Genomic DNA, 222,970 nt, shown 5'->3' on the forward strand with positions numbered 1-222,970 from the left:
CAGGGGGGACCCTGTGGGAGAGTAGGACGCCGCCGAACAAATATTGAAGGAAACCCCCGTACCGTAAACCGGTACGGGGGTTTTCTGCGTTTCGGCTACTGTGACCGGCATGAGCTACCAGGTTCGTTCCATACGTTCCGACGAGTGGCCGGCGGCCAGGAGGCTTCGGCTCGCCTCGTTGCAGGATCCCGTGGCCCATCTCGCCTTTCTGGAGACCTACGAGCAGGCCAGGGCCCGCCCGGACTCCTTCTGGCAGGAACGGGCCGCCGGCGCGGCCGAGGGCGCGACCGGTGCCCAGCAGATCATCGCCGAGGACCCGGACGGCGAATGGGTCGGCACGCTGACCGTGCTCATCGAGGAAGCCGGATCGACGGACTGGGCCGGATTTCCGGTGGAGCGCAAGCAGGGGCATGTCGTCGGAGTCTTCGTGAAGGCCGACTGCCGGGGCATCGGGCTCACCGAAGTGCTCTTCTCCGCCGGTCTGGACTGGGCGTGGGCGCAGGGCGTCGAGCGGGTGCGGCTCATCGTGCACGAGGAGAACACACGGGCACAGACTTTCTACCGGAAGGCCGGGTTCGTGCCCAGCGGGGTGACCGTGCCGCTGAGCGCGGCGGCCGGGGAGAAGGAGCTGGAGTTCGTCCTCGAAGCCGAAGCCGAAGCCGGCTGACCGCTCAGACCGGCAGTTCGTCGTGGGGCCAGCGGGAGCGGGCCTGTTCGCGGGAGCGCAGCAGCACGAGCGTGCGCAGGCCGCGGTCGGCTCCGGTCGCCAGCAGGTCCGGGAGCCGGGGGAGCGGGGCGACGGCGGCGATGTCGTCCAGGACGAGCGTCAGTGGTGGGTCGAGCCGACCGGAGGATGACCGTTCGGCCATGCGCCGGCCGTGCTCGACCACGCTTGCGGCGAGTGCCGTCAGCAGCGGCATCGCGCCGGGGTCGGTCCGGGGGTCCTCGATGGATTCGCCGACCACGTAAAGAGTGCCCCCTTCCTGGACGAAGGAATCCAAGGCGAGCGCATCAGTTCGGTTGGGAGTGCATGCCTCACGGATGTTGACCGTCGACAGTGCGGCGAGCGCACGGCCCGTCAGCTCCTGTGCCATGTCCCGGCGTTCGGGGTGCGCGGTGAGCGCGGCCTCCAGTTCGCCGGCGGAGCCGGGAGCGGCCTTGGGATGCGTGCGCAGGGTGCGTACGGCTTCCTGGATCTGGTTGCCCTGGGACCAGCGGTGGACATGGCGGACGGTGCGGTTGTCGAGGGCGGCCGCGTGGAGACAACTCCGAAGGAGCGTTTCGGCGGTGTCGCTGACCGCCTGGTCGAGCCGGGAGGCGGGGCGGACCGGGGTGAGCAGCGCGGCGGCTCGCGCGGCCGCCGTCTCCTTGTCCTCGCAGCCCCTCGTCGGGGACCAGTGGAGGCGGGCCGGGGTGTCGCAGCGGTGGGCGGGGTCGTAGAGGTGCGTCGGGCCCAGTTTCGAGCGGGCGTCCTTGGTGGACTGCCAGAGGGCGGGGTTCGAGGTGACCAGCAGGACGGGGCCCTCGGCGTCCTGCACGGCCCGGGCCGCTGCCTCCTGGCGGGTCTCGCGCTCCGCGACGAGGACTCTCTCCCACCCGGCGTCCGCCGGTTCCCGGCCGAACAGGGGGGAGGAGGCCCGCGGGACGTGCTCCGTCGCCCGTTCCGGTTCCGCGGGGGGCTCCTGGCGCGGGTGCGACGGTGCCGGCTGCCGTTCCGTACGCGGCTGCGGGACCTCGTACGGCTGGGGCTGTTCCTGGGGCCGGTCCCTGAGTCTTCTGCGGACGGCTCTCCAGCGGGCCAGGGTGCCCAGGACGAAGACCGTGAGGACGACCAGGACCATCAGCTGGCCGATGAGCAGGCCCCAGAAGAGGCCGTAGCCCGACAGTGCGGCGGCCGGGGTGTCGGGCCAGGCGCCGGGCATGTCGTGCGGGCTGGTGACGAGGTGACGCATGGCCAGGGGGGTGCGGGCGAAGGTCACCGTCCCCGGCCAGGTGCCGTGGGCGAACCAGGCGGCGAGTCCCGTGGCCGTCCAGACCAGCAGGGTCATGCCGACGAGGAACACGAGTATGCCGATCAGCAGGCCGTCGGGGACGCCGCCCTGGGCCTCCCGCCGCTGGTCCACCGCCTTCACGCCGCCCCCTACGCGACCGTCGACTCGGAGTCGCCGAGATGATGCTCCATGAAGGCCGCCGCCCGCTCCTCGGCCTCCAGTTCGGCGGCGAGCAGCGCCTCGTCCGTGAGGTCGGACGACGACTCCGTCATCGCGCGGTCGGTGAAGACCAGCGGGCGTTCCGTCTCGGTGACCAGGTGTTTGACCACCTGGACGTTGCCGTTGACGTCCCACACCGCGATACCCGGGGTGAGAGTGGGGATGATCTCCACCGCCCAGCGCGGCAGGCCCAGGACCCGGCCCGTCGCCCTCGCCTCGTCCGCCTTCTGGGCGTAGATCGTCCGGGTCGAGGCCATCTTCAGGATGGCCGCGGCCTCCTTCGCGGCCGCGCCGTCCACGACGTCGGACAGATGGTGGACGACCGCGACGAAGGACAGGCCGAGCCGGCGGCCGAACTTCAGCAGGCGCTGGAACAGCTGGGCCACGAACGGGCTGTTGATGATGTGCCATGCCTCTTCCACCAGGAAGATGCGCTTCTTGCGGTCGGGGCGGATCCAGGTGTGCTCCAGCCACACCCCGACGATCGCCATGAGGATGGGCATGGCGATGGAGTTGCGGTCGATGTGGGAGAGGTCGAAGACGATCAGCGGCGCGTCCAGGTCGATGCCGACCGTCGTCGGGCCGTCGAACATGCCGCGCAGGTCGCCGTCCACCAGGCGGTCGAGGACCAGGGCCACGTCCAGGCCCCACGCCCGTACGTCGTCTATGTCGACGTTCATCGCCTCGGCCGACTCCGGCTCGGGATGCCGCAGCTGCTCGACGATGTCGGTCAGGACGGGCTGGCGCTCGACGATCGTCTCGTTGACGAAGGCGTGCGCGACCTTCAGGGCGAAGCCGGAGCGTTCGTCGAGGCCGTGGCCCATCGCCACCTCGATGATCGTGCGCAGCAGGGCGAGCTGGCCCGTGGTCGTGATCGAGGGGTCCAGGGGATTGAGGCGGATGCCGTGGTCCAGCGCGGCCATCGGGTCCAGGCGGATGGGAGTTATCCCCAGCTCCTGCGCGATGAGGTTCCATTCGCCGACGCCGTCCTCGCCCTGGGCGTCCAGGACGACGACCTGGCGGTCGCGGAACCGCAGCTGCCGCAGGACGTACGTCTTCTCCAGCGCGGACTTGCCGTTGCCGGACTCGCCGAGGACCAGCCAGTGGGGGGCGGGGAGCTGCTGGCCGTACAGCTGGAAGGGGTCGTAGATGTAGCCCTTCCCGGAGTACACCTCGCGGCCGATGATGACGCCGGAGTCGCCGAGGCCGGGCGCGGCCGTCGGCAGGTAGACGGCCTGGGCCTGGCCCGTCGACGTACGTACGGGCAGCCGGGTCGTCTCGACCTTCCCGAACAGGAAGGACGTGAAGGCGTCGGTGAGGACGGACAGCGGATCCCGCATCAGGTCCTACCTCCGGATGCCGGTGGCGAAGGGAAGTGTGTTCACGAAGGCGCGGTGGTGCTCGCGGTCGCACCACTCCAGCTTCAGGTACGACTTTCCGGCCGAGGCCCTTATGGTGCGCTTGTCGCGGGCCAGAGCCTCGGGACTGCGCGAGGAGACGGTGATCCAGCCGACCAGGTTCACTCCGGCGGCGCCGCTGGCGAGGTCCTCGCCGCGCTGGTCGAGGCGGCTGTGGGCGGCCACGTCACGCGGGTCGACGGTCCGGTTCATCTTGGCCGCGCGGGACGCCTCGGCCTCGTCGTTCGTCTTCTCGGTCAGCATGCGTTCGATGGCGATCTCGGTGGGTTCGAGGTCCATCGTGACGGCGACCGTGCGGATGACGTCCGGGGTGTGGACGAGGAGCGGCGCGAGGAAGTTGACGCCGACCGGGGTCATCGGCCATTCCTTCACCCAGGCGGTGGCGTGGCACCAGGGGGCGCGGGTGCTGGACTCGCGGGTCTTGGCCTGGAGGAAGGTGGGCTCCATGGCGTCGAGCTCGGCGGGCCAGGCGTTGCGGCGGGTCATCGCCTGGATGTGGTCGATCGGGTGGTCCGGGTCGTACATGGAGTGGACCAGCGAGGCGAGCCGGCCCTGGCCGAGCGGCTGCCGGACGCGGATGTCGGCCTCCTGGAGCCGCGAGCAGATGTCGGTCAGCTCGCGCGCCATGACGATGGCGAGGCCCGCGTCCCGGTCGACCTTGCCGCCGTGCGGGCGGGCGGCGCGGGCCATGGCGTTGGCCTCGGCGGCGAGCTCGCGTGTGAAGTGCATGCAGGCGACGAGATAGGCGCGGTGCTGCTCGCTGCTGGTGGACACCATCGACTGGAGCTGGTCGTACGACTGCTGCAGCCATCCCGGTGCCTTCTCGTCACCGCGGACGGCGACGTCCTTGGCGTGGGCGTCGGGGTCGGCGGGCAGGGTGCGGGCGAGCATCTGGAGCCGGGTGACGAAGCCGTCGCCGTTGGCCACGTGCTTGAGCAGGGTGCCGAAACGGTCGACGAGGGCCTCCTGGTCCTCGCTGTCGCGCAGGCCGACGCCGGGGCCCTCGATCTCGATGGCCGCGGTGACGGTCCTGCGGTCCGCGTGCAGCAGGACGGCGATCTCGTCGGGACCGAACGGGGCGGCCAGCCAGGTGATGCGGCCGATGCCCGGCGGGGGCCCGATCTCCACCTCGTCGCCGTCGAGCCGGGTACCGGCCTCCATGGCGGAGGACCGGTAGACGGTGCCCTGGCGCAGGGTGCGCTTGTAGCTGCGGTTGATCTCGAACCACCGGTAGAACGTGCGCTGCTTGTACGGCACGTAGACCGCGGCCAGAGCGAGCAGCGGGAAGCCCATGAGCAGCACGATGCGCAGGGAGAGCACCGGGACGAGGAGACCGCACATCATGCCGAGGAACGCGCCGCCGATGATGAGCGCGATCTCGCCGGACTCACGGTTCCGTCCGACGATCGCGTTCGGCCGGGCACGGCCGATCAGATATGTACGGCGGGGCGTGACCGGATGGGACAGATGGGACTCGGTCGTCAACGCCCTTCACCTCCCGTGCGGTTGGTACTGCTGTTGCGGGTGTTGCTGGCGTGGGGTGTGTTGACCGGGCTGCCGGCGCGGGGGGAGGGTGCGGCGGAGGGGACAGATCCGCCGCCACCGGTCGGGGTGCGCGAGCTGTGCGCGGCCATGCCGCCGGCGGTCTGGTTGGCCGGGCGGGCGGCGCCGCCGGTCTGGCCGCCGTTGCTGTCGGCGCGGGTGCTGTGGGTCTTGATGCCCTGGGCGACGAGGGTCGCGGGGGAGCTGATGACGGCGGCGGCCTTGCCCTCCGCGCCCTGCATGATGCGGTTGCTGCGGGAGTTCGCGATCTCGTCGCCGAAGCCGGGGACGAAGCGGTAGATCATCGCGGACGCGAAGATGGCGAGCAGGATGATCGCGAGGCCGGAGACGACGGCGGAGAAGGCGTCGGGGCCGTCGTCGGCGGAGAGGGCTCCGGCGAGGCCGAGCACGATGACGATCACCGGCTTGACGAGGATGACGGCGATCATGATGCCCGCCCAGCGGCGGACGTGGCCCCACAGGTTCTTGTCGACGAGACCGGCGTAGACGACGGTGCCGAGGAGGGCGCCGACGTAGAGGAGCGCGGCCCTGATGACGAGCTCCAGCCACAGGACGCCGGCGGCGAGCACGCTGACCAGGGAGACGACGATCAGCATGATCGGGCCGCCGCCGATGTCCTCGCCCTTCTCCAGGGCGCCGGAGAAGTTGCCGAAGAAGACGTCGGTCTGGTCGCCCGTGGTGTCGGCGAGGACCTCGCTGACACCGTCGGTGGCGGAGACGACGGTGTAGAGGATGAGGGGGGTGAAGGCGGAGGCGAGGACCGTGAGCCAGAGGAAGCCGATCGCCTCGGAGACGGCGGTGGTGACGGGGACGCCGCGTACGGCCCTCTTGGCCACGGCCAGCAGCCACAGGAGGAGGGTGAGGATGGTCGAGGCGGCGAACACGACGGCGTACTGCTGGAGGAACTTCGCGTTGGTGAAGTCCACGGTCGCCGTGTCCTTCACGGCCTCGCTGAGCTTGCCGACGGTCCACGAGGCGGCGTCCGCGCATCCCCGCGCGAGGGAGGAGAGGGGGTCGAGGGCGGAGGCGGGGTCGACGGACGGGGAACTGCCGCCGTCTCCCTGTCCCTTCTCGCAGTACTTCTTGGCCTCGCCGACGATGAGGTCGCAAGGGTCGTTGCTCTTCGAGGGACTCGGCGTCGGGGTGGGCGCAGCGAAGGCCCGTCCGGACAGCAGGACGGCCCACGTCTGGACGGCTGCGGCCGCTCCGGCGAGCTTGAGCACGCGATGCGGGTTACCGGGCATACGTGAACCCTCCGTACTCCTCGATGGCCTTGCTGATCTCGTCGGAGGTGGCGGCCCTGTCGTCGCCGGGTACCGGCGCGGGGCCGTCCGTCTGTGTGTCGGCGGCGATCTTCCAGTCGCCGTCGGCCCACTGGAGGTCGAACGTCCAGGTCTTCCACGTGGAGGTGACGGGGTCGGTCGAGCGCTCTCCGGACATGCCGATGAGTCCCAGGTACCAGACCGCGACCTTGGCGCTGCTGCCGCTGAAGTTCTGGACGGTTGCGCCGACCGGGACGACTCGGGACACGAAGGTGTTCCCCTTCGGGGGGTTGCCGTCGGCGTCCAGTCCCAGCTTGCTCAGGAAGTCGGCCGAGTAGGCGTCATCCATCGGGCTCTTGAGCCGGGCAGCGGCCTCTGACGTGTAGAGGCGGTCCACGAGCGTGTGTCTGCGGTCCTTGTCGAACATGCCCGTGGAGCCCAGGGCGACGGAGTAGTTGCTCGCCGCCGACTGCGCCCCTTGCTCGTTCTGTGCGAACCCCGTTGCCACCGGCCGGGTCCCCGTGGGGGCTGTGGGGTTGGTCTCGGGGCCGTTCGCAGGGGTGGGCTCGGGTGAGGAATCGTCTCCTCGGTTGGCGAAGGCGATCGCCGCGACGAGGAGGACGACGACGGCGACGACGGTGACGAGGCTGCGGGGGGACGACGTACGGCGGCGGGGGCCCGGGCCGCCGGCGTAGGGGTCGCCCTCGGGCAGGCGCATGCGGGTGCCCGTGTAGCCGCCGGAGGCGGTGGTGTCCGGTTCGTCTCCCAGGCTCATGCGGCGTACGCCCCCTCGACGTAGAAGTACGACGGTAGCCGTGCTGGTTCCCGCGCGGGCGCGGTGTGGTGACTCGACATCAGGGAGACGCAACCTCAGCCGGTGGGCACGACGGACGGGTGGGGTGTGTGGGCGGGCCGGGCGTGCCCGTGCGGGCGAGGTGCTACACGGCCATGCCGTAGACGATCGTGAACAGCGTGCCGAGCGAGCCGATGATGAAGACGCCCGTCAGGCCGGCGATGATCAGGCCCTTGCCCTGTTCCGCGCTGAAGGTGTCCCGCAGGGCGGTCGCGCCGATTCTCTGCTTCGCAGCGCCCCAGATGGCGATGCCGAGGCAGAGCAGGATGGCCACCGCCATCACGACCTCGATCATGACCTTGGCCTCGTTGCCCAGGCTGCCGAAGGGGCCCCAGTCCGGAGCGATCCCGCCGATGATGGTGTTGATGTCTCCCTTGTCGGCCGCAAAGAGCATGTAAGTCACCGCCCCTGGTGGGTAGTTCCGCCATCCCCTGCGGTGTGCAGAGGTCAGACCCATTCTCGCCGACAATGGCGCCGCAGTATGTCGACTTGGCGTCATTGCTTGGCAGGTTTCGTACGAATACCTTGGTCACTCTGTGTATCACGGCAGGTCACGCCGGGCAATGAGGCCAGGGCGGAACCTGTCGGCGGCTCCGTCGTTGACCCCTTTCGCCCTCTTCGTCCCGCACGTCACTGCTTCCCGTCCGGCGCACCGCTTTTGACGGCCCGTCGGGGTGAAGGCTATCCCCGCCGGGGGGTGAGGCCGTGCAGCAGGTGGTGGACCAGCTCGCCGACGGAGTCCAGCGCGGCCTCGGCCGGGAGGTGGCCGCTCGCGCTGAAGGCGGCCACGCCGTGCAGCGCGGCGCCCGCCAGGAGGGTGATGTGCTCGGGGTCGCCCTCGACGATCTGGCCGCGTGCCTGGGCGTCGGTGATCAGCTGGAAGAAGGGGGTGAGCGCCCCCTCGACCGCGGCGGCGAGCTGCTCGGAGATGTCCGGGTCGTGCTTGCGCGCGTACATCAGCTCCAGCAGGGCCGCGTTGTCGACGGCGAACCGGAGGTAGGCGCGGGCCAGGGCGGTCAGCCGGGTCTCCAGGGGCAGGGCCGGGTCGTCGGCGCCGTGCACGGCCCGGGTCATACGCTCGAAGCCGGTCAGCGCGAGCGCGTCGAGCAGGGCCTGCTTGTCCCTGAAGTGGCGGGTGGGGGCGGCATGGCTGACCCCGGTGGTGCGGGCGAGCTCGCGCAGGGAGAGCGCGGCGGCCCCCTTGTCCCGCAGGGTGTCCTCGGCGCCGGCGAGGAGGGCGGCGCGGAGGTCTCCGTGGTGGTAGGGGCGGGGCTCGGACATGCTCAGCATCGTAGCTGTAGGTAATCGCCGGCCGCGGCGGTCCGGCAGGGCCGGTGTTGTCATTGACATCATTGTTGTCGCTGCCTACATTGAGGTCATGTCCTCTACGCGTACGCCGGCGTCCCGGTCGGCCAAGTGGAACGCCTCCCACCTTCCTGACCTGTCCGGCCGCACGGCACTGGTGACAGGCGCGAACAGCGGTATCGGCCGCACCGCCGCCGCGGCGCTGGCCCGGGCCGGGGCCCATGTCGTCCTCGCGGTGCGCGACCCCGAGCGGGGCAGGAGCGCGGCCGCGGCCATCGGGGGCAGCACCGAGGTGCGCCGGCTCGACCTCGCCGACCTGGCCTCCGTGCGCGCCTTCGGGGAGGAGTGGCAGGAGCGCCCGCTGGATCTGCTGATCAACAACGCGGGCGTGATGATGCTGCCGCGGCAGAGGACCAGGGACGGCTTCGAGATGCAGTTCGGCACGAACCATCTCGGCCACTTCGCGCTGACGAACCTGCTGCTGCCGTACGTCACCGACCGCGTGGTCACGGTCTCCTCCGGGGCCCACCGCTGGGGCGGGGCGAAGAACCGGATCCGTTTCGAGGACCTCGACTGGACCTCCGGCTACAACCCGCAGGCCGCCTACGCCCAGTCCAAGCTGGCCAACCTGCTGTTCACCCTGGAGCTCCAGCGGCGTCTGGGCGAGGCCGGCTCCGGTGTCCGCGCGCTCGCCGCGCACCCGGGCTGGTCCGCCACCAACCTGCAGAGCCACGCCGCCAGCCCCGTCGCCCGCGTCGCCATGCAGATCGGCAACCGCTTCCTCGCCCAGGACGACGCCTCCGGCGCCCTGCCCACCCTCTACGCCGCGTCCCAGGACCTTCCCGGCGCGAGCTACGTCGGCCCCGACGGCCCCGGCGAGATGCGCGGCGCCCCCACCCTGGTCGGCCGCTCCCGGGCGGCGAGCGACCCCGAGGCCGCCCGCCGGCTGTGGGACGTCTCCGAGGAACTGACGGGCACGCACTTCCCGGCCCGGCTCCCCGTCCTCTGACGCCACCCCCTGTCCGAGCGGTCCAATGGGCCGAAATAATGGCGGACTCCGGGGGCGCGCCGGAGAAGTCGTCATGAAGTGGGCGCGGATGGGGGAGGGTTGAGCCGTGCGCAGAGTGTGGGTGGCCGGCGGTGTCGCGCTCGGGGTGGGCCTGAGCTTCGTGATGCTGCTCGTGATCGGGGTGTACATCGTCGCGGGCAACCTGGTGAACGGTGCGGGCGGCGGCGGCCGGGCGCTGGCCAAGGGGGCCGTGCCGGCCGCGTACCGGGACCTCGTGCAGAGGTGGGGCAACCTCTGCCCCGCCATCAGCCCCGCCCTGCTCGCGGCCCAGCTCTACCAGGAGAGCGGCTTCAACCCCGACGCCCAGAGCCCGGCCGCGGCGCAGGGGATCGCGCAGTTCATCCCCGGCACCTGGGCCACCCACGGCGTGGACGGCGACGGCGACGGCGACCGGGACGTGTGGGACCCCAAGGACGCGATCCCCTCGGCGGCCTCGTACGACTGCGCGCTCGCCGGGTACGTCGAGGACGTGCCGGGGGACGCCACCGAGAACATGCTCGCCGCCTACAACGCGGGGGCGTACGCGGTCATCAAGTACGGGGGCGTGCCGCCGTACAAGGAGACCCAGAACTATGTGCAGACCATCACGAGCCTGCAGACGAGCTTCGCCGCGCCCGCCGGCCGGGTCGCCCCCTCCGAACAGGCCGCCGCGGCCATCCACTACGCCCAGAGCAAGCTCGGCACGCCCTACCTCTGGGGCGGCAACGGCACGCCCGACCAGGGGGGCCGCTTCGACTGCTCGGGGCTGACCAAGGCGGCGTACGAGAGTGTCGGGATCACCCTGCCCCGGGTCGCGAACGACCAGTACAACGCGGGCCCGCACCCGGGCCGGGACGAACTGCTCCCCGGTGACCTGGTGTTCTTCTCGACCGACCCCACGAACTCCCGGGCCATCGACCACGTGGGGATCTACGTCGGCGGCGGGTACATGATCGACGCCCCGTACACCGGCGCCGTCATCCGGTTCGACCCGATCGACACCCGGAAGTACTTCGGCGCGACCCGGGTCACCGCCGATGGCGCGAAAGCGCTGCCCACAGGTGTCTGAACCGGGGTGAACCGAGCGTGAACCCTCCCCCTGAGCTGCGGCTATGGGTCTCTCTTCGATAACGTCTGCGTGATCATCCGGTGGAATGTGGAACGAACGGACGGGGACCGTGCGTTCCTGTTGACGGATCCACGCACCATGGGGTGGCGGAGCCGCGCACGCACGGGTGCGCGGACGGTTGAGGACGACGAAGGGGCCGCTGCACGATGGCTGGACTCGCGCAATCCGGGTCGAACCCCGACGTCGAGCTGCTCTACGACATCAACGGCCTGGCCAAGGCCGCGCCGCACTGGTTCGACCGGCTCATGGAGTACGTCGGTGAGTACGGGCTGCCGCTCGCCGTGGTGCTGCTCGTGCTGTGGTGCTGGTGGACCGTGCGCAGGCGTGCCGACGCCGAGGAGGCCGCGGCCTCCGTGGCCGCGCTGATATGGGCGCCCCTCGCGGCGGCGGTGGCGGTCCTGGTGAACGTGCCGATAAGAGGCTTCGTGGAGCGGCCCCGGCCGTTCCTGGACCACCAGGGACTCGAGGTCCTGGTGTCCGGCAAGACCGACTACTCCTTCGTCAGCGACCACGCCACCATCACCATGGCCATGGCGGTCGGCCTGTTCGTCGCCAACCGCCGCTTCGGCCTCGTCGCCATAGCGCTGGCCCTGCCGGCGGGCTTCTGCCGCGTCTACATGGGCGTCCACTACCCGACCGACGTCATCGGCGGCTTCGCCCTCGGCACGGCGGTGGCCCTGCTGCTGTCGCCGCCGGCCATGGCGCTGCTCACCCCGCTGACCCGGGCGATCGAGCGCTCCCCGCGTGCGGGAGGGCTGATCCGCCGCCGCCCGGACGGGGACGGCAAAGGAGAGATGATCCCGCGCGGCCGTACGGAGACGGCCTCGGCCTCCGAGCGGGACCTGGCCGCCTAGCGCCCGCCCCGGGCCTCTAGAGGGCCTGGGGGTAGGTGAACATCCGCTGCGGGTCGTAGCGCCGCTTCAGCTGGGTCAGGCGCGGAGCCGCGTCCCCGTAGTAGGCCCTGCGCCAGTTCCGCAGCGTCGGGTCGGTGTAGTTCTGGTAGGCGGCGCCCGAGGCGTGGGGGCGCATCGCGTGGTGCGCGTCGGTGAGCCAGGACTGGGCCGTGGCGCCCGAGGTTCCCGCCCGCCAGGCACCGATGTACTGGGCCAGCATGCGCGAGCGCCGGTGCACGAAGGCCGTCGCCGTCGGGGAGACCCGGTTGACCGCCCCGCCCAGCGCGGTCAGCGCGATGCTCCCGGAGCCGCCGCGCACCGAGCGGATCTGCGACAGCAGGGTGTGGATGCCGGCCGCGGACAGCGAGCGGTCGAAGAAGTCCGAGCGGGCCGCGTAGGTCTCCCGTCCCAGTGCGCCCCGCGGGGAGCGGCCCGGGGTCGAGCCCGGCAGATGGCACTGCGCGTCGGTGGCGAAGGAGGAGCAGCCCGCGTACACCTCCATGGCCTCCTCGTAGGAGCGCCGGCGCAGCGAGACGCTGCTCGCGGGGGCGCCGACGCGGTCGGCGAGGCGGTCCACGGCGTTCTGCAGCTCGCCGTGGGTGCCGAGGGAGAACGCGGCGACGGAGACGGTCGGGACACCTCCGGCGGCGTTCGCCAGGTGCAGCGAGGACCAGATCTCGTCGGGCTGGGACGGCCCCCACTCCTGCCAGGCCCTCACCACCGCGGCCGCCCTGCTCCACGGCCAGCTCAGATAGGCGGACACGGCCTGCGGGGCCGGGTGGGTGCGGAAGTGCAGCTCGGTGACGACGCCGAAGTTCCCGTTGCCCGCGCCGCGCAGGGCCCAGAAGAGGTCCTTGTTCTCACGGGCGTTCGCGGTGAGCTGCCGGCCGTCGGCGGTGATCAGGGTGGCCTGGGTGAGGCTGTCGCAGGTGAGCCCGTAGGCCCGGGAGACCACCCCGTGCCCGCCGCCGAGGACGAGACCGGAGACGCCGACCGTCGGGCAGGACCCCGCCGGGATCGTCGCGCCCCGTGCGGCCAGTGCCCGGTAGACGTCGATCAGCTTGGCGCCGGCCCCGACCACCGCCTCGCCGCCGCTCGCGCGGACCCGGTTCAGCTTGGAGACGTCGATGATCAGCCGGCCGTTGCCGGAGGACCAGCCCGCGTAGGAGTGCCCGCCGTTGCGGACGGCCACGCGGATGCCGTGGGCCTTGGCGTACGACAGGGCGGTGCGGATGTCGGCCGCGTGCGCCGCATAGGCGACCGCGGCGGGCTTCAGGCCGTCGAAACGGGTGTTGTACAGCTGCCGCGCGGCCGCCCAGGCCGCGTCGCCGGGGCGGACCAGGGGGCCGTCGAGGTCGCGGGCCAGGGCGGTCCAGCCGGCCGCCGCCGCGGGGGCGTTCATCGAGGTGGCGGAGAAGGAGGGGGACGGCGTCCGGCGGGGGCGGGCGGATCCGCTGCCGCCGGTGCAGGCGACCGAGGCGCCCGCCGCGAGGGCGGCGACACCGCCGCCGATGAACGTACGCCGTTCCATGTCCGCCTCCGCGTCGCGCCGGTTCCTGTGGAACGAGACGGGTCCCCGGTGCGGCGGGTTCCACTGCCGCGGGACGGCCTGGAGCCGTCCCGGCAACGGCCTGTGATCCGTGGTGTAGCGTCATGGAAAGATGTCCTGATTGTCCGTATTGGCGGAGTCGTCGGTGCAGGAGGGCCGACTCGCTCCGGAACCTCCACGTGCCCTCCCCGTGAGCATTCCGTGACCTAACCGCACCGACCGCAGGGGTTCACCCGCCGTTCACTTCCGGCCATAGGCGGCTTCACCTGTTCTGCCTAATTTCGGCCTTACCCGGTGACGGGCGCGCCAGCGCCGCTCGTGCCGACCAGATTCCGCACGCCGCCGATTCAGGACGGCGGCTCCTGGAAGGAATTCCCGAAAGTGAAGCTTCAGCGCATGAACCGGCGGGCCCTCACCCTCGGTGCTCTCGCCGTCTCCGGCGCCCTGGCCCTCACGGCGTGCGGCTCGGACGACACGGGTGAGAAGACCAGCGGAGGCGGCGCCTCCACCAGCGCCGCCTCCGGCAACATCAAGTGCGACGACGCCAAGGGCCAGCTGCTCGCCGACGGCTCCTCCGCGCAGAAGAACGCGATCGACGCCTGGGTCAAGGGCTTCACCCAGGCGTGCAACGGCGTGCAGATCAACTACAAGGGCGGCGGCTCCGGTGCCGGCGTCACCGCGTTCACCCAGGGTCAGGTCGCCTTCGCCGGCTCCGACTCCGCCCTGAAGCCCGAGGAGCTCACCGCCTCCAAGGAGGTCTGCGAGGGCGGCCAGGGCATCGACCTGCCGATGGTCGGCGGCCCGATCGCGGTCAGCTACAACGTCCCGGGTGTCGAGAACCTCGTCCTGGACGCCCCGACCCTCGCGAAGATCTTCGACAGCAAGATCACCAACTGGAACGACAAGGCCATCGCGGCGCTCAACCCCGACGCCAAGCTGCCCGACCTGAAGATCCAGGCGTTCCACCGCTCCGAGGACTCCGGCACCACGGACAACTTCACCAAGTACCTGATCGCCACCACCCCGGACAACTGGAAGTACGAGGGCGGCAAGGCGTGGCAGGCCAAGGGCGGCCAGGCGGCCTCCGGTTCCGCGGGCATCGCCCAGCAGGTGAAGCAGAACTCCGGCGCCATCGGCTACATGGAGCTCTCCTACGCCAAGGACATGACCACGATCTCCCTGGACACGGGCGCCGCGGCGCCGGTCAAGGCGTCCACCGACAGCGCCACCAAGGCCATCGCGGACGCCAAGGTCGTCGGCACGGGCAAGGACCTCGCCCTGGAGCTGAACTACAAGACCACGGCCGACGGCGCCTACCCGATCACCCTCGTCACCTACGAGATCGTCTGCGACAAGGGCAACAAGAGCGACACCCTGCCCGCCACCAAGGCGTTCCTGCGCTACATCGCCAGCGAGGAGGGCCAGCAGGTCCTCGTCGACAACGACTACGCGCCGATCCCGGCCGACATCATCGCCAAGGTCCGCACGACCATCGAAGAGCTGAGCTGACCCGAGTGCGGCCCGGTCCCCGTCCGGGGCCGGGCCGCACCGTCCGGTGCACCGCCGCCAGGGGCCGCCACGACTGCGGCCCCGCCCGAGCCGCCTCATCCGACGGCTCCGCAGACCGGAGAACCCGATGGACATAACCACCAAGAACACTCAAGCACCCCCTCCCGCTCCCCGGCCCCGAGCGGCCGAGCGCAAGCGCAACGCGCGCGGCGCCACCCGCCCCGGAGACCGCGTCTTCCTCGGTCTCTCCCGGGGATCGGGCATCCTGCTGCTCGCGGTCATGGCCGCGATCGCGCTCTTCCTCACGTACCGGGCGGTCCTCGCCATCGGCGAGGACGAGGGCAACTTCCTGACCACGTTCGAGTGGAACACCAACCTCCAGCCCCCGGTCTTCGGCATCGCCGTCCTGGCCTTCGGCACGATCGTCTCGTCGGTCATCGCCATGGTCATCGCGGTCCCGGTCGCCGTGGCCATCGCGCTGTTCCTCACCCACTACGCCCCGCGCAGGCTGAGCGGTCCGATCGCCTACGTGGTCGACCTGCTCGCCGCCGTGCCGTCCATCGTGTACGGCCTGTGGGGTGCCCTGGTCCTCGTCCCGCACATGGACGGCCTCTACGGCTGGCTGGACGACTACTTCGGCTGGACCGGCATCTTCGAGTGGCAGGGCGGCGCCCCCCGCTCGATGCTCACCGTGGGCATCCTCCTCGCGATCATGATCCTGCCGATCATCACCAACGTCAGCCGCGAGGTCTTCCGCCAGGTCCCGCAGATGCACGAGGAGGCCGCGCTCGCCCTCGGCGCCACGCGCTGGGAGGTCGTCCGCATGGCCGTCCTGCCCTTCGGCCGCTCCGGCGTGATCTCCGCCTCGATGCTGGGCCTCGGCCGCGCCCTCGGCGAGACCATGGCCGTGGCGACCGTGCTGTCCCCGAGCTTCACCATCGAGGCCAGCCTGCTCAACCCGGGCGGCGGCACCTTCGCCCAGAACATCGCCAGCAAGTTCAACGAGGCGACGCCGTTCGGCCGTGACGCGCTCATCGCCTCCGGTCTGGTGCTGTTCGTCATCACCCTGCTGGTCAACGGCGCGGCCCGCGCGATCATCGCCCGCCGCAAGGAGTACTCGGGGGCCAACGCATGAGCCACGCAGCCGTCGTCAGCGACAAGCGCCCCAGCACCCTGCGCGGCGCCAGCCTGCCCAAGTGGTCCCCCTGGGCCATCGCCGTGGGCTCCGTGGCCGTCGCCGTGGGCATCGGCCTCGCCGCCGGCCTCGACAGCCGCATCCAGTGGGGTCTGATCGCCGCACTGCTCTTCGTCCTGGGCACGTACGGCATCGCCGCGCGCGTCGAGGGCAGGCGCCAGGCCAAGGACCGGGTCGCGACCTCCGTCGTGTGGGTCGCCTTCGTCCTCGCCGTCGTGCCGCTCGCCTCGCTGATCTGGGCGACCGTGCAGCGCGGCGTCAAGGTCCTCGACACCTACTTCCTCACCCACTCCATGGGCGTCGTCGCCGACTCCGAGGTGGGCGGCGGTATCTACCACGCCATCATCGGCAGCCTGGAGCAGGTCGCCCTCGCCACCGTGATCGGCGCCCCGATCGGTGTGCTCACCGCGATCTACCTGGTCGAGTACGGGCGGGGCAACCTGGCCCGGGCCATCACCTTCTTCGTCGACGTCATGACGGGCATCCCGTCGATCGTCGCCGGTCTGTTCATCCTCAGCCTGATGCTGATGTGGGACATGCAGCCCTTCGGCTTCGCCGGCTCGCTCGCCCTCGCCATCCTGATGATGCCGGTGGTCGTGCGCTCCACCGAGGAGATGCTCAAGCTCGTGCCGAACGAGCTGCGGGAGGCGTCCCTGGCGCTCGGCGTGCCGAAGTGGCGGACCATCCTGAAGATCGTGCTGCCCACCGCGATCGGCGGCATCACGACCGGCATCATGCTCTCCGTGGCGCGTATCGCCGGTGAGACCGCGCCGGTGCTGCTGCTGGTGTTCGGCAACCCGTTCATCAACACCAACCCCTTCGAGGGCGCACAGGCGTCGCTGCCGCTGTACATCTACCAGCAGTACCAGCAGAGCCAGTCCGAGGCGGCGTACGACCGCGCCTGGGCCGCGTCGCTCACGCTGATCGCCTTCGTGATGATCCTCAACCTGGTGGCCCGCGGCATCGCCCGCTGGAAGGCCCCGAAGACCGGTCGCTGACGCGGCCAATCGGCGACTGACCAAGACGTATCGGAAGTGAAACAGACATGGCCAAGCGAATCGACGTGAGCGGGCTGACCGCCTACTACGGCTCCCACCGGGCGATCGAGGACATCTCGATGACCGTGGAACCCCGCTCGGTGACGGCCTTCATCGGCCCGTCCGGCTGCGGCAAGTCGACGTTCCTGCGCACGCTCAACCGGATGCACGAGGTCACGTCCGGCGGGCGGGTCGAGGGCAAGGTGCTGCTGGACGACGAGGACCTGTACGGGACGGGCATCGACCCGGTGTCCGTGCGGCGTGAGGTCGGCATGGTGTTCCAGCGGCCGAACCCCTTCCCCACGATGTCGATCTTCGACAACGTGGCCGCGGGGCTGCGGCTGAACGGGAAGTACAAGAAGAGCGAGCTGAACGACGTCGTCGAGAAGTCGCTCAGGGGCGCGAACCTCTGGAACGAGGTCAAGGACCGCCTGAACAAGCCGGGCTCGGGTCTCTCGGGCGGTCAGCAGCAGCGTCTGTGCATCGCGCGGGCGATCGCCGTGGAGCCGAACGTGCTGCTGATGGACGAGCCCTGCTCGGCGCTCGACCCGATCTCGACGCTCGCGATCGAGGACCTCATCGGTGAGCTGAAGGAGCGCTTCACGATCGTCATCGTGACGCACAACATGCAGCAGGCCGCGCGCGTGTCCGACCGGACGGCGTTCTTCAACCTCGCCGCGGTGGGGCAGCCGGGCCGGCTGATCGAGATAGACGACACGGAGCGGATCTTCTCCAACCCGTCCGTCCAGGCGACCGAGGACTACATCTCGGGCCGCTTCGGCTGATCCGGCCGTCCGCACGGACTCCTCGCGGTGCTGCATGGCGGTGCCACCGTGAGGCCGAAAAAGGGCCCGCCCCCTGCACGGCAGGGGGCGGGCCTTTTGTCCGTGCCGGTCCTCGGAGGGACCTGCCGGTGTCGCGGGTCCCTACAGGAACGCCAGGTTGACCACACCGAAGGAGAGGGCGGCCACCACCGCCGCGGCCGGCATGGTGATGAACCAGCCCATGACGATGTTCTTGGCGACGCCCCAGCGCACCGCGTTCACCCGCTTCGTCGCACCGACGCCCATGATCGCGGAGGTGATGACGTGCGTGGTGGAGATCGGCGCGTGGAAGATGAACGCCGACCCGAACATGATCGTCGCGCCGGTCGTCTCGGCGGCGAAGCCCTGCGGCGGGTCCAGTTCGATGATCTTGCGGCCCAGGGTGCGCATGATGCGCCAGCCGCCCGCGTACGTGCCCAGCGACAGCATCACGGCACAGGCGATCTTCACCCACACCGGGATCGGGTCGCCGTAGTCCTCGACGTCGGCGATCACGAGGGCCATCACCACGATGCCCATCGTCTTCTGCGCGTCCTGGAGGCCGTGGCCGAGCGCCATGCCCGCCGCCGACACCGTCTGCGCGATGCGGAAGCCCCGCTTGGCCTTGTGCGGGTTGGCCCGCCGGAACATCCACAGGATCGCCGTCATCACCAGATAGCCGGCGAGCAGGCCGACGACGGGGGAGACGAACATCGGGATGACGACCTTCTCCAGGACCCCGTCCCAGTAGACGGTGGTCCCGCCGGCCAGCGCCGCGCCCACCATGCCGCCGAACAGCGCGTGCGAGGAGGACGAGGGCAGCCCGAAGTACCAGGTGATGAGGTTCCACACGATCGCGCCCACGAGCGCGGCGAACAGGATGCCCATGCCCTTGGAGCCCTCGGGCGTCTCGATCAGTCCCTCGCTGACCGTCTTGGCGACGCCCGACCCGAGGAACGCGCCCGCGAGGTTCATCACGGCCGCCATCGCGAGCGCCGCCCGCGGGGTGAGCGCGCGCGTGGACACGGACGTGGCGATCGCGTTCGCCGAGTCGTGGAAGCCGTTCGTGTACGTGAAGAAGAGCGCGACCCCGATGGTCACGACCAGAGCGAAGGTGTCCATGAAGGGGTCAGGACTCCTTGACCGCGATGGTCTCCACCGTGTTCGCCACGTGCTCGAAGGCGTCCGCCGCCTCTTCCAGGACGTCCACGATCTGCTTGAGCTTCAGGACCTCGATGGCGTCGTACTTGCCGTTGAAGAGGTGGGCCAGCAGCTTGCGGTGGATCTGGTCGGCCTGGTTCTCCAGACGGTTGACCTCGATCCAGTACTCCGTGAGGTTGTCCATCGTGCGCAGGTTCGGCATGGCCTCGGCCGTCAGCTCGGCCGCCCGGGACAGCACCTCGATCTGCTGCTCCACGCCCTTGGGAAGCTCTTCGACGTTGTAGAGGACGACCAGGTCGACGGCCTCCTCCATGAAGTCCATGATGTCGTCGAGGGAGGAGGCGAGGGAGTAGATGTCCTCGCGGTCGAAGGGCGTGATGAACGAGGAGTTCAGCTGGTGGAAGATCGCGTGTGTGGCGTCGTCGCCGGCGTGTTCCGCTGCCCGCATCCGCTCCGCGATCTCAGCCCGGGCGGAAGCGTCCGCCCCGAGCAGTTCCATCAGGAGTTTCGAGCCCGTGACGATGTTGTCCGCGGATGCGGCGAACATGTCGTAGAAGCTCGTCTCCCTGGGGGTCAGACGAAAGCGCACGTGGGGTCCTCGGGGTGCTTCGGTTTCGGTCAGGCTGATGCTAGGCGCAACATTCGGCCACGGCTATCGGGCCGTCCCCCAGTGTCGCCCATCAGGCAGAGTTATCGGCAGGCGGGCGGGGCAAGGGTCGGTCCGGGTGGTGTCGGCCACAGGCCCTCATACCCGCGAAATTCGGTACCATATACCCACCGGGGGTATATGACCGAGCTCGTCTTGATTGGGAGGCCGTGATGACGACCACCGAGGCCGGTGCCGGAGCGCCCGCCGAGGCCGTGGTGACCGACCACGACCACGCAGTGCACGGGTACCACAAGCAGAAGGACGAGCACCTCAAGCGCCTGCGGCGGATCGAGGGGCAGATCCGCGGTCTGCAGCGGATGGTGGACGAGGACGTCTACTGCATCGACATACTCACGCAGGTGTCCGCGTCCACCAAGGCGCTCCAGTCCTTCGCCCTCCAGCTGCTCGACGAGCATCTGCGGCACTGCGTCGCCGACGCGGCCCTCAAGGGCGGCGACGAGATCGACGCCAAGGTCGAGGAGGCCACCAAGGCGATCGGGCGGATGCTGCGCACCTGAGGACCCGGCCCGGCGGCGGGCGGCCGGTCTCAGCCGTCCGCCGCCTCCCGCTCCTCCGCCACCCGCAGCACCTCGTCGATGCAGTCCAGGCTGAGCCGGTCCACATCGGCCGCCGAGGCCGCGATGATCAGCTCTCCGCACAGTTCGATCTCGGCGAGGGCCACGTGGTCCTGCACCGCCGTACCGCCGACCGGAGCCACGCGCATCACCTCTTCTCCGCCGTCACCGGCTTCCTAGAGTAGGGAGCGGCCCACGGCCCGCGCATGGCACGGACGGGCTAGTTCTCCCACGGGTCCGGCCGGCGCTCACTCCTCGGCGATACGGCCCGCGTAGATGTCCCGCTCGGCCGGCAGGCGTACGTCGGCCAGGGCCCCGAAGTCGTACAGCAGGGTCGTCGAGGCCACGGCCACGGTGCCCTCCCGTGTGCTGTTGACGAAGCTGAACCGGTGCCGGATCTTGCGGATGCGGCCCTCGGAGTCGAGGAACACGTCGAACGGCACCACCGCCGTGGCGAACCCTTTCGCCGCGGCCGAGAGGGAGGCCCGGCCGCCCTTGGACGCGCTGCGCGCCGCCACCGTCAGATCGGCCGTGCCCCGGTAGTGCCGCACCTGCGTGCCCGCGAGGTCGGTCGTGCCGACGAACTCGGCCGACCGGGTGCCGCGCAGCACCTCGGCCGCCGCGAACGGGTCGGTGGCCCCGCCGGTGACCAGGTTCCCGTCCGAGAGGCCGGCGGTCTCCACCCGGACCCATTTGTCGGCCGGCACCCCGGCACCCCGGTTCTTCATGAACAGGGCGCCCGGCGCGAGCAGTTCGGTGATCGGCCGGTGCTCGGAGCGGCCCGTCGGATCCCGCGGCAGCAGCACCTTCAGCCGGCCCAGCTGCCGGGTGTAGTCGTAGACGCCCTCGCCGCGGATGGTGACCCGGGTGCCGCCCGTCGCCATCTCCATCGACGTACGCGCCTTGGAGCTCTTCGCGTCCACCAGGGCGTCGGCGGCGTCGTGCAAGGTGCGCACCGGGTCCTCGACGGCGGCGCCGCGGCCGCCGCACCCGGAGGCGCCGAGACAGACACAGGCCATGAGCCCCGCCGTCACGACCGTCCCGCCCGCCCTGCCGTGCTGCCGCTCCGCCATCGCCCGCCTACCCCCAGCCGTACGTCCGTCAAGGGCCTCCCGTCGTGACGGTTAACGACGGGCAGGGCGCGGCCGTCACGCGGGCGCGGGAGTGAGACGAGGACTCGGAAGGCTGCCCTCACCCCTGGCTGGGTAACGTTGTCGGTGTGACGCAGCAGGAGGGCTTCGCGCCCGCTCAGGACCGTGCCGAGCACAGCACCACCACCGTTGAACAGGGGCCGTTCTGCGTGGCCCGGTGCACCTGCGGCTGGCGTGGCCCGGCCCGCCGCGCCCGCAGCCTCGCCCGTACGGACGCGGAGGGGCACGCGGCCGGTCAGTGAGACCGGCCGTACGACAGCAGCATCTCCGTCACCAGCTCCCGGTCGCGCGGCTGGGTCAGACGGTGGCGGGCCGTGACCGGGGACAGCCACAGGAGGCGGTCCACCTCGGTGTTGGGGACGAAGCCGCCTCCCGTGGCCTCGGCGGCCCAGTAACGGACCTCCTTCGGGCGGCCGGCCGCCAGGTAGCGCAGGGTGGCCAGCTCGGCGTCCGGGCGGGCCGTGTAGCCGGTCTCCTCCACGACCTCGCGCAGCGCGCCCGCCAGCGCGTCCTCGCCGCGTTTCAGCTTGCCCTTGGGGTGGGACCAGTCGTCGTACTTGGGCCGGTGCACCAGGCAGATCTCCAGCTCCCCGTCGACCGGGGAGCGGCGCCACAGGACACAGCCGGCCGCGCGGACGGGAGCGCCGTCCGCGGGGGAGGACGGAGGGGCCGGGGAGGCTGGGGACACGGCTGGTTCACCGCCTTCGTTCCACAGGGACCGGGGGAGGAGCGGGTCAGGGCGCGGCCACCGTCTGCTTCTGCCAGGACTGCTGGAAGGCGAAGCGCGCCGCCTCCACCTCGTGCCGCTGGTCGGCGTGGAGCACGCCGAGGGCGTACGCCGTCGCCGGGGCGATCCGCGGGGTGCGGGCGGCCTGAGCGGCGGCGGCCGCCGCCTCGGCGGCGTCCCGGTGCCGGTTCAGGGCCTGACCCGCGGTGAGCAGCCGTACGTCCACCGGCGCGTTCTGGCCGTACAGCACCTCACGGGCGTACCGGTGCAGCCGCAGCAGCAGCCGCACCTGGTGCCAGGGGCCGTCCTGGGGGTGCGGGGACAGGTCCGGGGACAGGCCGTGGACGAGGGCCTCCGCGTTGTACGGGCTGCCCGCGGTGACCAGCGGCAGCGCGACGACGGCGTCCGCGAGCCGCTCCTGGGCGGCCACCGCGAGCGGGCGCAGGTCGGTGCCGGCGGCGCCCGGCACCAGCGGCACCTCGCTGGCGAGCACGGCGACCTTGTCGGCGACCGCGTGGAAGCGGCTGCTGCCGAGCGCCTGCAGGGCGGTGGAGTGGGCCCGGGTGCGGGCCAGCGTCAGCTGGCGGTCGAGCAGGGCGCCCGCCTTCGCCGCCCCCACGGTGAGGTTGCCGCGTTCGGGCACCGGTGGGGCGCCGCCCGGGGTTCCGGACGGCTGGGCGGGCAGCGCCGCCGAACCCGACAGCCGGTGCAGCGCGGCCAGCAGCCGCTCCAGGCGGGCGGCGAAGGCGTGCTCCAGCGCGAGGGTGCCCGACAGCCAGGCGAGTTCGGGACGCATGCCCTCCGACCAGTCCGTGTCCAGCAGGGGACGGTAGGTGTGCAGGCTGCCGCTGATGCGGCGGGCCGAGCGGCGCAGGGCACGCGCCGCTCCGGCGGACTCCGGCGTGCCGCCGTCCCCCGCGCCCGGACGCGCCCGCGCGGGGGCGCTCCCACCGGTACCGGTCTCCCGGTGCCGGCGCAGCGCGCGCAGGAACTCCGTGGCCTGGCACCGGAGATGACCCGCGAGGGCCTCTCCGGTCACCGGCTGGGCCAGGGGGTCCGTCGGTTCAAGGTGTTGCTTTGCCACGCCGGCGCCTCCGGGCGTCTATGAGCATCTCCTGGACGTTCCTCAGGGGCTGGCCCTCCGAGTCCACCGCGTGCCGGGTCCACTCGCCGTCCGGCCCCAGGTGCCAGGAGGCCGTGGTGTCGGACATGCCGGTCTCCAGCAGCCGGTTGAGCGCGGCGCGGTGGGCCGGGTCGACGACCCTGACCAGGGCTTCGATACGGCGGTCGAGGTTGCGGTGCATCATGTCGGCGCTGCCCATCCACACCTCGGGCTCGCCGCCGTTGCCGTAGACGAAGATCCGCGAGTGCTCCAGGAAGCGGCCGAGGACCGAGCGGACCCGGATGTTCTCCGACAGGCCCGCCACCCCCGGGCGCACGGCACAGATGCCGCGCACCCAGATGTCGACCGGCACGCCCGCCTGGGACGCGCGGTACAGGGCGTCGATGATGACCTCGTCGACCATCGAGTTGGCCTTGATGCGGATGAACGCGGGGCGTCCGGCACGGTGGTGCTGGACCTCCTTGTTGATCCGCGACACCAGGCCGTCCCGCAGGGACTTCGGGGCGACCAGCAGCCGGCGGTAGGTCTCGCGGCGCGAGTAGCCGGAGAGCCGGTTGAACAGGTCCGACAGGTCGGCGCCGACCTGCGGGTCCGCCGTCAGCAGACCGAGGTCCTCGTAGAGGCGGGCCGTCTTGGGGTGGTAGTTGCCGGTGCCGACGTGGCTGTAGCGGCGCAGGGTGTCGCCCTCCTGGCGGACCACCAGCGACAGCTTGCAGTGGGTCTTCAGGCCGACCAGGCCGTAGACCACGTGGCAGCCGGCCTCCTCCAGCTTGCGCGCCCACTTGATGTTGGCGTGCTCGTCGAAGCGCGCCTTGATCTCGACCAGCACGAGGACCTGCTTGCCGGCCTCGGCGGCGTCGATCAGCGCGTTGACTATCGGGGAGTCGCCGGAGGTGCGGTACAGGGTCTGCTTGATCGCGAGGACGTCCGGGTCCTCGGCGGCCTGCTCCAGGAATGCCTGCACCGACGTGGAGAACGAGTCGTAGGGGTGGTGCAGCAGGACGTCCCGGCTGCGCAGCGCGGCGAAGATGTCCGGCGGGGAGGCGGACTCCACCTCGGCGAGGTCGCGGTGGGTGCCGGCGATGAACTTGGGGTACTTCAGCTCCGGCCGGTCCAGGCCGTGGATGCGGAACAGGCCGGTCAGGTCGAGCGGGCCGGGCAGCGGGTAGACCTCCGCCTCGGTGATCTTCAGCTCGCGCACCAGCAGGTCGAGCACCTCGCGGTCGATGGACTCCTCGACCTCCAGGCGCACCGGCGGGCCGAAGCGGCGCCGCATGAGTTCTTTCTCCAGGGCCTGGAGGAGGTTCTCGGCGTCGTCCTCCTCGACCTCCAGGTCCTCGTTGCGCGTGATGCGGAAGGCGTGGTGCTCCAGCACCTCCATGCCCGGGAACAGCTCCTCCAGGTGCGCGGCGATGACGTCCTCGATGGGGACGTAGCGGCCGGGGCTGGACTCCAGGAAGCGGGACAGCAGCGGCGGCACCTTCACCCGGGCGAAGTGCCGGTGGCCGCTGACCGGGTTGCGCACGACGACGGCCAGGTTCAGCGACAGGCCGGAGATATAGGGGAAGGGGTGTGCCGGGTCGACCGCCAGCGGGGTCAGCACGGGGAAGATCTGGTGCCGGAAGAGGGTGAACAGGCGGGCCTGCTCCTTCTCCGTCAGCTCGCTCCAGCGGACCAGGTGGATGCCCTCCTCCGCGAGGCCCGGGGCGACGTCCTCGTGGAAACAGGCGGCGTGCCGGGCCATCAGTTCGCGGGAGCGGGCCCAGATCATCTCCAGGACCTGGGTGGGCTGCAGGCCGGAGGCGGAGCGGGTGGCGACGCCGGTGGCGATACGGCGCTTCAGGCCGGCGACCCGGACCATGAAGAACTCGTCCAGGTTGCTGGCGAAGATCGCGAGGAAGTTGGCCCGCTCCAGGAGAGGGGTGTTCGGGTCCTCGGCGAGTTCCAGAACCCGCTCGTTGAACGCGAGCCAACTGCGCTCCCGGTCCAGGAACCGGCCCTGTGGCAGCTGGACCCCGTCCTCCTGGGTGTCCTCGTACGCGTCGAGGTCGGCGTCGAGGTCGGGTTCCAGATCGGAGACCGCGGCGGCCACCGTGTGAGGGCGGTGCGCGGCTATGGAGCCCACGGAGGGCTGCGGGTGCTGGACCTCGGCTGCGGTGTTCTGCTGGCTCATGGACCCATTCTTCCGCGCCAACAGGCTGACCGGCGCGTCGGACGTCGCGGGCGGGAGCGTGGCGGCGGCCCGCTCGGGGGGCGGCGAAGGCTCTGGCACGGCGGGGTTCATTGGCCGAGCGTCGCAAGGATGTCTGAACCGATGGTTACGGAGACATGGCGTGCGGGATAGCGGGGAGCGGATCGAGGGCGATCACGGGCCCGGAACCAGACCTTCCTCCCCCTCCGGCATCGCGACGGGGCCCGCACCGGGCGGAGGCGGGGCGGAGGCGGAGGCCGGGCCCGAGGCCCGGGAAGGCGGGGACGCGGCGGTGGCCGGGAACGGCGGGCGGCGGGCGGCGGCGGCCGTGTACCGGAAGGACCGGTGTTCCCCGCCGCGGCGGGGGCGGAGGGGCGGTGCGGGCGCCGCCCGCACCGGGGGCCCCGCCGCGGGGCTCGCGACCCCTGCGGGCTCCGACGGCCTGCGGTGCCGGTGCGCGGGCCCCTGCCGGCCGTGCGGCTCGCGGCGCCCGGTGCGGCCCTGCTGCCGGGTGGGCGGTGCCCCGCCGGGGCGCGGGCCCCTGCCGGTGGCCTGTACGGGCTCCCCGGTGCGGAGCCGATGAGCGGCGGGGCCGTGGCGGGGGTCCCGCCCCTCCGGTGGCCGGTGCCAGGTCCCGTCCGCGGGTCCCGGCGGGTGGTGCCGGTTCCGGGAGCGGGTCCCGAGGCGCGGCCGGGCAGGCCCCGTCCGCCGGCGGACGGCGTCGGAGCCCGCTTCTGTCCCGCGGGTGGAGCCGGAGGCGCGGTGTCCGGGGCTCCTGCCCGCAGGGCCGGCTTGCGGCGGGTGGTCGGCCTCGGGGCCGCTTCTGTTCCGCGGGTGGGGCGGGGACGCGGTGTCCGGGGGTTCCTGTCCGCAGGGTCGGCTTGCGGTGGGGCGGGCTTTGCCCGGTGCGGTCCCTCCGTGGGTTCGCCCGCCGGGGCCGTCGGCGGGTGGTGCCGGGGCCGCTTCTGTTCCGCGGGTGGGGCGGGGACGCGGTGTCCGGGGGCTCCTGCCCGCAGGGCCGGCTTCGGTGGGGCGGGCTTTGCCCGGTGCGGCTTCTGTACGTCCCCGCGGGGCCGCCCGACGGGCCCCTCTCTCCCGCGGTCCCTTCCGCCGGGACCGCCAGGGGCGAGGGGGCCTTCGCCGGGGTGGAGGCCCTGGGCGCGGTCTCCCGGGATCAGGTCTCCGTGCGGTACATCAGGTCCGCCTCGTGGGTCGTGAAGCCCAGCGCCTCGTACACCGCGACGGCGGCCTTGTTGTCGGCGTCGACGTAGAGCATGGCCGTCGGCAGGCCCTGGGCCGCCAGATGGTTCAGCCCGATCGTGGTGAGCGCCTTGCCCAGGCCCTCGCCCTGCGCGTCCGGCGAGACACCGACCACGTACACCTCGCCGAGCTGCTCCGCGGCGTGCACCTTCGTCCAGTGGAAGCCGACCAGCTCCTCACCGCGCAGGGCGAGGAAGAAACCGGCCGGGTCGAACCAGGGCTCGGCCTTGCGGTCGTCGAGGTCACGCTGGGTGAGAGAGCCCTGTTCGGGGTGGTGCGCGAAGGCGGCCGCGTTCACCGCGAGCCAGGCCGCGTCGTCCTCACCGGGCACGAACGTACGGACCGTCACCCCCTCCGCCGGCACCGGCTCGGGCAGCTCCAGCCCCGTCAACGGCCGACGCATCTGACGCAGTTCGCGGAACAGGGTCAGGCCGAGCACCTGGGCCAGATGACGGGCGGCCGGGTGGCCCCCGTGCGCCCACACCCGCAGCCGTTTGCCGGACGAGGCGAGCAGCGCCGAGCCGAGCACCCGGCCGTGCCCGTGCCCCCGGTGCGAGGGGTGGACGACCAGCTCGGCGGCCGGCGCCTCCACCGGGTCGGTGTCCTCCAGCTGGGCGTAGCCCACGAGTTCGCCGCCGACGGTGAGCAGCAGATGGGACACGCCCGCGCGCTCGCCGCCGCGCAGCTGGAGCCGGCCCTGTTCGGACACCGCCTGCTGGCCGTCGTTACGGGCCGCGTCGGCGAGCAGGGCGAGTACGGCGCCGATCTGCTCCGCGTCGAGCGCGGTGAAGGTCTCGACGGAGCGGGATTGGCCGGGCCGTGCGAAGTCGTCGCTGGTCATGCCTACGAGGGTAAAGGGCCGCACCCGCGAAGGAGCGGCAAAGGGAAACCCAGATGTAACCGTGAAACCCCTGTCGCGCTACGCGCGTTGACTCTAGGCTGCGCCCGGACCGAGCCATCACATGCACCACAGGGGGGCGCATGCCTGCCACACCTCAGCCGCATCACCGCGGACGCCGTACGCACCGGCTTCTCGCGGCCGCCGCAGCACTCACCACGGTCGGCGCGCTCGCCGCCGCGCTGCCCGGCACCGCGAGCGCCCACGAGGCCGACCGCACCGGAAAGCACCCGGGCCGCTACCAGGACGTGCAGCTGCTGTCGTTCAACGACCTGCACGGCAACCTGGAGCCGCCGGCCGGTTCCTCCGGCCGGGTCACCGAGCTGCAGGCGGACGGCACCACGAAGACCATCGACGCGGGCGGTGTCGAGTACCTGGCCACGCATCTGCGCAAGGCGCGCGAGGGCAAGAAGTACTCCATCACCGCCGCCGGCGGCGACATGGTCGGCGCCTCCCCGCTGCTGTCGGGCCTGTTCCACGACGAGCCCACCATCGAGGCGCTGAACGGGCTGGACCTCGACGTCACCTCCGTCGGCAACCACGAGTTCGACGAGGGCGCGCGCGAGCTGGGCCGTCTGCAGTACGGCGGCTGCCACCCCACCGCGGGCTGCTACGCGGACAAGAAGTTCAAGGGCGCCGACTTCCCCTACCTCGCCGCGAACGTCCTGAACGAGCGGACCGGCCGCCCGATCCTCCAGCCGTACACGGTGTGGCGGAAGAACGGCGTCAAGATCGGCTTCATCGGTGTGACGCTGGAGGACACCCCCGGCGTCGTCTCCGCCGAGGGCGTCAAGGGCCTCAAGTTCAAGGACGAGGTCGAGACGATCAACAAGTACGCCGCGATCCTGCAGAAGCAGGGCGTGAAGTCGATCGTCGCGCTGATCCACGAGGGCGGCGCCCCGGCGTCCGGGTCGTACAACTACAACTGCGACTCCCCGGGCGCGGGCGCCGGCATCTCCGGCCCGATCGTCGACATCGCGAAGAACATCACGCCGAAGGTCGACGCGCTGGTCACCGGTCACACGCACGCCGCGTACGTCTGCTCGGTCCCCGACCCGTCGGGCAAGGCCCGCATGGTCACCTCGGCCGCCTCCTTCGGCCGCCTCTACACCGACACCACGCTGACGTACGACCGCTGGACGGGTGACATCGCTCGTACGTCGGTGAAGTCGGCGAACCGCGTGGTCACCCGTGACGTGCCGAAGGCCGCCGACATGACGGCCCTGATCGGCAGGTGGAACGAGCTGGCCGCGCCCATCGGCAACCGCGCCATCGGCTACATCTCCGGCGACATCGGCAACACCGGCACCGAGTCGCCGCTCGGCGACCTCATCGCCGACGCCCAGCTCGCCTACGGCAAGGAGCTCGACCCGGAGACCGACCTGGCCCTGATGAACCCCGGCGGCATCCGCGCGCCCCTCACCTTCGCCGCCAAGGGCGCCGAGGGCGACGGCGTCGTCACCTACGCCGAGGCGTTCGCGGTCCAGCCGTTCGCCAACACGGTCAACCTCCAGTCCTTCACCGGCGCGCAGCTGATCCAGGTCCTGAAGGAGCAGGTCAGCGGCGTCAACGCGGCCGCCCCGAAGTACCTCCAGATCTCGGCCGGCCTCACCTACACCCTGGACCTGACCAAGGCCGGCGCGGACCGCGTGGTCACGGACTCCGTCAAGCTCAACGGCGCCCCGGTCGACCCGGCCGCCACCTACCGCGTCGCGACGAACTCCTTCCTCGCGGGCGGCGGCGACGGCTTCACCACCCTCGGCCAGGGCACCGGCGACCTGGTCGGCGCCGACGACCTCGTCGCCCTGGAGAAGTACCTGACGGCCAACACCTCGGCCGCCTCCCCGCTGGCCCCGCCCGCGGCGAACCGCATCACCGTCGTGAAGTGACCCCGGCCTGACCCGGAAGGGGCCCGGCAGACCTGTGAGGTCCGCCGGGCCCCTTCTCGTCCGTCCGCGGGCGGGACGCCGAACGAAAGGGCGGGGTCCCGCGTCCTGGTGACGTGAAACGAACTGTGGTGGGTGCGGGGGTACTTGCGGTCACGGCGCTGCTCGCCGGCTGCACGGTGACGGACGGCGGCGGGGAGGGTGCCGCGTCCTGCGCGTACGTCGTGCTGTACGAGGGGCGCCGGTATCTGGACCATGAACCGGCGGACGTAGAGGTCGGGGAGCGGCTCGGCACCGCCGTGAAGCCGGGCTGCGACGACACGGGGGGCTACCCCGACGATCCCGGCACCCCCGACGAGCGGGTGCCCGTCTACGCGATCGAGGGCGTCGACCCGGCGCTGGCCTTCGTCCTGGACCCCTCCGCCCCGGACGTGGTCCTGGTGGCGGAGGAGGCGGAGAGGACGCTGCCGCCCGAGGTGCGCAGGCTTCTGCGGACCGGCTGACCTGTGCCTGGCTGACCTGTGCCTAGGGGACCTCGGGCGGAGGTGTGGCCGCTCCCGGCAGGGTGAGCGTCGCGACCGTGCCGCCGCCCTCCGCCGGGGCCAGGCCCACCTCGCCGCCGGAGCGGTGGACCGTACGGGCGACGATCGACAGGCCCAGGCCGGAGCCGGGGAGGGAACGGGCCGAGGGGGAGCGCCAGAAGCGGTCGAAGACGTGCGGGAGTTCGTCGGCGGGGATGCCGGGGCCGTGGTCGCGGACCCGCAGGGTGCCCTGCGTCAGACTCACCTCGATCGTGCCGTTCGGCGGGCTGAACTTCACCGCGTTGTCGAGGACGTTGACCACGGCCCGCTCCAGCGCGGCCGGTTCGGCGCGGACGTACCAGGGGCTCAGCTCCGCGGTGACGGTCAGCTCCGGGCCGCGCAGCCGGGCCCGGCGCAGGGCCGCCTCCACCGTGTCCTCCAGCGAGACCACCTGGACGCGCTCGCCCCGCTGGCCCTCCGACCGCGACAGTTCCTGGAGGTCGCCGATCAGCGCGGCCAGCTCCGTCATCTGCGCCTTCACCGAGGCCAGCAGCGCCCTGCGGTCCGCCTCCGGCAGGGGGCGTCCGGTCTCCTCGCTGCGGGTGAGCAGCTCGATGTTGGTGCGCAGGGAGGTGAGGGGGGTGCGCAGTTCGTGGCCGGCGTCCGCGATGAGCTGCTGCTGGAGGTCCCGGGAGCCGGCCAGCGCCGTCGTCATCGAGTTGAACGAACGGGAGAGCCGGGCGATCTCGTCCTCGGCGTCCTCCTCCACGGGGATCCGCACCGTGAGGTCCTCCGTACGGGCCACGTGCTCCACGGTCTCCGTGAGCTTGTCCACCGGCCGCAGCCCCGCCCGCGCCACCGCCAGGCCGGCGGCTCCGGCGCCGAGGACCCCGATGCCGGAGAGCAGAAGGAGAAGCAGGGCCAGCTCGTCCAGGGTGTCCTGGATGTCCTTCAGCGGCAGCGCGATCAGCAGGGCGACCCCGCCGCCCAGCGGCAGGGTCAGTGCCCGTACGGGCTTGCCGTCGGCGTCCTCGCCGGTCCGGAAGCGCACGTCGCTCTGCGGGTTCTGCGCGACGTCCGTGTCGCCGTCGGTGGCGCGGACCGACCCGGCCGAGTTCTCGAAGACGCAGGAGGTGCCGTCGGCCTTCACCAGCTCCAGGTACGCCTGGTTGCGGGGGCCGACGGGCACGGCGTCGTCCGTGGTCTGGGCGCAGGAGGCCAGGGTCTGCCGGATGTCGGGGATCGAGACCCGGACGTTTCCATGGCGCAGGTTGTCGTCCACCTGGTTGTACAGCTGGCCCTTCACCAGGAACCAGCACGTCACCGAGACCGCCGCCACCGCGAAGGCCACTGCCGCCGCGACCAGCAGGGCCAGCCGGGAGCGCAGCGGGAGCGAGCGCAGTCGGTTCACTCCGAGCCGCCCTGGCGCAGGACGTACCCGACGCCCCGGACGGTGTGGACCAGGCGGGCCTCGCCGCCCGCCTCCGTCTTGCGGCGCAGGTACATGACGTAGACGTCCAGGGAGTTCGACGACGGCTCGAAGTCGAAGCCCCAGACCGCCTTGAGGATCTGCTCACGGGTGAGGACCTGGCGGGGGTGGGCCAGGAACATCTCCAGCAGGGTGAACTCCGTGCGGGTCAGTTCCACCGGCCGGCCGCCGCGGGTGACCTCGCGGGTGGCGAGGTCCATGCGCAGGTCGGCGAAGGCCAGTGCCTCGTCCCGGGGGGCCGGGTCCGTGTCCGCCACGTAGGAGCTGCGGCGCAGGAGGGCCCGGATACGGGCGAACAGCTCGTCCAGCTCGAAGGGCTTGACCAGGTAGTCGTCGGCGCCGGCGTCGAGGCCCGTCACCCGGTCGCCCACCGTGTCGCGGGCCGTCAGCATCAGGATCGGGGTCGTGTCGCCCGCCCCGCGGATGCGGCGCGCGGCCGTCAGGCCGTCCATGCGGGGCATCTGGATGTCCAGGACGATCAGGTCCGGCCGGTAGACGGTCGCCTTGTCCAGCGCGTCCATGCCGTCGACGGCGACCTCGGTGCCGTACCCCTCGAAGGCGAGGCTGCGCTGGAGTGCTTCGCGCACCGCGGGCTCGTCGTCGACGATGAGGATGCGCTGGGGGTCACGGTCGCCTTCGGCGGGGCTCATGGGCGGGTGTTCCTCGCGTGGGGTGGGGACGGGGATGAGGTGCTCGCGCGCGGTGCTGTCGCGCTTCTCAGCCTCGCACGTCCGGGGCCGTACGGCGGCGGGCGGCGGACCGGCGGCGGGTGCGGGCGGCCGCGGCGCGGGGCGCGACCTCGGGCGCCGTGTTCTGCACGGCGCCCGTGTTCTGTGCGATGGCTGTGATCGGCTCGGTCATGACGTGCTCCTCACGGCGGCCGGACGGGTCAGTCGGTCGCACCGGCGCGCAGCTTCGCCAGGTCCGCCTTCACGGTGTCGATCGGGATCGCGAAGCCGAGACCCACACTGCCCGCGTCCGCGGAGGAGCTCGAACCGGCCGAGTAGATGGCGGAGTTGATCCCGATGATGTTGCCGTTCATGTCGATCAGCGCGCCGCCGGAGTTGCCGGGGTTGAGGGACGCGTCGGTCTGGATCGCCTTGTACGTCGTCGTGGACGAACCGGTGTCGCCGTTGAACTCGCGGCCGCCGAACTCGAAGGGCCAGCCGCCGTCCGGCTGCTGTTGCTGCTGCCCCTCGCCGGTGGAGACGGTGACATCGCGGTCGAGGGCGGAGACGATGCCGCTGGTCACCGTGCCGGTGAGGCCCTCGGGGGAGCCGATCGCGACGACCTGGTCGCCGATCCGGACGGCGCCGGAGTCGCCGAGGGAGGCCGCCTTGAGACCGGACGCGCCGGACAGCTCGATCAGGGCGAGGTCCTTGGCGCTGTCGGTGCCGACGACCTCGGCCGGATACTCCTTGCCGTCGCTGGTCCGCACGCTGATCTGCGAGGCGCCGGAGACGACGTGGTTGTTGGTGACGATCTCGCCGTCGTCGGTGATGATCACGCCGGAGCCGGTGGAGGAGCCGGCGCCGCCGGTCGCGCTGATCTCCACGATGCTCGGGCTGACCGCCTCGGCGACCCCGGCGACCGTGCCCTTCTTGCTGACGGGGACCACGTCGGTGGCGGGGGCGGCGGCCGTGGCGGTGTCGCCGGCCAGCTCCTGGATGCCGTAGGCGGTGCCGCCGCCGACCGCCGCCGCGACGATCGCGACCGCGGCGAGAAGGGCCGCCGGGCCGCGCCGGCGCTCGCGCGGCCGGGTCACGGGCTCGGTCAGCAGCGTGGTGGGCGCGTACGCGGGCGGAGGCGGCCACTCCGGATTCACCGGGGGCGCCGGAGGTGCCGGGGGTGCCGGGGTCTGGGCGTTCACCGGGTTCGCGAAGCTCGCTGAGGGGGCGCCGGGGTACTGCTCGCCGCTCTGGTACGGGTGCTGCGCGCCGCCCTGGTACGGGTGCTCGTACTCGCCGCTTCGGCGGTTGCTCTCGGTCATGTCCAGGAGCTTGGCGCCCGACCATGAGAGCTTCCTGAGTGCCGTCTGAGAAGCCCGGCAGAACCTCGTATGCCCGATATGAAGGACTGTCCGGCGGGGGCTACACGCAGCCGCAGGAGCTGCGTACCACCAGCCGCGAGGGGAAGACCTTCAGCCGCTCGCGGCGGGAGCCCGCGACCCGCAGCCCGTCGTCGAGGACGAGGTCGACGGACGCGCGGGCCATCGCCGAGCGGTCCGAGGCGACCGTGGTGAGCGGCGGGTCGGCCAGCGCCGCTTCCTTGATGTCGTCGAAGCCGGCCACGGCCAGCTCGCCGGGAACGTCGATCCGCAGTTCGCGCGCCGCGCGCAGCACGCCTATCGCCTGGTCGTCGGTGGAGCAGAAGACCGCGGGCGGGCGGCGGGGCCCGGACAGGATGTCCAGGGCGACGCGATAGGCGTCGTAGCGGTTGTACGGCGCCTCGAACAGCCGGCCCTCGGTGGACAGGCCCGCCTCGTCCATCGCGCGCTTCCAGCCCTCGACGTGGTCGGAGACCGGGTCGCCGACGGCCGGGGTCTCGGCGGTGCCGCCCATGCAGGCGACGTACGGGTGGCCGTGCTCCAGCAGGTGGCGCACGGCGAGCTGGGCGCCGCCCAGGTCGTCCGTGACGACGGCGACGTCGTCGATGGACTCGGGCCGCTCGTGCAGCAGCACCACACGGGCGTCCCATGCCTCGATCTCGGCGGCCGCCATGTCGTTCAGCGCGTGGGAGACGAGGATCAGGCCCGAGACGCGCATCCCGAGGAACGCGCGCAGATAGTGCACCTCGCGCTCGCTCACATAGTCGGTGTTGCCGACCAGGACCATCTTTCCGCGCTCGGAGGCGGCCTGCTCGACCGCGTGCGCCATCTCCCCGAAGAAGGGCTGGCGCGCGTCGGGGATGATCAGACCTATGAGGTCCGTGCGCCGCGAGGCCATGGCCTGCGCGACACGGTCGGGCCGGTAGCCCAGCTCCTTGATGGCGGCGAGGACACGCTCGCGCGTGGCCGGGGCGACCGGCCGGGGTCCGTTGTTGATGACGTAGCTGACGACGGCGGTGGAGGTTCCCGCAAGTCGTGCAACGTCATCCCGAGTCACCTTGGCCACGCGCGGAGTCTACGCGGATGGACCGGCTCTGGGCAGGGCGTGAAGGAGCTCGGTGAGGAGCTCCCTGTGCGGGTGCAACGCCCCGCCCGGCTGTCCCTCATGCGTCGGCCGTGACCTCTGCGGCCGTCTGGGAGGCGGTGTTGTCCGCATCTTCCGGCTTTGGCCGGGCCGCCTTGGCCTTCGCCTCGTCGGCGGCGCGCTCGACTTTTTCGGGAGTAACGAATCGATAACCGACGTTCCGGACGGTTCCGATGAGCGCCTCGTGCTCGGGGCCGAGCTTCGCCCGCAGCCGTCGTACGTGCACGTCGACCGTCCGGGTGCCGCCGAAGTAGTCGTAGCCCCAGACCTCCTGGAGCAGCTGGGCGCGGGTGAAGACGCGGCCGGGGTGCTGGGCGAGGTACTTCAGGAGCTCGAACTCCTTGAAGGTCAGGTCCAGGACCCGGCCCTTCAGCTTGGCGGAGTAGGTCGCCTCGTCGACCGAGAGGTCGCCGTTGCGGATCTCCATGGGGGAGTCGTCGTTGACGATCTGCTGCCGGCCCATGGCGAGCCTCAGCCGCGCCTCCACCTCGGCGGGCCCCGCCGTGTCCAGCAGGACGTCGTCGATGCCCCAGTCGGCGGTGACGGCGGCCAGGCCGCCCTCGGTGACGACGAGCAGGAGCGGACAGCCGGGTCCGGTGGAGCGCAGGAGCTGGCACAGGCTGCGGACCTGGGGAAGGTCGCGGCGGCCGTCGACGAGGATCACGTCGGCGCCCGGGGTGTCGACGAGCGCGGGTCCCTCCGCCGGGGCGACCCGCACGTTGTGCAGAAGCAGGCCGAGGGCGGGGAGCACCTCCGTCGACGGCTGGAGAGCGTTGGTCAGGAGCAGCAGAGAACTCATACGTCTGGTTCCTTCCTCGGTCCCTGCGAGGACGATGCGGTACGGAACTGCTCTGCGATCCCGGGGCCCCGTACACCTGCGGTTTCCCGCTTCGTATACAACGCTTCCGAAAGCACAAAAGGACCCGGGGGCAACGCTGCCCGAGTCCTCTGCCCAGCAGAATAGCCGACATGAGCAACGCTCCGGCAGGTGATGTGGCACGTTCCACCGTTCGTCCGCATGGCGAGACAGGCGGAAGTGCACCATTGCGGACGTATCTGCGCACGGCCGACGGGGTTCGGATCGATTTCGTATACGATCCGCGTCCGGTTGTATACGAAGCGCCCGACGGACGCGGCACCGCGCCGGACACCTCCCCGCCACCCCCCGTCGATCCGGTGTTCGTCGTCGCCCACGGCTTCACGGGGGACGTCGACAGGCCGCACGTGCGCCGCATCGCGGCCGCGCTCGGACGGTACGGGGCCGTCCTCACCTTCTCCTTCCGCGGTCACGGCCGTTCCGGGGGCCACTCCACGGTCGGCGACCGGGAGGTGCTCGACCTGGCCGCAGCCGTGGCCTTCGCGCGGGAACGGGGGCACACGCGCGTGGTCACCGTCGGCTTCTCCATGGGCGGCTCGGTCGTGCTGCGGCACGCGGCGCTGCACCCGGGCGCCGCCGACGCGGTCGTCTCCGTCAGCGCGCCCGCCCGCTGGTACTACCGCGGCACCGCCCCCATGAGGCGGCTGCACTGGCTGGTCACCCGCCCCGCGGGCCGGCTCGTCGGCCGCTACGGCTTCCGCACCCGCATCCACGGCAAGGAGTGGGACCCCGTGCCGCTGTCACCCGTGGAGGCGGTCCCGCGGATCGCGCCCACCCCGCTGCTGATCGTCCACGGCGACCGGGACGGCTACTTCCCCCTCGACCACCCCCGCATGCTGGCCGCCGCCGCGGGCGAGCACGGCGAACTCTGGCTGGAGCCCGGCATGGGCCACGCCGAGCACGCCGCCGGCGACGCCCTGCTGGCCAGGATCGGGGACTGGGCGGTGTCCAGGGCGGGCTAGCCTGACCCTGTTCACTGCCGAACCGACTAGAGGGACGAGATGGCAAAGGTCACGGTCCGCTACTGGGCCGCCGCCAAGGCCGCGGCCGGCGTCGCCGAGGAGCGCTTCGAGGCCGGGACGCTCGCCGGGGCGCTCGACGCGGCGCGCGAGCGGCACCCCGGCGAACTCGCACGCGTCCTGCTGCGCTGCTCGTTCCTCGTCGACGGCGACCCCGTCGGGACCCGCGCGCACGACACGGTACGGCTGGCCGAGGGCGGCACGGTCGAGGTGCTCCCGCCGTTCGCAGGAGGATGACCGGACCATGAGCAACCAGCCTCACCAGGGCTATCAGGGGCCCTACGGCGGTCAGCACGACGGCCGGGGCGGCGCGTACGACCCGTACGCGCAGCAGCAGCCCTATCCGCAGTCCTACGAGGACCCGCAGACCACCCAGCAGTGGCAGGGGCAGACCTGGGAGACCCAGCTCCAGGCCCCCGTCGACGCGGGGGGCACCGCGGGCGCGGCGTATCCGGCGCCGCAGCAGTACGGCACGCCGGAGGCGCAGGGCGGTGCCCAGGGGCCCGCTCACGGGCAGGGCGACGCCCAGGCGCAGGCGCGGCTCCAGGGCTGGCAGCAGCCGCAGCCGCCCGCGCAGGGCTTCGCCGGCGGTGCCGCGATGCCGGGGGCCGGGAGCCCGATGCCGGGGGCCGGGAGCCCGATGCCGGGGGCCGGTGCCGCGATGCCCGCTCCTGGTGCCGCCGTGCCCGCGCCAGCCGCGGCTTCCGCCCCGTCCGCCGACGGGTCCGCCGACGGCTCCGGTCCCGCCTACGGTCCCGCCACCCTCGCCGGCAACTCCCGGATCACCGACGCCCAGCGGGCCCGGCTGGAGGGCCGCTCCCCGATCATCGACCCCGGCATGCAGCCCGCGCTGCTCACGGCACTGCTGGGTCTGCTGCTGTCGGGTGCCGCGGCGATCGGCTCGTACGCCCTGCTCGTGCCGCTGGTCGCGCTCCAGGGCCTCACCGCCGCGGGCTGGTTCCGGCTGAACGGCATGTGGCCGGCCCGGCAGGGCATCGCGCTCGCCTTCGCCGGGGCGCTCGCCGCGGACGCGGCGCTGCTGGTGGTCGGGCGGGACGACGCCCCGGCGGCCATCCTCGGCACGCTCGGGGTCTGGGTGCTGCTCGTCCTGGTCCTCCAGCTGCGCTCGCACGCCGACCCGGACGAGCGGATGTACGGCCTGATGGCCACCGTGGTCTCGGCGGCGCTCGCGATCCTCGCGGCCGCCTTCCTCGCGGCGGAGCCCGACGCGGCGACGGTCGGTGCGGCGGCGGTCGCCGTGGCCGTGCCGGCCCGGGCGCTGCCCCTGCCGACGCCCGCCTCCGTCGTCGTGGCGCTGCTCGCGGCGGCCGGCGCGGGCATCGCGGCCGGCGGCATGACCGGGGCCGGCACCCGGGGCGCCCTCGTCGGCGCCGGAGCGGCGGTGTGCGCGCTGATCGGCCACCGGGTCGCCGCCTACGACTACCCGTCCCGCTTCGTCCACTTCACCGCGGGTGTCGCCCTGCCGCTGGCGGCGGCCGCGCCGGTGGTGTGGGTGCTGGGCCGGGGGCTGTAGACCGGGGGCTCCGGAGGAGGAGCCGCAGGGAAAGCACGCGAAGGGCCGGGGCGGGTTCGCCCCGGCCCTTCCGTCACAGCTGATCGACAATCCGAGGGCGCCCTCGCCCGCCCGGGTTACCGTGACAGGCGACCGAACGTACGCCGAGGTGGGGGAACATGCGAGCGCTGCGAATAATCCTGATCGTCGCCGTGGTGCTGGGCGGCGTCTTCGTCGTCGCGGACCGCCTCGCCGTGAACTTCGCCGAGGACGAGGCCGCCGACAGGCTGCGGACCACGGAGGGCCTCGCCCGGACGCCGGACGTGTCCATCAAGGGCTTTCCGTTCCTGACGCAGATGGCCGGCGGCGAACTCGACGACGTCGAGGTCGGCATGGCGGACTACGAGGCGGACACCGGCGACGGCAAGCAGATCCGCATCGACGACCTCCGGGCGAACATGAAGGGCGTCCGGTTCTCCGGCGACTACAGCTCCGCCACCGCGGCCTCCGCCACCGGCGTCGCCACCATCTCCTACGACGAGCTGCTCAAGACCGCCAAGTCCGGGCCCACCCAGGTCGCGCCCGGTGTCACGGCCGAGGTCGTGGGCCTGTCCGACGGCGGCAACGGCAAGATCAAGGTCGCGGTCGAGGCGTCGGTCCTCGGCGCGAAGCTGCCCCGCCCGGTCGATGTGCTCAGCACCGTCACCGTCGAGGGCGACACCGTCCGGGTCAAGGCCGACGCGCTGCCCGAGCTGGGCGGCGTGACCATCGCGGAGGACAAGGTCCGCGAGATCACCGACTTCGACCAGGCGATCGAGCAGCTGCCCGGCGGGATCGAGCTGGACAAGGTGGAGGCCGCCGAGAACGGCGTCGAGATCTCCGTGAAGGGTTCGGACGTCCGGCTGGTCGGGTAGGTCCGGGGAGGCGTGAGCGGCCGACTGTCCGAAAGGCGAGACAGCCTGGTCCGCACCGCAGATGCCGGGGCCCTGCGACGGCTCCGGAACCCGTGCGGGGACAGCCTTCCGGCACTCGCGGTCCCGCGATGCGGACGATCGTGTCTCAACATGCGACACGCCGGTGACACGCCCCGCTGTCCGTCCCTACGATCGAGCACATGAAGCGACAGGCGGACCTCACGAAGCGGCGGGCAGTAGACCTGTGCCGCGTCGCCGCCATGCTCTGTCGCCCCTTCTGAGCGGCCCGGCAGCGAAGCCGGCCGCATTCTCCAGCCGCCCTGCTCCCAGGGCACCTGCGCGCTCTGCCGCATGCCCGGCCGCGCACCCATTCTTCACGCACACCCCCGCCGCAACTGCCCCGGAGGAGAACGAGCATGAGCCGCACCGACGTCCTGGTCGACGCCGACTGGCTTCAGGAGAACCTGGACAACCCGGCGATCGCCATCGTCGAGGTCGACGAGGACACCTCGGCCTACGAGAAGAACCACATCAAGAACGCCATCCGGATCGACTGGACCAAGGACCTCCAGGACCCGGTCCGCCGTGACTTCGTCGACCAGGAGGGCTTCGAGAAGCTCCTGTCGGAGAAGGGCATCTCCAACGACCACACGGTCGTCCTCTACGGCGGCAACAACAACTGGTTCGCCTCGTACGCCTACTGGTACTTCAAGCTCTACGGCCACGAGAACGTCAAGCTTCTCGACGGCGGCCGCAAGAAGTGGGAGCTGGACGCCCGCGAGCTGGTCGACGGCACCGACGTGCCCGCCCGCCCGGCGACCGAGTACAAGGCCAAGGCCCAGGACGCCTCGATCCGTGCCTTCCGCGACGACGTCGTGGCGGCGATCGGCAGCCAGAACCTGGTGGACGTCCGGTCCCCCGACGAGTTCTCCGGCAAGCTGCTCGCCCCGGCGCACCTGCCGCAGGAGCAGTCGCAGCGTCCGGGCCACGTGCCGAGCGCCCGCAACATCCCGTGGTCGAAGAACGCCAACGACGACGGCACCTTCAAGTCGGACGACGACCTCAAGGCCCTCTACGAGGACGAGCAGGTCGACCTGGCGAAGGACACCATCGCCTACTGCCGCATCGGTGAGCGCTCCGCGCTGACCTGGTTCGTGCTGCACGAGCTGCTCGGCGTGCAGAACGTCAAGAACTACGACGGCTCCTGGACCGAGTACGGCTCCCTCGTGGGCGTGCCGATCGAGCTCGGCGCCAACAAGTAAGACCCAACCGACCTTTCCCAGCTAGGAGTTGCACATGTGCGGAGCGAAGGCCGGCGGCCCCGACGCCTCGACGATCAAGCCCGGTGAGACCACCATCCAGGGCCAGGTGACCCGCGACGGCGAGCCGGTGCAGGGCTACGTGCGCCTGCTCGACTCGACCGGCGAGTTCACCGCGGAGGTCCCCACCTCCGCCACGGGCCAGTTCCGGTTCTACGCGGCCGAGGGCACCTGGACCGTTCGCGCGCTGATCCCCGGCGGCACCGCGGACCGCACGGTCGTCGCCCAGCAGGGCGGCCTCGCCGAGGTCGCGATCGCCGTCTGACGGCACGAAGACGTCGTAGGGCCGCAGCTCCCGGGTTGGACACCTGAGCGGCGGCCCTTCGGCATGCCCGGATCTACTCTGGACATGTGTACGCGCGGCGACGGCACCTGTACTTCGTGATGATGGGCACCTGCCTGGTGCTCTTCGTCCTGGCCTGGGCCGTCGTACGCCTGTGGTCCGTGCCGGTCGCCGTGGGGATGTGCGTGGTGGCCATGGTGATCCCGCCCGTCGCCGCGATGGTCGCGAACCGGCGGGGGCCCGAGGACCGCTGGTGGGACGACCCCTCCGGGGACCCTCAGTCCGACGAGTGGTGGGACGAGCTCGACGGCAGGAAGCGGCCGCGGTAGGAAGGCGGACGCTGCACCTCGACGTCGGGGCCGACGACCTGGCGGCCGGGACCGCGCGGGCGCCGGCGGAGGGGGCCACGCTCGCGGAGCACCAGCCCCAGGACGACGTACGGGTGCCTCCCGATCCGTCGGGGCACCCGTTCTGTCTGTGGACCGAGGCGTAGGTCAGTACACGAGTGCCTGGGTGTCGTCCGCCAGCGACTCCTGCACGAACACTTGCGCCCCCGCGATCCGGACGCCCTCGATGACGTCCTTCTCCGTGATGTCCCGGCGGGCCGCGCACTGCGTGCACAGGGTGACGCGTCCGCCCGCCAGGATCGACTCGATCAGGTCCGGCAGCGGCGCGGCGTGCGGCAGTTCGAACTCCGCCGCCCGGCCCGGCAGCGCGAACCACGCCGACTCGCCGGTCAGCCACAGCGACACGTCCACGCCGCTCGCCACGGCGACCGCCGCGACCGTGAACGCCTGCGAGCACCGCTCGGGCGCGTCCGCGCCCGCCGTCACCTTGATCACCAGGTTCTTCGCCATGCGCGCAGCGTAATGCGTCCGTCTACTCGAACAGGCGCAGGCCGGAGGCCACCAGCAGGCACGCGACGCTCGCCGCCGTGAGCAGGCCGCTCCACAGGGCGTCGTCGTGCCGGTGCCTGTGCCGCCGACGCCTTCGGCGGGTCCGTGGGGGAGGGCCGGCCTCCGTGGGCGGTGGCGGTGGTGGGAGGGGCGCGGGCGGCAGAGCGTACCTGGGGACCGGCTCCTGGACGATGTGCCCTCGGGGCCCGCCCCGCGCGTCGCGCGCGCCCGGCCCGGTCATCGGTGGTCCTGGCGCTGGTGCTGGCGCAGCAGGACGTTCGCGTCCGTCTCCGCGCTGTGGTCGTACGCCGCCCGAGCGATCCGCCGCAGCGCGGTCAGCTCCTCGCAGGCCGGGCAGCCGGGCTCGGGCCGGGGCGGGCTGTGGGCGGGGTCCGGGCCGGGCGGCGCGGTCGCCGACCTGTTGGCCGCCCGTACGCGCGCGCTGAGCCGCTCCCGGTCCGTGGCCGGCCGCAGGGCCGCCGGGTCGGCCTCCCATTCGCGGCCCCCGCCGACGGGTCGCAGCAGGGCGTGCGGGCCTTGGCGGTCCTGGTACTCGCCGATCTTGCCGGTGGCGGGGTCGTAGAGGAGCGTTCCGGGTTCCATGGGCCTCCTTTTTGCGGAACTTTCTTACGGAATGCGACGGTTGAACTACTCTGAGTGCATTCCTGGGTGCTACGAGGATGGCCCAGGGCGGGGGCCGATGTGGCGTTGACGGGCGTTACTTCCACAACGGGCGGCCTTAATTCAACAAATTCAACGGCGCAGGGGACGGAGGGGCGAGATGCCGCCGAGGCGGGCGATCACGGGCCGGAGCCAGGAACCGAGGCTGCGGTTCGCGGAGGAATTGCGGTCGCTGCGGGCTGAGAGGGGCTTGAGCCTGCGCGAGTTGGCGGACGTGGCCGGCTGGGACTCGTCGACCTTCAGCAAGCTGGAGAACGGGCACACGCTGGGCGGCCCCGAGATCGCCCAGGCGCTCGACCAGTACTACGGGACCCCGGGACTGCTGCTGACCCTGTGGGAGCTGGCGATGGCCGACCCGACGCAGTTCAAGGAGCAGTACCGGCGGTACATGGTGCTGGAAGCGGAGGCGATCAGCCTGTGGCACTACGGAGTGAGCAGGCCACCTGGCCTGCTTCAGACGGCCGCGTACGTGCGTGAGGCGCTCGCGGCGGGCGGCCTCCGGGGCCGAGAGCTGGAACAGCAGGTCGATGCGCGACTGGGACGACGAGTGCTGCTGGAGTCGGACGAGCCCCCGCCCTTCCGCGTGATCCTCTCCGAGGCAGTACTGCGCAACTCGCTGCGCAGTCCGGGCGACTGGCGAGAGCAACTGGGGTATCTGGCGCAGATGTCGGAGCGGCCGAGCATCACCCTGCACGTGCTGCCATTTGGCACCGGGCTCCACGGCTTGGCGAGCACCGACGTGATGTTCCTGCGCCTGCTGGATGGCAGAACGGTTGCTTACGCGGAGAACGATGTGTGGGGTGAACTGGTCGAGGAAACAGGCAGGGTGGAGCGCCTGTACCGCACCTATGATGCGGTACGAGACCTGGCGTTGAGCCCCGCCGAGTCGCGGAAGTTCATCCTGCGGATGTTGGAGGGAATGCCGTGCGAGCCATCGACCTGAGCGGCGTGACGTGGCGGAAGAGCAGCTACAGCAACTCGGACGGCGGCCAGTGCGTCGAAGTCTCCGACGACCTCCTCCGCACCGCCGCGTGGCGCAAGAGCAGCCACAGCAACCCGGACGGCGGCGCATGCATCGAAGTCTCCGACGACCTCCTCCGCACCGCCGCGTGGCGCAAGAGCAGCCACAGCAACACGAGCGGCGGCGACTGCCTCGAAGTCTCCGACAGCCTCCCCCCGCTCGTCCCCGTCCGGGACAGCAAGGACACCGCCCGCACCCCTCTCGTCTTCACGGCCGAGGCATGGTCGGCCTTCGTCGGCGGGGTGAAGCGGACCGGCCTGGACGGCTGACGTTCGGTGGGCGCACCTCACAGAGAGGGCCGGGCCCCGGCCGCGTAAGCTGGGGCCCGGTCGTGTGCACCGAAACCCTCCGCTCACCAAGGAGCACCCTGTGATCCTCTTCTTCGAAATCCTGCTGGGCCTGGTCTGTGTCGCTGTGGCGGCCTTCGCCGCTCTGTCGGTGAAGAAGCTGTACCAGGGCCAGCGCTGAACCACGTCTAGGAACTACCGCTGATGATCGAGATTCCGTCGGACCTCCACAAGGACCTCGTCCCCCTCGCGTTCCTGCTCGGCAAGTGGGCCGGCGCGGGTGTGCACGACTTCCCCGGTTCCGAGAAGTGCAACTTCGGGCAGGAGGTCTCCTTCACCCACGACGGACGCGACTTCCTGGAGTACCGCTCGCACACGTGGGTGCTGGACAAGGACGGCAACAAGGTCCGCCCCCTGGAGTCCGAGACCGGTTACTGGCGCATCGACGCCGGCCGCAAGGTCGAGGTCACGATGACCCGCGACGACGGCGTCGTCGAGATCTGGTACGGCGAGCTGGCCGACAAGAAGCCGCAGATCGACCTGGTCACGGACGCGGTCGCGCGCACGGCGGCCTCCCGCCCCTACTCCGGCGGCAAGCGCCTGTACGGCTACGTCAAGAGCGACCTGATGTGGGTCGGCGAGAAGCAGACCCCCGAGGTCGAGCTGCGCCCCTACATGTCGGCCCAGCTCAAGAAGACTGTCACTCCCGAGGAGGTCGAGCGCTGGGCGAAGGCCCTGCCGGACGACCTTCCGGACGACGGGATCGCCTTCTTCAAGTAGGCCCCGCTTTCGGCCGTCGCGCTCGGTGAAGCCGCTGTCGCGATGGCGGCACACCACTGACTTACTCAGGGCCTCGCGCTGTTCGCGGGGCCCTGTTTTCCGCGCTGCAGGGGGTTAACAGTTCGAATCGCATGGCAATGCGGTTGCTTCGCGCCGCAAGGTGGGGCTAGTGTCGTGCATGGCGTCGCGGGGCTTGGCCGTGAATGCACGGAACCCCGGTCGCAACACGTCTGCGACCGGGGTTCCCAAAGCCGTGTCCCGAGCGGCATGCAAGGCAGAGGCGGACCCAGGACGTACGCCGACCACTCTAGCAGAACGCGTCTCAAGCAGGGGGAATTGATGGCCGATGATCTGCCCGAGTGGCTGGCAAAGGCGTTGTCGAAGCCGCGTATGGCCACCTACCTCGCAGCGGCAGGTGGCGACGCCGCGGCGGCGGTGCGTCTGTACTGGTGGAACGTGTCGGTGTCCGCGGCGCTCTACGGACCTCTGCACTGCCTGGAGGTCACGCTGCGGAACGCCTTGCACGACGAACTCGTCAGACACCACGGCCGTCCGGACTGGTGGGAATGCGCGCCCCTCAACGTCAACGGCCTCAGGCTGGTCGGCGACGCGCGCGCGAAGTGCGAGCGGAACGTGTCCGTTCCCGCCCCGGTGGACGGCATCGTCGCCGAGCTGTCCTTCGGTTTCTGGATCTCCCTGGTGAGCGGTGCGCGCGGCTATGACCGAGGCTTCTGGGTGCCCGCGACGCACAAGGCGTTCCCCCATTACCGGGGGCGCCGCGCCGACCTGCACGACGGCCTTCTGTCGCTGGTCCGCTTCCGCAACCGGATCATGCACCACGAGCCGGTCTTCCACCGGCACCTCGCGGCGGACCATGCCAAGATCTATCGCGTGCTCGGCTACCTCAACCCCACACTCGCCAAGGAAGCGCAGGCCATGGACCGGTTCCCGGCCGTGCTCGCGGGACGGGGACAGGCCCTCAGCGGCACCAGGCCGGCTCACTTCTGAACCCGGGAGACAGCGTGACCGACATCGCCCCCCGGCCGGGCGACGGCCGTGGCGAGTTCGCGGGTGTCCTCGTCTCCCGGCCCGACATCGCCCGCCTCGCCGGGGTCAAGCGCCCCGCCGTCAGCAACTGGGAGCGACGGCACACCGACTACCCTTCGCCGGTCCCCGTGGCGGACGAGGAGGGGCCTGGTGCGGAACCCGGGCGATTCCGCGCGGACGAGGTGCTGACCTGGCTGTCCACCAGAGCCGTACCGTCGAACGCACTGAGGCCGGGTGAGCCCGCAGGCACCACCTACGGCGACCGCTTCCGGGCGGCGCTGGCCGGAACCTCGTCCGGAGGCATGCTCAAGGCAGTGGCCAGGCTCGCCGGACCGGAGGCGGAGCGGGTCCGCGGACCGATGTCGCTCGCCGACTACCTGGAGTGGCTGCTGTATCTCGTCTTCGTGGCTGTCCAGGAGCCCCACGGCTGGAAGTCCGCCGTGGACAATCTCCTTGTCATGGAAGGGCAGATCGAGCCACCGGAGAAGATCTTCCCCCGTCGGCTGATGGCTGAGATCGGGGAAGTCCTCGACCGCAGCCTCCCGGTCCCCGCGCACGAGAGTCTTCAGGCATTCGACCACGTCCTGACCACGCTCCTCGACGCCGACGCCCGCGAAGGGGGTGAGTACCGGACTCCCCGCTCCGTCAGCCGCGTCATGGCCGGAACCCTGGCCGCCGTACAGCCCGCCGCCCCGGAGCCGCACGATCCCTACTGCCGCGCGGGTGAGCTGCTGGTCGCCTACCGGGACGCGGTCACCGAGCGGGGTGGCTCGACGGGGCCGGGCGGCAGCGGACGCGCCCGCCAGGAGCGTGCGCTGCGTCTCGCGCGTATGAACCTGCGGATGCACGGAGCGCTCGGCGCCCGGCTGCAGAGCGGGCCGGCCGTTCCCGCCCTCGGTCCGGGAGATCCCGCAGCCGCTTTCGACCTGGTGATCACCAACCCCCCCTTCGGCACCCGAGTCCCCAGCGATGTACCCGAGCCGCCGTACTGGAAATATGGTCCGGCTCGCCGTTCCGAGTTCGACTGGCTCCAGTACGTGGTGTCGCGGCTGGCTCCCGGTGGCCGGGCCGCGGTGCTCATGCCCGCCGCCGCCGCCTTCACCGGGGGAGCCGCTCAGCTGATCCGGAGCGGACTGGTGGAGGCCGGGGTCGTCGAGTGCGTGATCGCCCTGCCCGCAGGGCTCTTCGCGCTCACCGCGGTCAAGACGCAGATCTGGCTGCTCCGCGCTCCCGGCACCCCTCAGGCACGGGGCCGCGACGTGCTCTTCGTCGACGGGGGAGCTCTTGGCCACAGTGTCACCCGCACTCAGAGGGCCCTGTCCGACGACGAGATCGCGCTGCTGGTACGGGAGTACGAGGCATGGAACCGGGCTGCGGAGCGCGAGAGCGTCTACGGCGGGACACCCGGGCTGAGCCGGGCTGTGCCGACCGAGGTGATCAGCGAGCACGGCCACCGGCTGGAGCCCCATCTCTACGTCCGCGATCTCGCGCCCGGCCCAGTCGGCACCGGCGAGACGCGGGCGCGCCTGGACCGTCTGGCCGCAGAGATCGAAACGCTCCGCGGCCGGGTCGAGACGGCCGACGCGGAGGCGGTACGACGCCTGAGGAGGTACGGGTTGTGAGGAGGACCGAGCAACCGATGCCGTCCCACGACTGGCCGCGCCTGCCCCTGAAAGAGATCTGCGCGTCGATGCAGACCGGCCCAGGGGGCGGACGGTCAACGGACCAGGAGCGTACAGCGGCGGACGGCGGCGTGCCCGTGGTGCTCCCGCGTGACCTGCTCGGGCAGCGGATCGTGCCCGGTGAGCCCGCTTCGGTGCCCGCCGTGAGCCAGGACCGGGCGCGGACCCTGCCGAAATACCTGCTGGCCGAGGGCGACATCCTCGTCACCCGCACGGGAAGCGTCGGCCGTTCGGCTCTCGTGACCCGGGAACAGGCAGGCTGGCTGTTCCACCCCAACCTGATCAGACTCCGTCTGCCGTCGGAGGGGCCGGTGCTCGCGCCCTATCTGGCCGCGTGTCTGAGCGCGGCGACCGCGCAGGACTGGATCCGCGCGCGCGCGGTCGCCGCCGTCATCCCCTCGATCAGCATGCGGACGCTCGGTGAACTGCCCGTGCCCGTACCGCCGGTCGGGGAACAGCGCGCGATCGGCGCCACCCTCGCCGCGCTGGACGATCAGATCCGGGCGTATACCGACCTGGTCCGGGCGACGAGCGAATTCCGCGACACGCTTGCTGTGGCGCTGCTCGACGGAATCCTCACCCCCGACGGGGAAGTGCCCCGGTCGTCCTAGACTCGAGGGTGTGGTGAGCACCGACTGGAAGAGCGACCTCAGGCAGCGCGGCTACCGACTGACGCCGCAGCGCCAGCTTGTCCTCGAAGCTGTGGACACCCTGGAGCACGCGACCCCCGACGACATCCTCGCGGAAGTGAGGAGGACGGCGTCGGGGGTCAACATTTCCACCGTCTACCGGACGCTGGAACTACTGGAGGAGCTGGGACTCGTCTCGCACGCCCATCTGGGGCACGGGGCGCCCACCTACCACCTGGCCGACCGGCACCATCACATCCATCTCGTCTGCCGGGACTGCACCAACGTCATCGAGGCCGATCTCTCCGTGGCCGCCGACTTCACGGCCAAGCTGCGCGAGGAGTTCGGCTTCGACACCGACATGAAGCACTTCGCCATCTTCGGCCGCTGCAAGGACTGCTCCCTGAAGAGTTCAACTACCGAGTCGTAGGCTTGAGCGCATGAAGAGCCCCCTGCTGTCCCTGCCCGGCGCCGTTCCCGCCGAGGGAGCGGACGAAGGCGTCGCCGCCCACTACGGCGACCTGTTCCGCGAGCAGCGCGCCCTCGCCGACGGCGCCGGTTTCGTGGACCTTTCCCACCGCGGTGTCGTCACGGTCTCCGGCGACGACCGGCTGAGCTGGCTGCATCTGCTGCTCACCCAGCACATGAGCGAACTGCCGGCCGGTGAGGCGACCGAGGCGCTGATCCTCTCCGCGAACGGCCACATCGAACACGCGCTCTACCTCGTCGACGACGGCGCGACCGTCTGGGCCCATGTCGAGCCCGGTACCCAGGAGACGCTGATCGCGTACCTGGAGTCGATGAAGTTCTTCTACCGGGTGGAGGTGGCCGACCGGACCGCCGACTTCGCCGTCGTCCACGTCCCCGCCGGCTCCATCGCCCCGGTCCCGGACGGGGCCGTGGTCCGGGAGACGGCGTACGGGCGGGATCTGTTCCTGCCGCGCGCGGAGCTGGAGGCGTACGCCGGGAAGGCCGGCCCGGCCGCCGGGATCCTCGCCCACGAGGCGCTGCGGGTGGAGCACCACCGGCCGCGGCTCGGTTTCGAGACCGACCACCGGACCATCCCGCACGAGCTGGGCTGGATCGGCTCGGCCGTCCACCTCCAGAAGGGCTGCTACCGCGGGCAGGAGACCGTCGCCCGGGTGCAGAACCTCGGCAAGCCGCCCCGCCGGCTCGTCTTTCTCCACCTCGACGGCAGCGAGGTCCGTCTCCCGGTCCCCGGGACCGAGATCCGCCTCGCGGACGACGGGCCGGACGGCCGCAGGATCGGCTTCGTGACGTCGTCCGCACGCCACCACGAGCTGGGGCCGGTCGCGCTGGCGCTGGTCAAGCGGAACGTGCCGGTGGACGCGCGCCTGGTCGCGGGGGACACCGCGGCCGCCCAGGAAGTCGTCGTAGAGCCCTAGGGACTCCCGGCTGTCCCCGGGGGCCCGACAGCCCCTGGGTTCCGCGGCCCTAGATCTCCAGCAGTACGGTGAACGGGCCGTCGTTCGTCAGGGACATCCGCATCGCGGCGCCGAAGCGGCCCGTCGCCACCGTCGCGCCCAGGGCGCGGAGCTGGGACACGACCTCCTCGACGAGGGGCTCGGCGACCTCGCCCGGGGCCGCCGCGTTCCAGGTGGGGCGGCGGCCCTTGCGGGCGTCCCCGTAGAGGGTGAACTGGCTGACGACCAGCAGCGGGGCGTCGATGTCGCTGCACGACCGCTCGTCGCGCAGCATGCGGACCGACCAGAGTTTGCGGGCCAGCTGGGCCGCCTTCTCCTTCGTGTCCTCGTGCGTGACCCCCACCAGGACGCACAGGCCCTCGCCGGTGATCTCCCCGACGGTCTCGCCGTCCACGACGACGCTCGCGCCGTCCACCCTCTGCACCACTGCACGCATGCGGACCATCATGCCGTGCGGCCGGCCGTGGCCGAGCCGGGCCTTCCATTTCGATCCTCAAGGGCCATCTAGGGCCGTTCGGGGGCACTCGGTCACATAGCGGCCACGTGGGGTGGCACGATGCTTCCCACACGCCGGTCGAGGGGACGGTAGAGGATGAGCACACCGAGTACCGGGCAGCTGGGCGCGACCACCCAGCTCCCGCCCGCGCAGCGGACGGAGAGCCCGGCGGGCACCGCACTCCCCGGGGAGGCTCCCGTGCCGGATCCGGGCCTGCTGAGCCTGTCCGAGCTGCGCACGCTGCGGCGGGACGCGCAGCGCGACGAGGCCGACCTCAGCTATGTGCGGCGGCTGCTCCAGGGACGGATCGACATCCTGCGTGCGGAGCAGGCGCGGCGCGGCGCGGTCCTGCCCGCGCAGCCGGGCGAGGTGTCCGTCATGGCACGCCTGTCGGAGATCCTCACCGACGGGCCCGCCCGGCACCGGTCCTCGGCACGGCACGTCACGGTCGGTACGCCGCACGGCGAGGAGTACCGGCGGCTGGCCGCCGAGATGCTCGCCGAGGTCGAGCTGTCCGACCTGGGCGCGCGGACCGACCGGGAGCTCAACGCCGCGATGGGACGGCTCGTCCGGTACGAGCAGGAGGTGTCCCGGCGCCGGGCCGGGCTCCAGGGGACGACCGACGCGTGCAGCGCGGAGATCGCGCGCCGCTACCGGGAGGGCGAGGCCCAGGTGGACGACCTGCTGGTCTGACGTCCGCGCGCGGACGCCCGGGGCGGGAAATGCGCGCGACACGGCTTGGGCGGGCACCTACCGTGGCGGCATGACCGACCCTGCCGACATCGTCGTCCGCCCCGTCACCGAGGCCGAGGTCCCCGACTGGTCCCGGGCGCTGAACACGGGGTTCCTGCGCACCCCGGCCGTCTCGGACGCGGAGGCCGCCGACCGGGCCTCCTCCGTGGACCTGTCCCGGACGCTGGGCGCGTTCGACGCCGGGCGCTGTGTGGCGACCTTCCGTTCCTTCGCCCAGGAGCTCACGGCCGTCGGCGGGGCGGTCGTCCCGGCGGACGCGGTGACCAATGTGACGGTGACGCCGACGCACCGGCGGCGCGGACTGCTCAGCCGGATGATGGCCGTGGATCTGGCGGCCGCGAAGGAGCGCGGGGACGTGGTGGCGACGCTGATCGCGGCCGAGTACCCGATCTACGGGCGGTTCGGGTTCGGGCCGGCGACCTGGGCGGCCGAGTGGACGGTCGATGTCGCCCGGACCGGGCTGGACCGGCGCTGGTCGGGGCCGGCCGAGGGCCGGGTCGACCTCGTGGACCCGCAGGACGTGCGCGGGCTGGGGCCGGAGCTGTACGAGCGGGTGCGGCGGGCGCAGCCCGGAGCGGTCGACCGCAGCGAGCGGTGGTGGCAGGTCGCCACCGGCGCGCTGCGGCTGGAGCGTTCTCCGTGGAGCGAGCCGTTCTTCGCGGTGTACCGGTCCGGGGACGGCGGGGTCGAGGGGCTGGTGTCGTACCGGTCGGACGACAACTGGCAGGTCAAGCAGCCGCACAACACCGCGAGCGTGGACTGGATGGTGGCGGCGACCCCGGCCGCGGAGCGGGCGCTGTGGCACTACCTGTGCTCGATCGACTGGATCACCCGGGTGAAGTCGGGCTGGCGGGCCCCGGACGACCTGCTGCCGCTGCTGCTGCCGGATCCGCGCGCGGCCCGGCTCACCACCCAGTCGGACTGGCTGTGGGTGCGGGTCCTGGACGTCGTACGGGCGCTGGAGGCGCGGACGTACGGGGGCGCGGGCGCGCTGGTGCTGGAAGTGGCCGACGAGGCGGGCCCGGCCGCCGGGCGGTATCTGCTGGAGGCGTCGGCCGAGGGCGCGTCCTGTGCGCCGACCACGCGGGACGCCGATCTGGTGCTCGGCGCCGGTGAGCTGGGCGCGCTGTGGCTGGGCGACGAGTCGGCGGTGCGGCTCGCGGCGCTGGGGCGGGTCCGGGAACAGCGGGCGGGCGCCGCCCGGCTGGCCGACGCCCTGCTGCGGACGTCCAGGCGGCCGTGGTGCCCGGACGTGTTCTGACGGGTGCTCCTTCCGGCCGGTGACGGTGCTGGTGTGCTCTTCGGTTGTGGCTGTGCCGCTCATCCGTAGCGAGCTGTTCGGTTGTGGCTGTGCTGTTCGGTTGTGGCTGTGCTGATCCGTGCGCAGGTCTTCAGTTGTGGCTGTACGTCTGCGTCCGCCGAGCTCTCGGCTCCCCTCCGGAGGGGAGCTCGGCGGGGGCCAACCCCCCGAGAAGTTTGACCAGGTCACCTGAGTTGGCGACCAACTTCACTGTTCTTATGTCCACTTGGAGCCGACTTCTAACCACCCGCGCATGAACTGGCCCAAGATGGCGGGAAGTTGCTCAGAGGGCGGGAGCGGTCACCAGGAGGGCGAGCACGACCGCGCCGAGGGAGCTGACGGCGGGGCTCCTCGCCTTGATGCCGATGGTGAGCAGGAGCAGTCCGACGATGCCGGTGGGGCCGTACTTCCACTGGACGAGCTGCTCGATGCCGAGGACGAGGGCCGCGGAGAGGAGGGCGAGGACGGGCACGGTGGTTCCCCCTTCGGGCAGGAGGTAAAGCTTCCGCCAACTTGGCGAAGTTGGTGACCAACTCTGATTAGGTTGTCCCCACTTGGTCGATACTCATAAACAACTTTCAAGCAACTCCCCATAGATGGGTGAGAGTTGTAGCGTTTGGTCGTGACCCAGGAGAACGTGGCAGTGAACGGCAGCAGAAGGCTCACGCCCCAGGAGATAGCCGCCACTCTGCGCGAGCGGATCCGGACCGGGGAACTCAAGGCGGGCGACCGCCTGAAGACCCAGGCGGAACTGGCCGAGGAGTTCGGGGTGGAACGCGGCGCGGTCCGCCAGGCGCTGCGCGCCCTCCAGGAGGACGGCCTGCTCAGCAATGTGAGCAAGGGCAGCCCCCCGCGCATCGCCGAGCCCGCCCCCGCGCAGGCCAGACCGCAGCCGACCATGGTCGCCCTCGCCTCACGCCTGACCGAGGCGTTCTCCGCCCCGCACGTCCGCATCGACGCCGCCTGCCTCACCGCCGAGACGCTGATGCTCGCCCTCAGCGAGCCGCTGCGCCGCATCCACGTGGGCAGCGTGCGCCCCGAGTCCATCGACGTACGGATCCTGCTGCCCTCGCGGAAGATCAACCTGGCCTTCCCGGTCCCGGTCGAGGGCCGCGCCGAGGACGTCCACGACCGCTGGCTCGCCCAGCGCAACGCCCAGGGCCATGTCCTGCGCCACAACCTCCAGTCCCTGCGCTCCACGCACGGCATCGACGTCCGGGTCGGCTTCCGCGCGCTGCCCTTCACCCCGCCGGCCAAGCTGTACGTCCTCAACGGCACCGAGGCCCTGTTCGCGTACTACATGGTGTCCCGCCGCGAGGAGACCACCGACGGCGAGACGCTCGACATGTACGACGTGCTCGGCACCGAGTCGCTGCTGTTCTCCTTCGACCGGCGCAGCGGACCGCGGGACGAGGCGTTCGTGGAGCAGTCGCGGACGTGGTTCGACGCCCTCTGGGAAACCATCACCACGGACCTGACACTCTCCTAGTGACTTCTGAGACGAGGAACGACGCCGAACGGCTGCGGCGGCTGACCGGTCGCGCGCGGGTCGTGCTCTGGGACTTCGACGGCCCCGTCTGCCGGCTGTTCGCCGGCCACTCCGCGGAACGGGTGGCCGGAGACCTGGTGGAGTGGCTGGAGGGAAGAGGACTCAGAGGGCTGCTGGAGGACGAGGAACGCGAGGCCGTGGACCCGCACGTGGTGCTGCGCGCGGTGGACCGCCGGCACCCCGGCAGCGACCTCCTGGCCGAGCTGGAGGAACGTCTCACCCAGCACGAGCTGCGCGCCTCCCGGCTCGCCATGCCGACCGCCTACGCCGACCCGCTGATCCGCACCTGGGCCGCGGTCGGCGTACGTCTCGCGGTCGCCACCAACAACTCCGCGCGCGTGGTCCGCGACTACCTCTCCGGCCGGGGCCTGCTGTCCTGCTTCGCCCCGCACGTCTACGGCCGCACCCAGGACCTCCACCTCCTCAAGCCCGACCCGCACTGTCTGCGCCGGGCCCTGAACGCCACCGGCGCGGCCCCCGAGGACGCCCTGATGATCGGTGACGCGGCCACCGACTTCCAGGCCGCCCGGACGGCCGGGGTCCCCTTCCTCGGCTACGCCCGCAACCCGCGCAAGGAGAAGCTGCTGCGCGACGCCGGGGCCACCACCGTCGTCGGCTCGCTGGAACTCGTCCTCCAGGTGCTGCGGGGGGCCTGACCCGGGCGCCGCACCCGCACGGGCACCCGGCCGGGCGAGCCCGACGGGCAGGGGCCGGGGGTGCGCTAGCATGCCCGCACCGCATGCACCTGTGCTCCGGCCCGGCGTCCGGATCAGGCCGGCCGGCCCCGGACGGACGGGTGGCCGACCACCCGTCGGGCCCACCCGGCCAGGACCCCGGCCCTCCGGAGCGCCGGCCCGGAGCCGAGCGGTCCGCCGTGCCTTTTTCCTCCTCTCCTCTCTTTCCTCGTCCTCCTCGCAGTCCTTCGTCGTCGTCCTTCGTCGTCCTTCGTCGTCCTTCGTCGTGCGAGTCCCCGGAGTGGCCAGTGGGCGCACCCCCCGTTCCCGCGCCTCCCCCGCGGGAGCACATCGCGCCGGATCCTTTCGGCGCGTTCGCCGCGGACGCCGTCGGCACCGCGGCCCCCGCCGGGCCGGACGGCGGCCACCGGCACCACCGCCGCACGATGCCGCTGACCGGGCCGGCGGCCCGTCTGCTGGGCCGTGAGCCGGGCACCCCGGTCACGGTCCGCGTGCAGCGCACCGGCGTCCCGCCCGCCGCCGTCCGGACCTGGCGGGACGAGACCCGGGTCCTCGCCGCCGTCCGGAGCGTCCTGCCCGAGGTGCCGCAGTGCCTGGTGCAGGGCGACGGCTACACCGTCCACAGCCATGTGGAGGGCGTTCCCCTGACCGGCCTGTGCGCCGACGGCGAGCCCGTCGGGCCGGGCCCGATGAAGGCGCTCACCGCGCTGCTCGCCCGGCTGACCCAGGTGCGCCGGACGGCCCTGCCCCCGCTGCCGGCCGGCTGGCCCGGCAACTACACCGACAGCCGCGCCTTCCTGCGGGCCCTGGCGCGCATGGCGGACGAGCAGCTCCGGCAGCCCGGACAGCCTCTCTTCGGCGGGCTGTTCAAGGCGCTGGGCATCCCCGAGGACGCCCTCCTCCGGCTGGGCGAGCGGATCCCGTCCCTGGCCCGCCGGCCCTACAGCCTCCTGCACGGCGACCTGCGCCGCGAGCACCTGGTCGTGCCCCACGGGGGCGATCCGCCGGTCGTCTGCGTCGACTGGGAACTGGCCACCTACGGCGACCCCCTGTACGACCTCGCCACGCACCTGGTGCGGATGCGCTACCCGGCCGCGCAGTGGTCCCGCGTGATCGACCTGTGGGCCGACGCCATGCGCGCGGTACGGCCCGCGGCCCTCAACGGGCTGGGCCGGGACCTGGACCGGTACGTCGCCCTCGAGCGGGCCCAGTCGCTGTTCCCGGAGGTCATGCGGGCCGCGCGGTCCCTGGAGGAAGCTTTCGACCAGCGCGGACTCGACCTCGCGACGCACCGGGTGCGCCGGGCCCTGGAGGACGCGGCACAGCCCCTCGCGCTGGGGAACGTGCCGGAGACGGACGAGATCGGCCGGATCCTCCAGCGATGGCGGGCCTCCCGGGCCGACGCCACCCGCCGGGACCGGGCCCCGGGTGCCCACCGCATCGCGTGGTCCCGGGACCGGCGCGTCCCCCTGCGCGCCGACTTCCCGCCGTCCGCGGTGGACCGCGCGCTGGCCGCCGAGGGCGCGGCACCGGCCGGCCGGGTGTTCAAGGGCACCGCGCACCTGAACTCCGTGGTGTGGCCGGACGGCGTGGACTTCCCCGTCGTGGTCCGGCGCAGGGTGGCCCATGTGCCGCGCCGCGAACGCAGTTTCCTCAGCGAGCACGCCGTGCTGCGGGCCGTCGAGACCTCGGGCGCGGGGGTGTCGGCGCCCCGGGTGCTGGCGCTGGGCCGCAGCGACGGCACCGACCAGTTCGCCATCCATACCTACGAGGGGCAGCCCGACATCGACCGGCCCCCCAGCCACCCGGTGGACGGCCTGCGGCCCCACGAGGCCGACCGGCTCGTCGACCAGCTGTGCGCGCTGACCGGGGTGAACTACCGCTCGCTGGACCCGGCGGCGGGCGGCGGCCGGTTCCACGAGTGGCTCTGCGGCCAGCTCGTCCAGATGGTCCGCGACCTGCCCGCCGAGTCGCAGCAGGCGGCCCGCTTCCTGGGCCTGCCCGACGCCGACCGGCTGGCCGAGATCCTCGCCCGCCACCGGGTCGGCCCGCGCGAACCCGCCCTGCTGCACGGCGACCTGAACCCGTGGAACCTGGTCCGCCGCGACGACGGGCCGGCGCTCACCCTCATCGACTGGGAGATGGCCGTCGTCGGCGACCCCCTTTACGACCTGGTCCGGCACATGCATCTGACGCCGACCCGGCCGGAGATCCGCGACCGTATGTTCCGCCGCTGGGAGTCCCTGCTGCCCGGCGCGCACACCACGGACTGGCAGCGCGACTGGCGGGTCTACCGCTGGATCGAGGTCGTGCGCTCGGCGTACGTCGACCTCGACCGGCTGGTGACGGGAGCCGGCCTGGACGCCCCCAACGTGCGCCGGGCCGTCGACTCGTACGCCATGACGCTGGCCGCGGCCGGTGCCTCGCTGGGGCTGCCGCTGCGCCGGGGCGCCGACCCCCGGCTGGCCCGCGCCCTGGCCTGAGGGCGCCGGGCCGGGGCGGGCGCGGTCAGCCGCGCAGTACGGCCTTGCCCAGCAGGCCGCGCGACTCGATCGCGGTGTGGGCCGCCGCCGCGCGCTCCAGGGGGAACACCTCGCCGATCACCGGCCGCAGCCGTCCGGCGGCGGCCTCCGCGAAGGCGGCGGAGGTCAGACGGCGCAGATCGGCGGGCCCGAACCGGACGTGCTGGATGCCGAGGAGGGTGATGCCCCGGCGTCCGGCCTCCTCGGCGTCGACGGGCGCGAAGCCGCCGCTCGGGGCGCCGTGGGCGGAGAAGCGGCCGCCGTCGGCGGTGAGGGGGAACGCGGCGGCGCCGGTCTCGCCGCCGACGCCGTCCAGGACGACGTCCGCCGCCCCGCCGAGCGCGGCCCGGGCCCGCTCGGGCCAGTCGGTCCCGGTGAGGTCGACCGTCTCGTGCGCGCCCAGCTCCCGCACCAGGCCGGCCTTGGCCGCGGTGCGGACCGGCGCGACCACACGGGCGCCGCGGGCGCGGCCCAGCTGCACCAGCAGCGTGCCCATCCCGCCGGAGGCGCCGAGGACCAGCACCCGGTCCCCGGCACCCACGCCGGCCTGCTCGACCACCCCGCAGGCGGTCACCCCGTCGTGCACCAGGGCGGCGGCCGTGAGCAGGTCCAGCCCGTCCGGCACGACGGTCAGCGCGTCCACCGCGGCCACCGCCAGCTCGGCGTAGCTGCCGGTGACGAAGGCGGCGACCCGCCGGCCCAGCCACGCCCGCTCCACCCCCTCGCCGAGCGCCCGCACCACCCCGGTGACCCCGCCCCCGGGGACGTACGGCGGGCGCACCGGGAAGAACTCCTGGCCCCAGCCGGCCCGCAGCTGGGTCTCCAGGAAGATCGTGTCCGCGTGCGCCACCCCGATCAGCACCTCGCCCGGACCCGCGACCGGATCGGGCACCTCCACCGGGACCAGGACCTCCGGACCGCCGAACTCCGTCACCTGCACCGCACGCATGGATTCCCCCTGCACTGGCCGATCGCTGTGACGGCAGTCTTCGACCTCGACCGCACTTGAGGTCAAGCGACGACAGGCCCTAGGGCCCTTCTGACGGATCTCCGCGGCGTCGCGGCGTTCGGCACGCACTCCCCCACTGCCTCAAGGGCGCGGGAGGTGCCCCCAGCCGCACGACACGAAGGGCCAGGTGGCTCCGCCACATGACCCTCCGCGCCGCACACCGATCGCACGCACCGAACGCCGCTCCTTCTCCCACGGAGATCCGCCAGAAGGGCCCTAGACGTCCAGCAGGGGGATCAACTGCTCCTCCTCGTACGCCAGATGCGCCTCCAGCTCGAACGTCAGCCGCTCGACCTCGGCGCGGGCGACGGCCGCGTCACCGCCGTCGATCGCGGCACGCAGCTCCTCCACGAGCGCGGCGATCTTCTCGTGCTCCGCGTGCAGCCGCGCCACCGCCTGCGCGGCCTGCGGATGGCGGGCCTCGACGGCCGGGAGGAGCCCCAGGCCCTCACCGGTGTGGTGGTTGTGCAGCCCGTGGCAGAAGGTGAGGCAGTTGGCGCGCAGCTGCGCCCCGAGGCCGGGGCCGGATGCGCTCATCTCGCTCCGCAGCAGGGCGAGTTCCCGGCGGAAGGCGTCATGGATGACCTTGAGGCCCTCCGCCATGGAGCCCGCGTTGACGTTCGGCGGGCCCTCGGCGGGGAGTGCGTGCAGGGCGACCACCGGCAGGATCCGGTCGGTCCTGCTCTGGTACTCCGCCCAGCCGGGGTCGGCCTCCACGGCCCGGGCGAAGGCCCGGTCCCGCTCCTGGCCGGCCAGAGGCACGGCCCGGGCCCGGTAGGTGAACACCCCGTCCTCCACGGTCACCTCGGGATGCGCGAGGAGGTTGTGGTACCAGGCGGGGTGCCGGGGCGCCCCCGCGGCCGAGGCGATCACGAGGACGCGCTCGCCGCCGTCGGGCAGATACCCGAGCGGCACGGTGCGGGGGCGGCCGGAGCGGGCGCCCCGGGTGGTCAGCAGCAGCAGTCTGGCCCCTTCGAGGAACCCGCCGACCTTGCCGTGGTGGGCGCGGAACTCCTCGATGACCTGCTGATTGAAATCGTCGGGCATGCTCTTCTTCTCTCTGTCGCTCGCTTCTCTTCCTGATGAAGGGGAGGGACAGAGACGGCGGACCCCTGGTCCGCGCCGGCCTCACTCAGAGGCCGGGCAACACCCAACTCGCTCACGGCACATGGCCGACCCGGCAGTCATGCGGTGCACGCTAGCCGCGCCCCGGGGAGAGCGGCAAGACGTTTTCGCCCCAGGCCCCCGCGGGCGGGCTCCGGCCCCCGGCTCCGGTCCGGCCCCAGGCCGCCCGCCGTCGGCCCCGGGCTCTCGCCGCCTGCCGCCTGCCGCCTGCCGTCGGCCCCTGGCCCTGGCGGCCTGCCGCCGGCTTCGGTCGCCAGACACCTAGGCCCCTGCCGCTGCCCCGGGGCGGGATCCGGCCCCCGGCCGCCGACCCCAGGCCGCCCGCCGCCCGCCGTCGGCCGCCGGATCCCGGCCGCCGGCTCCGGTCCCCGCAGGTCCGGGGCCGGATCCCGTGCCGTCAGCCGCGTCCTGCCAGCAGCTCGGTCGCGCGCATGAAGCCGCCCGCGCCGTGGCCCAGCCCGATCAGCCGGCGGGCCAGACCCTCCGTCGCCCGCATGACGCTCGCGTCGATGCCGTGCGCCTCGGAGGCGTGCACGATGTGGGACATGGTCGACACGGCCGAGGTGACGGGGTTGAGGTGCCCGGAGAACGTCCCGTTCTCGACGTCCTCGGCGAACTCCTCGAACAGCGGCGGCAGGATCGTGGCGATGCCCTGCGCGAACGGCGCGAGCTCCCTCGGGGAGACCCCTTCCGCCCGGGCCACCGTGAGGGCGTGGGCGTAGCCGGACATCGCGGTCCAGAAGACGTCGAGCAGCGCCAGGTCGTACGCAGCCGCCCGCCCGATCTCCTCGCCGACGTGCGTGTGGCTGCCGCCGAGCAGTTCCAGGACGCCCCGGAACCGTTCGTACAGGGCGAGCGGGCCGCTGTGCAGGAACACCGCGTCAGGGGTGCCGATGCTCGGCGTCGGCACCATGATCGCCCCGTCGAGGTAGCCGATGCCGTGCCGGTCGGCCCAGGCGCCGAGGTCGCGGGCGCGGGCCGCGGTGTCGGCGCTGAGGTTCACCACCGTGCGGCCCTTCAGGGCCTGTGCGACGTCGTCCTGCCGCAGCACGGCGTCCGCGGCGTCGTTGTTCACCACGCACACCACGGTCAGTTCGCTCGCCTCCACCGCCTCGCGTGCGGACGCCGCCCCGTGCGCCCCGCGGGCCAGCAGCTCGCCGTCCCGTCCGGGCGTACGGTTCCACACGGTGGTCCGCACCCCGGCGTCCAGGAAGGTCCCGGCCAGGGCCCGGCCCATCGGGCCCAGACCGATCACGGTGACGGCAGACTGGTCGTCGTACGTGGACATGCTTCAACTCCTCTGTGCGAACGGCACAATCGAAAAAGGGAAGAACAACTCACAAGAAACGGGGCGAGAATGACGCGCAGCCGTGCCCACGACCCGAACGTGTGCGGAGTGACCGCCGCGATCTCCGTGATCGACGGCAAGTGGAAGACAGCGCTGCTGTGGGTGCTGGAATCGGGCCCGCAGCGGCCGGGCGAACTGCGTCGGCGGCTGCCCGGACTCAGCGAGAAGGTGCTGACTCAGGCGCTGCGCGAGATGGAGGAGGACGGGCTGGTGCACCGCGAGGTGTACGACGTCCTGCCGCTGAAGACGGTGTACTCGCTCACCGGCTTCGGCCGTGAACTCTCCGAGGCTCTCGCCCCCCTCTCCGACTGGGGCCACCGCCGTCTGGAGCGGCTGGCGGCCGCGGCCTCCTGATCATCTGCGACCAGCCTCGCCCGGCGGGCGGCGGCTGCCAAGTACCCACAAAAAAGTGGGTAGGAGGGCACCCGCCCGCCCGGCACACTGGCCCCATGAACCCCTCTGATCCCGATCCCAAGGCCGCCCTCGTCTTCTATCTGCAGACGGCCCGCGACGCGCTGCTCTGGAAGCTGGAGGGCCTGTCGGAGTACGACGTCCGGCGCCCGCTGACGCCGACCGGCACCAACCTGCTGGGTCTGGTCAAGCACGTGGCGACCATGGAGCTGGGCTACCTCGGCGACACGTTCGGCCGGCCGCACGGCGAGCCGCTGCCGTGGCTGGCGGACGCCGCCGAGGACAACGGCGACATGTGGGCCGCGGCCGACGAGTCCCGCGAGGACGTCGTGGAGCTGTACCGCCGCGCGTGGGCCCACGCGGACGCGACGATCGAGGCGCTGCCGCTGGACACCGTCGGCCGGGTGCCCTGGTGGCCCGACGGCCGGGACGAGGTCACGCTGCACCACGCCGCGACCCGGGTGATCGCCGACACCCACCGGCACGCCGGTCACGCCGACATCCTCCGCGAGCTGCTGGACGGGGCGGTCGGCATGAACGAGAACAACACCGGCCTGGCCTCGGAGGACCCGGCTTGGTGGGAGGGCTACCGCGAGCGGCTGGAGAACGAGGCGCACAAGGCGCAGGCCCGGAGCGAAGCGGGGGAGTGACCCGTACGGGCGCCCCGTCCCCCCGATGGTCTAACTATTGCAAGCGGGCTGCTTGCAATAGTTAGCGGGTTGGGTGCACAGTGGAGGCATGGCATCGCTCAACGTCGGCAGTCTCGGTGAGTACCTGCGGGAGCAGCGGCGCAGCGCGCAGCTGTCGCTCAGGCAGCTCGCGGAGGCCGCCGGGGTGTCGAACCCGTATCTGAGCCAGATCGAGCGCGGGCTGCGCAAGCCGAGCGCGGAGGTGCTCCAGCAGGTCGCCAAGGCGCTGCGGATCTCCGCGGAGACGCTGTACGTCCGTGCCGGGATCCTGGACGCGGAGCGGGACCGGGACGCCGTGGAGACACGGGCCGTCATCCTGGCCGACCCCACGCTCGACGAGCGGCAGAAGCAGGTGCTGCTCCAGATCTACGAGTCGTTCCGCAAGGAGAACGGCCACGCAAGCACCGCCGACGCCCTGAGCGGCGCCGACGGTGATCCGCAGCAGACGGCCGGTTGACCGGACCAGGGGACCGGCCGCCGTACCGCGGATCCACCGCACCCTCAGCCGAACGCGAATCCGGGAGGACCCTCACCATGGCCATCACCGACGACCTGCGCAAGACCTTCAGCGACCCGACTCCGCTCTACTTCGCCGCCGGCACCGCCGACCTGGCGCTGCAGCAGGCGAAGAAGGTGCCGGGCCTGGTCGAGCAGCTGCGCGCCGACGCCCCGGCCCGCATCGAGGCGGTGCGCGGCACCGACCCGAAGGCCGTCCAGGAGCGCGCCGCCGCCCGGGCCAAGGAGGCCCAGACGAAGGCCCGCGAGGCGCAGGAGACCGTCCAGACGAAGCTCACCGAGTTCTTCGGCGCCCTCGACGGCGACCTGAAGAAGCTCGGCAGCACCCTCGACGCCGACCTCAAGAAGCTCGGCGAGTCCGCCCAGGACCTCGCGCTGCGCGGGGTGGGCGTGGCCGCGGAGTACGCCGTCAGGGCCCGTGAGACCTACGAGAAGGTCGCCGAGCACGGCGAGCAGACCGTGCGGGCCTGGCGCGGCGGGGCCGCGGAGCAGATCGAGGACCTCGCCGTGGCCGTCGAGCCCGAGGCCGCGCCCGCCAAGAGCGAGCCCGAGGCCGCGCCCGCCGAGCCGAAGGCCGAGCCCGTCGCGGTCAAGGACGAGCCGGCCGAGGAGAAGCCGGCCGAGGCGGCCGCTCCGGCGAAGAAGACCACGGCCAAGAAGGCGTCGACCCGCAAGACCGCCGCCAAGAAGACGACGCCGCCGGCGAAGTGACCGGGACGGGCACGGCGACGGGCCGGGCACTTCGTGAGTGCCCGGCCCGTTGTCCGGGTAGCGGGGCCGTGCATGCGGGTACGGTGACCGCGTGAGGACGATCCGAACCGGATGGTGGACATCATGCTGATGCAGGGATTCGCGGGGTTCATGGCCCTGCTGAGTCTGGCCTTCACTCTTTTCAGCGGCTTCGCGCTGGTGGACGCCGCGGTGCGCCGCGAGGACGCCTACCGCGCCGCCGACAAGCAGACCAAGCCGTTCTGGATGGTCATCCTCGGACTGGCCTTCGTGGTGAGCCTGATCTTCGGCATCCTGTCGTTCCTGCCGATCATCGGCCTCATCGCCAGCATCGTCTACATGGTCGACGTACGCCCGGCCCTGCGCCAGGTCTCCGGCCCGCGCCGGGGCGGCGGCAGCAGCAGCGACGGGCCCTACGGACCGTGGAACGGCGGCCGCTGAACCCTGCGGGGACCGCGTCCTGCGGTCCCTGAGGCGTCCCGCTACGGCACCCGGTCCAGCAGCAGGACGGCCACGTCGTCCGTCAGCTCGCCGCCGTTCAGCTCGCGCACCTCGTGCACGGCCGCCCGCAGCAGCTCCTCGCCGCGCAGCCCTTCCGCCAGCTGCCGGCTGATCATCTCGACCATGCCGTCCTGGCCCAGCCGCTCCCGGCCCGCGCCGATGTGCCCCTCGATGAGGCCGTCGGTGTAGAGCATCAGGCTCCACTCGGCACCCAGCTGCACCTGCATCCGCGGCCAGCGCGCGCCGGGCAGCAGCCCCAGAGCCGGGCCGTTGTTGTCGTACGGCAGCAGCTGCGGCGCCCGTCCCGGCCGGGCGATCAGCGGTGCCGGGTGTCCGGCCAGGCACAGTCCCGCCCGGCGGCCGTCCGGGGCGATGTCCACCGTGCACAGGGTCGCGAAGATCTCGTCGTCGGAGCGCTCGTGCTCCAGCACCTGCTGGAGCGTGCTCAGCAGCTGGTCCCCGCACAGCCCGGCCAGGGTCAGCGCCCGCCAGGCTATGCGCAGCTCCACGCCGAGCGCGGCCTCGTCCGGGCCGTGCCCGCAGACGTCGCCGATCATGGCGTGCACGGTGCCGTCCGGGGTGCGGACGACATCGTAGAAGTCGCCGCCGAGCAGCGCGCGTGAGCGGCCGGGACGGTAGCGGGCGGCGAAGCGCAGCGGGGAGCCGTCCAGCAGCGGCGTGGGCAGCAGCCCGCGCTCCAGCCGGCGGTTCTCCTGAGCACGCATACGGCCCTCGGCGAGCCGCCGCTCGGCCGTGTCGGAACGTTTCCGCTCGACGGCGTAGCGGATCGCCCGGCTCAGCAGCCTGCCGTCCAGCTCGTCCCGGAAGAGATAGTCCTGGGCGCCGACGCGTACGGCCTGGGCGCCGCGCTCGGCGTCACCGGACGCGGTGAGCGCGAGGACGGCGTGCCGGGGCGCGATCTCCAGCACGTGCTTGAGCACGGCCAGCTCGTCGTCCGGCTCGCCCGCGCGGCCCGGTGCGGTCAGCGCCAGGTCGAGCAGGATGCAGTGGACGTCGTCGGTGAGCAGCCGCCCGGCCTCGGTGAGATTGCGGGCCGTGCGGACGCGGATCGGCTGGCCGGCCGAGTCGAGCAGGTCGGGCACGATGGCGGAGCCGCCCGGGTCGTCCTCGATCAGCAGCAGCGTGAGGGGGGCGGTGTCCTCCTTGGTGGGGCCGACGACGGACGCGGCCTGCGCCTGACCACTTTCCACGGCCGGGATCGCTCTCTGCCGCGGTACGGGTACGGGCATTGTCCTGTGTTCCTTCCCTCCCCCCGAGGGCACGGCGGGGCGAGGAGCTCGACCCACCGATCCGGACCATAGCGGGTGACGCCGCCGCAGCGGAATGGCCTACAGCACCCCGTCCGGCCCCAGGTCCCTGTCATATGCCGCTTTTCCTGCCGCAGTTGGGCGAGGCGCCCGGGGGGCGGTGATGACGAAGGTCACGTTCCGGCGGAGTCCGGCAGCGACTTGGGGTGCGCCGGGTCACGTGTCGGGCGTCACGAGGCCCGGGTCACGCGGTCCGCGTCACAGGGCCCAAGGAGGTTGCACATCAGGTGTTTCCGCATCAGGACGCCCTGTGCCGGGCCTTCCGGACCCTCACGCGTCCGGCCGCACCACTCCGAGTATCGGCATCGAGCCCGCTCCCGCGACGGTCACCGTGCGTCCGGGGCGCGGGGCGTGGACCATCGAGCCGTTGCCGATGTACATCCCGACATGGCTGGCGTCGTCGAAGTAGATGATCAGGTCCCCGGGCCGCATGTCCTCGGCGTCGACCCGGGGCAGTCCGGCCCACTGGGCCTGCGAGGTGCGCGGGATCGGCCGGCCGGCGCTCGCCCATGCCCGGGAGGTCAGACCGGAGCAGTCGAAGGAGTCGGGCCCCTCGGCGCCCCATACGTACGGCTTGCCCTGTTGTGCGGCGGCGAACCGGACCGCCTTCTCGCCCTGTTCGCTGGCACCGGCGGTGGCGCCGTCGAGAACGCCCGTGCCGAGCCAGGCGGTCTGGGCCTTCTGTGCGGCCTGCCGCTCCAGCAGGGCCAGGCGCTCCTTCTCCTCCTTCTCCAGCTGCTTCTCCAGCGACTTCGCCTGGGCGATCCGCTTCTTGATCTTCTGCCGGGCGGCGGCCTTCGCCTTGCGGCTGGCCTCCAGCTTCTTCCACTGGGCGGAGGCGTCCTCGGCGTACTGCTCCAAGTCCTGCTGGGTCCGGGTCGTCCGCCCGAGCAGGTGCTTGGCCGCACGCTCGCCCTGGAGGATGCGTCCGGTGCCGTCGAGGAACTGGCCCGGGTCGTCGCTGAGCGCCAGCTGGGCCTCGGGCGGCAGCCCGCCCGTGCGGTACTGGGCGGCGGCCGCGGAGCCCATGCGGGCCTTGAGGTCGGCGAGCTCGGCGCGGCCCGCGGCGATCTTCTTCGCCAGCGCGGCGAGTTCCTCGGACTGCCGGGTGGCCTTCTCCTCGGCGGCGTTGTGGGCGTCGGTGGCGACGGCCGCGTCGTGGTAGAGGTCCTCCAGCCGCTTGCGGACCGCTTCGAGCTCCTGGTTGGTGGCGGGAGCCGGACGGTCCGCGGAGGCGGTGGGCGCGGGTTCGGGGGTGGGTGCCGGGGCGGCGAAGGCCGTGCCGGGAGCCGCCAGCACGGTGAGCGCGCACACGACGGTCACTGCCGCTGCGATCAGTCCGCGCCTGCCCGTTCCCATACGAATTCCCCCAACTGATTAACCGTCAGTAACTTCGGACGTCTGAGGGATCGTGCCATGCCGCCGCCCAAAACGACAGAGGCCGTACCGGGACGGGGACGGCCTTCCCCCGTCGGCCGTACAGCCGTGCCGTCTCCCCGTCCGTGTGACGAACGGGACGCGGAGTTCGTTCCAGGGGGCAAGGGCAAGGGCAAGGGCAAGGGCAAGGGCAAGGGCAAGGGCAAGGGCAAGGGCAAGGGCAAGGCCAAGGGGCCAAGGGTGAGGGGTCAGCGGCCGGGGCCAGGGCCAGGGGCCAGGGCCAGGGGTCAGCGGCCGGGGGCCAACGCCTCCCAGCGCAGGGTCACTTCTCCCTGGCGCCAGCGGGCCGGACCGTCCGTCAGCGGCCAGTCGGCGCCGAGGTCCCGCACCGCGCGGATCCAGCGCTGGCGGGCCCCGTAGGAGGCGTAGGGCGCGGCGGCGGACCAGGCGCGGTCGAAGTCGCGCAGGAAGGAGTGCACCGGCTCGCCGGGGACGTTGCGGTGGATCAGCGCCTTCGGCAGCCGCTCGGCCAGGTCGGAGGGCCGCTCCAGGGAGCCGAGACGGGTGGCGAAGGTGACCGTGCGGGGCCCCTCGGGGCCGAGTGCGACCCACACGTGCCGGCGCCCGATCTCGTCACAGGTCCCCTCCACCAGCAGCCCGCCGCGCGAGGGCCCGGCGGCCGGGGCGAGGCGGGCGCACAGCCGCTCCCAGACGGCGGCGACCTGCTCCTCGTCGTACTGCCGCAGCACGTTGGCGGCGCGGATCAGCAGGGGCCGCCCGGGGATCGGGATCTCGAACCCGCCGTGCCGGAAGGCCAGCCCCTCGCGCTCGTAGGGCAGGGCCGCGTGCACGCGCGCGGGGTCGATCTCGACGCCGACCACCCGCGCGCCCGGCGCCGCGGTGCGCAGTCGGCCGAGCAGTTCGACGGCCGTCCAGGGGGCGGCGCCGTAGCCGAGGTCGACCGCCACGGGGTCGGCGGCGCGGCGCAGCTCGGCGCCGTGCGCGGCGGCGATCCAGCGGTCCATGCGGCGCAGACGGTTGGGGTTCGTCGTCCCGCGCGTGACCGTGCCTACAGGGCGGAAGGCGCGGGATGTCATGCCTACGAGGGTATGCGGCCCGGTGTCCCGGGACCGTCTCCGATATCGAACGGTTGAGCGACAAACTGTAATGATTCGGCAAAGATGCCACGGGAGGAAATGGAACCCGACCATCCGTCGTTGCACCCCCTTGGAGGCCGCACCAGGTCCTCCGTCCGGCATGCCCGCAGCAAGGAGGAAGCCCACGTGAGCCACTACGTCGGCAGGCTCGGGCGTCGCTCTCCGGCGGCCCCCTCACGGCTCAGGCTCGGGCATCGGCGGCCCCGGCGCGTCGCGATGCTCTCCGTGCACACCTCCCCGCTCCACCAGCCCGGTACCGGCGACGCCGGCGGGATGAACGTCTACATCGTGGAGCTCGCCCAGCGGCTCGCCGCGATCAACATCGAGGTGGAGATCTTCACGCGGGCCACCACGGCGGCCCTCCCGCCCACGGTCGAGATCGTCCCCGGCGTCACCGTCCGGCATGTCGACGCCGGCCCCTACGAGGGCCTCGCCAAGGAGGAACTCCCCGCCCAGCTGTGCGCCTTCACGCACGGCGTGATGCAGGCATGGGCCGGTCACCGTCCCGGCCACTACGACCTCGTCCATTCCCACTACTGGCTCTCCGGCCACGTCGGCTGGCTCGCCGCCCAGCGCTGGGGCGTCCCTCTGGTGCACGCCATGCACACCATGGCCAAGGTCAAGAACGCCAACCTCGCCGACGGCGACACCCCCGAGCCCGCCGCCCGTGTCATCGGGGAGACCCAGATCGTCGCCGCCGCGGACCGGCTCATCGCCAACACCGCCGAGGAGGCCGACGAACTCGTACGGCACTACTCCGCCGACCCGGCGAAGGTCGGGGTCGTCCACCCGGGGGTGAACCTCGCCCGTTTCCGGCCCGGTGACGGCCGCGCCGCCGCCCGGGCCCGCCTGGGCCTGCCCCAGGACGCCCTGGTCCCCCTCTTCGCGGGGCGGATCCAGCCCCTGAAGGCGCCCGACGTGCTGCTGCGCTCGGTGGCCGTGCTGCTGGAGCAGCGCCCCGAGCTGCGCTCCCGGACCGTCGTCCCGGTCGTCGGCGGCCCCAGCGGCAGCGGCCTCGCCAAGCCGGAGGGCCTGCAGAAGCTCGCCGCCCGCCTCGGCATCGCCGATGTCGTGCAGTTCCGCCCGCCCGTCGGACAGGATCAGCTGGCGGACTGGTTCCGTGCCGCGTCCGTCCTGGTCATGCCGTCGTACAGCGAGTCCTTCGGCCTGGTCGCCATAGAGGCGCAGGCGGCCGGCACGCCCGTGCTCGCCGCCGCGGTGGGCGGACTGCCGGTGGCCGTGCGTGACGGGGAGACCGGCTTCCTGGTGCAGGGTCACGACCCGGCCGCCTACGCGCGTGTGCTGCGCGACTTCGCCGACACGCCGCAGCTGGCCTCGACCATGGGCGCGGCGGCCGCCCGGCACGCCCGCGCCTTCGGCTGGGACGCCTCCGCCGCCGCGACCGCGGAGGTCTACACCGCCGCCCTGCAGGCCCATCGCCGTCGCGTACGCTCCCACCATGGGTGATGCAGAGAAGGCCGCGCGGATCGTCGAAAGCGCCCTGAAGGACGCCGAGGTGGAGTGGGAGAGTCCCGAACCCGCCCACTACGTCGCCAAGCTCCCCGGCACCCGCAAGCTCTCGACGACCGTCTCCCTGATCGTCGGCCGGCACTCGCTGTCCCTCAACGCCTTCGTCATCCGCCACCCCGACGAGAACGAGTCCGGCGTCCACCGCTGGCTGCTGGAGCGCAACCTCAAGCTCTACGGCGTCGGTTACGCCGTCGACCCGCTCGGCGACATCTACGTCACCGGCAAGCTCCCCCTCGCCGCCGTCACCCCCGACGAGATCGACCGGCTCCTCGGCCAGGTCCTGGAAGCCGCCGACGGCAGCTTCAACACCCTCCTCGAACTCGGCTTCGCCACCGCCATCCGCCGCGAGTACGACTGGCGCACCTCCCGCGGCGAATCGACGCGCAACCTGGACGCCTTCGCCCACCTGCTCCAGCGCCCGCAGGACTGACCTCGCCGCGGCGCCGGGGTCCGGCCCGCGGCCGGCCCGCCGGTGTCACCCGGCGACGGGCTCCGACTCGCCGTCGCGCAGCGGCCGTTCGGCCGGGGCGTCCGCGGGGTCCGGCGATCCCGCCGCCGCGGGCTCCGGGTCCGTCGGCAGCGTGCGCATCAGAAGCCCGTAGCCGACCGCCGCGAGCGTGCCGACCAGCGCACACGCCCCCCAGAGCCACTCCGCGCCGAACCGGTCGATGAGGAAGCCCGACATCAGCGGCGCGACGAGGGCGGCGACGGACCAGGACATGGTGTACACACCCTGGTAGCGCCCGCGTCCGTGGACGGGGGAGAGCCGTACGACGATCCCGGTCTGGGTCGGCGCGTGGATGATCTCGGCCAGGGTCCACACGCACACCGTCAGGGCGAAGACGGCGACCGACCCGGCGAACGCGGTCAGCGCGAAGCCGTATCCCGCCAGCAGGGACGACACCAGGAGGAGGGTCCGCGGATCGCGGTGCTCGATGAACCGGGTCACCGGGATCTGGAGCGCGACGATCAGCACGCCGTTCACCGCGATGGCCAGGCCGTAGTCCGCGGGCGTGAAACCCGCCTCGCCCATGGCGACGGGCAGACCGATCGAACCCTGCTGGAAGATCACCGCGATCAGGAACGACAGCCCGACCACACCCATGTACCGCCCGTCGCGCAGCACCGTCCCGAGACCGGTCTCCTCGGCCCCGGTCCGCTCGGCGGCGGTCCTGACGGGCCTGGACTCCGGCAGCTTCAGGAAGACCACGATCGCGCAGGCCATGGTCATGCCCGCCTCGATCAGGAAGCCCGCGAGATAGCTGAACTCCGCGATGAAACCGGCGGCCATGGAGGAGACCGCGAAACCGAGGTTGATCGCCCAGTAGTTCAGGGAGAAGGCCCGGACCCGGTCCTCGGGGCGCACGATGTCCGCCATCATCGCCTGCACGGCCGGCCGGGAGGCGTTGGACGCCATGCCGACCAGGAAGGCCACGGCCGCGATCGAGACCGGGTCGTGCATGAAACCGAGCAGGGCGACGGACAGGGCCGTGGAGGACTGCGCGATCAGCAGGGTGGGACGCCGGCCCAGCCGGTCCGTCGCCACACCCGCGCCCAGCGAGGAGATGACACCGCCGAGCCCGTGCAGAGCGGCCACCAGACCGGCGTAGGAGGCGGAGTGGCCGCGCTCCAGCGTGAGGTACAGCGCCATGAACGTGGCGACGAAGGCGCCCAGCCGGTTCACCAGCGTGCTGGTCCACAGCCACCAGAACTCCCGGGGGAGCCCGGAGACGGTCTCCCGGACGGCACGTCTCATCGAGGCTGGTGACATCGCGCATCCCCCACGGCGGTAAGCGGCTCAAGCGGCAGCCACAACTTACGGACGCGGCCGCCGCGGGCGCCACCGGATTGACGGGCGGCGTCAATCCGGCGGGGCCGGCCGGCAGGGACTCAGTCCACCTGCGCCCGTGTCGCCTTCTGCGCGACCGGCCGCGGCGAGGCCACCTTGGCCCTGCGCTCGAAGCGGCTCGGGAAGGGGTACTTGCGCTCCAGGAACGTACGGATCGCCTGCTGTGCCGCCGCCCTGGCCGCCGGAGGCGTGTCCACGTCGTTCAGGCAGAAGAAGTCGATGTCCTCGCCGGCCGCCAGCCGCGCCAGCCGCTGGCGCATGTCCGGCGAACCCAGCAGCACGTACCGGAACAGGTACTCCGCGGGAACGGCCCGTCCGCTCGCGATCGCCCAGTGGTGGTGCAGCGTCGACGCCGGAGCCAGGTCCGAGGTGGAACGGAACCGCGAGTACGCGGTGCGCTCCAGCTCCTCGATCCCGAGGCTCTCCATCTCCCGCATCACCGACAGCAGCTGGGGGTGCGGGGTGTGCAGCGACTTCCGCGTGATCTGCCGGCCGTGGAACCGCCTGATCACCTCACGGGTGTTCTTGCCCGCCGAGTTCGGGGCCGGCTCCGCCGGATGCGGCGCGCCCACACCGAGCTTCAGCGGCGAGAACGGGATCCGGGCGATGCCGTTGCCGTGGAAGAAGTGCTCCGCCTGCACCGGACGGTTGATGAAGACGTCGTCGTTGAAGTACAGGAAGTGGTCCGACAGCCCCGGGATGTGGTGCAGCCGGCTCTCGATCGCGTGCGAGTTGAACACCGGCAGCGCGTCCGCCGGGAGGATGTCCCGGTGGTCGACCACCGTCAGGCCCTCCGCCTGCGGGTCCAGCCAGGACGGCGTCTGGGAGTCGGTCACCAGGTACACGTTCCGGACGAACCCGGCGTACATCTCCAGCGAACGCAGCGCGTACTTCAGCTCGTCGTGGCTCGTGTAGCGGGAGTCGCCGGTCTCGCGCGCGGCGATGTCGTTGTCGGAGCGCTCCTGGTGGGCGCGGCGCTTGGCCGCCATCGCCGGGTCGTTGCCGTCGACCCAGGTGTAGACGGCGTCGACCGGGAACAGCACGTCGTCGATGCCCGGCTCCGCGAACGCGGTGAACGTGGGCACCGGCCGGCGGTGGCCCTCCGCGAGGGCGGGCTTCTGCGCCGCCTCCGGGACGACCTCGGAGACCGGGTTGCGGCGCGGGGCGACCAGCGCCGTGCCGTACACGTCCGCCAGCTGGTCGCCCGGCACCGTCAGATGCGCGGGCTCCGCGCCCAGGTCACGGCCGTACCGCCAGAACTCGATGTCGCAGCCGGCCTCCAGCCCGCTGAGCACCTGCCCGGCCGGGCCGAGCCGGACCAGGCCGGTGCGCATCACCGGGGCCCGGCGCAGCGGCCGCGGCAGCTTTCCGTCGGCCCACAGCACCGCGTTCGACACCGTGCCGTCCGCGGCCACCGCGCCCACGTACGCCGCCGTGCCCGCGAAGTACCGCCCGGCCCGGGCCAGGACCGTGCCGCGGTGCGTCTCGGCGACACCGATCACCGGGCGCGGAGCACCGCGCCCGCGCTCGGAGGGCACCAGGAAGTACGGCACGCCCGCGTCCTCCAGCAGGCCGCACGCCTGCTCCAGGTCGGCCTCGGCGGCGTCCGCGGCGGTGTAGCCGGCGACCGTCGGGCCGTACAGCCGCTGCGGTCCCAAGGCGACCCGGCGCAGCCCGGGGACCGCACGCCGAAGACGGCGGCGGCGCCGGGCCGCACGCAGTGCCCACAGCCGGGCCGCCAGCCACATGCGGAACCGCAGCAGGAGATCCCGTGCGGCCCGCATGCCCGCCGGCGCCGGCAGGCGGTGACGTATGTCCATGGCCTCGGCCCGTCAGTCGCGCTTCTCGTAGGGGCTGGGGAACGGGAAGTAGTTCTCCAGGAAGTCGGCCATGCGGACGTGGACCTGCTCGCGCTCCTCCTCCGGCACGTCGACGTCGTTGAGGCAGAAGAAGTCGAAGCGGCGGTTGTTCTTCAGGTCGTTCAGACGCTTCTCGGCGTCCGGACGGCTGATGTTCACGTACCGGAAGCTGAACTTGCCCGGCACACCGCGGCCCGCCATCAGCGAGTAGTTGTAGAGCAGCGGCGCCGTCACGGCGATGTCCGTCGGCGAGCGGAAGCGCGACGAGGTGGTCCGCCGGATGTCCTCCGCGAACAGCTCCTCCAGCTCCTCCAGCGTGCCGCGGTGCTGCGGCAGCGGGGTGTGCATGAAGTTGTTCGTGGTGATCTTGCCGAACTTCTCCATCAGCAGCGCCCGGACGTTCTTGCTGGCGGAGTTGGTGGCCGTCTCCTCGGCGTGCGGCTTGCCCACGCCGATCTTGAGCGGGGACACCGGGACCCGCAGCAGGCCGCTGCCGTGGAAGAAGTGCTCCGGGGTGACACGACGGCCGCAGAACACGTCGTCGTTGAAGTACAGGTAGTGGTCCGACAGGCCCGGGATGTGGTGCAGCCGGGTCTCGATCGCGTGCGAGTTGAACACCGGCAGGACATCCTCGGGGAAGATGTCGCGGTGGTCGACGACCGTGATGCCCTCGGCGGTGTCGTCCAGCCAGTGCGGCTTCTGGCCGTCGGTCACGATGTAGATGTGCCGCACGAAGTCGGCGTACATCGCGAGCGAGCGCAGCGAGTACTTCAGCTCGTCGTGGCTGGTGTACCGGGAGGCGTTCGTCTCCTTGTCGAGGATCTCGGCCGTGCCGCGGTCCTGGTACCTGGCGCGCTTGGCCCGCATCGAGGGCTCCTCGCCGTCGACCCAGGTGTAGACGATGTCGACCGGGAACGTGACGCGATTCACGGGGGCCAGCGTCAGCGGGGCGAAGCTCGGCAGCTCCCGCTCGCCGACCTTCACGAACACCGGCTTCTGCTCGGAGGCCGGCAGCACGTCGGTGATGCCGTTGTTGCGCGGCGCGATCAGCGACTCACCGAATATGTCCTCGGACGCCTGCGGCTGCACCTTGGCCAGGCGCCGCTCCCCGTCCGGGCCGGCGAGGAGCGCCGCGCCGTCCTCCCAGAACTCCACGTCGCACGCCAGCTCCGGACCGGCCAGCAGCTGGCCCGCCGGACCCAGGTGGTTCTCGCCGACCCGCAGGACGGGAGAGGTGCGCAGCTGCGGGGGCAGGATCCCGTCGAGGAACATCGCCGGGTGCTTGAGCTGGCCGCCGGGCAGCGGACGGCCGATGTAGACGGCCTTGCCCGCGTACAGCTTCTCCAGGGCGGTCATGAACCGGTCACGGTCCACGGCGTTGACGCCGACGATGTGCCGGGTGCGCGCGGTCGGCACCAGGAAGTAGGAGATCTTCGCCTGCTCCAGCGCGGCGACGACCAGGCCGAGGTTGGCGGCGGCGGCACCGGCGGCGGTGAACTCCGTCACAACCCGCCCGTACAGCTGCTGGCCGCGTACCTCGACCGGACGCAGCACGGGGTCCGTCACGGCCGCCATACGGCGCCGTCGCATGGTTCGCAGCTGCCAGACTCGCTCGGCGGCCTTCCGCTCGATTCGCGGTCGCATCCGCCGCGCAAAGGAACGCACGGTCACGTTCTGTGCTCCTCATCTGAACCGCTACACCTGCGCTAACGAGACAGGTGGCTGTGGCAAAAGGTTGTGGAAGAGTTCACCTTAATTTAGAGGGCTCCCGCCCCCGCTGTCAGATCGCCCTCCGGACGGCCCGACGAGGCCGGGCACACGCTCCTGGCCCGCAGAGCACTTAGGTAGGCTAAAGGCCATGGCCGACGCACCGTACAAGCTGATCCTCCTCCGCCACGGCGAGAGCGAGTGGAACGCGAAGAACCTGTTCACCGGTTGGGTGGACGTCAACCTCAACGAGAAGGGCGAGAAGGAGGCGGTCCGCGGCGGTGAGCTGCTCAAGGACGCCGGCCTGCTGCCCGACGTGGTCCACACGTCCCTCCAGAAGCGCGCGATCCGCACCGCGCAGCTCGCGCTGGAGTCCGCCGACCGCCACTGGATCCCGGTCCACCGCTCCTGGCGCCTGAACGAGCGCCACTACGGCGCCCTGCAGGGCAAGGACAAGGCCCAGACCCTCGCCGAGTTCGGCGAGGAGCAGTTCATGCTGTGGCGCCGCTCGTACGACACCCCGCCGCCGCCCCTCGAGGACGGCACGGAGTTCTCCCAGAGCGGTGACCCCCGCTACGCGTCCATCCCGCCGGAGCTGCGCCCCCGCACGGAGTGCCTGAAGGACGTCGTCGTCCGCATGCTGCCGTACTGGTACGACGGCATCGTCCCCGACCTCCTCGCGGGCCGCACCGTCCTGGTCGCCGCGCACGGCAACAGCCTGCGGGCCCTGGTCAAGCACCTCGACGGCATCTCCGACGCCGACATCGCGGGCCTGAACATCCCCACCGGCATCCCGCTCGCCTACGAGCTCGACGCCGACTTCAGGCCGGTCACCCCCGGCGGCACCTACCTCGACCCCGAGGCGGCCGCGGCGGCCATCGAGGCGGTCAGGAACCAGGGCAAGAAGAAGTAGCCCCGACCTGCGCTTCCAGGCCCCCTGCCTGCGCTTCTGTCGCGCGGGCGGGGGGCCTTCGCTTTTTCGGGGGAGTCCTGGTGACTCCGGTTGACGCAGCCGTTCCGGCGCGGGTCAGACCACCAGCGGAACCGGGTGGACCTCGTCGGCGAGATGTCCGGCGCGTTCGTGGATGCGCTGCACCGCCTCGGCGGAAGGCGCCTCGGAGAGGCAGTAGACGACGCCGGACTCGGGATCGGCCCAGGCACGCTCGAAGTGGACCTGCTCGTCCTTCTCGATGGCCAGGTCGGCGCGGTGGGCCGCCATGAGCTGGTCGGCCGTGATGCCCTTCATCCCGTAGTGCACGTCCATGAACCGGGGCATGGCACGCACCTCCTTCCCAGAGGGGTCCTTCCCATGCTGCGCCCGCTCCGCCGCCGGGGCGACACGGCGAGGCCCCCGGTGCCGTCGCACCGGGGGCCGTGACGCGAGGTCCGGCGACGACGCGTCAGCCGCACTGGCAGGGGTTGCCCGACTGGCAGCCGCAGCCGCAGCCCGAGCCGCACCCGCACGCGCCGATGAGCATCAGGTTCCTGATCTCGGCGGGCTGCTCGGTCGGGCGTTCCTGCGTGGGGTCGGGCGTGCCGGGCGTGCCGGGGGCTTCGGCCATGGTTCCTCCTGGAGAGGCAGGTGCCTGTGCCCGTTCCATGCCCGCCGCACCGGGCGCACGAACAGCGCACGGAGGCTCGCCCCGCCCCGCCGCACGCCTCACGGACCGCCCCGCCGCGCCGCGTCGTCGGTCAGGCCGGGTCGCCGCCCGCCGGCTGGATCTCCGGCTGCACGTCCGTCTGCAGGACGTCCGCGTGCTCGCCCGTCACCAGGAACACCACACGCTTGGCCACGGACACCGCGTGGTCCGCGAACCGCTCGTAGTAGCGGCCGAGCAGCGTGACGTCGACCGCCGTCTCGATGCCGTGCTTCCAGCGGTCGTCCATCAGGTGCTGGAACAGCGCGCGGTGCAGGAGGTCCATCGCGTCGTCGTCCTGCTCCAGCTGGAGCGCCAGGTCGATGTCCTTGGTGACGATGACCTCGGCCGCCTTCGCCATCAGCCGCTGGGCGAGCTGGCCCATCTCCAGGATCGTGGCGTGCAGGTCCTGTGGCACCGCCCGCTCGGGGAAGCGCAGCCGGGCCAGCTTCGCCACGTGCTGGGCGAGGTCGCCCGAGCGCTCCAGGTCGGCGGACATCCGCAGCGACGTCACCACGATCCGCAGGTCCGTCGCCACCGGCTGCTGCCGGGCCAGCAGCGCTATGGCCCGGGCCTCCAGGTCGTGCTGGAGCTCGTCGACCTTCTTGTCGGCCTCGATCACGTGCTCGGCGAGCTTCAGGTCGGCGTCGAGCATGGCCGTCGTGGCGCGTCCGATCGCCGACCCGACCAGCCGGGCCATCTCCACCAGACCGTCGCCGATCGAGTCCAGTTCCTCGTGGTACGCGTCCCGCATCAGGGTTCCCTCTCGTACGTGTCTCTCGGGGGTTCCGCCCCTTCGGTCCGGGGGTTGCGCCCCCACGGTCCCACGTTCACCCGGGTACGCGTCCGGTTCCGCCCTGCCGAATGAACCGGTACCGGCTCCCAGGTGAACTCTGGGCGACGAGTGTTCGAGGTCGCACATCCATGGCTGTGGCCATGCCGTACGCCATGCCTAACCTGGACGCATGGACGTGAACGCGGCGGTCGCCGCAGCGGCAGCGATCGCCGGAGTGCTCACCGGTGTCATCGCCATGCTGGCGTTCCGCTGGAGCGAACGCGACCTGAAACGCCCCACCCGCACCTCACTGCACACCGACCCGGTGCTGCCGCCCGGCGTGGACACCGTCCTGTCGGTCCTGCGCTCCTCGGCCGTCGTCCTCGACGAGGCCGACGGCGTGGTCAAGGCCAGCTCCGCGGCCTACGCCCTGGGTCTGGTCCGCGGCGGCAAGCTCGCCGTGGAGCCGATGCTCCAGATGGCCCGGGACACCCGCCGCGACGGCGAGATACGCCAGGTGGAGCTGGATCTCCCCCGGCGCGGCAGCGGCCGCGGAGAGGCCCTCGCGGTCTCCGCCCGGGTCGCCCCGCTCGGCTCCCGGCTCGTGCTGCTGCTGGTCGAGGACCTCACCGAGGCCCGGCGCATAGAGGCGGTGCGGCGGGACTTCGTCGCGAACGTCAGCCATGAGCTGAAGACCCCGGTCGGTGCGCTCTCCCTGCTCTCCGAGGCCGTCATGGACGCCTCCGACGACCCCGAGGCCGTCGAGCGCTTCGCGGGCCGGATGCAGATCGAGGCGACCCGGCTGACCAACCTGGTCCAGGAACTGATCGACCTCTCCCGGGTGCAGAACGACGACCCGCTGGAGGACGCCGAACCGGTGCGGGTGGACGAACTGGTCGCCGAGGCCATCGACCGCTGCCGCCACCAGGCCGGCACCAAGCAGATCACCATGGCCTCCGGCGGCACCGCCGACCTGCACGTATGGGGCAACCGGGGCCAGCTCGCGGCCGCGCTCGGCAATCTCGTCGAGAACGCCGTCAACTACTCGCCCGCCCGCACCCGCGTCGGCATCGCCGCCCGCCGGGTGGCCGCCCCCGGCGGCGACCTGATAGAGGTCGCCGTCACCGACCAGGGCATCGGCATCTCCGACAAGGACAAGGAGCGCATCTTCGAGCGCTTCTACCGCGTCGACCCCGCCCGCTCCCGCGCCACCGGAGGTACGGGGCTGGGGCTGGCGATCGTCAAGCACGTGGCCGCTTCGCACGGCGGGGAGGTCACGGTGTGGAGCTCGGAGGGACAGGGCTCCACGTTCACCCTGCGGCTGCCGGAGGCGGGCGCCTCCCGCGACCGCGCACAGCAGCACCCCGCCCTCGACGAAGAGAGCGGGCAGGGGACGACCGGGCACTCCGCAGGCAGGGGCCGCCCCATGTCCTCCTCTCCCCCCGAATCGACCGCGTACCAGACGCTTTCCGCCCCGGAGGTCCTTCCGTGACCCGAGTGCTCGTCGTCGAGGACGAGGAGTCCTTCTCCGACGCCCTGTCGTACATGCTCCGCAAGGAGGGCTTCGAGGTCGCCGTCGCGACCACCGGGCCCGACGGCCTCGACGAGTTCGAGCGCAACGGCGCCGACCTCGTCCTCCTCGACCTGATGCTGCCCGGCCTGCCGGGCACCGAGGTGTGCCGTCAGCTGCGGGGCCGCTCCAACGTGCCCGTGATCATGGTGACCGCCAAGGACAGCGAGATCGACAAGGTCGTCGGACTGGAGATAGGGGCCGACGACTACGTCACCAAGCCGTTCTCCTCCCGCGAGCTGGTGGCCCGCATCCGCGCGGTGCTGCGCCGCCGCGGCGAGCCGGAGGAGGTGGCCCCGGCCGCGCTGGAGGCCGGCCCGGTCCGCATGGACGTCGACCGCCATGTCGTCACGGTCTCCGGCTCCAAGGTCGACCTCCCGCTGAAGGAGTTCGACCTCCTGGAGATGCTGCTGCGCAACGCCGGCCGGGTCCTGACCCGCATGCAGCTGATCGACCGGGTCTGGGGCGCCGACTACGTCGGTGACACCAAGACCCTCGACGTCCACGTCAAGCGTCTGCGCGCCAAGATCGAGCCGGACCCGGGCGCCCCGCGCTATCTGGTCACGGTCCGCGGCCTCGGCTACAAGTTCGAGCCGTAGGCCGGCCCGGACACCCGGTCCGCGCACGGCGAAGGGCGTGACCCCCTCCAGGAGGGGGTCACGCCCTTCACCGTCGTACGGGCGGTGCGGGTGCTCAGTGCTCCGCGGCACCCGACTCGGTCGCCGACGCGGACGCGGCGTCGGTCGGCGTGCCGGTCGCGGACGGGCTGCCGGTGGCGGACGGGGTGGTGCCCTCGGCCTCGCCCTCGCCGGCCGCGGGCGCGCTCGGCGATGCCTCCGGCACGGCCGGGATGTCGCTCGGACCCCACGAGCTGAAGTAGCTCTGGGCCGGGACGACGAACGCGGTGAGGCTCACGTCGCCGGTCTCGCTGAAGGCGAAGGTGACCTTGTGGTTGGCGCCGTCGGCGAGGGCCGAGCCGTCCTTCACCACGGCGGCGGCGTTGCCCTCGCCGCCGATGACGACGGTGCCGCCGGCCGGGACGGTCACGCTGCCGCCCCCGGCGGCCTTGACCTCGGCGGGGCCGATGCCGTCCAGGGTGATGGAGTCGAGCGTCTGGGCGGAGTCGCCGGTGTTGAAGAGGGTGGCGGACACCGCGGCCGGACCCTCGGCCTCACGCTCGGGCTGGATGATGACGAGCGCGTTCTGCACCTTGATGTCGCCGACCGAGGTGGAGGCGTTGTCCGGCTTGATCCCGAGGGTCTGGGCGTCGTTTCCGGCGCCGCAGGCGGCGAGCGAGGCGATCGAGAACGCGATGGCGGAGGCGGCGAGGGCGCCGCGTCGAAGGCTGCTGCTCACGGCGGCGGCAACTCCTTGAACGCAGGGGCGGCTCTCCTGAACAAAGCCGCTCTAATTGTCTGTCAGCGGCCCCAGGTTACCGAGCCGTTCCCGCGCAGCCGCACCCGACCCTCCTCCCGGCCCGTCGCGTCGCCCGGCAGGGGGTACGGGAGCCCGCCGCGGACGACCTCGGAGTCACTTCACCGGGGGGCTGCTCGGCATTCACGCAATCGTGCCTCGCAAAGCGCGGGGATCCGCCCGCAGATTTTCTGTGAAGGAATGCGCCGAGAGGCCCGGGAATTGATCACCCGGAGACGGGCCGGACGGCTGAGTGGATCAATTCCGGATTCGTCTCGTACCCGACTCCCCGCATCGAACGGAGTAGCGGAAGTCGATCACTTGGAAGCGGACAAATCAGGATGTTCTGCCGTCTGGAGGAGGTGCCGAAGGTGCGTAACGCACATGTTTCACCTCGCCCGAACAGCCGCTCCGACCTGCGAATACCTTGTTCCGCAGGCCCGGCGCAGCATGTTCCTGTTGCTGTTGTCAAGCCCCGAGATATGCCCTGACCTGCGAAAACGCCATTCAGAAGACGCCGTATCCGTGTTACTCTGGATAGCCACGGAAGGGGTACCTGTCACATGACGTTCAAGGTTGGCGACACCGTGGTCTATCCCCATCACGGGGCCGCGCTGATCGAGGCCATCGAAACTCGCCAGATCAAAGGCGTGGACAAGACCTACTTGGTGCTGAAGGTCGCCCAGGGTGACCTGACGGTACGTGTGCCAGCGGACAATGCGGAGTTCGTCGGCGTGCGTGATGTGGTCGGCCAGGACGGGCTGGACCGGGTCTTCGAGGTGCTGCGCGCGCCGTACGCCGAGGAGCCCACGAACTGGTCCCGTCGCTACAAGGCAAATCTGGAGAAGCTCGCCTCCGGCGATGTCATCAAGGTCGCGGAAGTCGTGCGTGACCTGTGGCGTCGCGAGCGCGAGCGCGGACTGTCCGCCGGTGAGAAGCGCATGCTCGCCAAGGCCCGCCAGATCCTGGTGAGCGAGCTCGCACTCGCGGAGAACACCAACGAGGACAAGGCCGAGGCCCTGCTCGACGAGGTTCTCGCCTCCTGAGCGGGCGCACGCCCTGTTGACCCGGGCCTGAGTCCGGTCGGTCCAGCACACCGAAATGCCGCGGTGCCCGATGACGCTGAAACTGTCGCCGGGCGCTGCGGCATGTTCGTATGCGCACATGGGCCGCGCCGGAACCGTACGGCCAGGCCGGAAGCCGAAGCCGTACACCGGAGAGGGGTCCCCCCGGTACTGTGCGTGCCGTGCCTGGAGCACTGGTCCGACCGGAGTCACGGAAGGGGCCGGTCGTGCCAAGTGCCCGTGCGGCACTCCCCCCGAGGGGGTACCTCCCAGGCCATACCCACCAAGGCCGAGCACACAAACCTGACGGGAAGCGATGTCTGACGTTTCGATCCCTTCACCCTCGGACACCGGCTCCGGGACCCGTCCGGCACGTACTGCCGCCGTCATCCCGGCCGCCGGCCGGGGCGTACGTCTGGGCCCCGGCGCGCCCAAGGCTCTCCGCGCGCTGAACGGCACGCCGATGCTCGTCCACGCGGTGCGCGCCATGGCCGCCTCGCGCGCGGTCTCCCTCGTGGTCGTCGTGGCCCCGCCCGACGGCGCCGCCGAGGTGAAGTCCATGCTCGACGCGCACGCGCTGCCCGACCGCACCGACTTCCTCGTCGTGCCCGGCGGCGAGTCCCGCCAGGAGTCCGTCCGGCTCGGCCTGGAGGCGCTGCCGCCCGGCTACGACGTCGTCCTCGTGCACGACGCCGCCCGGCCGCTGGTGCCGGTGGACACCGTCGACGCCGTGATCGAGGCCGTCCGCGACGGCGCCCCCGCCGTGGTGCCGGCCCTTCCGCTCGCCGACACCGTCAAGGAGGTCGAGCCCGCCGGGGCCCCGGGCACGCCCGAGCCGGTCGTGGCCACGCCCGAGCGGGCCCGGCTCCGCGCGGTGCAGACCCCGCAGGGCTTCGACCGGGCCACGCTGGTGCGCGCGCACGAGACGGTGACCGGCGCCGTCACCGACGACGCCGGCATGATCGAGCAGCTCGGCGTCCCCGTCGTGGCCGTCCCCGGTCACGAGGAGGCGTTCAAGGTCACCCGTCCCCTCGACCTCGTCCTCGCCGAGGCGGTCCTGGCCCGCAGGAGGCTCAACGATGGCTTCTGACACGTCCGGTCCCCGGCTGCCGGACGGCCTCCTGCTCCCCCAGGTCGGCATCGGCACCGACATCCACGCCTTCGAGGAGGGCCGCGAGCTGTGGTGCGCGGGCCTGAAGTGGGAGGGGGAGGGCCCGGGCCTGGCCGGACACTCCGACGCGGACGTCGTCGCGCACGCCGCCTGCAACGCACTCTTCTCCGCGGCGGGCCTCGGCGACCTCGGGCAGCACTTCGGCACCGGGCGGCCCGAGTGGTCCGGGGCGTCGGGCGTCACGCTGCTCACCGAGGCGGCCCGGATCGTCCGCGCGGAGGGCTTCGTGATCGGCAACATCGCGGTGCAGGTCGTGGGCCCGCGGCCCAAGATCGGCAAGCGCCGCGAGGAGGCGCAGAAGATCCTCTCCGACGCCGCGGGCGCCCCCGTCTCGGTGTCCGGCGCGACCACCGACGGCCTCGGTTTCCCCGGCCGGGACGAGGGGCTGGCGGCGATCGCGACCGCACTCGTCGTCCGGACCGGCCGAGGCGGCCCGGGGGACTGAGAGGCCCTCGGCAGGCGCGGGCGGCCGTGTGTCCGGCACCGCCCGCCCGCGGACGACATCGGCCAAACCGCCGGAGGGCACCACGCACTCCCCGTCGCCCACTACCCTGGACCCGTGACTATTCGCCTGTACGACACCAGCGCCCGGCAGATCCGTGACTTCACCCCGCTCCAGCAGGGCTGTGTCTCGATCTACCTCTGTGGCGCCACCGTGCAGGCCGCCCCGCACATCGGGCACATCCGGTCGGGGCTGAACTTCGACATCATGCGCCGCTGGTTCGAGTACCGCGGCTACGACGTCACGTTCATCCGCAACGTCACCGACATCGACGACAAGATCATCGCGAAGTCGGCCGCCCTGGGCCGCCCCTGGTGGTCCATCGGCTACGAGAACGAGCGGGCGTTCAACGACGGCTACGCCGCCCTCGGCTGCCTGCCGCCGACGTACGAGCCGCGGGCCACCGGCCATGTGACCGAGATGGTCGAGATGATGCGCGGCCTCATCGAGCGCGGTCACGCCTACGAGGCCGACGGCAACGTCTACTTCGACGTCCGGTCGTTCCCCGAGTACCTGAAGCTGTCCAACCAGGAGCTGGACAACCTCCTCCAGCCCGCCGGGGACGGCGAGACCGGCAAGCGCGACCCGCGCGACTTCGCCATGTGGAAGACCGCCAAGCCCGGCGAGCCCACCTGGGAGACCCCGTGGGGCCGCGGCCGGCCCGGCTGGCACCTGGAGTGCTCGGCGATGGCCCACAAGTACCTGGGCAGCGCCTTCGACATCCACGGCGGCGGCCTGGACCTGATCTTCCCGCACCACGAGAACGAGATCGCCCAGGCCAAGGCGTTCGGCGACGAGTTCGCCATGTACTGGGTGCACAACGCCTGGGTCACCATGCGCGGCGAGAAGATGTCCAAGTCGCTCGGCAACAGCGTCCTCGTCTCCGAGATGGTCAAGCAGTGGCGCCCGGTCGTCCTGCGCTACTACCTCGGCACCCCGCACTACCGCTCGATGATCGAGTACAGCAAGGACGCCCTGCGTGAGGCCGAGTCCGCCTTCGGCCGGATCGAGGGCTTCGTGCAGCGTGTGGTCGAGCTGGCCGGGGGACCCGTGGAGCCCGCCGCCGAGGTGCCGCCGGCCTTCGCCGACGCGATGGACGACGACCTGGGCGTCCCGCAGGCGCTCGCCGTCGTCCACACCACCGTCCGGCAGGGCAACAGCGCCCTCGCCGCCGACGACAAGGAAGCCGCCGTCGCCCGCCTCGCCGAGGTGCGCGCCATGCTCGGCGTCCTCGGCCTGGACCCGCTCGACCCGCACTGGGCCGGCGAGTCCGACAGGGGCGAGGACCTGAACGGCGTCGTCGACAGCCTCGTCCGCATGGTCCTCGACCAGCGCGAGGCCGCCCGCGCCCGCAAGGACTGGGCCACCGCCGACGCCATCCGCGACCAGCTGAACCAGTCCGGCCTCGCCATCGAGGACAGCCCGCAGGGCCCGCGCTGGAGCATCACCCCGCGCTGACAACAGCACAGCGAATGTGCCGCCCGGCTCCCCGGGCGGCACACTTGCACTGACGTACGTACCGAGCATCACGAAAAGACAGGTAGGTCATGGCCGCGAACAACCGCCGCATGTCCGGCAAGAAGGGCGCGCAGGTCGGCAGCGGCGGCAATCGGCGCCGTGCCCTGGAGGGCAAGGGCCCGACGCCCCCCGCCGAGATGCGCAAGGGGCACAAGAAGAACCGCATCGCCACCTCCAAGGCCAAGCAGGTCCAGCGCCGTCCGGTGGCGCGCGGCCGCGGCGGCAAGGGCACCTCCGAGCTGGTCGTCGGGCGCAACCCCGTCGTCGAGGCGCTGCGCGAGGGCGTGCCCGCCTCCACGCTGTACGTCCAGCAGTTCATCGACAACGACGAGCGGGTGCGCGAGGCGCTCCAGCTCGCGGGCGAGCGCGGCGGCATCCACCTCATGGAGGCGCCGCGCCCCGAGCTGGACCGTATGACCAACGGCCTCAACCACCAGGGCCTGGTCCTCCAGGTCCCGCCGTACGAGTACGCGCACCCCGAGGACCTCCTCGACGCCGCCGCCGACGGGGGCGAGGACCCGCTGATCGTCGCGCTCGACGGGGTCACCGACCCGCGCAACCTCGGCGCCGTCGTCCGCTCCGTCTCCGCCTTCGGCGGGCACGGCGTGGTCGTGCCCGAGCGCCGCGCGGCCGGCATGACGGCCGGCGCCTGGAAGACGTCCGCGGGTGCGGCCGCCCGTACGCCGGTCGCCCGGGCCACCAACCTCACCCGTGCCCTGGAGCAGTACAAGAAGGCCGGTGTCGTCGTGGTCGGTCTGGCCGCCGACGGCGAGACCGAGGTCGGTGAGCTTCCGGCCCTGGAGGGACCGGTCGTCATCGTCGTCGGCAGCGAGGGCAAGGGTCTGTCGCGGCTGGTCGGCGAGACGTGCGACTTCCGGGTGCGCATCCCGATGCCGGGCGGCGCCGAGTCGCTGAACGCGGGTGTGGCCGCGGGCGTCGTGCTGTACGAGGCGGCACGCCGACGCGCCTGAACACGCGTCCGTCGGATCACCCGTACGGGTCAATCCTGGCGTTCAGGACAAGCTTGACGGGGTCCGGACAGATCCGGCAGGTCAAAGCAGTGTCCTAAGCACACGTCACTCGGTTAGATGAGTGTGGACACCAGAACACCCCGCACACCCACGGGGGACCGCTCGTCGGGATTCGCTTCCGGACTCGACGACGCTCCCGCGCTGAGCATGGTGAAGGTGCCGAGCGATCCGGCGCAGATCATCGTCAACCATGCGAGTTTCCGCGTGCAGCTGGGGGCGTCCTCGCGACGCTCCCAGTCCTCGCGGGTCGCACGGCACCTGAGCGTCGGCGTGGACGCCGCCCGCATCCCCGTCGTCGGCGCGGGCGCCCGGCCGCCCGCCCGCCGCCGCCCCGTCGTCTGGAGCGGCCGCTCGGCCCCCGACGACACCGGCGCCCACCGCCTGCTCCAGGCCGTGCGCACGGCGGGCGTCCGCCCCGGCGAGGAGACCGCCGAGGGCGGCTTCACCCAGGTCATCCCGCGCGTCGGCGTCACCGGCCCCGGCTACGACGAGCTCTACGACGACCTCGACCAGACCGTCGAGACCCCCGTCGTCGGCGCCCAGCGCACCGCCGAGGGCGCCGGCGCGCGCCTTCTGCCCGCCATGCGCACCGTCGGCAGCGCCTACGACGAACCCGCCTACGCCGGTGAGCGGTTCGACGGTCACGACGACTACGACGACTACGACGACGAGTACGACGCCCCCGGCTCCGACACCGGAACCCACGCCGCACCCGGCCGTCGTGCCAGACGCGCCGAGGACCCCTCGCGGCACGCCTACTTCCCCGGCCGCCGGCTGAACCTCGGCGTCGTCCTGCTCCCGCTGCGCGTCTTCCTCGGCTTCATCTCCATCTACGCCGGCATGGGCAAGCTGTGCGACCCCGTCTACTTCGACGGCGGCACGCGCGGCTCGATGGTCAAGTGGCTCAACACCCTGCACCCGTGGGAGGTCGCCGAGCCGCTGCGCCAGTTCGCCCTGGCGCACCCGGTCGGCTCCGGCCTCGTCATCGCCTTCCTCCAGGTCGTCGTGGGCGTCCTCACGGTCCTGGGCTGCTGGCAGCGGGTCGCCGCCGTGGGAGGCGCGCTGCTGTCGGCCGCGCTGCTGGTCACCGTCAGCTGGAAGAGCGTCCCCGTCTACGACACCCCCGACATCATCTACCTCGCCGCCTGGTCGCCGCTGATCATCGCGGGCGCCCCCGTCTACTCCGTCGACGGCCGTCTCGCCGGGCTGGCCTGGCGCCGTCTCGGCCCCCGCTCCGACATCTGGGACCTGCGCCGCTACGTGCTGCGCCGCGGCGCCCTGGTCACCACCGTCGTCGTCGGTCTCACCCTGCTGCTGGGCTCGCTGCTCGGCGGTGCGGTGCGGGACACCGACCGGATCGTGGTGCCCGGCCCCGGCGGCGTACCGCGCAACGAGCTGCCCGGCTCGCCGCTGCCGCAGGAGCCCGAGACCGAGCGCGCGCAGGAGAAGAAGGAGAGCGGCGCCCCGTCGGCCGCCACGACGCCCACCCAGAGCGCCACCTCGGCCGCGCCCACCGCGGGCGCCGAGACCGCCCCGGGCGCCACGCAGGAGACCTCCGCGGGCACCACGCCCAGCCAGACCCAGGGCACCGTCGGCGAGGCCCCGCCGCAGCAGTCCACGCCGGCCCAGCAGCAGCCTCCGAGCACCAGCTCCGGACCCGCCGCGGGCGGCGCCACCTCCACCGGCGGCACCGGCACCGGTACCGGCGGCGGCGGCGAACCCACCGCGGAGCAGCCCGGCCTGGTCGGCGGCCTCCTGGGCTGACGCCTCCCCGCCCCACGACGACGGGGTCCCGCACACCAGGTGTGCGGGACCCCGTCGTCGTACGTCTGCGCCGTGCACGCGCGCCGTGCCTGCGGCGCGGTACGGACACGGCGTACGGGCGTGTCGTACGCCGTGCTCAGCGCCCCAGGGCCGCCAGTTCCTTCGCGGCCTCCGTGAGGTCCTTGGCGGTGTCGATGGCACGCCAGTAGGCGCCCTGGGGGAGCGGGAAGCCCGCCAGACGGTTCTCCCGGGCCAGACGCGGGAACGTGGTGCGCTCGTGGTCCCCGCGCTCCGGGAGCAGGCCGGCGAACTCGGGGGAGAAGACGTAGACGCCCGCGTTGATCTCGAAGGCCGACGGCGGGGCCTCGATGAAGTCGGTGATGTGGCCGAAGCCGTCCGTCTGGACGGCGCCCCAGGGCAGGCGCGGACGGGCCAGCGCGAGGGTGGCTGTGGCGTCGCGCTCGGTGTGGAAGTCGGCCATGTCCCGCAGGGAGAAGCGGGTCCAGATGTCGCCGTTGGTGGCGTACCAGGGCCGGTCCGGGTGGGGCAGATGCGCGGCTGCGTACTTCAGGCCGCCGCCGCGGCCGAGCGGCTCCGTCTCGACGACGGTGCTGACGTGCAGGGGCAGGTCGGCGTCGTCGAGCCACTTCTGGAGCACGTCGGCGAGATGGCCGCAGCTGACGACGGCGTGGGTGACGCCCTCCTCGGCGAGCCAGGCGAGCTGATGGCCGATGATCGGCGTGCCCGTGCCCGGGATCTCCACCATCGGCTTGGGCCGGTCGTCGGTGTAGGGGCGCAGGCGCGAGCCCTGGCCTCCGGCGAGGATGACGGCCTGGGTGGGGCGGGAGACGGTGTTCGGGTCGGTCATGCCCGCACTTTACGCGGGCGGGCGTGTGTGCCTGCCGGGGCGGGGGTCCCGTGCCGTGCGCGGCCGCGGGTCGTCCGTGGCCGCGCACGCGGTCCCCCGCGCCCCCGAGGCGTCGCCCCGTGGGGCGTGGGTCGGTCCGTGACCGCCGCCGGTCAGCCGGTAGCCGCCATGACGCCCGACGCGAACGCCGTGTCGCACACCGGGCGCGCGAAGGACTGGGCTCGCTTGGGGCCGTAGGTGCGGACGGCCGCGCGGCCGAGGGCGCGGGCGATGGAGGTGCAGTGGCGGGCGAGGGACGGGCGCTCGTCGACGGCCTGCTGGAGGTGGGTGAGGGCGATACCCGGGTCCTTCTTCTGGAGCTCGGTCAGGAGCTGGTCGCGCAGCCGCTCGTGCGGGGCGAGGGGGGCGGCCGGCTTGGCGTCGTCGGTCACGGCGGTGTCCGAGGCGGTGAGCACCGAGGCCGAGGGGTCGCCCGACCAGCTGACCCGGGTGACCGCGAGGGTGCCGGAGAGCACCAGGACGACGGGCAGGACGAGGGCGAGGCTGCGGCCGATCCGGAGGGCGGGGCCCCGGCCGCGTCGCGTCTGATGGGTGGTGGAGTGCTTCACGCGAGTGAGGGTAGCGCCCGGTGATGATTTGGCGACATTTAGTCACCGGTTCGGGGGATGAGGAAGTGCCGTTTTCTGGGTAACGGGTTGACGAGTGCTGATCGAAATGAGCGGAATTGCCGGGGTATTTGTCGACAGCGAAGAGGGCCCCGCAGCGCGCTGCGGGGCCCTCTTCGTCAACTTGGGTGAATTACCCGGGGTTGTGCGCTCAGTCGGAGAGGCGCGCGCCCGTGGAGGTGGAGAAGACGTGCGTCTCGCCGGAGCGCGGGACGACGTGCAGCTGGCTGCCCTTCTCCGGCACCTCACGGCCGCCGACACGGACGACGAGGTCCTTGGACTCGCCGCCGAGCTGGGCGGTGCCGTAGACGAACGCGTCGGAGCCGAGCTCCTCGACGACGTTGACGGTGACCGCGACGCCCTGGCCGGAGTCGGCGCTCGCCACGTCGAAGTGCTCGGGGCGGATGCCGACCGTGACCGTCTTGTCGGTGGCGGCGGAGAGCGCGTCACGCTGGACCGGCACGACCGAGCTGCCGAACTTCACACCGCCGTCGGTGATCGGCACCTCGACCAGGTTCATGGCCGGGGAGCCGATGAAGCCGGCGACGAAGAGGTTCGCGGGGCGGTCGTACATGTTGCGCGGGCTGTCGACCTGCTGGAGCAGACCGTCCTTGAGGACCGCGACGCGGTCGCCCATGGTGAGGGCCTCGACCTGGTCGTGGGTGACGTAGACGGTGGTGATGCCGAGACGGCGCTGGAGCGAGGCGATCTGCGTACGGGTCGAGACACGGAGCTTGGCGTCCAGGTTGGACAGCGGCTCGTCCATGAGGAAGACCTGCGGCTCACGCACGATCGCGCGGCCCATCGCGACACGCTGGCGCTGACCGCCGGAGAGGGCCTTGGGCTTGCGGTCCAGGTACTCGGTGAGGTCGAGGATCTTCGCGGCCTCCTCGACCTTCTGCCGGATCTCCGCCTTGTTGACGCCGGCGATCTTGAGCGCGAAGCCCATGTTGTCGGCGACCGACATGTGCGGGTACAGCGCGTAGTTCTGGAACACCATGGCGATGTCCCGGTCCTTCGGCGGCAGGTGGGTCACGTCGCGGTCGCCGATGCGGATGGCGCCGCCGTTGACGTCCTCCAGGCCGGCGAGCATGCGCAGGGAGGTGGACTTGCCGCAGCCGGACGGACCGACCAGGACGAGGAACTCGCCGTCCGCGATCTCGATGTCCAGCGCGTCGACGGCGGGCTTGGTGCCACCCGGGTAGATGCGGGTCGCTTTGTCGAACGTGACAGTGGCCATGGTGATGGGCCCCCTTCTACCGGCAGGAACGTGCCGGACGATCCGTTGTAGGAAGGTGGTTGGTGTAGTCCACACGAGTGAACCGAGACTGGACGGTACCTGCCGTTCACCCCGTCTGTCAGTACCTGGACCTCTGTGAACTTCGCGGAAATTTTCGACAGGCCCGGCCCGCCGCCTGGGTACACTGCACGGGCACGCGCCACCGCGCGCACGCCTCCTTAGCTCAGCTGGTAGAGCACCGCTCTTGTAAAGCGAAGGTCGTCGGTTCGAGTCCGACAGGGGGCTCCGGGTGAGGCCCGGGCCGGACGGGTACCGGTCCGGGCCTCTTTCATGCCCGGCCGAGGTCGGCGAGGGCCTGGTCGGTGAGGCGGTGGACCGTCCATTCGTCCTGGGGGAGGGCGCCGAGGGACCGGTAGAAGCCGATCGCGGGCTCGTTCCAGTCCAGGACGGACCACTCCAGGCGGTGATAGCCGCGGGCCACGCAGAGGCGGGCCAGCTCGGTTAGCAGGGCCTTGCCGTGGCCGGCGCCGCGGGCGGAGGGGCGGACGTAGAGGTCCTCCAGGTAGATGCCGTGGGTGCCGCGCCAGGTGGAGAAGTTCAGGAACCACAGCGCGAAGCCGGCCGGCTCGCCGGTCTCGTCGTCCTCGGCGATGTGCGCGTAGGCGGCGGGGCGGTCGCCGAAGAGGGCCTCGTGCAGTTGCTCGTGGGTCGCCCTGGCCTCGTGCGGGGCCTTCTCGTACGCGGCGAGTTCACGGATCAGGGTGTGGATGACCGGGATGTCGGCGGGGGCAGCGGTACGGATCATGGGCGGAGGCTAACCGGGGCGGCGGTCACTTTGGTGCGGTTTCCGGTGCGGTTTTTGGTGCGGGGGAAGCGGCTCGTGCGGCTTCGGCGGCGGCGCCCGGCCCGTGCCCGGGACGGTGCGGAAGTGCGGAATCCGAAGGAGACACCGGCCGTGAGGGCGGCTAACGTCCGGGCCATGAGCAGCGGCGCGGTCAACGGTGGTGTCTCCTTCTGGTACGCGGACGACGGCTTTCCGGCGGTGCGGGAGCCGCTCGACGGCGACGCGTCGGCCGATGTGGTGATCGTCGGCGGCGGATACACGGGGCTGTGGACCGCGTACTACCTGAAGAAGGCGGCGCCCTTCCTGCGGGTCACCGTCCTGGAGCAGCGGTTCTGCGGCTACGGCGCCTCCGGCCGCAACGGCGGCTGGCTGTACAACGGCATCGCCGGGCGCGACCGGTACGCCGCGCTGCACGGCCGGGAGGCCGCGGTGCGGCTCCAGCAGGCCATGAACGACACCGTGGACGAGGTCGTGTCGGTCCTCGCCGAGGAGGGCGTCGACGCGGACGTGCACCGGGGCGGCGTGCTGGAGGTGGCCCGCACCCCCGCACAGCTGGCCCGGCTGAAGGCGTTCCACGCGCACGAGCTGTCGTACGGCGAGAAGGACCGGGAGCTGTACGGCGCACGGGAGACGGCCGGGCGGATCCGGGTCGCGGGCGCGGTCGGCTCCACCTGGACGCCGCACGGCGCGCGGGTGCACCCGGTGAAGCTGGTCAAGGGGCTGGCGGCGCTGGTGGAGGCGCTCGGGGTGACCGTCCACGAGGCGACGCCGGTGACGGAGATCCGGCCGAAGCACGCGGTGACGCCGTACGGCACCGTCCGGGCGCCCTATGTGCTGCGCTGCACGGAAGGGTTCACCGCCTCCCTGAAGGGGCAGCGGCGCACCTGGCTGCCGATGAACTCCTCGATGGTCGTGACGGAGCCGCTGAGCGAGGAGCAGTGGGAGTCGGTGGGCTGGACCGGCCGGGAGACCCTGGGCGACATGGCGCACGCCTACATGTACGCGCAGCGCACCGCCGACGGCCGTGTCGCGCTGGGCGGGCGCGGAGTGCCGTACCGCTTCGGTTCGCGGACGGACAACGACGGCCGCACCCAGGAGGAGACCGTGGAGGCGCTGCGGGAGATCCTGGTGAGCTTCTTCCCCGCCCTGGCCGGGGTGCGCGTCGCGCACGCCTGGTCCGGTGTGCTGGGCGTGCCCCGCGACTGGTGCGCGACGGTGACCCTCGACCGGTCGACGGGCCTGGGCTGGGCGGGCGGCTACGTCGGCTCGGGCGTGGCCACCGCGAACCTCGCCGCCCGGACCCTGCGGGACCTCGTCCTGCAGGACTCGGGCCAGGGCGGCCGCACCGGGCTGACCGGTCTGCCGTGGGTCGGCCACAAGGTGCGCAAGTGGGAGCCGGAGCCGCTGCGCTGGCTCGGCGTGCAGGGCATGTACGCCACCTACCGGGCGGCGGACCGGCGGGAGACGGAGACGCACAGCGCGGGATCCTCGCGTCTGGCCCGGGTGGCCGACCGGATCGCGGGACGGCACTGAGCGACGGCGGCGGCGAGCGGCGGCGGCCCGGTGCCGCCTCTCCTGCACACTGCCGCCCCGCCGCCCTGTCCTTCCGCCGTCAGGTCACCGGTTCCGGTACCTGAGGCGAGGCGGAGGCGTCGTACCGGGCCGGCCGCCCCGTCACCATCAGGGCCGCGACCGTGCCGGCGAGCAGCATGATGCCGGAGGCGCACCAGATGGCGACCGTGTAGCCGTGGACGATGCCCTCCCTGGTGACGAGGGTGCGGTCGGCGCCCCCGCCGAGGTGGGCGGCGATGTAGGCGGTGCTGCTGGTGGTGGCGACGGTGTTGAGCAGGGCCGTGCCGATGGAGCCGCCGACCTGCTGGGAGGTGTTGACGGTGGCCGAGGTGACGCCGGAGTCCTGGGGGGCCACGCCCGCGGTCGCCGTGGAGAACACCGGCATGAAGATCAGGCCCATGCCGAGGCCCATCAGCAGCAGCGCGGGCAGGATGTGGGTGGCGTAGTCGGAGTCGACCGACAGCTGGGTGAGGATCACCATGCCGCCCGACGCCAGCAGGGCCCCCGGGGCCATCAGCGCACGGGGCGGTACGCGGGGCAGCAGCCGGGCCGCGATCTGGGTCGAGCCGGTGATGATCGAGGCTGTCAGCGGCAGGAACGCCAGGCCCGTCTTGACCGGGGAGTACCCCAGGATGACCTGGAGGTAGTAGGTCATGAACAGGAACAGGCCGAACATGCCGATCACGGCCAGCCCCATGGTCAGGAAGCATCCGGCGCGGTTGCGGTCCTTGACGATGTGCAGCGGCAGGAGGGGCACGGGGGCTCTGGTCTGCCACCACACGAAGGTCGCCAGCAGGGCGACTCCCCCGGCCAGCAGGCCGAGGACCAGGGGGTCGCCCCAGCCACGCGGCTCGGCCTCGCTGAAGCCGTAGACGATCGCCACGAGGCCGCCGCAGCCCAGCAGCACGCCCGGCACGTCGAGGCGGGCGCCCGCGTGGCGGGGGGTGTCGTGCAGCAGGGTGAGGGCCCCGAAGACGGCGGCGAGCGCGATGGGCACGTTGACGTACAGGCACCAGCGCCAGTTCAGGTACTCCGTGAGCAGGCCGCCGACGATGAACCCGATCGCCGCTCCGCTGCCGGCCAGGGCGCCGTATATGCCGAATGCCTTCCCCCGCTCCTTGGGGTCGGTGAACGTGGTGGTCAGCAGACTGAGCGCGGACGGGGCGAGGACGGCCGCGAAGACGCCCTGGAGCGCCCGGGCGCCGAAGAGCATGCCCGGGGTGGTCGCCGCGCCGCCGATCGCCGAGGCCGTCGCGAAGCCGATCAGGCCGATGACGAACGTGCGTCTGCGGCCCACCAGGTCGGCGATCCGGCCGCCGAGCAGGAGGAGGCCGCCGAAGGCCAGGGTGTAGGCCGTGATGACCCACTGGCGGTTGCCGTCGGACATGCCGAGGGCGCGCTGCGCCGAGGGCAGCGCGATGTTCACGATGGTCGCGTCGAGGACGACCATCAGCTGGGCCAGGGCGATGATCACCAGGCCCCACCAGCGGCGGGGGTCGGCGTCCGCGGTGTCGACGGTCCGGGTGACGCTCATCCGGCCAGCAGACCATGGATCGGGTCGCCCCGCATCCGGTGACACCCCGGTCCGGCCCGGGTCCTGCCCGGAGACGGACGCGGTGCCGTGCGCCGGGTGTCCGGGGGCGGTCGGCGGGCTTTCCGCGGGGCGCTCGGGGGCGGTCGGCGGGGTGTCCGAGGGGCGCCCGGGGGCGGATGCGGCGTGGTGCGCCGGGTGTCCGGGGGCGGCCGTGGTGCTGTCCGCCGCGCGCCCGGGAGCGGTGCGCGGGCCTTCTGAGGCGTGTCCGGGGGCGGCCGGCGGGGTGTTCCCGGGGCGCCGGTCGGTCCGGTCGGTCCGGTCGGTCCGGTCGGACCGGTCGGACCGGTCGGTCCGGTCGGATCGGTCGGGGGTGCGGTCGCGGTCGGTCACGGTTCCAGGACCACCTTTCCGGTCGTGGCGCGGTTCTCCAGGGCGCGGTGGGCGGCCGCCGCCTCGGCGAGGGGGAACCGCTGGACGGCCGGCCGCAGCCGGCCCGCCGCGGCCTCGGCGAGCGCGCGCAGCTCCAGCGTGCGCACCGGGTCCGGCCCGCCGGCCCTGCCGAGCATCACCGGGCCGAGGACCTGCTCGGAGACCCCCTCGACGAGATACGGGCCACCGTCCTTGACACCGTCCGACGACCAGCCGAAGACGATGTGCCGTCCGCCTGGGCCCAGCAGGGCGACGGACTCCCGGGCGACCTCGCCGCCGACCCCGTCGAGGACGACCGTGGCGGCCCGGCCGCCCAGATACGCGCGGACCTTGCCGGGCCAGGCCGGATCCGTGTAGTCGACGGCGAGGTCGGCGCCGTTCTCCCGCACGAGGGCGGCCTTCCGCGGCCCGCCCGCGAGGCCGATCACCGTGGCGCCGGCGTGCCGGGCGTACTGCACGAGCAGGGTGCCGATGCCGCCGGCCGCGGCCGGGACGACGACCACCGAGTCGGGGCCCGGCTCGGCGAACTGCACGATGCCCATCGTCGTACGGCCGGTGCCGATCATGGCGACGGCCTCGGCGAAGTCCAGGTTCCCGGGGACCTCGTGGATCCGCTCGACCCCGGTGACGGCCAGTTCGGCGTATCCGCCGGGCGCGAAGCCCAGATGGGCCACCACGCGCTTGCCCAGCCACAGGGCGGCGACACCCTCGCCGAGGGACTCGACCACGCCCGCGACCTCACGGCCGGGGACCGTGGGCAGCTCGGTGGGGACGGGCGCAGGACCCCGCACGCCCTCGCGCAGGGCGGTGTCCAGCAGATGGACGCCCGCGGCGGTGACGCGGATCCGGACCTGGCCGGGGCCGGGCAGCGGGGCCCCGGTCTCCTCGTAGGAGAGGTTCTCGGCCGGTCCGAAGGCGTGCAGGCGAATGGCGTGCATGGGCTCCCCCAAGGTGTGGTCCGTGCGAGCGGCGTGCTGTCCGTCCGACACGGTCCACCCTTCATCCTCAAGCATGCTTGAGGTCAAGGGCGCCGCGCCCCAGCACGAGCGAGACCGCGGTCAGGGCGCTGTTGAAGGACACCTCGGACAGCACGCCGGGGGCCGCGACCTGGTCGCCCGCCAGATACACGCCGTCGCCCCGGTCCACGGCGGGCCGGTCGCGCCAGCTGGTGCCGGGCAGGTCGACCGCGCCGGTACGGCCCTGCGCCACGGCCTCGCGCCGCCAGGTGGTCCGCTCGCGCCAGCCGGGGAACCCGAGGTCGAGGAGCTCCTCCGCACGGGCGACGCCCTCGGCGCGGGAGACGCCGGGCGCGACCGGGATCTGCCCCTGGAGCAGCTGCTCACCGGCCGGGGCGAGGGTGCGGTCCTGCGCGGTGAAGCGCTCGATCCAGCCCGGCGCGTCCAGGTCGGAGACGGCGAACGCGTCGCCGCGCCGGGTCCGTACGGCGAGGTCGACGAGCACCGTACGGCCGCTCGGCCAGGTCAGCGAGTCGTCGCCGAGCAGCCGGCGGGCCGCGTCCAGGGAGGTGGCGACGATCACGGGGGTGTCCGTGGGCAGGGTGTCGACGCGTGAGAGGGTCTCCATCCGCACGCCGAGGTTCCAGGCCCGCGCGGCCATGCGGTCGATCACCGCGCCCCATCCCCCGCGCGGGTAGTGCGCCTCGGGCGGCAGCCTGGTGGCACGGCGCAGCCGCTCCTGCACGAACGCCGCCGACAGCGAACCGGGGTCGTGGTGGAACAGGGCGACGGCCGAGTAGTGCGCGGCGGCCCGGGCGGCCTCCTCACCGGCCTCCTCGGTCGCCCAGGTCAGGAAGTCCTGGTCCACGGGGGCCTGCGAGGCGCTGCGGCGCAGCAGCTTGAGCATCGAGAACGGCGGGGTCCGGCGCAGCACGCCGTGATGGCGCAGCCGCAGCCGGGCGGCCTCCAGGGGCGGCAGGGGCGCGAGCGGGCCGATGAGCCCCCGCCGTTGCAGCCAGGTCCAGTGCGGGCCGCCGTTGTACAGGGCGTGGGGGCCCTCGTTGGTCCGGTACGGGCCGTCGGAGGTGCGTGCCCGCCCGCCGAGGGTGTGATGGGCCTCGTACACGGTGACCCGGGCGCCCGCCTCGGCGGCGGTGACGGCCGCGGTGAGTCCGGCGAAGCCGCCGCCGACGACAGTGATGCGGTGCATGGCTGGGGGTCTCCCTCTGCTGGGGTTCACCTGTCACCGGTATGACGGCGCAGCACCCCCGGTGTGTGACACCGGTCCGGGGGCCGGTCCGGCGGAGGAGCGTCCGCACGGCCCGGACAGGGGGCGTCCGCGCAGGCCGGGGCGATTGTCAGTGGCGGGGGGCACGATGGGGGCATGGTGAGCGGACGGTCCGGGGGCACGGGTGTGAGGGCGGCGCGGCGGCCGGAGGTGCGGCTGCCGGCGCTGGAGCGGTGGGACGGCGGGGCGCTGGAGCCGGACGGGGACTACGACGGCCTGGAGCTGAGAGAGGAGGACCTGGCCGGGCAGGACGGGGCGGGCGCCCGTTTCATGGACTGCGCGCTGAAGGGGTGCGTGCTGGACGGGACCCGGCTGCACCACGCCCGTTTCCTCGACTCGGTCCTCACGGATGTGCGCGGGGTCGGCACGGACCTGGCCGAGGCGACGCTGCGGGACGTGGAGCTGCGGGACGCGCGCCTCGGCGGCACGCAGCTGCACGGCGCGGTCCTGGAGCGGGTCGTCGTGCGCGGAGGCAAGCTCGACTTCCTCAACTTCCGCGCGGCCCGCCTCAGAGACGTCGTGTTCGAGTCCTGTGTGCTGGTCGAGCCGGACTTCGGCGGGGCCCGCCTGGAGCGGGTGGAGTTCGTCGACTGCGCCCTGAAGGAGGCCGACCTCACCTCGGCCGGCCTCAAGGACGTCGACCTGCGAGGGGCGGCTCCGCTGGAGATCGCCCGGGGGGTGGACCGGCTGGCGGGCGCGGTGATCAGCATGGGCCAGCTGCTGGATCTGGCGCCGGTGCTGGCGGGGGAGCTGGGGATCCGCGTGGAGGGCTGAGGCCGCCCGGGTCCGACTCCCCGTGCCCCGCGGAGGTCAGCTCACGCGGGGGAAGCGGGCCTGGAGCGTCCAGATCGCCGGGTTCTCGCCCAGGTCCTCGTGCAGGTCGACGAGGTCGGCGATCAGGTCGTGCAGGAAGTCCCGTGCCTCGCGGCGCAGCGCGGTGTGGGAGAAGGTGAGCGGGGCCTCCTCGGCGGGCATCCAGTCGGCCTCGATGTCCACCCAGCCGAACCTCCGCTCGAAGAGCATCCGGTCCGTCGACTCGGTGAAGTCCAGCTCCGCGTACTGGGGGCGGGAGGCACGCGACCCGGCGGGGTCCCGGTCGACGTGCTCGACGATGTCGCACAGGGCCCAGGCGAAGTCCAGCACCGGCACCCATCCCCAGGCCGTGGACAGCTCCCGGTCGGCCTTGGTGTCGGCGAGGTAGACGTCCCCGCAGAACAGGTCGTGCCGCAGGGCGTGGACGTCCGCACGCCGGTAGTCCGTCTGCGGCGGGTCCGGGAAGCGGTTGGAGAGGGCGTAGCCGATGTCGAGCACGTAGCCGATGGTGTCACGCCCGGGCGGCCTCCCACCGCCGGGCCCGAGGGGGCGGAAGGGGCCGCCCGAGGGGGCGGAAGGGGCCGCCCCGGGTGCGGGTGCCGGGTGTCGGGGCCCGCCCGGAGTGCCGGAGGGACATCCAAAGTGCCGGGGCCGCCCGGAGGGCCGGAGGGCACCCGGGGCGGCGGACCGGGTGCGGGCGGGGCGGCCTAGGATCTTGGGTGTGTCCCGGTTCGTGCCCGTTGTTCCCGTCGTGCTGTCCGCCTCCCTCGTCGTGGGGCTCGCCGGCTGCGGCGGCGGGGTGCGGGGCACCCCGGGCGGCGCGGGTCTGCGGGACCCGTACTTCCCGAAGGCGGGCAACGGCGGCTACGACGTCACCCACTACTCCCTCGACCTCGCCTACGAGCCCGCCCGCCGGGAGCTGTCCGGCAGGGCGGTGGTGACGGCCCGGGCCGTCCAGGACCTGTCGGCCTTCAATCTGGACCTCAGGGGGCTGGAGGTCACGGCGGTCACCGTGGACGGTGAGCGCGCCCGCTGGAACCGCGCCGGGCAGGAGCTGACCGTCCGTCCGCACGCCGAACTCCCCGAGGGCCGCACCTTCCGGGTCGCGGTCCGCTACTCCGGCGTGCCCGAGACCGTCACCGACCCGGACGGCTCGCAGGAGGGCTGGCTGCCCACCGCCGACGGCGCGCTCGCGCTGGGCCAGCCGGTCGGCTCGGCCGCGTGGTTCCCGGGCAACCACCACCCCTCGGACAAGGCGTCGTACGACCTCTCGTTCACCGTCCCGCGCGGTCTGACCGCCGTGTCCAACGGCGAACTGCTCCACGAGCGCGCGGGCAGGGACCGGACGACGTTCGTGTGGCGGGCCGCGGAGCCCGTGGCGAGCCATGTCGCCACCGTCGCCGTCGGCCGCTACGAGATCCGCCGGACGGCGGCGGAGGACGGGCTGCCGCTGTACACCGCGGTGGACCCGGTGGAGGCGGGGGCGAGCCGGGCGGTGCTCGCGCGGCTGCCGGAGGTGCTGGCCTGGGCGCAGGACGCCTTCGGGCCGTACCCGTTCTCCTCGGCCGGCGCGATCGTCGAGCGGGACACGGACGCGGGCTACGCCCTGGAGACGCAGAACCGCCCGGTCTTCCCCGGGGCGCCGGACGTCCCGCTGCTCGTCCATGAGCTGGCCCACCAGTGGTACGGAAACTCCGTCACCCCGCGGACCTGGCAGGACATCTGGCTCAGCGAGGGCTTCGCGACGTACGCGGAGTGGCTGTGGGCGGAGGAGCACGGCGGCGACAGCGCGCAGAGGACGTTCGAGGAGCTGTACGCGCACGGCGAGGACGTCCACCCGGACCTGTGGGCGTTCCCGCCCGCGCGTCCGGACGGTGCCGCGCACCTCTCCGGCGACCCCGTCTACCAGCGCGGCGCGATGGTCCTGCACAAGATCCGGCAGCTCCTCGGCGACGACGCGTTCCGCGCGCTGCTGCGCGGCTGGGCCGGTGCCCGCCGCCACGGCACCGCGGACACCGCCGCCTTCACGGCGTACGTGGAGGGGCGGGAGCCGGGCACGGACTTCTCCGGCGTCTGGGAGGAGTGGCTGTACGGGGACGGGAAGCCGGACAGCCCCTGAGCCGGCGTCCCCGGCCGCACGGAGCTCAGCGCACGTCGGGGGAGGCGCCCGTGCCGGTCCGGTCGAAGTCGTCCAGCAGCCGGGCCAGTCCCGGCGGCCACACCGGTTCGGCCTCCTCGGCCAGTTCCTCGCGCGTCCACCAGCGCCAGGTGAGGATCTTGTCCTCGGCGTGCGCGGCGGCCAGGTGAGGGCCGGCCGGGTCCCGGCGGGGACCGCGGGTGACGTAGAGGTGCTCGTGCTGGCGGACGGGGCCGACCGCGTGGGTGAAGTCGTGCTCCCAGGTCGTGAGCAGCGGGCCCGGCTCCAGGTCGGTCCAGCCGGTCTCCTCGCGCAGCTCGCGCAGGGCGCCCTCGCGCGGGGACTCGCCCTCCTTCAGGCCGCCGCCGGGCATCGCCCAGTGCACGCCGACCTCGATGTTGTCGTACCGGAACAGGAACACCGCGCCCCCGGGGTCCAGCACGGCGACCCGGGCGGCGCGGCGGGGCGTGCGCAGCGGTTTGCGCAGCACCGCGCAGGGGCGGCCGAGCCGGAGGTCCTCGCGATGGCCGATCACCTCGTGGCCGAGGGCCGTCCAGAAGGCCAGGCCCTCGGAGTTGCCGTCGAGCACGGCGAGCTTCACGGCGGTGCGGCCGGCCGCGCGGAAGCGGTCCTCGACGAGGGACACGAGCTGTCTGCCGTGACCCCGGCGGCGGGCGTCCGCGCGGACCATCAGCAGACCGATCCACGGGTCCGGGTCCCCGGGGTCGGGGTGGTGCGCCAGGGTGACGGCGATGCCGACCAGCCGGCCCTCGCTGCGCGCGAGCAGCACCTCGGCGTCCGGATGCGCGAGCTCGTCCGCCAGCGCGGCCGCCACCTGTTCGGGGCGGATGTCGTCCGGGTCGGGAAAGTCGCCGGTCAGGGCGTGGAAGTCGCGGTGGGAGGCGTACAGGGCGGTCAGCTCGGTCAGCAGAGGCCCTGGGAGGTCCCCGCCGGGCGGCACTTCCAGCTGCTCGATGATCATGCGGGGACGTTACCTCCGGGGTGTCGCCCGTGACGGGCGGACGAGGCACCGCACGGGGGAACCCCCGGCCGGGGCCGGGGGTTCCCTGGGGCGCGTCCGTCCGTCAGACGTTGACGCCGAAGTCCTGTGCGATGCCCGCGAGGCCGGAGGCGTAGCCCTGGCCGACGGCGCGGAACTTCCACTCGGCACCGTTGCGGTACAGCTCGCCGAAGACCATCGCCGTCTCCGTGGCCGCGTCCTCGGAGAGGTCGTAGCGGGCGATCTCGGCGCCGCCGGCCTGGTTCACGATGCGGATGTAGGCGTTGCGGACCTGGCCGAAGTTCTGCGAGCGGGACTCCGCGTCGTAGATCGAGACCGGGAAGACGATCTTGTCGACGTCGGCCGGGAGACCGGCCAGGTTGACGTTGATCGCCTCGTCGTCGCCCGCGCCCTCGCCGGTGAGGTTGTCACCGGTGTGGACGATGGTCTGGTCCGGCGTCTGCTTGTTGTTGAAGAAGACGAAGTGGGCGTCCGAGTAGACCTTGCCCTGAGGGTTGACCGCGATGGCGGAGGCGTCGAGGTCGAAGTCCGTGCCGGTGGTGGTGCGGACGTCCCAGCCGAGGCCCACGGTGACGGCGGTCAGGCCCGGAGCTTCCTTGGTGAGCGAGACGTTGCCGCCCTTGGACAGGCTTACAGCCATTGTTGGGAGTCCCTTCCCTCGTTGCGTACGACGAACCTACAGCTACCCCAATGAACGCCGAGGGAGGTGCCATAGGTTCCAGGTGTCTTTACTTTCTTTACCGCGTCGGCGGCGGGCGGGGATATTCGCGTGACGTGAACCGCGGGGAAACGGGAACATGGTGGCCATGTCCGGTCCCCATGTCATCCGTGGCTCCGTCTCACTGCCCGAGGCCGAGCTGATGTGGCGTTTCTCGCGGTCGTCGGGACCGGGTGGACAACACGTCAACACCACTGATTCCCAGGTGGAGTTGAGATTCGATCTCGCTTCCACGAAAGCACTTCCGGAAGTGTGGCGCGCGCGGGCGCTCGAACGCCTGGCGGGACGGCTCGCCGACGGGGTGATCACCGTACGGGCGTCCGAGCACCGGTCCCAGTGGCGCAACCGGGAGGCCGCCGCGGTGCGGCTGGCCGCGCTGCTGGCCGAGGCGACCGCGCCGCCGCCCAGGCCCCGGCGGCCCACGCGGATCCCCCGGGGGATCAACGAGCGGCGGCTGCGGGAGAAGAAGCAGCGGGCCGAGACCAAGCGGGGCCGCACGGGCCGCGACTGGCAGTGATCCTGCCCGCCGGGTCCGCCGGCCGCGGGGCCGGGGGTCAGCCCAGGTGGCGGTAGCGGCCCCGGAAGTAGGCCAGGGGGCCGCCGTCCGCGCCCGGGACGCGGGCGCTCAGGACACGGCCCACGACCAGCGTGTGGTCGCCGGCCGGCACCCGCTGCTCGGTGCGGCACTCCAGCGTGGCGAGGGCCCCGCCGACCAGGGGCGCGCCGCTGGCCTCGCCGCGGGTGCAGGGGAGGTCCTCGAAGAGGAGGCGGTCGCTGATGCGGCCCTTCATGGCGAAGCGTCCCGCGATGTGACGCTGGCTCTCGGAGAGCACCGACACCCCCCACAGCGGCTGCTCGGCGAGCAGGTCGTCCATGCGCGAGCCCTCCCGCAGGCCGACCAGGACCAGGGGCGGGTCCAGCGAGACCGACATGAACGCCGTGGCCGTCATGCCGACGTCCTCGCCGGCCGGGGCCATGGGGTCGTCCGGGTCGAGCGCCGGCTCCTGGGCGGTCACCAGGACCACGCCCGAGGCCAGCCGGGACATCGCGGCGCGGAACTCGTCGTCGGTCACCCCCACAGGATGCCCGGCGGCGGGCGAGGGCTGGGCGGGCAGCGTGACAGGAGGATGGTTCAGCACGGGAGAAACGCTAGTCTGCGCCCCACGGCCCCCGCATCGGACCTCCGCCCGAGCGCAGACCTAGGACTCCCGGCGGAGTTCGGTGCTTCCCGCACAACTCCGCCAGGTTTGTGTTCAGTAAACACACAGGGAAAACGCAGAAACCTCACTCAATTGTTCACGTTCGCCTGTGACTTGAGTCACAAGGGGCACTAATTGTTGACCCTGTGTACCGAGTGGGGAGCGCGCTGTGATTCAGTGGCGGGGAAGATGCACAGGGCACCACCCAGAAATGGCGCCGAAGACAACCCTTGATTCGCTGCGAGGTCTCGGGGGGAGGGCGAGCATGGAGACCGAGTCGGAGCCCTACGTCCGTCTGGCGTCCCTTCGGCAGCTGCACCAGGTCATGGCCGACATGAACACCGCGCGCAGCCTGGCGGACACCCTCCAGACCGTGGCCGACGGAGTCGTCAGCGCCCTCGGCTACGAACTGGCCTGCGTCAACCTCGTCCGCCAGGACGGCGACCTGGTCGTCGCCGCGTTCTCCGGCAATCCCGCCGCCGAGGCCCTGATCACCGGACGCGTCGGCTCCCGCGCGTCCTGGGAGCGCCGTCTCAACATGGGTGAGGCATGGGGCGACCTGATCTTCATACCCCACACCGAGGGCTGGGTCCTCGACGACGACGACGTCCCGCAGTGGTTCACCGAGGGCCCCGCCCCCCGCTTCGAGGACGAGTGGCACCCCGCCGACCGGCTCTTCGCCCCCATGTACGCGCCCGGCGGCCAGGGCGGCCCGCACGGCGAACTGCTGGGCGTGCTGTCGGTGGACCGGCCGCGCAACGGCCGCCGGCCCGGCGCCTGGGGCCGCGAGGCCCTCCAGATGTACGCGTTCCAGGCCGCCATCGCCATCAGCAACGCGCGTCTACGTGCCAACATGCAGCGCGCCCTGGTCCGCCTGGAGCGCGACCAGCAGGCGCTGCGCGCCAGCGAGGAGTCCTTCCGCCAGGCGTTCGAGTACGCCCCCTCCGGCATGGCCATCGCCGAGATGGGCGGCGACCAGCACGGCAGGATCCTGCGCACCAACGACGCCCTGTGCCGTCTGCTGGGCCGCCCCGCCGCCGCGATGCGCCGCTACTCCTTCTCCGACCTGGTCCACCCCGAGGACATAGGCACCCTGCTGCGGACCTCCGCCGAGGGCGGCCGGGCCGAGCTGAGGCTGGGCCGCCGCGACGGGACGTACGTCTGGGTGTCCCTGCGCAACAGCGTCGTGGCCGACGCCGCCGACGGACCCCGTTTCCTCCTCACCCACGTCGAGGACATAGAGGACCGCAAGCGCCGCGAGCTGCACCTCGCCCACCGCGCCTCGCACGACTCCCTCACCGGTCTGCCGAACTCCGCCGAACTGCGGGCCCGCCTGTCCGCCCGGCTCTGCCAGCGCCCGCAGTCCGCCTACCCGGGCGAACTGGAGTCCGTCGACGCCGCCTACGGGCACCCGGCCTACGACGGCGGCCACGGCTTCGACTTCCGGCCCGGCGCCGACGCGTACGACGGCTACGACCACCATGTGCACACCGTCGCCCCCGAGAGCGAGCACGACGACGGCACCAAGGGGCTCGCGGTGCTCTTCTGCGACCTCGACGGATTCAAGTCGATCAACGACCGGTTCGGGCACAACGCGGGCGACGCCGTCCTCATCGAGGTCGCCCGGCGGCTGTCGCGCGGCGTGCGCGACGGCGACACCGTGGCCCGGCTCGGCGGCGACGAGTTCGTGATCCTCGCCGACGGCCTCGGCCGGGCCGACGCCCAGGACCTCGCCGTACGTCTGCGCAACGAGATCATCCAGCCGATCCGCGCCGAGGGCCGGGCCGTACGGGTGGGCGCCAGCTTCGGTATCGGCTGGGCACATTGCGGGATGACGGCCGACGAAGTGCTCAAGTCCGCCGACGAACGTATGTACGTCGAGAAACGATCTCGTCCCAAACAGCATCGACGTGCGGGATGATCCCCAGGTCAGAAGGTTGATGCGGTCCGAGTCACCCGTTTGGGGCAGCAAGAACGGGTAGGCTCGCCTCTCTGACACCCATACCGCATCTGTTCCGCACTTGTTGAGGAGTACCTAGGGATGACGCCCGGCGACAGCGGCGCGAGCACGCCCGAGGACGACGACCCGTTCGGCTATCTCTACGCCGACGGTCAGGCCAACGGCGCCCAGCCGCCCTCCGGCGGTTACGGCTACCCGAACTCCGTCAGCAGGGTGCGGACGGTCGGTGAACGCCAGTACGGCCAGCAGCAGGGCGCCGGCTACGGCCAGCAGGTACCGCAGCAGGCCGCCTACGGCCAGCAGCAGGGCGCCCACAACCGGCCCAGCGCGCACTACGCGGCGCCCGAGACCCTGCCCGGAGGCGCTCCCACCGCCCCGCAGCAGTCGTACGGCAACGCGGGCGGCGGCCGCGGCCGCGGCCCCAACACCAAGGGGCTGCTGATCGGCGCGATCGCGGTGGTCGCCGCGGTCGTCATCGGCATCGGCGTGGCCATGATCGGCGGCGACGACGACAAGGGCGGCAAGACCGACGACCAGGCCGGCGTCGACCCCACGCCGACCGCCACCCAGAGCGACGAGCCGAGCCCGACGGCCACCCCCAGCGGCGACGGCAAGATGGAGCCGCTGGAGACCGACGCCAAGGCGCTGCGGCTGTCGCCCGGTGTCGTCACCGCCGCGGACGTCCCCGGTGCCAAATCCGACGGCGGCGTCTACGTGGCCGGGCTGAATCAGCCCGGCGCGTCCGTGACCTGGACGTTCGACGGCATCCCTGACACCGGCAAGTACACCCTCTATGTCGAATACGGTGTCCCGGGCAAGGACGCCAGCACCACCCTCTCGGTGAACGGTTCCGCGCAGGACCGTCCGCTCAACATGGCGAACTTCGCGAAGGGGCCGGAGGGCGACTACGAGAAGGGCTGGACCGAGACGTGGGCGAACATTCAGCTGAACAAGGGGACCAACACCATCAAACTCTCCTGTGAGACCGGGAACCAGTGTGATGTGAACCTGGACCAGATGAAGATCGTGCCGGGCTGGAAGTAGCCGGACCCGGCCCGCAGAGGCCGTCGAGCCCGAGGCGACGCCTGCCCGGGGCCGGCCCCGAGGCCGCCGGCAGGGAAGCCGGGGCCGCACCGACGACGTCGGCTGCGGCTCATCGCCTCTTCACGGTTCCCCCAAGGCCCGATCGCGACAAGAAGCGGCATGCTCGCCGTCTGCCGTCGCGAACTGCTCAGGCCGCGGTGGCCTCTGCGGTCACCGTGATCCGGGGGCGCAGTTCCTCGTAGGCCACGAAGTCGAACTCGCCCGCCGCGGGGGCCCGCACGGTCGCCGCGGACAGGGCCGCCGCGCGGGCCAGACGGTCCGGCCAGGGGAGGTTCTCCACCAGGCCCGACAGCAGGCCCGCCACCGCCGAGTCGCCGGCGCCGGTCGGGTTGCCGTGCACCCGGGCCGGCGGGGCCGCGCGCCAGCGGCCCTCGGGCGTCACCGCCAGCAGCCCCTGCGCGCCGAGCGAGGCGACCACCGCGCGGGCACCGCGTCTGCGGGCGTCCTGGGTGGCCCGCAGCGGCTCGTGCGAGCCGGTCAGCTCGGCCAGCTCCTCCGCGTTCGGCTTCACGATGTCCGGCCGGGCCGCCACCCCGCGCCGCAGCGGCTCCCCGGCGGTGTCCAGCAGCACCGGCACGCCCGCCGCCCGCGCGGACCGTACGAGTCCCGCGTACGCCCCCACCGGCACGCCCGGCGGCAGACTGCCGCACAGCGCCACCGCGGACGCCGACCCGAGCAGCCCCTCGTACGCCTCCTGGAAGGCGGACCACTCCGCCGGGGAGACGACCGGGCCGGGCTCGTTGAGCTGGGTGGTGTCGCCGGTCGTCCCGTCGACCACGGCGACCGTGCGGCGGGAGGCGCCGGCGCACGGGACGAGCGCGTCGACCACGCCCGGTACGGCGGTGAGCCGCTCCTGGATCGCCCGTCCGGTGCGGCCGCCCGCGAAGCCGGTGACCGTCACCGGGTGGCCGAGGGCGGCGAGCACCCGGGCCACGTTGACCCCCTTGCCGCCGGGCCGTTCGACGACCTCGGAGACACGGTGGGAGGTGTGCGGCCGCAGGGACCGCACGCGATAGGTGAGGTCGAGAGCGGTGTTCGGCGTGACCGTGAGGATCAACTGGTCCGGCCTCCCCCGAGAATGCTCGCCGACCGACTGTCCGGCCGACTGATGGCGTCCTGATCATGCCAAACAGACGGCGACCGGCCCAGACCCGGGACCGGCCACCGTCCGGCGGACCACGACGCAATCAGGCCAGTCGGGGACCGACCACCCATTCCCCCCGCCGCATGACGCCCTGGACGTCGAAGCCGGAGTCCAGCAGGACGAGGTCGGCGTACTTGCCGGGCTCCAGCGAGCCGACGGAGCCGTCGAGGCCCAGCAGCCGGGCCGGGTTGGCGGACAGCGCGGCGACGGCGTCCCCGACCGGCAGCCGGTCGACGGTCACCGCGCGCTTGAACGCGCGGTCCAGGGTGAGGGTGGAGCCGGCGATCGAGCCGCCCTCCACCAGCCGGGCCACCCCGTCCCGTACCTCGACCTCCAGCGGGCCGAGCATGTAGCGGCCGTCGCCGCTCCCGGCCGCGTCCATCGCGTCGGTGATGAAGGCGACCCGTCCGGCGCCCTTGTGATGGAACGCCAGCTCCAGGGCGGCCGGGTGCAGATGGGTGCCGTCGTTGATCAGCTCGACCGTGACCCGCTCGTCCTCCAGCAGCGCGGCGATCGGGCCGGGAGCGCGGTGTCCGAGCGCGGGCATCGCGTTGAACAGGTGCGTGGCGACCGTCGCGCCCGCGTCGATCGCCTCGACCGTCTGCTCGTACGTGGCGTCCGTGTGGCCGATCGCCGCGATCACGCCGTGCTCGGCGAGCAGCCGTACGGAGTCGGTGCCGCCGGGCAGTTCGGTGGCGAGCGTGACCATCCTCGCGTGCCCGCGCGCCGCGTCGATCAGCTTGCGCACGTCCGCCGGGTCGGGGTCGCGCAGCAGCTTCTCGGAGTGGGCGCCCTTGCGGCAGGGGGAGATGAACGGGCCCTCGAAGTGGACGCCCGCGATGTCGCCCTGCTCGGCCAGCTCGCTCAGCAGGCCCGCCTGGCGGACCAGCAGGTCCATCTCGTCGGTGACGGTGGAGGCGACCAGGGTGGTGGTGCCGTGGCGGCGGTGGGTCCGCACGGCCGTCAGCACGTCGTCCGCCGTGCCGGTGGAGAAGGAGGCCCCGCCGCCGCCGTGGTTGTGGATGTCGACGAAGCCGGGGACCAGCCAGTGGCCGCTCACGTCGAGGGAGCGGGCGTTCTCGGGCGCCCCGGCGGCGATCCGGGCACCGTCGATCACCAGCCGGCCGTTCTCGGCCGTGCCGGAGGGGAGGACCACGTTGGCTCCGGTGAGGACCAGGGGAGTCCCGTCCGTCGCGGGCCGCGGGTCCTCGTGGGTTCCCCGCGCTCCGCGGCGAGGCCGCTCGCCGGCGCTGTCCCGCGTCCCTGGGTCGGCTGCCATCAGGTCGTTACCTCCGTACGGTCCGTTCGGTTGAGGAGATCCCAGGCCAGAAGGCCCGCGCCCAGGCAGCCCGCCGTGTCGCCCAGGGCCGCGGGCACGACGGAGGGCAGCTTCTGGAAGGTGACGCGCTGCCGGACGGCGTCCCGCAGGGGTGAGAACAAGGTTTCCCCCGCCTCGGCGAGCCCGCCACCGATGATCAGGGTGCGGGGGTCCAGCAGGGTGAGCGCGGTGACCAGGCCGTCCGCGAGCGCGTCGACCGCGTCCTGCCAGATCCGTACGGCGTTCGGATCACCGGACACGACGGACCGCGCGCAGTCGGCGGCGTCCGCCTGCGGGTCCCCGCACGCGGCGGCCCACGCCTCGCTCACGGCGGACGCGGACGCGTACCGCTCCAGGCAGCCGCGCTGGCCGCACGGGCAGAGGACGCCCGACGGCCGTACGACGACATGGCCGATCTCGCCCGCGAAGCCGTGCGCGCCCGCCTCCACGCGGCCGTCGATGCCGATCGCGCCCGCGATCCCGGTGCCCAGCGGCACGAACAGGAAGCGGTCGGCGCCCCGGCCCGCGCCGATGCGGCCCTCGGCGAGGCCGCCGGTGCGCACGTCGTGGCCGAGCGCCACCGGGATGCCGCCGAGGCGCTGTGCGAGCAGATCGCGCAGGGGGACGTCACGCCAGCCGAGGTTCGCGGAGTACGCGGCGACGCCCTGCGCCTCGTCGACGATGCCCGGCACGGCCACGCCGGCGGCGCTCGCCGGCTCGCCGAAGTACTTCTCGCCGTACGCCCGCAGATCGGCGGCGAAGGCGAGGATGCCGTCCACGACCGCCTGCGGACCGCGCTCGCGCCCGGTGGCCCGGCGCGCCTGGTGCAGCAGCTCGCCGTTCGCCCCTGCCAGGGCGGCCTTCATCCCGGTGCCGCCCACATCGAGGGCGATGACATGTCTCACGGGGACAGTGTGGCCCGAGGACCCGCAAGAGGTCTAGTCCACTTGCATGGTGTAGACCATAATTCGGATAGCGGACACGGGTGAAGAGTGCCCGGCCACGACATGAACAGGGGTGCTCGGTGCAGCGGCGTACGACGGGATGGGTCGCGGTGGTCTCCGCGCTGGGCATGACGGCCGGGCTCGGAGGCTGCGGGGTCGGCGAGGACTCCGGCGGCGTCACCCTCAAGCTGGTCGCCGCCGACTACGGCGACAGCGCGGCCAACAGCTCCCGGAAGTACTGGGACAAGCTCGCCGCCGCCTACGAGGACGACCACCCCGGCGTGAAGATCGACGTCGAGATCCACTCGTGGAACGACGTCGACCGCAAGGTCAAGGAGATGGTCGACGCCGGACAGGCCCCCGACCTCGCGCAGATCGGGGCGTACGCCGACTACGCCGCCGACGACCTTCTGTACACCGCCGACGACCTGCTCTCCATCACCACCCAGGCCGACTTCGCCGGTCAGCTCGCCGACGCCGGCCAGGTCCGCGGACGCCAGTACGGCATGCCCTTCGCCGCCTCCACCCGGCTGCTCTTCTACAACAAGGCCCTGTTCGAGGGAGCCGGGCTCACGCCGCCCACCACCTGGGCGGAGCTGGCCTCCGACGCCGAGGCTCTCGAGGCCGAGGGCGTGACCTACCCGTACGCGCTGCCCCTCGGGTCCGAGGAGGCCCAGGCCGAGACCATGCAGTGGCTGCTCAGCGGGGGCGGCGGCTACACCGACACGCTGGGCACCTTCAGCATCGACTCCACCGAGAACGTCGAGACCTTCACCTGGCTGCGCGACGAGCTGGTCGGCAAGGGCCTGACCGGGCCCGTCGCGCCGGCGAAGCTGAACCGGGCCGACGCCTTCGCCGCGTTCGCCTCCGGCAAGGTCGGCATGCTCAACGGGCACCCCTCGCTGATGAAGATGGCCGCGAGGAAGGGCGTGAAGTTCGGCATGGTGCCGATGCCCGGGGTGGACGGGGAGAACAGGTCGGCCATGGGCGTCGCCGACTGGATGATGGCGTTCAAGAAGAACGGCCACCGGAAGGAGGCCGGCGAGTTCCTCGACTTCGTCTACAGCGAGAGGAACGTCCTCGACTTCTCCCGCGAGTACGACCTGCTGCCGGTGACCAACTCCGCCTCCGAGGCCATGGCCGCCGCGGACGGGGACCAGGACCTCAGGCCGTTCCTCGACCAGCTCGGGCTCGCCGAGTTCTACCCCGTGGGCAAGACGTCCTGGGCGTCGGTCAGTGCCGACGTCAAGAAGAGCGTCGGGAAGGCGGTCGCCTCCGGAGGGAGCCCGTCGGCCGTGCTGGGCGGACTCCAGGCGAAGGCGACCCAGGCGGAGGCCGAGGCCGAGGCGGCCGCCGGCTGACGTGCTCGCGTTGTCGGTGGCCGGGGCTACTGTGCGGGCATGGACACGCAGGACCTCGGGCAGCGGGAGCAGGGCATCCTCGCGCTGGAACGCCGGGGCTTCACCGGCCCCGGCGCGAAGGAACGGGCGATACGCGAGGAGCTGGGGCTGGCGCCGGTGCGCTACTACCAGCTCCTGAACGCCCTGCTGGACGATCCGCGGGCCCTCGCGCACGACCCCGTGACCGTCAACCGGCTGCGGCGGGTGCGGGAGACCCGGCGCTCCGAACGCTGACCCGGTCTCCGCGCGGCCGTGCGAGCCGCGTCCCGCGCCGGTGAGCCGTGCGTGCGCCCGGGGCCGCCTGGATAGGGTCGCCTGTATGGGCAGCCATGAGCACGCTTCGCAGGAACGTCCTACCGACCTGTTGCCGACGCCCGTCACCCCGGCCGGACGCGAGGGGCTCGACGCGCTCCTCGCCCGGCCGGGCAGGGCGGTGATCGCCCTCGACTTCGACGGCACCCTCGCGCCGATCGTGCCGGACCCCGACCAGGCGCGCGCCCACCCCGGCGCGGTGCCCGCGCTGTCCCGGCTCGCGCCCCGCGTGGCGTCGGTCGCCGTCGTCACCGGCCGGCCGGCCGGGGTCGCCGTGCACCACGGGGGGTTCGCCGGGGTGCCCGGACTGGAGCACCTCACCGTGCTCGGGCACTACGGGGCCGAGCGCTGGGACGCGGCCGACGGTGAGGTCACCGCGCCCGAGCCGCATCCCGGGGTCGCCGCCGTGCGGGCGGAACTGCCCGGGGTGCTGGAGGCGGCCGGAGCCCGGCAGGGGACCTGGATCGAGGAGAAGGGGCGGGCCGTCGCCGTCCACACCCGGCGGGCGGAGGACCCCCGGGCCGCGTTCGAGGCGCTGCGGGAGCCGCTCGGGGAGCTGGCCGCCCGCAACGGGCTGATCGTGGAGCCGGGACGCATGGTCCTGGAGCTGCGGCCGCCCGGCACGGACAAGGGCGTGGCCCTTCTGGAGCACGTCCGGGCCGTGGGCGCCGAGTGCGTCGTGTACGCCGGTGACGACCTCGGCGACCTGCCCGCCTACGCCGCCGTCGACAAGCTCCGCTCCGACGGTGTGCCGGGGCTGCTGGTGTGCAGCGGCAGCGACGAGGTCGTCGAGCTGCGGGAGCGGGCGGATGTCGTCGTGGACGGGGCGGAGGGTGTGGTCCGGCTGCTGAGCGCCCTCGCGGCGCGGCTGGGCTGACCGCGGACCGACCGGCGTCCGCCGTGCGGCCGTGTGCGGTGCCTGGGCGCCGCGGACGGGTGCGGGTCGTGGTCGGTCGGTCGCGCAGTTCCCCGCGCCCCTGGGGGGTGGGTTCGGGGCGGTGTCGGCTGGTTGCGCGGTGTCTGCGTTCCTGGGGGGTGGGTTCGGGGCGGTGTCGGCTGGTTGCGCGGTGTCTGCGTTCCTGGGGGGTGGGTGCGGGTCGTGGTCGGCTGGTTGCGCGGTGCCTGCGTTCCTGGGGGGTGGGTGCGGGGCGTGGTCGGCTGGTTGCGCGGTGCCTGCGTTCCTGGGGGGTGGGTGCGGGGCATGGTCGGCCGGTCGCGCAGTTCCCCGCGCCCCTGGGGGGTGGGCGCGGGGCGGCGTCGGGCGGTTGCCTTCGCGCCCGGGGGCGTCAGGTGTCCAGGGCGTTCAGCTGGTCCAGGAACCACCGGCTCGGGGGGAGGGCCGTCGCGGCCTCGGCCAGGCGCTTGGTCCGGCCGGCCCGTTCCTCCGGGGGCATCGACAGGGCCTCGTGCAGGGCCCGGGCCGTACCGACGACGTCGTACGGGTTCACGCCCAGCGCGTCCTCGCCCAGCTCCTCGTACGCGCCGGCCTCGCGCGAGAGCACCAGCGCGCAGCCCCGGTCGGAGACGACGGGGACCTCCTTGGCGACCAGGTTCATTCCGTCCCGGACGGGGTTGACCAGGGCGACGTCCGCCAGCCGGTACGCGGCCAGCGAGCGCGCGAAGTCGTCCTCGACGTGCAGGAGGACCGGGGTCCAGCCGGGCGTGCCGAAGTCGGCGTTGATCTCCTCGGCGACGCGCCGCACCTCCGCCGTGTAGTCGCGGTAGACGGCGAGATCCTGCCGGGAGGGGTAGGCGAAGGCCACGTGGACCACCCGCTCGCGCCACTCCGGGTGCGCGTCGAGCAGGTGCCGGTAGGCGAGGAGGCCGCGGACGATGTTCTTGGACAGCTCGGTGCGGTCGACCCGGACGATCGTCCTGCGGTCCGCACCGCCGATCTCGTCCCGCAGGGCCGTCATCCGCTCGGCCACGTCCTCCCGGTGCGCGCGCTCGCGCAGGAAGTCCGCGTCCGCGCCCAGGCCGTGGACACCCACCCGGGTCCCGCCGAGGCCGCCGGCGAACGCGTCGCAGCACGCCGTGAACGCGTCCGCCCAGCGGCGGGTGAGGAAGCCGAGACGGTCCGCGCCGAGCATGCCGCGCAGCAGCTGGGCGGAGATGTCGTCGGGGAGCATCCGGAAGTACTCCGGAGGGGCCCAGGGCGTGTGGGAGAAGTGTCCGATGCGCAGGTCGGGGCGCAGCTCGCGGAGCATCCCCGGGACCAGGCAGAGGTGGTAGTCCTGGACGACCACCGCCGCGCCCTCGGCGGCCTCCTCGGCGAGCGCCTCGGCGAAGGCCCGGTTGTACGCCTCGTACGACGCCCACTGCGCGCGGAAGCCGGCGTCGAAGACGGGTTCGAGAGGGGTCTGGTAGAGCATGTGGTGGACGAACCACAGGACCGAGTTGGCGATGCCGTTGTAGGCGTCGGAGAAGACCGTCGCGTCGATGTCCAGCATGCGCACCTGCTGCCCGCCGGTGGCGTCGGCGGACAGCCGCCTGCCGCCGTGGGAGCGGCGCACCGCCTCGCGGTCGGCGTCGCCCAGCGCCGCGCAGACCCATACCGCGCCCGCCTCCGGCCCGATCGCCGACAGCCCGGAGACCAGCCCGCCGCCGCCCCGCCGGGCGTGCAGCGAGCCGTCCTCGCGCAGTTCGTACGAGACCGGGCCGCGGTTGGACGCGACCAGCACCTGTGCACCGTGCGTGGGAGCCATACGCCTCAACCTAGCCCGGCCCGGAAACGCTCAAACGTGCGGTTCATCTGTATACGGCCGTCGTCGGGCACTACGCGACCCTGCGGGCCGCGTACTCGGCGATCTCCGCCATCGGCGGACGTTCCTCGGTGTCCACGGAGTAGGTGCGGGCCTCGAAGCCGTCCTCGCCGCGCTCGAACTGGGTGAGGGCCGGGCGGACGAGGTGCCCGCGGGCCAGCCGGAGCTGGGCCGTGCGGTAGATCGCGGCGGCCATGCGGCCGAGGGCCTGGCCGTCCTGGTGGCGGTGCTTGCGCACCCCGACGTCGACCTGGGCGAGGGCGTCCAGGCCCACCAGATGGAGGGAGTCGACCAGCATGCCCAGTTCCACGCCGTAGCCGACGGGGAAGGGCAGCTGTTCGAGAAGACTGCGGCGGGCCGCGTACTCGCCGCCGAGCGGCTGCACGAAGCCCGCGAGCTGGGGCCAGTGCATGTTCAGCAGCGGGCGGGCCATCAGCTCCGTGACCCGGCCCCCCTGGCCCGCGGCGCCGGCCAGGGGACGGTCGTACATCCCCTTGACCAGATCCACCCCGGGGTCGGTGAGGAGCGGGCCGACGATGCCGGAGACGAAGTCGGAGGAGAACTCCTTCAGGTCGGCGTCGATGAAGCAGACGATGTCCCCGCCGGTGACGAGGAGCGAGCGCCAGAGCACCTCGCCCTTGCCCGGGACGGCCGGGATGCGGGGCAGGATCGTGTCGCGGTGGACGACCTTGGCGCCGGCCGCCGCGGCGACCTGCGAGGTGCGGTCGGTGGAACCCGAGTCGACCACGACTATCTCGTCGACCAGGGGGACCTGCTGCATCAGGTCGTGGCGGACGATCGCGACGATGTCGCCGACCGTCTCCTCCTCGTTGAGCGCGGGGAGCACGACGGAGACCGTCAGCCCGGACGCCCGCTTCGCGGCGAGGATCTTGTGGAGCGGGCGGTCGGTCACGGACCAGGAGCGGGTGGTCAGCCAGCGCTCGACTTCTTCCAGCACAGCCTGCGGCTCCTCTGCGTTCTCTCGGCGAGCGGGGGTCTCGGGAAACTCTGTGATCCATCTCGCGGTTCGGACGGCTATCTCAACTGTCCTGGCCTTCGGTTACAGTCTTGAACAACGCTGATGACCATCGCATGTCGGGGGCCGTCGGCGCGGACAACCACATACAGCTCATCCAGAGGGGCAGAGGGAAACGGCCCGATGAAGCCCCGGCAACCCTCCAGTCGGTTCTCCTGACATTCGTGCAGCGAGGCTCCCGGCTAGGGAAGGTGCCAAATCCGTCTCACGACGAGATGCGTCGTGAGGAAGATGAGGAGAAAGGGCCTCGCCTCACATGGCTTCGCAGACTGTTGCAAGCAGCACCGATCCCGTCGTCGACCTCGGTCCCGCAGCGGCCCTGAGCTGTCGCGAGTGCGGACACCGGGTCCCCCTCGGACCCGTCTTCGCCTGCGAGGAGTGTTTCGGGCCGCTGGAGATCTCCTACGACTTCTCCGCGTACGACACCGAGGAACTGCGGAAGCGGATCGAGGCCGGACCGGCGAACATCTGGCGTTACGCCCCCCTGCTTCCCGTCCCGGCGGACGTGGCCGAGAAGCCCAACCTGAACCCCGGCTGGACCAAGCTCGTCAAGGCCGACAACCTGGCGCGCGAGCTGGGTGTCACCGGCGGCCTCTTCGTCAAGGACGACTCCGGCAACCCCACCCACTCCTTCAAGGACCGGGTCGTGGCGCAGGCCCTGGAGGCCGCCCGCGCCTTCGGCTTCACCACACTGTCCTGCTCCTCCACCGGCAACCTCGCCGGTGCCGTCGGTGCCGCGGCCGCGCGTGCCGGTCTCCGCTCCTGCGTGTTCATCCCGCACGACCTGGAGCAGGGCAAGGTCGTCATGGCCGCGGTCTACGGCGGCGAGCTCGTCGGCATCGAGGGCAACTACGACGACGTCAACCGCTTCTGCTCCGAGCTCATCGGCGACCCGGCCGGCGAGGGCTGGGGCTTCGTCAACGTCAACCTGCGGCCCTACTACGCGGAGGGCTCCAAGACCCTCGCGTACGAGATCTGCGAGCAGCTGGGCTGGCGGCTGCCGGACCAGATCGTGGTGCCGATCGCGTCGGGCTCCCAGCTCACCAAGATCGACAAGGGCCTCCAGGAGCTGATCCGGCTCGGGCTCGTCGAGGACCGGCCGTACAAGATCTTCGGTGCGCAGGCCGAGGGCTGTTCGCCGGTGTCGACGGCCTTCAAGGCCGGGCACGACGTGGTGCGGCCGCAGAAGCCGGACACCATCGCCAAGTCGCTGGCCATCGGCAACCCCGCCGACGGGCCGTACGTCCTCGACATCGCGCGCCGCACCGGCGGTGCCGTGGAGGACGTGACGGACGAGCAGATCGTGGACGCGATCAAGCTGCTCGCCCGGACCGAGGGCATCTTCGCCGAGACGGCCGGCGGTGTGACCGTCGGTGTGACGCGCAAGCTGATCGAGAGCGGCGCCCTCGACCCCTCGCTGACCACCGTCGTCCTCAACACCGGTGACGGCCTCAAGACCCTCGACGCGGTGGCCGGCACCGGTCTGACCGCGACGATCCGCCCCAACCTGGACTCCTTCCGAGAGGCTGGCCTCGCATGAGCGTGACCGTCCGCATCCCCACCATCCTGCGCACCTACACCGGCGGTCAGGCCGAGGTCCCCGCCGAGGGCACGACCCTCGCCGAGGTCATCGCCGACCTGGAGAAGAACCACACGGGCATCGCCGCCCGGGTCCTGGACGACCAGGGCAAGCTGCGCCGGTTCGTGAACGTCTACGTCAACGACGACGACGTGCGCTTCGAGCAGGGGCTTCAGACGGCGACTCCGGACGGCGTCGGCGTGTCCATCATTCCGGCCGTCGCGGGCGGCTGATCCCCCTCGCCCATTACCTTCGGTAAGGGCGGTTACCGAGAGTTCATCGAATTGCCCCCTCTGCGAGAGAAGCGGAGGGGGCAATTCTGCATGGTTGAGCGCGGTAAGGTTGGGGAAGCCGCCGTCTTCCGCATGCCGGGCGCATATGAGTTTCGCCAGGGAGTGCGTGGAGAACCGATAGGAAGTCGCCAAAGTGTGTGGCGGATTTGAGCCTTTCGCCCCTCTTTGCCGGGCCCGACTTGCCCGGGGTTCGGGTGAATTCTCGGCAGATTCCCGACCGGTCGCGTCCTGAATTCTCGTCCGATTGACCTGTTGCAGACGGCAGTTGGACAGATACATTCAGCCGCGGTCGACGCGTTCCGGCGCACGCCCCCGGCCAATGGGGGGTGAGGTCTGACCCGGGTCCGCGAAGTGTGGATCTGTGCAAGGGCCAGTAATAGGGGAGTTAGGCATGGCTCAGGGCACCGTCAAGTGGTTCAACGCGGAGAAGGGGTACGGCTTCATCGCGGTCGACGGTGGTGCGGACGTGTTCGTCCACTACAGCGCGATTCAGATGGACGGGTACCGCACCCTTGAAGAGGGCCAGCGGGTCGATTTCGAGATCTCGCAGGGCCAGAAGGGGCCGCAGGCGGACATGGTCCGTCTGGCGACCAGCTGAGGCACGCGTCGACTTACTGCAGCGACGTTCTTCTTCGAAGGGCCCGCACCTCCCGGGGTGCGGGCCCTTCGTCGTGTCCGGGACCTGTTCGCGTCCGGCTGAGCGCCCCGCCCGATCCCCGAGAGCCGCTTGCACTCGATGGGGGCGAGTGCTAATCATTGGCGTTAGCACTCTGAAGGTGAGAGTGACAACGAAGGACCGGGTCGGTGAGGCCCGCAGGCCGGGTGGGGCAAGGAACCACGAGGCCCGCGAGCCGTCCGTCGCGGGCGCGGGCGCGGTCCGAAGGAATCACCCCCAGTCCTGGAGGGACCACTTCACATGGCCAAGATCATCGCGTTCGACGAGGAGGCGCGGCGCGGCCTCGAGCGCGGCATGAACCAGCTCGCGGACGCCGTCAAGGTGACGCTCGGCCCCAAGGGTCGCAACGTCGTCCTCGAGAAGAAGTGGGGCGCCCCCACGATCACCAACGATGGTGTCTCCATCGCCAAGGAGATCGAGCTCGAGGACCCGTACGAGAAGATCGGCGCCGAGCTGGTCAAGGAAGTCGCCAAGAAGACGGACGACGTCGCCGGCGACGGTACGACCACCGCCACCGTCCTCGCCCAGGCGCTGGTCCGCGAGGGCCTGCGCAACGTGGCCGCCGGTGCCAACCCGATGGCCCTGAAGCGCGGTATCGAGAAGGCCGTCGAGGCCGTCTCCGGTGCGCTGCTCGACCAGGCCAAGGAGGTCGAGACCAAGGAGCAGATCGCCTCCACCGCCTCCATCTCCGCCGCCGACACGCAGATCGGCGAGCTCATCGCCGAGGCGATGGACAAGGTCGGCAAGGAAGGCGTCATCACCGTCGAGGAGTCGCAGACCTTCGGTCTGGAGCTTGAGCTCACCGAGGGCATGCGCTTCGACAAGGGCTACATCTCCGCCTACTTCGCGACCGACATGGAGCGCATGGAGGCGTCGCTCGAGGACCCCTACATCCTCATCGCCAACTCCAAGATCGGCTCCGTCAAGGACCTGCTCCCGCTGCTGGAGAAGGTCATGCAGTCGGGCAAGCCGCTGCTGATCATCGCCGAGGACGTCGAGGGCGAGGCCCTGTCGACCCTGGTCGTCAACAAGATCCGCGGCACCTTCCGCTCCGTGGCCGTCAAGGCCCCGGGCTTCGGCGACCGCCGCAAGGCCATGCTCGGCGACATCGCCATCCTCACGGGCGGCGAGGTCATCTCCGAGGAGGTCGGCCTCAAGCTGGAGAACGCGACCCTGGACCTCCTGGGCCGCGCCCGCAAGGTCGTCATCACCAAGGACGAGACCACCATCGTCGACGGCGCCGGCTCCTCGGAGCAGGTGGGCGGCCGCGTGAACCAGATCCGCGCCGAGATCGAGAACAGCGACTCCGACTACGACCGCGAGAAGCTCCAGGAGCGCCTGGCCAAGCTCGCGGGCGGCGTGGCCGTCATCAAGGCCGGTGCCGCCACCGAGGTGGAGCTCAAGGAGCGCAAGCACCGCATCGAGGACGCCGTCCGCAACGCGAAGGCGGCCGTCGAGGAGGGCATCGTCGCCGGTGGCGGCGTGGCCCTGCTCCAGGCTTCCCAGGTCTTCGAGAAGCTGGAGCTCGAGGGCGACGAGGCCACCGGTGCCGCTGCTGTGAAGCTGGCCCTGGAGGCCCCGCTGAAGCAGATCGCCGTGAACGCCGGCCTCGAGGGCGGCGTCGTGGTGGAGAAGGTCCGCAACCTCACCCCGGGCCACGGCCTCAACGCCGCGACCGGCGAGTACGTCGACCTGGTCGCCGAGGGCATCATCGACCCGGCCAAGGTGACGCGTTCCGCGCTGCAGAACGCCGCGTCGATCGCCGCGCTGTTCCTCACCACCGAGGCCGTCATCGCCGACAAGCCGGAGAAGGCCGCCGCGCCGGCCGGCGGCGGCATGCCGGGCGGTGACATGGACTTCTGATCCTCCCGAGGATCGGCACCAGTCCTTTCGTACGAGGGCGGCACTCCCTGTCTGTGGCAGGGGGTGCCGCCCTCGGGCGTGTCCGGGGTCACATCCACGGCCCGGCTGAAGCGGAATACGCGGACCCGTATATGCAGTTACTTAAGAGAGTGCAACAATGCGCGTGCACATACCAGCTGGTCGATACGCGCCCCCCGTCCTGAGGAGCCCCCACGTGACCGTCGCCGAGCCCGCCGCCTCCCGCGCGGCCCAGGTCCTGTCCCGCCCCACCGCGATCAACGGCCTCACCCTCCCCAACCGGATCGTGATGGCGCCCATGACCCGCCAGTTCTCCCCGGGCGGCGTCCCCGGCGAGGACGTGGCCGGCTACTACTCCCGGCGGGCCGCCGCGGGCGTCGGCCTCATCGTCACCGAGGGCACCTACGTCGGCCACGACTCCGCCGGCGAGAGCAACCGTGTGCCCCGCTTCCACGGCGAGGAGCAGCTCGCGGGCTGGGCGAAGGTCGTCGAGGCCGTGCACGCCGAGGGCGGGAAGATCATGCCGCAGCTGTGGCACATCGGCATGGTGCGCAAGCCCGGCCGGCCGCCGTTCGCGGACGCCCCCGCCGTCGGCCCGTCCGGCATCCGCCTCGACGGCACCGAGGGCACGGGCCGGGCGATGACCCGGACCGACCTGGACGACGTCCTCGCCGCCTTCGTCGAGGCGGCCGTGGCGGCCGAGCGCATCGGCTTCGACGGCATCGAACTGCACGGCGCCCACGGCTACCTGCTCGACCAGTTCCTGTGGGCCGGCACCAACCGCCGTGAGGACGCGTACGGCGGTGACGCGGTCGCCCGTACCCGGTTCGCGGCGGAGATCGTGGCGGCCGTGCGCGAGGCCGTCTCCGCGGACTTCCCCGTCGTCTTCCGCTACTCGCAGTGGAAGCAGGACGCCTACGACGCGAGGCTCGCCGAGACCCCCGAGGAGCTGGAGGCGATCCTCACCCCGCTGGCCGAGGCCGGCGTCGACGCCTTCCACGCCTCCACGCGCCGCTACTGGCTGCCGGAGTTCGAGGGCGCGGACCTCAACCTCGCGGGCTGGACCAAGAAGCTCACCGGCAAGCCCGCCATCACCGTCGGCTCGGTCGGCCTGGAGGGTGACTTCCTGGGTGCCTTCGTGGGCGAGGGCGCGCCCGTGGGCAGCCTCGACAACCTGCTGGAGCGGATGGAGCGGGACGAGTTCGACCTGGTCGCCGTCGGCCGGGCGATCCTCCAGGACCCCGAGTGGGCGGCGAAGGTGCTGTCCGGGCGGTTCGACGACCTGCGGCCCTACGACGCGGCGGCGCTGCAGAGCCTGAGCTGACGGCCCGGCGGCCCTACAGGTTGCCCAGCGGCTCGATGTCCACCCGGACCGGGGTGCCCCACACCCTCAGCACCTCGTAGTCGGTGAACTCGTGGACCAGCCGGTACGCCATCGCGGCGTGCGGGCCGCGCCGCTGGGCGGCCAGGTAGAGCTCCGCCTCCCGGCGGTCCCGCCGGGGCGTGCCGCACAGCTGCCACTCCTGGCCGTTCCACAGCTCCGGCAGCCACCGCTGCTGGGGCTGCGGCCGGTCCTCGCGCACCCCGTAGCGGGAGGGCGCGCTCTCCGCCGGCCTCGGCGCGGCGGGCCCGTTGATCTCGGCCCGCCGGGCGGCCCTGCGGCGTGTCTCGCACAGCAGGCACAGGTCCGGGGCCGCCGTGTCGACCGGACCGTTCGGGTGCTCGGCGCAGCGCGTGGCAGGCGCCGCCGTCGTGATGCCCTCCTCCAGCAGCTCCAGCGCGCGCCGCAGGTCCCCCTTCACCTCGTGCAGCTTCGCATCGGGCGTGTCGGTGGTCAGCGCTTCCCCGTGCTCCCCGAGCAGACGAAGCGCCCGGCCGAGGGCGGTGAGCTGGGCGTGGTTCATGGTGTCCCAGGGTAGGAGGTCCGGGCGCCGGACGCGGGGCGGGTCCGGTGCCCGGACCGCCCCAGGCCGAAGGCGTACGTGGCCGCGAAGCCCACCGCGTAGCCGGTGACCAGGCCGCCCGCGTAGATCGCCGCGGTCGCTCCCAGGCCGCGGTTGCCCGCGAGCAGGGGGAAGAGGGCCCATCCCGACGGGCCGATCGCGGTCGCGCCCACCGTGGTGCCGAGCATCGCGAAGAACCCGACGAAGGCGCCTCCGGCCGCGCCGCCCGCGCACGCGGTGAGGAAGGGGCGGCCCAGAGGCAGGGAGACGCCGTAGATCAGGGGTTCGCCGACGCCGAGCAGGCCCGCGGGGAGGGCCGACCTGATCGTCGTCCGCAGGGAAGTGTCGTGGCGCAGCCGGACGTACACCGCGGCCGCGGCGCCGACCTGGCCGGCGCCCGCCATGGCCAGGAGGGGGAGCAGCACGGTGTGGCCCTGCTGCTCGATCAGGGTGGTGTGGAGGGGGATGAGGGCCTGGTGGAGGCCCAGCATCACCAGCGGGAGGAACAGGCCGCCCATGATCAGGCCCGCCACCGCGCCGGTGTTCGTCAGCAGCCAGTCCGCCGCGCCGCCGATGGCCGTCGAGATCTCCCCGGCCGCGTACATGAGGCCGTACAGCGTGGCCAGGCCCGCGGTCAGCACCGTCAGGGCCGGGGTGAGCAGGACGTCGAGGGCCGGGGGCACACGGCGGTGGCACCACTTCTCCACCCGTGTCGCGAGCAGTGCCGCCGCCAGGGCGCCCAGGACGCCGCCCTGGCCGGGGACGAGGGCGAGACCGAGGACCGTCACCTTCGCCACGCCGGGGTAGACGACCACCGCCGCGACGGCCGCGCCCAGGACCGGTGTGCCGCCGAACTCCCTGGCCGTGTTGTGGCCGACGAACACCGCGATCAGCGCCATGAACGCCGACGCGATCGTGCCGATCGCCGGGGTGAGGCCGGGCAGCAGACCGGCGTTGACCAGCAGGCCGTTGACGCCCGCGAGGATGCCGCAGCCGATCAGGGCCGGGATCAGGGGGACGAAGATGTTCGCCACCCGGCGCAGGGCCAGCTTCAGCGGGGTGGCGTTCCTGCGCCGCTGCTCCTCCTTCAACGCCGCCCCGCGCGCGGCGAGTCCGGGCGCCGCGCCTTCCTCCGCCGGTCCGGGCGCCGCGCCTTCCTCCGCCGGTCCGGAGGCGGCGCCTCCTGCCTTCGGCAGCAGTTCCTCCAGCGCCTCCGTCACCCTGTTCACCACGCCCGGCCCCAGCACCACCTGGTACGTGTCGTCGGGGACGACGCCGAGGACCGCCGGGAGCGCGCGCAGGGCCTGTTCGTCGGCGAGGGCGGGGTCGGCCAGGTCCAGGCGCAGCCGGGTCATGCAGTGGGCGACGGAGACGATGTTGGCGGGGCCGCCGACGAGCGGGAGGATCGCGGCGGCCGTGGCACGGGGGTCGGGGTGCATGCCCCGAGCGTGCGGTCAGCCCGTCGCCGCCGCCAGCGCGGCACGCAGATGGCCGCCGGACTCCTCCAGAAGGCGGGCGGCCGTCGGGCCGTCGACGCCGGACAGGATCGCCAGGATGGCGTCCTTGACCTCGCCGTCGGTGGCGGTCAGCGCGTGCTCGATCTCCTCGTCCGGGGCGCCGGTCGCCAGCGCGACGATACGGCGGGAACGGGCGCGCAGCTTGTCGTTGGAGGCGCGGACGTCGACCATCAGATTTCCGTAGGTCTTGCCCAGCCGGATCATCGTGATCGTCGAGATCATGTTGAGCACGAGCTTCTGGGCGGTGCCCGCCTTCAGCCGGGTCGAGCCGGTGATCAGCTCGGGGCCGGTGACGATCTCGATGCCGTGCTCGGCGGCCGCGGCGAGCGGGCTGCCGGTGTTGCAGGACAGGCCGACGGTCAGGGCGCCCCGCGCCCGCGCGTGTGCGACGGCGGCCACGGCGTACGGGGTGCGGCCCGAGGCGGAGACGCCGATCAGGGCGTCCTCGGGGGCCAGGCCGAGGGCGTCGAGGTCCGCGCGGGCGAGGTCCGGCGAGTCCTCCGCGCCCTCCACGGAGGCCACCATCGCCTGGGGGCCGCCCGCGATCAGTCCGATGACCTGGGCGGGGTCGGTGTTGAAGGTGGGCGGGCACTCGGAGGCGTCCAGGACGCCGAGCCGGCCGGCCGTCCCGGCGCCGGCGTAGACGAGGCGGCCGCCGGTCGCCATGCGGCGGCTCACGGCGTCGATGGCGGCGGCGATCTCCGGCAGGCGGTCGGTCACCGCGGCGGGCACGGTCGCGTCGCCCGTGTTCATCAGGCGCGCGATGTCGAGGGTGGACAGCCGGTCGATCTCCGAGAGTTCCGGGCGGAACGCCTCGGTGGTCAGGGTGTCCAGGGTGGCGCGGAGGTCTTCGGGGGTCATGGGAGGCGGCTCTCTCCGGTTGTCGTGCAGACCGTGGGGGGTGGGGTTCATGGCGGGCGCGCGGTCCTCCTGCGTGGCCGGCCGCACGGTTCCCCGCCGCTCGCGGACGGGTGGCTCAGCGGCGGTGCCGGTGGGCGAGAGCCTCGTACGACGCGGCGAGCGCCGGGGCCGCCGTCTCGTACGTCCGTTGCATCACGCCCACGAACAGGCAGTCGACGACGAGCAGTTGGCTGGTGCGCGACGACATCGCGGCCGGGCGCAGTTCCGTCTCCCGGGCGGTGGACGTCGTCAGCACGTGGTCGGCGTACTGCGTCACCGCCGAGTCGGGGCGGCCGGTGACGGCGACCGTCGTGGCTCCGCGTTCGAAGGCGACCCGCAGCGGCTCGATGACGTCGCCGGTCGAGCCGGAGTGGGTGATCGCGATCGCCACGTCCCCGGCGCGCAGCTGGACCGCGTCGGTGACGGCGAGGTGGGGGTCGCTGTGCGCGTGGGCTATGAGCCCTATGCGCAGGAGCTTCTGGGTGAGGTCCTGGGCGACCAGTCCGGAGGCCCCGACGCCGTAGACGTCGATGCGGCGGGCGGCCGCGGCCGCGGTGACCGCGGCGCCGAGCTGGACCGTGTCGAGCGCGGCCGCGGTGTCGGCGAGGGTCTGCTGTTCGTCGTAGGCGAGTTTGGCGACGACGTCGGCGATGGGGTCGTCGACGGCGATGTCGGTGGTGATGGACGGGGCGCGCCCGGACTGCTGCTGGGCGGCGAGCCCGGCGAGGGCGAGGCGCAGGTCGCGGTAGCCGGGGTAGCCGAGGAGGCGGGCGGTGCGCACGACGGTCGCCTCGCTGGTGCCGGTCAGTTCGGCGAGGCCGGTGACCGTGAGGGCGGCGCAGCCGGCCGGGTCGCCCGCGACGGCCTCGGCGACGCGCTGCATGGAGCGGGTCATCGAGGGGGCGAGCGTACGGACCTTGGCGGCGAGGGCGGCCGGGGCGGGCGGGGTGCCGCTCCCGCCGGCGGCGGCCGCGAAAGTTTCCTTCACATTCCGGGTCACCTGTGAAAGATATTTTCGGTACCGTCCCCCGGTCAAGAGTGCGCACAATGGGGGCATGGAAACCATCGGTCCGCTGGAACAGGCGCTGCACGCGGCCCGCGCCCTGGTGCTCGCCGACCTCGTGGCGGGCCGGGTCGCCGAGGCGGACGTGGTCTCGCTGGTCGAGGAGTCCGTCGCGCAGCGCCGATGGTGGGTGGAGCAGTGGCCGCAGGGCGCCGAGTACCTGCCCGGGCTGGTCGCGCAGGACGTGCAGGACGCGCTCATGGAGCGCTACGGCCGCTGGCCGCTGTGCCCGGTCTGCGGCTCCGGGGACCCGCACGCGCTGGACGTGGAGCCCGAGTTGGGGTCCGACCCGCACTGGGTGTGCCATCAGGCGGGCGTGCGGGTGGCCCGGGTCGGCTCGCTGGGCGCGGCCGACGGGGCACAGCCCTCGTGACCGTGTACATCGATCCGCCGCAGTGGCCCGGCCACGGCCGCCTGTGGTCCCACCTGGTCAGCGACGTCTCGTACGAGGAACTGCACACCTTCGCCGACGGGATGGGCGTGCCGCGCCGCGCCTTCGAGCGCGACCACTACGACATCCCCGCGCACCGCTACCCGGACGCGGTGCGGGCCGGCGCCGTGGAGGTCAGCAGCCGCGAGGTGGTGCGGCTGCTGCACGGCGCCGGGCTGCGCCGGCGCAAGGGGGCCGGTCAGCCCCGCCGTTCGTAGGCGAACAGCTCGCCGTCCTCGCTCTTCTCCTCGCCGGTCCGTACGAACCCGGTGCGGGCGAGGACCGCCTGGGAGGCCGCGTTGTCCCGGTCGACGGTGGCGAGCAGCGTGGTCACGTCCTCGCGGGCCAGGGCCCAGTCCGCCAGCGCGTTCAGCGCCTCCGTGGCGTAGCCCCGGCCGCGGGCGGACTCGGCGAGGTCGTAGCCGATCTCCGCGCGGCCGTCCCCGGGCGGGCCGTGGAAGCCCATTCCGCCGACCGCGAGGCCGTCCTCGTCGCGGACCAGGACGTACACCCCGAACTCGGGCTGGTGCACACCGATCTCGTACGCCTTCAGCAGCATCCCGGCGGCGATCCGGGTGCCCTCGAACGGGCCGTCCTCGACCCAGTGGAAGCCGCCGTCCCCGCCCTCGTAGAGATCGGCCGCGGCGGCCGGGGTGACGCCCTCCAGGGTGAGGCGCCCGGCCCGGACGACGTGGTTGTTCGTCCAGTGCCACCGGGTGACCCGCTCGCGTCCGGGCAGGTCGCCGCGGCCGGTGGCCCACAGCAGGGTCGGCCAGGGTGCGGGGCCGGGCCGGACGGTGGGGAAGATCGTGGTCAGGACGTACTCGGCGAGTTCGGCGGGTGCCTCGTAGGGCACGTCGAAACCGCGGGCGATGTCATGGGTGTGCAGCAGGGCCTCGGCGATGCCCATCGCGGCGAAGCCGTCGCGGTTCGCGCTGCGGAAGGGGTAGGGGTGGAAGGCGCGCACCTCGCGCCGGGTGGTGCGCAGGGTCGCGGCGAACAGGGCGCCGGTCGTGGTGACCACGTCGATGAGGCCCGCGTTGTCGGCCCGGTAGTTGCCGTTCTCGTCGCCGTCGACGGTGATGTCGAAGGGCACGTACGCGGACCGGGCACGTCCGGCCAGGTTGCCTGCGTACCCGATGAAGTCGCTCGCGACATGGGTGGCCGTGAACCGGCAACTCCATTCCAGGTCACCGGCTCTGGTGTTCTCCCAGTCCTTCCCGACCACCGTCCGCAGCAGTGCCGCGCAGCTCGCCGCGGCCTCTTCCACCCGTTCCGCACCCATGAATCGCATGCGGGCAGGCTAGGCCGCCCCTGTCGTCAGGTCGACAGCATTTCCCGTTCGCCGCGCAGGTTCCAGCGGGCGGTCGCCTCCCAGTGCTCACGGCCGTAGGGCGTGCGGAACAGCCTGGGCAGTTCCAGGAGTTGGCTCAGGACGGCCGAGCGGCCGGCGCGGAAGGCGTCGCCGGGCACGAAGTGGTACTCCTCGCGCACGGCGGCGGTGTAGGCGGCGTACGCCGACGGCGGCGAGGCCAGCACCGCGAGGTCGGCGTCGCACAGCACCTGTCCGTCGAAGTCGTCCTCGGCCGGGTCGTGCGTGACGGTGAGCCGCACCAGCCGGGCCACCTCGGCCGTCCTCTCCGCGGGCACCCCCGCCTCGGTCAGCGCCCGCTCGGCGAGCCGGGCCGAGCGCTCCTCGTTCTCGGAGCGGTCGGGCAGGTACACCGCGTCGTGGAACCAGGCGGCCAGCCGTACGGCGTCCGCGTCGGTGGCGTACCGCTCCAGCGTGTCGACGTGGTCGAGGACCGCCACCAGGTGCGCGAGCGTGTGGTACTTCCGCTGCGGTTCCTGCCAGCGGGTCAGCAGGTTGTCGGCGTACGGCACCGGGTCGGGGCCTCCGCCGGGCCCACGGGCGGCCTCCAGGGCACGGGCGAAACGGGCGCGCAGGACGTCGAGATCGGCCATGCGGCCATTCTCCCGCGCCGGGAGGGGGGAATCACCGGGCAACATCAGGGGCTGCGATGTCGGCATGATCCGAACGGCAGCGCCTAGCGTGGCCGGTATGACTGCTGAGATGACCGTGGAACGTGATCCCGGGCTGCCCGGGCGTCTGCTGACCGTCGAGCGGGACGTGTTCGTCCCGCTGCTGCGGGCCCGGCCGGACGCCGACTTCGCCGTGGCGACGGCCGCCTGTCCGGGCTGGTCCGTACGGGATGTGCTGGCGCACTGTTCGTCGGCGCTGATGCGGGTGGTGGAGAGCCGGTTCGAGAAGGACGTCTTCTCGCCCGGGTGCAACGACCGGGACATCGCCGAGCGCGCGGAGTGGAGCAACCAGCGGGTCGTCGACGAGCTGGAGCGCGGCATGACCGAGGCCGGGCCCGCGATCGCCGCGGCGGGCGGGGTGCTCGACATGGTCGCGCTGGGGGAGTGGGTGCACGCCGGTGATGTGCGCGAGGCGCTCGGCGAGCCGGGCGCGTACGCGGGTGCCGGACTGCCCCACGCCCTGTCGCTGCTGGCCTGGGTGACCCGGCAGAAGGGGCATGTGCCGCTGCACGCCGACCTCGACGACGCCGACGAGCCGCTGCTGCTGGGCGAGGTGAGCGGGGACCGGCCGCCAGCGCGGTACATCGGGGACGCCCCGACGCTCGTCCGCCTCTACGCGGGGCGGCCGCTCGGAGGAACCTCGTACGAACTGGCGGGGGTCGAGGCCGGACGGCTGAACATCTTCGGCTGAGGGGCGATCTCGCGGCCCGGCGCCTTCCCGACGTACCCTGAGATTGGACTAGACCTGTAGTCGCTCCAGGGAACACGACGGAAGGGGCCCTATGAGCACGCGTGCACTCCTGGAGGTGATCGCCCTCGACGTGGAGGACGCGGTCGCCGCCCAGACGGGAGGCGCGGACCGCCTTGAGCTGGTCACCGACATCGCCGCCGACGGGCTCACCCCCCGGGCGGGGACCGTCACCGCGATCCGCGCCGCCGTCGACATCCCGCTGCGCGTGATGCTGCGGCTCGCGGACGGGTTCGCCGCGGGGGAGACCGGCCGGCTGGTCGACGCCGCGCGGGAGATGCGGGAGGCCGGGGCGAGCGAGTTCGTGCTCGGGTTCCTGGACCCGCACGGCGGGGTCGACGTGTACGCCGTCGAGCGGGTCGTCGCGGAGCTGGACGGCTGTGCGTGGACCTTCCACCGCGCGATCGACCGCGCCGCCGACCGGGACGCCCTGCGCAAGCAGCTCGACGGGATGCCGGGGCTGGACGCGTACCTCACCGCCGGGGCGGCGTCCGGGGTCGACGACGGGATGCCGACGCTGCTCTCCGAGGCCGCGCACCGGGGCGAGCCGGGGTACGAGCAGCAGATCCTCGTCGGGGGCGGGCTGCGGCTGGAGCATGTGCCGCGGCTGCGGTCGGCCGGGGTGGAGGCGTTCCACATCGGCGGCGCGGCGCGTCCTGCGGGCTGGACCGGGCCGGTGTCCTCGGCGGCGGTCGCCGAGTGGCGCGAGGCGCTGGACGCGGTCTGAGCGGTTGGGTGTTCGCCGGGTGCGGGTGCGGGTGCGTCGTGGTCGTTCGCGCAGTTCCCCGTGCTCCTGGGGTGTGTGCTTGAGGTGTTTCGGGGTGCTGGGCGGGGTGTGAGCGGTTGGTCGTTCGCGCAGTTCCCCGTGCTCCTGAGGAGGTGCCCCCGAGGTGCCTCAAGGGGCGCGGGGAACTGCGCGACCAGCCACGGCGGACCCACAGCCCGACGACGGCATCGGACCACCCCGGACAGCCCCGGCGCTTCAGTCCAGCTGCGCCGGCAGGGGCGCCCCGTGCACCACGGTCAGCCCCGACACCGCGCGGGTCAGCGCCACGTACAGCCGCCGCAGCCCGGTCCGCTCGTCCGGCTCGCCGTCCACCACGGCCTGCGGCTCGTCCAGGACCACGTAGTCGTACTCCAGGCCCTTCGCCAGCGAGGCCGGCACCAGGGTGAGCCGGACGTCGGGGGTCGTCTCCTCACCCGGGTCCAGGTGACCGATCCCGGCCTCCTCCAGCGCCCCGGCCAGCGCGGGGACCCGCGCGTCGGCCGCGATCAGCCCGATCGAGCCCTCCTGCCGGAGCGCGTCCCGTACGGCGTCCACGACCGCCGCGTCCCCCTCGGCGGCCCGCACCTCGAAGGACCCGGGGTTCTCCCGGACGGAGGCCACCGGGGCCAGCCCGGGGGCGATGTGCGGCAGCAGCCGGGACGCGTAGGTGATCACATCGGTGGGGACACGGAAACCGGCCGTGAGCTCCTCGACGGCCGCGTCGGACTTGCCGAGATGGGCCAGCGCCTCCTCCCAGCTCCGGGTCGCCCAGGGGGTCGTGCCCTGGGCCAGGTCGCCCAGCACGGTCGCCGAACCGGTCGTGCAGCGGCGCCCCACCGCCCGGTACTGCATCGGCGACAGGTCCTGCGCCTCGTCGAGCACCACATGCCCGAGGGAGGCCGTGCGTTCCACCAGGTCGGCGGCCTCGTCGATCAGCACCGCGTCGGCGGGCGCCCACTTCGCCGACTTCACCGACCGCACCGGCCTCGCCCACAGGATCGTCTTCTGCTCGTCCTCGTCGAGGACGCCCGCCGCGTGCTCGGCGAGGAAGTCCGCGTCCGTCAGCAGCCGCAGCACCAGCTTCGCCGGGTCGACGGCGGGCCAGACCGCCTTCACGGCCGCCTTCACCGCGCTGTTGCGGGCCACCGCGTCCTGCACCCGGTCGTCCGGCGCCTCGCCCGACCGCTCCATCTGCACCAGCACCGCGTGCGCGATCCGCTGCGGCAGGGCCTCGCGGGCGGCGCCGTAGCGCAGGCCGCGGTCCAGCAGCTCGCGGACCATGTCCTCCAGTTCGTACGCCGCGACCCGCCACCGCCGGGAGCCGCGCACGACGACGATCGCCTCGGTGGGTGTCGTGACGTGCGCGTACAGGGCCCGCCGGAGCACCTCGGCCATCCTCGCGTCGCCCTTGACGACCGCGGCCGCCGCCGTGTCGGTGCCGCGCACCTCCACATGGGCGACCAGGTCGTCGACGGTCGCCTGGCGGACCGTCAGCTCGCCCAGCGCGGGCAGGACCTGCTCGATGTAGTGCAGGAAGGACCGGTTCGGCCCGATCACGAGCGTGCCCGTGCGGGCCAGCCGCTCACGGTGGGCGTACAGCAGGTAAGCCACCCGGTGCAGACCGACGGCCGTCTTCCCGGTGCCGGGGCCGCCCTGCACGCACACCGAGCCCGCGAGCCCGGACCGGACGATCTCGTCCTGCTCCGGCTGGATCGTCGCCACGATGTCCCGCATGGGACCCACACGCGGCCGCTCGATCTCCTGCTGGAGCAGCCTGCTGGTCCGCGCCGCCTCCGCAGGGTCGGAGAGGTGCTCGTCCTCGTACGCCGTGAGGTCGCCGCCGGTGTAGCCGAAGCGGCGGCGCAGGGCGATGTCCAGCGGGTCCTTCTTGGAGGCCCGGTAGAACGGCTGCGAGACCGGCGCCCGCCAGTCGATGACCATCGGGTCGCCGTCGGCGTCGTGCACATGCCGCCGCCCGATGTAGAAGCGCTCCCCCTCGGCGCCCTCGGCCCGCTCCGCGCCCGGCGCGTGCAGATAGTCCAGGCGGCCGAAGAACAGCGGGGTGTCGCTGAGGTCGGCCAGCGCCTTGATGCGGTCCTCGATCTGACGGGCGAGAACCTCGGCGTTGACCCAGTTCGCGGTCACGTCCCTGATGTCCAGGGACTCGACGTCCTCGCGCATCGCACGCAGCGCGGCGCGGGAGTCGGAGAGGTGGGAGCGTTCCCGGGAGAGGGGGTCGGCAGCGGGCGTGGACAAGGGGGTGCCTCCGGAGGACCTGCTGGACGGGGTGGCTGCGGGTGCCGGCCGGTTTCCGTCCGGGCGGCGGCGCTCCGTGGAAGGGAGGCGGGCAAGAGCGGGGATTCTAGGGCAGCGGCTCACGCCGGGGCCAACGATTATCTCCGGGGCGGCGTCCGCCTCTGCCGTCTCCCGCGTCTCCGGGGCGGCGTCCGCCCCGGCCGGCTCCGGCCCCTAGGGGACGTCCCGCCCCTCCCCGGGGGGATGCCGTCCCTCCCGGGACGGACCTCGGCGGCGGTTCGGATCACTCCCTGGACCGATGCCCGTTTTATGTCCGTAATCGCACTATGGAGACATGACCACTGCGACCGTCCACCCAGCCCCTCTCATCCCCTCCGGAGCGACCGCCTTCCAGTCCGGCGTCCACCGGCACCGCCTCGGCGACGCCCTGCACGCGATACGTGTCTTCGCGGGCGCCGCCGTCGACGTGGTCCTGCTCGGTGAGTACGGCGAGGAGGCCGGGGTCCGGCACCGCTAGGAGCCTTCCGGCAGGCGCGGGCTCAGCTCTCCGCGAGCAGCTCGTCCGCGTCCACGATCCGGTACGCGTACCCCTGCTCGGCCAGGAACCGCTGCCGGTGCGCCGCGAAGTCCTGGTCGATGGTGTCCCGGGCCACGACCGAGTAGAAGTGCGCCTGGTGGCCGTCCGCCTTGGGCCGCAGCACCCGTCCCAGCCGCTGCGCCTCCTCCTGCCGCGACCCGAACGTGCCCGACACCTGGACGGCGACGGTGGCCTCCGGAAGATCGATGGAGAAGTTCGCCACCTTCGACACCACCAGCACGCTGATCTCGCCCTCACGGAAGGCGTCGAAGAGCTTCTCGCGCTGCGCGTTCGACGTCTCGCCCTTGATCACCGGCGCGTCCAGATGCTCGCCCAGCTCGTCGAGCTGGTCGATGTACTGCCCGATGACGAGGATCTGCTGCCCGGCGAACCGGCGCACGATCGCCTCCGTCACCTTCCGCTTGGTCTCGGTCGTCGCGCAGAAGCGGTACTTCTCCTCGGCCTCGGCGGTCGCGTAGGCCAGCCGCTCGGAGTCGGTGAGGTTCACCCGCACCTCGACGCAGTCGGCGGGCGCGATGTACCCCTGCGCCTCGATCTCCTTCCAGGGCGCGTCGAACCGCTTGGGCCCGATCAGGGAGAACACGTCCGACTCACGGCCGTCCTCGCGCACCAGGGTCGCCGTCAGGCCGAGACGCCTGCGGGCCTGGAGGTCGGCGGTGAACTTGAAGACGGGCGCGGGCAGCAGATGCACCTCGTCGTAGACGATCAGGCCCCAGTCCCGGGAGTCGAACAGCTCCAGGTGCGGGTAGACGCCCTTCCGCCGGGTCGTCAGCACCTGGTAGGTCGCGATGGTGACCGGCCGGATCTCCTTGCGGGTGCCGCTGTACTCGCCGACCTCGTCCTCGGTCAGCGAGGTCCGCTTCACCAGCTCGTGCTTCCACTGCCGGGCGGAGACCGTGTTGGTGACGAGGATCAGCGTGGTCGACTTGGCCTCGGCCATCGCGGCCGCCCCGACCAGCGTCTTCCCGGCGCCGCAGGGCAGCACCACGACACCGCTGCCGCCGTGCCAGAAGTTCTCCACGGCCTGCCGCTGGTAGGGCCGCAGCGCCCAGCCGTCCTCGGCCAGGTCGATCGGGTGCGCCTCGCCGTCGACGTACCCGGCGAGGTCCTCGGCCGGCCAGCCCAGCTTGAGCAGGGTCTGCTTGATCTGCCCGCGCTCGGAGGGGTGCACGGCGACGGTGTCGGGGTCGATCCGGGCGCCGACCAGCGGGGCGATCCGCTTGGAGCGCAGCACCTCCTCCAGCACCGGCCGGTCGGTGGTGGTCAGCACCAGCCCGTGCGCGGGGTGCTTGAGCAGGCTGAGACGGCCGTAGCGGTCCATCGTCTCGGCGATGTCGACGAGCAGTGCGTGCGGCACCGGGTAGCGGCTGTGGGCGACCAGCGCGTCCACGACCTGCTCGGCGTCGTGCCCGGCGGCGCGGGCGTTCCACAGGCCCAGCGGTGTCACGCGGTAGGTGTGGATGTGCTCGGGCGCCCGCTCCAGCTCCGCGAACGGTGCGATGGCCCGGCGGCAGGCGTCGGCCTGCTCGTGGTCGACTTCCAGGAGCAGGGTCTTGTCGCTCTGGACGATGAGAGGACCGTTCACGTACGTCCATCCTTCCGCACGGGACAAACCTCCAGTGTGCCGCATCGGCCTCCGGTCAGTCCTGGCCGTCGGCCAGTTCCGCCACGCCCGTGACGCGGTGCAGCGGATAGGTGCGGACCTCGTCGGCGGTGTGGTCGTACGCCGTGACGAAGCCGCCCTCGACACGGACCGGGGCGATGACGCGCTGGCTGGCCGCGCCCTCGGCGTTGACGTAGCCGATCCACAGCGCCTGCCCGGTCAGGACGGCGGCCTGCATGGTGGCGAGGGTCTCGGCGGCGGAGGTGCGGGGCAGCTCACCGGCGGCGAGCGGGGCGCTGTCCGCCTGCTTGCGCGGGGCGGTGGAGGCCAGGTCACCCGCCCGGATCGCGCGGATCGCGGCCGCGAGGAGCGTCGCGTCGGGCGTCGGGGGCCCGTCCGGGACCGGCTCGGGGGCGGTGCGCGGCGGGGTGCGGCGGGCGTCGGCGCGGGTGATCAGCACATCGCCCTCCGCCGACTCGGCCGCCGGGGCGAACCCCATCGCCCGCAGCCCCTCCAGCAGCGTCGCCGGGTCGGTCTGCGCGGCCAGCACGGTCGGGGCGAGACGCCGCAGCCGCAGGACGACGGCCCGCCGGTCGGCGAGGATCTCGTTCAGCAGGGCGTCGTCGTCGCAGCGGACGTACGCCGAGGCCGCGCCCACCCGCAGATGCCCGTGCCTGCGGGCGACGTCGTCGATCAGGTACGCCAGCGGCTGCGGAACCGGCGTACGGGAGTGCGCGGCGAGGAAGGCGTGCAGGTCGGACGCGCTGCGGCCGGCGTCCAGGGCACGCCGCACCGAGGCGGGGGTGAACCGGTAGACGGTCGCCCCGCCCTTGGACTCGACGTCCGCCAGCACCCCCAGCGTGGCGGCCAGCGGCCGCTGGAGCGGACCGGGCGCCACCGCGGTGAGGTCGGCCTGGAGCAGCACATGGTCCAGCGGGTCCGGCAGCAGCGGCGCGAGCAGCCGGGCGGCGGCCGCGGAGGCCACGGCCTGCTCGGCGGGGGAGAGGGGTTCGGCGGAGCCGGTGCGGTGATGAGCCGGGAGCCGGTCGCCCGGACCCTCCGGCTTCCCGGCACGGTGGTCCGCGGCGGCCGGCAGCGCGAGCAGCGCCCGCCCGTGCGAGGACAGCACGCCCCGGCCCGTCACGCCGAGCAGCTCCGCCTCCGTGAGCGTCCAGCGGGCGAGCCGGGTGCGCAGGTCGTCCTCGTCGCGCCGGCCGCCGCGCAGCGGCCGTTCCCAGTGCAGCCGGGCCAGCACCGTCTCGGGGCCGGCCGCGGCGCCCTCCGGCAGTCCGGCGAGCAGGGTCAGCACCCGGTGGCGCACCTCGGGGGCGGCCGACCGGTCCAGGCCCGGCCCCAGCGCCGACAGCGTGCGGTCCTTGGCGTCCCGGCCGCCGACCACGCCCGGGGTGCGGGTCGCCGTCAGCCAGGTCACGGCGAGGTGCGCCCAGCGTTCGGCGGCGGGGCGCTCCAGCCATTCGTCATAGGCGGGGGTGGCCGCGTACCGCTCGTCGGCCTCGCCGTCGGAGGCGATCAGCCCGGCCGCGTACGCCAGTTCCACCCAGAACGCGGCGACCGGCTCGGACACGTCCAGCGCGACGGCCGTCCGCTTCAGGTCGCGCACGCTCAGCCCGCCCGCGCGCAGCACCGCGGGGCCGCCCTCGTCCCAGTCCGCCAGCAGGTCCTCGACCGTCGCCAGCGTGGTGTACGCCTGTCCGGCTGCGGTGGCGTCGGCGACCTTCGGCGGGTGCGTGGCCGTGGCCGTCACCGGGGGCGCCGCGGGCTCCGCGGCCCGGTGGGCGCGTCCGGCGCGCAGGTGCAGGGCGACCTCGCGGGGCAGCACCACCGTGCCCGGCGCGGTCGGCAGCAGCAGGCCGCGGTCCAGCAGCCAGCGCAGCCGGGGCGCCGGATCGGCGGTGACCTGCCCGTACGGCGGTCCCCACACCAGCCGCTCCAGCACCTCGACGGACTCCCGGGGCGCCTCGGCGAGCAGCGCGGCGAGGCGGGCCCGGTCGCGGAACAGCCCGGTGAGCGCGTCGGCGGCGGAGACCGGGTCGTGGGTGGTCGGCAGCCCGGCGGTGGTCACGATCTCCTGGATCCGCCCCGGCGACATGCCGGCCGTCGCCTCCCGCACGGTCGGGCCGAGCCCGGTGGGCGAGGGGTGCTGCGGGGAGGGCGCCAGCAGCTCGCGAGCCGTGCGCACGAGCCGCAGCCGGTCGTCGCCGCCCCAGGCCAGGGCCTGCTCGCGCAGCCTGCCGAGCGCCTGCGGCAGCGCGGCGGCGACCGGCGGGTCGCCGTCGTCGCCCGCCATGAGCCCGAGCAGTTCGCCGTACGTCGCCGGATCGCCGGCCACGGCCAGCGCCTCGGCCGTCTGCAGCGCGAACCGGTCCAGCCGCTCCAGGGCCCGCACGACGGAGGCACGCGTGCCCGCCCGGGTCGCGAGCTGCGTCAGATCGGTGGGCACGGGAGTGATGAGGTCGGGGCGGCTGCGCAACAGCGCGGCCAGTGAGGTGTCGTCCCTGCTGCGGAGCGCCTCCGCGAGGGACCGGGGAGCCGTGGCCTCGGTGCTCATCTGACCCACGGTAGCGGGTGGGCCCGACCGTCAGGCACGGCTCGGGCGCACGGCCCGCGGCCCGGTGCGGACCTGGGCCGCGGCGGACGGTCCGCGCGGTACCTTCGTGCGCGTGGGGATCGAGAGCGACCAGGTCGTCTACGAGTATCTGAGCCGGGTCGGGGACGTGGCTCACCAGAGGCAGCTGCCCTCCGCCGAGCGCATGCGGCTGGTGTCCGCGCTGCGGGACGAGATCGACCGCAGGCGGGCGAAGGCGGTCGTGGACTCACCGGCCGCGGTCCGCCGCATCCTGGACCGCATCGGCAGTCCCGACGAGGTCGTCGAGGCGGCGGGCGCCCGGACCGGGACCGCCGGACAGCCCCCCGCCGTGCCCGTGCAGCGGGACGGCGGGGACGAGCCGCGCGGGGCCGTGCCGAGGCCGCGCACCGAGGGAGCCGCGCCGCCGCATCTGGCCCCGGCGGAGGAACTGGGCGGCAGCGCGGTCCGGCCCGACTGGTGGCGGGTGGAGAACGGTCCCGCGGGCGCGTTCGACGAGGTGCCCGGGTTCGTCGGCGGTGTGGTGATCCCCGAGCTGTTCCGGCGGCCCCCGGAGAAGGACCCGGCGGAGCGGGAGAAGGCCGCGGGGGACCGCGAGGACCCCGAGGAGCCCGAGGACGAGCCGGAGGCGGAGGACGGGGCCCCGGCCGGCCGGCGCCGGCTGAGGCTTCCGGCGGTACGCGACTGGAGCAACCCGCTGCTGCTGTGCGCGGCCGCGCTGCTCGTGGTGGGCGCGGTGCTCGGCAACCTCGTCCCGATGGCCGCGGGCTGGCTGATCGCCTGGGGCTCGCGGCGGCTGACCAAGGCGGAGATCAAGGCAGCGGTGGTGTTCGTGCCGGGTCTCGCCGTGGCCGCCGGGGCGACCTGGCTGTGGGGCCGGGGCACCGGCCGCTGGGGCGACCCGATCGCCGAGGGCGCGACGAACCAGGCCCTCGCCGGCACCTTCCCCTGGGTCCTGAAGGGCGCGGCCGTCGCGTCCGCGCTGTTCCTGGTGTGGCGCTCCCAGCGGCGGAGGTGAGACGGCCCGACGCCGTGCGCGGGGGCACGGGCACAATGACCCGTATGGCCTCCACCGCATCCGCGCCGACCGTCGGCTTCGACCTCGACATGACCCTGATCGACTCCCGCCCCGGCATCCACGCCTGCTACACGGCGCTGGCCGAGCGGACGGGGACGTACATCGACGCGGATCTCGCGGTGACCCGGCTGGGTCCGCCGCTGGTGGAGGAGATGGCGAACTGGTTCCCGGCCGAGCGGGTGCCGCAGATGGCCGACCTGTACCGCTCGCTGTACCCGTCGTACGCCATCACCGGCACCCTCGCGCTGCCCGGCGCCCGCGAGGCGATCGACGCCGTGCGGCAGGCCGGCGGCCGCTCGGTCGTGGTCACCGCGAAGTACGAGCCGAACGCCAGACTGCATCTGGAGCACCTGGGCATCGCGCCGGACGCGCTGGCCGGCGATCTGTGGGCCGAGCAGAAGGCGCTCGCGCTGCGCGAGCACGGCGCGCACGTGTACGTGGGCGACCACGAGGGCGACGTGCGCGGCGCACGCGCGGCGGGCGCGCTGTCGGTGACCGTGGCGACAGGCCCGTTCGGCGCGGCGGAGCTGCGCGAGGCGGGCGCGGACGTCGTCCTCACCGACCTGACGCAGTTCCCCGGCTGGCTGACCGGCTATCTGGAGGCCGCGGCCCGCGCCTGACGCCGTCCCGCGGCGGCCGAACGCAGCACTCCCGCGCCGGCGACCAGGAATCCGACTCCCATGAGCATGCTCAGGCCGAACATGTAGGCCGGGAAAGGCGTCGTCCCGAGCAGCAGCGGGGCGACGGTGACCAAAGTGGCCACCGTGCCGATGAAGAACACGATCGCACCGGCACGGATCAGTCGGTCACCGGGTACGGCGGAATTCGTCTGGGTTTTGTCACGCACCCGACCAGGGTAGTTCCCAGCCCTGAGGAACAACCGGGCGACGTCTTGTCAGCCGCTCCGGGACCATTAGCCTTGGTACCGGCGGGTCAGGGACGACCCGCCGCACGGCGTCATCAGCAATTTCCCGACGAGTACGAGGACGAGGACAGACGTGCCTACCGGCAAGGTCAAGTGGTTCAACAGCGAGAAGGGCTTCGGCTTTCTCTCCCGTGACGACGGCGGTGACGTCTTCGTCCATTCCTCGGTTCTCCCCGCCGGAGTCGAGGCACTCAAGCCGGGACAGCGCGTGGAGTTCGGTGTCGTCGCCGGTCAGCGCGGCGACCAGGCCCTCTCGGTGACACTGCTGGATCCCACCCCGTCGGTCGCGGCCGCCCAGCGCAAGAAGCCGGACGAACTGGCCTCCATCGTCCAGGACCTCACCACGCTCCTGGAGAACGTCACGCAGACCCTGGAGCGTGGCCGCTACCCCGAGAAGACCGCCGGCAAGAAGGTCGCCGGCCTGCTGCGCGCGGTCGCCGACCAGCTCGACGTCTGAGGACCGGTCCCCGTACGACCTACGGAAAGTCCAGAGCGTCCGGCCCGAGGGGCGGCAGCAGCCCCTCGGCCGCCGCGCGGGTGAGCAGCCCCCGCACGGCCGCGTAGCCGTCCTCGCCGAGGCCGGCGGTGAACTCGTTGACGTACAGCCCGATGTGCTGGTCGGCGACGGCCGGGTCCATCTCCTGGGCGTGCTCCATGACGTACGGGCGGGAGACCTCCGGGTCGTCCCAGGCGGCCCGTACGGAGGCACGGACCGAGTCGGCGAGCAGCCGCAGCCGCTCCGCGCCCAGGGACCGCCGGGCGATGATCGCGCCCAGCGGGATGGGCAGCCCGGTCGTGCTCTCCCAGTGCTCGCCCATGTCGGCGAGCTTGTGCAGGCCGTAGTTCCGGTACGTGAAGCGGGCCTCGTGGATCACCAGGCCCGCGTCGACCTTGCCGTCCCGCACGGCCGGCATGATCTCGTGGAACGGCATGACCACGATCTGCCCGACCCCGCCGGGGACGGTGTCCGCGGCCCACAGCCGGAACAGCAGGTACGCCGTCGACGTCTCGCTCGGCACCGCGACCGTCGCGCCGGCGAGGTCCGCCCCCGCCTCCCTGCTCAGCACCAGCGGACCGCAGCCGCGGCCCAGCGCGCCCCCGCAGGGCAGCAGGACGTATGTGTCGAGGACGTACGGCAGCACGGCGTAGGACACCTTCAGCACGTCGGACTCGCCGCGCTCGGCCATGCCGTTGGTGATGTCGATGTCCGCGAACGTCACGTCGAGCGCGGGCGCGCCGGGGACGCGGCCGTGGGCGAGGGCGTCGAAGACGAACGTGTCGTTCGGGCAGGGGGAGTACGCGATCTGCAGCGGTTCACCGGTCATACGGGTGCCAACTCTCCAGGACGGGTGCGAGCTTCCCGAAGGCCGTCGTCAGGGCCGTGAGGGCGTCGCCCACACGCCAGGCGGCGCGGTCGCGCGGGCCGACGGGGTTGGAGACGGCGCGGATCTCCAGCACGGGCGTGCCGTGCAGGGCGGCGGCCTCGGCGACGCCGAAGCCCTCCATCGCCTCGGCCAGGGCGCCCGGATGACGGGCCCGCAGGGCCGCCGCACGGGCGGCCGTGCCCGTGACGGTGGAGACGGTGAGCACGGCTCCGGCCGCCGCGCCGGTCGCGGCCACGGCCTGCCGTACGAGGTCCTCGGGCGGACGGTGGGTGACGGTCCCGAAGCCCAGCTCGGTGACCGGCAGAAAGCCCTCGGCCGTCTCCGCGCCCAGGTCGGCGGCGGTGATCGCGTCGGCGACGACGAGCGAGCCGACGGGCGCGTCGGGCACGAAACCGCCCGCGATGCCGGCGCAGACGACGAGCGTGCAGGGGGTGCCGCCGAGCGCGGCGGCCGTCAGCGCGGCCGACACCGACGCCGCGGCGCGGGCCGGTCCCACACCGGCGGCCAGCAGGTCCGGACCGCCGGGGACCCGGTGCAGCACCGCCCCGGGCAGCGGCACCTCGGCGGGCGCCACCGGGAACGCCCGTGCCACCGCGTCCCGTTCCGCCGGGACCGCGGTGGCGACGAGCACGTGTGCCGGAGCCGTCAGGAGACGGTCTCCTTCCAGGACTCGTCCTGCTTCAGCTTGAACGTCCACAGGCCCTTGACGCCGTCCTCGCCCTCCTGGATGGAGACCGTGTTGGTCGCCCCCTCGGTGCCGTACTGGGCGTTGAAGAACGCGCTGCTGGGGATCGTGCGGTACGTCTTGGTGCTCTTGTCGGTGAACTGGCGGCCGTTCACCATGACCACCCAGCCGTTGTCCGCGACCGCGGGGTCGACACCGAAGCGGACGGTCTCGTCCTGGCCCACCTCGATGGACTTGATGTCGTCGGTGTTCTTGGCGCACTGCGCCAGCGACTCCGCGTCGAGCTTCTCGCCGTCGTTGTAGCAGACGGCCTCGGCGTTGACCGAGCTCGAACCGACGGTGACCGTCGCGACGGGCGTCGGCTTGTCGCAGGCCGTGAGGACGAGCAGCCCGGCGGAAACGGCGCCGGCGGCGGCGACGGCGCGGCGGCGTCGCACAGCGGATTGCATCCTGGTCATGGGCGAAGGCTATCGGGCCCCCCGCTCCGCCCTCCCACCTGGGGGCAGGGGCGTGCCGTGGGTTACGCCACTCGCGTCCGCGGCGGCCCGCCGTGCCGGGCCGAGCTCAGCAGGCCCCGGACGGTGGTCAGCCAGCCCGCCGCCACGATCGCCGCGCCCACCGCCAGGCCCAGCGTGCCGTTCAGCGGCATCGCGAGGCCGACCGCGCCGCCGAACACCCACGACATCTGGAGCAGCGTCTCCGAACGGGCGAACGCCGACGAGCGCACCTGCTCGGGCACGTCCCGCTGGATCAGCGCGTCCAGCGACAGCTTCGCCAGCGCCTGCGCGAAACCGGCCACCGCGGCCAGACACGCCACCAGCACCGCCCCGAAGAACACCGCCGCGACGATCGCCGCGCCCAGCACCAGCGCCACCACCGTCACGATGATGATCTCCGGCGCCCGGGAACGCAGCCACGCCCCCACCGCCGTGCCGCACGCGTTGCCCACGCCCGCCGCGACCGCGACCATGCCCAGCGACACCGCCGCGCTCTGCCCGGTCATCGGGTGCTCCCGCAGCAGGAACGCCAGGAAGAAGATCAGGAACCCGGACAGACAGCGCAGCGCGCAGTTCGCGCCGAGGGCGTGCGTGACCGCGATACCGACCGTGCGCAGACCGGGCCGCTTGACCGGCTGACGGTGCGGGCCGTGCAGATGCTGGGCGTCCGCCGCCAGCAGCGCCCGGTCCTCGCCCCGGGCCGAGTCCACCTTCCCGGGCAGCGAGAACGACAGGAACGCCCCCACCATGAACAGCACGAACGCGCCGTACAGCGGCCAGCGCGGGCCGATCGCCTGGAGCCCCGCGCCCACCGGCGCCGCGATGCCCGTCGCCAGCAGCCCGCCGAGGGTGACCCGGGAGTTCGCCTTCACCAGCGAGAACTTCGGCGGCAGCAGCCGCGGCACCACGGCGCTTCTCACCACCCCGTACGCCTTCGACGCCACCAGCACCCCCAGTGCCGCCGGATACAGCTGGATGCTGCCGCTGATCACCGCGCCGGACAGGACCAGCGCGAGCAGCGCCCGTGCCAGCATCGCCGTCGCCATCGCCGCGCGCCGGCCGTGCGGCACCCGGTCCAGCAGCGGACCGATCACCGGGGCCAGCAGGGTGAAGGGCGCCATCGTGATCGCCAGGTAGAGCGCCACCCGGCCGCGGGCCTCGTCCGTCGGGACGGAGAAGAACACCGTGGAGGCCAGCGCGACCGTGATCATCATGTCGCCGGCGCCGTTCACGGCGTGCAGCTCGATCAGTTTGCCCAGCCCCGACTCGCCGGCGCCCTGTGCGTGCGTCGCCTTGCGGATACCGCGCGCGGGGCCGGTGAACGGCAGGTGCAGGGCACGGCCGACCGAGCGGACGAAGCCGCGGAACCGGCCCGAACCGCCACCCCGGTCGTTTCCCTCGGCCCCATCGAACCCGGTGGTTCCCTGGGGGGACCTCGCGGCTGCCACGACGCCATAGTGCCCCGAAGCGGGCATGTGTAGTGCGGTTACCGCGCGTATGGCCCCCCACTTTCGTGCTCGGGTCCGTGCCCGGAGGCCCTTCCGGACGTCTCCGCGGACCCTGCGAAGATCACTCCGATCGCACCGGAAACCACGTCGGTGTAGGCCGAGCGCCCGCGAACAGGTAGCGTGCGTATCTCAGCCATCCCGCACAATGGATGGCACAGGTGCGCCCGAGCGCGATCGGACGCGGACGTCGACGCGGCCCACAGGTCCGCTCCGTCCGTTCCGCCGCCAGGAGGCACCCCCGAGAGACGGCGTAGGAGAGAAGCGATACCTGTGAGCGCAGCGAGCACGCGAAGCCGCACCCCCGACCGCCTGTGCGCCGAGGCGGTCGACCTCGCACGCACCGCCGCCGAGGAGGCGGCGGCCCCCGGCGTCGTCGGCGAGCACTCCGGCCTGGTGTCCGAGGGCGACCGCGTGGTCACGCACTTCTTCGAATGCAAGGAGATGGGCTACCGCGGCTGGCGCTGGGCCGTCACCGTGGCCCGCGCCTCCCGGGCGAAGATCGTGACCCTGGACGAGGCCGTCCTGCTGCCCGGCCCCGACGCCCTGCTGGCACCGGAGTGGGTGCCGTGGAGCGAACGGCTGCGCCCCGGCGACATGGGCCCCGGCGATCTGCTCCCCACCGACGCCGAGGACCTGCGCCTGGAACCCGGCTTCTCCGGCGAGGACGAGCCCGTGCCGAACGCCGCCGTCTCCGAGGACATGGCGGAACTGGTCGAGGCCGAGGACGCCGAGCTCACCCAGGGGGTTCCGGCCAATCTGCCGACCGCGCCCTCGCGCGGCTCCATCGCGGCCGTCGCCGAGGAGCTCGGGATGCGGCGTGCCCGCGTCCTGTCCCGCTACGGACTGCATGTCGCGGCCGACCGCTGGGAGGAGTCGTTCGGCGCCAAGACCCCGATGGCCCAGGCGGCCCCCGCCACGTGTGTCAGCTGCGGCTTCCTCACCCCCATCGGCGGGTCCCTGGGCCAGGCGTTCGGAGTGTGCGCCAACGAGTTCGCCCCCGCCGACGGCCGGGTCGTCTCCCTGTCCTACGGCTGCGGCGGCCACTCCGAGGCCGCCGTCATGCCCAAGCCGCCGCGCCCCGCCGAACCGGTCGTCGACGAGACCCGCGTCGACCCGTTCCCGCTGCGCCCCTCCCGCGACTCCGGCTCCGTCCCGGACACCACGGACGAGGAATCGGCGGAACTGGGCCACTCGTAGAAACCCTGGGGCACCCCGCAGACACCCACAACGCCACCGGGGGCGACACCGTCGGACGACGCCCTCGGGTGCGCGGGGAACTGCGCGACCGGCCGCGGCGGGGGGTCGGCCGGGGCACCGGCGGTGACCGGCCACGACGGCCTGTCCCGGGCGGTGGATCCGCGAGGAGGGCCCTGGGGCGCGCTGTCGGGTGATCGAAGCGGTGCCGGGGGTGACGGCCTCGGGGGCGCGGGGAACTGCGCGACCGGCCGCGGCGGGCGGTGGGCCGGGGCACCGGCAGCGACCGGGCACGGCGGGCCCGTCCCGGGCGGTGGATCCGCGAGGGCGGTCACTCGTAGGGGGTCCCTGGGGGCGTGCCCCCAAGAACGCCGGGAACTGCGCGACCGGCCACGGCGGGGGGTCGGCCGGGGCGCCGGCGGTGACCGGCCACGACGGCCTGTCCCGGGCGGTGGATCCGCGAGGGCGGTCACTCGTAGGGGGTCCCTGGGGGCGTGCCCCCAAGAACGCCGGGAACCGCGCGACCGGCCCCCGCGGACGGCCCGCCGGGACACGGCGACGCCCGGTGCACACCCCTCACCCCGCCCCCGCACAGCCCGGAGCGGGAATCACCACCACCTCAGCGCGGTACCTTCAAGGTCACGCCGATGAGGAGAGTGTTGGACGTGAGCAAGTTCGTGCAGCCCGCGGCCGAGGGTGCCGATCCGTTCGGAACGGCCCGCCTGCGCCGGGGCGTCCTCGACGCCTGGGCGACCAGTCCGGCCCGATTCCGGGAGGACGCGAACGCCGAGGAGGACCTGGTCCTCGGCGGCTACCGGGACCGGCTCGTGGTCGAGCTCGCCCAGAACGCCGCCGACGCCGCCGCCAGAGCCGGCACGCCCGGCCGGCTCCGGCTCACCCTGCGCGACGGCGTCCTCGTGGCCGCCAACACCGGCGCCCCTCTGGACGCCACCGGTGTCGAGTCGCTGTCCACCCTGCGCGCCTCCGCCAAACGGGAGACCGGCACGGCGGCCGTCGGCCGGTTCGGCGTCGGCTTCGCCGCCGTCCTCGCCGTCACCGACGAACCCGCCGTCGTCGGCCGGCACGGCGGCGTGCGCTGGTCCCTCGCCGAGGCCCGCGGCCTGGCCGCCGACACCGCCCGGCACAGCCCCGGCCTCGGCGACGAGGTCCGCCGCCGGGACGGCCACGTGCCACTGCTGCGCCTGCCGTTCGCCGCCGAGGGCAGCGCCCCCGCCCCCTACGACACCGCCGTCATCCTGCCGCTGCGCGACACCGCCGCCACGGACCTCGCCGAGCGGCTCCTCGCCGCCGTCGACGACGCCCTGCTGCTCGCCCTGCCCGGACTCGACGAAGTCGTGATCGAGACCGGCCCCGACATCCGCACCCTGCGCCGCCGCACCGACGGCGACCTGACCGTCGTGGAGGACTCCCGCGACGGCACCACCCACTGGCGGACCGCCGCCGCGCACGGGCCGCTGCGGGCCGAGCTGCTCGCCGACCGGCCCGTCGAGGAGCGGCTGCGTCCGCACTGGTCGGTCACCTGGGCCGTACCGGTCGACGCCGACGGAGTTCCCGTGCGGCCCCGCACCAGCCCCGTCGTGCACGCGCCGACCCCCAGCGACGAGCCGCTCGGCGTGCCCGCGCTGCTCATCGCGTCCTTCCCGCTGGACACCACCCGGCGGCACGCCGCCCCCGGCCCGCTGACCGACCATCTCGTCGAGCGCGCCGCCGACGCCTTCGCCGGACTCCTCGCCGCCTGGCGGCCGGTGACCACCGGGATCATCGACCTGGTGCCCGGCCCGCTCGGCAAGGGCGAACTGGACGGGGCCCTGCGCGCGGCGATCCTGGAGCGGCTGCCCCGCACCTCCTTCCTGCCGCCCGCCGCCGGGCCCGGGGAGGATCTGCCGGAGTCCCTGCGCCCGCTGGAGGCGGAGGTCGTCGAGGGCGCCGGCGCCGGCACGGTGCAGGTCCTGGCCGAGGTGCTGCCCACGCTGCTGCCCGCGGGCCTGGAGCGCCGGGCCGAGCTGCGCACGCTGGGCGTGGCCCGGGTGCCGCTGACCGACGCCGTCGACCGGCTGGCCGGTCTGGAGAAGGACCCGGGCTGGTGGCGGCGGCTCTACGACAGCCTGGCGGGGGTCGACCCGGACCGGCTGACCGGACTGCCGGTGCCGCTGGCCGACGGCCGTACGACGATCGGGCCCCGGCAGGTGCTGCTGCCCACCTCCGAGTCCGCCGGCACGGACGCCGAGGTGCTGGCCCGGCTCGGTCTGAAGGTCGCCCACGCGGACGCCGCGCACCCGCTGCTGGAGAAGCTGGGCGCACTGCCGGCGACCCCGCGGGCCGTGCTCACCACGCCCCAGGTGCGGGCTGCCGTGGCCGCGTCCCTGGACGACGACGGCGGCCTCGACTGGGAGGCGGACGCCCCGGACGCGGAGGAACTCGCCGACACCGTCCTGGCGCTGGTCCGCGACGCGGGACTGGAACCCGGCGACGAGCCCTGGCTGGGCGCCCTCGCCCTGCCCGACGAGGACGGCGAACTCGCCCCCGCGGGTGAGCTGGTGCTGGCCGGAAGCGCCTTCCACCAGGTCATGCGTGAGGGCGAACTCGCCGCCGTCGACACCGAACTGGCGGACAGGTGGGGCGAGGGCCCGCTGGCCGCCTGCGGTGTGCTGGCGAACTTCACCCTCGTCCGTGCCGCCGACGTCGTCCTCGACCCGGACGAACTGGAGCCACGCGAAGGGGACTTCGCCGAGCCCGACGACGCCGGACTGCTGGACGCCGTGGACGTCTGGTCCGAGGACGTCCTCGACCGCTTCCCCGACTCGCCGGTCCCGCCGGTCGCCACCGAGCTGGTCGCCGTACGCGATCTCGACCTCGTCGACGACGGGCGCTGGCCGCAGGCCCTCGCCCTGCTCGCCCAGCCGCCGCTCAGGGACGCCCTCACCCAGCCGGTGCGGATCCTGCTGCCCGACGGCACCCACGAGACCGTACGGCCCTACACGGCCTGGTGGCTGCGCGGGCACCCGGTGCTCGACGGCCGCAGGCCCGCCGGGCTGCTGGCGGCGGGCGGGGACCCGCTGCTGCGCGGCCTGTACGAGGAGGCCGACGCGACCGGCTTCGACGACGAGCAGGTGCTGCGGGCGCTCGGGGTGCGCACCTCGGTCGCCGCGCTGCTCGACGAGCCGGGCGGCGCCGCCGAGCTGCTCGACCGGCTCGCCGACCCGGACCGCGAGGTCACCGGCGCCCAACTGCACGCGCTGTACGGGGCGCTGGCCGAGCTCGACCCCGAGCAGGTCACGCTGCCGGAGGAGCTGCGGGCGGTGGTGGACGGGCGCACGGTGGTCGTGGACGCGGCCGACGCGGTCGTCGTCGACTCGCCCGACCTGCTGCCCTTCACCGGGGGCGTGCCGCTGCTGCCGGTGCGCCCGGTACGGGCCCCCGAACTGGCCGAGCTGTTCCAGGTGCGGCGGCTGAGCGAGTCCGTCTCCGGGGCGATCGACTCCGAGGGCGCCGAGCACGACGTGCCGGAGCCGGTGCGGGTGCTGCTCGGTCCGCGCACGCCGGGCAGTTACGTCGAGCACGAGGAACTGGTCGTCGACGGCGTGGAGATCGACTGGCGGCTCACCGACGACGGCGTCCTGCACGCCTCGACCCTGGAGGGCGTCGCCGCGGGTCTCGCCTGGGCGGCCGGGCAGTGGCCGCGCCGCTTCGAGGTGGCGGCCCTGCTGGAGGACCCGTCGCGGACGGCGGAGCTGGCGCGGGACCGCTGGTTCGACTGAGTCCGGCCCCCGCCGGCGGGACGGCACCCGGCCGGCGGGAGCGGCACCCGGCGGGCGGGACGGCACACCGCCGGCGGGCGGGGGCGACACCTGGCCGGCGGGGCCGTGCGGACCGTCCGAAAAACTTCGCACAAATTCTCCACCGGCCGTACAACCATTCCGGCCGGTCGTGGATCTGATCTCCCGAGTCAAGAGACTCCTCGATCACTTGGGCCTCGCCACGCTCACGAGCCGTGTGCACCCGACGGGGGGCGGGCCCCTTTCTCCACGTGGGGAACAGACATGCGCATGCGTGCCACCCTCGGTGTCGTCACCGGTGCCCTGGCTCTGTCCGCTCTCGCCGTTCCGGCCGCGCAGGCCGACGGCTCCGAGGGCGACACCAGGATCGTCAAGGTTGTCGTCGACCTCGACAACAAGGTGACGATCGGTACCACCGCGAAGAAGTTCAAGGTCGTCGTCACGGCCACGGACAACTCGGGCATCAAGGGCGCTGACGAGATCGACCTGTTCGGCCCGGACTACGGCATCTTCACCACGGCCAAGCCCACCTGCGTCGCGGTCAGCACCTACACCGCGAACTGCACCGGCTGGGTGACCGTGGACCCGAAGGTCGACTACCTCACCAACGCCAACGCCGGCACCTGGTACGTCGACACGCTGGTCGACGCCAAGGACGGCGACTGGATCTGGAAGGAGAAGGCCGGCGCCTTCAAGTTCCAGCGCCAGACCTCGCTGACGACCAACGCCGCGCCCGAGCCGGTCCGCAAGGGCAAGGCGATCACCGTCACCGGCAAGCTGAACCGCGTCAACTGGGAGTCCCTCAAGTACGGCGGCTACGCCAGCCAGAACGTGCAGCTCCAGTACAAGAAGAAGGGCGCCACCAGCTACACCACGCTGAAGACGGTCAAGACGACCAGCACCGGCGCCCTGAGCACCACCACCACCGCCACGTACGACGGCTACTACCGCTTCGTCTACGCCGGCAACACGGCCAGCGCGGCCGTCTCCTCCGCCGCCGACTACATCGACGTCCAGTAGTACCCGGGGTCCCCGTGACCCGGCCCGGCCCCCGGCATCCGGTCGGGGGCCGGGCGTACCTCCGGCTCCTCCGGCACCCGACACCCAAGGGAATCGCATGCGCATTCGTGCCACCGTCGCCGCCGTCTCCGGCGCCCTCGCCCTGTCCGCGTTCGCCGTGCCCGCCGCGCAGGCGGGCTCCGGCGCCCCCGTCGAGATCGACCGTCCGGGCGCGGCCGCGCACTTCGGCGGCAAGGCCGCGTCCAGGTCGGCCGCCGTCGGCGCGCAGGCCGCTCCGACCGTCTCCAACGTCTCCGTCAACGCCGGCAAGGCCGTCGTCGTCGGCGGCAAGGCCGCCAAGACCTTCACCGTGTCCCTGACGGCCAGCCACCCCACCGGCATCCAGGACGTGTACATCGACCTGTGGCACGGGACGAACCCCGAGAGCCCCGAGGGCTGGCTGCCGCCGAACGACACCGTCTCCTGCACGGCGCCCTCCGCCACCACGGTGAACTGCAAGATGACCATCACGGCCACCCCCGGTCTCAACGACGGCGACGGCATCGGCGACCTGTACGCCAACGCGCTGGCCGGCACCTGGCACGTCGGTGTCGGCGCTCTCGCGAACGACGAGAGCGAGTACTGGAACGACTACTACAAGACCCACCGGGTCCAGCGGAACGCGCTGCTGACGATCAACGCCTCCCCGGAGCCGGTCGTCAAGGGCAGGGCCCTCTCCATCAAGGGCGCGTTCACCCGCGCCGACTGGGAGACGGGCGCGTACAGCAAGTACACCAACCAGTACATGCAGCTCCAGTTCAAGAAGTCCGGCAGCACCGCGTACGGCAAGGTGAAGACGGTCAAGTCGTCCTCCACCGGCGCCGTCAGCACCACCCACCCCGCCACCTACGACGGCACCTGGCGCTTCTACTTCTCCGGCGCCTCCACCACGACGTCCCCGCTGACCGTGTCCGCGGGCGACTACGTCGACGTGCGCTGACGACACCGTCGCAGCACGCCCTGCCCGGCCCCGCGACACGCGGGGCCGGGCAGCCGGCCCAGGCGCCGGCGGCACGACCTTCACCGTGTCGACGACCGCGGGCCACCCCAGCGGCGTCCAGGGCGCCGAGCTCGACCTGTTCGGCGGGGTGGGCAGCCGGCTCATGCCGGACCCCCACGACGGCTCGTACCGCCACCTCTACGAGGGCGCCACGGCCACCTCGGCGGCCGCCTCCCGCGAGGACGCCGTCGACGTGCGGTGAGCTGCCGCCGGGGCTACGCCGGGAAGCGGCGGTCGACCCATCTCCACAGGAACTCCAGGACCACCGCCGCCACCGCCGCCACGCCGACCGCGAGCCACGGCATCATGACGCCGACCAGCTTCAGCGCGAAGAACTCCTGGAGCCAGGGCACCACCAGCACCAGCAGGAACGCGCCTCCCATCGTCGCGATCAGCAGCAGCCGCCACCAGGTGTAGGGGCGGGCGATGATGGCCAGCACCCACATCGACACCAGGAACAGGGTCAGCGTGGCCACGCTGGTCTCGGCGTCCAGGGCGTCCTCGCCCGAGTAGTGGTGCCCGGCGATCAGGTACATCGTGAAGGTCGCCGTGCCCGCCACCACCCCGCCGGGGACGGCGTAGCGCATCACCCGCCGCACGAAGTGCGGTTTCGCGCGCTCCTTGTTGGGCGCGAGGGCCAGGAAGAAGGCCGGGACCCCGATGGTGAGGGTCGACAGCAGGGTCAGATGGCGGGGGAGGAACGGGTAGTCCACCTGGGTGCAGACCACCAGGACCGCCAGCAGGACCGAGTAGACCGTCTTCACCAGGAACAGCGTCGCCACGCGCGTGATGTTGCCGATCACCCGGCGGCCCTCCGCGACCACCGACGGCAGTGTGGCGAAGCTGTTGTTCAGCAGCACGATCTGCGCGACCGCCCGGGTCGCCTCCGACCCGGAGCCCATCGCGACGCCGATGTCGGCGTCCTTCAGCGCGAGCACGTCGTTCACGCCGTCGCCGGTCATCGCGACCGTGTGGCCGTGGGACTGGAGCGCCCCCACCATGTCCCGCTTCTGCTGCGGTGTGACCCGCCCGAACACCGTGCCCTCGTCCAGGGCCCGTGCCATGCCGTCGCGCTCGGCCGGTATCCGGCGCGCGTCGACCGCCGTGCCCGCGAGGCCCAGCTTGCCCGCGACCGCGCCCACCGACACCGCGTTGTCGCCGGAGATGACCTTCGCGCGGACGTTCTGCTCGGCGAAGTAGCGCAGGGTGTCGGCGGCGTCCGGCCGCAGCCGCTGCTCCAGGACGACGAGCGCCGCCGGACGGGTGCCCCGGCCCACCTCCGGGTCGCCCAGCTCGCGCGAGGCGCGGGCCAGCAGCAGCACCCGCAGCCCCTCCTCGTTCAGCCGGCCCGTCTCGGCGAGGGCCGGGTCGTCGTCGGCGAGCAGCACGTCCGGGGCGCCCAGCAGCCAGGTGCTGGACTCGCCGTCGCCCTCGCTGAAGGAGGCGCCGCTGTACTTGCGGGCCGAGGAGAACGGCAGCGACTCGGTGCAGCGCCACTCCTCGCTGTCCGGGTAGGCGTCGATGATCGCCTTCAGGGAGGCGTTGGGCCGGGGGTCGGACTCGCCGAGCGCGCCGAGCACCCGGCGGACGTAGTCCTCGTCATGGCCGTCCAGGACGCGCAGGGCGGTGACGTCCATGCCGCCCTCGGTGAGGGTGCCGGTCTTGTCCAGGCAGACGGTGTCGACGCGGGCCAGGCCCTCGATGGCCGGCAGCTCCTGCACCAGGCACTGCTTGCGGCCGAGCCGGATGACGCCGATCGCGAAGGCGACCGAGGTGAGCAGCACCAGCCCCTCGGGGACCATCGGGACGATGCCGCCGACCGTGCGGGCGACGGAGTCCCGCAGGTCGTTGCTCTCGACGACCAGCTGGGTGACGATCAGGCCGAGCGCGGCGGGGATCATCATCCACGTCACGTACTTCAGGATCGTGGAGATGCCCGAGCGCAGCTCGGAGTGGACCAGGGTGAAGCGGGACGCCTCCTCGGCGAGCTGGGCGGCGTACGCCTCGCGGCCGACCTTGGTGGCGCGGAAGGCGCCGCCTCCCGCGACCACGAAGCTGCCGGACATCACCTGGTCGCCCGGCCGTTTGACGACCGGGTCGGCCTCGCCGGTCAGCAGCGACTCGTCGATCTCCAGGCTGTCGGCCTCGACGCACACCCCGTCCACGACGGCCTTGTCACCGGGTCCGATCTCGATGACGTCGTCCAGCACGATCTGTGAGGTGCCGACCTCCAGGGAGGCCCCGTCGCGGCGCACGGTCGGCCGCACCTCGCCGATCACGGCCAGGGAGTCGAGCGTCTTCTTCGCCCGCCACTCCTGGAAGATCCCGATGCCGGTGTTGGCGATGATCACGAAGCCGAACAGGCTGTCCTGGATCGGCGCCACGACCAGCATGATCAGCCACAGCACACCGATGATGGCGTTGAACCGGGTGAAGACGTTCGCGCGGACGATGTCGGGCAGGGACCGGCTGCTGCGCACCGGCACGTCGTTGACCCGGCCGGCCGCGACCCGCTCGGCGACCTCGGCCGCGGTGAGGCCGTCCGCCGGGGACGGCACGGCGGCAGGATGCACAGGATCGAGGTCGGCGCCCGCGTCGGTGTGCGTCATGCCTTCGACGGTACGTGCGGAGGGGGGCGTTCACCTGCCGAGTGGGAGAAGCTCCGGCGAACCGCGGGACGGGAGCGGCCGCCCGCGGGACGGACGGGGCGGCGGCCCGCGGGACGGACGGGGCGGCCGCCCGCGGGACGGACGGGGCGGCCGGTTACGGGACGGGGCGGCCGGTTACGGGGCGGGGGTCGCCGCGGCGCGTCTGATCGCGGCGTCCCGCCTGCGGACGTACCAGATGCCGATGAGGCCGAGGCCGCCGCCGGCCAGACAGGTCCACACCCACCAGGCGTGCCCGTGGTCGTCGAACCAGCCGTAGAACGGCAGCTGCACCAGGAAGAGGACGAACCAGAGGACCGTGCCGCCGACGACGGTCGGAACGATCGGACCCTCCAGGGGTTCCGGAGCCTCGTGCTTGGGGGTCCACTTCGCCATGCAGCGCAGTGTACGAGGTCGTCGGATCTACGCGCGGAGATAGAAAACGTCCGACTCATATGTTCATACTGAAACCGTTTACCTCTGACCACTTCTGTTCGTAGGAACCAACAAATGTCCACCTCGGCCCCCGCCAAGGTCCCCGCTCCGGAGCAGCCGGGCGGCGCGCCCGCGTACGGCGCTCTCGACCGCCACTTCAAGATCTCCGAGCGCGGCAGCACGCTGTCCCGCGAGGTCCGGGGTGGTTTCGCCACCTTCTTCGCGATGGCCTACATCATCGTGCTGAACCCGATCATCCTCGGCAGCGCCAAGGACATGTACGGTCACCAGCTCGACAACGGCCAGCTGGTCACCGCCACCGCTCTCACGGCCGCGTTCACCACGCTGCTGATGGGCGTCATCGGCAATGTGCCCATCGCGCTCGCGGCCGGTCTCGGTGTGAACTCGGTCGTCGCCCTCCAGCTCGCCCCGCGGATGTCCTGGCCGGACGCCATGGGCATGGTCGTGCTGGCCGGCTTCGTGGTGATGCTGCTGGTCGCCACCGGTCTGCGCGAGCGCGTCATGAACGCGGTGCCCTTCGGACTGCGCAAGGCCATCTCGATCGGTATCGGCCTGTTCATCATGCTGATCGGTCTGGTCGACTCCGGCTTCGTCTCCCGTGTCCCGGACGCCGCCCACACCACGGTTCCGCTCCAGCTCGGCAGCGACGGTCACCTCAACGGCTGGCCGGTGCTCGTGTTCATCCTGGGCGCGCTGCTGACGCTCGGTCTGATCGTCCGCAAGGTGCCCGGTGCGATCCTGATCTCGATCGTCGCCATGACCGTCCTCGCGCTGATCATCGAGGCCGTCGCGGACATCCCGTCCTGGGGTCTGACCACCCCGAAGTGGCCGGGCAACCCGGTCGCCACGCCCGACTTCGGGCTGGTCGGCGAGTTCAGCCTGTTCGGCGGGTTCGAGAAGGTCGGCGTGCTGACCGGTGTGCTGTTCGTGTTCACGGTGCTGCTGTCGTGCTTCTTCGACGCGATGGGCACGATCATGGGCGTGTCCGACGAGGCGAAGCTGACCGACGCCCAGGGGCAGATGCCCGGCATCAACAAGGTCCTCTTCGTCGACGGTGTCGCCGTCGCCGCGGGCGGTGCCAGCTCCTCCTCGGCCACCACCGCCTTCGTGGAGTCCACGGCGGGTGTCGGCGAGGGCGCCCGGACCGGTTTCGCGAACATCGTCACGGGCGGCCTCTTCGCCGTCGCACTGTTCCTCACGCCGGTCGCCACGATGGTCCCGTCCCAGGCGGCCACCCCGGCGCTGCTCGCGGTCGGCTTCCTGATCCTGGCCGGCTCGGTCAAGGAGATCGACTGGGCCGACTACACCATCGCCGTCCCGGCGTTCGTGACGATGGTGATGATGCCGTTCACCTACTCGATCACCAACGGCATCGGCATGGGCTTCATCACCTTCGTGGCGATGCGCCTGGCGGCGGGCCGGGCGAAGGACGTCCCGGTGGCCATGTACGTGGTCTCCGCCGTCTTCACCTTCTACTACCTGATGCCGGCCCTGGGTCTGACCTGACCGGTCAGGGGTGGCCGTAGAACTTCTCGGTCTCCTCGACGGCGGTGTGGAACCGTTCGTCGAAATCATCACGGATGAGCGTCCGGACGACATAGTCCTGGACGCTCATTCCTCTTCTGGCCGCACGGTCCCGGAGCCTTTCGAGCAGCTCTCCGTCCATGCGCAGGCTGAGCACGCTGGTCCCCATGGCTACGAGGGTCGCCGCAGCCGTGGCCGACGGGCGGCTTTCCGGAACCGGCTCACTCGTACGGGTGACACCGATGTTTCAGTGGCCGGAGTCACGCTCGTCCGCGCCCCGCCGAGTGGTCTTTAGCGAGAGTAATGAGTTACGCTAAAGAACATGCCGGACCTGACCCATGGCGACGACGCTGCCGCCGTGAACTCCCTGCGATCCGCCGTGATGCGGCTCTCCCGCCGACTCAAGCACCAGCGCGTCGACGAGTCGCTGAGCCCCACCGAGATGTCGGTGCTGGGCACCCTGTCCCTGTGCGGCCGGGCGACCCCGGGCGAGCTGGCCCGCAAGGAGCACGTCCAGCCGCCGTCGATGACCCGCATCGTCGCGCTGCTGGAGGCCAAGGGCCTCGTCCGGCTGGAGCCGCACCCCGAGGACCGCCGCCAGAAGGTGGTCACCCGCACCGAGCAGGCCGAGGCCATGCTCGAGGAGAGCCGGCGCAAGCGCAACGCGTTCCTGGCCGCGCTGGTCGAGGACCTCGACGAGGACGAGTGGGCGAAACTGCGCGCCGCCGCCCCCGTGCTGGAGAAGCTCGCACACCTTTAAGCGGCCGCCGCGACCGGCGCCGCCCACCGTCACAGCAAGGAGGCGACCCCTTTGAGTCCGGGAACCGGAGCAGACTCCGCACCCGCACCGACCGCCCACGACTCCCGCCCGCCCGGCCTCGGCACCTCCCGCAGGTCCTCGATGTTCAGCTCCCTGCGCGTCCGCAACTACCGCCTGTTCTTCATGGGCCAGGCCGTCTCCAACATCGGCACCTGGATGCAGCGCATCGCCCAGGACTGGCTGGTCCTCAGCCTCACCGGCTCGGCCACCGCGGTCGGTTTCACCACCGCCCTGCAGTTCCTGCCGATGCTGCTGTTCGGCCTCTACGGCGGCGTCCTCGTCGACCGGCTGCCCAAGCGCCCCACCCTGCTGGTCACCCAGGCCGCGATGGCCCTCACCGGCCTCGCCCTGGCCGTGCTGACCCTCACCGGAGAGGTCGAGGTCTGGCACGTCTACGTCGCCGCGTCCGCCGTCGGCCTCGCCACGGTCGTCGACAACCCGGCCCGCCAGTCCTTCGTCACCGAGATGGTCGGCCCCGGCCAGCTCCAGAACGCCGTCAGCCTCAACTCGGCGAACTTCCAGTCCGCCCGCCTCGTCGGCCCCGCCGTCGCCGGCCTGCTGATCACCGGCGTCGGCACCGGCTGGGCGTTCCTGCTCAACGGCCTGTCCTTCGTCGCGCCCGTCGCGGGTCTGCTGCTGATGCGCGCCGGGGAACTGCACGTGGCCGAGCGCGCCCCGCGCGGCAAGGGCCAGCTCCGCGAGGGCCTGCGGTACGTCTCGGGACGCCCCGAGCTGATCTGGCCGATCGTGCTCGTCGGGTTCGTCGGCACCTTCGCCTTCAACTTCCCGGTGTACCTCTCGGCCTTCGCCGACGACGTCTTCCACGGCGACGCCGGCACCTACAGCCTCTTCAACACCCTCATGGCCGTGGGCTCCCTCTCCGGCGCCCTGCTCGCCGCCCGCCGCGGCACGGCCCGGCTGCGGGTGATGAGCGCGGCGGCGGTCGTCTTCGGCGCCCTGGAGATCATGGCGGCCGGCGCACCCTCCCTGTGGATGTTCGCCCTGCTGATGATCCCGCTGGGCCTGTTCGGCATGACCATCAACGTCACCGCCAACACCGGCATCCAGATGGCCACCGACCCGGCCATGCGCGGCCGCGTCATGGCGCTGTACATGATGGTGTTCCTCGGCGGCTCCCCGGTCGGCGCGCCCGTCGTCGGCTGGGTCACCGACACCTACGGGCCCCGCGTCGGCCTCGCGGCGGGCGGCGCGGTCGCCGCCCTCGCCGCCGGCGTGATCGGCCTGGTCCTGGCCCGCACGGGCGGACTGCGGCTGTCGGTGGGCTGGCACCACGGCCACCCGGTCGTGCGGTTCGTGCCGAGGGAGCGGATCGAGGAGCCGGCACCGGCGGTGTGATCCCGCCGCCCCGCGGCCGCCGGGGTGGCAGGGTGGCCGTATGAGACTCTTCGCCGCGGTCCTGCCGCCCGCCGAAGCGGTCAGCGACCTGGCCGCGGAGGTCGCCCTGCTGAAGAGCCTGCCCGGAGCGGACCGGCTGCGCTGGACCGGCCGCCCCGGCTGGCACTTCACCCTCGCCTTCTACGGCGAGGTCGACGACACCGTCGTCCCCGGCCTGTCGGCCCGGCTGGAGCGCGCCGCCCACCGCAGCGCGCCCTTCCCGCTGGCCGTCGGCGGAGGGGGCCAGTTCGGCCGCGGCCGCGCCCTGTGGGCCGGAGCCGAGGGCGACCTGGCCGCCATGAGGCTCCTCGCCGGCCGCAGCGAGGCCGCCGCACGCCGGGCGGGCCTCGGCACGGGCGAGCACCGGCGCTACCGGGCCCACCTGACGCTGGCCCGCAGCCGGGACGCCGTGGACATGACGCCGTACGTCGAGGCGCTGGCCGGGTTCACCGGCCCGGCCTGGACCGTGGGCGAGCTGGTCCTGGTGCGCAGCAACCCGCCGAGGTCCGGGACACCGGGCGAGCAGCCCCGCTACGACCCGGTCGGCCGCTGGCCGCTCGGCGCGGCCGGTTAGGCTCGTCCGCGTGGACCCGAAAACCCGGAACCGGATCATGGCCGGTGCGCTCGTGCTGATGTTCGTCGTGGTGGCCCTGGCGGCGGCGCTGGGAAGGTAGCCCAGGCCGCCTCGGCGCGGGAGGCCCTACCAGGCGAATGCCTCCGGGGAGGGGCCCGGGCCGGGGAAGATCTCGTCGAGGGCGGCCAGCAGCTCCTCGCTCAGCTCCAGCTCGACCGCCCGCAGCGCGGAGCCGAGCTGCTCCGCCGTCCGCGGGCCGACGATCGGGCCCGTCACCCCGGGGCGGGTGAGCAGCCATGCCAGCGCGGTCTCGCCGGGCTCCAGGCCGTGCTTGTCCAGAAGGTCCTCGTACGCCTGGAGCTGTGCGCGCCGGACCGGGTCGGCCAGGGCGTCGGCGGCCCGGCCGGAGGAGCGGCGTCCCCCCTCGGCCTCCTTCCTGATCACCCCGCCGAGCAGCCCGCCGTGCAGCGGCGACCACGGGATCACCCCGAGGCCGTACTCCTGCGCGGCCGGGACGACCTCCATCTCGGCACGGCGCTCGGCGAGGTTGTACAGGCACTGCTCGCTGACGAGACCGATGGTGCCGCCGCGCCGGGCGGCGGTCTCGTTGGCCTGGGCGATCTTGTAGCCGGGGAAGTTGGAGGAGCCGACGTACAGGATCTTGCCCTGCTGGACCAGGACGTCGACCGCCTGCCAGATCTCCTCGAAGGGGGTGGCGCGGTCGATGTGATGGAACTGGTAGACGTCGATGTGGTCGGTCCGCAGCCGCTTGAGGCTGGCGTCGACGGCCCGCCGGATGTTCACCGCGGACAGCTTGTCGTGGTTGGGCCAGGCATCGCCCTCCGCGCCCATGTTCGCGTACACCTTCGTGGCCAGGACGACCTTGTCGCGCCGTTCCCCGCCCTTCGCGAACCAGTTGCCGATGATGGATTCCGTACGGCCCTTGTTCTCGCCCCAGCCGTACACGTTGGCCGTGTCGAAGAAGTTGATGCCCGCGTCCAGTGCCGCGTCCATGATGGTGTGGCTGTCGGCCTCGTCCGTCTGGGGGCCGAAGTTCATCGTGCCGAGGACCAGTCGGCTGACCTTGAGTCCGGTGCGTCCGAGCTGCGTGTACTCCATGGTGTTCAAGCCAACGGCTTGGAGTGCGCTCTATGCAAGAGAGCCTGCCCGGCCGGGCTGTGCCGGTGCGTACTGCGCGCCCCAGGACCATGCCTGCCACATCGTGTCGGCGAAGGCCGCGGCCAGTTTGTGCTCGCCGCTCGCGTTGGGGTGGGTGCCGTCGTAGGTGTCACGGTGGATGTCGTACGACTCCGGGACCGAGGCCAGCAGCAGCGGCGAGGACGGCTCGTCCAGGTCGGCGGCCGTCTTCGCGAGGAGCTCGTTGAAGGCGGTCACCTGCGCCGCGAAGCCGGGGTCCTCCTCGGCCCGGACGTTCGGGATGACCGGGAGCAGCACCAGGCGCACCCGCGGGTTCGCCGAGCGCGCCTCGGTGACGAAGGCGCGGACGTTCTCGGCCGTCTGCTCCGCGTTCGTGTAGAAGCCCAGGTCGATCAGGCCCAGCGACACCAGCAGCACGTCCGCCCGGTGGGCGCGGACCGCGTCGGCGATCAGCGGGGCCATGTGCAGCCAGCCCTCGCCCCAGCCGGCGAGGTGGGCGCGCGGGAAGCCGGGGTCGGCGTAGTCCAGGGAGGTGGGGGCGTCGGCGGTCTTGTCGTGGAGTGCCTCGCGCGGGCCCACGATCGCGAACGGGCCGCCGTAGGTGTCCCGCAGGTGCTGCCACAGCCGGTAGCGCCATGTGTGTTCGCCCGCGCTCCCGATCGTCATGGAGTCGCCTACGGGCATGAACCTGAGCATCCGCTCATCATGGACGATCGGGGAAGCGGGTGGGGGCCGTGCGACGTGTGAGGACCGCCACGGCCGATGATCGGTCCGCCGCCCCCGTCCCCTGAGGGAAACCGGTCCCGGGATGGCAGGCTTGGGGCATGCGCCGATCCCTTGCAGCCGTCCTCTCCGCAGCCGCCTGCCTGCTGTTCGGGCTCACCGTGCCCGCGTCCGCCGACGACGGGGACGGGGGGTTCACCATCGAGGACCCGCGCATCACGGAGTCGAGCGGTCTCGCCGCCTCCCGGCAGCACCCGGGGATCTACTGGACCCACAACGACCAGGACGAGGGCGCCTTCCTGTACGCCGTCGACAGCAGCACCGGCGAGACCGTGGCGACCGTGACCATGACCGGTGTCGGCGCCCCGCGCGACGTCGAGGCGATCTCGATGGGGCCCGACGACCAGCTCTACGTCGGAGACATCGGCGACAACCTCGGCGGCACCTGGGAGCACGTCTGGGTCTACAGGCTCCCGGAGCCCAAGGAGCTGAAGGACCAGTCGGTGCGGGCCACCCAGTACGTCGTCAAGTACTCCGACGGCCCCCGCGACGCCGAGTCGATGCTGGTGCACCCGAAGACCGGGGACGTCTACCTCATCGACAAGAACGAGGACGGCGGGCACCTCTACGCAGCTCGCGCCCCGCTGTCCCCCTCCGGCACCAACATGTTCGAGCCGGTCGCCCCGATCGACCTGTGGGCCACCGACGCCGCCTTCTCCCCGGACGGCGAACAGTTCGTCGTCCGGGGCTACATGGGCGGCATCGCGTACGACTGGAACGGCGGCAAGCCGAAGCGGCTGGACCGGATCAGTGTGCCGCTGGGGCAGGGGGAGTCGGTCTCCTACTCGGCCGACGGCAGCAAGCTGCTGCTCGGCATGGAGGGCGCGGACAGCCCGGTCGAGGCGCAGGACGCGCCCGGCGGCGGCTCCTCGGAGGGTTCCGGGAAGCCCTCCGGCAGCGGCGGTGACGGCGCCTCCGGCGACGGCGGCGGCTCCGGGCTGAAGGCCGAGTACCTGATCGTCGCCGCGGTGGCCGCCGGGCTGTTCGGCGTCGTGCGGCTCAGGCGGCGTTCGTAGCGCGCCCGCCGCGCGGTCTCACCTGTTCCAGTGCCGGCGCACGTGCCGCTCGACGGCCTGTGCCCACTTCTCGCGGTCCATGTCCGCGTAGGAGAGCGTCACCGGGGGGTTGCCGCCGGGGTGGAGGTCCAGTTCGTCGGCGAAGGTGATGAGGACGGTCTCCAGCTCCCAGCCCTTGTAGTCCCAGGAGTCGGGGAAGTGGAAGTCCAGCTCCTGCCAGTAGTCGGTGGAGCGGCGGGACCTGTAGCGCTCGGGCCAGGGCTGGGAGAAGACCTTCACCTCCGACTCGTGGAAGCGGAAGCCCAGGTCCTCGTAGATGCCGAAGAGCATGTCCTGCGCCGGCAGCGCGTGCACCTCGATCTCGTCGAAGTCGCCGCGGTCGACGGCCCCGTCCACGGCCAGCTCGGTGCGGACGGCGACCCGGCTGCCGCGCAGGCGTTCGCCGCGGGCGTGGGTGAACGGCATGGTCCAGGGCACGTCGACGCGGACCTCGCGGGTGAGGTGCGCGCCCGCCGGGAGGCGGAAGGGTCCCTCGGTGACGGCGGTGACGACGTACGGGTTGTTCCAGGCGGTGGAGCCGTCCGCCTCGCGGTCCTCGGCGCGGACGACGAGTTCCAGCCGCAGCCGCTCGACGTCGAGGTCGGCGCCGCCCCCGCGGAGGTGGACGGTGAGATCGAGCGGCGCGCCGGGCAGGATGCGGCCGGTGCCGGTCACGGTGTCCACGGACGGGGCGTTGGAGCCGAGCGTGCGCAGGAACGTGCGAAGTGCCATGTGGTGGGTCCCCTCCCTGAGGTGACGGCCCGTCGGAGGCCGTCAGCAGGACCCTAGGCCGAAATGATCAGTTCCGGCCGCGCTGTGACACCAGCATCTCCAGGCCGTCGAGGATCCGTTGCAGTCCGAACTCGAAGTGGTCGAAGTCGGGCCCGAAGGCGTCCCCGGAGAGGGAGGCCATGACCGGGTAGCGGCCGCTCGCCATGACCTTCTCCAGGGTGGGGACCTGCGCCTCCCAGAACTGGGCGTCGGTCAGGCCGGTGCGGCGCTCGGCCTCCTGCTGGTACAGCCGGGTGCGGGCCGCGCCGGCGACGTAGGCGTCCAGCGTGACGATCACCGAGACCAGTTCGACGTCGGACAGTCCCATCGGCCGGATGCGGGTCAGCACCGCCTCCATGCCGTCCATGGCGCTCGGGCCGAGGATCGGCCGCGACTGGTTGACCTGGAGCAGCCAGGGGTGGCGGCGGTAGAGCTCCAGCCCGCCGCGGGCCGACGCCTCCAGGGCGGCACGCCAGCCCTCGGCCGGGTCGGTGGCCGTGAGGTCCTGCGGCGGGCCCTGGACGCGGTCCAGCATCAGGTCGAGCAGCTCGGCCTTGCCGGGGACATGGCGGTACAGGGACATGGCGCCGGTGCCCAGCTCGGTGGCGACCCGGCGCATGGAGACCGCCTCCAGGCCCTCGGCGTCGGCGACCCGGACGGCCGCCTCCACGATCCGCTCCGGTGACAGCGAGGGTTTCGGGCCCCGGCTGGGCCGGCGTCCGGTGTCCCAGAGCAGTTCGAGGGTGCGGACGATGTCGCCGCTGCCGCTGGCCTGCGTACCGCTGTCGCTGCTCGTCATGCGGGCTAGCTTAAAACCCCACGGAAAAACTGGGTACGGTGTACGCGTCATCGGGTACGGTGTACTCAGTTCTTGAGGAGGGGCTATGAGCGACGCATACGCGGTGCACGCCGAGGGACTTCAGAAGCGGTACGGCGAGAAGCGCGCCCTGGACGGCTTCGACCTGGCCGTCCGGGAGGGCACCGTGCACGGCCTGCTGGGGCCGAACGGCGCGGGCAAGACCACCGCCGTGCGCATCCTGTCCACGCTGGTCCGGCTGGACGGGGGCAGCGCCCGGGTGGCGGGCCTGGACGTGGCCCGCCGGCCGCGCGAGGTACGGGCGCGCATCGGGCTGACCGGGCAGTACGCGGCGGTGGACGAGGTGCTCACCGGCCGGCAGAACCTGGAGATGTTCGGCCGGCTGTTCCACCTGGGCGGCCGGCGTGCCAGGGCGCGCGCGACCGAGCTGCTGGAGCAGTTCGACCTGACCGACGCCGCCGACCGGGGCGTCGGCAAGTACAGCGGCGGCATGCGGCGCCGCCTCGACCTCGCCGCGTCGATGATCCTGGCCCCGGCCGTGCTGTTCCTCGACGAGCCGACGACCGGGCTCGACCCGCGCAGCCGCGGCGAGGTCTGGGAGTCCGTACGGGCGCTGGTGGCGGGCGGGACGACCGTGCTGCTGACCACCCAGTACCTGGAGGAGGCCGACCGGCTCGCCTCCCGGATCACCGTCATCGACCAGGGGCGGGCCATCGCCGACGACACCCCCGACGGGCTGAAGAGCGCCGTGGGCGGCGACCGGATCGAGGTCGTCGTCGCCGAGCGGACGGACATCCCGCGGGCCGTGAAGGCCGTCGCCCGGGTGTCCGACGGCGAACCCGAGGCGGACGAGGCCGAGCTGCGGGTGCACGCGCATGTCACCGACCGGGTGGCCGCGCTCACGGACGTGGCCCGCACCCTCCAGGACGAGGGCGTGCGGGTGGAGGACATCGGACTGCGCAGGCCGAGCCTCGACGACGTGTTCCTGCGCCTGACCGGACACCGCACCGACAAGGAGGAGGCAGCCGTATGAGCGCCCCGGAACTCACCGCCCCGAGCCGCAGCCGCGTCCACTGGGCGCTCGCCGACTGCTGGAACATCGTCCGCCGCGGTCTGACCCACTACCAGCGCCAGCCCGTGAACATCGCCTGGCAGCTGGGCTTCCCGATCCTGTCGGTGCTGCTCTACGGCTATGTCTTCGGCTCGGCGATGACCGTGCCGGGCGGCGGCGACTACACCGACTTCCTGATGCCCGGCATGTTCGTGATGACGATGGCGTTCGGCTTCATCAACACCGCGACCGTCGTCGTGTACGACTCCACCAAGGGTGTCATCGACCGGTTCCGCTCCATGCCGATGGCGTCCTCCGCCGTGGTCGCCGGGCGCGGGGTCACCGATCTGCTGATCGCCTGCGCCGAGCTGGCCATCATGATGCTCACCGCGCTCGCCATGGGCTGGCGCCCGGACGGCGGGTTCGGCTTCGTGGCCGCCTTCGGGCTGCTGCTGTGGCTGAGGTTCGCGCTGATCTGGCTCGGTGTCTGGCTCGGGCTGCTGGTGCCCAACCCGGAGGCCGCGGGCGGGCTGTTCGCGGTCGCCTTCCCGCTGACGATGATCTCCAGCATCTTCGTCGCCCCGCAGCTGATGCCCGACTGGCTGGGCTGGGTCGCCGCGTGGAACCCGATCTCCTCGACGGCCGCCGCGACCCGTGACCTGTTCGGCACGCCCGCCGGCGGAGGCGACTCCTGGGTGGAGCAGCACGCGCTGCTGATGGCCGGCGTGTGGCCGGTCGTCCTCACGGCCGTCTTCCTGCCCCTGGCGGTGCGCCGTTTCCGCGGTCTGAGCCGCTGAGGGACGACGAAGGGGCGCCCGCTGTCCTGGCGGGCGCCCCTGACGGCCGTACCGGTGACGGTTACAGCTGTTCGATCACGTAGTCGACGCACTTCGTCAGCGCCTCGACGTCCGCCGGGTCGATCGCCGGGAACATCGCGACGCGCAGCTGGTTGCGGCCGAGCTTGCGGTAGGGCTCGGTGTCCACGATGCCGTTGGCGCGCAGCACCTTGGCGACCGCGGCCGCGTCCACGTCGTCGGTGAAGTCGATCGTGCCGATGACGGCCGAGCGCTTCGCCGGGTCGGTGACGAACGGGTTGGCGTACTTCACGTCCTCCGCCCAGCCGTACAGGGTGCGCGCGGAGGTGGCCGTGCGGCGGACCGTCCAGTCCAGACCGCCCTGGCCGTTGAACCACTCCAGCTGCTGGTTCAACAGGAAGAGGGTGGACAGGGCCGGGGTGTTGTACGTCTGGTTCTTGCGGGAGTTGTCGATCGCCGTGGGCAGGCTGAAGAACTCCGGGATGTGCCGGCCGGACGCGTGGATCCGCTCGGCGCGCTCGATCGCCGCCGGGGAGAACACACCGATCCACAGGCCGCCTTCGGAGGCGAAGGACTTCTGCGGGGCGAAGTAGTAGACGTCCGTCTCGGCGATGTCGACCGGCAGGCCGCCCGCGCCGGAGGTCGCGTCGACCAGCACGAGGGCGCCCTCGTCGGCACCGGCCACGCGCTTGAGCGGCATGGCCACGCCGGTGGAGGTCTCGTTGTGGGTGAGGGCGTAGACGTCGACGCCCTCCTGGGCGACGGCCTCGGGGTGCGTGCCCGGCTCGGAGACGATGACGTCCGGCTCGGCCAGCCACGGGGCCAGCTTGGCCGCCTTGGCGAACTTCGAGGAGAACTCACCGAAGTTCAGGTGCTGCGACTTGTTCTCGATCAGGCCGTGCGTCGCCACGTCCCAGAAGGCGGTGGAGCCGCCGTTGCCGAGGACGACCTCGTAGCCCTCGGGGAGCTGGAACAGCTCGGAGATGCCCTCGCGCACCTTGCCGACCAGGTTCTTCACCGGGGCCTGGCGGTGGGAGGTGCCGAGCAGGGACGTACCGGTGGCGGCCAGGGCGTCCAGCGCCTCCGTCCGCACCTTGGAGGGACCCGCGCCGAAACGTCCGTCGGCGGGCTTGATGTCAGCGGGAATCTGGATCTCAGCCACGGGGTGAGGTTATCCGCTGGAGGAAACGCGGTCGAAACGACGTCCGTCCGCTGAGACGACCGGGGCGGCGGGCGTCCGCCCGCTGAGACGCCGGGGCTGATTGGGTGGAGCCATGCCCGAACTGGAAGCCGTACTGCGCAAGGCCGTCCGGGGCGACGTCCGCTTCGGCGTCACCGCCCGCGCGCTGGTCACCATGGACGCCTCCAACTACCGGCGGGTCCCGCTCGGCGTCGTCGCGCCCCGGGACGCCGACGACGTGGCGGCCGTGCTGGAGGTGTGCCGGGCGCACGGCGTGCCGGTGGTGCCGCGCGGCGGGGGGACGTCCATCGCCGGCCAGGCGACCGGGACGGGGATCGTCCTGGACTTCACCCGGCACATGAACCGGCTGCTGTCCCTCGACCCCGGCGCCCGTACCGCCGTCGTCCAGCCCGGACTCGTCCTCGACCGGCTCCAGGAGGCCGCCGCCCCGCACGGCCTGCGCTTCGGCCCGGACCCCGCCACCCACAGCCGCTGCACCCTCGGCGGGATGATCGGCAACAACTCCTGCGGCGCGCACTCGGTGGCCTGGGGGACGACCGCGGACAACGTGCGGGAGCTGGACGTCGTCACCGCGCGCGGGCGGCGGCTGCGGCTCGGGCCGGGCTGGGCCGGGGCGCCCGACGGGCTGCGGGAGCTGGCCGAGGGGGAACTCGCCCGGCTGCGCACCGGCTTCCCCGGCCTGCCCCGCCGTATCTCCGGCTACGCCCTGGACGCGCTGCTGCCCGAGAGGGGCGCGGACGTCGCCCGCTCCTTCTGCGGCTCGGAGGGCACGCTGGCCGTGCTCACCGAGGCGGTCGTGAAGCTGGTCGAGCCGCCGCGCGCACGGGCGCTGGCGGTGCTCGGGTACGCCGACGAGAGCGCGGCCGCCGAGGCGGCGCCGGGGCTGCTGCCCCTCGGGCCGCTGACGGTGGAGGGCATGGCGGCCGATCTGGTGCCGTCCCCCGCCGATCTGCCCCGGGGCGGGGCCTGGCTGTTCGTGGAGGCGGGCGGGGACACCCCGGCCGGGGCACGCGCGCACGCGGAGGCGGTCGTGCGCGCCGCCGACGCCCTGGACGCCCGGGTGGTGACCGACGCGGCGGGGCAGCGGGCGCTGTGGCGCATCCGCGAGGACGCCGCCGGTACGTCGACCCGGATGCCGGACGGCAGCGAGGCATGGCCCGGCTGGGAGGACTGCGCGGTGCCGCCCGCCCGGCTCGGCGCGTACCTGCGCGACTTCCGTGCCCTGCTCGCCGCGCACGGCCTGCGCGGCACGCCGTACGGCCACTTCGGCGACGGCTGCATCCATGTCCGCATCGACTTCGACCTGCTGAGCGAGGAGGGCGTGGCCCGCTTCCGCCGCTTCTCCGAGGAACTGGCCCGCCTCGTCGTCGCGCACGGCGGCTCGCTCTCCGGGGAGCACGGCGACGGACAGGCCCGCGCCGAACTGCTGCCGGTGATGTACGGCTCCGAGACGGTCGCCCTGTTCGAGCGGGCCAAGGCCGTCTGGGACCCCGACGACCTGCTCAACCCCGGCATCCTCGTCCGTCCGGCCCCCCTCGACACCGGCCTGCGCTTCGCGGTCCTCCCGCGCCGCCCGGTCGACGTGGCCTTCGGCTACCCGGACGACGGCGGCGACTTCTCCGCCGCCGTACGCCGCTGCGTGGGCGTCGCCAAGTGCCGTACGACGACGTCCGCCGGCCCCTCCGTGATGTGCCCGTCCTTCCGGGCGACCGGCGAGGAGGAGCACTCCACGCGCGGACGGGCCCGGCTGCTGCACGAGATGCTCGCCGGGGAACTGGTGACCGACGGGTGGCGCTCGACCGAGGTGCGCGACGCCCTGGACCTGTGCCTGTCCTGCAAGGGCTGCCGCTCGGACTGCCCGGTCGGCGTGGACATGGCCACCTACAAGGCGGAGTTCCTGCACCACCACTACGCGGGGCGCCGCCGCCCGGCCGCGCACTACGCGATGGGCCTGCTGCCGGTGTGGCTGCGCCTGGCGGCCCGGATGCGCGCGGCGGCGCCGCTGAACGCGCTGGCGGGTGTGCGCCCCCTCGCCCGCCTGGCCAGACGGATGGGCGGCATCGCGGCCGAGCGGGAGATCCCGAGGCTGGCGCGCGAGCCGTTCAGCCGCTGGTGGCGGCGGCGGGCGGCCGCCGGGCGGGGCTCGGGCGAGCCGGTGGTGCTGTGGCCGGACACCTTCACCGAGCATCTGTCCCCGTCGGCCGGCCGGGCGGCGGTGCGGGTGCTGGAGGCGGCCGGGCTGCGGGTGGCGCTGCCGCCGACGCTGCGGACCCGGGGCCGGGCCCTGGCGGACGGCCGGACGCGTTCCGTGACGGCCCTGCTCGGGGCCCGCAGGGGACGGGTGTGCTGCGGGCTGACGTACGTCTCCACCGGGCAGCTCGACCGGGCGCGCGCGGTGCTGCGCCGCACCCTGGACCTGATGGAGCCGGTGCTCGACGCCGGGGCGCCGGTCGTGGTGCTGGAGCCGAGCTGCGCGGCGGCACTGCGCACCGATCTGCCCGAGCTGCTGCCGGACGACCCCAGGGCGGCGCTCCTGGCCGGGCGGGTGCTCACCTTCGCCGAGGCGCTGGAGCGGTGCGCGCCCGGCTGGCGGCCGCCGGTGCTGGACCGGCCCGTGACCGGGCAGACCCACTGCCACCAGCACGCGGTCCTCGGCGACGCGGCCGAGCGGAGGCTGCGCGCCGCGGCCGGACTGACCGGCGAGCTGTCGGGCGGCTGCTGCGGACTGGCGGGGAACTTCGGCTTCGAGCGGGGGCACCACGACGTGTCGGTGGCCTGTGCGGAGGAGCAGCTGCTGCCGTCCGTGCGCTCGGCCCCGGCGGACTCGGTGGTCCTCGCGGACGGGTTCTCCTGCCGGACCCAGCTGGAGCAGCTGGCCGGGGTGCGGGGCCGGCATCTCGCGGAGGTGCTGGCGGAGGCCCTCCCCGATCAGGAGTCAGGTGCGTAAGGGGGGTGCACGCCTGACGTAAGTCCATTACTCTGGACTGGCAAGTGCATCGTGATGAACATGATCGCATCCGCGCCAGCCTCCAGGAAGCCCCCGTGAGCACTTCGAGCACCACCACCACGCAGTCCTCGGTGTCCACGGCGTCCGCGCCGGTGACCACGGCCGGGACCGGCGGGCGACGAGGCGGCTCCCTCGGCTCCCTGGGCCCCGTCGGTCTGGTGCTGGCGGGCGGGATCTCGGTGCAGTTCGGCGGCGCGCTCGCCGTCACCCTCATGCCGCGCGCGGGCGCGCTCGGCGTGGTGACGCTGCGGCTGCTGGTCGCCGCGATCGTGCTGCTGATCGTCTGCCGGCCCCGTCTGAAGGGGTACTCGCGCGCCGACTGGGGCACGGTCGTGGTCTTCGGGATCACCATGGGCGCGATGAACGGCCTGTTCTACGAGTCCGTCGACCGCATTCCGCTCGGCGCGGCCGTCACCCTGGAGGTCCTCGGCCCGCTCGCGCTGTCGGTGATCGCCTCCCGGCGGCTGGTGAACCTCGTCTGGGCCGGGCTCGCCCTCGCCGGAGTGTTCCTGCTCGGCGGCGGAGGCTTCGGCGATCTCGACCCGGCGGGCGTGGCCTTCGCGCTCGGCGCGGGCGCGATGTGGGCCGCCTACATCGTCTTCAGCGCCCGCACGGGCCGCCGCTTCCCCCAGGCGGACGGCCTCGCCCTGGCCATGGCGGTGGCGGCCCTGCTCTTCCTCCCCCTGGGCCTCGCCGAGTCGGGCGCGAAGCTCACCGACCCGGTGACGATCGGCCTGGGCGCGGGCGTGGCGATCCTGTCCTCCGTCCTGCCCTACACCCTCGAACTCCTCGCGCTGCGGCGCCTGCCCGCCTCCACCTTCGCGGTCCTGATGAGCCTGGAACCGGCCATCGCCGCGACGGCCGGCTTCCTCATCCTCGACCAGGCCCTCACGGCGGTCCAGTCCGCGGCGATCGCCCTGGTCATCGCCGCGAGCATGGGCGCGGTGCGCACCCAGGTGGGGCGACGGAAGGTGCCCGCGGAGGCGGGCGCTCTCTGAGCTTCGGGCCGCCCGGAGCTGTCCGGCCCGACTAGAGTCGGACCCGTGTTCCGAACCAACCGGCACCCGGCGCTCGGCCGGTCCGTCGGCTCCCCGGGCTCGAAGGGAACTGCAGCATGAGCCTGCAACACACCGAGGCCGCCGACGACCGCCCCGTGATCCCTCGTCCTGAGCGGTCACCGGGCGCTCTGCGTGCGGCCTGTGCCGTCGTGGCCCCCGCGCTCCTCCCGGCCTATGACAGGGCCAAGGACCAGGCGCTGGCGGAGGCCGTCGAGCACGGGTCACTGAAGCCCGTGCACGCGTATCTGGCTCACTGGGCCGCTCTCATCGAGATCGAGCGGCACCCGGAGACAGCGAAGCGGTACCACCGCGCCGAATACCTCGCCCGTGTGGCTGCCGCCCCGGAGGAGGCCCGCGAGCACCTCACCACGGCGAGCGTCCTCTACCGCGCCGCGGCCGAAGCGGTGGCGGCGCGGTGACCTGGTGCTGGGAGTACGTCCCGGACGAAGAAACCGTGGCGGCGGGTGCGCCGCCCGGATTCCTGGCCGAGGTGGAGAAAGCCGCCGACGAACTGGTCCGTGCCGCAGAGGCTCTGTACCTCCACGGGGCTGCGTACCAGGAGGTGGACGAAGGGGCCAAGCACGCCTTTGTCGCGGGTGGCTTCTTCGTCTACATGATCACGCCGAGGTCGGAGATGGTCACCATCTGGCAGATCACGCCCGACCCCGAGCTCTGACAGTGTCAGCCCTTGACCGATTCCACGAAAGCTGACCAGGCCCCTGCGGGGAAGCGCAGGGTGGGGCCGTGCTGGTTCTTGGAGTCGCGGACGGCGAGGTGGGGCCGGAGATCGGCGACCTCGACGCAGTCGCCTCCGGTGCCGCCGCTGTAGGACGACTTGCGCCAGGCGGCGGTGCCGAGGGGGGCGCACTCGACGCATTCGCCGCCCGTTCCCGAGCTGTACGAGGACTTACGCCACTCTGCTGGTGTCCGGTTCTGGCCGTTCTGCATAGCGTTCCTCCCGTACGCGGGCGATCAGCGCTGCCGAGTCCTCCACTGAAAGGGCCGCAGCTTGCAGGTGATCGTAACGATGCGAGCAGTCCCTGACGATGTCCGGGTTGGCGGACAGATATCCCTTGTCGTAGTTGTCCGAGTAGACGATGTCAGGGTTGCCGTCGAAGCGCAGGACGCTGAATGACCCTGCGGTGGCTGGATGCTGGCCCACCCCGAGGGGCAGGACCTGTAGGCGAACCTCACGCCGCTTCTGGAAACCCAGCAGGTGCGTCAACTGCTTCCGCATGGCCTCCCTGCCCGCGAACGGCCTGTGCAGCACGACCTCGTCCAGTACGACCCATAGCAGCGGTGGTTTCTCGCGTGTCAGGATGCGCTGGCGTTCCAGCCGCGCCGCAACCTGATCGTCGAGTTTCTCGGCCCAGCCGGTTTCCAGGACCGCCCGCGCGTACTCCGGCGTCTGGAGCAGGCCGTGCACCACCTGGGTCTGGAACGTCGCGATGTTCGTCGCTCGCGCCTCCAGCTCCGCGAACGGCTGAAGCCAACCCGGCAACTGGCTCCTCAGCACCAGCCCCACCAGCCGTGAGAACAGCCCGTCCGTGCCCAGCGCGGCATCCACCCGCTCCGAGAACTCCCTCGTCGGCACCTTCAGCGTCGTCTCGATCTGGCCGATCAGCGACCCCGTGCAGAAGACGATCGAGCCCAGGGCCTTCTGGGTCAGGCCCGCCGCCTCTCTCGCGCGGCGCAGTTCGTAGCCGTAGTAGTCCAACGGGGATGCGCTGGGGTCGAGTTCGCGGATGTGCACAGTGACCACCTCCTGTCACCGAGCGTAGCTTTGCGCATACGCACAGGTGCCGGAATTATTAATGCAAGCACGCTTGATTGTTTCCGGCGTCGCTGCCATGCTCCCCACCACGACACCCCGGAGGGGAGCACATCCGTGTCCGATCCGACGCCCGTGTTCGACGATCTGCGTGCCGAGAGCGAGGAACTCGACCACCTGGTGGCCGGGTTGGAGCCGCCGGGGTGGGCGACCGCCACCCCCGCGCCCCGCTGGAGCGTGGCCCACCAGATCGCGCACCTGGCCTGGACTGACCACTCGGCCCTGCTGGCCGTCACCGACGCCGACGCGTTCACCGCGCTGGTGGAGCAGGCCCTCAAGGCGCCCGGGTCGTTCGTCGACGACGGCGCCGACGAGGGGGCCGCGCTGCCGCCCGCCGAGCTGCTCGCCCGCTGGCGGGACGGGCGCCGGGCCCTGGACGAGGCCCTGCGGGCCGCGCCGCACGGCGCCCGTTTCCCCTGGTACGGCCCGCCGATGTCGGCCGCGTCCATGGCGACCGGCCGGCTGATGGAGACCTGGGCGCACGGCCAGGACGTCGCCGACGCGCTGGGCGTCGTACGGCCGGCCACCGACCGGCTGCGGCACGTGGCCCGGATCGGCGTCCGGGCGCGGGACTTCGCGTTCGGCGCGCACGGACTGACCCCGCCGGGAGAGGAGTTCCGTGTCGAACTCGACGCGCCCTCCGGGGACCTGTGGGCCTACGGCCCCGAGGACGCCGCCCAGCGGGTCACCGGCAGCGCCCTGGGCTTCTGCCTGCTGGTCACCCAGCGGGCGCATCGCGACGACCTCTCCCTGACCGCCGTGGGCGCGGACGCCGACCGCTGGCTGGACATCGCCCAGGCGTTCGCGGGGCCGCCCGGCGAGGGCCGTGCGCCCAAGGGGGCCGGGACGGCCGAGGAGGGCCGGGCGTGACGCTGCGCATCGGCAACGCCTCCGGCTTCTACGGCGACCGCTTCGACGCGATGCGCGAGATGCTCACCGGTGGCGGCCTCGACGTCCTCACCGGCGACTACCTGGCCGAACTGACCATGCTGATCCTCGGCCGGGACCGCCTGAAGGACCCGGAGGCCGGGTACGCGCGCACGTTCCTCGCCCAGCTGGAGGAGTGCCTGGGCCTCGCCCACGAGCGCGGGGTGAAGATCGTCGCCAACGCGGGCGGGCTGAACCCGGCCGGACTGGCCGTGCGGATCCGGCAGCTGGCCGGGCGGCTCGGCGTCCCCGTACGGGTCGCGCACGTGGAGGGCGACGACCTCACCGCGAGCCATCCCGGCAGCCTCGCCGCGCACGCCTACCTCGGCGGCTTCGGCATCGCCGAGTGCCTCAAGCAGGGCGCGGACGTCGTCGTCACCGGGCGGGTCACCGACGCCGCCCTGGTCACCGGGCCCGCCGCCGCGCACTTCGGCTGGGGTCCGGGCGACCTGGACCGGCTCGCGGGCGCGGTCGTCGCCGGGCACGTCCTGGAGTGCGGCACGCAGGCCACCGGCGGCAACTACGCCTTCTTCGCCGACGGCGACGTCACCCGCCCCGGCTTCCCCCTCGCCGAGCTCCACGAGGACGGCAGCAGCGTCGTCACCAAGCACCCCGGCACCGGCGGCTTCGTCGACGTCGGCACGGTCACCGCCCAGCTGCTGTACGAGACGCAGGGCGCCCGCTACGCCGGACCGGACGTCACCGCCCGGCTGGACACCGTACGGCTCACCCAGGACGGCCCCGACCGGGTCCGTGTCGACGGCGTGCGCGGCGAGGCCCCGCCGCCCGCCCTCAAGGTCGGCCGCAACACCCTCGGCGGCTGGCGCAACGAGGTCGTGTTCGTGCTCACCGGCCTCGACGTCGACGCCAAGGCCGCCCTGGTGCGGCGCCAGCTGGAGCCCGTCCTCGCCAAGATCGCCGACGCCCGCTGGGAGCTGGCCCGCACCGACCACGCCGACGCCGCCACGGAGGAGACCGCCAGCGCGCTGCTGCGGCTCGTCGTGCGCGACCCCGACCAGGCCGCCGTCGGCAAGGCGCTCAGCGGTGCCGCCGTCGAACTGGCGCTGGGGAGCTACCCCGGCTTCCACGTCGCCGACCTGCCCGGCCGGGGCACCCCGTACGGCGTCTTCGAGGCGTCGTACGTCCCCCAGGAGGCGGTCACGCACACGGCCGTGCTCGACGACGGGCGGCGGATCCCCGTGGCACCGCCCGCGGACACCCGCGTGCTCGACGAGGTGCCGCAGCCCCTGCTGCCCGAGCCGCTGCCCGCCGGTCCGGTGCGGCGTGCCCCGCTGGGGCTGGTCGCCGGAGCCCGCAGCGGCGACAAGGGCGGCGACGCGAACGTGGGGGTGTGGGCGCGCACCGAGCCCGCGTGGCGGTGGCTCGCGCACGAGCTGACCGCCGACAGGTTCCGCGAGCTGATCCCCGAGAGCCGCGACCTGCCGGTCACCCGGCACGTGCTGCCCGGTCTGCGCGCCCTGAACTTCGTCGTGGGGGGCGTCCTCGGCCGGGGCGTCGCCGCCCGGCACCGTTTCGACCCGCAGGCCAAGGCGCTCGGCGAATGGCTGCGCTCCCGCCACCTGGACATCCCGGAGGTTCTGCTGTGACCGTCCTGTCCTCGGCCCTGGATCCCGCGAGCGCGGAGTACCGGGCGAACCGCGAGGCGATGCTCGCCAGGCTCGCCGGGCTGGACACCGAGCACGCCAAGGCCCTCGCGGGCGGCGGCGAGAAGTACGTCGCCCGGCACCGGGGGCGCGGCAAGCTCCTCGCCCGCGAACGCATCGAGCTGCTCCTCGACCCGGACACGCCGTTCCTGGAGCTGTCGCCGCTGGCGGCCTGGGGCAGCGAGTACGCCGTGGGTGCCTCGCTCGTCACCGGCATCGGGGTGGTGGAGGGCGTGGAATGCCTGATCACCGCCAACGACCCGACCGTGCGCGGCGGGGCCTCCAACCCGTGGTCGCTGAGGAAGGCGCTGCGCGCCAACGACATCGCGCTCGCCAACCGGCTGCCCTGCATCAGCCTGGTGGAGTCGGGCGGGGCCGACCTGCCCTCCCAGAAGGAGATCTTCATCCCCGGCGGGGCGGTCTTCCGGGACCTCACCCGGCTGTCGGCGGCCGGGATCCCCACGGTCGCGGTCGTGTTCGGCAACTCCACCGCCGGAGGCGCCTACGTCCCCGGCATGTCCGACCACGTGATCATGGTCAAGGACCGGGCCAAGGTGTTCCTCGGCGGGCCGCCGCTGGTGAAGATGGCCACCGGCGAGGAGAGCGACGACGAGTCGCTCGGCGGTGCCGACATGCACGCCCGGGTGTCCGGCCTCGCCGACCACTTCGCCGTCGACGAGCAGGACGCCCTGCGCCAGGCCCGCCGGGTGGTCGCCCGCCTCAACCACCGCAAGGCGTACGGCGATCCGGGCCCGGCCGAGCCGCCCAAGTACGACCCCGACGAGCTGCTGGGCATCGTGCCCGGCGACCTCAAGGTGCCCTTCGACCCGCGCGAGGTGATCGCGAGGATCGTCGACGCCTCCGACTTCGACGAGTTCAAGCCGCTGTACGGGACCAGCCTGGCCACCGGCTGGGCGAGCCTGCACGGCTACCCGGTCGGCATCCTGGCCAACGCCCAGGGGGTCCTGTTCAGCGAGGAGTCGCAGAAGGCGGCCCAGTTCATCCAGCTCGCCAACCAGCGCGACATCCCGTTGGTCTTCCTGCACAACACCACCGGCTACATGGTCGGCCGCGAGTACGAGCAGGGCGGCATCGTCAAGCACGGCTCGATGATGATCAACGCGGTCTCCAACTCGAAGGTCCCGCATCTGTCGGTCCTGATGGGCGCCTCCTACGGCGCCGGGCACTACGGCATGTGCGGCCGCGCCTACGACCCGCGCTTCCTGTTCGCCTGGCCCAGCGCCAAGTCGGCCGTCATGGGCCCGCAGCAGCTCGCCGGCGTGCTGTCGATCGTGGCCCGGCAGTCCGCGGCCGCGAAGGGGCAGCCGTACGACGACGAGGCGGACGCCGCCCTGCGCGCGATGGTCGAGCAGCAGATCGAGTCCGAGTCGCTGCCGATGTTCCTGTCCGGGCGGCTCTACGACGACGGCGTCATCGACCCGCGCGACACCCGCACCGTTCTCGGCCTGTGTCTGTCCGCCGTCCACACCGCGCCCTTCGAGGGCGTGCGCGGCGGCTTCGGCGTCTTCCGGATGTGAGACGAATGATTACTTCTGTTCTGGTCGCGAACCGGGGCGAGATCGCCTGCCGCGTCTTCCGCACCTGCCGTGAGCTGGGCATCCGGACGGTGGCCGTGCACTCGGACGCCGACGCGCACGCCCTGCACACCCGCATGGCCGACACGGCCGTACGCCTCCCGGGGGCGGCTCCCGCGGAGACCTATCTGCGCGGCGACCTCGTCGTGAAGGCCGCTCTCGCCGCGGGCGCCGACGCCGTGCACCCCGGCTACGGCTTCCTCTCCGAGAACGCCGGCTTCGCACGGGCCGTCCTGGACGCCGGTCTGGTGTGGATCGGGCCGCCGCCGGAGGCCGTCGAGGCGATGGCGTCCAAGACCCGCGCCAAGGAGCTGCTGGGGATCGCGCCCCTGGCCGAGGTCACCGAGGCCGATCTGCCGGTCCTGGTGAAGGCGGCCGCGGGCGGCGGCGGGCGCGGCATGCGTGTCGTACGCCGCCTGGAGGACCTGGCCGGCGCGCTGGAGGGCGCCCGCGCGGAGGCCGTGAGCGCGTTCGGCGACGGCGAGGTGTTCGTCGAGCCGTACGTCGAGAACGGCCGCCATGTCGAGGTGCAGGTCCTCGCCGACACCCACGGCACGGTGTGGGCGCTCGGCACCCGCGACTGCTCCCTCCAGCGCCGCCACCAGAAGGTGATCGAGGAGGCCCCGGCACCGGGCCTGCCCGCCGGGCTCGCCGAGGAACTGCGCGAGCTGGCCGTGCGCGCCGCGCGTGCCGTGCACTACGCGGGCGCGGGCACGGTCGAGTTCCTGGTCGCCGACGGCCGGGCGCACTTCCTGGAGATGAACACCCGCCTCCAGGTCGAACACCCCGTCACGGAGGAGGTCTTCGGCCTCGACCTCGTGGCCGAGCAGATCAGGATCGCGGAGGGGGCGGCCCTGCCGGGCGAGCCGCCCCCCGCCCGCGGCCACGCCGTGGAGGCCCGCCTCTACGCCGAGGACCCGGCCCGCGGCTGGGCCCCGCAGACCGGCACCCTGCACCGCCTGGCCGCCCCCGACGGCATCCGTCTGGACACCGGCTGCGCCGACGGCGACGAGATCGGCGTCCACTACGACCCGATGCTCGCCAAGCTGGTCGCCCACGCGCCGACCCGCGCGGAGGCCGTCCGCCGGCTGGCCGGAGCCCTGGAACGCCTGACCCTGCACGGCCCGGCCACCAACCGGGGCCTGCTCCTGGCGTCCCTGCGGCACGAGGAGTTCGCCTCGGCCCGCATGGACACCGGCTTCTACGACCGCCACCTCGCGGACCTCCATGAGCCGGCCGACCCGCTCGCCCCGCTGGCCGCCGCCCTCGCCGACGCCGCACGCGGCGGCTCCCGCTTCGGCGGCGGCTGGCGCAACCTGTCCTCCCAGCCGCAGATCAAGCGCTACGAGCTGGCGGGGGAGGAGGTGGAGGCCGCCTACCACCACACCCGCGAGGGCCTCCGGGCGGACGGGGTCCGGGTGGTCCACGCCGCCGCGGATCTCGTCGTCCTCGAAGTGGACGGTGTGCGGCGGAAGTTCGAGGTGGCGGCGTACGGCGACCGGATCCACGTCAACACCACGGCCCTGCGGGCTCTTCCGCGCTTCCCCGAGCCCGAGACCCAGCACGCCCCCGGCTCGCTCCTGGCCCCCATGCCGGGAACGGTCGTCCGTCTCGCCGACGGCCTGGAGGCGGGCGCCACGGTGCAGGCGGGCGACCCGCTGATCTGGCTGGAGGCCATGAAGATGCAGCACCAGATCACTGCCCCGGCGACGGGAACGCTGGCCGCCCTGCACGCCGTACCGGGTCAGCAGGTGCAGCCGGGCGAGCTGCTGGCAGTGGTGCACGAAGCCTAGTGCTGTGACCGGAAAGGTTCACCGGCTCGCGACGCCCGGCACGGCCCTCCCCCAGCCTCCGGCCGGGGGCACCCCCACGCCGCGTTGTCGCATCACCCGAGTACATCCAGTACGCGGGCGATGCTCCGCCTTGCGATGCTCCCCCACTGCCCGAAAGGCGTGGGGGTACCCCCGGCACCGGACGCCGCGAGCCTTCCGGCAAACCTTTCCGGTCACAGCACTAGGGGCGCGGGGCCGCACCGATGTGCGGCTCCGCCGCGCGAGCGCGAGCAACCACCCACGACGGAAAGCCCGAAGGAGAGCAATGACCACCCACATCGAATCGGAAGAACAAAAGGCCCTCCGCGACGCAGTCGCCGCCCTCGGCAGACGTCACGGCCCCGACCACGACCGGGAGCGGCTCTGGGCGGAGGCGGGCAAGCTCGGGTACCTCGGCGTCAACCTGCCGGAGGCGTACGGCGGCGGAGGCGGCGGCATCACCGAACTCTCCATCGTCCTGGAGGAGCTGGGAGCCGCGGGCTCACCCCTGCTCATGCTGGTGGTCAGCCCCGCGATCTGCGGCACGGTGATCGCCCGCTTCGGCACGGAGGCCCAGAAGCAGGAGTGGCTCCCCGCCCTCGCCGACGGCAGCAGGACGATGGCGTTCGGCATCACCGAACCCGACGCCGGTTCCAACAGCCACCGCATCACCACGACCGCCCGCCGGGACCCGGCGTCGGGCGACTGGCTCCTCACCGGCCGCAAGGTGTTCGTCTCCGGTGTCGACATCGCGGACGCGACCCTGATCGTCGGCCGCACCGAGGACGCCCGCACCGGCAGCCTCAAGCCCTGCCTGTTCATCGTCCCCAGGGACGCCGAGGGCTTCGGGCGCCGGCACATCGACATGGAGCTCCAGGCCGCGGAGAAGCAGTTCGAGCTGACCCTCGACGACGTCCGGCTGCCCGCGGACGCGCTGGTCGGCGACGAGGACGCCGGGCTGCTGCAGCTCTTCGCCGGCCTCAACCCCGAACGGATCATGACGGCCGCGTTCGCGATCGGCATGGGCCGCCACGCCCTGGGCAAGGCGATCGAGTACGCCCGTGACCGCACGGTCTGGAAGACCCCCATCGGCGCCCACCAGGCCATCGCGCACCCCCTCGCCCAGGCGCACATCGAGCTGGAGCTGGCCCGGCTGATGATGCAGAAGGCGGCGCATCTGTACGACGCCGGGGACGACATGGGCGCGGGCGAGGCCGCGAACATGGCGAAGTACGCGGCGGGGGAGGCATGCGTGAAGGCGGTCGACCAGGCCGTGCACACGCTCGGCGGGAACGGTCTCACGCGCGAGTTCGGGCTCGCCCGGTTGATAACGGCCGCGCGCGTGGCTCGTATTGCTCCGGTGAGCCGGGAGATGATTCTCAACTACGTCTCCCACCAGACCCTGGGCCTGCCCAAGTCGTACTGATCCGGTACCGATCCGGCACAGCGCCCCGTCAGGAGGAACCGTGTTCCGCAGCGAGTACGCAGACGTTCCGCCCGTCGACCTGCCCATCCACGACGCGGTCCTGGGCCGGGCCGCCGAGTTCGGTGACGCGCCCGCGCTGGTCGACGGCACGGACGGCACCACGATCACCTACGCCCAGCTGGACCGGTTCCACCGGCGGATCGCCGCCGCGCTCGCCGACGCCGGGGTGCGCAAGGGCGATGTCCTCGCCCTGCACAGCCCCAACACGATCGCCTTCCCGACCGCGTTCTACGCCGCCACGCGGGCGGGTGCCTCGGTGACCACCGTGCATCCGCTCGCGACGGCGGAGGAGTTCGCCGGGCAGCTCCGCGACAGCGCGGCCCGCTGGATCGTCACCGTCTCGCCGCTGCTCCAGACCGCCCGCCGGGCCGCCGAACTCGCGGGCGGGGTGCGGGAGATCTTCGTGTGCGACAGCGCGCCGGGCCACCGCTCGCTGATCGACATGCTCGCCTCGACGGCGCCCGAGCCGGAGATCGCGTTCGACCCGGGGCAGGACGTGGCCGCACTGCCGTACTCCTCGGGCACCACCGGCGTGCCCAAGGGGGTGATGCTCACCCACCGGCAGATCGCGACGAACCTCGCCCAGCTGGAGCCGGCCGTGCCCGCCGGGCCGGGCGAGCGTGTCCTCGCCGTCCTGCCGTTCTTCCACATCTACGGGCTCACCGCCCTGATGAACGCGCCCCTGCGGGTGGGCGCCACCGTCGTGGTCCTGCCCCGCTTCGAGCTGGAGGGCTTCCTCGCCGCCCTCCAGAACCACCGCATCACGGGCCTGTACGTCGCCCCGCCGATCGTGCTGGCGCTGGCGAAGCACCCGGCGGTCGCGCAGTACGACCTGTCGTCGCTGAAGTACCTGATCAGCGCGGCCGCACCGCTGGACGCCCGGCTCGCCGCGGCCTGCTCCCGGCGGCTCGGCCTGCCGCCGGTCGGCCAGGCGTACGGCATGACCGAGCTGTCGCCGGGCACGCACGTGGTGCCGCTGGACGCCATGGAGCAGGCCCCGCCGGGCACGGTGGGACGGCTGATCGCGGGCACGCAGATGCGGATCGTGTCCCTCGACGACCCCGGCAAGGATCTCGGCGCCGGCGAGAGGGGCGAGATCCTCATCCGCGGCCCGCAGGTCATGAAGGGCTACCTCGGCCGCCCCGACGCCACCGCCGAGATGATCGACGCCGACGGCTGGGTGCACACCGGCGACGTCGGCCGGGTCGACGAGGACGGCTGGCTGTTCGTCGTCGACCGGGTCAAGGAACTCATCAAGTACAAGGGCTTCCAGGTGGCGCCCGCCGAGCTGGAGGCGCTGCTGCTCACCCATCCCGGCATCGCGGACGCCGCCGTCGTCGGGGCCCGTGACGAGGACGGCAACGAGATCCCGCACGCCCACGTCGTACGCGGGCCGGACGCGGGCGGACTCACGGAAGGGGAGGTCATGATGCACGTCGCCGAGCGCGTCGCCCCGTACAAGCGGGTCCGCAGGGTCACCTTCGTCGACAGCGTGCCGCGGGCCGCGTCGGGGAAGATCCTGCGGCGGGAACTGAGGGAGCCGGCGTGACCCTGATCGGCCGTACCCGGGTCCGCGGGATCGAGACCCTCTCGCTGGACTCCCCGGACACCCGCAACGCGCTCTCGGCCGCCCTGGTGGGCGAGCTCACGGACGCGCTCACGGACTGCGCGAAGGACGCCGGGGTGCGCGCGGTCGTCCTCACCCACACCGGCAACACCTTCTGCGCGGGGGCCGACCTGCGCGACCCGCCCCCCGCGGACGCGCTGGTCGGGCTGCTGCGGCAGATCGTCGAGCTGCCCAGGCCGGTCGTCGCCCGGGTCACCGGGCACGTCCGCGCGGGCGGCCTCGGCCTGCTGGGCTGCTGCGACATCGCGGTGGCCGCCGGCACGGCGAGCTTCGCGTTCACCGAGGTCCGGATCGGGGTCGCGCCGGCCGTCATCTCCCTGCCGCTGCTGCCCCGCACGGACCCGCGCGCCCTCGCCCGCTACTGCCTCACCGGCGAGCGCCTCGACGCCGCCGAGGCCGCCCGCATCGGCCTGCTGACGGCGGCGGGCGGGGACGGCGAGGACGTCGACGCCGTGCTGGAGCCCGTCCTGGACGGACTGCGCCGGTCCGCGCCCGAGGCCCTGGCCGAGACCAAGAGGCTGCTCACGGCTAGGGTGCTGGAGGCATTCGACCGGGACGCGGCACAGCTGACCGCGCTCTCGGCCCGGCTGTTCGCCTCCCCGCCCGCGCGGGAGGGGATGACGGCCTTCCTCGAACGACGGGATCCCCCATGGGTGCTGTGACGGCAGACGAACGTGTCGACCGCGCCGACCGCGTCCCCAAGCAGGACCGCAGCCGGGCCACCCGGCAGCGGCTCCTGGAGGCCGCCGTGGCCGCTCTCGCCGAGCACGGCTGGGCGGGCTCCACGGTCTCCGTCGTCGCCGAGCGCGCGGGTGTCTCGCGGGGCGCGGCCCAGCACCACTTCCCGACCCGCGAGGACCTGTTCACGGCCGCCGTCGAGTACGTCGCCGAGGAGCGGTCCACGGCCCTGCGCGACCTGTTCCCCGAGGGTGCGGGGGACCGGCGGGCGGTCGTCTCCGCGCTCGTCGGCCTCTACACCGGCCCGCTGTTCCGGGCCGCCCTGCATCTGTGGGTGGCCGCGTCCGACGAGGAGCAGCTGCGCGGCCGGGTCACCGAGCTGGAGGGCCGGGTGGGCCGGGAGAGCCACCGGATAGCCGTCGAACTGCTCGGCGCGGACGAGTCCCGGCCCGGCGTCCGCGAGACCGTCCAGGGCCTGCTGGACATGGCCCGGGGCCTGGGGCTGGCGAATCTCCTCACGGACGACGGGGCGCGACGGGAGCGGGTCGTGGCGCAGTGGGCGCGGCTGCTGGACGAGGCGCTGGACTGACGGGGTCCTTCCGGGCCCGCGCCCCGTGCCCCGCGGCCGGCTCAGGGCGCGAGCCGCTCCACCTGCCAGCTGCCGTCGGGCCGTTCGACGTAGCGCAGCCGGTCGTGCAGCCGGTTCTCGCGGCCCTGCCAGAACTCCACCGACCGCGGGGCGACCCGGAAGCCGCCCCAGTGCGGCGGCACCGGCAGCTGCTCGCCCGGTGCGTAGCGGGCGTCCAGCTCGGCGTAGGAGGTCTCCAGGTCGGCGCGGCCGGCGATCACCGTGGACTGGTCGCTGGCCCAGGCGCCGAGCTGCGAGCCGTGCGGCCGGCTGCGGAAGTACGCCTCCGTCTCGTCCCGGCCGGTGCGCCGGGCCACCCCGGTGACGATGACCTGCCGGGCCATCGGGTACCAGGGGAACAGCAGTGACACGTACGGGTTGGCGGCCAGGTCGCGGCCCTTGCGGGAGTCGTAGTTGGTGTAGAAGACGAAGCCCCGCTCGTCGAACTGCTTCAGCAGCACGGTGCGGGAGGTGGGCCGCCCCTCGGCGTCGGCCGTCGACACCACCATCGCGTTCGGCTCGAACAGCCGGCCCTCCGTCGCGGCCTGCTTGAACCAGCGCGCGAACTGTTCCACGGGCGTGGCGGCCAGATCGGTCTCGGCGAGCCCCTCGGTCCGGTACTGCTTGCGCATCGCGGCCGGGTCGGGGAGGACGGGTGCGGCGTCGGAGTCGGTCACGCGGGTCATCTTGCCGCATGCCCGGCCGTCGACCACTGGTGGCACTCAGTGCCGCAAACCCTCCCCGAAAGTGGCACTCAGGGATATGGTGCTGATGCCAGCCAGGTTGGGTGACCGCCGACCGTACGGGGCATCACTGGGGTGACAGCCCAGGACCGCCAGTTCCCGCACGGACCGTGGATCCATCGGCGTCATCTCTCGAACTGATCATGAGGAGCCGCAGATGTCCGACTTCGTACCCGGACTCGAAGGAGTCGTCGCGTTCGAGACGGAGATCGCCGAACCGGACAAGGAGGGCGGCGCGCTGCGGTACCGGGGCGTCGACATCGAGGACCTCGTCGGCCATGTCTCCTTCGGCAACGTATGGGGCCTGCTGGTCGACGGCGCCTTCAACCCCGGACTGCCCCCCGCCGAGCCCTTCCCGATCCCCGTCCACTCCGGCGACATCCGCGTCGACGTCCAGTCCGCACTCGCCATGCTCGCCCCCGTGTGGGGCCTGAAACCCCTGCTGGACATCGACGCCGGACAGGCCCGCGACGACCTCGCCCGCGCCGCCGTCATGGCCCTGTCCTACGTCGCCCAGTCCGCCCGCGGGCAGAGCCTGCCCATGGTCCCGCAGAGCGAGATCGACAAGGCGAAGTCCGTCGTCGAACGCTTCATGATCCGCTGGCGCGGCGAACCGGACCCCAAGCACGTCGCCGCCGTCGACGCCTACTGGACGTCCGCCGCCGAGCACGGCATGAACGCCTCCACCTTCACCGCGCGCGTCATCGCCTCCACGGGCGCGGACGTCGCCGCGGCCCTGTCCGGCGCCGTCGGCGCCATGTCCGGCCCCCTGCACGGCGGCGCCCCCTCCCGTGTCCTGCACATGATCGAGGAGATCGAGCGCTCCGGCGACGCCGACGCCTATGTCAGGCAGGCCCTCGACCGGGGCGAGCGCCTCATGGGCTTCGGCCACCGGGTCTACCGGGCCGAGGACCCCCGGGCGCGCGTGCTGCGCCGCACCGCCCGTGAGCTGGGCGCACCCCGCTTCGAGGTCGCCGAGGCGCTGGAGAAGGCGGCGCTGGCGGAGCTCCACGCCCGGCGGCCCGACCGGGTCCTCGCCACGAACGTCGAGTTCTGGGCGGCCATCGTGCTGGACTTCGCCGAGGTCCCCGCCAGCATGTTCACGTCCATGTTCAGCTGCGCCCGTACGGCGGGCTGGTCGGCGCACATCCTGGAGCAGAAGCGCACCGGCCGGCTGGTGCGGCCGTCCGCCCGGTACATCGGCCCCGGGCCGCGCGACCCGCGCGCGGTCGAGGGGTACGCGGACATCGCCGACTGACCCCGGCCCGGGACGGGCGCGGGCAGCTGCGGGTCCGGCGACGGCCGGCCGCGCGGCTCCCCGCGCCCCTTCGGGACGTCCCTTCGCGCCGGGCGTCCCCTACGCCGGGGCCGGCAGCTCCGCGTGATGGCGCTCCGCCACCGGCGGATGGGCCCGGAGCTTGCCCTTGAGCTCGTTGTAGCCGTACTCCGCGAAGAGCGGGTTCGCCGGATCGTCGGTGACGCCGGGCGCCGTGGAGGCGTACGGGAAGACGAGGGGCTCCACCCGGGCGTCCAGGCGCGGGTTGTAGAAGAACGGCACGGAGAACCGCTCGGTGGCCCCGGGCGGTGAGACGACCCGGTGATTGGTGGCGAGGAGATAGCCGTCGGTGGCGACCTCCAGCAGCTCGCCCAGGTTGACGACGAACGCGCCCGGCAGCGGCGGCACGTCGTGGAACAGCCCGTCCTCGCGCTGCACCTGGAGGCCGCCCACCTGGTCCTGGAGCAGCAGCGTCAGGAAGCCGTAGTCCTTGTGCGCGCCCACGCCCTGGTCCGCCCCGTCGGCGGCGCTGCCCGGGTAGCGCACCAGCTTCAGATGCGGGTGGGCGTGCTCGCCGAAGACATGGTCGTAGAAGTCCGGCCGGGCGCCGATGGACGCCAGCAGCTCGTGCAGCAGCTTCCCGGCGACGCCGCTGAGCCGCTCCACCCAGGTCAGCGCGGCGGTCCGCAGCTCCGGCAGCGCGTCCGGCCACTGGTTGGGCCCCTGGAGCCACCAGTACGCCGGCTCGCCCGCCGCGGGGATCCGCGCGGGCCGCTCGGCCCCGATGTCCAGCTGGTCCCGCCAGTCCTGCCGCCCGCCGGTCTGCTCGTCACCGGTGCGGGTGTACCCGCGGAAGTGCGGCGAGTTCACGTTGTCGAGGGCCAGCCGCTGCTCGGCGGGCAGTGCGAAGAACCGCCGCATGGCGGTCAGCAGCCGCCGGGTCTCCTCGTCCGTGACCCCGTGCCCGACGAGCTGGAAGAACCCCACGTCGTGCGCGGCGCTGTGCAGCTGGGCGTGCAGCAGGGCCCGCGCCTCGGGGCCCCGGTCGGCGGCGGAGAGGTCGATGATCGGCAGTTGCTGGTACGACGGGGTGGTCGACACGTTCGTCATGATGCGTCCGCGGGTGTACGGGGTCCCGGACGCCGCGAGGGGTGGGCGGCGCGCGGGTGCCGGATGGGCAGAGAGGGAGGCGCAGGACCCGGAGGGCTGCTGAAGCCGCCGGAACAGCGGGGCGGATGGGCCTGAGGCTCAGACGGAGCGTCGACAGCCCATGCTCGTGACGCGGACGTAGTCCACGTGGCGGCGTCGAACGAGCAAAAGCATGCGCCCAGGGTACTGCGCACCGGAGGATTCGTACGTGACGCAGCTCACGGCCGCACGTATTCCTGTCCTCGCGGGGCAGGGCGGGGCGAAGTGGGGCCGGGCGGGGTGAACGCAGGCGACCCGCGAGTCGGGTTCCTCCGGAGAGGAGCCGGCCGGACTTACCGGCGACTCGCGGGTCGGGTGACTGCGTTGAATTGGCCGGCTGCGTGCAGCTCGCGCACGCTGGTCCGGCACCGCACAGGGCGGGTGGCGGGCCGCTAGCCCGCGGTCACCTCACGCGTCCGGTTTCCATACATCTGCCGAACCACCTCCTTTCAGCGTTGGGCATCACCTTAGGAACCGGCGGGCCGCCGTTCAACGGGTTTTCCGAGAGGTTTGCCGAGTCCCGTCACTCCTGTCACTCCCGCCCCGTCAGCCCCGCCAGATCCAGTGCCGACGCGATCCGCACGGCCACGTCCTCGGCGTACGCGGCGTCGGAGCGCTCGAACGGGGTGCGGCCGGAGCCGCGCAGGAAGGTGACCGCGCCCAGGGTGCGGCCGCGGCTGCGCAGCACCGCGCACAGGGCGTGGACCGTCCCGTCGGGCCACTGGCGGGCCAGGGCCCACTCGCGGGTGTGCTCGGCGGACGCCGGGCCGACGCTCGCCCGGACGGTCCCGGTCCGCTCCACGCAGCTGAGCGCCGGGTGCCCCTCCGGGTAGCGGGCCGGCAGTCCCGCGCGGCCCGTGAGGAGGCTCGGGCCGGGAGTGCCGGACGGGGTCGCGGCCAGCCGCACCAGCCGGACCGGCGCGTTCTGCGTGCCGTCGGCCGCCGTGCCGCCCGCGACCCGGTCGACCAGGGCGTGGTCGGCGAACCCGGCCAGCGCGAAGTCCAGATGGACGGTGGCCGCCTCCATCGGGTCCTCGCACTCCGAGGCGGCACGCGCGGCACGATGCAGCTGGTTGGTGCGGAACCGCAGCAGGGACGCCTCCTGCTCGCCCTGCTTGGCCTCGGTGACGTCCTGGAACAGCCACCCCACCCCCAGTGGCACCGGCTCCTCCGCCAGCGGGGAGGCGAGCCGCACGAAGCCGCAGCGCCAGCAGCGGCGCCGCTCCCCGTCGGGCGTGCGCACACCCACCCAGATCTCGGCGGGCGCGGGCGGAGCGCCCTCGGCCAGCACATGGGTGAGCGCGCTCTCCAGCTCCTCCACGCCCTGCGAGAGCAGCTCTCCCAGCGGACGCCCCAGCGCGGAGGTGCGTCCGGTGCCCAGCGCGCGGGCCGCGTGCGCGTTGACCACGGCGGGCCGCAGATCGGCGTCGACCAGCACGACACCCCAGGAGGCGTCCTCGAAGAGGGCCTCGCTCAGCGCGATGGACCGCTCCAGGTCGATCTGCGTGTGCACCTCGCTGAACGCGCAGTACACCCCGGCCGGCTTGCCGTCGGGGCCGCGGACGGCCGCGGACTGGGTGCGCACCAGCACCCGCCCGCCGTCCTTGGTCAGCAGGGCGAACTCGTGCACCTGGCGGCCGGGCGCGTGCATGACGGACAGCAGCCGCCCCTCCACGTCGTCCGCGTCGGCGCTGCGCACCGCCCATCCGGCGAATCCGTGCCGTCCCACCGCCTCGGCCGCCGTCCAGCCGAGGATCCGCTCCGCCTCGCGGTTCCAGTGGGTGACGGCCCCGTCCGCGTCGAAGGCGCACAGGGCCGCGTCCATGCCGTCCAGCAGCGCGGCGAGCAGGTCCGAGTCGTCCCGGTCCGGCTGTCCGGGCTCGTCGGGTCCCAGTTCGTCCGTGGTCCCACTACGCCGTGAAGCACTCACCTGGACCCCCTGCAGGCTGCGTCCGCACGAACGGCGCGTCGGTTCGCTCACTTGCAATCATTCAACTCGAACGTGACGCAGCCCACATATGGTTCCGGCAAGATTGCCGGGGAATCGTTGTGGGACGCCGACCCGGCGGGCGCTACGACTCGTACGACGTCAGCCGCAGGTCGACCCACACGTCGCTCTCCCCGGGCAGCGTGTAGCGCTCGGTCTCGGCGAACCCGTGCGAGCGGGCGAACGCCAGGCCCTCCTCGTTCACGGCCAGCACACAGGTGTCGATCTCCCCGGCGCCCTGCACGCGCGCGTGGGCGAGGCCGTCCCGGTACAGCGCCGCGCCGAAGCCGCGCCGCCGGTGCCCGGGCAGCACCCGCGCGATGACCGTCACGGCCCTCTCCTCGCCCTCGGGGGCGCGCACGGTGGAGCAGCCGACCAGCTCCTCACCGGCGTAGGCGTTGCACAGCCGGTGGCGCGCGGCCCGCTCACGGACCTCGTCGAGGGACATCGCGGCGGGCGGCACGATCACGTTGTGGACGTGCTGCCACTGCCGCAGCATGGCGTCGCCGTCCACGAGTTCGATACGAAGATCAGTCACGGCAGCAGCGAACAGCCGGGAGCCCCCGGCCGTCAACGCGTTTGCGGGCGCCGCGCGTCCACCTCGATCTCGATCCGCATGGCCGGGTCGGCGAGCCCGCACACCATCATCGTCGCGGCCGGCCGTACGTCCCCGAACCGGCGGCGCAGCACCGGCCAGCACGGCTCGAAGTCCTCCCGCACGGGCAGCAGATAGCGCACCCGGACGACGTCCTCGAAGCCGCAGCCGGCCTCGGCCAGCGCGGCGCCGATGTTCCGCAGGCACTGCTCGGCCTGCTCGGCCACGTCGTCGGAGATGGTCATCGTGGCGTAGTCGTAGCCGGTCGTGCCCGACACATGGACCCGGTCCCCGTCGACCACGGCACGGGCGTAGCCGATCTGCTCCTCGAACGGTGAACCGCTGAGTATGGCGCGTCGTTCAGTCATGCCGTGACGCTAGGCGAACGGGCGCGACACGTCGAACAGCCGCCGGGGACCCCTCCGGTGCGGGACCCTCCGGTGCGGCCCGGCGCGGGGTCAGTGCCGGTAGAAGATCCGCTCCCGGTACTCCTCCATCACCCGGCCGTTCCACTCGTGGCCCCCGTCGACGTTGCCCGAGCGCAGGAGGGGCGGCTCGACGCCGCGGTCGGCGAGAGAGCCCGCCGCGGTGGCCATGACGGCCTGGAGGAGGGCCGTGGTGACGACGGTGGAGGCGGGGGCGAAGGGTGCGGGGACGGAGCCGAGGGTGAGCTCGGCGTCCCCGACGGAGATCTTGGAGTCGAGGACGATGTCGCAGTGGTCCTTCAGGAACGTGCCCGAGACATGGCGGGACGTCGTCTCCGTGGCGTAGGCGACGGAGGTCACGCCGATCACCTTCACGCCGAGGGCGCGGGCGTGCTGGGCCATCTCCACGGGCAGCGCGTTGCGCCCGGACAGGGAGATGATCACGAGGACGTCGCCGGCCCTCAGGGGCGAGGAGTCCAGGACGGCGCTCGCCAGGCCGTCCACCCGCTCCAGGGCGGAGCCCAGCGGTGCGGGCATGACGTCGACGCCGACGACCCCGGGCACGGCGAGCAGGTTCATCAGGGCCAGCCCGCCCGCCCGGTAGACGACGTCCTGCGCGGCCAGCGAGGAGTGCCCGGCACCGAACGCGAACAGACGGCCGCCCGCGGCGACGGTGTCGGCGAGGAGCGTGCCGGCGGCCGCGACGGCCTCGGCCTCCTCGTCGCGGACACGGCGCAGCAGGCCGATCGCGGCGTCGAAGTACTGGTCGGCCAGCTTGCTGTCGCCCATGCAGAGCCCCTTCGCTCCTCGCGGTGCCCGTCCTGCCCCCGCGGTCGCGTCGGCGTCCCCGCGGCTGCCGGTCCGGCCTCCCGGGACGTCCTGCGCGCTCCTCGCGGAGCCTGTGTCGCGGATCACCGTGCGGTCTGGACCACTGGGATGTCAATACGGCGTCCGGGGCGGCGGAGCGCATCCCGCACGGGCGGGCGGACGGCGCCGGCGGGCGACGGCGGCAGCCGCGTTCCGCAGGCGCGGCACGGTTGTCAGTGGCATCCGGCAGAATTGACGCCAGGGCCAGCGCACGGGCCGGAGACCGTCGAAGCCTCCGGCAGATCTCATCGAGGGGCATGTATGTCCGGACTGATCGACACCACGGAGATGTATCTCCGCACCATCCTCGAGCTGGAGGAGGAAGGTGTTGTCCCCATGCGCGCCCGCATCGCCGAGCGGCTCGACCAGAGCGGGCCGACGGTCAGCCAGACGGTGGCGCGCATGGAGCGCGACGGTCTGGTGTCCGTGGCCAGCGACCGGCATCTGGAGCTGACCGACGAGGGCCGCCGGCTGGCCACCCGGGTGATGCGCAAGCACCGGCTCGCGGAGTGTCTGCTGGTCGACGTGATCGGCCTGGAGTGGGAGCAGGTCCACGCCGAGGCGTGCCGCTGGGAGCACGTGATGAGCGAGGCCGTGGAGCGGCGCGTGCTGGAACTGCTGCGCCACCCCACCGAGTCGCCGTACGGCAACCCCATCCCGGGTCTGGAGGAGCTGGGCGAGAAGGACGGCGCCGACCCGTTCCTGGACGACAGCATGGTCTCGCTGGCCGAGCTCGACCCGGGCACGGACGGCAAGACGGTCGTGGTGCGCCGCATCGGCGAGCCGATCCAGACGGACGCGCAGCTGATGTACACCCTGCGCCGCGCGGGCGTGCAGCCCGGCTCGGTGGTGAGTGTGACCGAGTCGGCGGGCGGTGTCCTGGTGGGCAGCGGCGGCGAGGCGGCCGAGCTGGAGGCGGACATCGCCTCCCATGTGTTCGTCGCCAAGCGCTGAACCGTCACCGGTGCGCCGCGGGGCGGCTCCTGGGGCCGTGGGGGCCGTCGCGGACCCCTTCGGGCGCGACGATTCCCGGCCCGGCTGTGTCGAATCGCAGCGCCGGGGCGCCGCTCGTGCCAGGCTGGTCGCTTGAGGCATATGACCGGGAGGGGCGGGCGGATGTGCCGAGAACGTGTGGAGGGCCCCGGCGCCGTGCGGCGCCGGGGCCTGTCCTCCCCTGGTCCGACCCGGAGCCCCGAGCTCTCAGGGTCGATCCCTTCGGACCGTTTTCCCCGAGCGGTCCGCCCCCCGCTGAAGGTCTCCCCTCGGCGACGGCGATCATTCCTTGAAGGGTGTCACTCGAACGAGGGGTGTTACCCGCGAAGACCGTGTTTTCGAATAGGGGTTCGATACTCTGCGGGTGGCGGACGGTCACGGCCGTAACGCCCGACCCGGCAGCGGCACAGCGGTACGACGGGCAGGGCGGACGCGGATCGCGCCGCCCGAGCGTGAGCGAGCGGGCGGTCCGAGCGGAGCTTGGGGGGTGCCAGAACCAATGGCGCGGCGCATCGATGTGATCGGCACGGGCGGCGTACGCCTCGTGGCCTGGGAGTTCGGCGACCCTCCCAAGCCGGGCGGCGGCCTGGGCGGGGCCGGCCTGCCCGGAGCGGACTTCGCCGGGATCCCCGGTCCCCGGACCGGCACAGACCTCGACGGGCCCGCCCGCACCGGCGGCGGCCCGGAGCCGGCCGGCGGACCCGGCGGCGACGGCACGGACGACCGCTCCCCGGGAGTGCTGTTACTGCACGGCCTGATGGGCCGCGCCTCGCACTGGGCGTCCACCGCCCGCTGGCTCTCCGAGCGCCATCGCGCCGTCGCGCTCGACCAGCGCGGCCACGGCCAGAGCGACAAGCCCCCGCAGGCCGCCTTCACCCGTGAGGCATACGTCGACGACGCCGAGGCCGCTCTCGAACAGCTCGGCCTCGCCCCGGCCGTCCTCATCGGCCACGCCATGGGCGCCCTGACCGCCTGGCAGCTCGCCGCCCGGCGCCCCGACCTGGTCCGCGCTGTGATCATCTGCGACATGCGGGCGTCCGCGCTCGGTGCCGCCTCGCAGCGCGAATGGGCCGCCTGGTTCACGGCATGGCCCCTGCCCTTCGCCACCCTGGCCGACGTACGCAAGTGGTTCGGCGAGGACGACCCCTGGGTGGAGCGGCCGAATCCGGCCCGTGGCGCGTTCTACGCCGAGGTGATGCAGGAGTCGCCGGACGGCTGGCGGCCCGTCTTCGAACCCGAGCAGATGCTGAAGTCCCGCGAGACCTGGGTCTACGACGCCCACTGGGAGGAACTGGCCCAGGTGCAGTGCCCCGCCCTCGTCGTCCGCGGCCTCGACGGCGAGCTGGGCCGCGCCGAGTCCCAGGAGATGGTCCGGGTGCTGCCGCGCGGCCAGTACGCGGAGGTCGCCGACGCCGGCCATCTCGTGCACTACGACCAGCCCGACGCCTGGCGGGCCGCGATCGAGCCGTTCCTGGACGGCGTCCTCACCCGGTGAACCCCGCCGGCGGCGCACCCGCCGGGGTGGTCGGACGCCCTCGATCCCGCCGAGGCTCCGCAGCACCGCCGCCACGGGCGCCCGGTGGGCGGGCAGCGCCGGCCGGGCCGTGAGGCCGGGGTCCCGGCCAGGATCTCCTCCAGGACCGGGGCGACCGCCCCGACGTCCGGGCCGCGCCCCGGAGCGGGCGGCACGTTCCCCGGGGCCGGCGGCATGCTGCCCGCTCCGTCCGCTCTGCGGAACCGTCTGGGCATGCGCGTCCTTCCGCAGAAGCCGGCCCGCACGCCTGTGCGTACGCACGGTGTGCCCGACTGGAGCGCGGATCAGCCGGGTTGATTCAGCCCTTGCTCACCGCCGCCAGGATCTCCGGCAGCCGTCCGGCGGTGCGCGGCGCCGCCAGGCGCAGCCCGGCGAAGGTGAGGGCGGCCCCGTACGCGGCGCCCAGCGGCAGCAGCAGCCACTGCCACCGCTCGACGTCCGGGTCGGCGTTCAGCCAGATGGTCAGGGCGATCACGGGGGAGCACAGCAGCGCCGCCGAGACCATGCCGCCGAAGATGGAGATCCAGGCGAGTCCGGCCTGACCGGGGGCCACGTTCTTGTAGCCCTCCTGCGGGATGGAGTACGGGAAGCGGGCCGACGTCCACGCACCGGTCGCCAGCATCGCCCCCAGCAGCGCGAACGACAGTCCCAGCGCCTCGGGCAGCTTCGCCCAGTCGCCGAGCAGCGCGGTCGTCAGGACCGTGACGAGCGTCGCGTACGGCAGGGTGATCACCAGCAGGGCCAGGGCCCGGGCCCGCAGCTCGGCGTAGGCGTCGCGGGTGGAGGAGATGGTCAGCGCGACCATCCAGAACGCGGAGGTGTCCTGCCCGAACTGGTTGTACATCTGGATGCCGAGCATCCCGGCCGCGAAGCAGGCGAAGTAGATCGAGCCGGTGCCCTGGAGGGCGTTGAAGACGGGCACGATCAGGCCGATGGCGAGCGAGGTCGCCCAGGCGGCCTTCGTCTTGGGGTCGCGCCAGATGTAGCGCAGGCTGCGTTCCATCACCGTCCCGGTGCGCCCGCCCGGCAGCAGCCGGGCCAGGCCGGTGGAGGCGCGGGCGCGGGGGCCGGGGTCGGCGGCCTGGAGGGTGGAGCCGTCCGGCGAGGTCATCAGCCGGGTCAGCTGCCGTGCCCACACCGTCAGGGCCGCCGCCGGCGCGGCCGCGGAGACGGCGAGCTGGGCCGCGGCCATGCCGTACGCCCCCTCGCTCACCGAGTCCACCGCCCCGACGGCGGACGCGGGCGGCACCCAGCGCAGCACGTCGGCGGCGGGGCCGAGCTGTCCCAGTCCGCCGGAACCCAGGCGCTGCACACCGAAGTTGACGAGCTGCGCGCCGATCGCGATGACCAGACCGCTCAGCACCGCCAGGTCCCGGCCCCTGCGGCTGCTCAGCAGCCGGATGTTGGCGGCGGCGACGGCCCGCGCGAGCGCCACGCACACCAGCAGCGTGAGGGCGACGGCGACGACACCGACGGCGTACGCGGCCCCGCCGTGCGCCACCGCGATCACCGAGCCGACGGTCAGGCACAGTGTGAACAGCGGCCCGATGCCGACCAGGGAGCCCACGAGCAGCGCCCGCACCAGCGGCCTGGGCCGCAGCGGCAGCATCACCAGCCGGGTCGGGTCCAGCGTCTCGTCCCCGCTGGGGAAGAACAGCGGCATCACCGCCCAGCCCAGTCCCAGCACGGCCACCAGCAGCACCACCACGGCGTCCGCGTGGGCGTGGCCGCGCAGCGCGATCAGCCCGAGCAGCTGCAGCACCGCGAACAGCAGCACGACGACGGCCGACGCCACGTAGGCGGCCCGCCGCCCGCCGGACTGCCGCAGCCCGTTGCGCAGCAGCGACAGTTTCAGCCGTACGACGGTGGAGGTCAGGGCCGTCATCGGGCGCCGCCGCCGAGCCAGTCGAGGTCGGTGCCCGTGTCGCGGCCGCCCGCGCCGACGAGTTCGAGGAACGCCTCCTGGAGGGTGGGTGCCGTGCCGCGCACCTCGGCCAGCGTGCCGTGGGCCCGGATCCGTCCGGCGGCCATCACGGCCACCCAGTCGCACAGCGACTCCACGAGCTCCATGACGTGGGAGGAGAACACCACGGTCGCCCCGGACGCCGTGTAGCGCTCCAGCACCCTGCGGATGGTCTGCGCGGACACCGGGTCCACGCCTTCGAACGGCTCGTCCAGGAAGAGCACTTCGGGGTTGTGCAGCAGCGCCGCCGCGAGCCCGATCTTCTTCCGCATGCCGGTCGAGTAGTCGACGACGAGCTTGTGCTGCGCGCCGGCGAGGTCCAGGACGTCGAGGAGCTGGGCGGCCCGCTTGTCCACCTCGGCGCCGGGCAGCCCCCGCAGCCGCCCGGTGTACGCGAGGAGTTCCCGGCCCGACAGCCGCTCGAAGAGGCGGAGCCCCTCCGGCAGCACCCCGATCCGCGCCTTGACCTCCACGGGGTCCTGCCACACGTCGTGCCCGACGATCTCGACGGTCCCCTGATCGGGCCGCAGCAGCCCGGTCACCATGGACAGAGTGGTGGTCTTCCCGGCCCCGTTGGGCCCGACGAGCCCGATGAACCGCCCCGCGGGCAGCTCCAGATCGATCCCCCCGACAGCGACTTGCTCCCCGAACCGTTTCCAGAGCCCTCGAACGACAACCGCGCTTTTGGTCATGCCGAAACAGTAGACGTGCCCCGAAAGGGCGCGGAGAACTGCGCGACCAGCCACGACGATCGGCCGGCCGCGGGACGGGCAGGAACCCGGCGGAGGAGAAGGCGCTACCGGTCCCGCCCGCACGCGTAGGCGAGCGGCGAGATCAACTCCTCCGCGTCCGGCAGCCACCGGTTCGCGGGAGTCGGCCGGCAGGCCCACTGCACGGCCCCCCGGGACCCGACCCGGGTGGGAGGAGCGGCGACATAGGAACCCTCGCCCAGAGCCACCAGGTCGAGCGACGAGGGCGCCCAGCCCAGCCTGCGCACCAGCTCGGGAACCTTCACGGAAGCCCCCGGCAGCACGAGGAAGTGCATGCGCCGGTCGGGCGTCAGGGTCACCGGTCCCAGGGTGAGCTCCATCCGCTCCATCCGCGCCAGCGCCAGGAACCCGGCCGTCTCCGGCACGGAGACGGCGTCGAAGGCCCGCCCCGTCGGCAGCAGGATCGACGCGCCCGGCTGTTTCTGCCACATCCGGCGCGCGACGGTCGCGCTGCCCGTCGCCTGCGTCGCCCAGTCGGGGCGTGTCGGGTGCGCGCCGGGCGCCCCGCACGCGGGATCCTCGCAGGAACAGCGCTGCACGCCGTCGACGGTCACCAGCCAGGCGCCGGGGAACACGTCCCAGTGTCGTTCCTCGGCGTAGCGGACGGCTGTCTCCAGCAGGGAATCCCCGCGCTGCTGCGGAATCTGTGCGGTGTCGGTGCCCGGGATCGTCTCTTCCACGTGGAACACAACTCCGCCGTCCACCGCGGGTTACGGGCGTGCCCACGCGCGGGGGAGGAGCACTGGTTCGTCGTCCGGGGCGCACGGGTGCACGGACGGGGGCGCGCGGGAGGATCCGGGGGCGGGACGGGTAGGCATCCGTGGGGTCGGCTTGCCTCTTCACCCCGGCAATCCTGGCATGCCTCGCATGTGCGGTATGTCCGCGGGGCATTGATCTTCACGGCCGGAACTCCTCGGCGCACAAGCCGGTGCGTCCGAGCCGTGTTCCCCACCGTAAGGACACGTCAACCCGGTGCACGGGCAGGCACCGCAGCCACAGGGGGTCAGAAACCATGGCCGCAAGGCCTCTCGTCGCGCGGCAGCCGAACGAACGGCTGCAGGCGCTCATCCAGGAAGCGGGCTGCTCGAACGCAGGGCTGGCCCGCCGGGTCAACATGTGCGGGGCCGAGCACGGTCTCGACCTGCGCTACGACAAGACGTCCGTGGCCCGTTGGCTGCGCGGACAGCAGCCGCGCGGACGCGCCCCGGCGATCATCGCCGAGGCGCTCGGACGCAAGCTCGGCCGTACGGTCACGATCGACGAGATCGGCATGGCCAACGGCAAGAACCTCGCCTCGGGCGTGGGTCTCCAGTTCTCGCCGACCGTGCTGGGGGCCATCGAGCAGGTGTGTGAGCTGTGGCGCAGCGACGTGGGCCGGCGGGACTTCCTGTCCGGCTCCTCCGTCGCCGCCTCCGCGCTCGTCGAGCCCAGCCGCGACTGGCTGATCTCCTCGCCGGACGCCCAGGTGGCGCGCGCGGCGGGGCCGCGGGTGGGGCTCTCGGACGTGGCCGCCGTACGGGCCATGACGCAGGCGCTGACCGACCTGGACCACCAGTACGGCAGCGGGCACGTGCGGCCCGTCGTCGTGCACTACCTCAACAGCGTCGTCTCCGGGCTGCTCGCGGGGTCGTACCGGGAGGCGGTGGGCAGGGAGCTGTTCGCCGCCGTCGCGCGGCTGACCGAGCTCGCCGGGTACATGGCCGTCGACACCGGCCAACCGGGCCTCGCCCAGCGCTACTACATCCAGGCGCTGCGCCTGGCCCAGGCCGCGGGGGACCGCGGCTACGGCGGCTACGTGCTCGCCGCGTCCATGAGCCATCTCGCCGCCCAGCTCGGGACCCCGCGCGAGATCGCGCAGCTGGCGCGGGCGGCGCAGGAGGGGGCGCGCGGCATCGTGACCCCGCGCGCGGAGGCGATGTTCCTCGCGGCCGAGGCGCGCGGGCACGCCCTGCTCGGCGACGTCCGCGCGGCGCAGAGCGCGTCCGGGCGGGCCCTCTCGGCGATGGAGCGGACCGACCCCCGCTCCGGCGACGACCCGGCGTGGATCGCGCACTTCGACGAGGCGTACCTCGCCGACGAGTTGGCGCACTGCCACCGTGACCTGGGGCAGGCCGAGGCGGCGGCCCGCTGCGCCGAGCAGGCCCTGGCCGGGCACCCGCAGTCCCGCGCCCGCCGCCGGGCCATCGGCTACGTGCTGCTGGCCACGGCGCAGGTGCAGCAGCGCGAGATCGAACAGGCATGTGCCACGGGCCTGAAGGCGGTGGAGATCCTGGAGACCCTGCGCTCCAACCGCGGCGCCGAGTACCTGGAGGACTTCCAGCAGCGGTTGGAGCCCTACCGGGACGAGTCGGTGGTGAGGGAGTTCGGGGCGCGGCTGGATCTCCAGCAGGCGGCGTAGGCGGCTGTAACCGACGTCACAGGAAGGGAGATCACTGCCCGAGCTGCGTGGCACGGGGCTCCGGCGACCCGGTAGCGTGAGCCGACGATTCCGAAGGTCCCCCATCAGCAGGAGTCCCGGTGACGCAGAGTGGACAGGGCGAGGAGCCCTCGGCGCGGCCCGCGCACGAAGGCGTCGTGCTGCCCTCCGACGGCGGTGCGCCGCTGGTGCCGGGCAGCCCGACGGCGGCGCCGCCCGGCGGCCAGGCGTGGGGCACGCCATGGGGGCCGGAGGCCCAGGGCGGCCCGGCGGCCGGCCAGTCCTGGCCGTCCCCGCCCGACCAGCAGTGGACCGGCGGGCCCGGCCCGTCGGCCCCCGCGGCGGCCCCGCTGCCGCCGGAGACGCCCCAGGGCGCACAGCCCTACGCCCCGCAGGGCGGGTACGGCGGCCAGGGGACCTACGGCGGCACCCCGCTGCCGCCCGCCGTCGACGAGGCCACCCGGTACATACCCCCGGTGGCGGCCGCCCCCGCGCCCGGCGGCGCCGCGGACGCCACCCAGTACCTGCCGCCCGTGGCCCCCGCCGCGCCTGCCGCGGACGAGGGCGCGACGCAGTACCTGCCGCCGGTGACCCCCGGCTCCCTGCCGCCCGAGATGCCCGGCGGCTCCTACGGCGGCGGCCCGGCCGCGGGCACGCCCCAGGCCCCGTACGGCGGGCCCGGCGCGTACGGCGCTCCCGGCGGTCCGGCCGCGCAGCCCCCCGCCGGGACCTACGGCGGTCCGGGCGGCGCGGAGACGCCCGCCGAGACGACGACGTATCTGGGCCGGGCCCAGAAGCCCGCCGCGGCCGGCGGGCAGCCCGCCGCCGGGACGCCCGGTGGGTCCGACGCGGACGCCACCCAGTACATCCCGCCCGTGCCGGCCGCCGGCGGCGACCGGCAGCCGCCCGCCGAGTTCGCGGGCCTGTTCCGCAGCGACGAGGGCCCGGCCGGCGCCACCCAGCAGATGCCGCGCGTGCCGGCGGCGCAGGGCGGCTACGCCCCGCAGCCCTCGTACGACCGTCCCGGGGGCGCGTACCCCGGTGACGGCGGGCGGCGTGCCGGACGCGACGACGAGGGCGGCGGCCGGCGCGGCGGGCGCACCGGTTCGCGCGTGCCGGTCATCGCGGCCGTCGGCATCGGTCTCGCGGTCCTCGGCATCGGCGCGGGCGCACTGATGGGCAGCGACGGCGACGACGAGGGCGACGACTCCAAGAACGTCTCCGCCTCCGCTCCGGCGACCGGGCAGAGCACCTCGCCCTCGCCCTCGGCCTCGGCGAGCGAGGACCCGGCGAAGGCGCAGGCCGTGGAGCTGGACAAGCTGCTCGCCGACAGCGGCAACAGCCGCCAGTCGGTGATCGGCGCGGTGGGCAACGTCAAGGCGTGCGACAACCTCGGCCAGGCGGCCCAGGACCTGCGCGCCGCCGCGCAGCAGCGCAACGGCCTGGTGACGCGGCTGGAGGCGCTCTCCGTCGACCAGCTGCCCGCCCACGCCGAGCTGACCACCGCGCTGACCAACGCCTGGAAGGCGTCCGCGTCGGCCGACGACCACTACGCGGCGTGGGCCGACCAGGTCGCGGGCAACCGGAAGAAGTTCTGCAAGGGCGGCCAGGCCCGTGCCACCGGCCAGGCCCAGGCGGGCAACCAGGCCAGTGGCACCGCCACCGCGGAGAAGAACAAGGCCGCCGGGCTGTGGAACGTCATCGCCGCGAAGTACGGCCTGACCGAGCGGCAGCCGACCCAGCTGTGACCCGCCCGGGGCGCGGATCCCGGGCCGCCCGTGCGGCAGCCCCTAGACGTCCGCGCCCTGGAGGGCCTCGGTCATGTCGAGGAAGTCCTTGCGGGCCGCGACCAGGCGGCCGTCACGGACGACCTGGAGGGTCACGTCCGTGTTGACCAGGCGGGGGTAGCCGATGGCGGCGAGCCGGTCCTGGAACTTCCAGCGCAGGGTCGGCGTGAGACCGCCGGTGTCGATCTTCAGGCCGTCGTCGAGGGTGCGCCGTACCGTGTCGGAGGTCACCTCGCCGCCGCCGATCCTGTCGAGCGCGGCCCTGAGCACCGTGTAGGCGATCCAGGTGGTCTGCACCCCGGCGTCCGCGGGGTCGATCCGGGTGTCGGTGAACGCCTGCTCGCGGATCACCTTCTTCATCCCGTCCCAGCGCGGGTCGCTCTCCACCGGGTACCAGCCGGTGATGTACGACCCCTCGTACGGCCCCGACCTGCCGCCGGAGGCGTCGATGACGGTCTGGTCGACGCTGCCGAGCACGGTGCCGGTGCGCACCTCGGGATACTCCTCGCGGGCCCGCCGGAAGGAGTCCATGAAGGTGCCGGTGCGGTCGCCGAGGGCGGGCACCACACAGCCCGGGCGCTCCGTGGCGCCGGCCGCGCCGCCGAGCGAGTCCCGCGTCTGCCGGGAGAACTCGGTGGCGTCCTCGGCGGCCCGCACGTCGGCGGCGTTCGCGTGGCCGCGCGCCTTCAGGCCGGCGTTGAGCATGACGGGGAGCTCGTCGCCCGCGATGGTGTCGGGCCGCACCAGGGAGACGGGTCCGCAGTCCTCCGCCAGCTCCTGGCCGAGGCCCGCGAGAAGGGCGGGCTGGCCGCCGTTGACGGGGTAGGACAGGGGGGAGGTGAACTCGTCGTCGGTGATGCCGTAGCCGCCTATGTAGGGGATTCCGGCGCTCTCCAGGATCGGGAAGAAGGAGTTGGCGTGCTGGCTGTACGAGCCGACGACGGCGACGGCGTTCTCCTTCACCGCGCGCCGCGCGCACTTCGCGGCGGACACCGAGTCGTTGCGCTCGTTGCAGGAGGCCACGTGCAGCTTGCGCCCGTCGATGCCGCCGTGGGAGTTGACCCAGCGGGCGTAGGCGCGGGCGAACGCGGGCATACCCGGCTTGTTGGTCAGATTGGTATCCTGCGGGGCCCAGGTCATGACGACGATCGGGCCGTCCCCGTCGCCCCCCGTGACGTCGGGGATGATCCCGCATCCGACTGCGAGCGACGCGCACGCCACCAGGGCGCCGGCGCTGCGGATGCCTGCTCTGACGGGCCTGGTGAGTGTGGGGAGGAATGTGCTGTGGTTGCGTCGCCTGCCGGTCATGTCCCCACACGCTTCCGTCACATCCCTAACCCTGGAGTGTCGTCGGGGCAACGCTGGGTGACGTCGAGGTGAATTGCGGGGGACCGGTCCGGCACGTGAGACGGAGAACGTACGATCGATGACCGTGCAAGGTTCGGAGAACTCTTCCCGTCGCGGCCGTCGCTCCCCCACCATGGGCGGCATGCCGCTGAACGACATGCCGTGGTGGCGCTGGCGCAGCAACGTGCGCTCGGCGCTGCACATGCTTTCCGACCCGGTCTTCCAGCGCGAGGTCTGGCTGGCCGGCGCCGCCGGATACGGGGACGTCACCGACGCCGTGTACCGGCTGGTGGAGGACACCTGGCTGGACAACTGGTCCGCCGAGAAGTACGTGGGCACGATCTTCCGCGACTCGCAGGAGGCGGCCCTCGTCGACACCGCCGTGCTGCGGGTGCTGCGGATCATGCACCAGGTCGGCCCCGACGCCCCGGTCGCCTCCTACCTGGAGCACCCGGGCTGGCCCGAGGCGGTGCAGGCCGCGCGTGACGCCCATGTGCGGATGGCCGCGAGCGACGGGGAGGACCCCGACACGCCCCCGCGCACGCTGGAGGTGCTGCAGATCCTGACCCGGTCCGCCTAGCGGAACGGTCGCCGGCCGCGGTGCCGCGTGTGGGACCCTTCCCGCATGAACGAACAGCCCACCCGAGCCGCGGCCCCGGCCGAGCAGTACGTCCTCACCCTCTCCTGCCCGGACAAGCAGGGCATCGTGCACGCCGTGTCGAGCTACCTGTTCATGACCGGCTGCAACATCGAGGACAGCCAGCAGTTCGGCGACCACGACACGGGTCTGTTCTTCATGCGCGTCCACTTCTCCGCGGAGCCGGCGGTGACCGTGGACAAGCTGCGGGCCAGCTTCGCGGCGATCGGCGACTCCTTCCACATGGACTGGCAGATCCACCGGGCCGAGGAGAAGATGCGGGTCCTGCTGATGGTCAGCAAGTTCGGGCACTGCCTGAACGACCTGCTGTTCCGCGCGCGGATGGGGGCGCTGCCCGTCGAGATCGCGGCGGTGGTGTCCAACCACACCGACTTCGCCGAGCTGGTGGGGTCCTACGGCGTTCCCTTCCACCACATCCCGGTCACGAAGGACACCAAGGCCGAGGCCGAGGCGCGGCTGCTGGAGCTCGTCCGCGAGGAGGACGTCGAGCTGGTCGTCCTCGCCCGCTACATGCAGGTGCTCTCCGACGATCTGTGCAAGCACCTCAGCGGGCGGATCATCAACATCCACCACTCCTTCCTGCCGAGCTTCAAGGGCGCGAAGCCGTATCACCAGGCCCACGCGCGGGGCGTCAAGCTGATCGGGGCGACCGCGCACTACGTCACCGCCGACCTCGACGAGGGGCCGATCATCGAGCAGGAGGTCGAGCGGGTGTCCCACGACGTGACTCCGGACCAGCTGGTCGCCGTCGGACGTGACGTGGAGTGCCAGGCGCTGGCGCGGGCCGTGAAGTGGCACGCCGAGCGGAGGATCCTCCTCAACGGGCGCCGGACGGTCGTGTTCGCCTGACGCCGTGGGGGGCTTTCCCGGGTGGCCCGGCGGGCCGCACGGGGGTGCCCTCGGGGTTCCCGCGCCCCGGGGCCCTCGCGGCGGACGTCCTCCGAGGGGCGCGGGGAATCCGGCTTCTACATGCGGCTCAGTGACGCCGCCGCGTACAGGACCTCTCTGATCGCCCCGCGGTCGCCCAGCTGGCCCGCCGCCGCCTCCTCCGGGGGCACATGGCCGGCGGCCAGCCGGCAGAACTCCACGCCGTCCAGGGCGACATGGGCCACCTCGTGCGCCGCGGACGCGACGGCCGCGGGGGAGTCCAGGGGGATCAGCCACTCGCCGCCGCCCGTGCCCTCGATCTCCAGCCGCAGCGTGCGGCCGGGCTCACCGGCCGCGACGAGGCGGCGCTCCGGGCCCGGCGAGGCGAGGCCGGCCCGCCGGCGCGCGGCGAGCACGGTCGGCAGGGCCCTCGCGGCCAGGTCGACCATCGCATGGAGATGGCGGCCGGAGGGCGGGTCGTACGGGTAGTCCACCGCGTCCGCGATGTCCTCCGCGTGCACCCAGCACTCGAAGGCGCGGTCGATCATCGCGTCGCGCAGCGGCAGCCCGAGGTCTCCGTAGGACACCGGGAGGCCGCCCGAGGTGCCGCCGGTGAAGGACGCCGTGCGCACGATGGCGTGGCTCTGCTCCCGCCAGGGCGCCCGGACGGTACGGGTCGGCGGGAAGTGCGAGGCCCGCCAGTACGCCTCGGTGCGTGCGGCCGGGGCACCGGGGCCGGGCGGTGCCTGCGCGGCGTCGCCCAGCGGGTCGGCGAGACCGAGGGCGAGCGCGACCAGGCCGTCGACGGCCAGCAGATGCGCGATGACGCCGGCGACCGTCGTACGGCGGCTCGTGGCCTGTCGGCCCTCGAACCAGCGCAGCCGCACCGGCGCGTGCCACTCGGCGTCCCCGAAGTCCTGGAGCAGGGCGTCCAGGCGCGCGGTCTCGGCGTCGTAGGCGGTCGCCCAGGCGGGCACGGGGATGCGCGGCGGGCGCCGCTCCAGGCAGGCCGACAGCACGCGGGTGCGCAGGGCGGGGTCCAGGTCGAGGCTCTCGGGCCGCTGGAGCAGTCCGACCGCCTCGCGCAGCCGCAGCGCCTCCTCGGCGCAGGAGCCGCAGGTGCCGAGGTGCTCCTCCACCGCGGCGGTCTCCTCCGGTGAGCACGCGGCCAGCGCCCACGCGCCGAGCAGCGCCTTCAGGACCTGGTGCTCCAGCACCGGCGGCACAGGCGGCCCGGCCGAGTCCGGCAGCGTCGTCCCGCTGTCCTCGACGGAGGCCCGCGGAAGCGGTATGCGCGGCGGCCGGCCGGGATCGGACGCACCTCCGGAGCCGGGACCGGGACCCCCGGGACCGGGACCCCCGGGACCGGGACCCCCGGGACCGGAGCCGCCGGGACCGGGTCCGCCGGGGTGGCCCGGACCTCCGGGACCTTCTGCGGGAGGCCGGCCGGCGGGGTCGTCGGGACCGCTCCGGGGGCCGTGGCGGCCGTCCGGCCCCTCGGTGTCCCCGGAGTCTCCCGGAGCGGCTCCGGATCCCGTCGGGTCACCGGGACCGAGGGCGTACGGCATGACCGGGTGGTGCTCCTTCGGTGCGTCGCGGACGAGGTCCGCATGCTCCGGGAACGGGGGCGGCTCGCTCACGCGGCACCCCCGTACCCCGGTGGTGCGCCGGGCGCGCCGGCGTCGTGGGCGGTGGACAGGAGCTGCAGTCCGAGGCGCAGACGGCGCCGGGCCTCGTCCTCGGTGACGCCGAGGTCGACGGCGGCCTGGCGGTAGTCGCGGCGCTGGAAGTAGGCCAGCTCCAGGGCGGCGCGCAGAGGTGCGGGCATGGCCTGGACGATGTAGTCGGCGCGGGCGGCGACGGACGCCCGGTGGACCTTGCCCTCCAGCTCCTCGGCGGTGCCGGGCCCGCCCCGCTCCAGCGCGGCGGTCTCGGTGGCGCGCAGGCGCTGCACGGCGAGGCGGTGGGTCAGTGTGGCGACCCAGGAGCGCAGCGGGCCCTGCTTGGGGTCGTAGCTGTCGGGGTGCTCCCACACATGCGCGAAGACGTCACGGGTGACGGTGTCGGCGGCGCGCTCGTCGCCCAGGACGGTGTGGGCGAGGCCGTGCACGAGGGAGGCGAAGCGGTCGTAGAACTCGCCGAGGGCCGCCGCCTCTCCGCGGGCGAGACGCTGCTGCATCTTGCGGTCCCAGCGGGGTGGTGCGTCCTTCGTCGCCATACGGCCCCCTCCCCCTGCTCGTGTTCCGGCCGGTGACCAGCGTGCGTCCGCCGTGTTCTCGAATGTAGTCGGCACGTCCGACAACGCACGCCCCTTTGTGGCAATGTGCGCCCCCTGGCGAGCCCCGAGTGATAGTGGACCTTTGGTGCACCTCGTGCCTTCTGCCGCGCCTGCCCGACCTGTACGGGGTCGGACATGTCCCTGACGCGATCGAACAGGATCGAAGGCGATGGAAACAAGCCTCTTCTCGTCGGCATTCGTTTCCAGCCCTTTGTTTCAGGGAACGGCGGCTGGGCAGCCGCGCTGGAAGGAAGCGTAGGACCTGCTTCCGTTTCCTGGCGGTTCCGGCAGTTTCAGGCGAACGAAGGGCATGGTGGTGGCGTTCAATGTGACCGATGACGAGCGCGGGGACTGGGCCGTGCTCCGGGTGACGGGCGAGCTGGACCTGGTGACATCGCCGGTTTTGCGCCAGCGGGTCCACGACATGGTGGCCGAGGGCCGCCACCGCCTCGTCGTCGACCTCTCCGAGGTCGTCTTCTGCGACTCCAGCGGTGTCGGCGTGCTCATCGCCGCACGTCGGCTGCTGCGCTCCTGCCAGGGCCGGATGCGGCTGATCCTGCCCGCCGAGGGCGCCCCCGAGGGCTCCCATGTGAACCGCGTCATCGGGGCCCTGGGGGTGCGCCGGCTGTTCGACGTCCATCCCGACCTGGCCTCGGCCGTCACGGAGGACGAACGTCCGTTGTCGGCGTGACGGCGTGCGGGCCGTGCCACACCGTTGTCCCGAAATTCCCCCGGTCCTGGCACAACCGTCGCTTTCCCGCTCCGGCGGGCCGTCCGGCGTCGTACGCTCCGTGCCGGAAACACCCCGACGTGATGTGAGGCGGCCCGAGAAGACATGGTCAGCAGCGACTACGAGCGCAGGATCGCGGCCAGGTTCGCCGGTTTCGACCAGGACGGCAACGGCTACATCGACCGCGAGGACTTCAGCGGTGCCGCCAAGGCGCTGCTCGCGGAGTTCGGCACACCGGCCCGCTCCGACAAGGGACAGGCCCTGTACGCGGGCGCGGAGGCGTTCTGGCAGGGCATGGCGGGGATAGCGGACCGGGACGGGGACCAGCGCATCAGCCGGGACGAGTTCGTCAACGGCGCGGTGAAGCGGCTGCGGGACAACCCGGACCGGTTCGCGGAGATCGCCCGCCCCTTCCTGCACGCCGCGCTGGACGTCGCGGACACCGACGGCGACGGCGCGGCGACCGTCGCGGACACCGCGCGGATGCTCACCATCCTGGGCGTCACCGAGGCCGTCGCGCGGACGGTCGCCGGAGCCCTGGACACCGACGGCGACGGCAGGGTCGGCGAGTCGGAACTCGTCCCCGCCTTCGCCCGCTACTTCACCGTGCCCGAGTAACCCGGCCACGCCCGGCCACGGCGGTCCCCCCACGCCCGGATCGCGCGGTTCCGCTGCGCCCGGGCAGATGGCGGCACCGCGCCCGGACGGGGTTGTTCCGCTGCGCCCGAGGGCGGCCGCCCGCACCGTGCCCGGACGGGACGGCCTCACCACACCCGATCGGCACGACGGCTTCACCCCGCCCGTCGGGCCCGAGCGGGTCGGCCCCCTGTCCGGGCGGGGCCGTCCCCCGTCCGGTGGGGTGGCCGCACGGCATCCGGGCGGGGAGGCTTCGCCGTGTCCGGGGCGGTACTCCTGCCCGGGCGGGTCGGTTCCCCCTCCGTCCCAGTGGGTCGGTTCCCCCCTGTCCGGGCGGGGCCGTCCCCCGTCCGGTGGGGTGGCCGCACGGCATCCGGGCGGGGAGGTTTCACCGTGCCCGGGGCGGGTGGCCCTGTCGGGCCCGGGCGGGGCGGTCCTTCTGCCCGGGTGGGTCGGTTTCCCCTCCGTTCCAGTGGGTCGGTTCCCCCTGTCCGGGCGGGGTGGTTCATTCGTCCGCGAAGCGTTCGCGCAGTTCGTACTTGAGCACCTTGCGCAGGGTCTCGCCCCGCGGAAGGGCTTCCACCACCTCCAGTTGCTCCGGCAGCTTGTGCACCGACAGTCCCTGCGCGCGCAGATACCCCGTCACGGTCCGCAGGGTCAGCTCCGGGGCCCCGGGCGGCTGTTCCACGACCGCGCACACCCGCTCCCCGCGCTCGGGGTCCGGGAGCCCGATCACCGCCACGTCCCCGACGGCGGGGTGCGCGGCGAGCAGGTCCTCGATCTCCCTGGCCGAGATGTTCTCGCCCTTGCGGATGATCACGTCCTTGAGGCGGCCGGTGAGCACCAGATGGCCGCTGTCGGTCAGTCGGCCCAGGTCGCCGGTGCGCAGGAACCCCTCCTCGTCGAACGCCTCCGCGGTCTGCGCCGGATCGAGGTAGCCCCGGCACACCGCCTCCCCGCGCAGCCGGACCTCGCCGTCGACGATCCGTATCTCCATGCCCCGCGGCGGGCGCCCCTCGGTCGTGGCGAGGTGGTCGGCGCTGTCGCCGGGGTCGCCCATGGTGATCATCGGCACCTCGGTCATGCCGTAGCCGTGGGTGAGCGTCACGCCCATCTCGCGTGTCACCGCGTGGTACAGCTCCGGCGGCTTCGGCGCCCCGCCGCCGGCGAGCAGCCGCAGGGTGGGGATCAGCCTCACGGCGGGCTCCTTGCGCTGCTCGGCCAGGAGCATCGAGTAGAACGCCGTCGACCCGCCCGCGATCGTCACGCCGTGCCGGCGGTACTCCGCCACCGCCCCGGGCAGCGCGAACTGCTCGAACAGCACGGCCGGGAAGCCGTACAGCAGCAGCATCACCATGTAGTCGGGGCCGCCTATGTGGGCGTAGGGGAACGCGATCGAGCCGACGTCCGCCGGCCGCGGCCGCAGCGCGTGGGCGAGGCAGGAGCCGCCCGCGATCAGTGAACGGTCCGTGTGCAGCACGCCCTTGGGGACGGAGGTCGTGCCGGACGTCCAGTGGATCCAGCGCACGGAGGTGCCCTCGGCGGGCGGGGGCGGCAGGACGGCCGGATCGCCCTCCGGGAGTGCGTCGTACGCCTGGAGGATCCCCTTCGCGCCGAGGCGCCGGGCCATCCCGGTGTGGTCGAAGCCGCGCCACACGCCCGGCACCGCGAAGAACTCGGCCCTGGACTCGCGCAGCGCGAAGCCGACCTCGCGGTCGCGGTGGAAGGGGATCACCGGTGACTGCACGGCACCCAGGCGGGCCAGCGCGAAGGACAGCACGACCGTCTCCAGCCGGGTGGGCAGCTGCCAGGCGACGACCGTGCCGGGCCGCACCCCCATGCCGTGCAGGCCCGCCGCGGTCCGCTCGGCACGCGCACGCAGTGCGCCGAAGGTGAGCGTGCGCCCGCCCTGGAGCAGCACGGGACGGCCGGGGATGAGACGGGCCCGGGCGTCGAGCAGGTCCCAGAGCGTACGGGAGGAACTCAGGGAGTGCGGGGTGTCGTTCACGTCTGCTGCCCCCTTCGTGGCCGACGGATTCCTTGGCTGACGGCTCGCCGGCTGTCATGCTATCTGACGGACCATCAGATAAGTACCGTCCGGCGGAGGGGACCCATGACGACGGAACTGCCCCGGATCGTCAGCGTCGACGACCATGTGATCGAGCCCGCGCACCTCTTCGAGACCTGGCTTCCGCGGGCCTACCGCGACCGCGGACCCCGGCCGCTGACCGCCGGGATCGGAGAACTCGCCTACGTCGGCGGCAAGTACCAGATCACGATGGACCCCGACGGCCCGCCCACCGACTGGTGGATCTACGAGGACCTGATGTTCCCGTACAAGCGCAACATCGCCGCCGTCGGCTTCGACCGCGACGAGATGACCCTGGAGGGCATCACCCGGGAGCAGATGCGCCGCGGCTGCTGGGACCCCGCCGCACGGCTGGCGGACATGGACCTCAACCACGTCGAGGCCAGCCTCTGCTTCCCGACCTTCCCGCGCTTCTGCGGCCAGACCTTCGCCGAGGCCCACGACAAGGAGGTCGCCCTCGCCTGCGTGCGCGCCTACAACGACTGGATGGTCGAGGAGTGGTGCGGCGACAGCGGCGGCCGGCTGATCCCGCTGTGCCTGATCCCGCTGTGGGACATCGGCCTGGCGGTCGCGGAGATCCGGCGCAACGCCGCGCGCGGGGTGCGCGCGGTGACCTTCTCCGAGATCCCCGCCCACCTCGGGCTGCCGTCCGTCCACTCCGGCCACTGGGACCCGTTCTTCGCGGTGTGCGAGGAGACCGGCACGGTCGTCAACATGCACATCGGGTCGTCCTCGCAGATGCCCGCCGCGTCCCCCGACGCACCGCCCGCCGTCCAGGCGTCGCTGTCCTTCAACAACGCCATGGCCTCGATGACGGACTTCCTCTTCAGCGGCGTGCTGGTCCGCTTCCCCCGGCTGAAACTCGCCTACTCGGAGGGCCAGATGGGGTGGATCCCGTACGCCCTGGAACGCGCCGACGACGTCTGGGAGGAGCACCGCGCCTGGGGCGGGGTGCGCGATCTGATCCCCGAACCGCCGTCCACGTACTACTACCGGCAGATCTTCTGCTGCTTCTTCCGCGACAGGCACGGGGTCGCGTCCCTCGACGCGGTGGGCCGCGACAACGCCACCTTCGAGACCGACTACCCCCACGTCGACTCGACCTTCCCGCACACCAAGGAGGTCGCCCTCGACCATGTGAAGGGCCTGGACGACGAGACGGTGTACAAGCTGATGCGCGGCAACGCCATCCGCATGCTCGGCCTGGACCTCGACCGCTGATGGACCTGTCGTACACGCCCGAGGAGGAGGACTTCCGGGCCCGGCTGCGCGAGTGGCTCGCCAGGACGCTGCCCACGCTGCCGCCGAAGCCGCCGGCGGCCGACTGGCCCGGGCGCCGGGCGTACGACATGGGCTGGCAGCGTCTGCTGTACGACGCCGGGTACGCCGACGTGCACTGGGACGCCTCCCCGACCCGGCGGCTGATCTTCCTCGAGGAGACCGAGAAGGCCGGGGCGCCCTACGTGGGGGCAGGGTTCGTCGGCCTGCTGCACGCCGGGCCGACCGTCGCCGCCGAGGGCACGCCCGGGCAGCGGGCCCGCTGGCTGCCGCCGATCCTGCGCGGCGAGGAGGTGTGGTGCCAGGGCTTCAGCGAGCCGGAGGCGGGCTCCGACCTCGCCTCTTTGCGCACGCGCGCGTGGCGCGACGGGGACGACTACGTGGTGAGCGGCTCCAAGATCTGGACCTCGCACGCCGAGGTCGCCGACTGGTGCGAACTGCTGGTGCGCACCGGCCCGGCCGCCCCGAAGCACCACGGCATCACCTGGCTCGCCCTGCCCATGGACGCGCCCGGCGTCACCGTACGGCCGCTGCGGACCCTCGCCGGGTCCGACGAGTTCGCCGAGGTCTTCCTGGACGAGGTCCGGGTGCCGGCCGCCAACCGGGTCGGCGCCGAGAACGACGGCTGGCGCGTGACCATGGTGACCCTGTCCTTCGAGCGCGGCACGGCCTTCGCCGGCGAGGTCGTCGCCTGCCGCCGCGTCCTCGGTGAACTCGCCCGCGAGGCCCGCCGCAACGGCCGCTGGGACGACCCCGTCCTGCGCCGCCGGCTCGGACGGCTCGACGCCGAGTTCCGCGCGCTGTGGCGGCTCACCCAGTGGAACGTCAGCGCGGCGGAGACCTCCGGCGGGGTGCCCGGCGTGGGCGGCTCGGTCTTCAAGCTGAGCTACTCGCAGGCACGCCAGGCCCTGTACGACACCGCGGCCGACGTCCTCGGCGCCGACAGCCTCGACCTCGACCGGCCCTGGGTCCTCGACCGGCTGTCGTCGCTGTCCTACACCGTCGCGGCCGGGACCTCGGAGATCCAGCGGACGATCGTGGCCGAGCGGATCCTCGGCCTGCCGAGAGGACGGTGAGAACGGTGAGGTTCGGACCGACCCCGGACCAGCGGGCGTTGCGCGAGGGCATGCGGGCGCTGCTCGCGCGCCGGTTCGGGCCCGAGGAACTGCGCGCGGCCGTCGGGCGCGACCGGCTGGACCGGGACCTGTGGCGGGCCCTGGGCGCCGCCGGGTTCTTCGCGCTGCGGCTCCCGCAGACGCGGGGCGGGGTCGGACTCGGCCTGCCCGAGGCCGTGCTGGTCTTCGAGGAGGCCGGCCGGGCCCTGCTCCCGGGACCGCTGATCGCCACGCATCTCGCCGCGGAGCCGATGCCGGACGCGGCGGGCGGGGACGCCGTCGTCACCCGCGTCGACGCGGGACTGGTGGAGTGGCTCGACGAGGCGGACACGGTGCTCGGCCCCGCGGAGGGCGTCCGGGAAGCCGTGCCCGTGCGGTCGGTCGATCCGCTGACCCCGCTGCACCGGGTGCCCGGCGTGGCCGCGCGGCCGGCCGGACCCGATCCCGTCGCCGTCCTGCTCACGGCCGCCGAGCAGCTCGGGTCGGCCGCGCGGACCTGTGAGCTGGCGGTGCAACACGCGCGTGTGCGGGAACAGTTCGGCAGGCCGATCGGGAGCTTCCAGGCGGTCCAGCATCTGTGCGCCGGGCAGCTGGTGCGGCTGGAGACGGCCCGTGCGGCCGTCTACGCGGCGGCGGTGACCTCCCGCCCCGCCGACATCGCGGCGGCCCGGCTGCTGGCGGACGAGGCGGCCGTCCGCGGAGCGCGTGACTGCCTCCAGGTGTACGGCGGCACGGGATTCACCTGGGAGGCGGAGGTGCATCTGCATCTGAAACGCGCGTGGGTGCGGGCCCGCAGGGCGGGCGGCGGGGCGGAGGGCGAGGAACTCCTGGCGCGTGATCTGGCGGCCGGGGACGGGTGAGGGGCCCCGGGCCTGCGGGAACGGTTCAGCCGTGGCCCGGATGTCGCGGACCGTGGCATCCCGGAATCACAGAGCGTTGATATCGGGTTGTGTCCTATGCGTGACTCGTCACGTCCTGGAGTCGGCGACCGGCTCCGGTACCTTGTGTGGGATGCGAGTGGTTCCGAGGGCGAGCCATACCGGAGTCGCCTCTGAGACGGCCCAGGTGCCGACGGCGCACGCCGCTGCTCGCGGGGCAGAAGTGCGAGAAACCGCTGCCTGTTCGACTCCTCGGAGCGAGCGTCGCACAGTATCCCGCACGGGTACTCCTTCGCGCTGGAATATGCCCGAAGCGCTTGTTGGGGTGACGGAACGTCAATCAAGCTGTTCTGCAAGGAACTCACGTTCCGTGACGCTAGCTCTGGCTGTTGTTCTGGTCATGCAGAAAATGGCTACGATCGTGGCCCTCGTGAGGCGCGAGCCTTTGTGTCCGCCGGTTCGGATGGTGTGAGCGGTGCAGGTGCTTCAAGTGCAGCTGGAAGTGCGGCCCGACCCCGCTGAGGTGGGGCGAGCCCGGAGGTGGGCACGTGCGCGGCTCGCCGGGGCGGGCGTGGAGGCCGACGAGCCGCTCGCCGAGACGCTGATCCTCCTGGTGTCCGAGCTGGTCACCAACGCCGTGGTGCACACCGGCCGTCCGGCCGTGCTGCGGCTCGTGCTGCCGCTCGCCGCGGGAGCCGCGGCGGGGCTCGCGGCCGGGTCCGCGGCCGGGTCCGCGGCCGTCCGTCTGGAGGTCGCCGACACCAGCGGCCGCGCCCCGGTGCCGCGCTGTGCCGACGGCGAGGAGACCGGGGGCCGCGGCCTCGCCCTCGTCGACGGCCTGGCGGACCGCTGGGGCTGGAGTCCCGACGGGGCCGGCAAACGCATCTGGTGCGAACTGGACCGCTGTCCCGAGCCCCGCGCGGCCGCTCCGGCCTGCGACGGCGTTGCGACGGCGTACGAAGGGCTGGCCTACGAGGCGGTGTGATCCGCTGCGCCGACAGGGTGCGGTGCGCCGGGGGTGTGCTTCCGTGCGCTCCGGCTGTGATCAGGGCGTGCATAACAATTCGCCATGCGGGTGTTGACGTCTCGTGTCCGTTTGATCACGCTTGTGGGCAGCGATTCGCCGCGAGGGGACGGCGAGGGTTCCGGTGACGGGAGCCCTCGGCGAGCGTGGGTCGTGATTCGGCGTCGGTGTCCCCAGGGTCGAGGGGGACGACGGGGGTCCCTCCTCGCTCGGGCACAGTCGTGCGAGCGGGCGGGAGCGCCGGAGCCGGACGGCGGCGCGCGATGCCGTGCTCGGGGCGGGCAGTTGCGCGCCGTCAGCCGGACCCCGGTCAGAGAACGGCCACCGGAGCCACCGGGGTTCCCGTCGCGCCCACGAACGGCTCGGGCATCGCGCACAGCAGGAAAGCGTGCCGCCCCTCCTCCCCGCAGACTGTGGACAACTCCTCCAGGTTCCAGTTCTGGCCCTGGAGCATCCCCATCTCCACCAGGTGCAGGGCGTGCACCGGGAGCCAGAGGCCCTCGATCTCCGGCGGGAAGACCTCGAAGGTGAGGGTGTCGTCGGCGACCGCCGCGACATCGCGCGCGTGGAACCACTCGGGGGTGCGCACCGACAGGCCCGGCGAGGGGTACGCGTACGCGTGCCGGTCCCCGGCCAGCAGCAGCCGCATCTGCCCCGTGCGCACCAGCACGACGTCCCCGGCCCGTACGCGCGTGCCCGCGAGCTCCTCGGCGGCCTCCAGGTCCTCCGGGGTGACCGCGTGGCCGCCGTCGAGCCGTTCGACGCCCCGCGCGCGTGCCACGTCCAGCAGCACCCCGCGCGAGACGAGGTGCCGCGCCTTGTCGATGCCCGCGAACGCGGCGCCGCCGTGCGCGGTGACCGTGCCGGCCGGGCGGCCGTTGTAGAGCCGCCCCGAGTGCGACACGTGCGTCAGGGCGTCCCAGTGGGTGCCCGCCTGGAGCCCCATCGTCACGACGTCGTCGCTGCACGCCACCGTGCCCGGTCCGAACAGCTCCTGGTTGACCTGCACCATCGCGTGCAGCGGGTCGATCCGGCCCGGGATCATGCCGGTCTGCACACCGTCCTGCCGCAGCGGCAGCGCGAGCGGGACACGGCGGCCCGTGCGCACACAGGCCGCGGCCGCCCGCACCACCTCGCCGGTGATGAGGTTGAGGGTGCCGATCTCGTCGTCGGCCCCCCAGCGGCCCCAGTTGTTCACGCGCCCGGCGATGTCGTGGAACTCGGCCGGCAGTGTCATCCGTGCCTCCCCGGGGCTTGTCCTGGCCCGTCCGTCGGGACTTAGAATCTAACGGACCGTCAGAAACCGCGGGAAGGGGCCGGGCGTGGGGAACTTCTTGACCGGCAAGGTCGTCGCCGTGACCGGGGCGGGACGGGGCATCGGCCGGGCGGTGGCCCTCGCGGCGGCCGCCGAGGGAGCCCGGGTCGTGGTCAACGACCACGGGGTCGCCGTCGACGGCGCCTCGCCCACGAGCGAGGTCGCCGACGCCGTCGTCAAGGAGATCGAGTCGGCCGGCGGCGAGGCCGTCGCGGTCGCCGACGACATCTCCGCCATGGCGGGCGGCCGACGGGTCGTCGACACGGCCCTCGCGGCGTACGGACGCCTCGACGGGGCCGTGTGCGTCGCCGGGATCCTGCGCGAGCGGATGCTGTTCAACATGACCGAGGACGAATGGGATCCCGTCCTCGCGACCCACCTCAAGGGCACGTTCACCGTGTTCCGGGCCGCCTCGGCGGTGATGCGCGCCCGGCGCTCGGGCACCCTGATCGGGTTCACCAGCGGCAACCACCAGGGCTCGGTGTCCCAGGCCAACTACAGCGCCGCGAAAGGGGGCGTCATCTCGCTGGTGCGCAGCGCCGCCCTGGGGCTGCACAAGTACGGCGTGACCGCCAACGCGGTGGCGCCGGTGGCCCGTACCCGGATGTCGGCGAACGTACCGGTGGAGCTGGACGGGATCGGGGAGCCGGAGGACGTGGCCGCGCTCGTCGTGTATCTGCTGTCGGACCGGGCCCGGGAGATCACCGGGCAGGTGTACACGGTCGCCGGCCCGAAGATCGCGGTGTGGGCCCAGCCCCGGGAGCTGCGTGCCGCCTACGCCGACGGGGGCTGGACCCCCGAGCGGATCGCGCGGTTCCTGCCGGGGTCCGTCGGCGTGGACCCGATGCCGATGCTGGAGCAGGTCGCGGAGATGGAACGGGCCGCGGCGAAGGGCGAGCGGCCCAACGCCTAGCGCGTGGAAGCCTCCCGCCCCGGACGCCTCCCGCCGTGCGCGGCAGTCCGCGCGGGGCGGCGTCCCGCACAGTTCCCCGCGCCCCTGCGGCGTGGCCGTCGACCGGCGACATGAAGGAGACCGCCGTGGACTTCGGGTTCACCGCCGAGGACGAGGCGTTCCGCCGCGAGGCCCGGGCCTGGCTCGCCGCGCACGCCGGGGCCGGACCGGACCGGCGCGCGTGGGAGCGGACGCTCGGCAGGGCCGGGTGGATCGGCATCGGGTGGGGAGAGGGCGGGTACGGGAACCGGACCGCCACGCTCACCCAGCAGGTCGTGTGGGCCGAGGAGTACGCGCGGTCGGCGGCGCCGCCGCGGTCCGGGCACATCGGGGAGAACCTGCTCGCGCCCACCCTCGTCGCCCATGGCACCGACGCGCAGAAGGCCCGTTTCCTGCCGCCCGTCGCCGCCGGCGAGGAGCTGTGGTGCCAGGGGTACAGCGAGCCCGAGGCGGGTTCGGACCTGGCCGGGCTGCGCACCAGGGCCGTGCGAGCCGGTGACGGGACGTACCGGATCAGCGGGCAGAAGATCTGGACCTCCTTCGCCCATGAGGCCGACTGGTGCTTCGTGCTGGCGCGCACCGGTCCCGGCTCGCGGCGCCACCACGGTCTGAGCCTGCTGCTGGTCCCGATGGACCAGCCCGGACGCATCGAGGTGCGGCCCATCCGGCAGGCCACCGGGGCCGGCGACTTCAACGAGGTCTTCTTCGACGGCGCCCACGCCCGCCCGGAGCACGTCGTCGGCGGCGAGGGCGCGGGCTGGCGGGTCGCGATGAGCCTGCTCGGGTTCGAGCGGGGGGTGTCCACGCTCGCCCAGCAGATCGGTTTCGCCCAGGAGCTGGGCAGGGTGGTGCGGACGGCCGTGGAGAACGGGGCCGCCGCCGATCCCGTCGTGCGCGAGCGCCTCGTACGGCAGTGGGCCGAGCTGCGGGTCATGCGCTGGCACGCGCTGCGCACGCTCGGCGGGGCGGGCGCGGGCGCGGGCGCCCCGAGCGTGGCCAAGCTGCTGTGGGGCGGGTGGCACCAGCGGCTGGGGGAGCTGGCCGTGCTGGTGCGGGGCGCGGAGGCGGGGACCGGGCCGCTCGCGTGGTCGGAGTCCGCGCCCTACGAACTCGACGCCGACCAGCATCTGTTCCTGTTCTCGCGGGCCGACACGATCTACGGCGGCTCGGACCAGATCCAGCGCACGATCATCGCCGAGCGGGTGCTCGGCCTGCCCAGGGGACCGAGGGGTTAGGGAAGGGGCCGGTATGCGTGGTGTGGTCTTCGACGGGAAGCGGACCCTGGTCGTGGACGACCTGGAGGTACGGGACCCCGGTCCCGGCGAGGTGCTGGTCGCGGTGTCGGCGGCCGGGCTGTGCCACAGCGATCTGTCGGTCGTCGACGGCACGATCCCCTTCCCGGTGCCCGTCGTGCTCGGGCACGAGGGGGCCGGGGTCGTGGAGCGGGTGGGCGCGGGCGTCACCCATGTCGCGCCCGGCGACCACGTGGCGCTGTCCACGCTCGCCAACTGCGGTGCCTGCGCCCAGTGCGACCGGGGCCGGCCGACCATGTGCCGGAAGGCCATCGGACGCCCCGGACGGCCCTTCACACGCGCGGGCGAGCCGCTGTTCCAGTTCGCCGCCGACTCGGCGTTCGCGGAACGGACCGTGGTGAAGGCCGTGCAGGCGGTCCCGCTGCCCGGCGACATCCCGATGCCGTCCGCCGCCCTCATCGGCTGCGCCGTGCTCACCGGGGTCGGGGCCGTGCTGAACCGGGCCCGGGTGGAGGCCGGGGACCGGGTCGTCGTCATCGGCGCGGGCGGGGTCGGCCTCAACGTCGTCCAGGGGGCCCGGCTGGCGGGAGCCGCGCGGATCGTGGCCGTGGACGCCAACCCGGACAAGGACGAGGCGGCCCGGCGGTTCGGCGCGACGGACTTCCTCACCTCGGTGGACGACGTGACCGGCGTGCTGCCCGCCGGTGCCGACCACGTCTTCGAGTGCGTCGGACGCGCCGACCTGGTCCGGCGGGCCGTGGACCTGCTCGACCGGCACGGACAGGCCGTCCTGCTCGGCGTACCGCCCGCGGCCGCGGAGGTGTCCTTCCCGGTCTCCTCCCTCTTCCTCGACAAGGCCGTCCTCGGCTGCCGCTACGGCTCCTCCCGGCCGCAGCGCGACATCGCCCGGTACGCCGAGCTGTACCGGGCCGGGCGGCTGATGCTGGACGAGCTGGTGACCCGTACCTATCTGGTGGAGGACTTCGAGAAGGCGGCCCAGGACGCGAGGGCGGGCCGGGTGGCCCGGGCGGTGCTGACGTTCTGATCCGGCGGCCGCCGGGCGAGGTCCGGCCGGCGGCGGCCCGTCAGCCCGTGGTGCCGGTGGGTGCCGCGGCGGTGCCGCGGCCGACGCGGAAGGTGCGGCGGTACGCGGTCGGTGTGACCCCGAGGGCCGTCTGAAGATGCTGGCGCATCGACTGGGCGGTGCCGAACCCGGCGTTCCCGGCCACCTGGTCGACCGACAGGTCGGTGGACTCCAGCAGATGCCGGGCCCGTTCCACGCGCTGCCGGGTCAGCCACTGGCCGGGGCTGACGCCGGCCTCCTCGCGGAAGCGGCGGGTGAAGGTCCGTACCGACATGGCCTCCTGCGCCGCCATGTCCCGCAGCTGGATCGGCTCGTGCAGCCGCTGCAGCGCCCAGGCGCGGGCCGTCGTCGTGGTCGCCTGCTGCGGATCCGGCACCGGCCGCTCGATGTACTGCGCCTGCCCGCCGTCGCGGTGCGGCGGTACGACCGTACGGCGGGCCACCTCGTTGGCGACGGCCGTGCCGTGGTCGCTGCGCACGATGTGCAGGCACAGATCGATGCCGGCCGCGACCCCCGCGGAGGTCAGCACGTCGCCGTCGTCGACGAACAGCACGTCGGGGTCCAGGTCGACCCGGGGGAACGTCCGCCGGAAGTGCTCGGCGTCGGCCCAGTGGGTCGTGGCGGGGCGGCCGTCGAGCAGCCCGGCCGCGGCGAGCACGTAGACGCCCGTGCAGATGGAGGCGAGCCGGGTGCCCGGGCGGATGTGCCGGAGGGCGGCGGCCAGCTCCTCGGTCAGCACGCCCTGCTCGAAGACCGGGCCCAGTTCGTAGGAGGCCGGGACGACCACGGTGTCGGCGGTGGCCAGGGCCTCCGGGCCGTGCCCGATCTGGACGGCGAAGTCGGCGTCCGTCTCGACCGGCCCCGGAGGCCGCACCGAGCAGGTCACCACCTCGTACAGATGCCGCCCCCGCGCGTCCCTGGGCCGGCCGAAGATGCGGTGCGGGATGCCCAGCTCGAAGGGCAGCAGTCCGTCCAGCGCGAGGACGACGACGCGGTGCGGTCGGAACTCCGGCTCACGGCTCATGGCCCGATCCTAGCGAATGGTGTCTGTCGGGCCACTCGATGAGAGATCTTCCGCGCGGAAAGCTGTATGGCGTGACCCAGACAAGCGAGACCGCCGCAGAGGTCCCCGAGGACTCCGAGCCCGCCGCCCGCCGACGCCGCCGCGTCCACCGCGCCTGGTTCGTCGCCGCCGTCACCTTCGTGACGATCATCGGCGCCGCCGCCTTCCGCTCCCTCCCGGGCCTGCTCATCGATCCGCTGCACCAGGAGTACGGCTGGTCGCGCGGCACGATCGGTGCGGCCGTCTCCGTCAACCTGGCGCTGTACGGGCTGACCGCCCCGTTCGCGGCCGCGCTGATGGACCGCTTCGGCATCCGCCGGGTGGTGGCCGCGGCGCTGACGGTGATCGCGATCGGCTCCGGCGTGACGGTGTGGATGACCACGGCCTGGCAGCTGCTGCTGTGCTGGGGCCTGCTGGTCGGACTCGGCTCCGGCTCCATGGCGCTGGCCTTCGCGGCGACGGTCACCAACCGCTGGTTCACCACGCGGCGCGGCCTGGTCACCGGCATCCTCACCGCCGCGTCCGCCTCCGGGCAGCTGATCTTCCTGCCGCTGCTGGCCCGGATCGTGGACCGGTACGACTGGCGGCCGGCCGCCGTCACGGTCGCCCTCGCCGCCCTCGTGGTCGTCCCCTTCGTCTGGATCCTGTTGCGCGACCACCCGGCCGACGTGGGCCTGCGTCCCTATGGCGCGAAGGAGTTCGTGCCGAAGCCCGAGCCGGTGCCCGGTGCCGCGCGGCGGGCGGTCGCCGTGCTGTTCTCGGCGGCGCGCACCGGCCCGTTCTGGCTGCTGGCCGGTTCCTTCGCGATCTGCGGGGCCTCCACCAACGGCCTGGTCCAGACCCACTTCGTGCCGGCCGCCCACGACCACGACATGCCGATCACCGCGGCGGCCTCGCTGCTCGCCGTCATCGGAGTGTTCGACGTGATCGGCACGGTGGCCTCCGGCTGGTTCACCGACCGCTTCGAGTCCCGCCGCCTGCTCGCCGTCTACTACGCCCTGCGCGGGATCTCGCTGCTGTTCCTGCCGCTGCTGCTCGCGCCGGACGTGCATCCGCCGATGGTCTTCTTCATCGTCTTCTACGGTCTGGACTGGGTCGCCACCGTGCCGCCCACGCTCGCGCTGTGCCGGGAGCACTACGGCGAGGACAGCGCCATCGTCTTCGGCTGGGTGCTGGCCGCGCACCAGGTGGGAGCGGCCCTGGTCGCCTTCCTCGGCGGGGTCGCCCGGGACGCCTTCGGCTCGTACGACGTCGTCTGGGTCGCCTCGGGGGCGCTGTGCGCGGCGGCGGCCCTGATGGTGCTGGTGATCCGCCGCCGGGCAGCCGTGACACCGGCCCTCGCGGCCTGAAGCTCCGGCACGCCGTGCCCGCCTGCGCCGGACGTCACCGGGCGCCGCCCCCGGGTCCGGGCGCTGCGGGGTCAGTCCCGGAGGCGGGCGAAGCGGCCGCGGTGGAAGAGGAGGGGGGCGTCCTCCGTGCCGGTGCCGAGGGCGTCCACCCGTCCGACGACGATCAGATGGTCGCCGCCCGTGTGGACGGCGTGGATCGTGCAGTCGATCCACGCCACCGCCCCTGTGAGCCGGGGCGCGCCGGAGGCCGGGGCGGCGTCGTACGCCACGCCCGCGAACTTGTCCCCGCCGCTCACCGCGAACCCGCGGCACAGCTCGCCCTGGCCGGCGGCCAGCACGCTGACGCAGAACGCGCCCGCGCGGGCGATGCGCGGCCATGTCGCCGACGTACGGCCGACCATGAAGGCGACCAGCGGGGGATCGAGGGACAGCGAGGAGAAGGACTGGCAGGCGAAGCCGGCGGGTGCGGCCTCGCCCGGTGCGGCCGCCGCGGCGACCACGGCCACACCGCTCGCGAAGTGTCCCAGCACCCGCCGGAACTCGGTCCCCTCGACCGGGGCTCTCTCGTCCGCCCCGACACAGCGCAGCTCCGGGCGGGGCAGCGCCTCCACGGGGCGGCCGGACGACCTGAGGTAGCGGACGGCGGCGGCCGCCATCCCTGCGGTTCCCATCACCCCCTCATTGAAGCTGACGGACCGTCAGACGGGAAGGGGTGCGCAGACCCGGAACACGGGCTCCGCGGCGGCGGGCGCGAGGTCAGCGGCCCGTGAACCTCGGGTGCCTGCGCTGCGCGAAGCTCTCCAGGCCCTCCCGGGCGTCCGCGGTGGTCAGGTTGATCTCCTGCGCGGCGGCCTCGGCGGCGAACGCGGTCGCGCGGTCGGTGTCGAGGGAGGCGTTGACGAGCTGCTTGGTGAGCACCAGGGCCCGGGTGGGTCCCGCCGCGAGGCGGGCCGCCCACGCATGGGCCGTGGCGGACAGCTCGTCGTCCGGCACGACCCGGTTGACCAGGCCGAGGCGCTCGGCGTCCGCCGCCGTCACGGTGTCGCCGAAGAACATCAGCTCCTTCGCCCGCTGCGGGCCGACCAGCCGGGGCAGGAGATACGCCCCGCCCGCGTCGGGCACGAGCCCGCGGCGTACGAACACCTCGGTGAAACGGGCCGACTCGGCCGCCAGGACGAGGTCGCAGGCCAGGGCGAGATGCGCGCCCAGCCCGGCCGCGACCCCGTTCACGGCGGCGATCACCGGCTTCTCGCAGTCCAGGACGGCGGCGATCAGCCGCTGGGCGCCCAGGCGCAGGGTGCGGGCCACGTCACCGGTGACGCGTTCCCCGGTGGCAGGCCCGCCGCTCCGCAGGTCCGCGCCCGCGCAGAACCCCCGGCCCGTGCCGGTGATCACGACCGCTCCCACGTCCGGGTCGGCGGAGGCCCCGGCGAGCCGCCGGATCAGGTGGTCGCGCCGGCCGGGGGTGAGAGCGTTGAGGGTCTCGGGCCGGTCGAGGGTGAGGTGCGCGACCCGGTCGAGGACGTGGTGCGCGACCCGGTCGCCGGGCCCGCCCGACGTGTCTGCGGAGGTCTTCATGTCAGCGGCACACCGCCAGCGCGTCCAGTGCGACCGCGCCCTGGCCCCGGGGCAGCACCATCAGCGGGTTGATGTCGAGCTCGGCGAGGTCGTCCCCCAGCTCCAGCGCCATGCGCTGCACCCGCAGGACCACCTCCACGAGCGCCTCCACATCGGCCGGGGGCCGCCCCCGCACCCCGTCCAGCAGGGCCCGCCCGCGCAGCTCGGCCAGCATGTCCCGCGCCTGCTCCTCGCCGAAGGGCGGCACACGCACGGCCGTGTCCCGCAGCACCTCCACCAGCACGCCGCCCAGCCCGACCGTCACCGTCGGGCCGAACAGGTCGTCGTGCGAGACGCCCACCACCATCTCCACGCCGTGCTCGATCATCTGGCACACCAGGACGCCGTCCAGCGCGACCCCCTCGTAGCGGGCGATGTCGGTCAGCTCCCGGTAGGCGTCCCGGACCTGGGCGGCCGAGGTCAGCCCGACCTTCACCAGGCCCAGCTCGCTCTTGTGGGCGATCCGGGCGCCGGACGCCTTCATCACCACCGGGTAGCCCACCAGCCCGGCCGCGCGCACGGCGGCCGCCGCGCTGGTCACGAGCTGTTCGCGCGGGACCCTGATCCCGTACGCCCGCAGCAGCTGCTTGGCCGCGTGCTCGCTCAGCCGGCCGCTCTGCCGCAGCAGTTCGCGTGCCTTGCGGCAGGACGGCGACGGTGTGCGCGGGGCCTCGTCGAAGGGGGAGCGGTAGTCGCGCACGAAGCGGTGATGGGCGAGGTAGGCGCGCACGGCCGACAGGCAGTTGCCCACGGTGCGGAAGGTCGCCACCCGGGAGGAGCCGAGCAGCACCTCCCGGTAGGCCGGCTCGGTGCCCACCGGCGAACCCCACACCACGCACACCAGCTTGTCCGTCCGCTCCGCCGCGTCCACCAGGTCCCGCACGAGCCGGTCGCTCAGCGGCGGGAAGGGCCCGGTGACCGGGCAGACCAGCACCCCCACCTCGGGGTCGTCCAGCAGCGAGTCGATGATCTTCCGGCCGCGCTCGTCGCCCACCGGGTGGCCGCCGCTGTCGACCGGGTTGGCCACGTTCAGATAGCCGGGGATCCACCGGTGCAGCTCCGCCTGCCGGGCCTGCGACAGCACCGGCAGCCGCAGACCGAGGCCCGTCGCGAGGTCGGCGACGTGCGCACCCGTGCCGCCCGAGATCGAATAGACCGCGACCCCGTCGGCGCGCGGAGGCCGTGCGCGGGCCAGCAGGGCCGCGGTGTCCTGGAGTTCGTCGAGGGAGTCCACCCGGATCACGCCGAACTGCCGCATCGCCGCGTCCACGACGTCGTCCGACCCGGTCAGCCTGCCGGTGTGCGAGGCGGCCGTGCGGGCGCCGGTCTCGGTGCGGCCCACCTTGACCGCGACGACGGGGACCGCGCGCCGGGCGGCCCGGTCGGCGGCGAGGAGGAAGGCACGCCCGTCCTTCAGGCCCTCCATGTACGCGGCGACGGCACCGACCTCGGGCTGCTCGGCGAAGTAGGAGATGAAGTCGGCGGTCTCCAGGTCGGCCTCGTTGCCGGTCGGGGCCCAGTGGGAGAGCCGTACGCCCAGCTCCTGGAGGGCGAAGACCGGCCGGCCCTGGTGTCCGGACTGGGTGACGAGCGCGATCGCCGGCCCGCCGAGGTCCTCGCGGAACTGCTCGAAGGCGTTGAGGTTGGTGTTCGGTCCCAGCAGCCGCATCCCCGAGCGGCCGGTCGCGGCGGCCAGCCGTGCCTGGGCGGCCGCGCCCGCCGGGCCCGTCTCCGCGAAACCGGAGGCGAAGACGACCGCGAACCGGGCCTTCGCCTCGGCGAGTTCCTCGATCACCGGAAGGGGGTCGGCGATCAGCAGCACGGCGACGTCGACCTGTTCGGGCAGGTCGCGCACGGAGGCGGCGCAGGGGATGCCGAAGACATGGGAACGGCCGGGATGGACCGGGTGCAGCCGGGCGCCCGTCCGCCCGGCCCAGGCCAGCAGCTGCCTGGTGACCCCGGTGTTCGGGCGCCCCTCGGTGTCCGAGGCGCCGATCACGGCGACGGAGCCGGGGCGGAAGAGACGGTCCAGATCGGGTATGTCGGCGTGCAGCGGCCGTCCGCTGACGTCGAGGTCGTCGGCCGCCCGCCCGTGGACGGCGGGCCCGGGACGGTGCTCGCCGCAGGCGATCACGCGGGCCCGGCGGGAGTCGGTGGTGAGGGTGCCGTGCGTTGATCCGAGCATCGGTCCGCCGCTCCTGTCGTGACAGCTCCAGTAACTGACGCTCTGTCAGATTACTGAATCGGCACAATGTCAGGAACTGCCCGTGCGGCCAAAGCTTGTGAAGCCCGGAGGAAAGGCGTCCTTGCGGTGACGGCCGGGGCGGGCGGACTGCCGCCCGGTGCGCCGGTGTCCGCTCACCCGGGCAGCCGGGAGACCGCTCACTCGGGCAGCCGGGAGACCGCTCACTCGGGCAGCCGGGAGACCGCTCACCGGGGCAGCCGGGAGACCTCCGGGCCGGCCTTCCCGGCGATCCTCCTGGCTATCTTCCCGGCGTCCAGGGCGAGTTCGCGGAACATGCCGCTGATGGGGTTGGTGAAGCCGGTGAAGTAGAGGCCGGGCGCGTCCGACGGGGTGCGCGCGCCGTGGACGAGGGGCCTGCCGCGGGGGCCGAGGACGCCGAGGTGGCCGACCAGGTCCTCCAGGGCGCGGGTGTAGCCGGTGGCGGCGACGACGGCGTCGGGGGTGACGCGGGTGCCGTCGGCGAGGACGACGGCACCGTCCTCGAAGGAGTCGACGGCGGCCACGATCTCCACCCGCCCGTGGCGGACCGCGTCGACGAGGCCGACGTCCTGGACGGGGATGGAGCCCTCGGTGACCCTGCTGTACAGGCCGGCCTCGGGGCGGGGCAGTCCGTACGCGGAGAGGTCCGGCACGCTCAGCCGGGTCACCGGCCGGGCCATCCGGTCCACGAGGCCGACCGGCAGGCGCCGCACGAGCACGCCCGTGTACTGGGAGGCCCAGCCGGCCGTGGAGCGGCGCAGGATGTGCGGGGCCGTGCGCACGGCCAGCCGTACCCGCTTCGCGCCGCCCTCGGCCAGGTCGACGGCGATCTCGGCGCCGGTGTTGCCGATGCCGACGACGAGGACGTCACGGCCGGCGAAGGGCTCGGCGTTGCGGTAGCGGGAGGCGTGCAGGAACTCGCCGGACCAGGCGTCGCGGCCCGGCCAGTCGGGGACGCGCGGGGTGTGGTTGTACCCGGTGGCGACGATCACGGCGGCGCCGGTGAGCTGCCGGCCGCCGGTGGCGTGCAGCAGCCAGCCGGTGCCGTCGGGGGAGCGCTCGACGCGGGAGACCTCGACGCCGGTCACGATCTCCAGCTGGTGGTGCTCGGCGTACTTCTCCAGGTAGCGCACGACGTCGTCGCGCGACACCCAGCGGCCGAACCGGCGGGGCATCCCCAGTCCGGGCAGCCCGGACAGCCGGCGGGTGGTGTGCAGGTGCAGCCGGTCGTAGTGGCGCCGCCAGGACGCGCCGACCGCGTCGGACTTCTCCAGGACGACGGCACGGATGCCGCGGGCGCGCAGCGCGTACGCGGCGGCGAGTCCGCCCGGGCCGCCGCCGATGACGTAGACGGGGCGGTCGGCGGGGTTCGGCGCCGTGGAGAGCGCGGACGCTGTGGAGTCGGCCATGGGCGCGAGCGTAATCACGCACCGCGTTGATGGGTCTCGGTCAAGACCGGAATTGGTTGCGGATTGGTCACGGGTGGGACGCCGGTGCGCGAGGAAGGTGAAGAAATGCCCGGTCCTCGCCGGTGCCCCCGGCTCGCACCCCTTCCCGTCGCTCCTTTTCTGACGTACCGTCAGCTCGCTCTCGCCCCCCTCCGTCGACAGGAGCGGTCATGGACACGGTCTGGCTCAGCGGTGCGGAGTGGCTCGCGGTGCTGCGTGTCGGGCTCGGGCTGTGGTGGCTGGAGAGCTGGCGGCACAAGGACAAGAAGGCGTGGTTCGAGCGCGGGAGCGGCATCGAGTGGGCGGCGGGGATCGCGGCGGAGCACCGCTGGAACGCCGTGCGGTCCGGTTTCCGGGTGGTCGTCGCGCCGCGGCCGCGGCTGATGGCCCACGTCGTCGCCCACGCCGAGCTCGCGCTCGGCCTGGGACTGATCGCGGGCCTGCTCACGCCGGTCGCCCTGGCCGGCGGGCTGCTGCTCAACACCCTGTATTTCACGCTCATGATCCACGACTGGGCGGAGCAGGGGCAGAACGCGATGATGGCGCTGATCTCGGTGGTGGGGCTGTTCGGGATGTCGTGGCAGACGTGGTCGCTGGACGGCGCGCTGGGGTGGTTCGGGTGACCGCCGTTCCCGACGCCGACCCGTTCTCCCGGGTGTACTGGGAGGCCGCCGCACGGGGCACCCTGCTGCTGCGCCGCTGCCGGGCCTGCGGACGGGCGCACCACCACCCCCGGGAGTTCTGCCCGCACTGCTGGAGCGAGGACGTGGTCTGGGAGGAGGCGAGCGGGCGGGCCGTGCTCTACACCTGGTCCGTCGTGCACCGCAGCGACCTTCCGGGGTTCCGGGAGCGCACGCCCTACGTGGTGGCGGTCGTCGATCTCGCGGAGGGGCCGCGGATGACGACGGAGGTCGTGGGGTGCGGGGCGGGCGGCCTGCGGGCGGGCGCGGAGCTGGAGGTCGACTTCAGGGAGGGCGTGCCGGTGTTCGGACTCCGTGGCGACAACCGGCGCGGGCTCGCTTGAATGGGCGGATGACCTCGACGCATGAACGTTTCCTCACCAGCATGGTCCCCGAAGTCTCCGGCCACGGCCTGCGGCTGCTGCCCTGGGACGCCGACTCCGCCGCCGACGCGGAGGACTGGCTGCGCGGGCTGACCGATCCCGAGTTCCGGCGCTGGAACACCCCCCTGCGGCCGGTCGAGAACCTGGAGAGCGCGCGGGCCTCGCTGCGGTCCAAGGCGGAGCGGGCGGCGGACGGCGCCGATGTCACCTTCCGGGTCACGGACGCGGTGAGCGGCGCGACGCTGGGGCAGATCGGCGTCAACATGATCGACCCCATCGTCAGCGCCGCCCGCGTCGGCTACTGGGTCCTTCCCGAGGCGCGGGGCCGGGGCGTCGCCCGCCGCTCCCTGCACCTCGCCACGCGCTGGGCGCTGACCAACCTGGGCCTGCACCGCCTCGAACTGGGGCACGCGGTCGGGCACGACGTGTCCTGCCGGGTCGCGGAGCGCTGCGGATTCCCGTACGAGGGCACGCTGCGCGGCGCGATGTGGGAGGACGAGCGCCGCGAGACCTTCCGGGACGTCCATCTGCACGCCCGGCTCGCCACCGATCCGGAGCCGGCCGCGTGACGCGGGAGGGCCGGGCGCACCCCGGCGGTCCCGGCGCCTTCCCCGCCGCCCCGTCGGGCGACGCGCTCCGCCGGTGCGCCGGGCTCCGTCAGTGCGCCGGGTGCCGCCCGGCCGCGGACCTGGGGGCCTGGGGGCCTCATGCCGGGGTGAGCCCGCCGCGCCGGCGCGGGAGTCACGGCCACAGCAGTTCCCTGTCCCACCCGCCGGCCGTGCGCCGGTAGGCGAGCCGCACGTGCCGGCGCCGTTCGTCGCCCTGGAAGAACTCCACCTCGTCGGGGCGCAGCCGGTACAGCGTCCAGGAGGGGACGGGGACGTCCGGTTCGCGCCGGGCCCGCTCCCAGGCGTCCTCGGAGGCGCGCGCCAGCTCCCCGAGGGAGCCGAGGACCTCGCTCTGGCGCCCGGTGAGCGCCGCCGCCAGCGCCCCGGTCGAGCGCGCGTGCAGATCCGCCTGCCCCTCCCCGGACGGCGCGGCGGTCACCGGGCCCCGCACCCGCACCTGGCGCCCCAGGACCGGCCAGTAGAACCCGAGCGCGGCGTACGGTCGTCCGGCCAGGTGTGCTCCCTTGCGGCTGTGGGAGTGGCTGGCGAAGGCCCAGCCGTCGGCGTCGGCGCCGTGCAGCATCACCGTGCGGACGTCGGGCAGGCCCGCCCCGTCCGCCGTGGCCAGGCTCATGGTGTGCGGCTCGGTCTGCCCGGCCGCCACCGCCTGCGCGAACCACCGCGCGAACAGGGCGAGCGGTTCGGCCGGCGCGGTGTCCGGGTCGAAGGCGGGGAGGTCGGTGACGTCGGGGTCCCACACACGCAACGACCGCAGCAGCTGATCGAGATCCGTTCCCATGCCCCGAGTATGGGCCCCTCCCCGGGGGCCGCGGCGTCCTCCGCCCGGACGGCCTCCGCCGCCACGTCCGCACCCGTTTCCGTCGGGTCTCTCCGCCGGGGGCCTCTGCCCCAGGTGGTCTCCCCGGGCGGGGCGCCGACGGACCGTTCCCGTCCCGGCGGGGTCTTCCCGCTCGGCGCCCGGGCGTCTCCGTCGTG

Annotated in this window: 215 protein-coding genes, 1 tRNA gene and 1 riboswitch; of the genes, 117 read left to right on the top strand and 99 right to left on the bottom strand. The window is 72.9% G+C overall.

Translation table 11 applies throughout. The annotated features are described in order from the left end of the window. Positions 1-109: 109 nt before the first annotated feature. Complete coding sequence (locus tag ACIQGV_RS25055; RefSeq protein ID WP_402497650.1) at positions 110-667, top strand: GNAT family N-acetyltransferase; 558 nt, start codon at positions 110-112, stop codon at positions 665-667. Between the two features lie 4 nt (positions 668-671). On the opposite strand, the gene ACIQGV_RS25060 is transcribed toward ACIQGV_RS25055, so the two are convergent. The 7 genes from ACIQGV_RS25060 to ACIQGV_RS25090 all read right to left on the bottom strand — a co-directional run bounded on the left by ACIQGV_RS25060 (position 672) and on the right by ACIQGV_RS25090 (position 8,596). Further along, positions 672-2,132 carry a TraM recognition domain-containing protein gene (locus ACIQGV_RS25060; RefSeq protein WP_402497652.1) on the bottom strand — a complete coding sequence of 487 codons (1,461 nt, stop codon included), beginning with the start codon at positions 2,130-2,132 and terminating at the stop codon, positions 672-674. Between the two features lie 8 nt (positions 2,133-2,140). Continuing rightward, entirely contained in the window at positions 2,141-3,550 is a 1,410-nt protein-coding gene (locus tag ACIQGV_RS25065; protein ID WP_402497654.1) for an ATP-binding protein, read from the bottom strand. A 6-nt stretch (positions 3,551-3,556) separates the two neighbouring features. After that, positions 3,557-5,113, bottom strand: a complete 1,557-nt coding sequence (locus tag ACIQGV_RS25070) for an SCO6880 family protein (RefSeq protein WP_402497656.1) — start codon at positions 5,111-5,113, stop codon at positions 3,557-3,559. After that, positions 5,110-6,435, bottom strand: a complete 1,326-nt coding sequence (locus tag ACIQGV_RS25075; protein ID WP_402497659.1) for a hypothetical protein — start codon at positions 6,433-6,435, stop codon at positions 5,110-5,112. The genes ACIQGV_RS25070 and ACIQGV_RS25075 overlap by 4 nt, the downstream gene beginning before the upstream one ends. Further along, the gene (locus tag ACIQGV_RS25080) at positions 6,425-7,228 is read right to left on the bottom strand and encodes a hypothetical protein (protein WP_402497662.1); all 804 of its coding nucleotides are present in this window, start codon (positions 7,226-7,228) and stop codon (positions 6,425-6,427) included. The genes ACIQGV_RS25075 and ACIQGV_RS25080 overlap by 11 nt, the downstream gene beginning before the upstream one ends. A 163-nt stretch (positions 7,229-7,391) precedes the next feature. Next, complete coding sequence (locus ACIQGV_RS25085) at positions 7,392-7,700, bottom strand: hypothetical protein (RefSeq protein WP_003991275.1); 309 nt, start codon at positions 7,698-7,700, stop codon at positions 7,392-7,394. 287 nt (positions 7,701-7,987) lie between these two features. Further along, positions 7,988-8,596: a TetR/AcrR family transcriptional regulator gene (locus ACIQGV_RS25090; RefSeq protein ID WP_402497665.1), complete on the bottom strand. Its 609-nt coding sequence runs from the start codon at positions 8,594-8,596 to the stop codon at positions 7,988-7,990. An 88-nt stretch (positions 8,597-8,684) separates the two neighbouring features. Here ACIQGV_RS25090 and ACIQGV_RS25095 point away from each other — a divergent pair, with 88 nt between their 5' ends. The 3 genes from ACIQGV_RS25095 to ACIQGV_RS25105 all read left to right on the top strand — a co-directional run bounded on the left by ACIQGV_RS25095 (position 8,685) and on the right by ACIQGV_RS25105 (position 11,642). Beyond that, positions 8,685-9,620 carry an oxidoreductase gene (locus ACIQGV_RS25095; RefSeq protein ID WP_402497667.1) on the top strand — a complete coding sequence of 312 codons (936 nt, stop codon included), beginning with the start codon at positions 8,685-8,687 and terminating at the stop codon, positions 9,618-9,620. Between the two features lie 163 nt (positions 9,621-9,783). Then, complete coding sequence (locus ACIQGV_RS25100) at positions 9,784-10,728, top strand: NlpC/P60 family protein (protein ID WP_402498234.1); 945 nt, start codon at positions 9,784-9,786, stop codon at positions 10,726-10,728. Positions 10,729-10,934: 206 nt separating this feature from the next. Beyond that, positions 10,935-11,642, top strand: coding sequence for a phosphatase PAP2 family protein (locus ACIQGV_RS25105; protein ID WP_402497669.1), 708 nt, complete (start codon positions 10,935-10,937; stop codon positions 11,640-11,642). Positions 11,643-11,658: 16 nt separating this feature from the next. Here the strand turns inward: ACIQGV_RS25105 and ACIQGV_RS25110 are convergent, their stop codons facing one another. After that, entirely contained in the window at positions 11,659-13,212 is a 1,554-nt protein-coding gene (locus ACIQGV_RS25110) for an FAD-binding oxidoreductase (protein ID WP_402497671.1), read from the bottom strand. 399 nt (positions 13,213-13,611) lie between these two features. Here ACIQGV_RS25110 and pstS point away from each other — a divergent pair, with 399 nt between their 5' ends. The 4 genes from pstS to pstB all read left to right on the top strand — a co-directional run bounded on the left by pstS (position 13,612) and on the right by pstB (position 17,756). Beyond that, the gene (pstS, locus tag ACIQGV_RS25115) at positions 13,612-14,739 is read left to right on the top strand and encodes a phosphate ABC transporter substrate-binding protein PstS (RefSeq protein WP_402497673.1); all 1,128 of its coding nucleotides are present in this window, start codon (positions 13,612-13,614) and stop codon (positions 14,737-14,739) included. 127 nt (positions 14,740-14,866) lie between these two features. Further along, positions 14,867-15,874, top strand: a complete 1,008-nt coding sequence (gene pstC / locus ACIQGV_RS25120; protein ID WP_402497676.1) for a phosphate ABC transporter permease subunit PstC — start codon at positions 14,867-14,869, stop codon at positions 15,872-15,874. Then, the gene (gene pstA / locus ACIQGV_RS25125; RefSeq protein ID WP_402497678.1) at positions 15,871-16,932 is read left to right on the top strand and encodes a phosphate ABC transporter permease PstA; all 1,062 of its coding nucleotides are present in this window, start codon (positions 15,871-15,873) and stop codon (positions 16,930-16,932) included. The genes pstC and pstA overlap by 4 nt, the downstream gene beginning before the upstream one ends. A 47-nt stretch (positions 16,933-16,979) precedes the next feature. After that, complete coding sequence (gene pstB, locus ACIQGV_RS25130) at positions 16,980-17,756, top strand: phosphate ABC transporter ATP-binding protein PstB (protein WP_402497681.1); 777 nt, start codon at positions 16,980-16,982, stop codon at positions 17,754-17,756. A gap of 141 nt (positions 17,757-17,897) precedes the next feature. Here the strand turns inward: pstB and pitH are convergent, their stop codons facing one another. Together pitH and ACIQGV_RS25140 are read right to left on the bottom strand one after the other, a co-directional pair. Continuing rightward, positions 17,898-18,896 carry a low-affinity phosphate transporter PitH gene (pitH, locus tag ACIQGV_RS25135; protein ID WP_402497684.1) on the bottom strand — a complete coding sequence of 333 codons (999 nt, stop codon included), beginning with the start codon at positions 18,894-18,896 and terminating at the stop codon, positions 17,898-17,900. 7 nt (positions 18,897-18,903) lie between these two features. Further along, on the bottom strand, positions 18,904-19,524 hold the full coding sequence (locus tag ACIQGV_RS25140; protein ID WP_402497686.1) for a DUF47 domain-containing protein: 621 nt from the start codon (positions 19,522-19,524) through the stop codon (positions 18,904-18,906). A gap of 230 nt (positions 19,525-19,754) precedes the next feature. On the opposite strand from ACIQGV_RS25140, the gene ACIQGV_RS25145 reads away from it, so the two are divergent. Beyond that, positions 19,755-20,102 (top strand): metal-sensitive transcriptional regulator, encoded by a 348-nt coding sequence (locus tag ACIQGV_RS25145; protein WP_402497688.1) that lies wholly within the window; start codon positions 19,755-19,757, stop codon positions 20,100-20,102. A 29-nt stretch (positions 20,103-20,131) separates the two neighbouring features. Here ACIQGV_RS25145 and ACIQGV_RS25150 read toward each other — a convergent pair whose 3' ends face one another. Together ACIQGV_RS25150 and ACIQGV_RS25155 are read right to left on the bottom strand one after the other, a co-directional pair. Then, positions 20,132-20,308 carry a hypothetical protein gene (locus tag ACIQGV_RS25150; protein WP_402497691.1) on the bottom strand — a complete coding sequence of 59 codons (177 nt, stop codon included), beginning with the start codon at positions 20,306-20,308 and terminating at the stop codon, positions 20,132-20,134. Positions 20,309-20,407: 99 nt separating this feature from the next. Further along, positions 20,408-21,232 (bottom strand): hypothetical protein, encoded by an 825-nt coding sequence (locus tag ACIQGV_RS25155; RefSeq protein WP_402497694.1) that lies wholly within the window; start codon positions 21,230-21,232, stop codon positions 20,408-20,410. A 146-nt stretch (positions 21,233-21,378) separates the two neighbouring features. On the opposite strand from ACIQGV_RS25155, the gene ACIQGV_RS25160 reads away from it, so the two are divergent. Beyond that, a complete protein-coding gene (locus tag ACIQGV_RS25160; RefSeq protein WP_402497697.1) occupies positions 21,379-21,552 on the top strand; it encodes a hypothetical protein in 174 nt (57 codons plus the stop codon). Here the strand turns inward: ACIQGV_RS25160 and ACIQGV_RS25165 are convergent. The 4 genes from ACIQGV_RS25165 to mshD all read right to left on the bottom strand — a co-directional run bounded on the left by ACIQGV_RS25165 (position 21,546) and on the right by mshD (position 27,452). Next, the gene (locus ACIQGV_RS25165) at positions 21,546-21,998 is read right to left on the bottom strand and encodes an NUDIX hydrolase (protein WP_402497698.1); all 453 of its coding nucleotides are present in this window, start codon (positions 21,996-21,998) and stop codon (positions 21,546-21,548) included. The two genes, ACIQGV_RS25160 and ACIQGV_RS25165, sit on opposite strands and share 7 nt — an antisense overlap. 46 nt (positions 21,999-22,044) lie before the next feature. Continuing rightward, positions 22,045-23,121 (bottom strand): CHAD domain-containing protein, encoded by a 1,077-nt coding sequence (locus ACIQGV_RS25170; RefSeq protein ID WP_402497700.1) that lies wholly within the window; start codon positions 23,119-23,121, stop codon positions 22,045-22,047. Beyond that, positions 23,102-25,444, bottom strand: a complete 2,343-nt coding sequence (locus ACIQGV_RS25175; protein WP_402497703.1) for an RNA degradosome polyphosphate kinase — start codon at positions 25,442-25,444, stop codon at positions 23,102-23,104. The genes ACIQGV_RS25170 and ACIQGV_RS25175 overlap by 20 nt, the downstream gene beginning before the upstream one ends. A 1,081-nt stretch (positions 25,445-26,525) precedes the next feature. Then, entirely contained in the window at positions 26,526-27,452 is a 927-nt protein-coding gene (gene mshD, locus ACIQGV_RS25180; RefSeq protein WP_402497705.1) for a mycothiol synthase, read from the bottom strand. Between the two features lie 140 nt (positions 27,453-27,592). Here mshD and ACIQGV_RS25185 point away from each other — a divergent pair, with 140 nt between their 5' ends. Both ACIQGV_RS25185 and ACIQGV_RS25190 read left to right on the top strand, forming a co-directional pair. Further along, positions 27,593-29,398, top strand: coding sequence for a bifunctional metallophosphatase/5'-nucleotidase (locus ACIQGV_RS25185; protein ID WP_402497707.1), 1,806 nt, complete (start codon positions 27,593-27,595; stop codon positions 29,396-29,398). Between the two features lie 113 nt (positions 29,399-29,511). Further along, a complete protein-coding gene (locus ACIQGV_RS25190; RefSeq protein WP_402497709.1) occupies positions 29,512-29,898 on the top strand; it encodes a DUF6281 family protein in 387 nt (128 codons plus the stop codon). A gap of 22 nt (positions 29,899-29,920) precedes the next feature. Here the strand turns inward: ACIQGV_RS25190 and ACIQGV_RS25195 are convergent, their stop codons facing one another. The 6 genes from ACIQGV_RS25195 to ACIQGV_RS25220 form a co-directional block, all read right to left on the bottom strand. Then, entirely contained in the window at positions 29,921-31,327 is a 1,407-nt protein-coding gene (locus tag ACIQGV_RS25195; RefSeq protein ID WP_402497712.1) for a sensor histidine kinase, read from the bottom strand. Beyond that, positions 31,324-32,055, bottom strand: coding sequence for a response regulator transcription factor (locus tag ACIQGV_RS25200; RefSeq protein ID WP_402497715.1), 732 nt, complete (start codon positions 32,053-32,055; stop codon positions 31,324-31,326). Before ACIQGV_RS25200 ends, ACIQGV_RS25195 begins: the two co-directional genes overlap by 4 nt. A 67-nt stretch (positions 32,056-32,122) precedes the next feature. Then, a complete protein-coding gene (locus tag ACIQGV_RS25205; protein WP_402497717.1) occupies positions 32,123-32,266 on the bottom strand; it encodes a hypothetical protein in 144 nt (47 codons plus the stop codon). 28 nt (positions 32,267-32,294) lie between these two features. After that, positions 32,295-33,395 carry a S1C family serine protease gene (locus tag ACIQGV_RS25210; protein ID WP_402497719.1) on the bottom strand — a complete coding sequence of 367 codons (1,101 nt, stop codon included), beginning with the start codon at positions 33,393-33,395 and terminating at the stop codon, positions 32,295-32,297. 100 nt (positions 33,396-33,495) lie between these two features. Continuing rightward, positions 33,496-34,518 carry a LacI family DNA-binding transcriptional regulator gene (locus tag ACIQGV_RS25215; protein WP_402497722.1) on the bottom strand — a complete coding sequence of 341 codons (1,023 nt, stop codon included), beginning with the start codon at positions 34,516-34,518 and terminating at the stop codon, positions 33,496-33,498. Positions 34,519-34,615: 97 nt separating this feature from the next. Beyond that, positions 34,616-35,395 (bottom strand): response regulator transcription factor, encoded by a 780-nt coding sequence (locus ACIQGV_RS25220; RefSeq protein WP_402497724.1) that lies wholly within the window; start codon positions 35,393-35,395, stop codon positions 34,616-34,618. Positions 35,396-35,565: 170 nt separating this feature from the next. Here ACIQGV_RS25220 and ACIQGV_RS25225 point away from each other — a divergent pair, with 170 nt between their 5' ends. The 9 genes from ACIQGV_RS25225 to ACIQGV_RS25265 all read left to right on the top strand — a co-directional run bounded on the left by ACIQGV_RS25225 (position 35,566) and on the right by ACIQGV_RS25265 (position 41,014). Beyond that, positions 35,566-36,435 (top strand): alpha/beta hydrolase, encoded by an 870-nt coding sequence (locus ACIQGV_RS25225; RefSeq protein WP_402497726.1) that lies wholly within the window; start codon positions 35,566-35,568, stop codon positions 36,433-36,435. Positions 36,436-36,474: 39 nt separating this feature from the next. Then, entirely contained in the window at positions 36,475-36,729 is a 255-nt protein-coding gene (locus ACIQGV_RS25230; RefSeq protein ID WP_402497729.1) for a MoaD/ThiS family protein, read from the top strand. A 7-nt stretch (positions 36,730-36,736) separates the two neighbouring features. After that, positions 36,737-38,026 (top strand): hypothetical protein, encoded by a 1,290-nt coding sequence (locus ACIQGV_RS25235; RefSeq protein WP_402497731.1) that lies wholly within the window; start codon positions 36,737-36,739, stop codon positions 38,024-38,026. Positions 38,027-38,184: 158 nt separating this feature from the next. Continuing rightward, positions 38,185-38,919, top strand: coding sequence for a DUF2993 domain-containing protein (locus ACIQGV_RS25240; protein WP_402497733.1), 735 nt, complete (start codon positions 38,185-38,187; stop codon positions 38,917-38,919). A 200-nt stretch (positions 38,920-39,119) separates the two neighbouring features. After that, on the top strand, positions 39,120-39,200 hold the full coding sequence (locus ACIQGV_RS25245) for an Ms5788A family Cys-rich leader peptide (RefSeq protein WP_350751515.1): 81 nt from the start codon (positions 39,120-39,122) through the stop codon (positions 39,198-39,200). Positions 39,201-39,335: 135 nt separating this feature from the next. Then, positions 39,336-40,181, top strand: coding sequence for a sulfurtransferase (locus ACIQGV_RS25250; RefSeq protein ID WP_402497735.1), 846 nt, complete (start codon positions 39,336-39,338; stop codon positions 40,179-40,181). A 34-nt stretch (positions 40,182-40,215) separates the two neighbouring features. Continuing rightward, on the top strand, positions 40,216-40,503 hold the full coding sequence (locus tag ACIQGV_RS25255; protein WP_402497738.1) for a DUF1416 domain-containing protein: 288 nt from the start codon (positions 40,216-40,218) through the stop codon (positions 40,501-40,503). 86 nt (positions 40,504-40,589) lie between these two features. Continuing rightward, on the top strand, positions 40,590-40,850 hold the full coding sequence (locus tag ACIQGV_RS25260) for a DUF3099 domain-containing protein (protein ID WP_402497741.1): 261 nt from the start codon (positions 40,590-40,592) through the stop codon (positions 40,848-40,850). Then, complete coding sequence (locus ACIQGV_RS25265; protein ID WP_402497743.1) at positions 40,814-41,014, top strand: VOC family protein; 201 nt, start codon at positions 40,814-40,816, stop codon at positions 41,012-41,014. The genes ACIQGV_RS25260 and ACIQGV_RS25265 overlap by 37 nt, the downstream gene beginning before the upstream one ends. 1 nt (position 41,015) lies before the next feature. Here ACIQGV_RS25265 and ACIQGV_RS25270 read toward each other — a convergent pair whose 3' ends face one another. After that, on the bottom strand, positions 41,016-41,378 hold the full coding sequence (locus ACIQGV_RS25270) for a DsrE family protein (protein WP_402497745.1): 363 nt from the start codon (positions 41,376-41,378) through the stop codon (positions 41,016-41,018). A 276-nt stretch (positions 41,379-41,654) separates the two neighbouring features. Further along, positions 41,655-42,020 carry a hypothetical protein gene (locus ACIQGV_RS25275; protein ID WP_402497748.1) on the bottom strand — a complete coding sequence of 122 codons (366 nt, stop codon included), beginning with the start codon at positions 42,018-42,020 and terminating at the stop codon, positions 41,655-41,657. A gap of 178 nt (positions 42,021-42,198) precedes the next feature. On the opposite strand from ACIQGV_RS25275, the gene ACIQGV_RS25280 reads away from it, so the two are divergent. The 8 genes from ACIQGV_RS25280 (at position 42,199) to ACIQGV_RS25315 (ending at position 48,950) form a co-directional block, all read left to right on the top strand. Next, positions 42,199-43,041, top strand: coding sequence for a helix-turn-helix transcriptional regulator (locus tag ACIQGV_RS25280; protein WP_402497751.1), 843 nt, complete (start codon positions 42,199-42,201; stop codon positions 43,039-43,041). Next, positions 43,023-43,388, top strand: coding sequence for a DUF397 domain-containing protein (locus tag ACIQGV_RS25285; RefSeq protein ID WP_402497752.1), 366 nt, complete (start codon positions 43,023-43,025; stop codon positions 43,386-43,388). Before ACIQGV_RS25280 ends, ACIQGV_RS25285 begins: the two co-directional genes overlap by 19 nt. 222 nt (positions 43,389-43,610) lie before the next feature. Beyond that, complete coding sequence (locus ACIQGV_RS25290) at positions 43,611-44,186, top strand: FABP family protein (RefSeq protein WP_402497754.1); 576 nt, start codon at positions 43,611-43,613, stop codon at positions 44,184-44,186. Between the two features lie 339 nt (positions 44,187-44,525). Beyond that, positions 44,526-45,194: a hypothetical protein gene (locus tag ACIQGV_RS25295; RefSeq protein ID WP_402497756.1), complete on the top strand. Its 669-nt coding sequence runs from the start codon at positions 44,526-44,528 to the stop codon at positions 45,192-45,194. 14 nt (positions 45,195-45,208) lie between these two features. Then, a complete protein-coding gene (locus ACIQGV_RS25300; RefSeq protein ID WP_402497759.1) occupies positions 45,209-46,855 on the top strand; it encodes an N-6 DNA methylase in 1,647 nt (548 codons plus the stop codon). Between the two features lie 17 nt (positions 46,856-46,872). Next, positions 46,873-47,526, top strand: a complete 654-nt coding sequence (locus ACIQGV_RS25305) for a restriction endonuclease subunit S (protein WP_402497761.1) — start codon at positions 46,873-46,875, stop codon at positions 47,524-47,526. 10 nt (positions 47,527-47,536) lie between these two features. Next, positions 47,537-47,974, top strand: coding sequence for a Fur family transcriptional regulator (locus tag ACIQGV_RS25310; protein ID WP_402497763.1), 438 nt, complete (start codon positions 47,537-47,539; stop codon positions 47,972-47,974). 10 nt (positions 47,975-47,984) lie between these two features. Beyond that, positions 47,985-48,950, top strand: a complete 966-nt coding sequence (locus ACIQGV_RS25315; RefSeq protein ID WP_402497765.1) for a YgfZ/GcvT domain-containing protein — start codon at positions 47,985-47,987, stop codon at positions 48,948-48,950. Positions 48,951-48,999: 49 nt separating this feature from the next. Here the strand turns inward: ACIQGV_RS25315 and dtd are convergent, their stop codons facing one another. Further along, positions 49,000-49,425, bottom strand: coding sequence for a D-aminoacyl-tRNA deacylase (gene dtd / locus ACIQGV_RS25320; protein ID WP_402497767.1), 426 nt, complete (start codon positions 49,423-49,425; stop codon positions 49,000-49,002). 156 nt (positions 49,426-49,581) lie between these two features. Here dtd and ACIQGV_RS25325 point away from each other — a divergent pair, with 156 nt between their 5' ends. After that, a complete protein-coding gene (locus ACIQGV_RS25325; RefSeq protein WP_402497769.1) occupies positions 49,582-50,178 on the top strand; it encodes a hypothetical protein in 597 nt (198 codons plus the stop codon). Between the two features lie 70 nt (positions 50,179-50,248). After that, positions 50,249-51,499, top strand: a complete 1,251-nt coding sequence (locus ACIQGV_RS25330; RefSeq protein ID WP_402497771.1) for a GNAT family N-acetyltransferase — start codon at positions 50,249-50,251, stop codon at positions 51,497-51,499. Positions 51,500-51,821: 322 nt separating this feature from the next. On the opposite strand, the gene ACIQGV_RS25335 is transcribed toward ACIQGV_RS25330, so the two are convergent. Then, on the bottom strand, positions 51,822-52,010 hold the full coding sequence (locus tag ACIQGV_RS25335; protein ID WP_402497774.1) for a hypothetical protein: 189 nt from the start codon (positions 52,008-52,010) through the stop codon (positions 51,822-51,824). A 144-nt stretch (positions 52,011-52,154) separates the two neighbouring features. On the opposite strand from ACIQGV_RS25335, the gene ACIQGV_RS25340 reads away from it, so the two are divergent. The 3 genes from ACIQGV_RS25340 to ACIQGV_RS25350 all read left to right on the top strand — a co-directional run bounded on the left by ACIQGV_RS25340 (position 52,155) and on the right by ACIQGV_RS25350 (position 56,265). Then, entirely contained in the window at positions 52,155-53,027 is an 873-nt protein-coding gene (locus tag ACIQGV_RS25340; RefSeq protein WP_402497776.1) for a winged helix-turn-helix domain-containing protein, read from the top strand. Next, entirely contained in the window at positions 53,027-53,743 is a 717-nt protein-coding gene (locus ACIQGV_RS25345; RefSeq protein WP_402497777.1) for an HAD family hydrolase, read from the top strand. Before ACIQGV_RS25340 ends, ACIQGV_RS25345 begins: the two co-directional genes overlap by 1 nt. Positions 53,744-54,069: 326 nt before the next feature. Continuing rightward, complete coding sequence (locus ACIQGV_RS25350) at positions 54,070-56,265, top strand: phosphotransferase family protein (RefSeq protein WP_402497779.1); 2,196 nt, start codon at positions 54,070-54,072, stop codon at positions 56,263-56,265. Positions 56,266-56,290: 25 nt separating this feature from the next. Here the strand turns inward: ACIQGV_RS25350 and ACIQGV_RS25355 are convergent, their stop codons facing one another. The 3 genes from ACIQGV_RS25355 to ACIQGV_RS25365 all read right to left on the bottom strand — a co-directional run bounded on the left by ACIQGV_RS25355 (position 56,291) and on the right by ACIQGV_RS25365 (position 59,726). After that, entirely contained in the window at positions 56,291-57,253 is a 963-nt protein-coding gene (locus ACIQGV_RS25355) for a zinc-binding dehydrogenase (protein ID WP_402497781.1), read from the bottom strand. Between the two features lie 276 nt (positions 57,254-57,529). Beyond that, positions 57,530-58,360 (bottom strand): nitroreductase/quinone reductase family protein, encoded by an 831-nt coding sequence (locus tag ACIQGV_RS25360; protein WP_402497783.1) that lies wholly within the window; start codon positions 58,358-58,360, stop codon positions 57,530-57,532. A gap of 475 nt (positions 58,361-58,835) precedes the next feature. Next, complete coding sequence (locus ACIQGV_RS25365) at positions 58,836-59,726, bottom strand: NAD(P)-dependent oxidoreductase (protein ID WP_402497785.1); 891 nt, start codon at positions 59,724-59,726, stop codon at positions 58,836-58,838. 69 nt (positions 59,727-59,795) lie between these two features. Here ACIQGV_RS25365 and ACIQGV_RS25370 point away from each other — a divergent pair, with 69 nt between their 5' ends. The 5 genes from ACIQGV_RS25370 (at position 59,796) to ACIQGV_RS25390 (ending at position 62,572) form a co-directional block, all read left to right on the top strand. Then, positions 59,796-60,140, top strand: coding sequence for a winged helix-turn-helix transcriptional regulator (locus tag ACIQGV_RS25370; protein WP_402497787.1), 345 nt, complete (start codon positions 59,796-59,798; stop codon positions 60,138-60,140). 95 nt (positions 60,141-60,235) lie between these two features. Beyond that, positions 60,236-60,847, top strand: coding sequence for a DinB family protein (locus tag ACIQGV_RS25375; RefSeq protein WP_402497790.1), 612 nt, complete (start codon positions 60,236-60,238; stop codon positions 60,845-60,847). An 88-nt stretch (positions 60,848-60,935) separates the two neighbouring features. Continuing rightward, complete coding sequence (locus ACIQGV_RS25380; protein WP_402497792.1) at positions 60,936-61,343, top strand: helix-turn-helix domain-containing protein; 408 nt, start codon at positions 60,936-60,938, stop codon at positions 61,341-61,343. 77 nt (positions 61,344-61,420) lie between these two features. Next, positions 61,421-62,113: a hypothetical protein gene (locus tag ACIQGV_RS25385; RefSeq protein ID WP_402497794.1), complete on the top strand. Its 693-nt coding sequence runs from the start codon at positions 61,421-61,423 to the stop codon at positions 62,111-62,113. 123 nt (positions 62,114-62,236) lie between these two features. After that, positions 62,237-62,572 (top strand): DUF2516 family protein, encoded by a 336-nt coding sequence (locus ACIQGV_RS25390; RefSeq protein WP_402497796.1) that lies wholly within the window; start codon positions 62,237-62,239, stop codon positions 62,570-62,572. A gap of 41 nt (positions 62,573-62,613) precedes the next feature. Here the strand turns inward: ACIQGV_RS25390 and ACIQGV_RS25395 are convergent, their stop codons facing one another. The 3 genes from ACIQGV_RS25395 to ACIQGV_RS25405 form a co-directional block, all read right to left on the bottom strand. After that, positions 62,614-63,882 (bottom strand): PP2C family protein-serine/threonine phosphatase, encoded by a 1,269-nt coding sequence (locus tag ACIQGV_RS25395; protein WP_402497798.1) that lies wholly within the window; start codon positions 63,880-63,882, stop codon positions 62,614-62,616. A gap of 348 nt (positions 63,883-64,230) precedes the next feature. Beyond that, positions 64,231-65,319: a C40 family peptidase gene (locus ACIQGV_RS25400; RefSeq protein WP_402497801.1), complete on the bottom strand. Its 1,089-nt coding sequence runs from the start codon at positions 65,317-65,319 to the stop codon at positions 64,231-64,233. Positions 65,320-65,624: 305 nt separating this feature from the next. Then, the gene (locus ACIQGV_RS25405) at positions 65,625-66,434 is read right to left on the bottom strand and encodes a class I SAM-dependent methyltransferase (protein ID WP_402497803.1); all 810 of its coding nucleotides are present in this window, start codon (positions 66,432-66,434) and stop codon (positions 65,625-65,627) included. 186 nt (positions 66,435-66,620) lie between these two features. Between ACIQGV_RS25405 and mshA the strand changes: the two genes are divergently transcribed. Both mshA and ACIQGV_RS25415 read left to right on the top strand, forming a co-directional pair. After that, entirely contained in the window at positions 66,621-67,961 is a 1,341-nt protein-coding gene (gene mshA / locus ACIQGV_RS25410; protein ID WP_402497806.1) for a D-inositol-3-phosphate glycosyltransferase, read from the top strand. Next, positions 67,954-68,454 carry a YbjN domain-containing protein gene (locus ACIQGV_RS25415; protein WP_402497808.1) on the top strand — a complete coding sequence of 167 codons (501 nt, stop codon included), beginning with the start codon at positions 67,954-67,956 and terminating at the stop codon, positions 68,452-68,454. Before mshA ends, ACIQGV_RS25415 begins: the two co-directional genes overlap by 8 nt. 45 nt (positions 68,455-68,499) lie before the next feature. Here the strand turns inward: ACIQGV_RS25415 and ACIQGV_RS25420 are convergent, their stop codons facing one another. The 3 genes from ACIQGV_RS25420 to ACIQGV_RS25430 all read right to left on the bottom strand — a co-directional run bounded on the left by ACIQGV_RS25420 (position 68,500) and on the right by ACIQGV_RS25430 (position 73,307). Then, positions 68,500-69,795, bottom strand: a complete 1,296-nt coding sequence (locus ACIQGV_RS25420) for an MDR family MFS transporter (RefSeq protein WP_402497811.1) — start codon at positions 69,793-69,795, stop codon at positions 68,500-68,502. A gap of 119 nt (positions 69,796-69,914) precedes the next feature. Continuing rightward, positions 69,915-71,693, bottom strand: a complete 1,779-nt coding sequence (locus ACIQGV_RS25425) for a stealth conserved region 3 domain-containing protein (protein ID WP_402497814.1) — start codon at positions 71,691-71,693, stop codon at positions 69,915-69,917. A 12-nt stretch (positions 71,694-71,705) separates the two neighbouring features. After that, positions 71,706-73,307, bottom strand: coding sequence for a stealth family protein (locus ACIQGV_RS25430; protein WP_402497817.1), 1,602 nt, complete (start codon positions 73,305-73,307; stop codon positions 71,706-71,708). A 283-nt stretch (positions 73,308-73,590) separates the two neighbouring features. Here ACIQGV_RS25430 and ACIQGV_RS25435 point away from each other — a divergent pair, with 283 nt between their 5' ends. Next, positions 73,591-74,352 carry a phosphoglyceromutase gene (locus ACIQGV_RS25435; protein ID WP_402497819.1) on the top strand — a complete coding sequence of 254 codons (762 nt, stop codon included), beginning with the start codon at positions 73,591-73,593 and terminating at the stop codon, positions 74,350-74,352. 114 nt (positions 74,353-74,466) lie between these two features. On the opposite strand, the gene ACIQGV_RS25440 is transcribed toward ACIQGV_RS25435, so the two are convergent. From ACIQGV_RS25440 to phoU, 3 genes are all read right to left on the bottom strand, one after another. Then, positions 74,467-74,715 carry an SCO4226 family nickel-binding protein gene (locus ACIQGV_RS25440; protein WP_402497821.1) on the bottom strand — a complete coding sequence of 83 codons (249 nt, stop codon included), beginning with the start codon at positions 74,713-74,715 and terminating at the stop codon, positions 74,467-74,469. 124 nt (positions 74,716-74,839) lie between these two features. Continuing rightward, positions 74,840-75,001: a hypothetical protein gene (locus ACIQGV_RS25445; protein ID WP_402497823.1), complete on the bottom strand. Its 162-nt coding sequence runs from the start codon at positions 74,999-75,001 to the stop codon at positions 74,840-74,842. A 130-nt stretch (positions 75,002-75,131) separates the two neighbouring features. Continuing rightward, positions 75,132-75,830 (bottom strand): phosphate signaling complex protein PhoU, encoded by a 699-nt coding sequence (gene phoU / locus ACIQGV_RS25450; protein WP_402497826.1) that lies wholly within the window; start codon positions 75,828-75,830, stop codon positions 75,132-75,134. A gap of 211 nt (positions 75,831-76,041) precedes the next feature. Here phoU and ACIQGV_RS25455 point away from each other — a divergent pair, with 211 nt between their 5' ends. After that, positions 76,042-77,343: a sensor histidine kinase gene (locus ACIQGV_RS25455; RefSeq protein ID WP_402497828.1), complete on the top strand. Its 1,302-nt coding sequence runs from the start codon at positions 76,042-76,044 to the stop codon at positions 77,341-77,343. Further along, positions 77,340-78,020, top strand: a complete 681-nt coding sequence (locus tag ACIQGV_RS25460) for a response regulator transcription factor (RefSeq protein ID WP_073941673.1) — start codon at positions 77,340-77,342, stop codon at positions 78,018-78,020. The genes ACIQGV_RS25455 and ACIQGV_RS25460 overlap by 4 nt, the downstream gene beginning before the upstream one ends. A gap of 94 nt (positions 78,021-78,114) precedes the next feature. On the opposite strand, the gene ACIQGV_RS25465 is transcribed toward ACIQGV_RS25460, so the two are convergent. Then, on the bottom strand, positions 78,115-78,777 hold the full coding sequence (locus tag ACIQGV_RS25465) for a DUF461 domain-containing protein (RefSeq protein WP_402497830.1): 663 nt from the start codon (positions 78,775-78,777) through the stop codon (positions 78,115-78,117). Positions 78,778-79,397: 620 nt separating this feature from the next. Here ACIQGV_RS25465 and ACIQGV_RS25470 point away from each other — a divergent pair. The 6 genes from ACIQGV_RS25470 to ACIQGV_RS25495 all read left to right on the top strand — a co-directional run bounded on the left by ACIQGV_RS25470 (position 79,398) and on the right by ACIQGV_RS25495 (position 85,884). Continuing rightward, the gene (locus ACIQGV_RS25470) at positions 79,398-79,880 is read left to right on the top strand and encodes a CarD family transcriptional regulator (RefSeq protein ID WP_003953493.1); all 483 of its coding nucleotides are present in this window, start codon (positions 79,398-79,400) and stop codon (positions 79,878-79,880) included. Between the two features lie 334 nt (positions 79,881-80,214). Next, positions 80,215-80,988: a 2-C-methyl-D-erythritol 4-phosphate cytidylyltransferase gene (gene ispD / locus ACIQGV_RS25475; protein WP_402497832.1), complete on the top strand. Its 774-nt coding sequence runs from the start codon at positions 80,215-80,217 to the stop codon at positions 80,986-80,988. Then, the gene (gene ispF / locus ACIQGV_RS25480) at positions 80,978-81,514 is read left to right on the top strand and encodes a 2-C-methyl-D-erythritol 2,4-cyclodiphosphate synthase (RefSeq protein ID WP_402497834.1); all 537 of its coding nucleotides are present in this window, start codon (positions 80,978-80,980) and stop codon (positions 81,512-81,514) included. Before ispD ends, ispF begins: the two co-directional genes overlap by 11 nt. A gap of 114 nt (positions 81,515-81,628) precedes the next feature. After that, positions 81,629-83,029, top strand: coding sequence for a cysteine--tRNA ligase (gene cysS / locus ACIQGV_RS25485; RefSeq protein WP_402497837.1), 1,401 nt, complete (start codon positions 81,629-81,631; stop codon positions 83,027-83,029). Positions 83,030-83,118: 89 nt separating this feature from the next. Then, positions 83,119-84,060, top strand: coding sequence for a 23S rRNA (guanosine(2251)-2'-O)-methyltransferase RlmB (rlmB, locus tag ACIQGV_RS25490; RefSeq protein WP_402497839.1), 942 nt, complete (start codon positions 83,119-83,121; stop codon positions 84,058-84,060). Positions 84,061-84,177: 117 nt separating this feature from the next. Further along, positions 84,178-85,884, top strand: a complete 1,707-nt coding sequence (locus ACIQGV_RS25495) for a DoxX family membrane protein (protein ID WP_402497841.1) — start codon at positions 84,178-84,180, stop codon at positions 85,882-85,884. Positions 85,885-86,020: 136 nt separating this feature from the next. Here ACIQGV_RS25495 and ACIQGV_RS25500 read toward each other — a convergent pair whose 3' ends face one another. The 3 genes from ACIQGV_RS25500 to ACIQGV_RS25510 form a co-directional block, all read right to left on the bottom strand. Beyond that, complete coding sequence (locus ACIQGV_RS25500; protein ID WP_402497843.1) at positions 86,021-86,752, bottom strand: NDP-sugar synthase; 732 nt, start codon at positions 86,750-86,752, stop codon at positions 86,021-86,023. A 152-nt stretch (positions 86,753-86,904) separates the two neighbouring features. Further along, complete coding sequence (locus tag ACIQGV_RS25505; RefSeq protein WP_402497846.1) at positions 86,905-87,360, bottom strand: hypothetical protein; 456 nt, start codon at positions 87,358-87,360, stop codon at positions 86,905-86,907. 208 nt (positions 87,361-87,568) lie between these two features. Continuing rightward, a complete protein-coding gene (locus ACIQGV_RS25510; RefSeq protein ID WP_402497849.1) occupies positions 87,569-88,657 on the bottom strand; it encodes an ABC transporter ATP-binding protein in 1,089 nt (362 codons plus the stop codon). A 212-nt stretch (positions 88,658-88,869) separates the two neighbouring features. On the opposite strand from ACIQGV_RS25510, the gene ACIQGV_RS25515 reads away from it, so the two are divergent. Then, positions 88,870-88,942 (top strand) — tRNA-Thr (locus ACIQGV_RS25515). Positions 88,943-88,985: 43 nt separating this feature from the next. Here the strand turns inward: ACIQGV_RS25515 and ACIQGV_RS25520 are convergent. Then, the gene (locus tag ACIQGV_RS25520; RefSeq protein WP_402497851.1) at positions 88,986-89,462 is read right to left on the bottom strand and encodes a GNAT family N-acetyltransferase; all 477 of its coding nucleotides are present in this window, start codon (positions 89,460-89,462) and stop codon (positions 88,986-88,988) included. Positions 89,463-89,636: 174 nt separating this feature from the next. On the opposite strand from ACIQGV_RS25520, the gene ACIQGV_RS25525 reads away from it, so the two are divergent. After that, on the top strand, positions 89,637-91,034 hold the full coding sequence (locus tag ACIQGV_RS25525; RefSeq protein ID WP_402497853.1) for an NAD(P)/FAD-dependent oxidoreductase: 1,398 nt from the start codon (positions 89,637-89,639) through the stop codon (positions 91,032-91,034). Positions 91,035-91,113: 79 nt separating this feature from the next. Here ACIQGV_RS25525 and ACIQGV_RS25530 read toward each other — a convergent pair whose 3' ends face one another. The 3 genes from ACIQGV_RS25530 to ACIQGV_RS25540 all read right to left on the bottom strand — a co-directional run bounded on the left by ACIQGV_RS25530 (position 91,114) and on the right by ACIQGV_RS25540 (position 95,202). After that, on the bottom strand, positions 91,114-92,607 hold the full coding sequence (locus ACIQGV_RS25530) for an MFS transporter (protein WP_402497855.1): 1,494 nt from the start codon (positions 92,605-92,607) through the stop codon (positions 91,114-91,116). A 386-nt stretch (positions 92,608-92,993) separates the two neighbouring features. Beyond that, a complete protein-coding gene (locus ACIQGV_RS25535; RefSeq protein ID WP_402497858.1) occupies positions 92,994-93,974 on the bottom strand; it encodes a zinc-binding dehydrogenase in 981 nt (326 codons plus the stop codon). Positions 93,975-94,041: 67 nt separating this feature from the next. Further along, entirely contained in the window at positions 94,042-95,202 is a 1,161-nt protein-coding gene (locus ACIQGV_RS25540; protein WP_402497860.1) for an FAD-dependent oxidoreductase, read from the bottom strand. Positions 95,203-95,376: 174 nt separating this feature from the next. Here ACIQGV_RS25540 and ACIQGV_RS25545 point away from each other — a divergent pair, with 174 nt between their 5' ends. Further along, positions 95,377-96,054: a pentapeptide repeat-containing protein gene (locus ACIQGV_RS25545; protein ID WP_402497862.1), complete on the top strand. Its 678-nt coding sequence runs from the start codon at positions 95,377-95,379 to the stop codon at positions 96,052-96,054. A gap of 36 nt (positions 96,055-96,090) precedes the next feature. On the opposite strand, the gene ACIQGV_RS25550 is transcribed toward ACIQGV_RS25545, so the two are convergent. Beyond that, entirely contained in the window at positions 96,091-96,591 is a 501-nt protein-coding gene (locus tag ACIQGV_RS25550; protein WP_402497864.1) for a hypothetical protein, read from the bottom strand. A gap of 223 nt (positions 96,592-96,814) precedes the next feature. Here ACIQGV_RS25550 and ACIQGV_RS25555 point away from each other — a divergent pair, with 223 nt between their 5' ends. Then, on the top strand, positions 96,815-98,212 hold the full coding sequence (locus ACIQGV_RS25555) for a M1 family metallopeptidase (protein WP_402497866.1): 1,398 nt from the start codon (positions 96,815-96,817) through the stop codon (positions 98,210-98,212). A gap of 25 nt (positions 98,213-98,237) precedes the next feature. Here ACIQGV_RS25555 and ACIQGV_RS25560 read toward each other — a convergent pair whose 3' ends face one another. Both ACIQGV_RS25560 and ACIQGV_RS25565 read right to left on the bottom strand, forming a co-directional pair. Further along, positions 98,238-99,212: a GNAT family N-acetyltransferase gene (locus tag ACIQGV_RS25560; protein WP_402497868.1), complete on the bottom strand. Its 975-nt coding sequence runs from the start codon at positions 99,210-99,212 to the stop codon at positions 98,238-98,240. 103 nt (positions 99,213-99,315) lie between these two features. After that, positions 99,316-99,891 (bottom strand): TerD family protein, encoded by a 576-nt coding sequence (locus tag ACIQGV_RS25565; protein WP_402497870.1) that lies wholly within the window; start codon positions 99,889-99,891, stop codon positions 99,316-99,318. Between the two features lie 157 nt (positions 99,892-100,048). On the opposite strand from ACIQGV_RS25565, the gene arfB reads away from it, so the two are divergent. Further along, positions 100,049-100,486, top strand: a complete 438-nt coding sequence (gene arfB / locus ACIQGV_RS25570; protein ID WP_402497873.1) for an alternative ribosome rescue aminoacyl-tRNA hydrolase ArfB — start codon at positions 100,049-100,051, stop codon at positions 100,484-100,486. 37 nt (positions 100,487-100,523) lie between these two features. On the opposite strand, the gene ACIQGV_RS25575 is transcribed toward arfB, so the two are convergent. After that, a complete protein-coding gene (locus tag ACIQGV_RS25575; RefSeq protein ID WP_402497875.1) occupies positions 100,524-101,108 on the bottom strand; it encodes a flavin reductase family protein in 585 nt (194 codons plus the stop codon). Between the two features lie 325 nt (positions 101,109-101,433). Here ACIQGV_RS25575 and cdgB point away from each other — a divergent pair, with 325 nt between their 5' ends. Both cdgB and ACIQGV_RS25585 read left to right on the top strand, forming a co-directional pair. Further along, positions 101,434-103,089, top strand: a complete 1,656-nt coding sequence (cdgB, locus tag ACIQGV_RS25580; protein WP_402497877.1) for a diguanylate cyclase CdgB — start codon at positions 101,434-101,436, stop codon at positions 103,087-103,089. Between the two features lie 120 nt (positions 103,090-103,209). After that, on the top strand, positions 103,210-104,172 hold the full coding sequence (locus tag ACIQGV_RS25585) for a carbohydrate-binding protein (RefSeq protein ID WP_402497879.1): 963 nt from the start codon (positions 103,210-103,212) through the stop codon (positions 104,170-104,172). Between the two features lie 187 nt (positions 104,173-104,359). On the opposite strand, the gene ACIQGV_RS25590 is transcribed toward ACIQGV_RS25585, so the two are convergent. The 3 genes from ACIQGV_RS25590 to ACIQGV_RS25600 form a co-directional block, all read right to left on the bottom strand. Beyond that, positions 104,360-105,289, bottom strand: a complete 930-nt coding sequence (locus ACIQGV_RS25590; protein WP_402497882.1) for a 1-phosphofructokinase family hexose kinase — start codon at positions 105,287-105,289, stop codon at positions 104,360-104,362. 130 nt (positions 105,290-105,419) lie between these two features. Beyond that, positions 105,420-106,655: an N-acetylglucosamine-6-phosphate deacetylase gene (gene nagA / locus ACIQGV_RS25595; RefSeq protein WP_402497884.1), complete on the bottom strand. Its 1,236-nt coding sequence runs from the start codon at positions 106,653-106,655 to the stop codon at positions 105,420-105,422. Beyond that, complete coding sequence (locus ACIQGV_RS25600; protein ID WP_402497886.1) at positions 106,655-107,599, bottom strand: ROK family protein; 945 nt, start codon at positions 107,597-107,599, stop codon at positions 106,655-106,657. Before ACIQGV_RS25600 ends, nagA begins: the two co-directional genes overlap by 1 nt. A gap of 119 nt (positions 107,600-107,718) precedes the next feature. On the opposite strand from ACIQGV_RS25600, the gene ACIQGV_RS25605 reads away from it, so the two are divergent. From ACIQGV_RS25605 to otsB, 3 genes are all read left to right on the top strand, one after another. Then, positions 107,719-108,999: an ABC transporter substrate-binding protein gene (locus ACIQGV_RS25605; protein WP_402497889.1), complete on the top strand. Its 1,281-nt coding sequence runs from the start codon at positions 107,719-107,721 to the stop codon at positions 108,997-108,999. A 39-nt stretch (positions 109,000-109,038) separates the two neighbouring features. Further along, on the top strand, positions 109,039-109,272 hold the full coding sequence (locus ACIQGV_RS25610; RefSeq protein WP_402497891.1) for a DUF3263 domain-containing protein: 234 nt from the start codon (positions 109,039-109,041) through the stop codon (positions 109,270-109,272). Between the two features lie 85 nt (positions 109,273-109,357). Continuing rightward, positions 109,358-110,227 (top strand): trehalose-phosphatase, encoded by an 870-nt coding sequence (gene otsB, locus ACIQGV_RS25615; RefSeq protein WP_402497893.1) that lies wholly within the window; start codon positions 109,358-109,360, stop codon positions 110,225-110,227. 409 nt (positions 110,228-110,636) lie between these two features. On the opposite strand, the gene ACIQGV_RS25620 is transcribed toward otsB, so the two are convergent. Together ACIQGV_RS25620 and ACIQGV_RS25625 are read right to left on the bottom strand one after the other, a co-directional pair. Continuing rightward, the gene (locus ACIQGV_RS25620; RefSeq protein WP_402497895.1) at positions 110,637-112,055 is read right to left on the bottom strand and encodes a trehalose-6-phosphate synthase; all 1,419 of its coding nucleotides are present in this window, start codon (positions 112,053-112,055) and stop codon (positions 110,637-110,639) included. 70 nt (positions 112,056-112,125) lie between these two features. Next, entirely contained in the window at positions 112,126-113,070 is a 945-nt protein-coding gene (locus tag ACIQGV_RS25625; RefSeq protein WP_402497898.1) for a glucosyl-3-phosphoglycerate synthase, read from the bottom strand. A 168-nt stretch (positions 113,071-113,238) separates the two neighbouring features. Beyond that, positions 113,239-113,386, top strand: a riboswitch (SAM riboswitch). Positions 113,387-113,404: 18 nt separating this feature from the next. Here ACIQGV_RS25625 and thrC point away from each other — a divergent pair. From thrC to ACIQGV_RS25650, 5 genes are all read left to right on the top strand, one after another. Further along, positions 113,405-114,688 carry a threonine synthase gene (gene thrC, locus ACIQGV_RS25630; protein ID WP_402497900.1) on the top strand — a complete coding sequence of 428 codons (1,284 nt, stop codon included), beginning with the start codon at positions 113,405-113,407 and terminating at the stop codon, positions 114,686-114,688. Next, positions 114,685-114,960 carry a MoaD/ThiS family protein gene (locus tag ACIQGV_RS25635; RefSeq protein ID WP_402497902.1) on the top strand — a complete coding sequence of 92 codons (276 nt, stop codon included), beginning with the start codon at positions 114,685-114,687 and terminating at the stop codon, positions 114,958-114,960. Before thrC ends, ACIQGV_RS25635 begins: the two co-directional genes overlap by 4 nt. A gap of 451 nt (positions 114,961-115,411) precedes the next feature. Beyond that, positions 115,412-115,618: a cold-shock protein gene (locus ACIQGV_RS25640; protein WP_019057200.1), complete on the top strand. Its 207-nt coding sequence runs from the start codon at positions 115,412-115,414 to the stop codon at positions 115,616-115,618. A gap of 318 nt (positions 115,619-115,936) precedes the next feature. After that, the gene (gene groL / locus ACIQGV_RS25645) at positions 115,937-117,559 is read left to right on the top strand and encodes a chaperonin GroEL (protein WP_402497904.1); all 1,623 of its coding nucleotides are present in this window, start codon (positions 115,937-115,939) and stop codon (positions 117,557-117,559) included. Positions 117,560-117,773: 214 nt separating this feature from the next. After that, positions 117,774-118,901 (top strand): NADH:flavin oxidoreductase, encoded by a 1,128-nt coding sequence (locus tag ACIQGV_RS25650; protein ID WP_402497906.1) that lies wholly within the window; start codon positions 117,774-117,776, stop codon positions 118,899-118,901. A 13-nt stretch (positions 118,902-118,914) separates the two neighbouring features. Here the strand turns inward: ACIQGV_RS25650 and ACIQGV_RS25655 are convergent, their stop codons facing one another. The 4 genes from ACIQGV_RS25655 to ACIQGV_RS25670 form a co-directional block, all read right to left on the bottom strand. Continuing rightward, entirely contained in the window at positions 118,915-119,481 is a 567-nt protein-coding gene (locus tag ACIQGV_RS25655) for a hypothetical protein (RefSeq protein ID WP_402497908.1), read from the bottom strand. Then, positions 119,478-120,959, bottom strand: coding sequence for a PTS transporter subunit EIIC (locus ACIQGV_RS25660; protein WP_402497911.1), 1,482 nt, complete (start codon positions 120,957-120,959; stop codon positions 119,478-119,480). The genes ACIQGV_RS25655 and ACIQGV_RS25660 overlap by 4 nt, the downstream gene beginning before the upstream one ends. 15 nt (positions 120,960-120,974) lie before the next feature. Then, complete coding sequence (murQ, locus tag ACIQGV_RS25665; RefSeq protein ID WP_402497913.1) at positions 120,975-121,898, bottom strand: N-acetylmuramic acid 6-phosphate etherase; 924 nt, start codon at positions 121,896-121,898, stop codon at positions 120,975-120,977. Positions 121,899-122,013: 115 nt separating this feature from the next. After that, complete coding sequence (locus tag ACIQGV_RS25670) at positions 122,014-122,937, bottom strand: MurR/RpiR family transcriptional regulator (protein WP_402497915.1); 924 nt, start codon at positions 122,935-122,937, stop codon at positions 122,014-122,016. Between the two features lie 55 nt (positions 122,938-122,992). Between ACIQGV_RS25670 and ACIQGV_RS25675 the strand changes: the two genes are divergently transcribed. Together ACIQGV_RS25675 and ACIQGV_RS25680 are read left to right on the top strand one after the other, a co-directional pair. Beyond that, positions 122,993-123,373 carry a hypothetical protein gene (locus tag ACIQGV_RS25675; RefSeq protein ID WP_402497917.1) on the top strand — a complete coding sequence of 127 codons (381 nt, stop codon included), beginning with the start codon at positions 122,993-122,995 and terminating at the stop codon, positions 123,371-123,373. Then, complete coding sequence (locus ACIQGV_RS25680; protein WP_402497920.1) at positions 123,370-123,648, top strand: DUF4031 domain-containing protein; 279 nt, start codon at positions 123,370-123,372, stop codon at positions 123,646-123,648. The genes ACIQGV_RS25675 and ACIQGV_RS25680 overlap by 4 nt, the downstream gene beginning before the upstream one ends. On the opposite strand, the gene ACIQGV_RS25685 is transcribed toward ACIQGV_RS25680, so the two are convergent. Together ACIQGV_RS25685 and ACIQGV_RS25690 are read right to left on the bottom strand one after the other, a co-directional pair. After that, positions 123,630-124,724, bottom strand: a complete 1,095-nt coding sequence (locus ACIQGV_RS25685) for a GNAT family N-acetyltransferase (protein ID WP_402497923.1) — start codon at positions 124,722-124,724, stop codon at positions 123,630-123,632. The two genes, ACIQGV_RS25680 and ACIQGV_RS25685, sit on opposite strands and share 19 nt — an antisense overlap. A gap of 26 nt (positions 124,725-124,750) precedes the next feature. After that, on the bottom strand, positions 124,751-125,395 hold the full coding sequence (locus ACIQGV_RS25690; protein WP_402497925.1) for a hypothetical protein: 645 nt from the start codon (positions 125,393-125,395) through the stop codon (positions 124,751-124,753). Positions 125,396-125,492: 97 nt separating this feature from the next. On the opposite strand from ACIQGV_RS25690, the gene ACIQGV_RS25695 reads away from it, so the two are divergent. Together ACIQGV_RS25695 and ACIQGV_RS25700 are read left to right on the top strand one after the other, a co-directional pair. Then, entirely contained in the window at positions 125,493-126,164 is a 672-nt protein-coding gene (locus ACIQGV_RS25695) for a maleylpyruvate isomerase family mycothiol-dependent enzyme (protein WP_402497927.1), read from the top strand. A 91-nt stretch (positions 126,165-126,255) separates the two neighbouring features. After that, entirely contained in the window at positions 126,256-126,948 is a 693-nt protein-coding gene (locus ACIQGV_RS25700; RefSeq protein ID WP_402497929.1) for a copper homeostasis protein CutC, read from the top strand. A 255-nt stretch (positions 126,949-127,203) separates the two neighbouring features. Here ACIQGV_RS25700 and ACIQGV_RS25705 read toward each other — a convergent pair whose 3' ends face one another. Then, on the bottom strand, positions 127,204-129,243 hold the full coding sequence (locus tag ACIQGV_RS25705; protein ID WP_402497932.1) for a HelD family protein: 2,040 nt from the start codon (positions 129,241-129,243) through the stop codon (positions 127,204-127,206). 334 nt (positions 129,244-129,577) lie between these two features. Between ACIQGV_RS25705 and ACIQGV_RS25710 the strand changes: the two genes are divergently transcribed. Continuing rightward, complete coding sequence (locus ACIQGV_RS25710) at positions 129,578-129,760, top strand: hypothetical protein (protein ID WP_402497935.1); 183 nt, start codon at positions 129,578-129,580, stop codon at positions 129,758-129,760. Between the two features lie 22 nt (positions 129,761-129,782). Here the strand turns inward: ACIQGV_RS25710 and ACIQGV_RS25715 are convergent, their stop codons facing one another. Then, positions 129,783-131,426, bottom strand: a complete 1,644-nt coding sequence (locus ACIQGV_RS25715; RefSeq protein WP_402497938.1) for a DNA repair helicase XPB — start codon at positions 131,424-131,426, stop codon at positions 129,783-129,785. 55 nt (positions 131,427-131,481) lie between these two features. Continuing rightward, positions 131,482-134,013, bottom strand: coding sequence for a helicase-associated domain-containing protein (locus ACIQGV_RS25720; protein WP_402497940.1), 2,532 nt, complete (start codon positions 134,011-134,013; stop codon positions 131,482-131,484). A gap of 112 nt (positions 134,014-134,125) precedes the next feature. Between ACIQGV_RS25720 and ACIQGV_RS25725 the strand changes: the two genes are divergently transcribed. Together ACIQGV_RS25725 and ACIQGV_RS25730 are read left to right on the top strand one after the other, a co-directional pair. Then, a complete protein-coding gene (locus ACIQGV_RS25725; RefSeq protein ID WP_402497942.1) occupies positions 134,126-135,067 on the top strand; it encodes a hypothetical protein in 942 nt (313 codons plus the stop codon). A 35-nt stretch (positions 135,068-135,102) separates the two neighbouring features. After that, entirely contained in the window at positions 135,103-135,747 is a 645-nt protein-coding gene (locus tag ACIQGV_RS25730) for an HAD family hydrolase (protein WP_402497944.1), read from the top strand. Here ACIQGV_RS25730 and ACIQGV_RS25735 read toward each other — a convergent pair. Beyond that, positions 135,720-135,974: a hypothetical protein gene (locus ACIQGV_RS25735; RefSeq protein WP_402497946.1), complete on the bottom strand. Its 255-nt coding sequence runs from the start codon at positions 135,972-135,974 to the stop codon at positions 135,720-135,722. The two genes, ACIQGV_RS25730 and ACIQGV_RS25735, sit on opposite strands and share 28 nt — an antisense overlap. 151 nt (positions 135,975-136,125) lie before the next feature. On the opposite strand from ACIQGV_RS25735, the gene ACIQGV_RS25740 reads away from it, so the two are divergent. Beyond that, entirely contained in the window at positions 136,126-136,509 is a 384-nt protein-coding gene (locus ACIQGV_RS25740) for a cold-shock protein (protein WP_402497948.1), read from the top strand. Between the two features lie 19 nt (positions 136,510-136,528). On the opposite strand, the gene ACIQGV_RS25745 is transcribed toward ACIQGV_RS25740, so the two are convergent. From ACIQGV_RS25745 to ACIQGV_RS25760, 4 genes are all read right to left on the bottom strand, one after another. Further along, on the bottom strand, positions 136,529-137,377 hold the full coding sequence (locus tag ACIQGV_RS25745) for a 1,4-dihydroxy-6-naphthoate synthase (protein WP_402497950.1): 849 nt from the start codon (positions 137,375-137,377) through the stop codon (positions 136,529-136,531). Beyond that, positions 137,367-138,068, bottom strand: a complete 702-nt coding sequence (locus tag ACIQGV_RS25750) for a futalosine hydrolase (RefSeq protein ID WP_402497953.1) — start codon at positions 138,066-138,068, stop codon at positions 137,367-137,369. The genes ACIQGV_RS25745 and ACIQGV_RS25750 overlap by 11 nt, the downstream gene beginning before the upstream one ends. Before the next feature lie 14 nt (positions 138,069-138,082). Continuing rightward, entirely contained in the window at positions 138,083-138,580 is a 498-nt protein-coding gene (locus ACIQGV_RS25755; protein WP_402497955.1) for a DUF2771 domain-containing protein, read from the bottom strand. A 62-nt stretch (positions 138,581-138,642) separates the two neighbouring features. Next, a complete protein-coding gene (locus ACIQGV_RS25760) occupies positions 138,643-140,067 on the bottom strand; it encodes an MFS transporter (protein WP_402497957.1) in 1,425 nt (474 codons plus the stop codon). A gap of 330 nt (positions 140,068-140,397) precedes the next feature. On the opposite strand from ACIQGV_RS25760, the gene ACIQGV_RS25765 reads away from it, so the two are divergent. From ACIQGV_RS25765 to ACIQGV_RS25785, 5 genes are all read left to right on the top strand, one after another. Next, complete coding sequence (locus ACIQGV_RS25765; RefSeq protein ID WP_402497960.1) at positions 140,398-141,324, top strand: DUF3027 domain-containing protein; 927 nt, start codon at positions 140,398-140,400, stop codon at positions 141,322-141,324. A gap of 662 nt (positions 141,325-141,986) precedes the next feature. Beyond that, positions 141,987-145,100 carry a sacsin N-terminal ATP-binding-like domain-containing protein gene (locus ACIQGV_RS25770; protein ID WP_402497962.1) on the top strand — a complete coding sequence of 1,038 codons (3,114 nt, stop codon included), beginning with the start codon at positions 141,987-141,989 and terminating at the stop codon, positions 145,098-145,100. Between the two features lie 282 nt (positions 145,101-145,382). After that, the gene (locus tag ACIQGV_RS25775; RefSeq protein WP_402497964.1) at positions 145,383-146,138 is read left to right on the top strand and encodes a calcium-binding protein; all 756 of its coding nucleotides are present in this window, start codon (positions 145,383-145,385) and stop codon (positions 146,136-146,138) included. 97 nt (positions 146,139-146,235) lie between these two features. Continuing rightward, entirely contained in the window at positions 146,236-147,117 is an 882-nt protein-coding gene (locus ACIQGV_RS25780) for a calcium-binding protein (RefSeq protein ID WP_402497967.1), read from the top strand. Positions 147,118-147,202: 85 nt separating this feature from the next. Then, a complete protein-coding gene (locus tag ACIQGV_RS25785) occupies positions 147,203-147,379 on the top strand; it encodes a hypothetical protein (RefSeq protein WP_402497969.1) in 177 nt (58 codons plus the stop codon). A 13-nt stretch (positions 147,380-147,392) separates the two neighbouring features. Here the strand turns inward: ACIQGV_RS25785 and ACIQGV_RS25790 are convergent, their stop codons facing one another. Both ACIQGV_RS25790 and ACIQGV_RS25795 read right to left on the bottom strand, forming a co-directional pair. After that, positions 147,393-149,786, bottom strand: coding sequence for an HAD-IC family P-type ATPase (locus tag ACIQGV_RS25790; RefSeq protein ID WP_402497972.1), 2,394 nt, complete (start codon positions 149,784-149,786; stop codon positions 147,393-147,395). A gap of 174 nt (positions 149,787-149,960) precedes the next feature. After that, entirely contained in the window at positions 149,961-150,218 is a 258-nt protein-coding gene (locus ACIQGV_RS25795; protein WP_402497975.1) for a DUF2530 domain-containing protein, read from the bottom strand. 114 nt (positions 150,219-150,332) lie between these two features. On the opposite strand from ACIQGV_RS25795, the gene ACIQGV_RS25800 reads away from it, so the two are divergent. Next, a complete protein-coding gene (locus tag ACIQGV_RS25800; protein WP_402497977.1) occupies positions 150,333-151,784 on the top strand; it encodes an NCS2 family permease in 1,452 nt (483 codons plus the stop codon). Between the two features lie 4 nt (positions 151,785-151,788). On the opposite strand, the gene ACIQGV_RS25805 is transcribed toward ACIQGV_RS25800, so the two are convergent. Continuing rightward, positions 151,789-151,971, bottom strand: coding sequence for a ribbon-helix-helix protein, CopG family (locus ACIQGV_RS25805; RefSeq protein WP_402497979.1), 183 nt, complete (start codon positions 151,969-151,971; stop codon positions 151,789-151,791). Between the two features lie 153 nt (positions 151,972-152,124). Between ACIQGV_RS25805 and ACIQGV_RS25810 the strand changes: the two genes are divergently transcribed. From ACIQGV_RS25810 to thpR, 3 genes are read left to right on the top strand one after another with little or no spacing between them, the layout of a single operon-like run. After that, positions 152,125-152,562: a MarR family winged helix-turn-helix transcriptional regulator gene (locus tag ACIQGV_RS25810; RefSeq protein ID WP_386377691.1), complete on the top strand. Its 438-nt coding sequence runs from the start codon at positions 152,125-152,127 to the stop codon at positions 152,560-152,562. A 51-nt stretch (positions 152,563-152,613) separates the two neighbouring features. Next, a complete protein-coding gene (locus ACIQGV_RS25815) occupies positions 152,614-153,978 on the top strand; it encodes an MFS transporter (RefSeq protein ID WP_402497981.1) in 1,365 nt (454 codons plus the stop codon). Between the two features lie 40 nt (positions 153,979-154,018). Further along, positions 154,019-154,591 carry an RNA 2',3'-cyclic phosphodiesterase gene (gene thpR, locus ACIQGV_RS25820; RefSeq protein WP_402497984.1) on the top strand — a complete coding sequence of 191 codons (573 nt, stop codon included), beginning with the start codon at positions 154,019-154,021 and terminating at the stop codon, positions 154,589-154,591. Positions 154,592-154,717: 126 nt separating this feature from the next. Here the strand turns inward: thpR and ACIQGV_RS25825 are convergent, their stop codons facing one another. Both ACIQGV_RS25825 and ACIQGV_RS25830 read right to left on the bottom strand, forming a co-directional pair. Next, positions 154,718-155,710: an aldo/keto reductase gene (locus ACIQGV_RS25825; RefSeq protein ID WP_402497986.1), complete on the bottom strand. Its 993-nt coding sequence runs from the start codon at positions 155,708-155,710 to the stop codon at positions 154,718-154,720. Between the two features lie 30 nt (positions 155,711-155,740). Beyond that, entirely contained in the window at positions 155,741-156,445 is a 705-nt protein-coding gene (locus ACIQGV_RS25830; RefSeq protein WP_402497988.1) for an SGNH/GDSL hydrolase family protein, read from the bottom strand. Positions 156,446-156,573: 128 nt separating this feature from the next. Here ACIQGV_RS25830 and ACIQGV_RS25835 point away from each other — a divergent pair, with 128 nt between their 5' ends. Next, positions 156,574-157,548, top strand: a complete 975-nt coding sequence (locus ACIQGV_RS25835) for a WD40 repeat domain-containing protein (protein ID WP_402497989.1) — start codon at positions 156,574-156,576, stop codon at positions 157,546-157,548. Between the two features lie 18 nt (positions 157,549-157,566). On the opposite strand, the gene ACIQGV_RS25840 is transcribed toward ACIQGV_RS25835, so the two are convergent. Together ACIQGV_RS25840 and ACIQGV_RS25845 are read right to left on the bottom strand one after the other, a co-directional pair. Beyond that, positions 157,567-158,319 carry a sporulation protein gene (locus ACIQGV_RS25840; RefSeq protein WP_402497992.1) on the bottom strand — a complete coding sequence of 251 codons (753 nt, stop codon included), beginning with the start codon at positions 158,317-158,319 and terminating at the stop codon, positions 157,567-157,569. Between the two features lie 67 nt (positions 158,320-158,386). Then, positions 158,387-159,157: a TetR/AcrR family transcriptional regulator gene (locus ACIQGV_RS25845; protein WP_402497994.1), complete on the bottom strand. Its 771-nt coding sequence runs from the start codon at positions 159,155-159,157 to the stop codon at positions 158,387-158,389. An 85-nt stretch (positions 159,158-159,242) separates the two neighbouring features. On the opposite strand from ACIQGV_RS25845, the gene ACIQGV_RS25850 reads away from it, so the two are divergent. Next, on the top strand, positions 159,243-160,208 hold the full coding sequence (locus tag ACIQGV_RS25850; RefSeq protein WP_402497997.1) for an ATP-binding cassette domain-containing protein: 966 nt from the start codon (positions 159,243-159,245) through the stop codon (positions 160,206-160,208). Further along, positions 160,205-161,023, top strand: a complete 819-nt coding sequence (locus ACIQGV_RS25855) for an ABC transporter permease (protein WP_402497999.1) — start codon at positions 160,205-160,207, stop codon at positions 161,021-161,023. The genes ACIQGV_RS25850 and ACIQGV_RS25855 overlap by 4 nt, the downstream gene beginning before the upstream one ends. Before the next feature lie 61 nt (positions 161,024-161,084). On the opposite strand, the gene serC is transcribed toward ACIQGV_RS25855, so the two are convergent. Continuing rightward, on the bottom strand, positions 161,085-162,203 hold the full coding sequence (gene serC, locus ACIQGV_RS25860) for a phosphoserine transaminase (protein ID WP_402498002.1): 1,119 nt from the start codon (positions 162,201-162,203) through the stop codon (positions 161,085-161,087). A 112-nt stretch (positions 162,204-162,315) separates the two neighbouring features. Between serC and ACIQGV_RS25865 the strand changes: the two genes are divergently transcribed. The 4 genes from ACIQGV_RS25865 (at position 162,316) to ACIQGV_RS25880 (ending at position 166,983) form a co-directional block, all read left to right on the top strand. Next, positions 162,316-165,189 carry an FAD-binding and (Fe-S)-binding domain-containing protein gene (locus ACIQGV_RS25865; RefSeq protein ID WP_402498004.1) on the top strand — a complete coding sequence of 958 codons (2,874 nt, stop codon included), beginning with the start codon at positions 162,316-162,318 and terminating at the stop codon, positions 165,187-165,189. A 152-nt stretch (positions 165,190-165,341) separates the two neighbouring features. Beyond that, positions 165,342-166,247 (top strand): EamA family transporter, encoded by a 906-nt coding sequence (locus tag ACIQGV_RS25870; protein WP_402498237.1) that lies wholly within the window; start codon positions 165,342-165,344, stop codon positions 166,245-166,247. A gap of 116 nt (positions 166,248-166,363) precedes the next feature. After that, positions 166,364-166,726, top strand: coding sequence for a DUF6247 family protein (locus ACIQGV_RS25875; protein ID WP_402498005.1), 363 nt, complete (start codon positions 166,364-166,366; stop codon positions 166,724-166,726). Beyond that, positions 166,723-166,983, top strand: a complete 261-nt coding sequence (locus ACIQGV_RS25880; protein WP_402498007.1) for a hypothetical protein — start codon at positions 166,723-166,725, stop codon at positions 166,981-166,983. The genes ACIQGV_RS25875 and ACIQGV_RS25880 overlap by 4 nt, the downstream gene beginning before the upstream one ends. Positions 166,984-166,988: 5 nt before the next feature. Here ACIQGV_RS25880 and ACIQGV_RS25885 read toward each other — a convergent pair whose 3' ends face one another. After that, a complete protein-coding gene (locus ACIQGV_RS25885; RefSeq protein ID WP_402498009.1) occupies positions 166,989-167,255 on the bottom strand; it encodes a DUF397 domain-containing protein in 267 nt (88 codons plus the stop codon). Continuing rightward, on the bottom strand, positions 167,215-168,060 hold the full coding sequence (locus ACIQGV_RS25890; protein ID WP_402498011.1) for a Scr1 family TA system antitoxin-like transcriptional regulator: 846 nt from the start codon (positions 168,058-168,060) through the stop codon (positions 167,215-167,217). The genes ACIQGV_RS25885 and ACIQGV_RS25890 overlap by 41 nt, the downstream gene beginning before the upstream one ends. Positions 168,061-168,195: 135 nt before the next feature. Between ACIQGV_RS25890 and ACIQGV_RS25895 the strand changes: the two genes are divergently transcribed. The 8 genes from ACIQGV_RS25895 (at position 168,196) to ACIQGV_RS25930 (ending at position 178,515) form a co-directional block, all read left to right on the top strand. Further along, the gene (locus tag ACIQGV_RS25895) at positions 168,196-169,008 is read left to right on the top strand and encodes a TIGR03084 family metal-binding protein (RefSeq protein ID WP_402498013.1); all 813 of its coding nucleotides are present in this window, start codon (positions 168,196-168,198) and stop codon (positions 169,006-169,008) included. Then, positions 169,005-170,672, top strand: coding sequence for an acyclic terpene utilization AtuA family protein (locus ACIQGV_RS25900; protein ID WP_402498015.1), 1,668 nt, complete (start codon positions 169,005-169,007; stop codon positions 170,670-170,672). Before ACIQGV_RS25895 ends, ACIQGV_RS25900 begins: the two co-directional genes overlap by 4 nt. Next, the gene (locus ACIQGV_RS25905; RefSeq protein WP_402498018.1) at positions 170,669-172,267 is read left to right on the top strand and encodes an acyl-CoA carboxylase subunit beta; all 1,599 of its coding nucleotides are present in this window, start codon (positions 170,669-170,671) and stop codon (positions 172,265-172,267) included. The genes ACIQGV_RS25900 and ACIQGV_RS25905 overlap by 4 nt, the downstream gene beginning before the upstream one ends. Positions 172,268-172,272: 5 nt before the next feature. Next, positions 172,273-174,117 carry an acetyl/propionyl/methylcrotonyl-CoA carboxylase subunit alpha gene (locus ACIQGV_RS25910; protein WP_402498020.1) on the top strand — a complete coding sequence of 615 codons (1,845 nt, stop codon included), beginning with the start codon at positions 172,273-172,275 and terminating at the stop codon, positions 174,115-174,117. Positions 174,118-174,421: 304 nt separating this feature from the next. Next, on the top strand, positions 174,422-175,561 hold the full coding sequence (locus ACIQGV_RS25915; RefSeq protein WP_402498023.1) for an acyl-CoA dehydrogenase family protein: 1,140 nt from the start codon (positions 174,422-174,424) through the stop codon (positions 175,559-175,561). A gap of 40 nt (positions 175,562-175,601) precedes the next feature. Beyond that, the gene (locus tag ACIQGV_RS25920; protein ID WP_402498026.1) at positions 175,602-177,170 is read left to right on the top strand and encodes a 4-coumarate--CoA ligase family protein; all 1,569 of its coding nucleotides are present in this window, start codon (positions 175,602-175,604) and stop codon (positions 177,168-177,170) included. After that, a complete protein-coding gene (locus ACIQGV_RS25925) occupies positions 177,167-177,910 on the top strand; it encodes an enoyl-CoA hydratase family protein (RefSeq protein ID WP_402498028.1) in 744 nt (247 codons plus the stop codon). Before ACIQGV_RS25920 ends, ACIQGV_RS25925 begins: the two co-directional genes overlap by 4 nt. After that, entirely contained in the window at positions 177,898-178,515 is a 618-nt protein-coding gene (locus ACIQGV_RS25930; RefSeq protein ID WP_402498031.1) for a TetR/AcrR family transcriptional regulator, read from the top strand. The genes ACIQGV_RS25925 and ACIQGV_RS25930 overlap by 13 nt, the downstream gene beginning before the upstream one ends. A gap of 41 nt (positions 178,516-178,556) precedes the next feature. Here ACIQGV_RS25930 and pdxH read toward each other — a convergent pair whose 3' ends face one another. Next, a complete protein-coding gene (gene pdxH / locus ACIQGV_RS25935) occupies positions 178,557-179,231 on the bottom strand; it encodes a pyridoxamine 5'-phosphate oxidase (protein ID WP_402498033.1) in 675 nt (224 codons plus the stop codon). A 223-nt stretch (positions 179,232-179,454) separates the two neighbouring features. On the opposite strand from pdxH, the gene ACIQGV_RS25940 reads away from it, so the two are divergent. Then, positions 179,455-180,555: a citrate synthase 2 gene (locus ACIQGV_RS25940; protein WP_402498036.1), complete on the top strand. Its 1,101-nt coding sequence runs from the start codon at positions 179,455-179,457 to the stop codon at positions 180,553-180,555. Between the two features lie 99 nt (positions 180,556-180,654). Here ACIQGV_RS25940 and ACIQGV_RS25945 read toward each other — a convergent pair whose 3' ends face one another. From ACIQGV_RS25945 to ACIQGV_RS25965, 5 genes are all read right to left on the bottom strand, one after another. Beyond that, positions 180,655-181,683: an isopenicillin N synthase family dioxygenase gene (locus ACIQGV_RS25945; protein WP_402498038.1), complete on the bottom strand. Its 1,029-nt coding sequence runs from the start codon at positions 181,681-181,683 to the stop codon at positions 180,655-180,657. 610 nt (positions 181,684-182,293) lie between these two features. Further along, on the bottom strand, positions 182,294-183,691 hold the full coding sequence (locus tag ACIQGV_RS25950) for a PAS domain-containing protein (protein ID WP_402498040.1): 1,398 nt from the start codon (positions 183,689-183,691) through the stop codon (positions 182,294-182,296). 142 nt (positions 183,692-183,833) lie between these two features. Next, the gene (locus ACIQGV_RS25955) at positions 183,834-184,286 is read right to left on the bottom strand and encodes a GNAT family N-acetyltransferase (RefSeq protein ID WP_402498042.1); all 453 of its coding nucleotides are present in this window, start codon (positions 184,284-184,286) and stop codon (positions 183,834-183,836) included. Positions 184,287-184,318: 32 nt separating this feature from the next. Next, on the bottom strand, positions 184,319-184,711 hold the full coding sequence (locus tag ACIQGV_RS25960; protein ID WP_402498044.1) for a RidA family protein: 393 nt from the start codon (positions 184,709-184,711) through the stop codon (positions 184,319-184,321). A 90-nt stretch (positions 184,712-184,801) separates the two neighbouring features. After that, a complete protein-coding gene (locus ACIQGV_RS25965) occupies positions 184,802-185,557 on the bottom strand; it encodes an SIS domain-containing protein (protein ID WP_402498046.1) in 756 nt (251 codons plus the stop codon). 339 nt (positions 185,558-185,896) lie between these two features. Between ACIQGV_RS25965 and ACIQGV_RS25970 the strand changes: the two genes are divergently transcribed. Together ACIQGV_RS25970 and ACIQGV_RS25975 are read left to right on the top strand one after the other, a co-directional pair. Next, entirely contained in the window at positions 185,897-186,589 is a 693-nt protein-coding gene (locus ACIQGV_RS25970; RefSeq protein WP_402498048.1) for a metal-dependent transcriptional regulator, read from the top strand. 538 nt (positions 186,590-187,127) lie between these two features. After that, positions 187,128-188,123, top strand: a complete 996-nt coding sequence (locus ACIQGV_RS25975) for an alpha/beta fold hydrolase (protein WP_402498050.1) — start codon at positions 187,128-187,130, stop codon at positions 188,121-188,123. A gap of 337 nt (positions 188,124-188,460) precedes the next feature. Here the strand turns inward: ACIQGV_RS25975 and ACIQGV_RS25980 are convergent, their stop codons facing one another. From ACIQGV_RS25980 to ACIQGV_RS25990, 3 genes are all read right to left on the bottom strand, one after another. Then, positions 188,461-190,047: a transporter gene (locus tag ACIQGV_RS25980; RefSeq protein WP_402498052.1), complete on the bottom strand. Its 1,587-nt coding sequence runs from the start codon at positions 190,045-190,047 to the stop codon at positions 188,461-188,463. Then, complete coding sequence (locus tag ACIQGV_RS25985) at positions 190,044-190,817, bottom strand: ABC transporter ATP-binding protein (RefSeq protein ID WP_402498053.1); 774 nt, start codon at positions 190,815-190,817, stop codon at positions 190,044-190,046. The genes ACIQGV_RS25980 and ACIQGV_RS25985 overlap by 4 nt, the downstream gene beginning before the upstream one ends. 104 nt (positions 190,818-190,921) lie before the next feature. Further along, on the bottom strand, positions 190,922-191,575 hold the full coding sequence (locus ACIQGV_RS25990; RefSeq protein WP_402498055.1) for a bifunctional DNA primase/polymerase: 654 nt from the start codon (positions 191,573-191,575) through the stop codon (positions 190,922-190,924). Positions 191,576-191,907: 332 nt separating this feature from the next. On the opposite strand from ACIQGV_RS25990, the gene ACIQGV_RS25995 reads away from it, so the two are divergent. Continuing rightward, positions 191,908-193,293: a transcriptional regulator gene (locus ACIQGV_RS25995; protein ID WP_402498057.1), complete on the top strand. Its 1,386-nt coding sequence runs from the start codon at positions 191,908-191,910 to the stop codon at positions 193,291-193,293. A gap of 119 nt (positions 193,294-193,412) precedes the next feature. After that, the gene (locus ACIQGV_RS26000) at positions 193,413-195,059 is read left to right on the top strand and encodes a hypothetical protein (protein WP_402498059.1); all 1,647 of its coding nucleotides are present in this window, start codon (positions 193,413-193,415) and stop codon (positions 195,057-195,059) included. A 42-nt stretch (positions 195,060-195,101) separates the two neighbouring features. Here ACIQGV_RS26000 and ACIQGV_RS26005 read toward each other — a convergent pair whose 3' ends face one another. Next, a complete protein-coding gene (locus ACIQGV_RS26005) occupies positions 195,102-196,406 on the bottom strand; it encodes an ABC transporter substrate-binding protein (RefSeq protein WP_402498062.1) in 1,305 nt (434 codons plus the stop codon). Between the two features lie 118 nt (positions 196,407-196,524). Here ACIQGV_RS26005 and ACIQGV_RS26010 point away from each other — a divergent pair, with 118 nt between their 5' ends. Beyond that, a complete protein-coding gene (locus tag ACIQGV_RS26010) occupies positions 196,525-197,025 on the top strand; it encodes a hypothetical protein (RefSeq protein ID WP_402498064.1) in 501 nt (166 codons plus the stop codon). 45 nt (positions 197,026-197,070) lie between these two features. Then, a complete protein-coding gene (purU, locus tag ACIQGV_RS26015; RefSeq protein ID WP_402498067.1) occupies positions 197,071-197,952 on the top strand; it encodes a formyltetrahydrofolate deformylase in 882 nt (293 codons plus the stop codon). Positions 197,953-198,068: 116 nt separating this feature from the next. Here the strand turns inward: purU and ACIQGV_RS26020 are convergent, their stop codons facing one another. Next, positions 198,069-199,538 (bottom strand): zf-HC2 domain-containing protein, encoded by a 1,470-nt coding sequence (locus tag ACIQGV_RS26020; protein WP_402498239.1) that lies wholly within the window; start codon positions 199,536-199,538, stop codon positions 198,069-198,071. Between the two features lie 68 nt (positions 199,539-199,606). Beyond that, positions 199,607-200,188, bottom strand: coding sequence for a sigma-70 family RNA polymerase sigma factor (locus ACIQGV_RS26025; RefSeq protein ID WP_402498068.1), 582 nt, complete (start codon positions 200,186-200,188; stop codon positions 199,607-199,609). A gap of 370 nt (positions 200,189-200,558) precedes the next feature. Here ACIQGV_RS26025 and ACIQGV_RS26030 point away from each other — a divergent pair, with 370 nt between their 5' ends. Together ACIQGV_RS26030 and ACIQGV_RS26035 are read left to right on the top strand one after the other, a co-directional pair. Further along, a complete protein-coding gene (locus ACIQGV_RS26030) occupies positions 200,559-200,939 on the top strand; it encodes an STAS domain-containing protein (protein ID WP_402498069.1) in 381 nt (126 codons plus the stop codon). 144 nt (positions 200,940-201,083) lie between these two features. Next, positions 201,084-201,596 (top strand): EF-hand domain-containing protein, encoded by a 513-nt coding sequence (locus tag ACIQGV_RS26035; RefSeq protein WP_402498072.1) that lies wholly within the window; start codon positions 201,084-201,086, stop codon positions 201,594-201,596. 523 nt (positions 201,597-202,119) lie between these two features. Here the strand turns inward: ACIQGV_RS26035 and ACIQGV_RS26040 are convergent. Then, positions 202,120-203,622: a class I adenylate-forming enzyme family protein gene (locus ACIQGV_RS26040; RefSeq protein ID WP_402498073.1), complete on the bottom strand. Its 1,503-nt coding sequence runs from the start codon at positions 203,620-203,622 to the stop codon at positions 202,120-202,122. A 105-nt stretch (positions 203,623-203,727) separates the two neighbouring features. Here ACIQGV_RS26040 and ACIQGV_RS26045 point away from each other — a divergent pair, with 105 nt between their 5' ends. The 4 genes from ACIQGV_RS26045 (at position 203,728) to ACIQGV_RS26060 (ending at position 207,959) form a co-directional block, all read left to right on the top strand. Continuing rightward, complete coding sequence (locus ACIQGV_RS26045) at positions 203,728-204,924, top strand: amidohydrolase family protein (RefSeq protein ID WP_402498075.1); 1,197 nt, start codon at positions 203,728-203,730, stop codon at positions 204,922-204,924. Further along, positions 204,924-206,057, top strand: coding sequence for an acyl-CoA dehydrogenase family protein (locus tag ACIQGV_RS26050; RefSeq protein WP_402498077.1), 1,134 nt, complete (start codon positions 204,924-204,926; stop codon positions 206,055-206,057). The genes ACIQGV_RS26045 and ACIQGV_RS26050 overlap by 1 nt, the downstream gene beginning before the upstream one ends. Positions 206,058-206,062: 5 nt before the next feature. Further along, the gene (locus ACIQGV_RS26055; RefSeq protein ID WP_402498080.1) at positions 206,063-206,956 is read left to right on the top strand and encodes an acyl-CoA dehydrogenase family protein; all 894 of its coding nucleotides are present in this window, start codon (positions 206,063-206,065) and stop codon (positions 206,954-206,956) included. Between the two features lie 508 nt (positions 206,957-207,464). Further along, positions 207,465-207,959, top strand: coding sequence for an ATP-binding protein (locus ACIQGV_RS26060; protein WP_402498082.1), 495 nt, complete (start codon positions 207,465-207,467; stop codon positions 207,957-207,959). Positions 207,960-208,308: 349 nt separating this feature from the next. Here the strand turns inward: ACIQGV_RS26060 and ACIQGV_RS26065 are convergent, their stop codons facing one another. Next, positions 208,309-209,235: a cyclase family protein gene (locus tag ACIQGV_RS26065; RefSeq protein ID WP_402498084.1), complete on the bottom strand. Its 927-nt coding sequence runs from the start codon at positions 209,233-209,235 to the stop codon at positions 208,309-208,311. 85 nt (positions 209,236-209,320) lie between these two features. Here ACIQGV_RS26065 and ACIQGV_RS26070 point away from each other — a divergent pair, with 85 nt between their 5' ends. From ACIQGV_RS26070 to ACIQGV_RS26080, 3 genes are all read left to right on the top strand, one after another. Further along, positions 209,321-210,226, top strand: a complete 906-nt coding sequence (locus ACIQGV_RS26070; protein ID WP_402498086.1) for an SDR family oxidoreductase — start codon at positions 209,321-209,323, stop codon at positions 210,224-210,226. 125 nt (positions 210,227-210,351) lie between these two features. Beyond that, on the top strand, positions 210,352-211,500 hold the full coding sequence (locus ACIQGV_RS26075; RefSeq protein ID WP_402498242.1) for an acyl-CoA dehydrogenase family protein: 1,149 nt from the start codon (positions 210,352-210,354) through the stop codon (positions 211,498-211,500). Between the two features lie 13 nt (positions 211,501-211,513). Continuing rightward, positions 211,514-212,563, top strand: a complete 1,050-nt coding sequence (locus ACIQGV_RS26080; RefSeq protein ID WP_402498087.1) for a Zn-dependent alcohol dehydrogenase — start codon at positions 211,514-211,516, stop codon at positions 212,561-212,563. Between the two features lie 40 nt (positions 212,564-212,603). On the opposite strand, the gene ACIQGV_RS26085 is transcribed toward ACIQGV_RS26080, so the two are convergent. Then, positions 212,604-213,626 (bottom strand): GlxA family transcriptional regulator, encoded by a 1,023-nt coding sequence (locus ACIQGV_RS26085; RefSeq protein ID WP_402498090.1) that lies wholly within the window; start codon positions 213,624-213,626, stop codon positions 212,604-212,606. A 38-nt stretch (positions 213,627-213,664) separates the two neighbouring features. Between ACIQGV_RS26085 and ACIQGV_RS26090 the strand changes: the two genes are divergently transcribed. After that, positions 213,665-215,014 (top strand): MFS transporter, encoded by a 1,350-nt coding sequence (locus ACIQGV_RS26090; RefSeq protein ID WP_402498092.1) that lies wholly within the window; start codon positions 213,665-213,667, stop codon positions 215,012-215,014. A gap of 71 nt (positions 215,015-215,085) precedes the next feature. Here the strand turns inward: ACIQGV_RS26090 and ACIQGV_RS26095 are convergent, their stop codons facing one another. The 4 genes from ACIQGV_RS26095 to ACIQGV_RS26110 form a co-directional block, all read right to left on the bottom strand. Continuing rightward, entirely contained in the window at positions 215,086-215,685 is a 600-nt protein-coding gene (locus ACIQGV_RS26095; protein ID WP_402498095.1) for a flavin reductase family protein, read from the bottom strand. 85 nt (positions 215,686-215,770) lie between these two features. Continuing rightward, a complete protein-coding gene (locus tag ACIQGV_RS26100) occupies positions 215,771-216,592 on the bottom strand; it encodes an enoyl-CoA hydratase/isomerase family protein (RefSeq protein WP_402498097.1) in 822 nt (273 codons plus the stop codon). Position 216,593: 1 nt separating this feature from the next. Beyond that, on the bottom strand, positions 216,594-218,816 hold the full coding sequence (locus tag ACIQGV_RS26105; RefSeq protein WP_402498099.1) for an acetate--CoA ligase family protein: 2,223 nt from the start codon (positions 218,814-218,816) through the stop codon (positions 216,594-216,596). Positions 218,817-219,061: 245 nt separating this feature from the next. Continuing rightward, on the bottom strand, positions 219,062-220,264 hold the full coding sequence (locus ACIQGV_RS26110) for a flavin-containing monooxygenase (RefSeq protein WP_402498101.1): 1,203 nt from the start codon (positions 220,262-220,264) through the stop codon (positions 219,062-219,064). A gap of 209 nt (positions 220,265-220,473) precedes the next feature. Here ACIQGV_RS26110 and ACIQGV_RS26115 point away from each other — a divergent pair, with 209 nt between their 5' ends. Genes ACIQGV_RS26115 through ACIQGV_RS26125 form a run of 3 tightly spaced genes read left to right on the top strand, consistent with a single transcriptional unit; the run spans position 220,474 to position 221,935 of the window. Beyond that, positions 220,474-220,926, top strand: a complete 453-nt coding sequence (locus tag ACIQGV_RS26115; protein ID WP_402498103.1) for a DoxX family protein — start codon at positions 220,474-220,476, stop codon at positions 220,924-220,926. After that, complete coding sequence (locus ACIQGV_RS26120; protein WP_402498106.1) at positions 220,923-221,327, top strand: Zn-ribbon domain-containing OB-fold protein; 405 nt, start codon at positions 220,923-220,925, stop codon at positions 221,325-221,327. The genes ACIQGV_RS26115 and ACIQGV_RS26120 overlap by 4 nt, the downstream gene beginning before the upstream one ends. An 8-nt stretch (positions 221,328-221,335) precedes the next feature. Continuing rightward, positions 221,336-221,935, top strand: coding sequence for a GNAT family N-acetyltransferase (locus ACIQGV_RS26125; RefSeq protein WP_402498108.1), 600 nt, complete (start codon positions 221,336-221,338; stop codon positions 221,933-221,935). A 172-nt stretch (positions 221,936-222,107) separates the two neighbouring features. Here the strand turns inward: ACIQGV_RS26125 and ACIQGV_RS26130 are convergent, their stop codons facing one another. Next, complete coding sequence (locus tag ACIQGV_RS26130; protein ID WP_402498110.1) at positions 222,108-222,773, bottom strand: pyridoxal 5'-phosphate synthase; 666 nt, start codon at positions 222,771-222,773, stop codon at positions 222,108-222,110. Positions 222,774-222,970 lie beyond the last annotated feature (197 nt).

Origin of the sequence: Streptomyces sp. NPDC093094 (genome assembly GCF_044754345.1) — a bacterium.
In the GTDB taxonomy this organism is placed as follows: domain Bacteria; phylum Actinomycetota; class Actinomycetes; order Streptomycetales; family Streptomycetaceae; genus Streptomyces.

Coding starts and splice junctions, on each gene's coding strand:
- ACIQGV_RS25055 (WP_402497650.1), top strand. CDS start 110: ATGAGCTACCAGGTTCGTTCCATACGTTCCGACGAGTGGCCGGCGGCC.
- ACIQGV_RS25065 (WP_402497654.1), bottom strand. CDS start 3,550: ATGCGGGATCCGCTGTCCGTCCTCACCGACGCCTTCACGTCCTTCCTG.
- ACIQGV_RS25075 (WP_402497659.1), bottom strand. CDS start 6,435: ATGCCCGGTAACCCGCATCGCGTGCTCAAGCTCGCCGGAGCGGCCGCA.
- ACIQGV_RS25080 (WP_402497662.1), bottom strand. CDS start 7,228: ATGAGCCTGGGAGACGAACCGGACACCACCGCCTCCGGCGGCTACACG.
- ACIQGV_RS25085 (WP_003991275.1), bottom strand. CDS start 7,700: ATGCTCTTTGCGGCCGACAAGGGAGACATCAACACCATCATCGGCGGG.
- ACIQGV_RS25090 (WP_402497665.1), bottom strand. CDS start 8,596: ATGCTGAGCATGTCCGAGCCCCGCCCCTACCACCACGGAGACCTCCGC.
- ACIQGV_RS25095 (WP_402497667.1), top strand. CDS start 8,685: ATGTCCTCTACGCGTACGCCGGCGTCCCGGTCGGCCAAGTGGAACGCC.
- ACIQGV_RS25100 (WP_402498234.1), top strand. CDS start 9,784: ATGCTGCTCGTGATCGGGGTGTACATCGTCGCGGGCAACCTGGTGAAC.
- ACIQGV_RS25105 (WP_402497669.1), top strand. CDS start 10,935: ATGGCTGGACTCGCGCAATCCGGGTCGAACCCCGACGTCGAGCTGCTC.
- ACIQGV_RS25110 (WP_402497671.1), bottom strand. CDS start 13,212: ATGGAACGGCGTACGTTCATCGGCGGCGGTGTCGCCGCCCTCGCGGCG.
- pstC (WP_402497676.1), top strand. CDS start 14,867: ATGGACATAACCACCAAGAACACTCAAGCACCCCCTCCCGCTCCCCGG.
- pstA (WP_402497678.1), top strand. CDS start 15,871: ATGAGCCACGCAGCCGTCGTCAGCGACAAGCGCCCCAGCACCCTGCGC.
- pstB (WP_402497681.1), top strand. CDS start 16,980: ATGGCCAAGCGAATCGACGTGAGCGGGCTGACCGCCTACTACGGCTCC.
- pitH (WP_402497684.1), bottom strand. CDS start 18,896: ATGGACACCTTCGCTCTGGTCGTGACCATCGGGGTCGCGCTCTTCTTC.
- ACIQGV_RS25145 (WP_402497688.1), top strand. CDS start 19,755: ATGACGACCACCGAGGCCGGTGCCGGAGCGCCCGCCGAGGCCGTGGTG.
- ACIQGV_RS25150 (WP_402497691.1), bottom strand. CDS start 20,308: ATGCGCGTGGCTCCGGTCGGCGGTACGGCGGTGCAGGACCACGTGGCC.
- ACIQGV_RS25155 (WP_402497694.1), bottom strand. CDS start 21,232: ATGGCGGAGCGGCAGCACGGCAGGGCGGGCGGGACGGTCGTGACGGCG.
- ACIQGV_RS25175 (WP_402497703.1), bottom strand. CDS start 25,444: ATGAACCCCGCCGTGCCAGAGCCTTCGCCGCCCCCCGAGCGGGCCGCC.
- mshD (WP_402497705.1), bottom strand. CDS start 27,452: ATGACCAGCGACGACTTCGCACGGCCCGGCCAATCCCGCTCCGTCGAG.
- ACIQGV_RS25185 (WP_402497707.1), top strand. CDS start 27,593: ATGCCTGCCACACCTCAGCCGCATCACCGCGGACGCCGTACGCACCGG.
- ACIQGV_RS25200 (WP_402497715.1), bottom strand. CDS start 32,055: ATGAGCCCCGCCGAAGGCGACCGTGACCCCCAGCGCATCCTCATCGTC.
- ACIQGV_RS25205 (WP_402497717.1), bottom strand. CDS start 32,266: ATGACCGAGCCGATCACAGCCATCGCACAGAACACGGGCGCCGTGCAG.
- ACIQGV_RS25210 (WP_402497719.1), bottom strand. CDS start 33,395: ATGACCGAGAGCAACCGCCGAAGCGGCGAGTACGAGCACCCGTACCAG.
- ACIQGV_RS25220 (WP_402497724.1), bottom strand. CDS start 35,395: ATGAGTTCTCTGCTGCTCCTGACCAACGCTCTCCAGCCGTCGACGGAG.
- ACIQGV_RS25225 (WP_402497726.1), top strand. CDS start 35,566: ATGAGCAACGCTCCGGCAGGTGATGTGGCACGTTCCACCGTTCGTCCG.
- ACIQGV_RS25230 (WP_402497729.1), top strand. CDS start 36,475: ATGGCAAAGGTCACGGTCCGCTACTGGGCCGCCGCCAAGGCCGCGGCC.
- ACIQGV_RS25235 (WP_402497731.1), top strand. CDS start 36,737: ATGAGCAACCAGCCTCACCAGGGCTATCAGGGGCCCTACGGCGGTCAG.
- ACIQGV_RS25240 (WP_402497733.1), top strand. CDS start 38,185: ATGCGAGCGCTGCGAATAATCCTGATCGTCGCCGTGGTGCTGGGCGGC.
- ACIQGV_RS25245 (WP_350751515.1), top strand. CDS start 39,120: ATGAAGCGACAGGCGGACCTCACGAAGCGGCGGGCAGTAGACCTGTGC.
- ACIQGV_RS25250 (WP_402497735.1), top strand. CDS start 39,336: ATGAGCCGCACCGACGTCCTGGTCGACGCCGACTGGCTTCAGGAGAAC.
- ACIQGV_RS25255 (WP_402497738.1), top strand. CDS start 40,216: ATGTGCGGAGCGAAGGCCGGCGGCCCCGACGCCTCGACGATCAAGCCC.
- ACIQGV_RS25270 (WP_402497745.1), bottom strand. CDS start 41,378: ATGGCGAAGAACCTGGTGATCAAGGTGACGGCGGGCGCGGACGCGCCC.
- ACIQGV_RS25275 (WP_402497748.1), bottom strand. CDS start 42,020: ATGGAACCCGGAACGCTCCTCTACGACCCCGCCACCGGCAAGATCGGC.
- ACIQGV_RS25280 (WP_402497751.1), top strand. CDS start 42,199: ATGCCGCCGAGGCGGGCGATCACGGGCCGGAGCCAGGAACCGAGGCTG.
- ACIQGV_RS25290 (WP_402497754.1), top strand. CDS start 43,611: ATGATCGAGATTCCGTCGGACCTCCACAAGGACCTCGTCCCCCTCGCG.
- ACIQGV_RS25295 (WP_402497756.1), top strand. CDS start 44,526: ATGGCCGATGATCTGCCCGAGTGGCTGGCAAAGGCGTTGTCGAAGCCG.
- ACIQGV_RS25305 (WP_402497761.1), top strand. CDS start 46,873: ATGCCGTCCCACGACTGGCCGCGCCTGCCCCTGAAAGAGATCTGCGCG.
- ACIQGV_RS25315 (WP_402497765.1), top strand. CDS start 47,985: ATGAAGAGCCCCCTGCTGTCCCTGCCCGGCGCCGTTCCCGCCGAGGGA.
- dtd (WP_402497767.1), bottom strand. CDS start 49,425: ATGCGTGCAGTGGTGCAGAGGGTGGACGGCGCGAGCGTCGTCGTGGAC.
- ACIQGV_RS25325 (WP_402497769.1), top strand. CDS start 49,582: ATGAGCACACCGAGTACCGGGCAGCTGGGCGCGACCACCCAGCTCCCG.
- ACIQGV_RS25330 (WP_402497771.1), top strand. CDS start 50,249: ATGACCGACCCTGCCGACATCGTCGTCCGCCCCGTCACCGAGGCCGAG.
- ACIQGV_RS25355 (WP_402497781.1), bottom strand. CDS start 57,253: ATGCGTGCGGTGCAGGTGACGGAGTTCGGCGGTCCGGAGGTCCTGGTC.
- ACIQGV_RS25360 (WP_402497783.1), bottom strand. CDS start 58,360: ATGCCCGACGATTTCAATCAGCAGGTCATCGAGGAGTTCCGCGCCCAC.
- ACIQGV_RS25365 (WP_402497785.1), bottom strand. CDS start 59,726: ATGTCCACGTACGACGACCAGTCTGCCGTCACCGTGATCGGTCTGGGC.
- ACIQGV_RS25370 (WP_402497787.1), top strand. CDS start 59,796: ATGACGCGCAGCCGTGCCCACGACCCGAACGTGTGCGGAGTGACCGCC.
- ACIQGV_RS25375 (WP_402497790.1), top strand. CDS start 60,236: ATGAACCCCTCTGATCCCGATCCCAAGGCCGCCCTCGTCTTCTATCTG.
- ACIQGV_RS25380 (WP_402497792.1), top strand. CDS start 60,936: ATGGCATCGCTCAACGTCGGCAGTCTCGGTGAGTACCTGCGGGAGCAG.
- ACIQGV_RS25385 (WP_402497794.1), top strand. CDS start 61,421: ATGGCCATCACCGACGACCTGCGCAAGACCTTCAGCGACCCGACTCCG.
- ACIQGV_RS25390 (WP_402497796.1), top strand. CDS start 62,237: ATGCTGATGCAGGGATTCGCGGGGTTCATGGCCCTGCTGAGTCTGGCC.
- ACIQGV_RS25395 (WP_402497798.1), bottom strand. CDS start 63,882: ATGCCCGTACCCGTACCGCGGCAGAGAGCGATCCCGGCCGTGGAAAGT.
- ACIQGV_RS25400 (WP_402497801.1), bottom strand. CDS start 65,319: ATGGGAACGGGCAGGCGCGGACTGATCGCAGCGGCAGTGACCGTCGTG.
- ACIQGV_RS25405 (WP_402497803.1), bottom strand. CDS start 66,434: ATGACATCCCGCGCCTTCCGCCCTGTAGGCACGGTCACGCGCGGGACG.
- ACIQGV_RS25415 (WP_402497808.1), top strand. CDS start 67,954: ATGGGTGATGCAGAGAAGGCCGCGCGGATCGTCGAAAGCGCCCTGAAG.
- ACIQGV_RS25420 (WP_402497811.1), bottom strand. CDS start 69,795: ATGTCACCAGCCTCGATGAGACGTGCCGTCCGGGAGACCGTCTCCGGG.
- ACIQGV_RS25425 (WP_402497814.1), bottom strand. CDS start 71,693: ATGGACATACGTCACCGCCTGCCGGCGCCGGCGGGCATGCGGGCCGCA.
- ACIQGV_RS25430 (WP_402497817.1), bottom strand. CDS start 73,307: ATGGCGGCCGTGACGGACCCCGTGCTGCGTCCGGTCGAGGTACGCGGC.
- ACIQGV_RS25435 (WP_402497819.1), top strand. CDS start 73,591: ATGGCCGACGCACCGTACAAGCTGATCCTCCTCCGCCACGGCGAGAGC.
- ACIQGV_RS25440 (WP_402497821.1), bottom strand. CDS start 74,715: ATGCCCCGGTTCATGGACGTGCACTACGGGATGAAGGGCATCACGGCC.
- ACIQGV_RS25445 (WP_402497823.1), bottom strand. CDS start 75,001: ATGGCCGAAGCCCCCGGCACGCCCGGCACGCCCGACCCCACGCAGGAA.
- phoU (WP_402497826.1), bottom strand. CDS start 75,830: ATGCGGGACGCGTACCACGAGGAACTGGACTCGATCGGCGACGGTCTG.
- ACIQGV_RS25455 (WP_402497828.1), top strand. CDS start 76,042: ATGGACGTGAACGCGGCGGTCGCCGCAGCGGCAGCGATCGCCGGAGTG.
- ACIQGV_RS25470 (WP_003953493.1), top strand. CDS start 79,398: ATGACGTTCAAGGTTGGCGACACCGTGGTCTATCCCCATCACGGGGCC.
- ispD (WP_402497832.1), top strand. CDS start 80,215: ATGTCTGACGTTTCGATCCCTTCACCCTCGGACACCGGCTCCGGGACC.
- ispF (WP_402497834.1), top strand. CDS start 80,978: ATGGCTTCTGACACGTCCGGTCCCCGGCTGCCGGACGGCCTCCTGCTC.
- rlmB (WP_402497839.1), top strand. CDS start 83,119: ATGGCCGCGAACAACCGCCGCATGTCCGGCAAGAAGGGCGCGCAGGTC.
- ACIQGV_RS25495 (WP_402497841.1), top strand. CDS start 84,178: ATGAGTGTGGACACCAGAACACCCCGCACACCCACGGGGGACCGCTCG.
- ACIQGV_RS25500 (WP_402497843.1), bottom strand. CDS start 86,752: ATGACCGACCCGAACACCGTCTCCCGCCCCACCCAGGCCGTCATCCTC.
- ACIQGV_RS25510 (WP_402497849.1), bottom strand. CDS start 88,657: ATGGCCACTGTCACGTTCGACAAAGCGACCCGCATCTACCCGGGTGGC.
- ACIQGV_RS25520 (WP_402497851.1), bottom strand. CDS start 89,462: ATGATCCGTACCGCTGCCCCCGCCGACATCCCGGTCATCCACACCCTG.
- ACIQGV_RS25525 (WP_402497853.1), top strand. CDS start 89,637: ATGAGCAGCGGCGCGGTCAACGGTGGTGTCTCCTTCTGGTACGCGGAC.
- ACIQGV_RS25530 (WP_402497855.1), bottom strand. CDS start 92,607: ATGAGCGTCACCCGGACCGTCGACACCGCGGACGCCGACCCCCGCCGC.
- ACIQGV_RS25535 (WP_402497858.1), bottom strand. CDS start 93,974: ATGCACGCCATTCGCCTGCACGCCTTCGGACCGGCCGAGAACCTCTCC.
- ACIQGV_RS25540 (WP_402497860.1), bottom strand. CDS start 95,202: ATGCACCGCATCACTGTCGTCGGCGGCGGCTTCGCCGGACTCACCGCG.
- ACIQGV_RS25545 (WP_402497862.1), top strand. CDS start 95,377: ATGGTGAGCGGACGGTCCGGGGGCACGGGTGTGAGGGCGGCGCGGCGG.
- ACIQGV_RS25560 (WP_402497868.1), bottom strand. CDS start 99,212: ATGATCATCGAGCAGCTGGAAGTGCCGCCCGGCGGGGACCTCCCAGGG.
- ACIQGV_RS25565 (WP_402497870.1), bottom strand. CDS start 99,891: ATGGCTGTAAGCCTGTCCAAGGGCGGCAACGTCTCGCTCACCAAGGAA.
- arfB (WP_402497873.1), top strand. CDS start 100,049: ATGGTGGCCATGTCCGGTCCCCATGTCATCCGTGGCTCCGTCTCACTG.
- cdgB (WP_402497877.1), top strand. CDS start 101,434: ATGGAGACCGAGTCGGAGCCCTACGTCCGTCTGGCGTCCCTTCGGCAG.
- ACIQGV_RS25585 (WP_402497879.1), top strand. CDS start 103,210: ATGACGCCCGGCGACAGCGGCGCGAGCACGCCCGAGGACGACGACCCG.
- nagA (WP_402497884.1), bottom strand. CDS start 106,655: ATGGCAGCCGACCCAGGGACGCGGGACAGCGCCGGCGAGCGGCCTCGC.
- ACIQGV_RS25610 (WP_402497891.1), top strand. CDS start 109,039: ATGGACACGCAGGACCTCGGGCAGCGGGAGCAGGGCATCCTCGCGCTG.
- otsB (WP_402497893.1), top strand. CDS start 109,358: ATGGGCAGCCATGAGCACGCTTCGCAGGAACGTCCTACCGACCTGTTG.
- ACIQGV_RS25620 (WP_402497895.1), bottom strand. CDS start 112,055: ATGGCTCCCACGCACGGTGCACAGGTGCTGGTCGCGTCCAACCGCGGC.
- thrC (WP_402497900.1), top strand. CDS start 113,405: ATGGCTTCGCAGACTGTTGCAAGCAGCACCGATCCCGTCGTCGACCTC.
- ACIQGV_RS25635 (WP_402497902.1), top strand. CDS start 114,685: ATGAGCGTGACCGTCCGCATCCCCACCATCCTGCGCACCTACACCGGC.
- ACIQGV_RS25640 (WP_019057200.1), top strand. CDS start 115,412: ATGGCTCAGGGCACCGTCAAGTGGTTCAACGCGGAGAAGGGGTACGGC.
- groL (WP_402497904.1), top strand. CDS start 115,937: ATGGCCAAGATCATCGCGTTCGACGAGGAGGCGCGGCGCGGCCTCGAG.
- ACIQGV_RS25655 (WP_402497908.1), bottom strand. CDS start 119,481: ATGAACCACGCCCAGCTCACCGCCCTCGGCCGGGCGCTTCGTCTGCTC.
- ACIQGV_RS25660 (WP_402497911.1), bottom strand. CDS start 120,959: ATGCACCCCGACCCCCGTGCCACGGCCGCCGCGATCCTCCCGCTCGTC.
- murQ (WP_402497913.1), bottom strand. CDS start 121,898: ATGACCCCCGAAGACCTCCGCGCCACCCTGGACACCCTGACCACCGAG.
- ACIQGV_RS25675 (WP_402497917.1), top strand. CDS start 122,993: ATGGAAACCATCGGTCCGCTGGAACAGGCGCTGCACGCGGCCCGCGCC.
- ACIQGV_RS25685 (WP_402497923.1), bottom strand. CDS start 124,724: ATGCGATTCATGGGTGCGGAACGGGTGGAAGAGGCCGCGGCGAGCTGC.
- ACIQGV_RS25690 (WP_402497925.1), bottom strand. CDS start 125,395: ATGGCCGATCTCGACGTCCTGCGCGCCCGTTTCGCCCGTGCCCTGGAG.
- ACIQGV_RS25695 (WP_402497927.1), top strand. CDS start 125,493: ATGACTGCTGAGATGACCGTGGAACGTGATCCCGGGCTGCCCGGGCGT.
- ACIQGV_RS25700 (WP_402497929.1), top strand. CDS start 126,256: ATGAGCACGCGTGCACTCCTGGAGGTGATCGCCCTCGACGTGGAGGAC.
- ACIQGV_RS25710 (WP_402497935.1), top strand. CDS start 129,578: ATGACCACTGCGACCGTCCACCCAGCCCCTCTCATCCCCTCCGGAGCG.
- ACIQGV_RS25720 (WP_402497940.1), bottom strand. CDS start 134,013: ATGAGCACCGAGGCCACGGCTCCCCGGTCCCTCGCGGAGGCGCTCCGC.
- ACIQGV_RS25730 (WP_402497944.1), top strand. CDS start 135,103: ATGACCCGTATGGCCTCCACCGCATCCGCGCCGACCGTCGGCTTCGAC.
- ACIQGV_RS25745 (WP_402497950.1), bottom strand. CDS start 137,377: ATGACCGGTGAACCGCTGCAGATCGCGTACTCCCCCTGCCCGAACGAC.
- ACIQGV_RS25755 (WP_402497955.1), bottom strand. CDS start 138,580: ATGACCAGGATGCAATCCGCTGTGCGACGCCGCCGCGCCGTCGCCGCC.
- ACIQGV_RS25775 (WP_402497964.1), top strand. CDS start 145,383: ATGCGCATGCGTGCCACCCTCGGTGTCGTCACCGGTGCCCTGGCTCTG.
- ACIQGV_RS25780 (WP_402497967.1), top strand. CDS start 146,236: ATGCGCATTCGTGCCACCGTCGCCGCCGTCTCCGGCGCCCTCGCCCTG.
- ACIQGV_RS25790 (WP_402497972.1), bottom strand. CDS start 149,786: ATGACGCACACCGACGCGGGCGCCGACCTCGATCCTGTGCATCCTGCC.
- ACIQGV_RS25795 (WP_402497975.1), bottom strand. CDS start 150,218: ATGGCGAAGTGGACCCCCAAGCACGAGGCTCCGGAACCCCTGGAGGGT.
- ACIQGV_RS25800 (WP_402497977.1), top strand. CDS start 150,333: ATGTCCACCTCGGCCCCCGCCAAGGTCCCCGCTCCGGAGCAGCCGGGC.
- ACIQGV_RS25805 (WP_402497979.1), bottom strand. CDS start 151,971: ATGGGGACCAGCGTGCTCAGCCTGCGCATGGACGGAGAGCTGCTCGAA.
- ACIQGV_RS25810 (WP_386377691.1), top strand. CDS start 152,125: ATGCCGGACCTGACCCATGGCGACGACGCTGCCGCCGTGAACTCCCTG.
- thpR (WP_402497984.1), top strand. CDS start 154,019: ATGAGACTCTTCGCCGCGGTCCTGCCGCCCGCCGAAGCGGTCAGCGAC.
- ACIQGV_RS25825 (WP_402497986.1), bottom strand. CDS start 155,710: ATGGAGTACACGCAGCTCGGACGCACCGGACTCAAGGTCAGCCGACTG.
- ACIQGV_RS25830 (WP_402497988.1), bottom strand. CDS start 156,445: ATGCTCAGGTTCATGCCCGTAGGCGACTCCATGACGATCGGGAGCGCG.
- ACIQGV_RS25835 (WP_402497989.1), top strand. CDS start 156,574: ATGCGCCGATCCCTTGCAGCCGTCCTCTCCGCAGCCGCCTGCCTGCTG.
- ACIQGV_RS25840 (WP_402497992.1), bottom strand. CDS start 158,319: ATGGCACTTCGCACGTTCCTGCGCACGCTCGGCTCCAACGCCCCGTCC.
- ACIQGV_RS25845 (WP_402497994.1), bottom strand. CDS start 159,157: ATGACGAGCAGCGACAGCGGTACGCAGGCCAGCGGCAGCGGCGACATC.
- ACIQGV_RS25850 (WP_402497997.1), top strand. CDS start 159,243: ATGAGCGACGCATACGCGGTGCACGCCGAGGGACTTCAGAAGCGGTAC.
- ACIQGV_RS25855 (WP_402497999.1), top strand. CDS start 160,205: ATGAGCGCCCCGGAACTCACCGCCCCGAGCCGCAGCCGCGTCCACTGG.
- ACIQGV_RS25865 (WP_402498004.1), top strand. CDS start 162,316: ATGCCCGAACTGGAAGCCGTACTGCGCAAGGCCGTCCGGGGCGACGTC.
- ACIQGV_RS25875 (WP_402498005.1), top strand. CDS start 166,364: ATGAGCCTGCAACACACCGAGGCCGCCGACGACCGCCCCGTGATCCCT.
- ACIQGV_RS25885 (WP_402498009.1), bottom strand. CDS start 167,255: ATGCAGAACGGCCAGAACCGGACACCAGCAGAGTGGCGTAAGTCCTCG.
- ACIQGV_RS25910 (WP_402498020.1), top strand. CDS start 172,273: ATGATTACTTCTGTTCTGGTCGCGAACCGGGGCGAGATCGCCTGCCGC.
- ACIQGV_RS25915 (WP_402498023.1), top strand. CDS start 174,422: ATGACCACCCACATCGAATCGGAAGAACAAAAGGCCCTCCGCGACGCA.
- ACIQGV_RS25930 (WP_402498031.1), top strand. CDS start 177,898: ATGGGTGCTGTGACGGCAGACGAACGTGTCGACCGCGCCGACCGCGTC.
- ACIQGV_RS25940 (WP_402498036.1), top strand. CDS start 179,455: ATGTCCGACTTCGTACCCGGACTCGAAGGAGTCGTCGCGTTCGAGACG.
- ACIQGV_RS25945 (WP_402498038.1), bottom strand. CDS start 181,683: ATGACGAACGTGTCGACCACCCCGTCGTACCAGCAACTGCCGATCATC.
- ACIQGV_RS25960 (WP_402498044.1), bottom strand. CDS start 184,711: ATGACTGAACGACGCGCCATACTCAGCGGTTCACCGTTCGAGGAGCAG.
- ACIQGV_RS25965 (WP_402498046.1), bottom strand. CDS start 185,557: ATGGGCGACAGCAAGCTGGCCGACCAGTACTTCGACGCCGCGATCGGC.
- ACIQGV_RS25970 (WP_402498048.1), top strand. CDS start 185,897: ATGTCCGGACTGATCGACACCACGGAGATGTATCTCCGCACCATCCTC.
- ACIQGV_RS25975 (WP_402498050.1), top strand. CDS start 187,128: ATGGCGCGGCGCATCGATGTGATCGGCACGGGCGGCGTACGCCTCGTG.
- ACIQGV_RS25980 (WP_402498052.1), bottom strand. CDS start 190,047: ATGACGGCCCTGACCTCCACCGTCGTACGGCTGAAACTGTCGCTGCTG.
- ACIQGV_RS25985 (WP_402498053.1), bottom strand. CDS start 190,817: ATGACCAAAAGCGCGGTTGTCGTTCGAGGGCTCTGGAAACGGTTCGGG.
- ACIQGV_RS25995 (WP_402498057.1), top strand. CDS start 191,908: ATGGCCGCAAGGCCTCTCGTCGCGCGGCAGCCGAACGAACGGCTGCAG.
- ACIQGV_RS26005 (WP_402498062.1), bottom strand. CDS start 196,406: ATGACCGGCAGGCGACGCAACCACAGCACATTCCTCCCCACACTCACC.
- ACIQGV_RS26010 (WP_402498064.1), top strand. CDS start 196,525: ATGACCGTGCAAGGTTCGGAGAACTCTTCCCGTCGCGGCCGTCGCTCC.
- purU (WP_402498067.1), top strand. CDS start 197,071: ATGAACGAACAGCCCACCCGAGCCGCGGCCCCGGCCGAGCAGTACGTC.
- ACIQGV_RS26020 (WP_402498239.1), bottom strand. CDS start 199,538: ATGCCGTACGCCCTCGGTCCCGGTGACCCGACGGGATCCGGAGCCGCT.
- ACIQGV_RS26025 (WP_402498068.1), bottom strand. CDS start 200,188: ATGGCGACGAAGGACGCACCACCCCGCTGGGACCGCAAGATGCAGCAG.
- ACIQGV_RS26030 (WP_402498069.1), top strand. CDS start 200,559: ATGGTGGTGGCGTTCAATGTGACCGATGACGAGCGCGGGGACTGGGCC.
- ACIQGV_RS26035 (WP_402498072.1), top strand. CDS start 201,084: ATGGTCAGCAGCGACTACGAGCGCAGGATCGCGGCCAGGTTCGCCGGT.
- ACIQGV_RS26045 (WP_402498075.1), top strand. CDS start 203,728: ATGACGACGGAACTGCCCCGGATCGTCAGCGTCGACGACCATGTGATC.
- ACIQGV_RS26050 (WP_402498077.1), top strand. CDS start 204,924: ATGGACCTGTCGTACACGCCCGAGGAGGAGGACTTCCGGGCCCGGCTG.
- ACIQGV_RS26065 (WP_402498084.1), bottom strand. CDS start 209,235: ATGACACTGCCGGCCGAGTTCCACGACATCGCCGGGCGCGTGAACAAC.
- ACIQGV_RS26080 (WP_402498087.1), top strand. CDS start 211,514: ATGCGTGGTGTGGTCTTCGACGGGAAGCGGACCCTGGTCGTGGACGAC.
- ACIQGV_RS26085 (WP_402498090.1), bottom strand. CDS start 213,626: ATGAGCCGTGAGCCGGAGTTCCGACCGCACCGCGTCGTCGTCCTCGCG.
- ACIQGV_RS26090 (WP_402498092.1), top strand. CDS start 213,665: ATGAGAGATCTTCCGCGCGGAAAGCTGTATGGCGTGACCCAGACAAGC.
- ACIQGV_RS26095 (WP_402498095.1), bottom strand. CDS start 215,685: ATGGGAACCGCAGGGATGGCGGCCGCCGCCGTCCGCTACCTCAGGTCG.
- ACIQGV_RS26100 (WP_402498097.1), bottom strand. CDS start 216,592: ATGAAGACCTCCGCAGACACGTCGGGCGGGCCCGGCGACCGGGTCGCG.
- ACIQGV_RS26105 (WP_402498099.1), bottom strand. CDS start 218,816: ATGCTCGGATCAACGCACGGCACCCTCACCACCGACTCCCGCCGGGCC.
- ACIQGV_RS26110 (WP_402498101.1), bottom strand. CDS start 220,264: ATGGCCGACTCCACAGCGTCCGCGCTCTCCACGGCGCCGAACCCCGCC.
- ACIQGV_RS26115 (WP_402498103.1), top strand. CDS start 220,474: ATGGACACGGTCTGGCTCAGCGGTGCGGAGTGGCTCGCGGTGCTGCGT.
- ACIQGV_RS26125 (WP_402498108.1), top strand. CDS start 221,336: ATGACCTCGACGCATGAACGTTTCCTCACCAGCATGGTCCCCGAAGTC.
- ACIQGV_RS26130 (WP_402498110.1), bottom strand. CDS start 222,773: ATGGGAACGGATCTCGATCAGCTGCTGCGGTCGTTGCGTGTGTGGGAC.